The following is a 227806-nucleotide window of genomic DNA, read 5'->3' as shown; positions in this document are numbered from 1 at the left end:
TCGTTCGCGCCCGCGGTGCCGGGACGGATCGCCGTCCGGTCCAGCAAGCCGGTCCGCACACCCCTGGTCCCGTCCCCGACGAGGGTCTCGGTCCTGATCCACAGCGGTGTGTGCGACAGCACCGTGGCGAGGTCCCGAGGACGCTTCGTGGTCTTCTCGTAAGCGGGCCATATCCTCCGGGTCCCGTCCTCACCGAGCGCGAGCAGGCAGGCGTCGTGGGCGCTCGCCTTCCCGGCCGGCGCGGCGAGTGCGCGGTCGGGCAGCGCACCCCGGCCTTCGGCGGCCACGAGACGCCCGTACCAGGCACACGTGCCCCCGGCCTTCTCGGCCGCCCCGAGCGCGTACCCCGGCTCGGCGAGAGCGGCGGGCAGCGGGGGCAGCGCGGCCTGGCAGTCCCACTCCCCGGCAGCCCTCTCCACCGCCCCGCGCGCCAGCGCCGCGAGCGTCCGGCGGTCCTCCGGCGTGGGGCGTTCCGCGTACTCGGCGACGGCCGAGGCCTCGACGGAGGAGACCTCACCGCCGTCCTCGCACAGGGCCCTGGCCGTCACCCTCTGACTGTCGTACTCACCGAGCCGGCCGTCGCCCAACGGGTGCGGCACGGGGTGGTCCGCCGCGGCGACGATGTCGTCGGAACCGCCGCGGCGGAGGTCGAAGGGCTCGTCGTCCAGAGCGACCTGGCGCTCGTCGTCGTTCGGGTCGGCCGGGGACACGGTGAGTCTCAGGGCGAAGTGCCCGTGCGTCGTCCCCGGTTCGCCCACCCGGTACACGACGCAGTTGCTGACCTGCTGGGCCGTGCTGATCCGGTAGCGGTCCGACAGCTTCACCCGGTCGGTGCCACCGTTCAGCCCGAGCACGGAGTCGGGGTCGACGAGGTCACCGCACCCCGCCTCGATGCGCTCGCGGCTCCCGGACCGGGCGCGCAGGTCGGTCACCTGCGTGACGATGGCCCAGACGCTCAGCCCGATCCCCGCCACGGCGACCAGGCAGAACAGCGCGTTCGCGGCCCTCCGCAGGCTCCCCGTGCCCGGCTCCCGCGGGGGCGCCGGTGGCGGCACAGCAGCGTTCGTATCGTCCATGACCGGCCCCCCGTACGACGACGACGCGTGACGCCCGGAAAGCTATCAGCCGCCGTCGACGGCCTCCCCGGCGGCGAACGTCTCGCCGTCGGCCGGCACACCGACGCCCCGCCAGGTGAAGAGGACACCGCGCGCCCTGCCGGGATCCGGGTGGCCCGTCAGCCGGACGTGCACATGCGGCCCGGTGCGGTCGCCGGAGTGCCCGCAGCGGGCGATCCGCTGTCCGGCCCGGACGGTGTCCCCGGCCCGCACCTCCCTGTCCTCGGTCGCCTCAGGGCCGGGCGGCCGTGAGGACCACCAGGAGCGGCACCACCCGGGCGCCGGGCACCTCGTAGCGCCCGCGCCCCGTCGTGTGCAGCCAGCCCGCCACGGTCAGCAGGCGCAGGTGGTGGTAGATCTGACCGGTCGTCCCCGTCTCGTCGAGCCCGGCCAGTTCGGCGGCCGTACGCCGGCCCGCGAGGATCTCGCGGAGCAGCCGCAGCCTCATCGGGTGGCCGAGCGCGGCCAGGGGTTCGGCGGCGTCCGCCCAGTCGGGGCGGTCCCCGTCCGTACCCAGGAGCCCCGCGGTGAGTGCGCCGTACTGCCACTCGTACCGCTCACCGGCCGGCAGCCTCACCGCGCCGGTGAACAGCACCCCGCCGTCGGCCGCGGTCTCCCCGACCTGTCCGAGCTGGTCCTTCAGCCCGTCCAGCGCCCAGAAGTCCCCGACGCCCAGCTCCGGCTTCACGCCCTCCGCCGCCGACTCCAGCACCGCGAGGCGGCGCTCCAGTTCGGCGACGCGCTCCTCGAGCTCCATGGCTCCACCTTACGTAAGTACGTAATGTCAATCAACAGTTTCCGTCGAGAACGCCGAAGCCCCCGTCCGGTCGACCCGGACGGGGGCTTCGGTACAGGCAGAACCTAGGCGAACAGACCCTCCAGGGTCCCCTCGTGCGCACTGCGCAGCTCGCTCAGCGGGATGCTGAACTCGCCCTGGATCTCGATCTCCTCGCCGTCCACGACACCGATCCGGACCACGGGCAGACCCCGCGCCCCGCACATGTCGTTGAAGCGGAGCTCCTCACTGCGCGGGACCGAGACGATCGCGCGGCCCGCCGACTCCGAGAACAGGAAGGTGAAGGCGTCCAGACCGTCCGGGACGACCAGCCGGGCACCCTTCCCGCCGCGCAGGCAGGACTCGGTGAGCGCCTGGACCAGACCGCCGTCGGAGAGGTCGTGAGCCGCGTCGATCATGCCGTCGCGGGAGGCCGAGATCAGGATCTCGCCGAGCAGCTTCTCGCGGCCCAGGTCGACCTCGGGCGGCATCCCGCCGAGGTGCTGGTGGATGACCTCGGACCAGGCCGACCCGCCGAACTCCTCACGGGTGTCGCCCAGGAGGTAGAGCAGCTGGCCCTCCTCGGCGAAGGCGACCGGCGTACGGCGGGTGACGTCGTCGATCACACCGAGGACGGCCACCACCGGCGTGGGGTGGATCGCCGTCTCACCGGTCTGGTTGTAGAGCGAGACGTTTCCGCCGGTGACCGGCGTGCCCAGCTCCAGGCACCCGTCCGCGAGGCCACGCGTGGCCTCGGCGAACTGCCACATGACGTCCGGGTCCTCGGGCGAGCCGAAGTTCAGGCAGTCCGAGATGGCCAGCGGCTTCGCGCCGGTCGCCGCGACGTTGCGGTAGGACTCCGCGAGAGCGAGCTGCGCGCCCGTGTACGGGTCGAGCTTGGTGTAGCGGCCGTTGCCGTCCGTCGCCATGGCCACGCCCAGATTCGACTCCTCGTCGATCCGGACCATGCCCGCGTCCTCGGGCATCGCCAGCACGGTGTTGCCCTGCACGAAGCGGTCGTACTGGTCGGTGATCCAGGACTTGGAGGCCTGGTTCGGGGAGCCCACCAGCTTGAGGACCTGCTCGCGCAGCTCCGCGCCGTCCGCCGGACGGGCCAGCTTGCCGGCGTCGTCGGCCTGCAGCGCGTCCTGCCAGGACGGGCGGGCGTACGGCCGGTGGTACGTCGGGCCCTCATGGGCGACGGAGCGCGGCGGCACGTCCACGATCTGCTCGCCGTGCCAGAAGATCTCCAGCTGCGACCCCTCGGTCACCTCACCGATGACGGTGGCGATGACGTCCCACTTCTCGCAGATCTCCATGAAGCGGTCCACGTGCTGCGGCTCGACGATCGCGCACATGCGCTCCTGCGACTCGCTCATGAGGATCTCCTCGGGCGAGAGGGAGGAGTCGCGCAGCGGCACGGTGTCCAGCTCGACGCGCATACCGCCGGAGCCCGCGGAGGCGAGCTCGCTCGTGGCGCAGGAGAGCCCGGCGCCGCCGAGGTCCTGGATGCCCGCGACGAGCTTCTCCTTGAAGATCTCCAGGGTGCACTCGATGAGGAGCTTCTCCTGGAACGGGTCGCCGACCTGCACCGCGGGGCGCTTGGCCGGCTTGGTGTCGTCGAAGGTCTCCGAGGCCAGCACGGAGACGCCGCCGATGCCGTCGCCGCCGGTGCGGGCGCCGTACAGGATCACCTTGTTGCCGGGCCCGGAGGCCTGGGCCAGGTGGATGTCCTCGTGCTTCATCACGCCGATGCAGCCGGCGTTGACGAGCGGGTTGCCCTGGTAGCAGGCGTCGAAGACGACCTCGCCGCCGATGTTCGGCAGGCCGAGGCAGTTCCCGTAGCCGCCGATACCGGCGACGATGCCCGGCAGGACCCGCCGGGTGTCGGGGTGGTCGGCCGCGCCGAAGCGCAGCGGGTCGACGACCGCGACCGGACGGGCGCCCATGGCGAGGATGTCGCGGACGATGCCGCCGACGCCCGTGGCCGCGCCCTGGTAGGGCTCGATGTACGAGGGGTGGTTGTGCGACTCGACCTTGAAGGTGACCGCGTAACCCTGGCCCACGTCGACCACACCGGCGTTCTCGCCGATGCCGACGAGCATCGCGTCGTTGGCGGGGACCTTCTCGCCGAACTGCTTGAGGTGGACCTTGCTGCTCTTGTACGAGCAGTGCTCGGACCACATCACGGAGTACATCGCGAGCTCGGCGCCGGTGGGACGGCGGCCCAGGATCTCGCGGATCCGGGCGTACTCGTCCTCCTTGAGGCCGAGCTCCTTCCAGGGCTGTCCGGCGTCCGGGGTTTCGGCCGCGTGCTTGACCGTGTCCAGGCTCATGCGTTGACCAGCTTCTTGATGATCGAGGTGAAGAAACCGAGGCCGTCGGTGCGACCGGTGCCGACCAGCGGCTCGACGGCGTGCTCCGGGTGCGGCATCAGACCGACGACGTTGCCCGCGGCGTTGGTGATGCCGGCGATGTCGCGCAGCGAGCCGTTCGGGTTGACGTCGGCGTAACGGAAGGCGACGCGGCCCTCCGCCTCCAGCTCGTCGAGCGTGCGCTCGTCGGCGGTGTACCGGCCGTCCACGTTCTTCAGCGGCACGGAGATCTCCTGGCCCGCCGTGTAGTCCGAGGTCCAGGCGGTCTCCGCGTTCTCCACCCGCAGCTTCTGGTCACGGCAGATGAAGTGGAGGTGGTTGTTCCGCAGCATCGCGCCGGGCAGCAGGTGCGCCTCGGTCAGGATCTGGAAACCGTTGCAGATACCGAGGACCGGCAGGCCGGCCTTCGCCTCGGCGATGACGGTCTCCATGACCGGCGAGAAACGCGAGATGGCACCGGCGCGCAGATAGTCGCCGTAACTGAATCCGCCCGCGAGGATGACCGCGTCGACCTGGTGGAGGTCCTTGTCGCGGTGCCAGAGGGATACGGGTTCGGCACCCGCGATCCGCACGGCCCGCAGGCTGTCCTGGTCGTCGAGCGTGCCGGGAAAAGTGACGACGCCGATACGGGTGGTCACTTCTCCTCCTCCACCTTGACGGTGAAGTCCTCGATGACGGTGTTGGCGAGGAACGTCTCGGCGATCTCGTTAATACGGGCAAGGGCGGCATCGTCGACCGGCCCCTCGACCTCGAGCTCGAAACGCTTTCCCTGACGAACGTCCGCGATTCCGTCGAAGCCGAGACGGGGCAGTGCGCGCTGCACAGCCTGTCCCTGCGGGTCGAGGATCTCCGGCTTGAGCATGACGTCGACTACGACGCGTGCCACTGGCACTCCCGGTGGTGTGGTGCGGCTGTGTATCCGAGGGGTTCCCCAGATCCCCGCGGGTCCTATCAGCGTACCTGGCCGGAAATTCTACGCGGGTAGATATCGCGTGGGCAGGATCACGGCGAGATATCGGAGACGGACAGGCGCAGGAAAAATTCTGGGAAAAAATCCTCCCCCCGGATTGCGCCCGGGCCCACACGGCAACACGCTGACGCAATTGACCGGGCTTCACAATGCGGCTCCTGCCGCTGTACAAATGAATACCGGGAAAGCACGCTTGCCCCGGAACAGTCGACAGCAGTCGATCCGTATCCGCCCAGCCGCCGGAAGGCCGGCATCCGCGCATGTCAGGCGCGACGGTGCCGCAGGAAAGGACCGATATCCGTGGCTCAGCGCGTAGTGGTTACGCTCTCCGACGACATCGACGGGGGAGAAGCGGCGGAAACGGTCACCTTCGCCCTGGACGGGAAGTCGTACGAGATCGACCTCAATCCCGCCAATGCAAAGAAACTGCGGAAGACGCTGGCCCCGTACGTAGCGGCCGGCCGAAAGCAGACAAATACCGGCAAGCGCGGCAAGGCGCCGGCGTCGTACCACCACACGTCCCTCGCGCCGGACCCCGCGGCCGTGCGCGCCTGGGCCCGCTCGCACCGCATGGAGGTGCCGGCCCGCGGCCGGATCCCCAAGAAGGTCTACGAGGCGTTCGACGCGGCCAGTTGAGGGTCGCGCCCGGAATGTTCCCTTCCGCTCCCGTGCCCGACGGAGCCGGTACCGGCGCCCCGGGGAGCCGACTTGCACAACACCCCTGCAGGTCGGCTAGAGTCTGGAGCACGCCGAAGGGCAAGGCCGAAAAGGCCGGGTCCGACGCAGCGTGCGGGTGTAGTTCAGTAGTAGAACATCCCCCTTCCAGGGGGAAGGCGCAGTGTGCAATTCCTGTCACCCGCTCTGCACTGCCTTACCGGATCGTCAAGTCGATCAGGTACAGTAGTGAGCGCTCCACCGGTGAAAGCCGAGTGGCGGCAATGCGGACGTAGCTCAGTTGGTAGAGCGCAACCTTGCCAAGGTTGAGGTCGCCAGTTCGAACCTGGTCGTCCGCTCTGTTCCGAAGGCCCCGGTCATTTCGACCGGGGCCTTCGGCGTTTCCGGATCCACACCCATGACGTCTGTCATGGGGAGTGGTGACGCCACGCACTGTTCCCGGTCGCGGGCTGAAGGAAGTCTGGAGTCCGGCGGTTTCACGAGAGGGCGTCGCGGAAGTGAGCGGCATCTCATGCCGCACTGGCCCGGACGGCACGCACGGTGTTGGCTGTGCGGCGGTGGTCACGACCGGATCGCCGTGAGCGGGCCCCGGAGGGGCTGAGGGGACGCGGGACTGTGTGGGTGCGGACGCAGGTGCGGAGATGGCAGGGCCGCAGCGGCTTCGAGAAGATCGATCTCTATACGCGCGGCACCCTGCACTCCTTGGTGTGGATGACGATCGTGCCCCAGGTGCTGCTGCCGGTGACACGGCCCGTACGGGCCTCCGACGCACCCGTCGCGCTGATCGTCGTGACGGTGCTCGCCGCGCTGGGCCAGGGAGTCTGCGGGAGGACACTGGTCACCCGGGCCCTCGACCACTACCTGGGCGGGCCGGCCGTCGACCGGCGGCTGATCGCGCTCGGGACCGCCCTGTTCCTCGCCAACGCGTCGGGCCTGCTGGCACTCGGCGCGTACACCGGCGTCGAGCGGTTCCCCGAACTCGTCCTGGCGCTCGGCGCGGTCGTCGTGCCGCTCCTGACCTCTCTCGTCCTCGTGGTGCCCCTGGGGACGGGCGCTCTGCTCCAGGTGGTCACCGCGGCCGGCATGGGCGGCGGCGTCGCGCTGGCCGGCGGTGACCGGTCGTTCGTACTCTCCACGCTCGTCGGTGTGACCTTCAGCAGCTCCTTGCTCTCGGTCACCGCCCGGCTGTCCGCCTGGTCCCTGGACCTGATGTCGAAGCTCCGCGACGCCCAGGACGTCGAGACCCGGCTGGCGGTCGCCGAGGAGCGACTGCGCTTCGGACGCGACATGCACGACGTGCTGGGCCGGAACCTGGCGGTGATCGCGCTGAAGAGCGAGCTCGCCGTCGAGCTGGCACAGCGCGGAAAGCCCACGGCCGTGGACCAGATGGTCGAGGTGCAGCGCATCGCACGGGCCTCCCAGCAGGAGGTCCGCGACGTCGTCCGGGGATACCGGGAGGCCGATCTCGGTACGGAACTGCTGGGAGCCCAGGGGGTTCTCCGGGCGGCGGGCATCGAGTGCTCCGTCCATGGCGACGGCGGGCGGCTGCCCGCCCCGGTGCAGGCGGTACTCGGCTGGGCCGTGCGCGAGGCCGCCACCAACGTCCTGCGGCACGGCGACCCCCAACGATGTGACATCCGGCTGGAGTCGACGACGGACGGCGTCCGGCTGGTGGTGGAGAACGACGGCGCCACGCCGGACGAAGCCGCCGTACCCGGTGGGGGCTCGGGGCTCCCCGGACTCAGGGAACGACTGGCCGCCGTCGGCGGTTCGCTGGAGGCGGGGCCGGCCGGCGGAGACCGGTTCCACCTGACCGCGTCCGTCCCTCTGCCCTCGCCCCGGCAAACCGCACCCTCCCCGCTGGAGAAGAGATGACACCCGCACCGGACGCCATCCGCGTCCTGCTCGCCGATGACGAGCACCTGATCCGGGGCGCCCTGGCCGCGCTCCTGGCACTGGAGGACGACATCGTCCTGGTCGCCGAGGCGGCGACCGGACCCGAGGCGCTCGCGATGGCACTGGCGCACCGGCCCGATGTGGCCGTCCTGGACCTGGAGATGCCGGGGGCCGACGGTGTGAAGGTCGCCACATCCCTGCGGTCCGGGCTGCCGGGCTGCCGCACCATGATCGTGACGAGCCACGGCAGACCGGGAAATCTGAAGCGGGCCCTGGAGGCGGGCGTCCGCGCGTTCGTGCCCAAGACGGTCAGCGCGCGCCGACTCGCCGAGATCATCCGTACCGTGCATGCGGGAAACCGCTATGTGGACCCTGAGTTGGCAGCCGACGCGATCTCCGCGGGGGACTCCCCGCTGACCGCGCGGGAGGCCGAGGTGCTGGAGCTGGCGGCGGACGGGGCACCGGTCGCGGAGATCGCGGAGCGGGCGTCTCTCTCGCAGGGCACGGTGCGCAACTACCTGTCGGCGGCGGTGTCCAAGCTCGGGGCGGAGAACCGTCATGCCGCGGTGCGTCTCGCGCGGGAGAGAGGTTGGGTATAGTAGGCAGCGCGCTTCGGCGCATGCGAACGTAGCTCAGCTGGTAGAGCGCAACCTTGCCAAGGTTGAGGTCGCGAGTTCGAACCTCGTCGTTCGCTCCACGTGAGAAGGCCCCGGTCCTCGTGACCGGGGCCTTCTGCCGTCACATCCCTCGGGCCTGCCAGCTCATGCCCGTCAGGAGTTCGTACGCGTCGAGGTACTTGGCCCGGGTCGCGTCGACGATCTCCTGCGGCAGCGCCGGGGGCGGCTGCTCGCCGTGACGGTCCCAGCCGGAGGCCGGCGAGGTCAGCCAGTCACGCACGAACTGCTTGTCGTACGAAGGCTGCGCCTTGCCGGGCTCCCACGACTCGGCCGGCCAGAAGCGCGAGGAGTCGGGGGTCAGAACCTCGTCCGCGAGAATCAGTTCCTCACCACCGTCCGGGGTGGGCGCGAAGCCGAACTCGAACTTCGTGTCGGCGAGGATGATTCCGCGCTCACGGGCGATGTCGCGGGCACGGCCGTAGACGTCCAGCGTCGTCCGGCGCAGCACGGCCGCCGTCTCGGGGCCGACCTCGCGGACGACCTCCTCGTACGAGACGTTCTCGTCGTGGTCGCCGACCGCGGCCTTCGTGGCCGGGGTGAAGATCGGCCCCGGGAGCTCGGAGCCGTCGACGAGGCCCTCGGGCAGACCGAGGCCGCAGACCGTGCGGGTCGCGTGGTACTCGGTCAGGCCGGAGCCCGTCAGATAGCCCCGCGCCACGCACTCGACCGGGACCATGCGCAGGGAACGGCAGACCAGGGTCCGGCCGGCCCAGTCGGCGGGCGCCCCGGCGGGGAGCTCGGTCGACAGCACATGGTTGGGGACGAGATCGGCGAGCTGGTCGAACCACCACAGCGACAGCTGCGTGAGGACACGGCCCTTGTCCGGGATCTCGGTGGGCAGGACCCAGTCGTACGCGGACATACGGTCGCTGGCGACCATCACGAGGTCCCCCGCCTCGTTCCGGTACAGGTCGCGCACCTTGCCGGTGTGCAGGTGGGTGAGCCCCGGCACCTGCACGGGCTCGGGCTTTTCTACGAAACCGGACACGCTGCCTCCGCGTAGGTTGATCCAGGAGTCGTTCCGATTGTCCCGCATGCGGGAGGCCCACGGCGCCAGGGGTCGTCCCGTGGACAGGTGGCACGGTCACCGGGCCGGTGCCAGGGCTCGTCGTGTGACCGGGCGGCGCATTCCGCTTGCCGGCCCCGCCGGCCGGCCGGCGCCCGCGCCACTGCTCAGGGCCGTACGCCGTCACGCCTCCGCTCGCCTCCGGCCCCGCCCGCACGGGGTCCTGCTCGCCCCGAGCCCCGCCGCTGGTCGCGCCCACGCTCGCTTCGGGTCCCGCCCTGCGCCCCGGCGGTCGCGGCCACGCTCCTGCGGTGCCGCTCCTTTCAGTCCCGCTTGCAGATCCGGTCGAGCAGATTGGCCGTGGCGCGCTGGACGCGGGAGTCGACATGCCCGGGCCGGTCAAGGGCCGGGGACCAGGCGAAGGTGCCCGACGCGAAGACGAGCGCGCCCGACGGGGCGCGGTACAGGGAGGTCTCCTGGTGCCGGGTGGCACCGTCGCCGTCCGCGTACGGGGAGTGCGCGAGGAGCATGCGGCTCTCGTGCTCGGGCAGTGCCGTACGCGGGTAGTAGCGGTCGGCCTCACCGGCCACCAGCCCGCCGATCTCGTCGCCCTCCTCCGCGCCCGTGGCCTCCCAGAGCCAGTGACCGGCGTTGCGCACGACCAGCGGGTGGGGCTCGGGGACCCGGCCCGCGTACTGGATACCGAGCAACTGCTGCTCCGGGCGGTCGATCTCACGCCACAGCGCCGATTTCCCCGGGCCCCGGCGCTTGCGGCAGGAGAGCAGGCGGTCGGGCACCCCGGAGGGGGACGGACCGAGAGTCACCTGCCAGTACATGGTGTTGGCGGAGAGGAAGACGAGCGAGGTACCGGTGTCCCGGGCGAGCTCGGCCGTACGGCGCATCGGCACCGACCAGTACTCGTCGTGTCCCGGGAAGACCAGGCCCCGGTAGCGGCTGGGGTCGACCCGGCCCGCGTGCAGGTCGCGGGCGTCGGCGTACGCGAGGTCGTAGCCGTAGCGCTCGGCCCAGCGGATGAAGTCGTAGGCGTGCCCGACGTGGAGAGGCAGGCCGGCGCCCGCGTAGGGGCGGTCGAAGGAGATGGTGACGGCCGCGTCCTCCTCCCCCAGCAGGCGCCCCTGTTCGTCCCAGGCGTGGTAGAGGCTGGCGCCCGTCCGGCCGTCCTCCGGGTAGAGGTTGTAGGCCTGCCATGTGACGTCGGGAAGCAGGAGGAGCAGGTCCGCCGGATGGTCGTCGCGGACCGTGAAGGGCACGTGCGAGCGGTGGCCGTCGGCGGTGGTGAGCACGGCGACGTAGGCACCGACCGACCAGTAGCTGGGGATCTGCAGCCGCCAGGACAGCCACCAGTGATGGCAGGAGACCGTCCGCTCGGCGGCCAGCGGTGCCGGCTGGACGATGCCGGAGAGGCGCGGGCTCGTGGTGATCTTGGCCGCGCCGTCGCCCGCGTAGTGCCCGATGCGGTAGACGTCGACGGAGAACTGCTGGGGCGGGTCCACGGTGATGTGGAAGTCGATCGCCTCGCCCGGTGCCGCGGCTCCGGGGGACACGAACCCCTTGATCTGCTGACGCACGTCGTCGGCCGTACGCGTACCGCCGCCGGAACCGCTGCGGCCGAGGTCGGGGTCGGCGTACCAGGGGACGACCTGCCCGGTGTCGTCGAAGTAGTTCTCACTGCCGCGCAGCCAGGGCAGCGGGCCCTGCCCGAAGGGGTCGCTCACGGCATGCGCGAGGGCACCCGATTCCCATCGCCGGATCTGATCCGCCCCCATCCCGCTCCCCTCCCTCGTCCCCCGCCGCGTCTGCCGCGCCGGATGCCGACAGGCCTCCAGCACATCACATTACGCACGCGCTCCGTCACCGTTCGTCGCGATTCGGCGACGCCGAAGCCTGATCTTCCGCGTATTGAGCGGACATACAGGATATTTCGCCATCTATATGGACGGACGACCGTTCAACTCGGCCTCCGCTGACCCGGGCGTACCACTCACCCCAGGCGCACGGGTTTGTCCGTGCGCACTCCCAGCGCGGTGAGCCAGGAAAGCAGCGGCTCCGCGTCCCCGTCCTCGACGAGGCTCAGCACGGGGGCACCGAGATCGGACCTGCGCCCGCCGTCGACCATCAGCGCGGGGCCGTCGAGCCAGTCGAGCCCTGGCGCGGCCCCCGCCGTGTCCACCGCGGCGCAGCAGACCATCGCCACGACGTGGTCGGTGAGCAGCTCGGTGCCCGTACGAGGCGGCTGGAGGGGAAAGAGCGGGAGCGGTCCGGGTCCCCAGAGGTCGAGGGGGTCGGTGCCCGCTCCGCCGGGCGTACCGGACCCCGGGGCGCCGCCGCCGGGCAGGGGGCTGGGGGCCGCCGCCTCCTCGTCGCGGGCCACCGCGGCGCCGATCCCGGCCGCGAGCGCCTCGCTGTCGGAGCCCGGTGTGGCGAGGTGGTCGATCACCCGCGCCAGCGTGGGCACCGCGGAGCCGTCCGCGTCCGACGGCTCGGGCACACCCACGGAGACACCGGTGGCCACTCCCATGGCGTCGAGCACCCGGTGCAGGCGTGCGGCCTCCGTACGCCACTTGCGGTCCACGACCTCTTCCGGATACTGCTGCCAGTCGACCGGGGACCAGTCCGGCCCGGTCTCCGCCGGCCCGCCGTGGAACAGCCGGGCCGCCAGCAGCGAGGCCGCCTCGTCGGCCGCGCCGGGCTCCTCGATCAGATCGCAGGCGGGGCGTTCCCCCAGCCGGGAGGTGAAGCCCTCGGCCAGCCTGTCGCGCCGGGAGAGCTCCGTGAGCGCGGAGACGACACCGGCGTCCAGCCGGGAGGGCCAGCGCCCCATCCGCCAGGCGGGCAGCGCGACCCGGGTCAGCAGCCGGTCCCATCCGGCATAGGCCAGGCCGACCTGCTCCTGGGCGACGATCCGCAGCCCGTAGTCGACCTCCTGCGCGCGCCCCGACGCGGCGGCGGCGACGCCGCGCTCCATCTCCGCCGCGTGACCGCGGCAGCCGCGCAGCAGCATCTTGGCGATCCACCCCACGAACGCCGCGGGGACCCCGCGCACGAAACCCCTGCCGGGCACAGCGGCGTCCGCGACGGCGGCGTCCAGTCCCCGCACGAAGCGGCGGGCGGCGGCTATGTCGGGGTGCGCGGCCGGCCCGGTTCCCGCCACCACCGGGGCGAGAACGGCCCGCAGCTCGGCGACCCTCATCCACCACAGGAACGGCGAGCCGATCACCAGCACGGGCGCCGCCTGCTCCCGGCGGCCCCGCCGGGAGCCCTTCCTCCCCCTGCGTCTTCCGTCCCCCGGCTGGGTGGCGGGGTGCGTACGGTCCTCCAGCCAGCTGTCGCAGTCGGGGGTCAGCGCTATGGCCGAGGGCGCGGGGACGTCGAGCCGGTCGGCGAGGTCCCGGACGAGCCGGTAGAGATCCGGGGCCGACGCCTCCGTCAGCGGCACGGTCGGGCTGACGGCGGGCCTCGCGCGGGCCACCGCGAGGGCGACCGCCGCGGCGAGCAGCAGGATCACGACGGCGCAGCCCGTCACCGCCCAGGTGACCGTGGGCCAGACCCCCGCTCCGAGGCGCCCCTGGGCGCCCGCGACGAGCAGCACGGCGGCCGCACCCGCCGGCAGGACGGCCAGGGCGGTGGCTCTGCTGCGGATGCGCAGCAGAGCCACCGCCCTGGCCCGCGCCGCGTGCGCACCCAGCTCCTCAACCGAACCGGTACCGGACACGACTTGTCACCCCCTCTGCCCCCGCGACGGTGTTGGTCACTCCCCCACTGTGGCACCCGTCACCGACATCGCAATGCCGGTGGGCCAAGTGCCGGAACGCCTGCGCCGCACCCTAGTTGGGCCCTCGGCAGGCGTCATCCGGATGGGCGAGTCGTCACCCGATGGAATGGCTTTGGGTAAAGCTGCTGACGTACCGGTACCCCGGCGTTCAGCGATACGGCGGTCTGCCTGCCGCCCCCGGCAGGGCACGCGCCCCGTGCCCTGCCTCCGGCGCCCGTACGTCCCCGGGCCTCCGGCGCCTCCCCTCGGGCCATGGAGGCCGCCCTGACACACCTGTGCCCGGCGCCTCGCTGGAGGGCCGGGCACGGGGCGTCGTCGGCTCAGGCCTCTTCGGCGGCCTTCCGGGCGATGTCCGTACGGTGCTGGGCGCCGTCGAGCCGGATGCGGCCGACCGCGCCGTAAGCGCGCTCCCGGGCCTGCGCGAGGTCCTTGCCGGTCGCCGTGACGGAGAGCACTCGCCCTCCGGCGCTGACGACCGCGTCGCCGTCCTGCCTGGTTCCGGCGTGCAGGACGAACGCGTGCGGCGCATCCTGCGCCACCACGTCCGCGAGGCCCTCGATGGGGTCTCCCGTACGGGGCGTACCCGGGTAGTTGTGCGAGGCGATGACCACGGTGACCGCCGCGTCGTCGCGCCAGCTCAGCGCGGGCACGACGTCCAGGGTGCCGTTGGCCGCCCCGAGCAGGATCCCGGCGAGCGGCGTCCTCAGCCGGGCCAGCACCACCTGTGTCTCCGGGTCGCCGAAGCGGGCGTTGAACTCGATGACCCGCACACCGCGTGAGGTGATCGCGAGGCCCGCGTACAGCAGCCCCGAGAACGGGGTGCCGCGGCGCCGGAGCTCGTCCACGGTCGGCTGCAGGACGGTCTGCATGACCTCGTCGACGAGCTTCGGGTCGGCCCAGGGGAGCGGGGAGTACGCGCCCATGCCGCCGGTGTTCGGGCCCTGGTCACCGTCCAGGGCGCGCTTGAAGTCCTGGGCCGGCTGGAGGGGGAGCACCGTGGTGCCGTCGGTGATCGCGAAGAGGCTGACCTCGGGGCCGTCGAGGAACTCCTCGATGACCACGCGGTCGCAGGCCAGGGCGTGGGCACGCGCGGCCTCGACGTCGTCCGTGACGACGACACCCTTGCCCGCCGCGAGACCGTCGTCCTTCACGACGTACGGGGCGCCGAAGGCGTCCAGTGCCTCGTCGATCTCGGCCGGCGTGGTGCAGACGTAGCTGCGGGCGGTCGGGACGTTGGCACCGGCCATGACGTCCTTGGCGAACGCCTTGGAGCCCTCCAGCCGGGCCGCCTCGCGCGAGGGGCCGAAGCAGGGGATGCCGGCGGCGCGCACGGCGTCGGCGACACCGGCGACAAGCGGTGCCTCCGGGCCGACGACCACCAGCTCGGCGCCCAGCTCTGTGGCGAGGCGCGCGACGGCGTCACCGTCGAGCGCGTCGACCGGGCGCAGTTCGGCCACCTCTGCGATTCCGGCGTTGCCGGGCGCGCAGTACAGAGCGGTGACATCGGGGTCGAGGGAGAGAGAGCGGCACAGGGCGTGTTCGCGGGCGCCGCCGCCGATGACGAGGACCTTCACGGGATGCAGCCTAACCGCCGGGGGCCGGAGGCCTCGACGGCCTCCGCTCCGTGGACAGCGGGTGGGCGGCCGGGGACAGCGGTGGACAGGACCCGGGGCAGCGATGGACGGGGCCGGGGACAGCTGTGGACAGGACCAGGGGCAGTAACGATGACGGGGCCGGGGGAGGGTGGCCGCCTGCCCGGTGGGCCTGCCGGAAGGGGGCCGTGTCCCGGGGTCCCGTGAGGGCGCCGCTGGGGGGCGGCCCCGGGCGGTGAGCCCTACTCGTTGGTGAACTCCTCGACGACCGTGGCGCCCAGCTCCCGGACGATCAGGTCGTGCCCGGAGAGCGCGGAGTCCACCAGGTCGGGGTCGTCCGCCTCGGCGGTGTCGTCCTCGGGCGCGACCGCCCGGGGCGGCTCCGGCACACGGTCGTACGAGGACTGCTCGGGCCGCCCGGACTGCTGAGCCGGGGGCTGCTGAGCTGACGGCGGGGGCTGCGGAGCCGGGGCGGCCGGCCGGGGCTCGTAGGAGGGCGCCGGGGGCGCGGGCGGAGGCTGGTACGGGGCGGCCGGAGGCCTGCCACCACCGCCACCTGACTGCGGAGCCTGGCCGCCACCACCGGACGGGTCGACGACCGCGTCGACCCGCCACTGTGCGTTGAACTGCTCGGCGAGAGCCTGCTTGAGCACCTCTTCGCTGCCGCTGCTCGAAAAGGTGTCACGGGCCCCGGCGTTGAGGAAGCCGATCTGCAGCGTGCTGCCGTCGAAGCCGGTGACCTGGGCATTCTGGCTGAGAAGGATCCAGGTGAACCGACGGCGGTTCTTCACGGCCTCGAGGATGTCGGGCCACATGTTCCGCACCTGGGCGGCGCCCTGCGTCATGTCCTGCCCGCCGGGTGCGGGGGTCTGCGCGACGGGGGCGGGGGCCGGGGTGTGCGGAGCGGGCGCCGTGGCGGGCGCGGGTGCCTGCGGGGCGCCGCCGCCGGGCGCGGAGGCGGTCGGCCAGCCACCGGGGCGGCGCGCCGCATCCGGGCCACCCGCGCCGCTGCCGGCTCCGGCCGGCGCGGGCCAGGCGCCGGGGCGCTGGCCGACGGGCGCAGGGGCCGGTGGCTGCTGGGCCGGCGGCGCTTCCTGCGGGGCCGAGGGCTGGGGCTGCTGGACGGCCGGTGGGACCGCCGGCGCGGGCCGGGGCACGTCGGCGGGGGCGCCGCCCGGTGCCTCGGCCCGGGCGGCCGCACGGGCGGCGGCGGGCCCACCGCCGCCTCCGGCGGGCATCGCGACACCGGCCCCGTGGGCTTCCGGCCCCGGTACGTACCCCACGGCGGGGCCGGGGCCGGCCGTGGCGAAGGAGGCGCCGCGCTCCAGCCGGTCCAGCCTGGCCTGGAGCGAACGCTCGTCGTCGAAGGCGGCGGGGAGCAGCACCCGGGCGCAGATCAGCTCGACCTGGAGCCGGGGCGAGGTCGCCCCGCGCATCTCGGTGAGCCCTTCGTTGACCAGGTCGGCGGCACGGCTCAGCTCCGCGGCGCCGAAGACGGCCGCCTGGGCCTGCATCCGCTCCACCACGTCGGCGGGCGCGTCGATGAGCCCCTTGTCCCCGGCATCCGGCACGGCGGCCAGGATCACCAGGTCACGCAACCGCTCCAGCAGGTCGGCGACGAAGCGCCGGGGGTCGTTCCCGCCCTCGATCACCTGGTCCACGACCTCGAAGGCGGCCGCCCCGTCACCCGCGGCGAAGGCGTCCACGATCGAGTCCAGCAGGGACCCGTCCGTATAGCCGAGGAGCGAGGTCGCCATGGCGTATGTCACACCGTCGTCGGCGGCGGAGGCCAGCAACTGGTCCATGACGGACATCGAGTCACGCACGGATCCCGCGCCGGCCCGCACCACGAGCGGCAGCACACCGTCCTCGACCGGGCTGTTCTCCTTGCCGCACACCTCGGCGAGATAACCCCGCAGCGTCCCCGGGGGGACCAGCCGGAAGGGGTAGTGGTGCGTACGCGACCTGATCGTGCCGATGACCTTCTCGGGCTCGGTCGTCGCGAAGATGAACTTGAGGTGCTCCGGCGGTTCCTCGACCACCTTCAGCAGGGCGTTGAACCCGGCCGGGGTGACCATGTGCGCCTCGTCGATGATGTAGATCTTGTACCGACTCGACGCGGGCCCGAAGAACGCCTTTTCTCGCAGGTCACGGGCGTCGTCCACACCACCGTGCGACGCGGCGTCGATCTCGATGACGTCGATCGAGCCGGGCCCGTTGCGCGCGAGGTCCCGGCAGGACTGGCACTCCCCGCAGGGGGTCGGCGTGGGCCCCTGCTCGCAGTTCAGGCAGCGGGCGAGGATGCGCGCACTGGTCGTCTTTCCACAGCCACGCGGCCCGCTGAACAGGTACGCGTGATTGACCCGGTTGTTCCGCAGGGCCTGCTGCAGCGGGTCAGTGACATGCTCCTGACCGATGACCTCGGCGAAGGACTCGGGGCGATAGCGGCGGTACAGCGCAAGGGACGACACACATACGAGGTTATCGGGGCGGACCGACAACCGGCCCCGCCGCCGACCGGGCGCCCGGCGGGACACCACACCCCGGACATGCAAGGGCCCCCCACGCACCCGCCAGAGCCGACCTACCCTTGCTGCCTTCCGGCCCTGGGGGAGTTCAGTCAGATAGCGCCACGTGAGGGGCTGACGCCCACCTTAGCCGATCCCCGCCCCCTGCCGTCCACCCGCTCCCCGCCCCCACCCCCCTCCGAGGACGGTTCGGAACGATCTCCGGGGAACGTGTTCGCGAGCACCCTCCAACGTCTTGTATTGTTTGCCGCGGAGGATTCGCCTAGTGGCCTAGGGCGCACGCTTGGAAAGCGTGTTGGGGGCAACCCCTCACGAGTTCGAATCTCGTATCCTCCGCCATTGCTCTCACCGGGCAATACGTCGAAGGGCCCCACCGCTTGCGGTGGGGCCCTTCGACGTTGCCGGTCTCAGTTCTGGTCTCATTTGTTTTCGACATAAGGGACATTTCATTCGTCGACTTGCCGTCGACGGGTCGAGTCACAGGACATCGCCTTCACTCAGAAGCGGGTTTCTGCCGACTCAGGACGCAGGCGTCCCCCGCGATCCGCCATTCTGGGTCTGTGCAGGACCGATTCCGGTCGGAGACCACCGGCACTCGTCCTTGTGAGGTGTCCCCATCGGCAAGCCCAGCAGATCAACTCTGGCCACGTGGCTGAGCGATCTGGAAGTCGACCGGCTTGAGCGGGTCCTGGCAGCTCGCCCGGATGCCGTGTCCCCGCCGGAACCACGATCGTTCGGCGAACTCGCGGACCGCCTTCAGCGCCCGGCGTCGGTGGCCGCGGTACTGCCCGGACTCGCGCTGCCACACCTGCAGGTAGCCGAGGCACTGGCGGCATTGGGGCCCGTTCCATGTGCCGCCCTGGCCGATCTGCTGGATGCGACCGGGACGGAGAGCACTCGCGGGCTGGACGCGGCCTTGGAGGCGCTGGCCGACCGCGCACTCGTCTGGCCGGACGGCGAAGGGCTGCTGCGCATGGCGGCGCCGTTGCGGCAGGCGTGGGACTCGCCGCTGGGGCTGGACGCTCCGCTCACCCGTCTACTGGCGGACACGACCTCCGAGGAACTGCGCCGCATGCTGGTGGCCCTGGGCATCCCGTCGCCCGGCACCACCAAGAAGCATCGGCTGACCGCCCTGCTGGAACACCACGGCAATCCGGAGCGGGTGGCCGCGCTGATCACTTCGGCACCTGCGTCCACCCGGAAGCTGCTTGAGCGGCGAGCGTCTCACCAGGGTGAACAGGCTCAATCACCGACGCGCTTGATCACGTTCAGGGCCCCGTCGGCCGACTCCGAGGCGGGTGCGCGCTGGGCACTGGAGCGGGGACTGCTGGTCCAGGACCGGTCCTCCGGGTACGGATCCACGCGCATGCCCGCCGAGGTGGCGCTCGCACTGCGCGGAGTCGGCTGGCACGCCCCCTTCGAGCCTGTCCCGCCCGCTGTGCGGACGGCCTCCGTCACCTCGGCGGAAGTGGACCGGGAGGCGGCGGCAGCCGCCACGGCGTTCGCCGCACATGCCGCGTCGGTTCTGGCGACGTGCTCCGCCGCTCCGCCGGTCCTGCTGAAGTCCGGCGGGGTCGGAGCACGTGAGTTGTCCCGGATCAGCAAGGCGGCGCAGTGCGACGACATCGTCGTACGCCTTGTTCTGGAGACGGCGTACGACGCCGGGCTGCTGGCCCGGGACGGTGACCGGGTCGCGGCAACGGACGGATACGACACCTGGGCGGAACGCGAACCAGCGGAGCAGCTCACCGCGCTTCTCCACACCTGGCGGACGTTGCCGCTGACTCCGGCCCAGGCCCGCGACGAGGACGGCAAGGTGCTGCCCGCGCTCGCCGGAACACCGCCCTGCGGCGGCTGTGTACAGGCCCGAGAGGGGCTCCTCGCCGCCGCGGCGGGGTTCCCGGCGCACCGGGGAGTGCACAGCCCCGCGGAACTGGGGCCGATGGCTGCCTGGCACCGCCCGCTCGCCGAACAACTCCCCCAGGACACCACGCCCTTCGCCACCGCAATCCGGGAAGCGGAACTGCTCGGGGTCGTCGCCCGCGGCTGCCTGTCCCCCATCGGTGCCGCTCTGCGGGCCGACGACCCCGAAATGCTGACCGCTGCCTGTGAGCGGCTGCTGCCGGCAGCCACCAGGGCAGCCCGTTTCGGCGCGGACCTCACCGCCGTTGTCACCGGCACACCGTCCGCCCGCCTCGCCGCACTGCTGGACACCGTCGCGGACAAGGAAGTCGGTGGCACGGCATCGGTGTGGCGGTTCAGCCCCACAACCGTTCGCCATGCCCTGGACACGGGCCGCACGGCGGATGCCATCGCGGCCGACCTGGGCGCCGTAGCGGTCGGCGCCCTCCCCCAGCCGCTGTTGTACCTGATCAACGACTCCGCACGCACTCACGGCCGTGTGCGCATCGCCCCCGCTGCCTGTGTGATCCATGGTGAAGAAGCCGCCCACCTCGCCGAACTCGTGACTCACAGAAAGCTCGCCGCCCTCGGCCTACGCGTGTTGGCACCGACCGTGCTGGTCAGCCGGACCCCACTCGACAAGACACTCGCCGCGCTCCGGGCCGCCGGCTACGCCCCCGTCGCCGAGGGGGCCGACGGAACCGTACGCGTCGAGAGGATCCGGCGCCGGCGTGCCGCCGCCCCGGTGCCGGTCACCCCACTCCCAGGACAGCGGCAGCGGCCCGTCCCGACGGTGACTCAGATGACTCCGGTGACCGTCGACCTGAGCACGCTGGCCGCCAGGCTGCGGGCCGCCCCGCCGACACTCCCGGCTCCCGACCCGTTCGGCACCGGGGTCCCCTACGGCACGGACACCGAGGAGATCGTCGCCGCGTACGCGAAGAACCTGGCGTACAGCGATGTCCGCCAGCTCGCCCATGCCGTCGACGTCGGCACAGCCATCACGGTCGAGTACGTCGCCGCCTCGGGCAACCGGACCGTACGTATCCTCAGCGAGCTCGTGCTCGACCCGCCCTACCTGTACGCCTGGTGCCACCTGCGCGACGACGAACGGGTCTTCACCCTCTCCCGCATCCACGGCATCATGCCCGGGTAGCCGGGATCCGCATCGTGGCTCGGTGTTCGGCCGGTCACTGCGGCCATGCCCCGCCACCAAGCACTGCGACGAGCCGCCACTACGATCGCCGACCATGGACTGGGTCGAGCGCATCGCGCAGTTGAGGCAGTGGACCAGGAGCGGGGCGCGGGCTCCGCACAAGCCGTTGCTGTTCCTGTACGCGCTCAGCCGGTTCCAGCAGGACGCCGACGACGAGCTGCGGTACAGCACGGTGGAGCAGGACCTGCGGCGGCTGCTCGCCGAGTACGGTCCTGGGAACCGGACGACGCCCGCCTATCCCTTCCATCATCTGGTGAGTGACGGCGTGTGGGAGGTGCGCACCGAGCGCGGTCCGGGCAGCCCCGGGACCGGGGTCAGGGAGCTACGCGCAACCGGCGCCGCTGGGCGGCTGACGCCGGAGCTACGGGCGGCGCTGCGGCGGGATCCGCTCCTGCTCGGCCGAATGACACGCGTACTCCTCGATCTGAACTTCCCGCCCTCCCTCCACGGCGAGCTGTGCGATGCCGTCGGCCTGGAACTGGAGGAGGCCGAGACCGGACTGGTCTCGGCCAAGCGCAGGCAGCGGGACCGGCGCATGCGGGAGATGGTCCTGACGGCATATGAGTACCAGTGCGCCTTCTGCGGGTACGACGGCAGGATCGGCACGGTGCCGGTCGGGCTTGAGGCCGCCCATGTCCGCTGGTGGGCGTTCGACGGACCGGACGACCTCGAAAACGGGCTGTGTCTGTGCTCGTTGCACCACAAGCTGTTCGACAAAGGCGTACTCGGTCTCGGCGAGGGCCGCGGCGAGGCCCACGGCATCCTGGTCTCACAGAGCTTCGTCGGCCGCAGCACCGCCGCCCGCGAGCACGTCATCGCGCTCGCCGGCCGTCCGGTCATCGGCCCCCAATCGGGCGTCCGCCCCATCGCCGCCGCCCATCGTTCCTGGCACACCAGCCAGGTCTTCCAAGGCAGCCCACGTCCCGCCACGACCGCCTGAACGCCGACCTGGCGGTCACGCGCACGCACTGGTACGGGGTGCGATACGCGGGAGCCGCCGGCGCGGCGCGGCAGCCACCGCACCGCCCTGACCCGGGGGACCTCACCGTTTCCGCCGCCGCGCGGCCGGACCGCCTACGCGTCCGAGAGCAGCGGATCGTAGGGGGTCGACCGCTGTCGGCCCGACATGAAGGAGAGGAAATCCCGGACGAACGCGCTCCGGGAGTAGCGGCCGCCGGCGTCCAGGACGGACCGTCCGAAGCCTCTGCGGAAAAGCAGCCGGTACTCCTCGGCGTCGATGGACTGGTCGCCGTCCGCGTCGGTCACGTCGAAGAGGACCTCCGCGACCCTGATCAGCGCCGGGCCGGCCATGGACGGGGCTGCCGCCGCGTACTCCTCCGCGCTCACCCGGCCGTCCCCGTCGCTGTCCAGGGCCGCCTGGAGTTCCCTCCACCACGCGGCGAACGCGTCGTACAGCCGGGTCTCCTCCGGTTCGTCCAGGTCGAGCCGGGAACAGAGTTCACGCGCCATCGCGGCGAGGTCGGGCCAGTCCAGGAAGCCGTCCCCGGTCTGGTCCAGCACCTCGGTGAAGAACTCATGGGCGCTGCGCCGGTTCCCGGTACCGCCCGTACCGGCCGTACCGGCCGTCCCGTCCTGCTGGGCCGGCACGGGGGTGATCAGCCGGAGCAGCGCGCCGGCCCGTTTCATGCGGCCCCGCAGAGCGCCGAGTGTCTCGGCGTAGGGACCGTCGCCGTCCGGTGAGAGGTGGAGGAGACCGATGACGTTCTCGGTCTGGAGCCAGTTGTCGGGCAGGGCGCGGGCGAGGCGGGCGGCCATGTAGGCACTCTGCATGAGTGTCTGGGCACCCGGGACCTCCGGCAGTCCCGCCCGGCGGCGGAAGGCCTCGGGGAGGGACGCCACGGTGATGGTGCCGATGACCGGGCCCGCCAGTGCGCGGCCGGTGGCCCAGACCGTGGGCAGGCCCGCGAACAGCGGGGGCGCCGGCAGGTGCTCGAAGAGCTTGAAGAGGATGATGCGCAGCGCTTCGGTGTTCTGCAGTTCCTCCGCGACCATGCGGTCGAAGTACTGCCAGAACTCGGGCAGGGTGGGCGGGAGGTGGCCTGCCTGATCTCCCAGGGCGGCCAGGAACGCCTGGAATTCGGCGTAAAGCTGTTCCATGGCGTCCTGGTCCAGGGGCTGCCCGCTCAGGCGGTACATGGTGACGGAGCTCTCGAAGAGCGTCGCGACCACCCAGGCCCGTACCTCGGGATCCATCGCGTCGTAGGGCCGGTTCCTCGCGTCTGTGCCGCTCAGTCGCGTGTGCAGGCGGTTCAGCCGTGCCGCCTCCCGCTTCCGTGTGTGCTCGTCGGCACCGAACATGCGTTGCAGGCTCACCAGGGTGTTGCGCAGCCGTCGCCACGGGTGCGTGACGAACGAGGAGTTGTCGGCCAGTGCCGCGCCGATCTGCGGGTGTGCCGCTTCCAGCACCGTCGCCCTGATGACGGCCAGCGCCCAGCGGGGGTCGTTGAAGAAGCGGTGGAACTGCGAACCAGGGCCGAACAGGGAATCCGCCGGCGTCCCGGAGGCCGCCTCAAGGCCTGGGGCGTCGCCGTGATGCGGGGCCCCGGGGGCGTCACCCCGTTTCGGGGCCCCGGGGGTGGGCGGCCCGGGATGACTGCTGTGCGTGTCCTTCACCGTTCGGACTCTCCGATCGTTACGGCGGTCACGCCGCCGAAGCGGCGGTCCCGGTTCCGGTAGTCGTGCAGGCACTCCAGGAAGTGCGGCGCACGGAAGTCGGGCCAGAGCACCGTCGGGAAGATCCACTCGGCGTAGGCCACCTGCCAGAGCATGAAGTTGGAGATGCGCTGTTCACCGGACGTACGGATGACGAGGTCCACGTCAGGCATGTCGGGAACGGGCAGATGCTCGGCGAAGCGTGCTTGGTCGACGTCGTCGGCGGACACCCCGGCACGGATGAGGGAACGGGCCGCGGAGACGATGTCCTGGCGCCCGCCGTGGTCGAACGCCACGGTCAGCGTCATGCCCCGGTTGTTCTCCGTGAGTGTCATCAGGTCGACGAAGTCCTGGGCCAGGGGGGCGGGGATCCTGGGGTCCTCGGCGCCGAGGAACCGGCAGCGGATGCCGCGCGCGTGCAGCAGCGGCGCGTGCTTGCGGACCACGCGGCGCACCAGCCGCATCAGGAAGTCGACCTCCTCGCCCGGGCGTCGCCAGTTCTCGGTGGAGAAGGCGTACAGGCTGAGCCACTCGACCCCGGCCGATCGCGCCGCCTCGATGACGTCGATCACCGTCGCCTCGGCCGCCCGGTGCCCCGACGTACGCGGCAGGGAACGCTGTTGAGCCCATCGGCCGTTGCCGTCCATCACGCAGGCGACATGGCGAGGAACCGGGCGTCGGCGCTCCTCGGTGGCCGGGCGGTGCGGTTGCGCCGGGACCGACGTCGAGGCGGGGACCCCCGGCCGCGTACCGACGCTCCCGGGCGTCGTGTCCGTCGTACGCGCCCGACCGGACTGCCCTGTTCCACCGGGTGCCATTGCAGCGCCCCCTCCGACTCACGTCCGCGGACTTCGCCGGAGCCGTGGCCCCGGCCGGCCGGCGCGTCCCCCGCTGCTCCGCACCTCCAGCAGAGTGCCGGTGCCCGGACCGCGGCGCATCGCGATGCCCGCATGTTCACCCGTCGCACATCAGTCCGAGGCGCCACCGCACGCGGACGCGGCCCGGGGCCACTCCTCGCCACCCCGCGCCGGGCGGGAGGCCGCCCAGCCGGATACCAGGACGGCACAACCAGACCCGGAAGGCGGGTGGTCGAGGCGCCCCCCAGGGTCATCGGTACGAGGGAGGGCGCGGGCGGTGAGGTGCGCCGAAGGCCCCCGCCACGGGGGGCGGGGGCCTTCGGTGACCGCGTGGTCCTACGGGCGGCGGCGGTCAGCCCGCCAGCGACACCTGGGTGCCCGGCGCGGCGCCGGGGTAGGCGTCGACGACCAGGTTGAGCTGGCGCTGCATGTACCAGACGTTCAGGCCGAACACGAACATCAGCCACATGCTCGCGGCCGGGCTGCACGTCACCGGCAGGCCCGCCGCGCGCTGCGCCTTCGCTATGGCCTGGCCGGTGTTCTTGAAGGAGATCAGCGGAGCGATCACGGTCCAGCCCAGGAAGAGCAGGACCAGCATGCTGCCGGCCGGCTTCAGGGTCTGGCGCCGGTCGAACTCCTGCAGCTCGTTGTGGATCTTGTAGTACCAGACCAGCTGGTAGATCCCGAGAGTGATGAGGGTCAGGCCCAGCCACACGGCGACGGGCCCCCGGCGCTTCATGGCCTGCCCGGGCAACTGGACGGCGCCGGGAGCGCCGGGCACGAGGGCGTCCCCCGTACGGCTGGGATCGTTCGCACTGAGCGCCGTGTTGGGCTGCGTCTCGGACATGTACCGTGCTCCATCTGCTGGTTCTGACTACAGGCGGAGCAGCATGACATCAAGTGAAGGTTCAGTGAAAGTAGTTCGGAGATAAACAGCAGTTCGTCATGGTGTTGTGATCAAAATGACGGCTCCAGGCGGCTCCCGAAGGGCCTCCAGCAGCACGCCGGTTGAGCCGTCGGCGTCGTCCGCGCCGGTGCGGGACGTTCCCGAAGGCGCGCCGGGGAAGCCCTCTCCCACTGCGAAGGAACACGCACCGATGCGTGCACGGCGCCTTCTGCGCACTGCGGCCGTCTCCCTGGCTCTCTCCCCGCCCTGCTCACCGCCGACGGCGCGGGCGCGGCCGAGCCGTCCGGCTGGGAGGTCTCCCTCTCCGGCGAGAACGGCTCCGCCTGGGAGGACGTCACCGGTGACCTCTCCGCTCTCCACGTCCACGCCCTCGCGCCCGACGGCCACGGCGGTCTGTGGGTCGCCGGCGGCGACCGGTCCGAAACCGACTACGGGCGCCCGGACCTCCGGCCCTTCGACGGCACCACCTGGACGAAGGAGGCCGCCGCGCCGGCACCCGACGGCGACACCGCGTGGCCGTCGTACACCTTCTACGACCTGGCACCGGCAGGCGGCTCCGGTGACCTCTGGGCGGTCGGCCACTACGCCACGCCCGTGGAATCCCACGGCGACCAGACGGTCAACTGCCTGATCGAGCGGTCCGCGGCCTTCCCCGCCCCGGCGACCGGCGGCAACGGCTGAGGAAGACCGCTGAGCCGGGCCCGCGCCCCGGGGCACCCGACCCGGAAGCGGCCGGGTACCCCGGGGCGCCGTCACGCACGGGACCCGGACGGGCCGCGGGGCGCGGGGCTCAGCGCAGTTCCCGGATGCGGATCTGATTGCCCGCCGGGTCGCGGAACGCGCAGTCGCGCACCCCGTAGGGCTGCTCCGTCGGCTCCTGGATGACCTCGGCGTCGCCGGCCTGCAGCTTCTCGAAGGTGCCGTCGAGGTCCTCGGTCGCCAGGAGGATCCAGCCGTAGGTCCCCTTCGCCATCATCTCGACGATGGTGCGGCGCTCCTCCTCGGTGATGCCCGGGTCGGCGGCCGGTGGCGCCAGGAGGATGGATGTGCCGGGGCGGCCGACGGGGCCGACCGTGATCCAGCGCATCGTGCCGCTTCCGACGTCGCTGCGGACCTCGAAACCGAGGGTGTCGCGGTAGAAGGCCAGGGAGGCGTCCGGGTCGTCGTGCGGGAGCACGCTCGTGTTGATGGTGATGTCCATGGCGCTCACGCTAGCGGCGGCTCCGTGGCGCGTGCTTCTCGATTCCTGACCGGTCTCGTCACCTGTTTCGCCACGCACGGGGGCACCCCCGCCGCCCCGCTCTCCGCCTGGCGCCGGTAGGCACCGGGCGGCATGCCGACCAGCTCGGTGAAGCGGGTGCTGAAGGTGCCCAGCGACTGGCAGCCGACCGCGAAGCAGACCTCGGTGACGCTGAGGTCGCCGCGGCGCAGCAGCGCCATCGCCCGTTCGATCCTCCGGGTCATCAGGTAGCCGTACGGTGATTCGCCGTAGGCGAGCCGGAACTGGCGGCTGAGGTGTCCGGCCGACATGTTCACGCCCCGGGCGAGGGCCTCGACGTCCAGCGGCTGCGCGTACTCCCGGTCCATCCGGTCACGGACGCGGCGCAGCAGCGCCAGATCACGCAGGTGCTGCGCCTCGGTGGGTCTGCTCGTCACGTGCGCGATGGTGCCATGCCCGTGCCGGGTTGCCCAGCGCCCTCGCCCCGGCGCGCTCGGCGGCCGTGGGCGCGCCCGGCTCAGCCCGAGGTCCTCCGCCACTCGAAGCCGTCCGGGTCGGTGAAGGGGCCGCTGTCGATCGCGATCCGGTGCGAGCCGGTGCCGTCGGGCGCCACCCCGGCGTCCTTCGCCGGCGCACGTCGGCCGTGGAGCCCCGGCGTCACGGGGCTCGACGGGGTGTCGAACTCGACGTACCCGGGCCCGAAGCTCTTGCCGACGGTGAGTCCGCGGCCGACGTGGAACCGCTTGCTCGCGAGCACGTCCTCCGCACCCGGCAGGAGCACGAAGCGGTCGATCTCCCGGGTGTCGGGGCCCTTGTCCTTCTTCGCCGAGGTGGCGATCTTCCGGAGCGCCCCGTCGGGTGCCCGCACGCGCGACCGGCTGCCCAGACCGAAGGCGGCGGCGTAGAACTGTCCGGCGGCGGCGGGGTCGTCCACCTCGAGGGTGACGGATGCGAGGGAGGTCATGGAACGAAGCCAGAACGGCCCGGGTGCCGTGCGCTTCTCGATTCCTGACCGGTCGGGCCGGCGTCCCGGAGGCGCGGGGACATCAGAGATCGAGGGCGAGCCCTCTGCTCACGCGGTTCGCCGAGGCCAGCAGGCTTTCCCTGACCTGCCGGGTGCGGTACATCCGGTCCGCCCGGAAGGACACCCCGAGCGACCCGAGCCTGTCGCCGCTGCGGACGGGGACGGCGATGCACGTCGTGCCCTGGTCGTACTCCTCCCGGTCCATCATCACCGGTGCCGACGCCGATGACTCGAGCTGCCGGATCAGCTCGTCCCGGTGGGTGATCGTGCGCGGCGTGAGGTCGGCGAGGTCGTGCCGCGCCAGGTAGTCGCGGCGCGCCTCCTCGTCCAGCTCGCGCAGGACGCACTTGCCCAGGGCCGTGGCGTGTCCGGCGTCCTTGAAGCCCACCCAGAGATCGACCTTCGGCGCCTTCGGGCCGTCGACGATCTCGGCGATCCGTATCTCGCCGTCCTCGTAGAAGGTGAGGTACGCGGCGGCGGACAGGTCGTCCCGCAGTGACGCCAGGGCCGGGCGGACCCGGTTGACCAGGTCCTGCGCGGAGTGCCCGCCGTGGAGTTTGTCGCCCAGCACGTAGGCGCCGTCGTCGAGCCTGCGGAGGTAGCCGTCCTGGGTGAAGCTCCACAGCAGTTCGCGGACCCCGTCCATGGGCAGGCCCGCCTCCCGCGCCAGCCGCTCGGCGGGCACGCCGCTCTCGTGCGCCCCGGCCACCTCCATCAGGCGGAACGCCTGCTGGACGGAAGTGAGCGGCGCACGGCCTGCTCGGTCACCCATGCCACCAAGCTTGGACCCGGCGCGCGGGGGCGGCAAGGCAGGAACCGGGGCACCGTCCGGAGAGTCCTCCGGACGGTGCCGCCCGTCAGTCCTCGCCCTCCAGGTCACCCTCGGTCTCCAGGAACACCTGGCGCAGGGCGTCGAGCACCGCCGGGTCGGGCTTCGCCCACATCCCCCGGGACTCGGCCTCCAGCAGGCGTTCCGCGATGCCGTGGAGGGCCCAGGGGTTGGCCTGCTGGAGGAACTCCCGGTTCGTCGGGTCCAGGACGTACGTCTCGGTGAGCTTGTCGTACATCCAGTCGGCGACCACTCCCGTCGTCGCGTCGTAACCGAACAGGTAGTCGACCGTCGCGGCGAGCTCGAAGGCACCCTTGTACCCGTGGCGCCGCATCGCCTCGATCCACTTCGGGTTGACCACCCGGGCGCGGAACACCCGGGACGTCTCCTCGACCAGCGTGCGGGTGCGCACCGTCTCGGGGCGGGTCGAGTCGCCGATGTACGCCTCGGGCGCCGTGCCCTTCAGCGCGCGTACGGTCGCCACCATGCCGCCGTGGTACTGGAAGTAGTCGTCCGAGTCCGCGATGTCGTGCTCACGGGTGTCGGTGTTCTTCGCCGCCACCGCGATCCGCTTGTAAGCGGTCTCCATCTCCTCCCGGGCCGGGCGTCCGTCCAGCTCACGGCCGTAGGCGTAACCGCCCCACACCGTGTACACCTCGGCGAGGTCGGCGTCCGTGCGCCAGTCGCGGGAGTCGATGAGCTGGAGCAGTCCGGCGCCGTACGTCCCCGGCCGGGAGCCGAAGATGCGGGTGGTCGCACGGCGCTCGTCACCGTGTTCGGCCAGGTCCGCCTGCGTGTGGGCGCGCACGTAGTTCTGCTCGGCGGGCTCGTCGAGGGAGGCAGCCAGGCGTACGGCGTCGTCGAGCAGGCCGATGGTGTGCGGGAAGGCGTCGCGGAAGAAGCCGGAGATGCGCAGCGTGACGTCGACGCGGGGGCGGCCCAGCTCCTCGTACGGGATCGTCTCCAGGCCCGTGACACGGCGCGAGGCGTCGTCCCAGACGGGGCGTACGCCGAGCAGGGCGAAGGCCTCGGCGATGTCGTCGCCTGCGGTGCGCATCGCGCTGGTGCCCCACAGGGACAGTCCGACGGAGGTCGGCCAGTCGCCGTTGTCCGCGCGGTAGCGCTCCAGGAGCGAGTCGGCGAGGGCCTGGCCGGTCTCCCAGGCGAGGCGGGAGGGGACGGCCTTCGGGTCGACGGAGTAGAAGTTGCGTCCGGTCGGCAGGACGTTGACCAGGCCGCGGAGCGGTGAGCCGGACGGGCCGGCCGGGACGAAGCCGCCGTTCAGCGCGTGGACGGCGTGGTCGAGCTCGTCGGTCGTCGCGGCGAGGCGGGGCACGACCTCGCGGGCCGCGAAGCCGAGGATGTCGGCGACGGCCCGCGGGTGGCCCTCGGCCACGCCGGCGACGGCGGCCGGGTCCCAGTCCGCGTCGTCCATGGCCTGGACGAGAGCACGGGCCTGCTCCTCGGTCGCGTCGGCGGCGGTCCGGGTGGCCGCCGACTCGTCCAGGCCGAGTGCCTCGCGCAGTCCGGGCAACGAGGACGTGCCACCCCAGATCTGGCGGGCCCGCAGGACGGCGAGGACGAGGTTGACGCGGTCCTTGCCGGCCGGGGCGCTGCCCAGGACGTGCAGGCCGTCGCGGATCTGGACGTCCTTGATCTCACAGAGCCAGCCGTCGAGATGCATGATGAACTCGTCGAAGCCCTCGTCCTCCGGCCGGTCCTCCAGGCCCAGGTCGTGGTCGAGCTTCGCGGCCTGGATGAGGGTCCAGATCTGCGCGCGGACGGCCGGGAGCTTGGCCGGGTCCATGGCGGCGATCTGGGCGTGCTCGTCGAGGAGCTGTTCGAGGCGGGCGATGTCGCCGTAGCTGTCGGCGCGCGCCATCGGCGGGACGAGGTGGTCGACCAGGGTGGCGTGCACCCGGCGCTTGGCCTGGGTGCCCTCGCCCGGGTCGTTGACCAGGAACGGGTAGACCAGCGGCAGATCGCCCAGCGCCGCGTCGGGACCGCAGGCGGCGGACAGGCCGGCGTTCTTGCCCGGCAGCCACTCGAGGTTGCCGTGCTTGCCGAGGTGGATCATCGCGTCGGCGCCGAATCCGTTGTCCTCGGCGGACGCGGCGATCCAGCGGTAGGCGGCCAGATAGTGGTGCGAGGGCGGCAGATCCGGGTCGTGGTAGATCGCGATCGGGTTCTCGCCGAAGCCGCGCGGCGGCTGGATGAGGATCAGCAGGTTCCCGCGGCGCAGGGCGGCGAGCACGATGTCGCCCTCGGGGTTGCGGGACCGGTCGAGGAACATCTCGCCGGGCGCCGGACCCCAGTGCTCCTCCACGGACGCGCGGAGCTCGGCGGGCAGCGTGGCGAACCAGCGGCGGTAGTCGGCGGCGGGGATCCGGACCGGGTTGCGCGCCAGTTGCTCCTCGGTCAGCCACTCCTGGTCGTGTCCGCCCGCCTCGATGAGCGCGTAGATCAGCTCGTCACCGTCCCCGGAGACCAGGCCCGGGATGTCCTCCTCCGGACCGAAGTCGTAGCCCTCCGCCCGGAGCCTGCGCAGCAGGGCCACAGCACTCGCGGGGGTGTCGAGGCCGACCGCGTTGCCGATGCGGGAGTGCTTGGTCGGGTAGGCCGACAGGACGAGCGCGATCCGCTTCTCGGCGGCCGGGATGTGGCGGAGCCGGGCGTGGCGCACGGCGATGCCGGCGACCCGGGCGGCCCGTTCGGGGTCGGCGACGTACGCCGGCAGACCGTCCTCGTCGATCTCCTTGAAGGAGAACGGCACGGTGATCAGACGCCCGTCGAACTCGGGGACGGCGATCTGGGTGGCCGCGTCCAGCGGGGAGACGCCCTCGTCGTTCTCCTCCCAGGCCGCGCGCGGGCTGGTGAGGCAGAGCGCCTGGAGGACCGGTACGTCGAGGCCGGTGAGGGCGCCCGCGTCCCATGACTCGTCGTCACCGCCCGCCGAGGCGGTGGCGGGCTTCGTGCCTCCGGCGGCGAGAACCGTCGTCACGATGGCGTCGGCGGCGCGGAGTTCGTCGATCAGCTCGGGCTCCGGCGTGCGGAGCGAGGCGACGTACAGCGGGAGCGGGCGGGCACCCGCGTCCTCCACGGCCGCGCAGAGCGCCTCGACGAAGCCGGTGTTCCCGCTCATGTGGTGGGCGCGGTAGTAGAGCACCGCGACCGTCGGACCGCTGACGTCCCTGGCGGTCCGCTCCAGCGGTCCCCACGCGGGGGCCGGGGCGGGCGGCTCGAAGCCGTGGCCGGTCAGCAGCACGGTGTCGGAGAGGAAGCGCGCCAGCTGCTCCAGATTGGCGGGGCCGCCGTGCGCCAGGTAGGCGTGTGCCTCCGCCGCGATGCCGATGGGAACGGTCGAGGCGGCCATCAGCTGGGCGTCGGGAGCCTGTTCACCGGTCAGCACGACGACCGGCCGGCCGGTGGCCAGCACCTGGTCCAGTCCGTCCTGCCAGGCACGGACACCGCCCAGGAGGCGTACGACGACGAGATCCGTGCCGTCCAGGAGCTGCGGCAGGTCCTCGACGGAGAGCCGGGACGGGTTCGCGTAGCGGAAGCCGACCGGGCCGCCCGAGGCGCGGGCGCTGAGCAGGTCGGTGTCGGACGTCGACAGGAGCAGGATCATGCGGCGTCAGTCCTTCCCCGGGGTGTCCACGCCCCGGGCGGTGTCGGATTGGGGTCTCCCCTGCCCCGGTCGGAACCGGGAGTCGGGGATGGGAGTTCCTGACTCACCCGGCCGCGGGGCCGGGCTCACAGTGGCGGGACCGCGCCGGAATCTCACCGGGCTTCCTCCCATGTCGCCGTATGGCGATGGCGGACCCAACGGACCGCCGCTAGGCATAGTAGGCCGCGGGTGGGGGGTCCTGACCAGACGGCCCCCGCGCCGGCCGCGGTGGCAGCGGGTGTCCCGTAGGTCACAGTGACCGCAGGGGTGTGCCACGGTCACGGTCGGTATGCTCGCCGCCATGTCCGCCTCCCCCCTCCCGTCCCCCTCTCCGGGCGGTGCGCGCGCCCGGAGCAGCGGTGACGCCTGCCCCGGGGCGCTGCGCCTGCACCGGGCGGACGACGGTGCGCTGGCACGGATCCGCATACCGGGCGGGGTGCTGACACCCCGTCAGGCGGGGGTGCTGGGGTCGGCTGCCGAGCGTTTCGGCGACGGTGAGCTGCATCTCACCTCCCGTGGCAACGTCCAGCTGCGCGGGCTCGCCCCGGACTGCGGCGCCGAACTGGCCGGGCTGCTGGACGGGGCCGGGCTGCTGCCCTCCGCGCGCCATGAACGGGTCCGCAATGTGGTCGCGTCCCCGCTGTCCGGACTCGACGGCTTCGGCACCGTCGACATCAGACCCTGGCTGACCGGGCTCGACCGCCTCCTGTGCGCGAGCGACAGCACCACAGCACTGTCCGGACGCTTCCTTTTCGCACTCGACGACGGCCGCGGCGACGTGGACGCCCTCGGCGCCGACCTCACCCTCGTGGGCGACGGTGACGGCAGCGCCCTGCTGCGCGTCGGGACCGGTGACGCCGTCCTGCGCGTGCCCTCGGCGGACGGCCCGCGCGCCGCTCTGACCGCCGCCGACGCCTTCCTCGACGCGGCCCGCGCCACCGGCGCCTGGCGGGTGAAGGACCTGCCCGGGGAGACGCGGGACGCACTGTCCGCCGACGTCGCACGACGGCTGCGGCAGACCGTTCCCGGGTGCTCCCCGGAGCAGCGTCCCCGCCCCCTGGCCGCGTCTCCCCCCGCTCACGGCCGTGTCCCGGGCACCCGCCACGGGGACGCACTGTCCGTGGGCGTACCGCTGGGCCGGCTGGACCCGGCACAGTGGCGGCTGCTGTCCGGCGGTGGTGAGCTGCGGCTCACGCCCTGGCGCGGGGCCGTGGTCACCGGCATCGCGGCCCACCGCGCGGACGGCCTGCTGGACGAGCTCTCCGCAGCCGGTCTGATCACGGGGCCGGGTTCCCCGTGGGCCGGTGTGGGGGCCTGCATCGGGCAGCCCGGCTGCGTGAAGTCGCTCGCCGACGTGCGGGCCCAGGCGGGGGCCGCCGTCGGACCGGCCGGACGGCTCCCTGTGTACTGGTCCGGTTGTGAACGCCGCTGCGGCCACCCGCACGGGGAGTGGATCGACGTGGTCGCCACCCCCGGAGGGCACCGGGTCTCCCACGTCCGGGCGGACCGGACGGCCGTGGCCGTGGCCACGGTCCGGGACGACCCGGACGCGCTCGCCGCAGCCGTTGCGGCGGCCCGGGGCCCGAGCGCCTGAACGGCCCCGCACCACTCCCTGTTCGACCTGTTCGACCTGTTCGACGAAGAAAGCGACAGCACTGTGCACCAGTACGAGAAGGACGGACCGGCGATCTACCGCCAGTCCTTCGCCACCATCCGCGCGGAGGCGGATCTGGCAGGGCTGCCCGCCGATGTGAGCCAGGTCGCCGTCCGCATGATCCACGCCTGCGGCATGGTCGACCTCGTACGCGATCTCGCCTTCTCGCCGAACGCGGTGGCCGACGCCCGAGCGGCCCTGCGTTCCGGTGCGCCCATCCTGTGCGACGTCGCGATGGTCGCGAGCGGCGTCACCCGCAAGCGGCTGCCCGCGGACAACGAAGTGATCTGCACCCTGTCCGACCCCGCCGTCCCCGCACTGGCCGCGCGGCTCGGGACCACCCGCAGCGCCGCCGCCCTGGAGCTGTGGCGGGACCGGATGGAGGGCGCGGTCGTCGCTGTCGGCAACGCGCCCACCGCGCTCTTCCGGCTGCTGGAGATGATCGAGGAGGGCGCCCCCCGCCCCGCCGCCGTCATCGGTGTGCCCGTCGGGTTCATCGGCGCCGCCGAGTCCAAGGAGGCCCTGGCCGCCCACCCGTCCGGGCTGGAGCACCTCGTCGTGCGGGGCAGGCGCGGTGGCAGCGCCATCGCCGCCGCCGCCCTCAACGCGATCGCCAGCGAGGAGGAGTGAGCGTGCCCGAGCAGCAGCGCACCGACGGCACCCGGAGCACCGGACGGCTCTACGGCGTCGGGCTCGGCCCGGGCGACCCGGCCCTGATGACCGTGCGGGCCGTGCAGGTCATCGGTGAGGCCGACGTCGTCGCGTACCACTCCGCCCGGCACGGCCGCTCCATCGCCCGCTCGATCGCGGCGCAGTACATCCGCGCCGACCACATCGAGGAGGCGCTGGTCTACCCCGTCACGACGGAGACCACGGACCACCCGGGCGGTTACCGGGGAGCTCTGGACGAGTTCTACGCCGAGGCCGCGGCCCGCCTCGCGGTGCACCTGGACGCCGGGCGCACCGTCGCCGTGCTGGCCGAGGGGGACCCGCTCTTCTACGGTTCGTACCAGCACATGCACAAGCGCCTCGCGGACCGGTACGACACCGAGGTCGTTCCCGGCGTCACCTCGGTCAGCGCAGCCGCCGCCCGTCTCGGCACCCCGCTCGTCGAGGCCGAGGAGGTGCTGACCATCCTCCCGGGCACGCTTCCGGAGGAGGAGCTGACGGCGCGTCTGGCGTCCACCGACTCCGCCGTCGTGATGAAGCTGGGACGGACCTTCCCCGCCGTGCGCCGTGCGTTCGAGGCGTCCGGCCGGCTGCCGGAGGCACGTTACGTCGAACGCGCCACCATGGCCGGCGAGCGGACCGGCGACCTGGCGGACACCGACGCGGACACCGTGCCGTACTTCGCGGTCGCCGTGCTGCCCAGCCGGATCGACGCGCCCCGGCCGGAGCGGGCACCCGGTTCCGGCGAGGTCGTCGTGGTCGGGACCGGGCCGGCGGGGCCGTTGTGGCTGACGCCCGAGACACGCGGGGCGCTGGCCGCCGCCGACGACCTGGTCGGCTACACGACGTATCTCGACAGGGTCCCGGTGCGGCCGGGCCAGCAACGGCACGGCTCCGACAACAAGGTCGAGTCGGAGCGCGCCGAGTTCGCCCTCGACCTCGCACGCCGGGGGCGCCGGGTGGCCGTGGTGTCCGGGGGCGACCCCGGGGTCTTCGCCATGGCGACGGCCGTGCTGGAGGTGGCCTCGCAGGACGCCTACGCGGACATCGCGGTGCGGGTGCTGCCCGGGGTGACCGCCGCCAACGCCGCCGCCGCCCGGGCGGGTGCGCCGCTGGGTCACGACTACGCCACCATCTCGCTCTCGGACCGGCTCAAGCCGTGGGAGGTCATCGCCGGGCGGCTGCGCGCGGCGGCCACGGCCGACCTGGTGATGGCGCTGTACAACCCCGGCTCGCGCAGCCGGACCTGGCAGGTCGGCAAGGCCCGCGACCTGCTGCTGGAACACCGCTCCCCGGACACGCCCGTGGTGCTCGGCCGCGACGTCGGCGGGCCGGCGGAGAGCGTGCGCACGGTGCGGCTGGCCGATCTGGACCCGGACGAGGTGGACATGCGGACGATCCTCATCGTCGGTTCCTCGCAGACCCGGTGGGTGCGACGGGGCGACGGAGAGCAGATCGTCTGGACGCCGCGCCGCTACCCGGAGGACTGACGAGGCCGTCGCGGCGCACACGGCGGAGCTGCAGCACGACAGCCCGACGCCGGACGCGCGTACGCCCCGGACGTGCGTACGCCCCGGACGGCCGCCGTCGCGACGGCCGCCGTCCGGGGCGGCCGGTCAGCGGTCCCGGACCCAGGCGGCCGTCCTGCCCATGGACCGCGCCGCTTCGGCCAGGCTCCGGGCCGCCCGGTCGAGCTCCTCCGCGAGCCGCGCAGCCTGCTCTGCCTCCTCCGCGAGCCGGACCCCCTCAGCAGCCTTCTCCGCCCGCGCGGCGGGGATCGGCGGCACGTCGACCGCTGTTCCCCGGTAGCCGATGGGCCCCTCGTCGTGCCGCTGGTAGTAGCCGCTGAAATCGACCGGTCCGACGCCGGCGAACCGCACGCCGGACAGCTGTATCTCGTCCGCTCCCCCGTTGCCGGTGATGTCGAGCCGATAGCGGGTGAAGGGGCCGGCCGGGGCCCCGTCGATCCGGAACGTCCTGGCCTCGAAGCGACGGGTGAAAGTCTCCCCCGCCCGGGAGTCCAGCCGGGTCCAGCGCTCACCGTCCGCCGAGCCGTGGAGCAGCCAGTCCCGGGGATCCCGCTGCGGGAAGTCGTCGGCCGAGGTCAGCGTGTACGAGGTGAGGGTGACGGGGCGCTCCAGCCGGAACTCCACCCAGGCCCGGGCATCGCCCGCCAGCCACTTCTCCTGTGAGGAGTCGAGCAGACGGTCCGCGGTCTCCCCGGCGGCGACGTACTCGTCGCTCGCGCCGGCCACCGACGCGTCCGCGGTGACGTCCACCGGGGAACTCGCCCCACCCGGACCGAGGCGCAGCCCGGCCACGCCGGAATTGCCCCGCTGGTCACGCCAGGTCACCCGCTCGACGGGTCCCGAGCCGTCGTCCACGAGCAGCCGCAGCTCACCGGAGCTGTGCCAGTCGCCGCCCCACCCCTCCTCCGTCCCGAACCGGTGCACGTGTGCGTCCTCGGTGCCCTCAGGGAAGGCCCAGCGTCCGCTGATCCTGCCGCGGAACTCCGCGAGTGCGCCGTCGGCGGCCCGGTGGTGCCCGTGGAAGTCGGACATGTTCGACTGGAAGCTGATCGCCGACTCCGCGCCGTCCGCCCCTCGCCAGCCCAGCTGCGCGGGCAGTGACTGTTCGCCCCGGTCCACGTGGAACAGCAGCCGGGGGCCGGGCTTCCAGGACGAGGTGAAGGGCTCACGGCGCTCGGTCGTGTAGGCGAAGACCGTGTTGCGGGCCGCGTCAGCCGCCATCGCACGCTCCGAACGGCCGCGCTCGTAGACGGAGTCGAGCGTCACGCGGTAGAGCCAGAGCATGCTGCGCGCGTCGTCCGCCGTGCGTATCTCCAGGGTGTTGGTGCCCGGCCGCAGCAGCCTGCCCGGTACCGCGAACACGTTGTCCTGCGGCAGATCGCCGCCTCCGGGCACGGTGAGTCCACGGGCGAGCGGGTACTCGTTGACCACCAGGTCGACCGGGGAGTGTCCGGGAGAGGCGCCCAGCTTGGACACGAGGGCGGTCACCCTGAGCGTCGCCTCACCGATCTCCTCCTCGGCGTCCACCTCGAATTCCAGCGTGACCCGGGCACCGGCGCTCATCGCCAGGTGCGAGGAGCCGGCGTGGCACGCCTCGTACGTCGTGCCGCAGTTGGACACACGAGCCGGCGTGACGGAGAAATCGGCGAACGTGGGTTGCATGCACGGCTCCTGAGCTCACGTCACGCCCGATGCGCGACGCCGGCGAGTGGGTCGGACCCCACGCTAGTGACGCCCTCTGACAGCCGGGCCGGGCAAGCGGACCGGACCGGTTGTCGGACCCTCGTGCCACGATGCGGATCATGAGCACCCCCGTACGCCACATGCCTCCCCTCGATGCCGATGAGCGGACCTCCCTGGAGAGCTGGCTCGACTTCTACCGCGTCACGCTCGACCAGAAGTGCGAGGGCCTCCCGGACGGACAGCTCCGGGAGCCGGCTGCCGCACCGTCGGCGATCACCCTGCTGGGCCTCGTCCAGCACGCCGCGGAGGTCGAGCGGAACTGGTTCCGCCGGGTCCTCGCCCAGGAGGACGTACCGCCGATCCATGCCCCTGAGGCCGACCCGAAGGGCACCGACGGGGGCTTCGACCTGGCCGAGGACGCGACGTACGGGAAGGCGCGGGCCGTCTGGCAGTCGGAGGTGGCCCGGGCCAGGGAGAACTGTGCGGGCCGCGCCCTCGACGACACCTGCCCGTTCATGGGGGGCCGGGTCACCCTGCGGTGGATCTACACGCACATGATCGGCGAGTACGCCCGCCACTGCGGTCACGCCGATCTCCTCCGCGAGCGCCTCGACGGCCGTACAGGCGTCTGACCGGCCACGCGCGGGAGCCGCCGTACGCGCCTCCGAGCCGGCCTCACGCCACCGGATCAGGTGCCCGTGAGGTCCCGCAGCACGACGAGGGCCTCCTCCGGCGTCCCGGCCACCGGTACCCCGGCGGGGACCGGCGGGCGTGTGACCACCACGACCGGGATTCCGGCCTCGCGGGCGGCGGTGAGCTTCGGGGCGGTCGCGTCGCCCCCGCTGTCCTTCGTGACCAGCACGTCGACGCGGTGCCGCCGGATCAGCTCCCGCTCACCCTCCAGGGAGAACGGTCCACGGTCCAGCAGCACTTCCGTCCGCGCCGGCTGCGGGGCGTCCGGGGCATCCACCGAGCGCACCAGGAACCACAGGGCGTCCAGTGCGGCGAACGCGGCCAGACCCATGCGCCCTGTCGTCAGGAAGACCCGTGAACCCAGCCCCGGCAGCAGACCGGCCGCACCCTCGAGGGAGTCCGTGAAGTGCCACCGGTCGCCCTCGGCGGGCACCCAGCCGGGCCGCCGGAGCGCCAGCAGGGGAACATGGACAGCGGCAGCGGCCGAGGCCGCGTTGAAACTGATCGTTCCGGCGAAGGGATGGGTGGCGTCGATGACCGCATCCACATGGTGTGCGCGGAGCCAGTCGGCCATGCCCTCGCTCCCGCCGAAGCCGCCGACGCGCACCTCACCGGGTGGCAGTCTCGGTTGGGTGACGCGTCCCGCGAGCGAGCTGGTCACCCGGATCCCGTCCACGGTCACCAGCGACTCCGCGAGCCGGCGGGCCTCCGTCGTGCCGCCGAGGACGAGTACGTGCAAGGGCATCGGATCGGTCCATCCATGAGCAGTGAGGCGCAGGGCGGGCGCACCGCCCAACTCAAGCACACCGGTCTGCGGCCGGGCTGGACGACCGGGGCCTGCGCGACGGCGGCGGCCACGGCCGCGTACACGGCCCTGCTGACCGGCGAGTTCCCCGACCCGGTGTCCATCACCCTGCCCAGGGGCCAGACACCCGCCTTCGCGCTGGCGGTGGAGGAGCTCGCCGACGGGCGGGCCACGGCAGGAGTGGTCAAGGACGCGGGCGACGACCCGGACGTGACCCACGGCGCGCTGGTGCGGTCCACCGTCCGGCTGCTGCCCGCGGGGTCCGGAGTGGTGTTCCGGGCCGGCCCGGGCGTGGGGACGGTGACCCTGCCAGGCCTGCCGCTCGACGTCGGGGAACCCGCGATCAACCCCGTCCCCCGCCAGATGATGCGGGACCACGTCGCACGGGTGGCGGCGGAGCACGGTGGCACGGGCGACGTCGAGATCACGGTCTCGGTGGACGACGGCGAGGAGATCGCACGTTTCACGTGGAACATCCGCCTGGGGATCCTGGGCGGCATCTCGATCCTGGGCACCACCGGCATCGTGGTCCCGTATTCCTGCTCCGCCTGGATCGACTCGATCCGCCGCGGGGTGGACGTGGCACTCGCGGCCGGGCACCGGCATGTCGCGGGGTGCACGGGCTCGACCTCCGAGAAGACGGTGGTGGCCGAGTACGGCCTGCCGGAGATCGCCCTGCTGGACATGGGGGACTTCGCCGGCGCGGTGCTGAAGTACGTGCGCCGTCATCCGGTGGAGCGCCTGACCGTCTGCGGCGGGTTCGCCAAACTGTCCAAGCTGGCCGCCGGCCACCTGGACCTGCACTCGGGCCGCTCCCAGGTCGACAAGCCGTTCCTGGCACGGCTGGCGCGGCAGGGCGGTGCCGACGAGGCGCTGGCTGCGGAGATCGAGACCGCCAACACCGGCCTCGCCGCGCTGCAGCTGTGCACCGCGGCCGGCGTACCGCTGGGCGATCTGGTCGCTGTCGCGGCCCGGGACCAGGCGCTGTCCGTCCTGCGGGGGGCTCCGGTGGCCGTGGACGTGATCTGTATCGACCGGGCCGGGGCCGTCGTGGGGCGCAGCGAGCCGCGATGAGCGGAAGGCGGCGGGCAGCCGCCGCCCTCCGCCCGCCCGTCAGCAGGTGTGGCGGTCCCGGTCCGGCGAGTACAGGTGGCTGTCGCGGAACTGTTCGGCGCCCAGAGTCCGGCCGACCATGATCACGGCTGTGCGGATCACTCCCGCCGCCTTGACCTGCTCGGCGATGGACTCCAGCGTGCCGCGCAGCACGATCTCGTCCGGGCGCGAGGCCATGGCGACCACAGCGGCGGGGCAGTCGGCTCCGTAGTGCGGCAGCAGCTCGTCGACCACCCGGTCCACGTACCGCGCCGCGAGGTGCAGCACGATCAGCGCACCACTGCGGCCCAGCGTGGCCAGGTCCTCCCCCTCGGGCATCGCGGTGGCCCGCTGGGCGATCCGGGTGAGGATCACGGTCTGGCCGACCGTGGGCACGGTGAGCTCCCGCTTGAGCGCCGCAGCGGCGGCGGCGAACGCGGGCACCCCGGGCACCACCTCGTAGGGCACGTCCGCCTCGTCGAGCCGTCGCATCTGCTCGTTCACGGCGCTGAAGACCGACGGGTCACCCGAATGCAGCCGGGCCACGTCGTGGCCCGCCGCGTGGGCCCGCACCAGCTCGGCGGTGATCTGGTCGATGTCGAGCAGGGCCGTGTCGACGAGCCGGGCGTCCGGCGGGCACGCGGCGAGCAGTTCGCGCGGCACCAGGCTGCCCGCGTAGAGGCAGACGGGGCTGGCGGCGAGGACGCGCGCGCCCCGCACCGTGATCAGGTCGGCGGCGCCGGGTCCCGCGCCGATGAAGTACACGGTCATCTGTCGTCTCCTGGAGCGTGCGGGGTCTTCTGTACGGACCACTGGGTGACCGGCATGGCCTGACGCCACCCGGTGAACCCGCCTACGGGCACGGCGTGGGCCACCGCGAGCCGGACCAGGTCACCCCCGAGCCGTCGGTACCACTCGGCGAGCAGTGCCTCCGACTCCAGCGTGACCGTGTTGGCGACGAGCCGGCCGCCCGGAGGCAGCGCGTCCCAGCAGGCTTCGAGCAGCCCGGGCGCTGTCAGCCCGCCGCCGATGAACACGGCGTCGGGCACCGGAAGCCCGGCCAGGGCGTCCGGCGCGCGGCCGGTGACCACACGCAGCCCGGGGACGCCGAGCCGGGCCGCGTTACGGGTGATGCGCCCCGCCCGTACCGGATCGCGTTCGACGGTGACGGCGCGGCAGGACGGGTGGGTCCGCATCCACTCCGCCGCGATCGATCCGGAGCCACCGCCGACGTCCCACAGGAGCTCACCGGGGGCCGGCGCCAGCACGCCGAGCGTGGCCGCCCGGACATGGCGCTTGGTGAGCTGGCCGTCGTGCTCGTACGCCTCGTCGGGAAGTCCGGGGACAGCTCCCAGGCGCAGGGTGCCGGGGGCGCTGCGGCACTCCACGGCGATGACGTTGAGCGGGTCCCCGGGCGGGTGCTCCCAGGTGTCGGCGGAGCCGTCCAGGCAGTCCTCGGCCGTGCCGCCGAGCTGTTCGAGCACCCGCATACGGCTGGGCCCGAAGCCGGACTCCCGCAGCAGGGCGGCCACGGCGGCGGGCGTGGTGGCGTCGGCGGACAGCACGAGCAGCCGGCGCCCCTCGTGCAGGGCACCGGCCAGCCGGGCCGTGGGACGGCCGACGAGGGTGACGGTCTCGGTGTCCTCCACCGGCCAGCCGAGCCGGGCGCAGGCGTACGACACCGAGGACGGGTGCGGCAGCACCCGGAGCGCACCGGCGCCCAGTTCCTCGGCGAGGGCCCGGCCGATGCCGTAGAACATGGGGTCGCCACTGGCCAGCACGGCGGTCCTGCTGCCCGCGTGCGCGGCGAGCAGGCCGCGCACGGCGGGCCGCAGGGGTGAGGGCCAGCGCACCCGCGAACCCGCGCACTCCGGCGGGAGCAGCCCCAGCTGGCGCTCGGCGCCGATCAGGACCTCAGCCTCCAGGAGCACCGCGCGCGCGGTCTCCGACAGGCCGGCCCAGCCGTCGGCACCGATGCCGACGACGCTCACGGCGGGGACGGGCGCCGGGACGGCGGGTGCGGGTGATGCGGGGGACACAGCCGGTACCTCGGGGTTGGCGGGACGACGCAGCCGAACTCTACGGGGGCTGCTTCCGGACCTGCGCGGCGGAGTGATTTCGGAAAACCTCCCGCGTGGTGTCGAGAACCGGTCCCCGGCTCCGACGTCCCCTGTGAGAGTCGCCCACAAGGGGCGGCACCGGAAGCCGAGGAGCGACACCATGAAGTACCTCGTGATGGTTCAGGGCTCGCAGGCCGACTACGAGGCCATGGCCGGCAAGCCGTCGGCCGGGAGCCCGGCCTGGAGTGAGAAGGACGTGCAGGCGATGTTCTCCTTCATGGAAGGGCTCAACAACGATCTGGCCGAGTCCGGCGAGATGGTCGAGGGCCAGGGCCTGACCGAACCCGCCAGGACCCGTGCGGTGCTGCCGGGCCCCGACGGCCGCCCGGTGATCACGGACGGTCCTTACGGGGAGACCAAGGAGCAGCTCGCGGGGTACTGGGTGCTCGACTGCGCGAGCCTGGAGAGGGTCACCGAGATCGCCGCGCGTATCCAGGAGTGCCCGCAGCCGGAGGGTGCCCCCGTCTACCCGGTGCTGATCCGACCGATCGACGACGGCGGCGAGACCTCGGGCGCCCCCGCGTAGGACGCACACGCCCCGGGCAGGAGGGACCGTTTGAACCACGGACCGACCGGTATCGAGGACCTGCTGCGCCACCACGCGCCGCAGGTCCTCGGCGCGCTCGTACGCCGCTACGGCCACTTCGACACGGCGGAGGACGCCGTCCAGGAAGCACTGCTCGCCGCGGCCCAGCAGTGGCCGGCCGGCGGGGTGCCCGGCAATCCGCGCGGATGGCTCATCAGGACCGCGTCCCGGCGGCTGACGGACCAGCTGCGCAGCGACTCCGCACGGCAGCGACGGGAGGAGAGGGCGGCCGCCCTCACACCCCGCGACGCCTTCACCGCCCCACCACCGGGGGAGAGCCGGGCGCCCGCCGCCGACGACACGCTCACCCTGCTCTTCCTCTGCTGCCGTCCCGAGCTGTCACCCGCCGCCCAGGTCGCGCTGACCCTGCGTGCCGTCGGCGGGCTGACGACGGCCGAGATCGCCCGCGCCCATCTGGTGCCGGAGGCGACGATGGCGCAGCGCATCAGCCGGGCCAAGCAGAAGGTGCGCGGTGTGCCGTTCCGGCAGCCGGGCCCCGCCGACCGGGACAGCCGGCTCGCCGCGGTGCTCCAGGTGCTCTACCTGATCTTCAACGAGGGGTACACCGCGACGTCCGGCAGCGATCTGCACCGAGCCGACCTGGCCCGGGAGGCGATCCGGCTGACCCGTGCCGTACGCGCGCTGCTGCCCCGGGACGGGCGGGTGACCGGCCTGCTGGCCCTGATGCTGCTCACCGAGGCCCGCAGCCCCGCCCGCAGCGGGCCGCACGGCGAGCTGGTCCCGCTCGACGAGCAGGACCGCGGGCGCTGGGACCCGGCGGCCATCCGCGAGGGCACGGCCCTGGTGGAGGAGGCCCTGACCGAGGGCCCGGCCGGTGCGTACCAGCTACAGGCGGCGATCGCGGCGCTGCACGACGAGGCGCGCCGCGCCGAGGACACCGACTGGCCGCAGATCCTCGCCCTGTACGACCTCCTCGTGCGCCGCGCCCCCGACCCGATGGCGGAGCTGAGCCGGGCGGTGGCACTCGCCATGGTGGAAGGCCCGCGGGCCGGCCTGGCGGCCGTGGCGGCGCTGGAGGACCGGCTGGCCGGCCATCACCGGCTGGACGCCGTACGCGCGCACCTGCTCGACAGGGCCGGCGACCGCGAGGCGGCACGTGCGGCCTACCGGCGGGCGGCGGCCCGCACGCTCAGCGCACCCGAGGCCCGCTATCTGCGGGCGCGTGCGGACCGGCTGGAGCCGCCGCCCGGCGGGAGCGCCGGTTAGGGGCGCCCCGCACGGATCGCCGGGCGGGCGCGGCGCCCCACCGAGTCGCCGAACCCGGACTCTCTCGCGATCATCGGAAGTATGACCAGGAGTGACAGCGGCGAGTCCCGCACCGTCCGGATCGCCCAGGACCCCGACGCGGACGAACTGCTGGGCCGCAGTCCGCTGGCAGCACTCGTCGGCATGCTGCTCGACCAGCAGGTACCGATGGAGTGGGCGTTCACAGGACCGCTCACCCTGGCCCGGCGCATGGGGTCGGACGACCTGGACGCGCGGAAGATCGCCGCCCACGACCCGGACGCCTTCACCGGACTGTTCACCGAGAAACCCGCCCTGCACCGCTATCCGGGCTCCATGGCCAAGCGGGTGCGGCAGCTCTGCCAGTACCTGGTGACCGAGTACGACGGACAGGCGCAGGCGGTCTGGGCGGACGCCGCCACCGGGGCCGAGCTGCTGGAACGGCTCAAGGCACTGCCCGGGTTCGGCACACAGAAGGCCCAGATCTTCCTGGCCCTGCTGGGCAAGCAGTTCGGAGTACGCCCGGCGGGCTGGCGGGAGGCGGCCGGGGAGTACGGCGAGGAGGGCTCGCACCGTTCGGTGGCCGACATCACCGGCCCGGACTCGCTCGCCGAGGTCCGTGCGTTCAAGCAGCAGGCCAAAGCCGCGGCCAGGGCGGCGGCCAGGGCGGCGGGCCGCTCCGGATGAACGCGCACGCCAGCGCCGCGCCACCCGGCGGGGCCCGGTCCGGGGGCCGCGCCCCCGGCCACCGCCTGCCTCACCCGTCACAGCGGCCGGCGGCTCGCCGGCCCGCGGACCCGCTCACCCCGGAAGGACTCCCGTGCACGTGACCCGTCGCAGAGCCGTGGCCGTCGTGGCCGCCACCGCCCTGTCCACACCGCTGGTCCTCGCCGTCTCCTCCGACCACGGACGCGCGGCGCAGGACCCGGCCAGGGACGCCGCCCAGCTCTCGCGGCAGCTGGTCGAGGACTCATCCGCCGCGGGCGCGTACCGGCATCTGAAGCGGTTCCAGGCCATGGCCGACTCCGCGGAAGGCCACCGCGCGGCGGGATCGGCCGGGCACGACGCCTCCGCCGCCTACGTCCACCGGCTGCTCGGTAAGGCCGGTTACCAGGTCGGTTACCAGGCGTTCGACTTCGTCTACACCGAGCCCCTGGCCGAGAAGCTCTCCGTGCGCTCCCCCGGCGCCCGTGACATCCCGGTCAGGGCCATGACGTACACCGCCTCCACCGAGGAGGGAGGAATCACCGCCGCTCTCGTCGCCGTGCCCGTCGACGACACCACCGGCTGCGAGGCGTCCGACTACTCCTCGTCCGGCTTCACGGGCAGGATCGCCCTGATCAAGCGCGGCGGCTGCTCCTTCGCGGAGAAGCAGGCCGCCGCCTCGGTGGCGGGCGCGGCAGGTGCGGTGATCTACAACAGCACCGAGGGGACCCTCTCCGGCACCCTGGGCGGCGTCGGGGCGGGGAAGATCCCCACCGGCGGGATCAGCCGGGACGAGGGGGAGCAGCTCGTCACCGACCTGGCGAAGGGCGACGTCGAGGTCACGCTCGACATCCGGGAGTTCCGGGAGGAGCGCACCACCCGCAACGTGGTCGCCGAGACCCGTGGCGGCGACGACGCGCGGACGGTCATGTTCGGCGCGCACCTCGACTCGGTCACCGACGGCCCCGGCATCAACGACAACGCGTCCGGGTCGGCGGGACTCCTGGAAGTCGCCCTGAAGCTGGCCGGGTCGGACCCGGAGCCCGCCAACACGGTGCGGTTCGCCTGGTGGTCGGCGGAGGAGAACGGCCTGCTGGGCTCGGAGGCGTACGTCGCGAAGCTCTCGGAAGCGCAGCGCGACAACATCGCGGCCTACCTCAACTTCGACATGATCGCCTCACCGAACGGCGCCCAGTTCGTCTTCGACGGCGACGACTCCGACGGTGCAGGCGAGGGACCGGGCCCCGAGGGGTCCGCCCAGCTGGAGCGCGACATCACCGGCTTCCTGGACGGGGAGGGCAAGCCGCACACCGGCACGGACTTCACCGGGCGCTCCGACTACGGTCCGTTCGTCGAGGCCGGCATCCCGTCCGGCGGCACGGACACGGGTGCCGAGGGCGTCAAGACGGCCGGACAGGCCGAGACGTTCGGCGGCACGGCCGGTGTCGCGTACGACCCCTGCTACCACGCTGCCTGCGACGACCTGGACAACCTCGGCACCTCGTTCCTCGACACGAACATCGACGTGATCGCCCACACGGTGGGCACCTACGCCCACGACCTGGGATCGCTGACCCGCCCGGTGCCCGCCGCGTCGGCCACCGGCGAGCCCCGCGGCGGTGGCGGCCTGCGTGAGGGACACGCGCACGGCGTCACCGAGTAGCGCACGCCACCCGGCGCGCTCCGCGGGCGGGCCGGGCCCGTCGGCGGAGGTCACGCCGAGGTGTCACCGGACCGCCACCCCGCGGCTGCCGCCCCCTCACCGCGCGGCTACCGGCACACGCACGAACATGCCTCCCAAACATGACAGACCGTGCGACGCATTCAGGTGATCCGCACGGTTTCGTCCCCCATTCCGGTCCGGTTCCCTGGCTGCGGCCGGAGGCCCTTGCCCGGTAGGCTTTCCGTGTGATCTTCAAGCGCATCGGAAATGGGCGGCCATACCCCGACCACGGCCGGGAAAGCACCCGACAGTGGGCGGATGTCGCGCCACGTCCGGTCCGCCTGGACCAGCTGGTGACCACCAAGGGCCAGCTGGACCTCGAGACCCTGCTGGCCGAGGACTCCACGTTCTACGGCGACCTGTTCGCCCACGTCGTCAAGTGGCAGGGCGACCTCTACCTCGAGGACGGGCTGCACCGCGCCGTGCGCGCCGCTCTCCAGCAGCGTCAGGTACTGCACGCACGCGTGCTCGAACTGGGCTGACCCCGCCACTCCCACCCGTGGCGCATTTCGGGCCTTTCGGGTGCTTTTATGCACGGACGGGTGCCATAGGTTGATCGTTTAGTAGGCATCATCACCAGGTCGCACTACGCTGCGCCCATGAGCATGCTGACCCCTCCCGGCATGGGCGGAAAGTACCGCATCACGGGTAACACGTACCCCCGCATGCGCCGCCCCCGTCATCGCCGCAAGCTGGCCCTCTCGGTCACCGCGGCCGTGGTGGCCCTCGGTCTGGCCGGCTGGGGCACGCTTCAGCTCATCGACGTCTTCACCGGCGGCAACGAGCAGGCCAACGCGGCCGGCCGCCCGAAGGCCTGCCCCTCCCCGAGCGCCACGAAGGCCGCGAAGGCGCTCCCGAAACCGGCCGCCATCAAGGTCAACATCTACAACGCGACGCCTCGCAGCGGGCTGGCCAAGGCCGCCGCGGACGAGCTCAAGAAGCGCGGCTTCATCATCGGCAAGGTGGACAACGCCCCGGCCGCGTACGACAAGAAGGTGCCCGGTCCCGGGGTGCTCCTCGGCGGACCCACAGCGATGAACGGGTCGTTCCCGGTGCTCGGCACACAACTGCCGGGCGCCGCGCAGAAGACCGACGCCCGCAGGACGGCGGACGTCGATCTGATCATCGGTACCACGTTCAAGGCGTTCAGCACCCCCGCGGCGGCGGCGACGGCACTCACGGCCCTGACGAAGCCGGCTCCGGCACCCTCCACCTGCTGAACCTGCCGAGGCGCCCGGGGGAGCGCCCGGCCGCGGTCCGCCCGGAAGGCCGGGCCGGTCCGCGGGTACCGCCGGATCAGCCGGCGGTGCCGTACATCCGGTCACCGGCGTCGCCGAGCCCCGGCACGATGTAGCCGTGCTCGTTGAGCCGCTCGTCGACCGAGGCCGTGACCACCGTGACCGGCGTACCGGCCAGCTCGCGCTCCATCACCTCGACGCCCTCGGGCGCCGCGAGCAGCACGACGGCGGTGACATCGTCCGCGCCGCGCTTGATCAGCTCCCGGATGGCCGCGACGAGCGTGCCTCCCGTGGCCAGCATGGGATCGAGGACGTACACCTGACGGCCGGAGAGGTCCTCGGGCATCCGCGTGGCGTAGGTCTCCGCCTGGAGCGTCTCCTCGTTGCGGATCATCCCCAGGAAGCCGACCTCGGCGGTCGGGAGCAGCCGCACCATGCCGTCCAGCATGCCGAGACCCGCGCGCAGGATCGGGACGACCAGGGGGCGCGGATGCGACAGCTTCACACCGGTCGTGGGCGTCACCGGGGTCTCGATGTCGACCTGTTCGGTCCGCACATCCCTGGTGGCCTCGTACGCGAGGAGGGTGACCAGCTCGTCGGCGAGCCGCCGGAAGGTCGGGGAGTCGGTGCGCTTGTCGCGCAGCGTGGTGAGTTTGTGCGCCACCAGCGGGTGGTCGACGACGTGGATCCGCATGCCGTCAACAGTAACCGGGCCCCGGACGGGCTTCCGGCCGGTGCGCACTGGCATCAAGCACCTGTTCGGGGGGAAGGTGGGGACATACGTACCCAGGCTTGGGGTGGTGTGTCGATTGCCCGACGGGGAGCAGCGGAGTCAGCGGCAGGCTGGACGCGACGCGCGCGACCTGCCCGGCACGCAGGAGAGCGTGCCGGACGCGCAGGAGAGTGACGCGGCGCGCCGGAGGCGGAGAGCGCAGTTCCTCCGTGAGCTCCACGAGGCGAAGCAACTGCGCGACCGCGTCCAACCGCGCCGGGCCCGTGCGGCCCGTATGCGCCAACAGATGCGGATGCGTACGTTCCGCTGGTGAGACCGGCTCCGTGAGCCGCCGGACCACCCCCGGAGGAGTCACGGGGCGGCGCCCGGGTCCACGCACCCGGAACAACTGATGGCCGACGCAACGGCCGAAGAGGTCTCGCATCGCGCTCGTTTCTGCCACGATGCCGATTGGGCGGGGCCCAGAGCAGCCGGATGACCGTCTGCCCTCCCGTCGGACCGATTCACCTATGACCAGTGGGAGAGTCACGGTGTACTTCGCCGCACTGCTCGCGCGCACCGAAGACGGGTGGGAAGCGAGCGACACAGAGCTCGACGATGTGGAAACCCTGTCCGACCTGACGGATCTGGCCCATGAGGCCTCGGTGGACGAGGACACGGTCCTGGTCTACATCGAGCAGGAGGGCGCCTGGTTCGGCGTCGTCCGGGTGGACGGTGAGGAGGACCCCCGTATCTACATCTCGGACGCGTCCGCCGCCGCCCGCTCCTCGTACGGGGAGATCCTGCTCACCGATGAACTGCTCGGCCGCGAACCGGGGGCCGAGGACGAGATCGCCGCACTGGAGGAACTCGTCGACCTCGACGGTACGGAGGATGGCGAACCGGAAGACCCCCCGTCCGATGCCGACAGCGTCGCCGCCGCTGTCGCCGAACCCGACCTGGATGACGACCCCGGCGCCGTACCGGCGGGGCCGCTCGGCGATCTCACGGTCCTCGCCGATCTCGGGGTGTCCGAGAAGGACCTGCTGACCCTGCGTACCGACGCGCTGGCGGAGATCGCGGACGCGCTGGGAGCAGCCGAGGTCCTGGAGGCCGTCCGTTAGGGTCCGCGGGTGAACGCACCACCACCCACTCCCTCCTCACCGCCTCCCCCCGATCCCGTACGGGACCCGTGGCAGGCATCCATGCGCCAAGCCCTGGACGAGGCGGCGCAGGCGGCGTCGGCCGGCGATGTGCCGGTCGGCGCCGTTGTCCTGGGCCCGGACGGCGCCCTGATCGCCGCCGGCCACAACGAGCGCGAGGCGACCCACGACCCGACGGCGCACGCCGAGGTGCTGGCACTGCGCCGCGCCGCCGCCGCTCTCGGCTCCTGGCGCCTGACCGGCTGCACGCTGGTCGTCACCCTGGAGCCCTGCACGATGTGCGCCGGCGCGCTCGTGCAGTCCCGGGTCGCGCGGGTGGTCTACGGCGCTCGGGACGAGAAGGCCGGTGCCGCCGGCTCACTCTGGGACGTCGTACGCGACCGCAGGCTCAACCACCGCCCCGAGGTGGTCCACGGCGTCCTGGAGGACCTCTGCGCGGGCCTGTTGACGGCGTTCTTCAGGGAGCGCTGAGCGCCTCCGGCGCCCGCTGCCGGACCTCGCCGGGAATCGGATTTCGGACCAGGGCCCGGCATGGTCTAAGCTCTCTCTCGGTAGCGTGTCCGAGCGGCCGAAGGAGCTCGCCTCGAAAGCGAGTGTGGGGAGACTCACCGAGGGTTCAAATCCCTCCGCTACCGCAGATGGATGAAGGGACCGACCCATTGGGGCCGGTCCCTTCTCTGCGTTCCGTCCCGGCTCCGGTCCGCGCGACGCGCCCTGACGCCGTCGGCCTCGCGGTCGCGGACCGCCCGGCCGACGCGGAGGCCGCCGACGGCGCCGGTGCCTCCGTGGTCGCAGCTCCTGCCCCCGGGGAAGCCCCATGTATTAATTTTGCAGGTTGTGCATCTTTGCCTACTATGCACGATGTGGCGAAGACGACGACATCCCGGCCCGGGCTGCGGGAGCGCAAGAAGCAGGCCACCCGCAGGGCCATCGCGGAGGCAGCCGTACGGCTCGCCGCCGAGCACGGCGTCGAGAACGTCACCGTCGAAGCCATCAGTGAGGCCGCCGGCGTCTCACCCAGGACGTTCTTCAACTACTTCCCCAGCCACGACGACGCGTTCGTGCTGGTCGACGACGAGGTGGGCGAGCGGATCAGGGAGTCCGTGCGCCGCGCCCCCGCCGACCGGCCGCCGCTCGACGTCGTACGCGACGCCCTCGTCACCGAGCTCGACGGATTCGAGGGCCGGCAGGAATTCTGGGCCCTGCAGTCCAAGGTTCTCCAGAGGTCGCCACACCTGATCCACCGCGGCCTGAAAGCGCACGTGGCGGAGGAACGGGCCCTGTCCGCCGCCATCACCGACTGGCTCGACTCCACCCGGTCCGACGCCGGACCGCCGTCCGACGCCGGCACCTTCCCCAGGCTCCTCGCCGCCGTCACCCAGACCGCCCTGCGGGTCGCCATCGAGTACTGGTGCGACCACCCCGGCGAAGCCGTACTCGCGGACGTCTTCCAGGACGTGTTCGCCCAGCTGGCGCAAGGCCTCCCACGGCCACCGGCCTGAACCGGCACACCGCCGCCGGGGACCGTCCGCGCACCACCGACCCTGTTACGCACCAGCACCGAAGAAGGACACCGTGACCGCAACCGAGGCGCCCGAGCAGGCGCCCGCCCCCATGTCCAACCGTCAGATACTCCAGGCGATGTCCGGCCTGATGGCGGGCATGTTCGTCGCCATCCTCGCGGGAACGGTCGTCGCCAACGCCCTGCCGCGGATCATCGCCGATCTCGGTGCGAGCCAGTCCTCCTACACCTGGGTCGTGACGTCCGAGCTGCTCGCCATGACGGCCACCGTGCCGCTGTGGGGCAAGCTCGCGGACCTGTTCAACCAGAAGCTGCTGCTCCAGCTGTCGCTCGGCCTGTTCGTGGTCGGCTCCCTCGTGGCCGGCTTCTCGCAGGACGTCGTGACGCTGATCATCAGCCGCGTCATCCAGGGCATCGGCGCGGGTGGTCTGACGGCGCTGGCCCAGATCGTGATGGCCGCCATCATCCCGCCGCGCCGCCTCGGCAAGTACGCGGGCATCTTCGGCGCGGTCTTCGCCGTGGGCACGGTCGCCGGTCCGCTGATCGGTGGCGTCCTCGTGGACACCTCGTGGCTCGGCTGGCGCTGGTGCTTCTTCATCGGTGTGCCGTTCGCACTGGCGGGCATCGTGCTGCTGCAGCGCACCCTGAAGCTGCCGACCGTGCGCCGTCAGGTCAGGATCGACTGGCTCGGCGCGTTCCTGATCGTGGCGGGTGTCTGCGCGCTGCTCATCTGGACGTCCCTCGCGGGCAACAACTTCGCGTGGGCGTCCTGGCAGACGGCCGCGCTGGTGACCACCGGCGTGGTGCTGCTGGGGGCGGCCGTCCTCGTCGAGTCCAGGGCCGCGGAACCGATCATCCCGCTGGACATCTTCCGCAACCGCACGGTGTCGCTCACGACCCTGGCGAGCTTCTTCGTCGGTATCGCGATGTTCGCCGGGACCGTGTTCCTGTCCCAGTACTTCCAGATCTCACTGGGTAAGTCCCCGACCGTCGCGGGGCTCATGAGCCTCCCCCTGATCGGTGGTCTGCTGGTCTCCTCCACCGTCGCCGGCCAGATCATCTCCGCGACCGGCAAGTGGAAGATCTACCTCGTCTCGGGCGCCGTCGTCATGACGGCCGGCCTCGGCCTGCTCTCGACCATCGACGCCGGCACGCACTTCGGTCTGCTGAGCCTCTACATGGCGCTCATGGGCATCGGCGTCGGCATGCTGATGCAGAACCTCGTGCTGGCCGCGCAGAACGACGTGCCCGCGCACGAACTGGGCGCCGCGACCTCCGTGCTGTCCTTCTTCCGCAGCCTCGGCGGCACCATCGGCACCAGCGTGCTCGGCGCGATCCTCGCCAACCGGGTGGCCGCCGAGATGACCAAGGGCCTCTCCGAGAGCGGGATCCCGGTGGCCGGCGGCGGTCACGGCAGCGCCGTGCCCGACATGACCAAGCTGCCGGAGCCGATGAAGAACATCGTCGAACACGCTTACGGCGTCGCGACCGGCGACCTGTTCCTCATCGCCACCCCGTTCGCCTTCCTCGGACTTCTCGCGGTGCTCTTCATCAAGGAGAAGCCCTTGAAGACGACGAGCGGCATGGAGCGCCTTGCCGCCGAGGACGCCGCCGGCACCGTCCCGGCCCCCCGCGACGGCACGGACCCCGGTCTCCAGGACGCCGCTCCCGGCACGGTCGGCCTGCGCAAGGAGTGACCGGCGCGGAATGAACGCCACGAAGGGGCCCGGCGGTGCGCCGGGCCCCTTCGGACGTCAGGTCGGGGGAAGCGGCATCGGGGGGACAAGCCGCTTCCCCCGGTGAGAACGGGGACCGTAGGCCCTCGCCGCGGTCGGGGGGAAGTCACGCGGTGGGGACCTCGTGGAGGTCCCGTTCCTCGGCCCGCGCATTCCTGCGTACGCGGCGGGCCCACTCCTCATCCTCCTCCCTGCCGTAAGCCGCGCCCGCCGACAAAGGGCCCGAATCGACGGGTCCTTCGACCCTAAAAGCCTCATCAGTGATCGGAAACGACCGGCGGATACGGCCATCCGTGCGGCTAGAATCACGCGACTGCACAGGTGATCGAAGAGGAGGGGCGGGGCTGTGGTGCAAGCGAGGAAGATCGCGCTCTACATGATTGTGGTCTTCGTGCTGTACACGATCATCACCTCGCCCGAGCGGAGCGCCGACCTCGTCCAAATAGGGTTCGAGGGTGTTTCGAGCGCCGCGCAGGGCGTCGGAGACTTCATGTCCGAACTCGTGAAGTAGGAGACCCCACCATGATCCGCCACCTGGTCCTGTTCAAGCTGAACGACGGCGTCGAGCGGGACGATCCCCGGGTCGTCGCAGGCGTCCGGGCCTTCCGGGAGCTCGGCGGGAAGATTCCCGAGCTGGAGTTCTGGGAGTGCGCCTGGAACATCACGGACCGGCCCGTCGCGTACGACTTCGCCATCAATTCCGCGGTCGCCGACGAGGACGCGCTCAAGCGTTACGTCGAGCACCCCGAGCACCAGGCAGCGGCCGGCCAGTGGCGCGCGTTCGCCACTTGGGTGATCGCCGACTACCCCTTCTGACCCTTTCGGCTATCCGGTCCCGCCGGCCCCTCCCCCACAGGAGAGGGGCTTTTCGGCATGTTTAAACCAAAACGCCCTCAACACGACTCCAAGCGGTGCTTGCACACAGTGGACATGTCTTGTGATGCTATGACCGCTTTTGACGGATGAGTTGACCGTAGTTGACCGCAAAGGGGTGGCGTCACCGTGCCGGCCAGTACAGCGCCTCAAGTCCCGCCCCAGAACGTCCAGACGGACGACATCCAGACCGAGACTCCCGACCCCTCCACGCCCGCCAGGACCAGGGGTGCGGACACCAGGGCGCTGACCCAGGTGCTGTTCGGGCGGCTCAAGGACCTCGAACCGGGCACCGCCGAGCACCACAGGGTGCGCACCGCCCTGATCGAGGCGAACCTGCCGCTCGTGCGGTACGCGGCGGCCCGCTTCCGCAGTCGCAACGAGCCGATGGAGGACGTCGTCCAGGTCGGCACCATCGGCCTGATCAACGCCATCGACCGGTTCGACCCGGAACGCGGTGTCCAGTTCCCCACGTTCGCCATGCCCACGGTGGTCGGTGAGATCAAGCGCTACTTCCGCGACAACGTGCGGACCGTGCACGTGCCGCGCCGGCTGCACGAACTCTGGGTCCAGGTCACGGGCGCCACGGAGGACCTGACGACCGCTCACGGCCGCTCGCCGACCACCGCCGAGATCGCCGAGCGCCTGAAGATCTCCGAGGACGAGGTGCTCGCGTGCATCGAGGCGGGCCGCTCGTACCACGCGACCTCGCTGGAGGCGGCCCAGGAGGGCGACGGCCTGCCCGGACTCCTGGACCGGCTCGGCTACGAGGACCCCGCGCTGGCCGGGGTCGAACACCGCGACCTGGTGCGGCACCTGCTCGTGCAGCTGCCGGAGCGCGAGCAGCGGATCCTGCTGCTGCGCTACTACAACAACCTGACGCAGTCACAGATCAGCGCCGAACTGGGCGTCTCCCAGATGCATGTGTCAAGGCTTCTCGCCCGAAGTTTCGCCCGACTGAGATCCGCAAACAGGATCGAAGCGTAACCGGAACGGGTAGACCCCGAGTGGGCCGGTTACGGGGGCGTAAATGCCGCACACCCCCTGTTTCCTGCGCAGTTTCGGCGCTGACTTGTCGACATGTCACTACAGCGTGTTGCCGACATGTGACATTCTGCTCGAACCGCGTTTGCCGCAGCCCCACCTCCGGTATTCAGGTGGAGGCTGCGTTCCTCCGATGGTCGTGGCCACCGCGACCGTCCGCGACCTCAAGGGGGTGGCATGTCCGCAGAACAGGGCAGCTCGAAGGTGCTCACGCTCACGAAGAGCGTGCCGGCACCCGCCGTGCTCACCAGCTCGCCGGAAGCCATCGACACCCGCACCCTGTCCCGCTCCCTGTTCCTGCGGCTCGCCGCGCTGGGCCCCTCGGGCCCCGACGGAACGGACAGCCCTGAGCGGGCCTATGTGCGGGACACACTCATCGAGCTGAACCTCCCGCTGGTGCGGTACGCAGCGGCACGGTTCCGGAGCCGCAACGAACCCATGGAGGACATCGTCCAGGTCGGGACGATCGGCCTGATCAAGGCGATCGACCGCTTCGACTGCGAACGGGGCGTGGAGTTCCCGACGTTCGCGATGCCGACCGTCGTGGGGGAGATCAAGCGTTTCTTCCGCGACACGTCGTGGTCGGTGCGGGTGCCACGCCGGCTCCAGGAGTTGCGGCTCGCCCTCACCAAGACGAGTGACGAGCTCGCCCAGAAGCTCGACCGCTCGCCGACGGTGCCGGAGCTGGCCAAGGCGCTCGGGGTGTCCGAGGAGGACGTGGTCGACGGCCTGGCCGTGGGCAACGCCTACACGGCCTCCTCCCTGGACTCGCCGTCCCCCGAGGACGACGGCGGCGAGGGCTCGCTGGCGGACCGCCTGGGGTACGAGGACGCGGCACTGGAGGGCGTCGAGTACCGCGAGTCCCTGAAGCCGCTCCTCGCCAAGCTCGCCCCGCGCGAGCGGCAGATCATCATGCTTCGCTTCTTCGCCAACATGACCCAGTCGCAGATCGGCGAGGAGGTCGGCATCTCGCAGATGCACGTCTCCCGGTTGCTGACCCGCACTCTCACCCAGCTGAGGGAGGGGCTCATCTCCGACTGACCCCGGAGGGTCGGCAGGTAGCGGCTCACGAGGCCGCCGGGGCAGCGGGATCGCCGCCCCGGCGGCCTCGCCGTGTCCGGCTCCCCCCGCCGCGACGTAATCCCCCCCCGTTCGCGGAGGCCCGTCGTCGCCGGGGGCCCGCCCGTGCGGCGCCTCCCGCGGACGCGGACGCTCCCGCGCCGACGTGCGGTGCGGGAGCGGTGCGGAAGTACGGCGTACGCGCTCACGCGGACGCCTGACGGAGCCCGCCCCCTCGGGAGAGGACGGCGGGCCGGCCGTGACGGGGGGGTGCGGTCTCAGCCGAGGGCGAGCCAGGCGACCGCGCCGAGGACGACGATGACCGCGACGACGGCCACGATCACCCCGGTCCTCGGACCGGACGAGGTCGCGGCGGGCTGCTGCCTGCGCTGCGGCTCGCCCTCGTCGACAAACGCGCGGAACATCTGCGTGCTGCCCGCCGGGTCGTGAGTGCCCTCGGGGCCCGGCTGCGGGGCGTGGGGGTTGTGTGCCATGGGCCAGGACACTAGCGAACCCGCGCCTTCCGCCCAACCCCCGGGTCGGCGGGGGCCGGTGCCCTTCCTCCGCGCGCACGGTCCCTTCACCTGTCCGCCGGCGCACCCCGCACCGCATCCCTCACCACCCGCCGGGACGCGCGGCCCGTCCCGGCATGTGACGGGGAACACATCCGGCGGGGCCGACACCGCGTGCGCTGCGGGCTTGACCCGGCCCCTACGCAGGCTTTTGCGTTCCTTTACTTCTGCAAGCCCCATTTCGTTTGCCTGCGGCAACCAACTGCTTCTATCGTTGCCCTAAGCAACAAGATGACCTCGCGAGACCTCTGGAGGGCCGGTGGCAGCACGGAGCCAGTACGAAGAACTGGCCCGGCAGCTCAGCGCCGTCGGAGCCGTCAAGCGGGGCCTGGTCCGCGTCATGCCCGCCGAGTGCTCCGGCGGCTCGGCCGCCGTGCTGACGCTGCTGGCCCAGTACGGCGAGATGCGGATCACCCGGCTCGCCGAACTCCTCGCCGTGAACATGTCGGTGACCAGCCGCCATGTGACGCACGCGGTGGAGAACGGCTGGATCGAACGGTCTCCGGACCCCGCGGACAAGCGGTCCCGCATCCTGCGGCTGACCCCCGCGGGCGACGAACTGCTCGACGAGCTGGCCCGGCGGACCACCGAGATGTTCGCCCACAACCTCATCGACTGGTCCGACGAAGAAGTCGGTCAGCTCAACACGTTGTTGTCCCGGCTGCGCGACAGCTTCTCCTGCCGCGGTTCCGGTGGGTGCGCCCCCGGAAAGCACAGCGGCGACTGCCGCGCCGGGCGCTCCGACGATGTACAGACCCGTACACCCGTGTAACAGAAGCAAAGACAAGGAATTAAATGGCTACGACCACACCATCCGGTGTGCGGGGCGGCCACGCCAAGCACGGGGCTGTCGAAGCCCCCTCGGGCGCGCCGATGACACACCGGCAGATCATGGAGGCGCTGACCGGGCTGCTGCTCGGCATGTTCGTCGCGATCCTGTCGTCGACGGTCGTCTCCAACGCCCTGCCCGAGATCATCTCCGACCTCGGTGGCGGCCAGAGCGCCTACACCTGGGTCGTGACGGCCACGCTGCTGGCCATGACCGCGACCACCCCGCTGTGGGGCAAGCTCGCGGACCTGTTCAGCAAGAAGCTGCTGGTCCAGATCGCGCTGATCATCTACGTGGCCGGCTCCATAGTCGCCGGCCTGTCGACGAGCAGCGGCATGCTGATCGCCTGCCGTGTGGTGCAGGGCGTCGGCGTCGGCGGTCTCTCCGCCCTCGCACAGATCGTGATGGCCGCGATGATCTCCCCGCGCGAGCGCGGGCGCTACAGCGGCTACCTCGGCGCTGTCTTCGCCGTCGCCACCGTGGGCGGCCCGCTCCTCGGCGGTGTCATCACCGACACCAGCTGGCTGGGCTGGCGCTGGTGCTTCTACGTGGGTGTGCCGTTCGCGATCATCGCCCTGATCGTGCTCCAGAAGACCCTGAAGCTCCCCGTGACCAGGCGCGAGGGCGTCAAGGTCGACTGGGCAGGCGCGTTCTTCATCAGCGCCGCGGTATCGCTGCTGCTGCTCTGGGTGACCTTCGCGGGTGACAAGTACGACTGGATCTCCTGGCAGACCTGGACGATGCTCGGCGGCACCGTCGTCCTCATCGCACTGTTCCTGTTCATCGAGACCAAGGCCCGCGAGCCGATCATCCCGCTGCGCCTCTTCCGTAACCGCACCATCACGCTGGCCTCCGCGGCCTCGCTGTTCGTCGGTATCGGGATGTTCGCGGGCACCGTCTTCTTCAGCCAGTACTTCCAGCTGGCGCGGGACAAGTCGCCGACGATGTCCGGCGTCATGACGATCCCGATGATCGCCGGTCTGTTCCTGTCCTCGACCGTGTCGGGGCAGATCATCACCAAGACGGGCCGCTGGAAGGCCTGGCTGGTCACGGGTGGCTTCCTGCTCACTGCGGGCCTCGGCCTGCTGGGCACCATCCGGTACGACACCGAGTACTGGCAGATCGCCGTCTTCATGCTCGTCATGGGTCTCGGCATCGGCATGATGATGCAGAACCTGGTGCTCGCCACGCAGAACCAGGTGGCTCCCGCCGACCTGGGCGCGGCCAGCTCCGTCGTGACGTTCTTCCGTTCCCTCGGTGGTGCGATCGGCGTCTCGGCGCTGGGTGCCGTCCTGGGCAACCGTGTCACCACCTACGTCAAGGACGGCCTCGCCGACCTCGGCCCCGAGGGTGCGGCACTGGGCCACGGCGGAACCGGCGGCGGGGGCATCCCCGACCTGGACGCGCTGCCCGCGCCGCTCCGCACGGTCATGGAGGTCGCCTACGGCCACGGTGTCGCCGACGTCTTCCTGTACGCCGCGCCGGCCGCGCTGGTCGCGTTCGTCCTCACGCTCTTCATCAAGGAGGTCGCCCTGAAGACGAGGGCAGGCGACGACAGCACCCCGGCCGGGGATGCCGCCGCGACACAGTCAGCCGGTATCGCTCCGGTCACCGAGGAAACGGCCGGGGCCACCTCGCCCGCCGCCCCGGAGGAGACGGCTGCCACGAAGCAGCTGACCGTGCAGGGCACCCCGGTACGCGGTGTCGTGCGGGGCGCCGAGGGCGCACCCGTCGCCCGCGCCGCCGTGACGCTGATCTCGCTGGGCGGCCGGCAGCTGGGGCGCTCCGTCGCCCAGGCCGACGGCGGCTACGTGCTGGACGCGCCGGGCTCCGGCAGCTACGTCCTGATCGCGTCCGCCGACGGCTTCCAGCCGCAGGCGTCCACCGTGGTCGTCGGCGACGAGCCGCTGGCCTACGACATCCTGCTGGCCGGTACGAGCGGTCTCTCCGGGACCGTGCGGGCGGCCGAGGGCAGCACCCCGGTCCAGGGCGCCATGGTCGTCGTGACCGACGTGCGCGGCGACGTACTGGCCACGGGCGTCTCGGGCGACGCGGGTGAGTTCACCTTCGGGGAGCTCATCCCCGGCTCGGTGACCGTCGCCGTCACGGCCGCGGGCTTCCGTCCGCTGGCCCTGCCGGTGGAGGTCGGCGGCCAGGGCGTCACCCGGGTCGACGTGACCCTGCGGTCCGGCGCGCTGGTGCGGGGAGTCGTCAGGGCGGGCGCCGGCCGGGCACCGCTGAACGACGCCCGGGTCACACTGATCGACGCGGCCGGCAACGTCGTCGCCTCCTCGACGACCGGGGAGGACGGCGTGTACGCCTTCACCGACCTGGACGCCGGTGAGTACTCCGTGATCGCGACCGGCTACCCGCCGGTGGCCGGCTCACTGACCGTGAGCGGCAGCGGGGTCGACGGTCACGACATCGAGCTCGCCCACCCGGGCGAGTAGGAACCGGTCGGTCCGGAACCGACGGATCCGCAAAGACCCCTGGCGGAACAGCGCTTCGAGCGGAGAGGCTGTGGCCGCCGGCGGAAATGGGCCCCGTGGCGGGAACGGCAGGCAGGGGACGGCCTGCCGTTCCCGCCCGGGGCCCGACTCATTGAGTCGCTGCTTCACGAGTGATTTGAGCAAGGAGAGAACACGGGATGGGACTTCGCGCACAGGTACGCACGCGGGACGGCTGGGCCGTCCAGCACGCCGTCGTGACGGTGACCGACACGACGGGCACCCAGGTGCTCCGGGCCGCCGCCGACGAGAACGGGGCCGTCCGCACCGAGGACCGCCTGCCGGCCGGGGCGTACACGGTGATCGTCACGGCGGTGGGCTACGCCCCCTCCGCGTCCACCGCCCTGGTCACGGCCAGTGGCCGCGCCGAGGCCGGGACCGTGGTGCTGGCACGGCAGGGCGGGGTGGAGCTGCCGCCTCCGGGCACCTGGTCGCTCGACCCGGTGCACTCCTCGGTGGCAGCGGTCGCACAGCACCTGGGGATCTCCAGCGTGCACGGCCGGTTCACCGAGTTCGGCGGCCGTATCGAGATCGCCGAGAACGTCCAGCACTCCCGGGTGGAGGCCTTCATCGCCTCCTCCAGCATCGACACGGGCAACGCGATGCGGGACAAGCACCTGCGCTCGGCCGACTTCCTGGACGTGGAGACGTACCCCGAGCTCACCTACCGCTCGCGCGCGCTGACCCCCGCCGGACCCGACCGGTGGACGGTGCACGGCGTGCTCACGATGCACGGCATCGCGCGCGACGTCGACCTCGACCTCAGCTACCTGGGCACCGGTCCCGATCCCTGGGGCGGGGTGCGGGCGGCCTTCCACGCCACGGCGGAGCTGCGCCGGGACGACTTCGCCATGAACTACAACCAGGTGCTGCAGGCGGGCATCTCCGCGATCGGCACGACCCTGCGGGTGGAGCTGGACATCCAGGCGGTCCAGGGCGATTCCGTCCAGGCCTAGGGCCACCGTCAGGGCCTAGGGTTGGTTCCATGGCACCCGACATCGCGACCAACACCACCGTGGAGCTCCGGGAACTCCTGGACTTCGTGCGGCCGAGGCACCGGGCGATCCTGCTGACCACCCGGTCCGACGGCCGCCCCCAGGGCTCTCCGCTCACCTGCGGCGTCGACGACGCGGGCCGGATCGTCGTCTCGACCTACCCCGAACGCGCCAAGACCCGCAACGCCAGGCGGGACGAGCGGGTGAGCGTGATCGTCCTGTCCGACGACTGGAACGGTCCGTGGGTCCAGATCGACGGCTCGGCCGAGGTGATCGACTCGCCGGACTCGGTCGAGCCCCTCGTCGAGTACTTCCGCAACATCTCCGGTGAGCACCCGGACTGGGACGAGTACCGGACGGCGATGCTCAAGCAGGGCAAGTCCCTCATCCGGATCACCCCGGAGCGCTGGGGCCCGGTCGCCACCGGCGGCTTCCCCGCCCACCTGGCCGGCGGCGGGTGAGCGTACCGATGATGCCGCCCCACCCGGACCGGCTCGCGCGGGCCCGCCTGCTGACCTCCCCGTCCCTGGGGCCGGCCGTCCTCCGTGAGCTGGAACGGATCGCCGGGCGTCCGGCGGGATCCGCCTACGCCGAGGAGCCCGACGGGCCCTTCCTGTACGTGGGGGACGTGCTGCCCGAGGCGCTGCGAACACCGCGGCTGCTGTGGTTCCACAGCGTCAACGCGGGTACGGACGCGCTGCTCGCCGCCGGACCCTGGCCCGAAGAGACCCTGCTCACCCGGACCGTGGGGCGGATGGGCGAGAGGATCGCCCAGTACACGCTGGCCTGGGTACTCGCCGAGTGCCAGTCCGTCCCGGAACACACCGCGCAGCACTCCAGGTCCGAATGGCGCCGCCTACCGTCCGAGCTCGCCGCCGGGCAGACCGCCGTCGTCCACGGCACCGGGCGCGTCGGCTCCGCGGTCGCCGGCCTGCTGCGGGCCTGCTCGGTGCGCACGGTGGGTGTCGGGCGCACCCCCCGCGCCGTACCGCCGGGCTTCGACCGGGTGGTCCTGGCCGGCTCGGCGGAGGAGACGGCGGCGCTGGCGGAAGCCCGGTGGGTGGTGTCCGCCCTGCCCCTGACCGACGCCACCGAGCGCTACTTCGACGGCTCCAGATTCGGCGCGATGCGGGGCGCCACCTTCGTCAACGTGGGCCGCGGCGCGACCGTCGACATGGCGGCGCTGGAGTCCGCGCTGCGCGGCGGGACGGTGCGCCGGGCCGTCCTGGACGTGCTCCCCGACGAACCCGCCGGCCCCGCCGACCACGCCTGGCGGCTTCCGCGCACGGTGATCACGTCGCACTCCGCCGGCATCACGGCCGACGAGGACGTCACAGCCGACTTCGAGGCCTGCTGGGATGCGGTCACCGGGGGGCGTACGCCCGCGCTGGCCGTGGACACCCGGCGCGGCTACTGAGGGGCCCGGCACACCCCGCTACGGCTGGTGCGCCGCACGGTCGCACATCGCCTCGATGCCCGCGATCAGGAGGTCCAGCGCGAACACGAAGTCGCGCTCGCGCATCTCCTCCACGGTGTCCCCTCCTCGGGCTTCCATGAGGCTCTCCGAGGGCTCCATGACCCGCTTGAGCTCGGGGTGCGCGCGGATCGTGCCCATCGCCCGCCGGAAGTACTCGTCCTGGGTCAGCCCCGCCTCCACGGTGCGCTGCACGAAGTGCCCCTCGATGCTGCCGAACCCGTAGACGAACTGGAAGACGGCCGACATCGCCCCCGTCCGGTTCTCCAGGGGCAGTCCGGTGGCCCGGATGACGTCCTGGACCGCGTAGGAGAACAGCATCGAATGCGGTCCGATGTTCAGGAAGCTGCCGATCAGCGTTGACACCCAGGGATGGCGGACCAGCATCTCCCGGTACCTCACGGCCAGTTCGCGCAGCCGGTCGCGCCAGTCGGCGTCCTCGGGGGCCGCCGGGATCTCGCCGAAGACGGTGTCCAGGGCGAGCTCCAGCAGGTCGTCCTTGGTGTCGACGTACCAGTAGAGGGACATGGCCGTGACATCCAGCTCGGCGGCGAGGCGGCGCATGGAGAACTTCGCGAGCCCGTCGGCGTCCAGCAGCCGGACGCTCGCCGCGGTGATCCTGTCGCGGTCGAGCCCGGCAGGCTGGTCCGTCCTGCGGGTGCGCGAGGGTGTCCGCCGGTCCAGCCACACACTGACCCGGGACGGGTTCTTCACATGGTCTGCCGCGGACCCCATGGCGCACGCTCCTTGTCTTGCGGTGGCACTCCTGCGTACCGGCACCCTCGTCCGATGCTATGCCCGTCACCTGCGGCTCTCAGTCCGCTTCCGCGCGCTCCGCCCTCCGCAGCAGCGCCGCGGCCAGCAGCCCGCCGGCCAGGACCGCCGCGGCGCCGACGAGTTGGCTGGTCTCCAGGCCCGAGGCGAAGGCGTCCGTGATGTGCTCACGCTCCGCCGCCCCGTCCGCGGCGGCGAGCGCGGCGGGGAGGGAGGCGGCCCCGACGACACCCGGTACGAGCGCGGTGAACCGGGAGTTGAGCACGGCCCCGAGCACGGCCACCCCGAGTCCGTTGCCGAACTCGGCGAGGGTGCCGTTCACTCCGGCGCCCACGCCCGCCTTCTCCGGCGGGATGGCGCTCATGATCGCGTTGGCCATCGCGGGCATGGCGAGCGCGACGCCCGCCCCCATGACGACCAGGCCGAGCAGCATGCCGCCGTAGTCCCGCCCGCCCAGCAGGGCGACGGCCCCGAGCCCGGCGGCCAGCAGGCACATCCCGGTGGCGATGACGGCGGGTGTACCCGCCTTCCCCACGAGCCGGGCACCGAGCCCCGTGAGGTTGAGGGCGACGACGGTGAGGGCGAGGGGTGCCGTGCGCAGCCCGGCTTCGAGCGGCTCGTAGCCCAGGACGAACTGCAGGTGCTGGGTGAGCAGGAAGAGCGAGCCCGTCATGCCGAAGGCGACCAGGATCACGCCGGCCACGGCGCCGGTGAACCTCTGGTCACGGAAGAAGCTCATGTCCAGCATCGGATACGGGACGTGCAGCTCCCACAGGACGAACCCCGTGAGCACGGCCACCCCCGCGGAGCCGGTCAGCATGACCTGCCCGGAGGTCCAGCCGTGCTCCGGTCCGGAGATGATCGCGTACACGACGGCCACCATGCCGACGGTGGAGAGCAGCGCCCCGGCCAGGTCGGGACGGTCACCTCGGGGAGACCTGGACTCCGGGACGAGCCTGACGACCGCGACCAGCCCGAGGATCGCCACGGGGATGTTGATCAGGAAGATCGCCCCCCACCAGAAGTGGTCGAGCATCGCTCCTCCGAGCAGCGGGCCGGCCGCGAAGCCCAGGGAGTTGACGGTGGACCAGATCCCGATGGCCTTGACGCGCTCGGCGTCGTCGAAGATCTGCACCACCACCGCGAGGGTGGTCGTCATCAGCAGCGCACCCCCGACGCCCATCCCCGCCCGGGCGGCGATCAACTGCCCGGAGGACTGTGCGAGCCCCGCGGCCAGTGAACCGACACCGAACAGCGCGAGGCCCGCGACCAGCATCTTCCTGCGGCCGTAGCGGTCGGCGGCACTGCCCGCGGTGAGCACCAGTCCGGCCTGGACGAGCGCGTAGGCGTTGATCATCCACTGCACATCGGCGGTGGAGGCGTGGAGGTCCTCGGTCAGCGAGGGGATCGCGACGTTCAAAACGGTGTTGTCGAGCAGCACGGTGAGCTGGGCGAGGCAGATGACTCCGAGGATCAGCCAGCGCCGCGCATGGCCGCTCCGGGGCGCGAGGCCGTTCTGCTCGGCGGCGGTCGCCGTCATGCGGACTCCTGTTCCGGTGCACTTGTACGGTGTATGGGAGGTGCTCCCATACACCGTACAAGCAAACCCTGTACGCCGTACAACGCCAGCTCGACCGGTGGCGTCCCGGGTGCGCGAGGGCGGTGACCCCGGAGCAGGTCTCCGGAGCCACCGCCCTTCCTCTTCCTCGGGGGAGCGGCCCGGGGGGCTAGCCCTTCGGCTGGGTGAGGTCGTAGAAGGTCGCGCTCCCCGCTGTGACCTCCTCGAAGTTCTCCTCCACCCAGGTGGAGATCTGGGAGGAGGCGCCTTCACCGCCCATGCCGCCGCCCATGCCGCCCGAGATGAAGTAGTGGATCTCTCCGTCCTCCACGTACTGCTGGAACCGGGCGAGTGTCGGGGACGGGTCGCTGCCGTTGAATCCGCCGATCGCCATCACCGGGTCGCCGGTGGCGAGTTGGTAGCTCGCGGCGTTCTGCGAACCGATGGCCGCGGCTGCCCATGTGTAGGCGTCGGCGTTCTGTGTCAGGAGCGTCCTGGCCTCGGAGTCCACGGAGGCGCCGTTGAGCAGGCCCCCTATGCCGCCACCGCCCATGCCGCCTTCCCCTGTACCGCCGCCGGGCATACCGCCCTGCCTGCCGCCGGGAGCCTGTCCCTGCCCCTGTCGGCCATGTGTGCCCTGGTTCTGTGTGCCCTGGCCCGGTGTGCCGCCGCCCGGGAAGCCGCCACCCGGCGCGTTGCCCTGCTGGTTGCCCGGCGCCCGGCCGCCCTGCTGCGTGCCCTGGCCCGGGGGCTGCGTGCCGCCGCCGGGTCCGCCGCCCGGCCCGCCGCCGGGGCCGCCCGTGCTCGCGCCCGACGGACCCGCTGTGACGATCGAACCCTGGTGCCCGGTGCCGAGCGTGCTGATCGTGTACGCCGTCGGCCCGGCCAGCGACGCCGCCATGCCCAGACCCGCCACGCCCAGCACGAGCGCCCGGCCCAGCCGTGCCGCGAGCAGCAGCCCCAAGGCGCCCACGAGGCCACCGGTCAGGACGGCCCAGCGCAGCCACGGGACGTAGTCCGGCGTGCGCCCCAGCAGGACGTACGCCCAGACGGCCGTCGCCGCGACGGCCGCGCCGAGCGCGGCGCCCGCCCACCACTTGCTCCGTTCCTCCCAGAGGACCGTGGCGCCCATGCCCACCAGCGCCGCGATGCAGGGCGCCAGGGCCACCGTGTAGTACTGGTGGAAGATGCCGGCCATGAAGCTGAAGACGAAGGCCGTCATCAGCAGCGAACCGCCCCAGGCGAGGAACGCCGCACAGGCCGTGTCGGTCCGCTTCGCCCTCCAGGTCAGCCAGACACCCGCGACCAGCAGGATCAGCGCGGCGGGCAGCAGCCATGAGATCTGGCCGCCGATCTCGGAGTTGAACATCCGGCCGATGCCGGTCTCGCCCCATCCGCCGCCCTGGCCGCCGCCACCGCCGCCGCCCACGCTGCCGGTCTCCTCACCGTTGATCCGGCCGAGTCCGTTGTAGCCGAAGGTGAGTTCCAGGAAGGAGTTGTTCTGCGAGCCCCCGATGTACGGGCGCGAGGAGGCGGGCCACAGCTCGACGACCGCCACCCACCAGCCCCCGGAGACGAGCACCGCCAGCGCCGCCAGACCGAGCTGACCGAACCGCTTCCGCACGGACACCGGCGCGAGCGCCGCGTAGAGCACGGCCAGGGGCGGCAGGATCAGGAAGGCCTGCAGGGTCTTCGACAGGAACGCCAGACCCACCGCTACACCCGCCCAGACCAGCCACTTCGTCCGGCCGCCCTCCAGGGCGCGCAGCACGCAGCAGACGGTGACGGTCATCAGGAGCGCGAGCAGCGCGTCCGGGTTGTTGAAGCGGAACATCAGCGCGGCGACCGGGGTCAGCGCGAAGACCGCCATCGTGATCAGCCCGGCGGCGGCGCTGAAACGGCGGCGCACGGCTCCGTGGAGGACACCGGCCGTCGCGACACCCATCAGCACCTGGGGCGCGAGGATCGCCCAGGAGCTCAGGCCGAAGATCCGCACCGACAGGGCCATCGGCCAGAGGGCGGCGGGGGGCTTGTCGACGGTGATGGCGTTCGCGGAGTCCAGCGAGCCGAAGAAGAAGGCCTTCCAGCTCTGGCTGCCGGCCTGCGCGGCTGCGGAGTAGAAGGAGTTGGCGTAACCGGAGGCACTGAGATTCCACAGGTACGCGAGTCCGATGACCAGCAGCATGCCCAGGAAGGCGGGCCTCGCCCAGCGCGGGTCCTCGGGCCTGCCCCTGAGGACGCGCCGCGACAACCGCTCCCGCCTGCCCTCGGCGCGCGCGGTCGCCCCCGGAGTGCCGGGCGGCTCCTGGGGCGCCCCTGGGTTGCCGGGCGGTTCCTGGAGGTGGCCGGAACGGGTGGCGGCGGTCATCGGGCGTCCCTCAGTTCGTGTGCGGCACCCTCGCGGGCGTCCTGGTGGTCGGCGCGCCGGTCGGGGAAGACCCAGGCGCGGAAGAGCAGGAACCGCAGCACCGTCGCCGCGAGGTTGGCCGCGATCAGCACGGCGAGTTCCGTACCGTGCGACGCCGATCCCGACGCCGCGCCCAGGGCGGCGAGCGAACCGCTGGTGAGGGCGAGCCCGATGGCGAGGACGACGAGTCCCTGCGCCTGGTGGCGGACGGCACCGCCCCGGCCGCGCACACCGAAGGTGAAGCGCCGGTTCGCCGCCGTGTTGGCGACGGCGGACACCAGGAGAGCCGCCGCGTTGGCGAGCTGGGCGTCGGCGCCCAGCCGGAGGAGCGAGTACAGGGCGAGGTGGACGAGGGTGGAGAGTGCCCCCACGACGCAGAAGCCGACCAGCTGTCCGGCGAGCCCGCGCGGCACCCCGGGCACGGAACGGTCGCGCGGGTCGTCCCCGAAGGGCCGGGACAGCCGGTCCAGCGGCAGCGCTCCGGTGGCCAGGGCCCGGCCCACCCGCCAGACGCCCTTCAGGTCCTCGGTCGCGGTACTCACGATGTGGACGGTGGAATCCGGGTCGTCGACCCAGTCGACCGGGACCTCGTGGATGCGCAGCCCGGCCCGCTCGGCGAGCACCAGCATCTCCGTGTCGAAGAACCATCCGGTGTCCTCGACCATCGGCAGCAGCCGCTGCGCGACCTCACGCCGTATGGCCTTGAAGCCGCACTGGGCGTCGCTGAACCCGGCGGCCAGGGACGAGCGCAGGATGAGGTTGTAGGCCCGGGAGATGAACTCCCGCTTCCGGCCCCGCACCACCCGCGAACTGCGTGCCAGCCGCGATCCGACGGCCAGGTCGGAGTGCCCGGAGATCAGCGGGGCGACCAGGGGCAGGAGTGCGTTCAGGTCGGTCGAGAGATCGACGTCCATGTAGGCGAGGACAGGGGAGTCCGAACAGGACCAGACGGTGCGCAGCGCCCTCCCCCGGCCCTTCTCCTCCAGCCGGTAGGAGCGGACCTCGGGAACGAGGTCCGCGAGCCGGGCCGCCACCTGGGCCGTACGGTCGGTGCTGGCGTTGTCCGCCACGGTGATCCGGAAGCCGTAGGGGAACGTCCGCGCCAGATGGTCGCGCAGGCGCAGCACGCACGTTTCGAGGTCCTTCTCCTCGTTGTACACGGGGATCACTACGTCGAGTACGGGGACGCCGACCGCGTCGGCCAGGAGATGGTCCCGGGCCGGCAGGGTGCCCCGAGGAGTGTCGGTTCGCATGGGACGACGCTCGCCGACCCCGCTGTCACGTCCGTGTGCTGAGCCTGTGGTCCGGCTGTGAGGACGCCGCCATGGCGTCTCCGACGCCGTCCGGCCGGTGCGCGGCGGTGCCGCGAACGGGGCCGGCACCCGTGCCGGAGGCGGGATCAGCACCCGTGCCGGAGGCAGGGCGGCCACCCGTGCCGGAGGCACTCGCGCCGGGAGCCGGGCCGGCAGGCGCGCCGGCTGAGCCGTCACCCCACGTCCCGTACGCCGCGTCCGCCGGCAGGCGGACGGCGAACACCGTGGCGCCCGGCACCGACCGCACCTCGGCCGTACCGCCGTGGGCGGTTACGACGGCCCGCACGATGGCCAGGCCGAGCCCCGTCGAACCGGCATGCCGGGAGCGCGAGGCGTCGCCGCGCGCGAACCGCTCGAAGACACGCGGCTGCAGCTCGGCCGGAATGCCCGGCCCGTCGTCCTGGACCTCCAGGGTCACCCAGGGCAGCTCCCTGCGCGCCTGCAGCAGGCGGACCGTGACAGTGGTGCCGGGCGGCGTGTGCGTACGGGCGTTGGCCAGCAGGTTGACCAGCACCTGCTGGATCCTGGCCGGGTCGGCGAGGACCGTCGCGGGCACCTCGGGCAGCTCCAGCCGCCAGCGACGGCCGGCACCGGGGGTGCCGTCCGTCGCGCGGTCCGCGACGCGGGCGTCGCTCACCGCGTCGACGACCAGCGGCGAGAGATCGGTGCTCTCGTAGGAGAGCGGGCGTCCGGCGTCGAGCCGGGCCAGGAGCAGCAGGTCCTCGACCATGCCCGTCATCCGTTCCGCCTCGGACTCGATCCGGCCCAGGGCGTGCCGGGTGTCGGGCCCGGCGTCCTCCCGTCCACGCCGCGTCAGTTCGGCGTACCCGCGGATCGAGGCGAGGGGTGTACGCAGCTCGTGGCTGGCGTCCGCGACGAACTGCCGCACCCGCGTCTCGCTCTTCTGCCGTGCCTCCAGAGCCGAACCCACGTGCCCCAGCATCCGGTTCAGGGCCGCGCCGACCTGACCGACCTCGGTACGCGGATCGGCCTCGGCATCAGGGACCCGCTCGAAGAGGGCGACCTCGCCGCTGTGCAGAGGGATCTCGGAGACCCGGGTCGCTGTGGCGGCCACCCTGCGCAGGGGACGCAGGGCGACACCGACCATGGCCGCGCCGGCGATCCCGGCGGCGATCAGCCCGGCGCCGGTGACACACACCTCGACGAGGACCAGGGTGGTGACGGCCTTGTCCACCTCGGCCGTGGGGATGCCGACCAGCACGGACGTACCGCCGCCCGACGGGACGGCCTGGACGCGGTAGCCGCCGAGGCCGGGGAGTCCGACGTCATGGGGCCCTCCGTCCGGGCTCACCCCCGAGGCCTCGAGCGCGTTCTCCTGCTCGCCGGTCAGCTCCCCGGTGTTCTCCCGGGCCGCCGGTCCGCGCTTCTTCACGACCTTCGACCCGGTGACGGATCCGTCGGAGACCACCGCACCGAACGTGTTGAACGGCTGGCCGCCCATCCCGACGAAGTCCAGCCCCTCCTCGGTGCCCGGGACGACCGTGCCGCCGCCCGGCGGACGCGCCGCGGACATCCTGGCGATGTCGCGCAGCTGACCGTCCAGCTTTCCGTACATGTAGCTCCGGAAGGCGATCGCGGTGACCGAACCGATCACCGCGGCGACCACCGCGATGAGCGTCACCGCGTACACGACCAGCCGGGTCCGCAACGTCCAGGGGCGGCGGGCGCCGCTCCTCGTGCCCACGGCGTCAGTCGCCGGGCTTGATGAGGTATCCCGCCCCACGCCGGGTGTGGATCATCGGGGACCGCCCCGCGTCGATCTTCTTGCGCAGGTAGGAGATGTACAGCTCGACGACGTTGGCCTGGCCGCCGAAGTCGTAGTTCCAGACCCGGTCGAGGATCTGCGCCTTGCTCAGCACCCGGCGGGGGTTGCGCATCAGGAAGCGCAGCAGCTCGAACTCGGTCGCCGTGAGATGGATCGAGTCGTCGCCCCGGCTCACCTCGTGGCTGTCCTCGTCCAGCACCAGGTCGCCGACGACGAGCGTCGAGTCGCCGCGGGCGGACGCCGTACCGGAGCGGCGGATCAGCCCGCGCAGGCGCGCCACGACCTCCTCCAGGCTGAACGGCTTGGTGACGTAGTCGTCGCCGCCCGCCGTGAGCCCGGCTATCCGGTCCTCCACCGCGTCCCGCGCGGTCAGGAACAGCACGGGCACGTCGTCGAACTCACGCCGCAGCCTGCCGAGCACCGCCAGCCCGTCCATGTCGGGGAGCATGACGTCGAGGACCACCGCGTCGGGGCGGAAGTCGCGCGCCGTGCGGACGGCGCCCGCGCCGTCGCCGGCGCTGCGCACCTCCCAGCCCTCGTAGCGCAGGGCCATGGAGAGCAGCTCGGCGAGCGGAGCCTCGTCGTCCACGACCAGGACGCGGACGGGAGCGCGGTCGGACCGGAGCCGTTCGGTACGCCCCTGGGGCGAGGTCGTCGTCATGGCTCAAGCCTGTGGGACGGCCGTGAGAGAGACCTTTCGCCTTCCTGTGAATTGCCTGAGAAACGCGCCACGGGCCCCTACCCGAAGAGCGCGTTCGCGTTGTCGTGGCAGACGGCCCGCAACCAGGCGTCGCCCAGCCCGAGCCGCTCGAGGGCATGCAGCTGATGGGCGTAGGGATAAGGGATGTTCGGGAAGTCGGTGCCCAGCAGGATCCGGTCACCCAGATCGGCGAGCCGCCCGCGCTCCGCCGCGGGGAACGGCGCGAGGTTCTCGCCGAAGTCCGTGAACGCCATGGTCGTGTCGAGCCGCACCCCGGGGTACGCCGCCGCCAGCGCCAGGAAATCCTCGTACTCCGGCATCCCCATGTGCGCCACCACGAGCTTGAGCCTGGGGTGGCGGGACAGCAGGCGGCCGACCGGTCCGGGGCCCGTGTGGGCACCCGGCACGGGCCCGGAACCGCAGTGCGTCACCACCGGGACCCCGGCCTCCGCCAGGAGCCCCCACACGGGCTCCAGCAACGGGTCGTTCGGATCGTAGGCCCCGACCTGGAGGTGCGACTTGAAGACGCGCGCCCCCGCGTCGACGGCCTCGCGCACATACGTCTCCACGCCCTCCTCCGGGAAGAACGTCGCGGTGTGCAGACAGTCAGGCACCCGGGCCGCGAACCCGGCGGCCCAGGCGTTCAGCCAGGCCGCCATACCGGCCTTGTGCGGGTAGAGCATCGAGGTGAACCGGAGCACACCGAACGAGCGCAGCAGCGCGAGCCGCTCGTCCTCGTCCCGCCGGTAGGTGATCGGCCATTCCAGCCCCGTCAGCGGGCCCGCCGAGTCGAAGTACGCCCACACCTTGCCGAGTACCCGCTCGGGCATGAAGTGCGTGTGGACGTCGATGATCCCGGGCAGCCCCAGCCGCTGCCGGAACCGCATGACGTCGACCCGGTCCTGGTCATCGCTGTTCATCCGCCCCACCCGCCTCGTGCGCCCCGTCCCCACCCCCCGGAAATGCTGCCCGGCGGCACCGGTCGGGCACCCCGAGGGCCCTCCCGGGCGACGATCTCAGAACAGCCCGTCCTGCACGCCACCGCCCCCCACGGCCACGGCCGGCACACTCAGTCCCGCTCCGGCGCCGGCGCCCACCAGGTCCCAGCCGGTGACGAGCCGTGTGTCCAGCACGACGGTGCCGGCACCGACGGTCTCCAGATGCAGATCGGGCCCGGCCGCCGCCACCAGCCGTCCCGACACCACACCGCCGTCCGCCAGCCCGGTCACCACCCGCGCCGCCGGCCCCGCCCCGGCGAGCCCGAACACCTCCGCGTGGTCGACCGCCTCGAACGGCAGCCGCTCCAACGCGTCCGGCCACCCGGCACGCTCGAGAGCGACGGCCCGCCGGTACAGCCCTTCGACCTCGGCGGCCCGCTCCCGCGCACCCGGCAGGTGGTCACGCACGGCACGCTTACGCGCGTACGGGATCCGGTCGGGCACCCCGAGCGCCGAGCGCAGCAGTTCCTCCGTACGCCGCGCGGCCATCAGCGGCCCGCGCCCCAGCCAGCTGAACACCACGGCCCCCTGCTCCCGCAGCCGCGCGGAGTCACGGGCCTCCCCGGTGATCCCGACCTTGACCAGCCCCGGCCCGAACCAGGCCAGGTAGACGCGGTACGTGCGCGGGTCGTCGGCGATCGTGTCGGCCGCGACCGAGTGCGCCCGGTCCAGCCGCGCACACTCCGCGCACCGCGCCCCGGTGCTCCGTACGGGCACCACGGCCGTGACCGGACACGGATTCCCCCGCGCCCCCGTGCAGTGCCGCTCCCCCTCGGCACGGAACCCGAGCTCCTTCCCGTACGCCAGGACGCTCGCCCGCCCCCGACCGGTCCCGTCGCTCCTCTCCCACCCGAGCACCGGCCCGCCGTGGGGCCAGCGCAGTCCGGTGCACCGCCAACCGCTCATGCCGTCCCTCCCGACCCGCGCCCAGGATGCGGACGGACGCGCGAGGCGCTCCGGTGGTAGCCGGGCACCCGACCCGGACGTCCGGCCGTGGAAACGGCACCCTAACCGACAGGACCCCGCCGCCCGGCGCCGTACCGGTACACCCCGGGTCCCCTCCCGGCGGCCCGGCCGCACTGCTCCGCACGGACGGGAACGCTCTCCTCGACCCGTTCGTCACTGCCTGGCCGGTCTCGGTCGTACGCACGCCGACGCCCCCGGGCCCCGAGCTGCCCGCCACGCGAGGAACACGACGCCGCGAGGAGCGCTCAGGGCGGCCGGCCCGGACATGGCGGGAGACCCGGCGGGTGCCCCCACGACCGGCGCCGACAGCGAGGGACCGCGCGGCCCCCTGCCCGCCGGGGCCGGCGGACTAAGATCCGGGCCATGCCTCTGACCGTGCACGACGTGGACCGGTTCGAGGCCTGCAGGCCCCGTCTGCAGGCCATCGCCTACCGCCTCCTCGGGTCCGCGAGCGACGCCGAGGACGCCGTGCAGGACACGTTCCTGCGTTGGCAGGCCGCCGACGTCGACCGCGTCGAGGTCCCGGAGGCCTGGCTGACGAAGGTGCTCACCAACCTCTGTCTCAACCAGCTCACCTCGGCCCGCGCCCGGCGTGAGACCTACGTGGGCCAGTGGCTGCCCGAGCCGCTGCTCGCCGGTGATCCGATGCTCGGCCCCGCCGACACCGCCGAGCAGCGCGAATCCGTCTCGTACGCGGTCCTCGCGCTCATGGAACGGCTCTCCCCCAAGGAGCGGGCGGTGTACGTGCTCCGGGAGGCCTTCGACTACCCGCACCGGAGGATCGCGGAGATCCTCGACCTCTCCGAAGCCGCCTGCCAGCAGATCCTCCACCGGGCCAGGAAGCACATCGCGGAGGGCAGGGCCCGGTCCGAGATCGACGCGTCCGCCGCCCGGCGCATCGTCGAGGAGTTCCTCTCGGCCGCCACGAGCGGCCGGACCGAACCACTGCTGCGCCTGCTCACCGACGACGCCGTCGCGATCGGTGACGGCGGCGGGAAGGTCCCGGCCCGCGCCAAGGCGTTCGAGGGCGCCGTCGCGGTCGCGAAGTTCATGCGGGGCCTGTTCAAGCCCGGCAAGGCCAAGCGCGAGCTCGTGGGAGGCTCCCCCGACGTCTACGCCGCGACCGCCAACAACTCCCCCGCCCTCGTGGTGGTCCTCGACGGCCGTGTCATCGGCGTCATGTGCCTGGAGATCACCGCCGACGGCATCGCCGCGTTCCGCAGCCAGGTCAACCCCGACAAGCTGGAGCGCGCGACCCGGCGATGGGCTGCCTCCGACCACGGAGAGCCCGTGATCAACGCCTTCTGACCTCGGTGTGAGGTGCTTCACATCCCGTTCCTGTCAGGAAACGGCGGGCTGCCCGGTTCAGGTGGCGAACCCGCGAGACAGGAGCAGAGAGATGAAGCACCGCATCATCGTCCTGGGAGCCGGATACACCGGAGCCGTCGCCGCCGGTCGCCTCGCAAAGCGACTGCGTGCCGAGGACGTCGCCATCACGCTCGTCAACGCCGAACCCGACTTCGTCGAGCGCGTCCGCCTGCACCAGCTGGCGGCCGGCCAGGACCTCGCCCCCCGGCCCTTCGACAAGATGTTCGCGAACACCGGGGTCGAACTCAGGCTCGCCCGGGTCACCGCCGTCGACGTCGGACGGAGGACCGTCACCGTCAGGGACGCCGACGGCGACGACGAGCTGGAGTACGACAGCCTCGTCTACGCCCTCGGCAGCAGCTGGAACCCGCAGGGCGTCCCCGGCACGGCCGAGCACGCCCACGAGATCGCCGGCCGCCCCGGCGCCCTCCGGCTGCGCGAGCGGCTGGCCGGACTGGAAGCCGGCCGTCCCGTGGTCGTCGTCGGCGGCGGCCTCACCGGGCTCGAGGCCGCGACGGAGATCGCCGAGGCCCGGCCGGACCTCGACGTCGCCCTCGCCACCCGTGGGGAGCTCGGTGACTGGCTCTCACCCAAGGGACGCGGCCATGTGCGCAGGGTCTTCGCGGATCTCGGCATCACGGTGCACGAGCACACCGCCGTGACCGGCGTCTCGGCCGGCCACGTCGCCACCGCCGACGGCACCTCCGTACCGGCCGCCGTCACCGTGTGGACCACCGGCTTCGCGGCCCACCCGATCGCGAGGGCCACCGCCCTGGAGGTCACCGGCACGGGACAGATCGTGGTCGACCGGACCATGCGCTCGGTCTCGCACCCCGACGTGTACGCCGTCGGTGACGCGGCCCTGGCCATGGGCCCGGGCGACAAGCCGCTGCGGATGTCGTGCGCCACGGGCACTCCCACCGCATGGCAGGCCGCCGACGCCATCGCCGCGCGCCTCACCGGGACGAAGGTCCCGGCCACGCCGCTCCGCTACTTCAACCAGTGCGTCTCACTGGGCCGCAGGGAAGGGCTGATCCAGTACGTCACCGCCGACGACCGCGCCGTCCGGACAGCCCTGACCGGGCGGCTCGCCGCCGTCTACAAGGAACTGGTCTGCAAGGGCGCCGCCTGGGGCGTGGCCAACCCGACGCTCGGGATGCCGTCCCGGCGCCGCCGCGTCGTGCGGGAGCGGAACCAGGCGGTCCCGGCGGTCGAGACGTCGGCCTGATCCGCAGGCCCGGCCGGCGCCGAGGCGTCGGCCGGGCCTGCCGGACCGTACGGGCCGCAGACGTGGGCGCGGACACCGTGCGTCCGGCACGCGGCCCGAATTGGACGCTCGCCCCGGCCGCCTGTCCTCCACTCACTTCCGTCTCAGGACGACCCGGACACGGCCGTCGACGGCGAAGACCCCCAGGTTCCAGCGGAACGCCACGGATGCCACGGCTGCTCCACGTCGCCACTGCGCCCCGCCGCCGTGCGGGCCACGCAAGAGGCCCCCAGGCTTTCTCCTGGGGGCCTCCGGCCTGCTGTGCACTCGGCAGGATTCGAACCTGCGACCTTCTGATCCGTAGCTCTAGCCGGATCGGTCGCCGGGGTTGCTGTACTTCGCTGCTGTACAGCAGGATCGAGTTCCACTCCCTGGCCTCATCCTTATCAGGTCGGGCACGGGCGCACGTTTACGCCGCTCGAGTCGAGCCGCACCAGTGAGGATCGTCCGTGTAGGTACGACGCCGACCGGTGCCGTTCGCCCGTGCTGGTGTCAGGTACTGATGTCAGCCAGGAAGCCGGACTGACGGGCATTTGCCTCATGGACGATCAGTGGTCAGTGGGGTGCGAGCCAGTTCCTGTGCCCCGGTGGGTTCCCGTATCAGGTGTCTTTCGCCGACGAGGAATGAGACCGAGCAGACCCAGAAGGCCAGCGAGGCCCCAGAGTCCCCATCCACCGTTGTCATCGTCCTTCTTGTCGTCATCTTGCGCTTGGCTCTGGGAGGTCTGCACGGTAGCTGCTTGGGTCACTCCCTGTGACTGCGCTTCTGCGGTGACGGCAGCGGGCCCTGCGAGAAGAGCGGCGGTCAGGACGGCACCGACAGTCATGCGACGCATTGGTCCTCCTTCTGTGACCCGCGGACGGGGCCTTGTACCCATGTCGCGGGACGTCGGCGCGCTGCGCAAGTCCACCGGGCACAAAGGTTCCCAGGAGGAGAGGTTCAGCCCATACCGCAGGCCCCGCAGCTGCCAGAGAGGGCATTAGGCCGAATGAGTGCCTGGTCAAACGACCCGTATGTCAGCTCGGTACCGGCTGACACGGTTGCTGTACTTCGCTGCTGTACGGGCAACGCCAGAGGCCCTCAGGATTTCTCCTGAGGGCCTCTGGCGTGCTGTGCACTCGGCAGGATTCGAACCTGCAACCTTCTGATCCGTAGGATCGGGCAGCACGTAATTAGGAGCTCCGGCGACCTCCCGTTGCGATCGCTCATGATAGCGATCATGCGTGTTTGTGTGCCGCCGTTGCCGTCAGGGCTGCCGTCAACTCCGAACGGTGACATTGCCGCAATGACGCTGCCTGAGAGGTCGACTCATCCCAGCACGGTGGCGATGGCGAGGGCAATTCGCTCGATCCAGTCGATCGCGTCGGTCACGTCGGCGGCGGAGATGGGGCGGCGACTCTTGAGGTCGCCGTCCAGCAAGTCCGCGTCGTGGGCGATCCTGTTTCGGCGATCGGTGATCGAGTTGTACTTCTGCTTCAGTGTCTGGGCGTTCATGGACGTACGGCCGTGGTTCCACTCGTTGAGCTGAACGGCGGCCTTGGCCCAGATGTCCTCTTCCGTCACCAGCTTCAGCGCCTCGCTGATCTTGCGAGGGTTCTGCAGTGCCGCGTTGCCCCACTTCGCCTTGACGTGCTCGGAGACGGCGTCGGCGAGCGTCGTCGTACCGCGCCGGACTTCCTCCACCTTGACCAGGGGCAGCTCGAACTTCGTCAGCTGGTAGGGCATTCCGGGGCTGTCCGCGGCGGCCAGCTCGGCGACGCGTCGGTACAGCTCCTCGTGGAACCAGTGGTCGATGGCGCTGACGGCCTGCACCCAGGCGGCCCGGTAGAAGTCACCGATGTCGATAACCGGGGACTGGAAGGCAGCCAGGCTCTGACCCGCCACGATCATTTTCCGGGCGTACTCGAGGTTGGTCAGGAACGCCCGGAACTCGCGTGTCTGCGGCTGTGCGGCCGGCATGAAACTCCCCCGTCTCGCTGGTCTGGGAACTCAGGATTCCGGCGGGTCGGGGGAGGGGCAACCCAGTTGTGGATCAACCACTCTCAGTTGGCTCAATTGCATCGGTGTCGGCCGAGACCTCACCGCCGAGAGCCTCCGCGATGGCCGCGAACTCGCTCAGCGCAGCCTGCAAGTCCTCGACGATCTCCTGGGCAATCACTTCGGGCGGCAGGAGGCTGTCGGCGTCGTCAAGCGCCGGGTCCTTCATCCACGTGATGTCGAGATTTACCTTGTCACGGGCGATGAGCTCGTCGTAGTCAAAGGGCTTGAAACGCTCCGACTCCACCCGCTCGCTACGCGGCTTGCTGGGCAGGTACGCCTCGACGAACTCGTCCAGAGCCGCGCGCGTCAACGGGCGTTGCTTCAGGGTGAAGTGCTTGGCGGTACGGAAGTCGTAGACCCAGAGCTGCGAGGTGTTGTGGGCGCCCCCACTGCGGGGGGGCTTCTTCTCGAAAAACAGGACGTTGGCCTTGACACCGCCCGCGTAGAAGATGCCTGTCGGCAAGCGGAGGATCGTGTGCAAGTCGAACTCTTCCAGCAGGCGGCGGCGTACCTTCTCGCCCGCCCCGCCTTCGAAGAGCACATTGTCCGGCAGGACGACAGCCGCACGCCCGTTCATCTCCAGCTGCGACATGATGTGCTGGAGGAAGTTGAGCTGCTTGTTAGTGGTGGTGGCGCGGAAGTCGTCCCGCTCGTACGAGATGTCTTCCTTCTCGGCCTTGCCGTCCGTGCCGACGATCGTGATCGCGGACTTCTTGCCAAAGGGCGGATTGGCGAGGATGAGCGACGCGTGGCGCTCGGGCTTGTCGGCAAGCGCGTCACCCACGGTGATGAGCGACTCGCCGTCGGCGTCACCGATGCCGTGCAGCAGCATGTTCATCGCGGCCAGACGGGCCGTGCCGGTGACCAGCTCGTTGCCCCAGATCTTGCCGGACCCGAGCGCGAGACGCTGTTCCCGTGACAGGTGCTGCATGTGGTGCTTACGGATGTAGCTATGCGCAGCGATCAGGAAGCCGCCGGTACCACAGGCCGGGTCAGTGATCGTGTCTTCGGGACCCGGTTGCATCACGTCGACCATGGCGTCGATGAGCGCGCGGGGCGTGAAGTACTGGCCAGCGCCCGTCTTGGTGTCCTCCGCGCCCTTGGCAAGCAGACCCTCGTAGGCATCGCCCTTGAGGTCCGTCCCCTGGACCGTCCAGTCCTCCTTGCCGATCAGCTCGACAACCAGCTTTTCGAGCAGGGCGGGCTCGGTGATCCTGTTCTGGGACTTCGCGAAGATTGTGCCGAGAGTGGTGCCGGGGTTCTTGGCGAGCGCTTCGAGGGTTTTGCGGTAGTGGACTTCGAGGTCGATGCCCTTGAGGCGAGCAAGGGACTGCCAGTCGTACTCGGCGGGGACGACGGTCTTGGCCTCCTCCTCCGTGAAGGGGTCGGAGGCGATCTCGTCGGCCATCTTGAGGAAGAGCAGGTACGAGAGCTGCTCGACGTACTCGATGGTGGACAGTCCGTTGTCCCGCAGGACATTGCAGTAGTTCCAGAGCTTGGCGACCAGGCTGTTGGTCTGCGCGTGCGCCAGGGTGGGAGATGCGGGGGTCACAGCGGAAGCTCCTGCTGAACGGCGGTGTTGGGGGAAGGCGTTGAGGATGCAGGGGGTGGGGGTGGTGCGTCTGCGGTGGCCGTCTTGCGGGAGCGGCGGACGGCCCGCTTGGGCTTGTCGCCCTGAGCCTCGCGCTTGGCGCGGATGCGGTCGAGGAGGACGGAGGCGGGCTCGTCGGTGGGGTCCTGGGGAACGAGGCGGCCGGTGAATGCACGCTGCAGTACCGCGCTCCGGAGGTGCTTTGCGCGTACAACGTTGCGCTTCAAAGCGTGCTCCATCGCATCGGCGTAGCTCATCAATTCGTCACAAGCCTGCACCCGTTGTTTCTGTTCCTCAAGCGGCGGGACAGGGAACTCGATAGGCTTCAGACGCTTGGCCGAAAGGTGGGCAATGTTGGTGGTAATGCGCACTTCGCGCATGAAGCGGCGGGCGTGAAGATGGCGGCGGAACACCATAAGGGCCCACTCTGGAAGCACATCGGGGCGCGCCTGAAACCGTAGGAGGCTGTTAGTGAAAGCGACGTTGGGCGGAGTCCCCCGGTATAGCGCAGGCCTCCCCACAAGGTGAGGACTCTGTCCCTCATTGAGGAGAACGTCGCCAGGTTCCAGTCGAAACCGGTCGAAGACTCCTGAGAAATCCATCTCCATGACATCCGAGGTGTCGATGCGATCCTCGAAGACGTTGGCCACACGCAAGTACGGGCGCATCTCTGGGCCATGGTGCCAATCGGGGTGGCGCTGCCTCCCGAGCCCAATAGTGCCAGCCTCTCCGACCGTACTCATCTCCCATGAGTCGGGAACGGATTCGGGCACCAGCGACAGGAGGACGGACTTGCGGAACGAGGCGATCTTCTTCTGTGCAGTTTGCAGCTCTCGTCCGGCCGCATCGAGGCGAGAGAGATGATCTTCGATGGCCTCGACGATTCTCTGCTGTTCACGCATCGGCGGAATTGGGATCGTCGTCTCAAATACGTCTGCATCTCGCACTGCCGGGTAGCTTACGCCTCGCTGTTTCGGAAAAAGTTGCTCCTCGAAAAATTTACCCTGTACGGCATGAAAGATGTACCGTGAGTCGATCTCGCGGTGTGGTCGAATGACGGCGAAGCCGGTGGAGGCGATGTGCCCCTCAAGCGTGCCGGGTACTCGGGCAATATTTCGCAGATACGGGCGCACTGTGGAATAGACAGTGTCTCCCTCCTTGACGATTTGTCGAGCTCTTCCCGGGGCATCTGAAGATTCAATCCAGCTAGCGGCAGTGATTTGGCGGTCGGGCCCGCTTACTGAACCAATGTCAATATATTGAAATCGATCTTTGTCAAATCCCTCAGGCCCTACTTTTTTGACAGGGATGCAAATATCTCCGAGGAGGGCTCTAGCCCACCCCGCCGGAAGCTCGACGTCACTCAACCCGCTCAAGCCAACTCTCGATTCAGCTCACTCAACAACGATCGAACATCCCGCCCCGGAAACGCATGGGCGAACCCCCGACCTCCGCCCTTCCCCTTGAAGGGCTCGGCATTGAACTCCGCCGGACTGATGCCGACGTCGCTCGCCACCACGTCCCGTATGGACCGCAGCCACCACAGCTGCTCTTCCGAGAAGTCCGCCCCCGCCTGCTGCTGCTTGAGCAGCCACGCCTCGAAGCGTTCTTCCACCGTCTCACGGTACGGCCGCAGCTCCTCATCCACGCCCAGCTCGTAGCGGATCAGGGAGATCAGATCGGGTACCCCGGCCTCTCGGCCTGGGTCGTAATGGACCGCCGAGCCCAAGTCCTCGTAGTACGTCCACAGCACCTGCGGCGTCCAGGCGAATTGCGGGCGGCGGATCTCCAGGGCCAGTTCCTTCAGCGCAGCGTACGTCTCCGCCGGTGAAACCGACCGGGGGCTCGTCAAGGCGATACTGACTGCCGCAATGCGGTCGCGCTCGTCCTTCAGGAGCTGGCTCCACCGGCCTACCTGCTCCCGGGCCCGCTCCTCACGCGGGATTTCGTCGACATCCGTCACCTCGACGGCCGTGAACTCATCGAAGAGGTAGTCCTTGTCCCGCCGGATCTCGATGATATGCCGCCGCAGGTCGGGATACTCCGTCAGCGGAGCGATCGCGTCCTCCACGAGCCGTCTAGCCGCCGCCTGGCCACCCTGCTCCAGAGCCCGCTCCTGCCGGTCCGGGTCTACCGCCTTCACAATGGCGCCCGCGATCTCGGACAGGGTCTGCCCGCCTGAGGCGCGCGTCAGCTGCTCGCGCTCCTCCTCCGTCAACTGCTGGTTGAGCCGCGCCAGCCGTCCCGCCAGGATCTCGGCCTCACTCGCGCTGATCGATTTCGTACCGGCCTTGTCCAGCAGCTTGGCAAGCGAGACCTGCCGCTCGCCCGCGGGTACCAGCGGCTTGGCGTCCACCAGCGGGGAGTCCGTCACCCCGACAGCGTCGACGAGTACGAACCGGTCCTTGCGGACCGTCGCGTCCGCATCCGGTGTGACCTCCTGGAGCTCCGTCGCGTCGATGGTGCGAGCGCCGCGACCCTTCATCTGCTCGAAGAGGACGGCGCTGCGCACCTCGCGCAGGAAGATCACGCACTCCAGGGCCTTCACGTCCGTACCAGTCGCGATCATGTCGACGGTGACGGCGACCCGCATCCGGGGCGAGGTCCGCAGCGCTCGGATCAGTTCGTCCGGATCCTCGCCGGCCTGGCGGCTCTTGTACGTGATCTTCTTCGCGAAGTCGTCGCCGCGCCCGAAGACCTCCTTGACCTGGGCGAGGACATCTTCCGCATGGTCCTCGCCGACCGCGAAGATCAACGTCTTCGGAAGCTCAGTCCGGCCGGGGAACCAGCGCCGCCAGTTGTCCCGGTACGCAGTGAGCACCGCTCGGATCTCGTCCACCGTCACTACCGAGCGGCCAATCTGCCCGGTCGTGTAGGTGAAGTCGTCATCCAGTTCCTGGTAGCGCTGCCTTCGCGTTTTACGGTCTTTGACTCGCACCGTCGTGCCCGACTCGATGGTCGCGGCGCCCTTCTCGCGCAGGTCGGTGCGCATCCGTACGACGTCGAAGTCGACGTTCACGCCGTCCGCAACGGCCTGCGGATAGGTGTATTCGGACACCAGGTTGCGGCCGAAGAAGCCGAGGGTCTGGAGTGTAGGGGTGGCGGTCAGGCCGACCAGGTGTGCGTCGAAGTACTCCAGTACCCCCCGCCACAGACCGTAGATAGAGCGGTGGCACTCGTCCACGATGATCAGGTCGAAGGACTCGATCGGGACCTTCGGGTTGTAGGAGACCTCGATGGGCAGGTCCGTCGCGTACGTGTCCTCGTACGCCGTGCTGTCCGAGGTCTCGTCCGCTTGCTCGTCATCGACGAGGGTCTCCCCGCGCAGCAGCGAGTACATCTTCTGAATCGTGCAGATGACCACCGACGAAGTGTCCTGAAGGCCAGCTGCCCCGAGCCGGTCGACGTTATAGATGTCGGACAACTTGCGGCCGTCGTCCGGCGTCGTGAACTTTCGGAACTCGTCGTACGCCTGCCTGCCCAGGTTATTGCGGTCGACGAGGAACAGAACCCGACGCGCTTTGGCGTGCTTGAGCAGCCGGTAGGTCTGCGCCACGGCAGTGAAGGTCTTGCCCGCGCCCGTCGCCATCTGGATCAGGGCCCGCGACCGGTCCTCTGCCAGGGACTTCTCCAGGCCGCTGATGGCGTCGATCTGAGCAAGACGCAACCCGTTCGGTTCCAGCACGGGCAGCCGGCGCATGGCGGCCCGGAACGTCGGGGCAGCCGGTGTCCCGTCGGCGCGACGCATCCAGGCCGCCACCGTCTCGGGGCGGTGAAAGGAAAACACCTCTCGGGAGCGGGCGTCGGGGTCGAGGCGGTTGATGAAATAGGTCTCGGTGCCGGTCGTCGCGTAGCGGAACGCGAACGGCTCCGCCTCCCGCCAGACGGCGAGCCGGTGCTCCTTGAGGACGCCAGCCGCGTACCGGTCGTTCTGCTCCACGGCGCTGGAGAGGTGATCGCCCTCCCGCTTGGCTTCGATCACGCCAACAATCCTGCCGTCGACGTACAAGACGTAGTCCGCGCGGCCAGTGGCCAGCGTGAACTCCCTCACCGCAACGCCCTGGTTCTCTCCCGGGTTGACCTCGTGCCGGTCCTGGACGCCCCATCCCGCCGCGTACAGCATCTCGTCGATGGCTTCTCGGGCCTGCACCTCATTGAGAGCGGCCGGCCGCTGCGCACGATGGATGATCGCCTCGCGTCGCTTGGCATCGACCGGGCGCGGCTGCCTTCGAGCGACCTCGTACTTCGCATGCTGGGCGGTGCGCAGTTCTTCGATCTGGCTGCTCAGCTGCTCCACTCTGGACAGCAACTCGATCTTGTTCGCATCGGCGCTAGCGATCAGTTTCTCGGCCTCGGCCCGCGCCTTGCGTTCTGCCTCCAACGCATCGTCTGCCTCGGCGAGCCTCGTGCGGGCCTGCGTGAGCGCCTGGCGGTGGCCGTCGAGGGCTTCGCGCAGCTCGCCCAGCTCTGCTGGATCCGTGATCTGAGTACTGTCACCAGGATCCGTGGGCGGCACGAACTCGGCGACGGTTCGCCGACCGTCGATGGCATCGTGGAACCAGAGCCCGAGCTTGTAGCAGACCCGTACGGCGGCAAGGGCCCGCGCCGTGTCGAAGAGGTGGCTGTGGGCGGCCCTGTTTCGGTCGCGGCGCAGCCGGTCGAAGTCGTCACGGATCTCTGGAACGAGAACTCCGGCCCTGGTCAGAGCGGTCAGCCGGTCGATCTGTCGATCGCCCTCGATCCGCATCCCTATACGGGCGACCAGTTCCTCAGCGAGTACCTCGCCAAACTGCCCCGCCTGGACCAGTGAGGAATTGGGGTTCGTGAACACGGTCGCTTCGGCAGAAGCTCCGTAGAGGGAGAGCAGAGGCTGATGCTGATACAGCAGCCCGAAGTTGGGTGAGCCCTTCGCGAAGTCGCGAAGCCGGTCGTCCATGCTGGTCTATCCCCCACCATCGCGCCCTGCCAATTACTGAGAGTCCAGCTTACGCAGCCGGGCGTGGGTGAGTCTGGTGATCGTCGATTCAGTCGCTACCCCGGGCACCCTCCGGCTGGCATGGCTCGTAGCCACAACGCACCGAGTTGCTCGCCCCAGAACTGCACTCATGAGCTCATGGCAGACCTCGCCAGTGCCTCATCTCGTCAGAATGACATAAAACCAAGGAATGCGCGTCAGCCTCCTGATTGCTCTGGGATGCTGGAGGCCGATCGAGAGGGGCCGCAGCGATGCAGTGGAAGATCCACGGGGAACGTCCGATCTACGAGAACGCCTGGGTGAACGTGTGGCTCACCGACATCGAGACGCCAGACGGAAACCGCTGGGAGCACCACGTCGTCAAGCTCCGGCACCTGGCCGTGGCGGCCGTGGTCAACGAGCAGCGTGAGGTTCTGATGATGTGGCGGCATCGCTTCATCACGGATGCCTGGGCGTGGGAGCTGCCGATGGGCCTGGTCGAGGTGGGCGAGACCCCCGCCGAAGCGGCCGCGCGTGAGGTGCTGGAGGAGACCGGGTGGCGGCCCGGTCCGATCAAACCGCTGATCTACGCCGAGCCGGCCAACGGCATCACTGACTCCCAGCATCACGTCTTCCGCGCTGACGGGGCGACGTACGAGGGTCCGCCGACCGAGAAGAACGAGTCGGACCGGATCGAGTGGATACCGCTGGCCGACGTGCGGGGCATGATCGACCGGCGCGAGATTGTCAGCAGTGGCTCCCTCGTCGGGCTGCTCTACGTCCTCATGGACGAGGCGATCCGCTGATCTGGCGGGGCAGCGCATCCCGGAGCCGGGACTCGAACGCCACCGCGGCGGGTTCGCGGCGGAAGGGCTCCAGCTGTTCGTAGAACTCCCGGAGGTGGCCGGCGACTCGTTGAGAGCTGACGGCAGCCGCCGGGGCCAGGGCATCCATGGCCGTGTGGCACGCCTCGTCGAGTTTGCCGCGTTGGAGCTGGGTGCGGGCGAGCCAGAAAGCGTGGAAGGCGCGGCCTCGGTGGTTCGTCTGGTGTTCTCGACGCAGAGCGTCCGCAATCAGGGGTTCGGCGAGGGCGGCTTCGCCCAGGCGGCCGTGCGCGATACCGGTGTCCACGATCAGCTTCGGCTCGTCGAAGTAGGCGACCCAGGCCGGGTCCGGATCACCGGTGCTGATGCGTCCGAAGTGGGTGTGGGCTTCCGAGATCGCGGTGTGGGTCGCGCCGTGGTTGCCGAGGGTGGCGTGGGCGAAGGCTTCGCGCATCGCGAGCATGGCCAGCACGCGCGATGTCGTCCCCGCGGCCGTTCGCGCCTGGTCCTGGGCGGCCGTGACGAGTGCGAGGGCGTCGCCGGGCTTGTCCTGGTAGGTGGCCTGGAGACTCATGCAGGCGAGGACGTTGGCCATGAACTGGCGGTCGTCAATGGCCTTGGCCAGGCCGAGGGATTCGGTGAAGTAGGCGCGTGCCTGGTGGTACTGGCGGGCGTCGAAATAGGTCCATCCGGTGAGCCGGGCCAGCTCGGCCGCGATGCTGTGCAGGCCGTCCCGCAAAGGAGCCGGACGCTGCTCCTTGAGGAGGTCGACGACGTAGCGGAGCTGGCCGACGACCGCCGGCCGTAAGGTCTCGCCGCCGTGCTCGTCGTCCCGGCGCCAGTAGTCCGCGATCGACGAATGTAGCGCGTCCAGTGTCGAGGTGCTGAGATCCCGCTCGGCCGCCAGGGCGAGGATGCTGTCGACGTCCGCCCCCGGTAGTCCGGCGGCCAGTGGTTCGCCGGCTGAGGTCGGCACCTCGGCCGGTTCGCGGGGCGTGACCGTCAGGCTGGGCGGCGTCTCCCAGGAGCGTCGGGCAAGTCCGAGCATGTGTCCGGGGATGCGCAGCCCGTCAGAGATCCGTTCGATCACATCCATGTGCAACAGCTGCCGCCGTCCGGCGATCACCTCGCCCACGCGGCTCGGGGTCAGGTCGCAGCGACGCGCGACCATCGACGGATAAATGCCTGCTCGTGCCTTGACCAGCCGAAAGATGCGGCCGAAGTCTCTGGCCTGGCATGCCTCGACCATCACTGGGTCCGTGAGCAGGCTGACCGGGAGTTCCTTCGAGCGAGATGGCTCGGGCATCGGGCACGCTCCGGCATGAGGACTACGGATCGCTGCACTTGGTCAACCGAGGGTGATGTTACCCAAGTTGGGTAATCCGCTTGGCCTTTCTGGCCGGGCCCGTGGATCGCGATGCTCCTGGCCATGGCGAACGGACAGGACGACGTACGGATGACGTTGCGGGTCTCCCGCGACTCCGGTCAGACGTGGGGGCCTCTCACGGAGGTACGCGTGGGCGAGAACCCGGTGGTCCCGGAGAACCCGGGCCGCTACCCGCCGTGCGTCTGCCCCCGGTGCTCGCAGCAGGCCCGGAACGCCGTCGCGTCCTTCCGGATGGTGTCGTGATGCGTTGCGCGCACTGGCGCCGGGTGCCCCTCGACCTGGCAAGGGAAGCGCGGGAGAAGTCGACCGCCCCGTACATCGACAGGGCCGTGCAGTGCCAGCTGTCCGCGCACGGCGAGGGTGAGCACTTCGGTCTCCTCACCGATGCCGGCGCATACGGGACCGCGCTGTGGCTCCGCTGGCACGGGACAGATGAGACGGAACTCGTCGTACTGCCGGACTGCCCGGTGACCGCCCCTGGTCCTGACGGCGAGGGCTGCTGTCTGTTCGCCGACCACGCCAAACAGCACACCTGGGAAGACGCCATGGAGGAGGTCTCGTGCACCAGCTGATCGCGAGCCCGCACAAGCCCCAGCGCCCTCGCTCGCCTCGCAACGAACAGTGCGGGGACTGCGGTGGCAGCGGCGCCAACTCGTCCGGTAAGACCTGCGGCACCTGCAACGGCTTGGGAGAGATCCACTGCCGCGCCAGCCGGCAGGAGTCCCGTTCGCTGTCCCGCTCCGTGATCCGGAAGGAGGGCCACCGATGGCCCACGCTCTGATCGCCTCCCCGTTCCTCGACGGACACCTTCTCCTCAAGCCGGGAGCACGAGCCGGCGCCCGCATCTCCGCCGACCACTTCGAAGGTCTGCGCCAGGCCGCCACCGACGGTGAGCCGGTTCCCGCCTGGCCGGTGCAGACCGCCTCCGACGTGTGGGGCCTGGACCTGGGTGGCCAGACCGCGCCGGGCACCGTGCTGGTACGCGAACCGTCCCCGTACGGCTACTACCGGGCGTCCTGGGAGATCAACCTCGGCTGCAACTTCGGCTGCAAGCACTGCTACCTCGGTGAGCGGCCCTTCTCCGGCCTCGGCTGGGAGGACAAGGTGCGGCTGCTCGGCATCATGCGCGAGGCCGGCGTCCTCTGGCTCCAGATCACCGGCGGCGAGCCCACCATTGACCGCCACTTCCAGGGCGCCTACCGGTACGCCTGGCAGGCCGGGATGATGCTCACCATCTCCACCAACGGCTCGCTGCTCTGGCGGCCGGACCTCCTCAAGCTCTTCCGGGACTGCCCGCCCTACCGCCTGGTGGTCAGCATGTACGGGGCGAGCGAGGAGTCCTTCGACACGCTCACCCAGCGCCGCGGGGCGTGGAAGGCGTTCCGGCGCGGCATGGACGCCGCCCGTGAGGCGGGGCTGCCGCTGCGGATCAACGTCGTGGTGACCGAGGACAACGCCTCCGAGGCCGACGAGATGGCCGCCCTCGCCGACGAGTGGAACGTCGAGAACCACGCGTACACGAACATGACGCCCACGATCTACGGCGGTGGTGAGCCGCTGCTCGCCCAGTCCGCCGCTCACCTGCGGCAGCGCAAGCCGTTCGCCGGCTGCAACGCGGGACACACCTTCTTCCACGCCGATCCGCACGCCAAGGTCTCGATCTGCAAGGTCGGCCGCGACGACCAGATCGACCTGATGGCCGAGGGCATCGACGGCCTCACCCGGCTCGGTGCCATCGCCGACCGCCTCATGCTTCGCACCGGTGGGTGCGAGGGCTGCGCCCTGACCGGCACCTGCCGGGTCTGCCGCCCCCTGGCCAAGCACTACCAGGAGGCCAAGGCGCCGCTGCACAGCTACTGCCAGCACGGAGACAAGGAGAACGCCTCATGACCCCGCCCGTACCGGTGACCATCCTCCCCGGCCCGCCGGCCTCGGCCCGCCGCGCCGCCCCGCCCGTCGCAACCGCGTCGATCACCGCCGTCCAGGACCTCGACGTGATCGTGGAGAGCGCGGAGTGCTCCTGCGATGCCGGTGACGACAACCCCCACTGACCCAACTGATCTGGTCAACTCCGTTCAGGCCCCGGCGTACTCGCGTCGGGGCCTGAGCCCTGCCCGTCCCGCCGCTAGGGTGCCGCTCATGTTCTTCCGCTGGGACTGGCTCCGGCCCGTACTGACCGCGCCGATCGTGCCGACTCTCGGTCCCATCCACCCCGATGCCCTGACCGTCAGCGTGTTCGAGGACATCCTGCGAGCGGCCGACACGGGTGACTTCCTGCCCTACGACAAGGACCGGCGTTGGGGCGGCAAGAAGGACGAGAAAGTCCTTCGCGAGGACGTGGTTCACCAGCCCGAGCGCACTCTCATCCCTACGCTGACCCGGCGCGGACGCGGCACTGCGAAGGTCTTCGCCTACGGGCTCCGCGACACCGTCGTGGATGAGGCCGCCGAGCTGGCCGCCAAGCTCGCCGCCAGGCACGACATGGTCAACGCCCGGGTCGTGCGCCCCCTCGGTCCCGAGACCGCACACCCGCGCGGCACCCGCATCCAACTGAAGGACTTCACCGCCGCCCTCTGCCCCGCCCCCGATGGCCCGGTCCGGCCCGTCACCACCTGGTCGGCCGCCGTGCAGGAGACCTTCGCCCCGTTCGCCGAGGCCATGGCTGGCGACGGCTTGTCCTTCCTCCACGCCCAGATGCAGGCCGGCCGATGCGGCCCGGTTCTCACCGCCGCAATCGAGGACCGCATCGTGGGCGCGATCGGCCCCATGGAAATCCAGCCCGACGCCATCGGACGCCCCCAGCTCATGCCCCAGTACTTCGCCGTCCTGCCCGAGGCCCGAGGCCAGGGCCTCGGCCGCGTCCTGTGGCGGGCCGCGATGCGCTGGGGCCAGACCCACGGCGCTGCCTACCAAGTCCTCCAGACCGAGGTCGACGGCCCCTCTGACCGGCTATGCCAGGTCGAAGGACTGACCTCCCTCGGCTTCACCCACACCACGTCCGCGTAGCTCCTGACCGCACCGCCTTCCCTGGTCAGCTGACCCGTGCCATTGGCGACCTCAGCCACAGAAAGTCAGCCACGACGGCGGGTGCGCCGACCGACCACCCGCCACGTGTGTCTCCAGCAACCCCCCACCGGCTCCGGCCACGCTTTCCCAGTCCGTCACGGTCTCGGCCACGTTGCAGCCTGAGCGCCGCCGCCAACCTCGCCTGATGGATGGGCGGGAGGCCGATCGCCGGGTCACGACTGATTGATCGGCAATCCGCGGTGGTCGGTGCGGACTTGGCAAACGTCCCGCTCCTTCCGGCCGTGCTCGCCGTGGGGCAGCTATCGGCGTTCTTCATGGGTCTGACTGCCCGCTTCTCGGGCTTTGCGGCGCGAGCGGGCGGGGCCGCCGCGGGCGGTGGCGGAGACATGGAGCTGGCGGCGGCCTGGGGCCGCCGCGCCGCGCGGCCCGCGCTAGCGGGCCGCCTTGATCCAGTAAAGAAACTTTGGACAGCTCGCCCCTTCGGCTGCCTCGGCCGGTAGGGAGTGGACTCTTTTGCCATGTTTCGCCCTGGTCTGCTCGCGGGATCGTCGGAATCTGTCCACAGGCTCCCGGCTGTCTGATGTTCCTGCTGGAAGTTGTCCACAGGAATGCAGCACGAGCGGGGCCGCTGGAGAGGTGCGGGAATGCGCGCTCTGAGGGGGTGTCCGCTTTTGCTGATTGCGTGCGGCTCGCGCCGGAGGTTCCGGGGCCCATGCACACAGAGAACGAGAACTGTGACGCACGCCACATATGTGCATGGTCACGCGGTATCCGATTGCGAGACCTTCACAGCGACTGACGGCTTCCCGGGAGGCGGAACTGCTCTGCGGCACTGCCGCCCACATGACGGGACGTGGCAAGGGATTTTGGCAGCCTGTCCCGCCCGGCGGGTCGCGGGGTTGTGGCCAGATACCCGACCTCAGCAGGCTTCCAGAGAAGGGACTGGATGGTGCACGCGCGCTTCACCAGGGCGGGCCATCGAGGGGTTCTGCGGGACGGAACGAATGAACGGCGCGGCGATGGGCGGGGAACAGTGAATGAGTCGGAGATATCAGCGCTGGACGCGGACGTGACACTCCTCGCGGCCGAAGTGGCCGACCTCGCCGCGCTCATGCAACAGGTGACGCGCGAGATTAAGCGTCTTCGCCAAGCGTTTGATCCTTCAGCCGCTGAATGAGCTCAAGCGCTTCAACAAGCGTTTCACGCATGGAAGCGACGTCACGTCGAAGGTCTGCGACCTCTTGAGAAAGGCGGACGTACCGCGCATCGGCGGTTGAACCGGCAGCGTCGTCGGCCAGGGAGGTTCCCCCTGCCCCCTCCGCGGCTACGTCGGACTCAGGGGCGGGGCGGCGAATGAAGCTGCCTCGCCCCTGGACGCTGTAGATCAACCCTTCGCTCTTGAGCAGCCGGAACGCGTTCTGCACTGTGGCGCTGGCGAGCCCGAACTTCTCTTGCAGCTCCCGCGAGGACGGCACCTTGTCGCCAGGCCCTAGCTCGCCGCTCTGGATCTGACGCCGCAGATAGTCGGCCACCTGGACGTAGGGCGGGCGGGAGTCGTCTTCGAGGGGCAGCGTCATGCCCGCAGGATACGGCCGCAGCCTCTGTCATACCTATGTAACGCATGGATAGCAGAGCCCCTCCAACACCTGGGTGTTGCAGTACACCCAGGTGTTGTGGTTACCTCTGGGTGTGGCCGAATCACTGGTCACGAACCCGACTGAAAGGGCTTATTCGCCATGGCCAGGACCGTTATCCGTGTGCACGTGCTCCCCACCACGAACGTCATGACCGGCACGCCGGCGGTGCCGAAGTGGAAGGACCAGGAGAACGGCGTCCGCGCGGTGGACTTCGAGACGGGTGCGCCACTGTGCACCCTGACGCTCTTCGTGATGGAGGGCGAGCGCGCTGAGGCACTGAAGGTGACCGTTCCCCAGACCGGTCTGCCCAACGGTCTGCACCCGGGCCGGTTCGTCCGCCCGGTGGACCTCTTCGCGAGCCCGTGGGCGCGGATCTTCAACGACCAGCTTCAGGAGGGCGTGGCCTACCGCTGCGCGGCACTGGAGCTGGTCGACGCCCCTGCCATGCCTCAGGAGAAGACCGGGCCCGAGGGTGCTGCGGCATGACGTCGCTCCCCGCGCGCCGGAGTGAGACACCGGATGGCGGCCGTCCGCTCGTGATCTTCGTCGACGAGGCGGCCGCCGTTCTGGGGGCACTGCGCCCCCTGTCCTTGCCTTTCCCTACGCGCCCGGTTCGACGCGATCTCTCGAACGGAACGAAGGAAGACCGGTGAACGAACTCAACGAAGCTTTCGGCTGGCTCCGTGCAGTGGTGTGGCTCGGGCTCGGACTACTCGCCCTGTGGGCCCTGGTCTGGGTGGTCCGCTACCTGCGGGCTTCGCCGATGGAGCGGATCAGCATCCGGCAGGCGATACGGATCCGCTGGGGCTGGAAGCGGCTGGCGCGGATGTGCGGGCTGTCGGTCACGGACAAGATGCCGACCGCCCTGTCCTCGCTCGCGACCGCGGACGGCAAGGAACCCAAGCCCCGCGTCTTGGTTCCCGCACTGAAGGTCACCCCGGACGCCTTCGGGGTGATGGCGGGGGCAACCTGCCTGCCGAAGGTGGGTCTTGCGGAGTTCCAGAAGGCTGCTCCCTACCTGGCGGATGCCTGGCGCATGACCCGCGTGTCCGTGTTGCCGGGGGACAAGCCCGGACAGGTCATGCTGCGCGGGGTGCGGGTGGATCCGCTGATCACACCGACCGTTCATGTACCCACCGGCCGCCCGCCGGAGGAGTACGCGGTGTGGGAGCTGGGGGTGGACGAGTTCGGCTTGCCCGTAGTCGTGCCCCTGAAGGAGGTCCCCGGGGTGGCCATGGGCGGATTGCCGGGCTTCGGGAAGACGTCATGCGTGAACCGGCTGGTGTGTGACTGGGCGCCCTCACCGGCCATCCAGTTCGTCTTCTTCGACGGCAAGGTCTCCCACGCTTACGAGGGCGACTACGCCGACCTCGTGCAGCGCGCGTTCGAGTTCTGCGGGGACGACCTGGAGGAGGCGAACAAGAAGCTGAAGGAACTGGTGCAGCTGCGCCGCGCCCGCTCCGCGTCCATCCGCCGCGTGCTGGGCGTGAAGAACATGTGGCACGTCGGTCCCTCGGCAGACTGGCCGCTGGTCGTCATTGTCATCGACGAGGCCCACACCTACTTCCGCGACCACAAGGGCTCCGACCCGGTGACCAAGAGGCTGGCCGCGTTCGCGGCGGACAACGCCCGCCTGGTGGAGGACCTGGTGAAGAAGGGCCGCTCGGTCGGCTTCCTGACCCTGCTGACCACGCAGAAGACCACCGGAGACGCGATCCCCACCTTCATCCGCGACGTGTGCCCGGTCGGACTGTCCTTCGCACAGAAGACCGCCGACGCCGCCGTGGCCGCACTCGGTGACGACATCCGCGAGTGGCCCGACGCCAGCCCGGTCAACCTCCAGGACCCCGCCTACGTGGGTGTCGCGGTCATGTCCCAGCACGGCCGCCCCGGCTTCGTCCGCATCCGCACCCCCTACGTCGCCGACCGGGATGCCGCCGGCGTCGCCGAGCAGGCCGCCCACCTCGTGCGCCACCCAGCCCAACTCCTGGAGGACCTGATCCACCGCACGGGCGTGGACTTCGCCAAGGAGGACCCCGAGCTCCCGGCGGAGGCAGCCTGACATGCGCCCCTCCATGAGGATCTACATCCGCCACATGCGCAAGGCCATCACCGTCGGAGACCTCGAACGCGCCTCGCGGATAGGCATCGCCGCCTACCGCGTAGCAAACGCCCACGAACGCCAGGTCTTGGAGACCTACCTCGGCCCGAACGTCGCCCACCGGGCCGGCCTCGCCCACAGGAACTGACCCGCCAGCCTCGCCTCGACCCCAACTCACCCTGGAAGGAGGTGAATCCCTTCATGTCAGAAGACCGGATCACTCAGCGCACCGTGACCGTGGTCATGGCGGTCATCGCCCTGCTGGCCTTCGTGTTCTCCTTCGGCAACGTCTGGAACCTGGCCCTGCGCCTGGGCATCCCCGATCCGATCGCGCCCCTGATCGCTCCGATGGTGGACCTGTCCGTCCTCGGCCTCTTGGTCGCCCTGCGGTACCTGTCCCTGCACGGCGTGGCTGCCGACGACCTCAAGGGCGCGAACCGGCTGATGCACACCTCCGGCTTCTTCACCCTCGCCCTCAACATCGCCGAACCCGTCCTCACTGGGCACTACGGCCGCGCCTGCATTGACGCCGTGGCACCGCTGCTCCTCCTCGGCTGGGGTGCCGTCGGGCCCGCGCTGCTGCGCCACTTCCACGCCGTCACCACACCGGCTGTGCCCCCGGTCCCAGCTCCGATGACCGACCGGGCGCCGACCCCACAATCCGTACCGGAGGACGCTCCGGCCGACGCCGAAGCCGCCCGCGTTCCGGAGCCTGCTCCTGAACCGGTTGTCGTGACCGAGCCTGCGGTGCCTCCTGCCCCTGGCCCGGTTCCTGCCACTGTGCCGCATCCGGCGGTCAAGGTGGCCCCGGCTCTGCTGGACGCCGCCCGCGAGGTCGCCGACGCCCACCGCGCCGCGACCGGCCAGCCCATCACGCTGCCGCAGCTCAAGGCCCGTCTCGGCGTCAGCCTCCCCCTGGCCACCGCCGCGCACGCGGCACTGTCGGCCTGACCTTCCGTCGGCCTCCCGACATCCCTTTTGGCCCCTGGGCCTGACCCGTCATGCCCGCCGGGCAGCACCACCGTCCCTCCCTCGGTGCTGCCCGGGGCCTCCATCAGCGGAAAGGACGAACCTGCCGATGCCCCGCGACCTCGACCTGCGGCACGTGATCAGCCCCGCTGTCCGGGACCTGATCGAGCTGGCCAACACCTACGGCTTCGACCGCGTCCAGCAGCAGGTCCGCGACCTGCGCGGCTGCACCAGCCCCATCAACCTCCACGGCTGGACCATCACGACCGCTGCGGCCACCAAGGAAGTGGTCCGCTCCTACAGCTCCGAAGACGAGCCCTCCGGACGCCTGCTGACCACCTGCGGCAACCGTCGCTCCTCCCGCTGCCCTGCCTGCTCCCGCCTCTACGCCGCCGACACCTACCACCTGATCAAGGCCGGACTGTCCGGCGGCAAGAACGTCGCCGAAACCGTCCGCGACCACCCCCGCGCCTTCGTCACCCTCACCGCCCCCTCCTTCGGCCCCGTCCACAACCGCCCCACCACCAACGCAGGACAGACCCGCTCCTGTGCCTGCGGCGACACCCACACCGAAGACGCCCCCGAACTCGGCACACCGCTGAACCCGGCCACCTACGACTACTCCGGAGCCGTGCTCTGGAACGCCCACGCCGGACAGCTCTGGGCACGCTTCACCACCTACCTGCGCCGCGCCTTGGCCGAACACCTCGGCATGACTCAGAAAGCGCTGAACACGGCCCTGCGCCTCTCCTTCGCCAAGGTCGCCGAGTACCAGAAGCGCGGCCTGGTCCACTTCCACGCCGTCATCCGCTTCGACGGCCCCGACGGCCACACCACCCCGCCCCCGCCCTGGGCCACCTTCGACGCCCTGAGCGCCGCCGTGGGCCTGGCCGTCGAGCGTGCCCGGCTCACCGTCGAGTCCGACGCCATCGGTGAACGCGTCATCGCCTGGGGCCGCCGGTTCAAGGTCGACCCCATCAAGGCCCTGGGCGACGGCGAACTCACCGACGCCCGCGTTGCCGAGTACACCGACGCCAAGGTCGCCGGATACGTCGCCAAGTACGCCACCAAAAACGCCGAAGGCGCGGGCACCGTGGACCGCACCCTCCTGTGCCGTCCCTGCTCCGGACGCGGCTACGTACGCGGCCCGGACGGCTTCCACGACGTGTGCGCCGACTGCGACGGCACCGGACAGGCCGAACCCATCAAGGACCTGCCCATCCAGCAGCACGTACGGCAGATGATCCGTACGGCCTGGGCCCTCGGCCACCTTCCGGAGTTCGCCCACCTCAAGCTCTGGAAGTGGGCCCACATGCTCGGCTTCCGCGGCCACTTCTCCAGCAAGTCCCGCGCCTACTCCACCACCCTCGGCGCCCTCCGCGACGTACGCCGCAGCTGGCGACTGGCCCAGGCAGAAGCCGCCCGCACGCGCGCCGGCCTCCCCGCCACTGCCGAGAGCACCACGCTCGTCACCGCCTCCTCCTGGACCTACCTCAGCAGCGGCTACCGCCCCGGCGAAGAACTCCTCGCCGCCCAGGTCCGCCACGACATAGCCCACACCGCACGCCTCAAGCACGAAGGGCTGGTGCCTGCATGACGACCGCCGTACTCACCGTGGACCAGGTCGCCGAGCATCTCGGCATCAGCCGCTGGAAGGTCCACGACCTGATCCGCTCGCGCGAACTCGCCTCCTTCAAGATCGGCCGCTGCCGCCGCATCAGCGAAGCCGCGCTGGACGCCTACGTATCCCTCCGCACCGAACAGGAAGCAGCCTGATGGCCAAGCCGAAGAAGAACTCCAACAACGAGGGCACCATCTACCAGCGCAGGGATGGCCGTTGGGAGGGCAGTGCGTACGTCCTGACGACGGACGGCACGTACAAGCGCCGCAGTGTCTACGGCAAGACCTGGGACGAGGCGCACGAGAAGCTGACCAAGCTCAAGGCCGACTCGCTCAGCGGTCTTCCGGTGGCCACCAACAAGATGACGATCGCCGAGTACCTGGCGTACTGGCTGGCGAGCGTCGCCAAGACCAAGGTCCGCCCCACGACCTACGTCAATTACGAATCCCTTATCCGGAACTACGTCACCCCGGAGTTCGGGAAGAAGAAGTTGGTCCGGCTCACTGCTCGTGACATCCGCGCCTTCCTCATGAAGACGGCGGCCACCTGCCAGTGCTGCGCACAGGGGAAGGACAAGAAGCGGGCGGAGCACAAACGGCGCTGCTGCGCCCTCGGCAAGTGCTGCAAGAAGCTCCCCTCGGACCGGACCGTCCGCTTCCTGCTGGTGATCCTGCGTGCCGCTCTCCAGCACGCCGTACGGGAGGACGAGCTGCCCCGCAACGTGGCCCGGAACGTGGAGCTGAGCATGGGCACCAAGCGCGAGATCGAACCGCTCACCGCTGCGGAAGGGCGTCGGCTCCTGACGGCGGCCCGGGACAACCGGCTCTGGGCCGCGTACGAGCTGGCGGTCCGTATCGGGCTCCGGCGGGGTGAGCTGCTGGGGCTGCGCTGGTCAGACGTAGATCTTCTCGACGGGGTTCTGACCGTCCGGCAGGCTCTTCAGCGTGTGGGCGGCGAGCTGCTGATCGTCGCGCCGAAGACCCAGCGCTCGGCCCGGCGCGTGGCGCTGCCGGCCGAATGCGTGACCGCGCTCCGTGCCCAGCGCGTCCAGCAGATTGCCGACCAGAAGGCCGCGGGTCACAACTGGAAGGGGACGGGGAAGGGCCTCGTCTTCACGACGAAGAACGGGACCCCTATCGAGCCGCGCAATCTAAACCGGTCCTTCGAGGCCCTGTCCGTCCGCGCCGGCGTCCGCAAGGTCCGCTTCCACGACCTGCGCCACACGTGCGCGTCCCTGCTCCACGAACAGGGTGCCGATGCCCGCATGATCATGGAGGTTCTGGGCCACAGCTCGATCCGCGTGACCATGGACATCTACACCTTCGTGCGACTGGACTCCCAGCGCTCCGCCTTCGACCGCGTCGGCCAAGCCCTACGGAAGGGCGATGACATGAAGTGAGTGAGTAGATGGAGGCGAAACCGAGGCCCTGACTGGAACCCACTGTGGTTTCGCACATCCCGAGACGGAGCCCTTGCCGCGTTGGCGAAGGCTCCGTCTCAGCATGACCTACCTGAGTCAGCCGCCGATCAGGTCAATCGTCTCCACCCGAGCGGACCGGATTCTGAGCGTCACGACGATGTCACCGTCGTCATCGACCGTGTAGAAGTCGATGAAGTCGCCAACGGTCTTGAAGCCGGCGGCTTCAACGTCACGCTGTCCGCCGAAGTCCCTGTTGATCACGTACTTGCCCATCGCGATCAGCCCTTCGACTTCTTCGGGTCACTGCCCGGCGGGACGGTGTTCTGCTCCCGCACCTGGCCGTTCTTGCCGCGAACGCGAAGCTCTCCGCCACCGTCGTTGGCCAGGATCTCTTTGGCACGAGCGACTGCCTCTACCTGAGTCGGCAGGACCGCACTGGCTCTCGCGGTCCCGGGCTTCGTCACCGCCCAGCCATCGTCGCGCTTGGACACATCCCGGGTGTTGGGCCGGTCTGCCATGGCACATCCGTTTCCGGAGCCGGACGCGCCGGGCTGCCCATCTTGGAGGAACCAAGAGAGGGCGATAAGGTCCCAAGGCGCGACCAACGCATCAGGCCCCATTGCCGTGCGCCCAACCCCAAGTTGGGCCCCGGTTGGGGCCTGTTTTGGTTTGGCAGATCAAGTGAAGCACCCCGGATGACCCGTCAGCAAGCAAGACACCCCAACATGCGCCATGGAGTACGTCAGAGCACCACAACATCTTGTGTTTCTGGCAGAGCCCAACACCAGAGTACCGACACCCACCGACAACCCGGATGGCCCAGCAGGGCCGCCTCGGGCTCAACAACGCCGGAGCCTTGCCGATCACGGGCGCCGTGAACGAGGGGAGGGAGTTTCACATGACGCCGACCGGCGGATCACCCCTCACTCCGCGAGGGAACCGGCGCGATCGGGGCGGCTGCCGTCAGTCACAGCCGTCACGGCATACGACAGAGGCCCTCAGGATCTCTCCTGAGGGCCTCTGGCCTGCTGTGCACTCGGCAGGATTCGAACCTGCAACCTTCTGATCCGTAGTCAGATGCTCTATCCGTTAAGCTACGAGTGCTTGTCCTCGGCCTGAGCCTTGGTCCCGCTTCCCGGGCTTTTCTGCCTGGTCGGCGTTGCGGGAACAACATTACATGACCTGCGCCGTGACGCGAAATCCATTAGCCGCACCCCATCTGACCTGCGGAAACTCCGTTCTCGGGCCAGTTTTCCCGGCCGGGAACGACCGAAGCCCCGTGCCTGGGGCACGGGGCTTCGGGATCCTGCGGAGGCGGAGGGATTTGAACCCTCGATGGGCTTTAAGACCCAAACCGCATTAGCAGTGCGGCGCCATAGACCGGACTAGGCGACGCCTCCAGCACACCTCGCGCAAGCGCGAGTGGTGCGTGCAGATGATGACACAGTCGAGCGCGCTGTCACCAATCGCCGCCCACGGTACTAGGCAGGTGGGCGGCGAGGCAAAGCGCCCTGCGGGGGGTCGTTCACGACGGCCGCACCCGCCCGGCTCTTCCGGTCGGCCCCCCATGAGTTGCGAAACGTGTGGGCGTGAGCAGCGTTAGAGAGGACGAGGGCTCCGCCCTCCGCCCGCCACCCCCGTGTGCCCGGCGCCGCCCCAACCCGGCGTGTGCCGGACAGGCCGGCGCGCTCCAGGGCGCGCCAGACATACAGGAGCCCCGCATGCTGCGCCGTCTCACCCTCACCGCCGTCGCCTCCCTCGCCGCCCTGTCGGCCGTCGCGCCCGCCGCCACGGCCGCGTCCCCTCTTGTCCCGCTGCCTCCGCTGCCCGTCCTCCAGGGGGACTGGCCGACGGCGCAGGACACGACGACCCGGCTCACCGTGAGGGTCTCGGACTCCGGCAATCCGACGGCCGACGGGGTCTTCGAGCTGGAGTGCGGACCGGCGGGCGGCAGCCACCCCGCCGCGCAGCGCGCCTGCGACCTGCTGGACGAGGCCGCGAAGTCGGGGGACAACCCCTTCGTCGCCACGGACCGCAACGCCATGTGCACCCAGCAGGCCGGCGGGCCGGCCGCCGCGAGGGTCCAGGGCACCTGGCAGGGGGAGGACGTCGACGCGCGCTTCAGCCGGGCCAACGGCTGCGAGATCTCGCGCTGGAACAACCTCGTCCCGGTTCTGCCCTCCGCGCGGTAACCGGTTCGGCGGGGCGTGCGCCGGGACTTCGACCGGGCCGGACGGCGCACACCGGGGGCGCGTACGGGCTTCCCCTTGAGCCCTGCACGCCGGGTTCCAGGGGCACTTGGGGTGGCCCCCGGCTCTGTGCCGCAGCACATCGCCGCACGTCAGGCGGGGCGCCCACTGTCACGGCACGGACCACCGGCGTACACCGTGTGCACAGAACCTTGGTGAGAGCTCCCCCTCATCCGCCGCCCGCCATGCGCTCCCTGCCTTTAGACTCCTCCAGTGACAGCCTGAGGCCCGAGGGGCAGGATGGGGCCCGCTGTCGGCAAGGTGCGGTATTCAGGGAGGAAGCGTCTCGTGAGCAGCAGGCCATCCCGAGGCGCTGCTCGCCTCGCAGCCATACTCGACGCCCTCCCGGACGGGCTCCTGCTCGTCAACTGCAACGGCACGGTCGTCAACGCCAACACCATCGCCCTCGAGATGTTCGAGACCCCGGGCACCGCGCTCGTGGGACGCGGACTGCTCGATCTGCTTCCGGAGTTCGACTCCAGGCTGATCCCGGGGTCGATGCGCAGGCCGGATGCTGCGGACGAGCAGGGCAGGACGAAGCCGACGCGGATGACCGCGCGCCGGACCGACGGCACCGACTACCCCGTCGAGGTCACCAGCGCCTCCCTGGACAGCGGCCAGGCCGGCTACAACGACATCCACTCCAGCTACACCGGCGACGAGCTGCTCATGCTCGTCGTACGGGATCTCTCCGGCACCGTCGACACGGAGGCCGAGCTGGCCCGTTCGCAGCGCCAGACCGAGATGATCCTGCGGGCAGCCTCCGAGGGTGTCGTCGGCACGGACACGGAGGGCCGGGTCGTCCTGGTCAACCCCGCCGCCGCCCAGATCCTCGGTTTCCGCGCCAGCGACCTCGGTGGCAAGGAGCTCCACCCCCTGATCCTGCACTCACGCGCGGAGGGCGATCCCTTCCCCTACGAGGATTCGCCGCTCGCCGACACCCTGCGTTCCGGACGCAAACACCGGGTGCGCGGGCAGGTGCTCTGGTCCAGGAGCGGGGCCCAGGTGCCCGTGGACCTGACGACGGCACCGGTACGCGACGGGGACCAGCTGGTCGGCGCCGTCATGACGTTCACCGACCGCAGGCCCTACGAGGAACTGACCCAGCAGCACACCGAAGAGGTCGCCGGGCTCACCGAACGGCACGCGGCGGAGATCGCCGAGCTCACCGAGAGCCACCGCGCCGAGCTCGCCGCGCTCACCGAACAGCACGCGGCCGAGACCGCCGACCGCACCGAGCGGTACGCCTCGGAGCTCGAGGAGCAGGCCGAGCGCCTCACCGGCCTCGACGCCCGGCACACCCAGCTGACCGCCGTGCTGGGCGAGTCCCTGCGCGGCCCGCTGGAGGAGCTGCGCGGTGAGCTGTCGGCTCTCGCCGCCGACCCCGCCGGCCAGCTCTGGCCGGAGGCCAACCAGATCCTGCACCACCTCGCCGCCGGGTACGCGCGTATGACGACGCTCGTCGACAACGTACTGAGCTATCAGCGGCTGGACACCGGAGCCGAGGAGCTCGTCAAGCAGCCCGTGCTGCTCGACGCCGTGGTGACCGCGGGCATCGACGGCGCGGTCGAGCTGATCGGGCCCGGACGCGCGCAGTTCGCGGTGCACGCGCCGCCGATCGAGGCCGAGGTCGACGCGGGCCGGCTGATCACCGCGCTGGCCCATCTCGTGGCCGATGTCGCCGGTGTCGACTCGACCGGGAAGACCCGGCCGGTACCGGGCGGCGGGTACGTCGACTCCACGGTCGTCGTCGCCGCGGCACAGCGCGGCGACGTCGTACGGATCGAGGTGCGCGGGCCCTTCGCCGGGGGTGACCCGGTGCACGTGCCGATCGTGCGCGGGATCGTGCGGGCGCACGGCGGTGTGCTCCAGACGCACGAGATGCCGGGGATGAGCGGCAGCGCGTACGTCCTGGAGGTGCCGCTCGGCACGGGGGCAGGGACCGTCGCGCCCGAGCCCGTCCCGGCGCTGCCGGAACCCGCAGTGGCGGACCCCGCCCCGCAGCCCGCGCAGGGTGGCCGGCGCAGGGCGCGCAGGTCGTCGACCGACGCCTTCCTGGACAGCGCCGCCGACTCAGGGGCAGCCGGCCCGGAGTCCGGTGACACCGCGGCGGCGGAACCGACCGGCCGGCGCCGGGCACGCCCCGATTCCCCGGCCGGTCAGGAGCAGCAGGGCCAGGACCTCACCCCGCCCCGGCGCGGCGAGGGCTCCGGTCGCAGGCGCGGTCGGCCCAGCCCCACCGAGCCGGGTGCGGAGAACGCCGCGGAGCTGCCCCGTCAGGCACTGGCGCTCCCCGCCGCGTCCGCCCCCTCCGAGGGATCCGTGGTCACGGCGGCCGAGGGCGCGCAGGGCGGCGGCGGACGTCCTCAGCGTGGGCAGACGGTACCGCCCCAGGGCGTGCCCCAGAACGCCCCCGGGCGCCAGGGCGGCGCCCGCCCCGCACTGCCGGCCCTTGCCTCTGCCGAGATGCCCGGGCAGCAGGAGCAGCCCCGGCAGGAGCAGTCTGCCCAGCAGCCCTCGGGCCGACGGGCACGCCGGGCTCTCGCCGCGGCGCAGGAACGCGCCGCCGCGGCCGAGCCCTCGGGTCCCCGTACCGCCTTCGCCCTGCCGCCCGCCGCTGCGGACCGGATCCCGCCGACGGCCCCGGGCTCGCCCGTCGTGGCACCGCCCTCCGCCGCCTCCCCGTCCTCGCCGGTCCCACGGCCTGCCCCGGCCCCGGCCGGACCCCAGCCCGTCCCGGCCCCGTTCGGCGCTCAGCCCTCCCCTTCCGGGGGTGCCGCGCCGGCCGAGCGGCACGACGCCGTGCGGACCGTGCCGGACGCGGACCACACCCCGCCGCAGCCGCACCCCGTGCCGTCCGGCCGCCGGAGGGCACGGCCCTCGGAGGCGGCGCCTGAGGCACAGGCCCGGCCGGGTCATCCCGTCCCCGGACAGCCGTTGCCCGCCGTCCCCCCGCAGCCCGACTGGGCGGAGCCCGGTGCCCCGGCGCAGGTCCCGGCCGCGCCGCCGCACAGCGGTGCCGTCGCGGCCGGTGACGATGTCCGGGCGGTCCCGGGCAGCACCACGCACACCACGGGCACCGGCGCCGCCCAGGCCGTTCCCGACGCACCAGCCGGTCCCGGCACACCAGCCGGTCCCGCCGCACCGAGCGGTCCCGACGCACCGGCCGGCCCCGCGCCGGAGCCCGTGCCCGCGCCGGATCCGCATCCGTCCGACACCGACGCGCCGGCGCCCGTGGCGGACGCGCGCCGCCAGCCGCTGCCCGCCGAGGCGCCGATGCCGGCTTCGTCGGATTCGACACAGGGCCGTGCGTTCAGCGTGCGGACCCTGGGGCAGGGCGTGCCCTTCGCGCAGCACCTCGCACACCAGCAGAACCAGACGCTCGGCGGCGCCGGGAGGCGCCGCAAGCTGGCCGCCCCGCCCGAGGCGGAGCGCCCGGCGCCGTCCGCCGTGGCGCCTGCGCCGCCCCAGCCCGCTCCGGCACCCGTTCCGCCGCAGCCCGGTGGCACGCAGGGAAGCACGGTGCAGGGCTCCGGGACCGGTCAGCTGATGTCCCCGCCCGCCTCCGAAGGCCGCGCGTACGCCATAGGAGCGCCCGACGAGGGCGCCGAGGGTCCGGAGCCGCTGGACGGCCCCGGTGGCGCCGTCGAGGTGGCCAACCGCCCGCAGCCGCGGCCCGTCGACGACGAACTGCCCCCGGAGCCGCTCGACAACCCGCGTCGGCTGCTCGTCTGGCCCGCCCCGGACGTCTCCACCCAGCAGGCCCTCAGCGACCGCGGCTACCGTCCCGTGATCGTGCACTCCCGCGAGGAGGTCGACGCCCAGATCGCCGCGTTCCCCGCCGCGCTCTTCGTCGACCCGCTGACCGGGCCGATCACCCGCACGGCACTGCAGTCGCTGCGTCAGGCGGCTGTGGCGGCGGAGGTCCCGGTGCTGGTGACGGCCGGTCTGGGGCAGGCGACCAGGGAAGCGGCGTACGGCGCCGACCCGGCCGTGCTGCTCAAGGCCCTCGCTCCGCGCGACAGCGAACAGCACCCGCCGAGGGTCCTGGTGATCGAGGAGCACGAGGAGATCGCGCTGGCGCTGACGGAGACGCTGGAGCGCCGCGGCATGCAGGTCGCGCGCGCCGCGGGCGACAGCGAGGCGGTCGATCTCGCCACCCGGATCCGGCCGAACCTGGTGGTGATGGACCTGATGCAGGTACGCCGCCGACGCGCCGGGATCATCGACTGGCTCCGAGCCAACGGCGCGCTGAACCACACACCGCTGGTCGTCTACACCTCGGCGGGCATGGAGGAGGCGGACCTGCCGCGGCTCGCTTCGGGTGAGACGGTGCTCTTCCTCGCCGAGCGCTCGACGAGCGACGAGGTGCAGTCCAGGATCGTGGACCTGCTGGCGAAGATAGGGACGAACTGACGCCCGGAGGTCCTGGGACGCGCACGGCGAGGGCGGTACGGAAAGATCCGTACCGCCCTCGCCGTGTGCCGCGCGCGGGTCTGGCCCCGCCGTGGACGAGCCGGTCAGGGGCGGCTTCCCGCCCCTGGCGGGCCGCCCGGGCTCAGAGTCGCGTGACGTCGAGCTCGCCGTCGGCGTACTGCCTGCGGATCACCTTCTTGTCGAACTTGCCCACGCTCGTCTTCGGTACGGCCGGGACGATCGTCCAGCGCTCGGGCAGCTGCCACTTGGCGACTGACTGGGCGAGGAAGGTCCGGAGCGCCGCGTAGTCGGTGGTGGCGCCCTCCTTGAGGACGACGGTCGCGAGGGGGCGCTCGCCCCACTTCTCGTCGGGGACGGCGACGACGGCCGCCTCGGCCACGTCCGGGTGCGCCATGATGGCGTTCTCCAGGTCGACACTGGAGATCCACTCGCCGCCGGACTTGATGACGTCCTTGGCCCGGTCGGTCAGCGTCAGGTAGCCCTCGTCGCTGATCACGCCGACGTCGCCCGTCTTCAGCCAGCCGTCCTCGCTGAACTTGTCATCGGGCCGCAGGGCGTCGCCGTCCGCACCGCCGTAGTACGCACCGGCGATCCAGGGGCCGCGGACCTCCAGCTCACCGGCGGACTCGCCGTCCCACGGCAGGTGCTCCCCTCCCGGGCCGGTCAGGCGTGCCTCCACACCGGCCGGGAAGCGTCCCTGGGTGATGCGGTACGGCCACTCCTGCTCCTCGGTCAGTCCGGCGGGCGGGTTGGACATGGTGCCGAGCGGCGACGTCTCCGTCATGCCCCAGGCATGGCACAGGCGGACGCCGAGCTTGTCGTACGCCTCCATCAGTGAGGGCGGACAGGCGGCGCCGCCGATGGTGACACGGGCCATGGAGGAGAGGTCGCGCGGGTTCGCGGTGACCTCGGCCAGCAGCCCCTGCCAGATGGTGGGGACGGCCGCGGCGTGCGACGGGCGCTCCCGCTCGATCATCTCGGCGAGCGGAGCAGGCTGCAGGAAACGGTCGGGCATGAGCATGTTGACGCCGGTCATGAACGTCGAGTGCGGCAGCCCCCAGGCGTTCACATGGAACTGCGGCACGACGACGAGAGTCGTGTCCTTGTCGGTCAGCCCCATCGACTCCGCCATGTTGACCTGCATGGAGTGCAGGTAGATGGACCGGTGCGAGTAGACGACCCCCTTGGGGTCGCCCGTCGTCCCCGAGGTGTAGCACATGGCGGCTGCCTGACGTTCGTCCAGTTCGGGCCACTCGTAGGCGGTGGGGCGGCCGGCGATCAGCTCCTCGTACTCGTGCACCCGGGGCGCGGCACCGTCGAGCGCGGAGCGGTCACCGGGGCCGGACACCACCACGTGCTGGACGGACGGCAGGTGGGGGAGCAGCGGCGCGAGGAGCGGCAGCAGCGATCCGTTCACGAGGACGACCTTGTCGTCGGCGTGGTTGACGATCCAGACCAGTTGCTCGGCGGGGAGCCGCAGGTTGAGCGTGTGCAGTACGGCGCCCATCGACGGAATCGCCAAATACGCCTCGACGTGTTCGGCGTTGTTCCACATGAGGGTCGCCACACGCTGGTCGCCGTCGACACCCAGCTCGTCGCGCAGGGCGTGCGCCAGTTGCGAGGCACGCCTGCCGATCTCGGCGAAGGTGCGCCGGTGCGGCTCCGGCTCGCCGGTCCAGGTCGTCACCTGCGACTTCCCGTGGATGGTCATCCCGTGGTTCAGGATGCGGGTCACAGTCAGCGGTACGTCCTGCATGGTGCTCAGCACGGCGTCCTCCCGGTGGGCGCTACGCGGCAGTAAGGGTGCGCTGATTCTGCGCACATACCACGCGGTATGTCACTACTTCCGGGAGTACGAATCGATGTCGGCGGACAGGAACGGGTACGGGACGGACAGGGGACGGGCGCCGCCCACCTCGCGCCGGCCGGGCCGCGGGCCCCCGCTCACCGCACCGGGCTGAGCTCCGGATCCTCGCGCAGCTTCCCGAGCGCCCGCGACACGGCGCTCTTCACCGTGCCGACGGTCACGCCCAGCACCTCGGCCGTCTGGGCCTCGCTGAGGTCCTCGTAGTACCGCAGGACGACCATCGCCCGCTGACGGTCCGGGAGTCTGAGCACGGCACGCCACATTGCGTCGTGCAGCGACTGCTGCTCGGCCGGGTCCGGGGCGGGAGCGGCCTCCTTCTCGGGCAGCTCCTCGCACGCGAACTCGTCGACCTTCCGCTTGCGCCACTGCGAGGTACGGGTGTTCACCAGGGCGCGGCGGACGTATCCGTCGAGTGCCCTGTGGTCCTCGATCCGCTCCCAGGCCACGTACGTCTTGGTGAGGGCGGTCTGCAGGAGGTCCTCGGCGTCGCTCGGGTTCGCGGTGAGGGAGCGCGCGGTACGCAGCAGCACGGGGCCCCGGGCCCGCACGTACGACGAGAACGACGGATAGCGGCGGTGTCCCGCGGCGGCGGCCGCCCTGGAGGCGCCTGTACAGACTGGCGTGGTCATGGCTCCACGCTAGGAGCGGGCACGGATGAGGGGATCGGCCCCAGGTCCCGAAGACACGTCCGCCTCAGGTTGTAGGGCCGGGGCGGGCTCCACCTCCTGAAGGTGGAGGGGACGCCCCTTCGCCTCAGGGTCCCTCACCCCGGGGGCCGGCCCTCCACCGGTGGAAGCGGCCCGCGCGGCAGGGGCGGCGACGCCGCCGCACGGGCCCCAGTTCAGTTCACCCAGAGGGGCGTGAAGATCACATAGACGTTGTAGGTGGACTGGTCGATGTACGCGAAGGGCGACTGGTTGACCTGGACCGTGTTGCTGACGTTGGAAGCACCGGCGCCGACAGCCTGCTGCTGTGACGTGGACGAGTTGCCGGAGTTGTCCCCGCCGACGCCGCCCGACCCGATGGTCGCCACCCCCGCGTTCGATCCGTCGGTCGCGAACGCACCGTTGTCGGCCGCTGCGACTCCCCCGAACAGGCCGACGGCCAGGGGCAGAGCGGCAACGGCTGCGAGAGCGCGAGCAGTACGGATGCTTGCCATGTCAATTTCCTCCAGGAACTGAAAAACGCGGCTTGCTACGGCTGGTTCCGAAGCGGTCGGCCGACCGGCTCGGACTGGTCCCACGACGTCGCGGGAGCAGAACTGCCCACCACCTCCCCGGCGAACCGCCCATGCCCCGGAATTCCCCCACACGTATGACGAACACGCGATAAACCTCCCGGCGGCGAACCCAGGGGCAGTACCCACGGGGATCCCCACCCCCTTCCCTTCTTCGAACGCCTGTACGAAAATGGCTCCATGGCCACCACCGACCGGCAGACCGCCACCCTGGCCCTGGCCCACGCGCTCTCCGCAGCCGAGCGCGGGCTCCCCGTCTTCCCGCTGTCCGCCACCAAGCTCCCCGCCCTGCGCTCACCGCACCGGGACGAGGACACGCCCGTGCGCTGCCGGGGCGCCTGCGGGCTGCCCGGCCACGGGGTCCACGACGCCACCACCGACCCGGCCGCCGTGCGAGCGCTCTTCGCCGCAGCCCCCAGGGCCACCGGGTACGGCATCGCCTGCGGACGGCCGCCCCACCGCCTCATCGGTATCGACCTCGACATCGACACCGCCCACGGCAACGACTCCGTGGCCGCGCTCCAGCACCTGGCCCTCCAGCACCTGTTCACCATCCCGGCCACCGTCACGGTGCTCACACCGAGCGGCGGCCGGCACCTCTGGCTGACGGGACCGTCCCAGGTCACGGTCTCCAACTCCGCGAGCCGTCTCGCTCCCGGCATCGACGTACGCGGTACCGGTGGCTACCTGGTCGGCCCCGGCTCGGTCACACACCACGGCCGCTACCGGCTCGCCCCCGGCACGGCCCACCTGACACCGGCCCCCTGCCCCCGCGCACTGCTGCGCCTGCTCACACCTCCGCCGCGGCCCCACCACCCCACCGGCAGCCGGACGTACTCGGCCCGGCAGGGGGAGGGCCTCCTCCAGTTCGTCCGCGCCGCCCACGAGGGCCAGCGCAACACCCGCCTGTTCTGGGCGGCCTGCCGTGCGTACGAACACGGCTTCGGCGACGACCTCGCGGACGCCCTCACCGACGCGGCGATCGCCACGGGGCTCACCGAACAGGAGGCCCGAGCCGCGATCGCCTCGGCCGCCCGCCTGACCACCCCGCGGCCTTCCCCCTGATCGCACACGCCCGGGACCGTCGCGGACGCCCGGGACCCTCGCGGACGCCCGGCCACAGGACTTGAGGCCGGCCGTGCGCACAGGCGACCCGCGCCGGGCCCAGAGGTCCGGCCCGGGCCGCACAGCTGCGGAGCGGCCCCTCAGGCGTACGCGGCCCGAACCATCCGCCCACTCCGGCCTCGGAGTTGTGCGGCCAGGTAACCGGTCACGGCATCGACGGGCGGGGCCATGACGGGGAGAACACGGAAGGGGTGCCTCTCCATGAGAGGCACCCCTTCCGGTCCTGCGGTGGGTGTGGGATTTGAACCCACGGTGACATCGCTGCCACGACGGTTTTCAAGACCTTTCGCGGGTGCGGCGGGTGGCGTTCTCCGCAGCAGGTCAGACGGGTACGGACATCCCGACGGAGCCGTCGTCATCGTTACCGTGCCCGCTACGTGCCCCAGCGCCTCCCCACACCGCGCACACGGCCACAACCGCTTGCCCGAGCTGCCCCGGCAAATGATCGCCGGGGCAGCTTGTTCAGGTATGGAGGAGGATAAGAGTCACGACTGCGAGACCGAGTGTGGCCACGCAAACCGCAGACTTAGCTCCCCACTCAACGGCCGTCACTCTCGACTCTCCCAGCAGGACTGCAACCACCAAGGCGGCAAGCCCTACTCCGAACGCCAGAAGGAAAACGATCGCGAGCAGCATGGCCAAGGCAATATTCACATCTACGTCTTTCTCTGTAGGTGTCAGGAATTGCCGCTGGTTGTGGGCCAGGCCATACCTGTGCCAGCCGGTAGCCTTTCAGCACCCAACTGGCAACACGAATATTACACATCGCATGCAGACGCTCACACTCAGTTGTCATGTGCTCTCCCAGCAGGGATCGCCTCACAACCGAGGATCAGTGGCCGAAGCTGGCGACTACAACTGCTCAGATCGGCCTACTTTCGGGGCTGGCTTCTACACCCCCGCTCATCCATAGGTCAGTTGCATGAGCCACCTGGTCATCCCGACCGGCAACCGGCCGAGCGTAGTGCCGGGTAGTCACGCTCGCGTTCGAGTGCCCGAGCCTGTGAGCGGCCGTCATCACGCCGTACTGGTCGGCAACCCATGTGCCGTGCGAGGCACGGAGATCATGCGGAGTGACGTCGGTCAGCCCGGCAGCCGCCACGGCGGGGTCGAAGTAGGCCTTGCGCCACTGGTTGTAGCGCAGAGGCTTGCCGCCGGGCGTGACGAAGAGGAGAGCGTCCTCCCCGCCGGGCAGCGTCTCCAAGTGCTGGCCGATCCGCGCCGCGAGTGACGGCCCGATCCGCAGGAGCCGCTTCTGATGAGACTTGGGGGTATCGAAGACGAGGGTGCCATTCGCTTCCGCCAGGTTCTCATCGACGAGGACCAGGCCGCCCGACACATCGATGTCCGCCCGCCGCAACGCGAACGCCTCCCCGACCCGCAGGCCCGCGTAGGCGAGCAAGGAGATCAGCAGGTCATGCGGTTTCGTCGCACTCCGCACAATCCGTGAGGCTTCCAGCGGGGTGAGGATGTGCGGCTCGGTCTGCGGCATGCGAGGCAGCTTCACGCCCCTGCACGGGGTCTGCCCGATCATCTCGTTGTCGACGGCCGCCCTCATGATCTGGGAGAGCACCCGGTAGGCCTGCCTGATCCGCGACGCGCTGAGACCACGGGTCCTCATCGCACCGACCCATTCGACGATGGTGATAGGCCGGAGGCTGGAAAGCTCACGGTCACCGAGCGCCGGAACGATCAGCGAGTTGATCAGGGATCGGTACGACGCCTGTGTCTTGTGCTTCAGCTGCGGGGAGACCGCGGTGAGCCACCGTGCCGACCAATCGCGGACGGTGGTCCGTCCCTCGGCGGGGTCGAGCCAGCGGCCCTCCTCCATCTCGATTCGCTTCCGTGCCAGCCAGCGATCGGCGTCCGTCGTTGTCGCGAACGTCTGATCAGCGGCACGCAGCACGCCGTCAGGCCCCGGATACCGAGCCTGGAACCGGCCGGACGGCAGCTTCCGAATCCGGCCGAAGGCGCGGCGGGCCTTACGCTTGGCGGCCATCAGGCGGCCCTCCGGTACGAGTACGCCGAGGTGGGCCGTAGGACGATCGGTGCCACCGTGTGGGCACTGACGTACTCCTCCACGGCGCTCTCAGGGATGCGGACGTGTCGGCCGACCTTGACGAACGTGATGCGGCGTTCCTCGATGAGCCGGCGAGGGAAGCGGAGACCGGTGCCGAGGCGTTCGGCGACCTGATTCACGGTGAGCAGTCGGTCCGCCACGGTCACCACTCCCCCTCGTTGGCAGTGCAGTCCTTCAGTGCGTCGCGGGCGGTCTCGCGGTTGGTCTGGAGGTCACGGGCGATGGTTGCGGCGAGAGCGCCTTCGCCGGGGGTGTGCCCGTGGCCGACGTACTGCCAGTCCGTCAGGACGAGGACGGTGTCCGGTTCACGGTCGGCCAGGCCGAGGACGGTCGCTTCCTGTGAAGCGCGGTAGTCGGCGCGTTCCTGGCGGAGGGCACCGAGAGTGGTCGAGTAGGTGCGGGACTTGGACGAGAAGTGGCCGCGGAAGCCGAGCATGTGGGCCCAGGCCCAGAGGCGCCGGTCCGGGTAGAGGCTGTCGAGCTCACGGCATGCGGTGATGAGTCGACGGGTGTGATCGGGAACGCGGTGGCGGTCGATTTCGGCGAGTTCACCGATACGGCGGTCCAGGGTGCCGGTGTTCTCGGCGGCTTTGGTGGCGTACTTGGCCACGTACGAGGCGACGGCCTGTTCGGTGACGTCGGAACCGTCGCCGAAGGCCTTGACCGGGCGGACGTCGAGTTGTCGGCCCCATCGAAAGGCCCGGGACGGCTGTTCACCGGCAGCCGGGACGGAGACCGACGTGTACGAGTGCGCGGCTGCGGCGCGTATCGCGTCGGTGAGGAGATCGACCGTGGCCCAAGAGGGCGGCGGAGTGCAAGGTCCTTCCGGGCCGTCGAGACGTACGACGGCGTGGAAGTGGAGGGCTCCACGCTTCTGGAATTCGGCGACCTTGCCGAAGGAGACGCGGAGGTGGTCACCCAGCTCACGGCGTGGGATTCCTGCGTGGATGGCGAGTTCGCGGCGGAGTCGGGTGGTGAAACGCTGCCAGAGCTCCCCGGCGTGGTTGTTGAAGAGCACAGCGCCCGCGTAGTCGTAGGTCCCCGGATCAAGGGCGGAGCCCAGGTCCGCGGAGTCCGAGGCGTGTGCCGTGCCGCACCGGCAGGTGCCCCGGTCGGGGCGGTTGTGGACAGGGCCGAACGAGGGTGCGGTGAGGGTGGCGAAGACGCGCGGGTGGTCGCGGACGGCGGCGGTGATGTCGCGGCGGTCGTCTCCGGCGAGGCCGGCGCGGATCAGGTGGTAGGTGTCGCCCGCGTAGGTCCAGGCGCAGGAGGGGCAGCGGGAGGCACGGCGGTTGCCGCAGGCGATACGGAGGCGCCCGCCCGGCTCGTACGCGGTCGAGTAGCGGTGCAGGGTCTCGCCGGTGGCCTTGTCCTTGTGGGTTACCCAGCCGCTCAGATGGACGGGGTCGGCACAGCCGCCGGTGCGGCGGATCTGGTCCTCCCAGCGGGTGTAGTCGGAGGCCGAGGCCACCCGGAGGACGTCCCCGAGGACGGTCGGGTCGAGCTGTGGGGCGGGCATGGACCGCTTCTCTTTCGAGGGTGAGGGCCGGTGGGCCATGCTGGGGGTTCCTTCCGGTTGCGAGATCGATCGGTGGGCACGGCTCCCGGGCGGCGGATGCTTGGCGGTATCGAGGCCGCCCGGGGGCCGGTCAGCGGCGTTTGGCGTTGGGCGCGATCAGGGAGCGCAGGACGACCGCGCAGACGGCGACCGATGCGCTGGAGACGGCGACCGCCAGGAGCAGCGAGACCAGGACGGTGCCGACGACCAGGACGACGGCGGTACTGGCGCCGACGAGCGCGACCGCGGTGCCGGGGGTGAGCTGTACGACCGGACGGGACGGCTCAGGGGCGGCGGCGGGTGCCGGGGCAGGCGTGCCAGGCGTGATGGTGGTCGGCTGGACGACGGCGGGCGGGGTGACCAGGCCCGAGGGCTGCGGCATGGTCGGGATCTTGGGCTGGAACATGGGTGGTTCTCCTTTCCCGGGCGCCGGTTACTTGACGGCGGTGTCGATGACGGAGGCGAAGAGGCTGTCGGCGAGGAGGTAGCCGCCGAGGAGGAGCACGCAGATCAGCCACACCGGCGGACGGAAGAGCTTGATGCCGAGGTAGCCGACGACCAGCAGGGCGATCCAGAGGGGGACGTCCATGGACGCTGTCTCCTAACGGACGGTGCAGCGGTGGGTACGGGCGGCGAGTTGGGCGGCGGTCCGGCTGGAGTAGTCGGCGGACCAGCCGCAGCGGTCGGCAGTGCAGACGGCGGCGTGGGCGGTGCGGCCGGTGCGGTCGCGGTGGGTGCCGATCTGCACGGGGCCGATACGCATCACGGAGTGGAAGCTGTCGCGGGCGGGCATGCCGGTCAGCCCCTGTCGGTCGTCGGGTCGGTGTACTGGGTGCGGATGCTGCGGGCGGTGGCCGGGTCGTCGACGCGCCGTGCGGCTTCCTCGGCGAGCAGGTGAGCGAGGAAGGGACGTCCAGCTGCGGCCATCTCACGCGCTCCGTCGAGGTAGTCGGCCACGGTCAGGTCGGCGGGATCGTGGGTCATCTCAGTTCTCCTTCGCGGTCAGCTGAGGCGGGCGGCGATAGCGTCGGCGAGGTGGGGCGGAACGCCGAGGCGGGAGCGGAGGGTGTCGGTGTCGATCGGTGATCCGGTGCGGGTGCGGTACTCGTCGGCGACCTTGCGGGCGTGGTCGATCAGCACGGCGGGAACGGGCGGCTCCGGGGACGGGGTCGGGGGCGAGGAGAGGGCCTTTGTGGCAGGGGGCTCATCGGCCTGGGATGGGATCGGGGTGGCGTCAGGCACACGCGCTGGCTCGACGTCCTTCGTCTCCGTGGCGGCGGCTGGCGGAGCTGGCTCCGGCTTCCCCGACGAGTGGGCGAGGAGAGTGCCACCGAGGAAGGCGAGTGCGGGCCATCCGGCGATGCCGAGCCGGAGCGGGGCCGGCGGGTCGGCCAGGTCCAGGAACCCGGCGGTGGCGACGTTGGCGCCGAGCGAGGCGAACAGGGCGATCAGGAACCAGCACCAGGCCAACCGGGACGGACCCTCGCTGCGCAGCCGACGCCAGGCGGCGACAAGGAGCAGGTCGACGCTGACCGGGTAGGCCCATGCCTTCCAGCCGTCCTGTCCGGCCGCGGCGGCGAGGTCGTGCAGGTGGGCGAAGGACAGAGCTCCGGCGATGACCGCCTGGATCAACACCGCGTCGATCCGGAGACCGTGCCGGGCGCCCATCAGGAGTCCTCAGCGGGGTCGGAGTCGTCCGGGAACGTGCCCGGCGGCGGCTCCGGCAGCGACACGGCGAGGGACGGGCTGACGACGTCCACGAAGTCGAGGTCGGCGCCGGCCATGTCGGCGTACAGGGCGAGTTGGCCGAGCAGAAGCACGGTCCGGGCGAAGTCCTCGCAGTCGGGGCACATGGCGGTTCTCCCTTCTCTGGGCATGGCAGTGGTAGGGACTCGGCGCGAAGACGGTCACGCCTACCGGGTGGGGGAGAGATCAGGCAGTGGCCGGAGAGGCCTTCGCCGATGGCACGAGCTCGGTGGCAGTGCCGGTGGTCGGCCGGAAAGGGGCCAGCTCAGGCAGGTCCGGGGTCCTGTCGGCGTACCGGTTGCAGAGGTTCACGGCCTGGCGGAGCGAGGTGTGCGGAGCGCGGATGCGGTGCCAACCGCCGGACGCGTCCCCCGCGATGGCGAGGCCTCGCAGTTCGGCGGGGATCTGGATGGCGGCGAGGACCGCGTCCGGGGCGATGTCGCCGAAGGCCATGTTGGCGGAGGTCTCGTCATTGAGACGGTGGGCGGTGCGGCCGGTGAGTTGGGCGCGGAGCATGGTGATGCCCTTGCCGAGTTCGGAGCCGAAGCGCTGTCCGCAGATTTCGAGGTAGATACCGGCGGCACGGCCGAGCTGCGCGAGACGGACCAGGGCGGTGATGATGCGGTCCCGCCGCTTCTCCTCCTCCTTCGTTGCGTACAGGGCGAGTTCGGCCACCTCGTCGACCAGGACGACGACCGGGGTCGGGCGAAGCTCATCAGGCAGGTCCCAGATGTCGGCAGCGATCTCCGCGTCCGGCACATCGACGGTGATGCGCTGCTGGGTACGGATGAGGCGGTAGACGTCCGCCATCCGCGCCACGAGTGCATCGAGGAGTTCGGCAGCGGTGTCCGGGCTGTCGGCCAGCGCTGAGAACCGGCGTGCCAGCGGGAAGAGTTCGACCCCTTGCTTGCAGTCGATGCCGACGAGGGCGACGTCCAGAGGAGCAAGGCCGGCGACCAGGTTGCGTTGGTAGACAGACTTGCCGGACTCCGTGGCGCCGAGGGTGAGGGCATGGGGTATCGCTCGGTAGTCGCGGTAGTGCACCGACCCGTCCTCCCGAAGGGCGACCGGTACCCGCATCGCCCGAGTCTCCGTCTCAGCAGGCATCTGCACCCGCTTGAGCACGTCGTATCCGGTCATCCGCACCTCGACGACACCTGACCGCACCTCACGCGAGGTCACGCCGAACATCGAGAACGAGTGCCGAAGCCGGTCCGAGGCCGCAGCGATGTCGAAGACGTCCTGGCCGGGACGGAGCTTGAGTCGGAGGACCAGGCCGGTGCGAGTCGGCCGCAGTCGCCGGATACGCGGTGGGCGGGGCTCGGGTATCGGCCGGTTGGTGGCCCGAGCCAGAGATAACCGCCACCGCGCCGGCGGAACGGTCAACCCGCACGCGTCCATGACCGAGCGGTACCGGACCAAGACCCGCAGCGTGGCCAGGGTGACCCCGAAGGCCAGCCAGTACCAGGCGGGCCGCCGCCACCGCAGGAGACCCGCAGCGGCGACGACCAGCACCAGAGCGACCGTGAAGGCGGTCATGATCAGGCCGCCTTCGACCCTGTGGCGGTGACATCGGCGAGCGAGGTGACCGCGACCGCTCGGAACGCGATGCCGTGCCGCCGCTGGCCGTTGAAGTCGTTCTCCCACGGACGAGCGACCAGGCCAGTGAGCGCGACCGGCGTACCCATGGACAGCTCACCGGTGATCCCGGGCTCCGGAACGGTGACGGACAGGATCTCCACCTCCTCGTTCGCCGCGAACATCACGTCCACGGTCATGAGCTGAGCACCGGTCTCCATGTCGGTGGCGATCTCACCGGTGCGGCGGTCACGGACCTTGACCTGCGGAGTCTTGGCGACCATCACGACAGCGCTGGAGGTGTCGACGGGAATCTGACGCACAGCAGATCACTCCTCTATAGATGCTGAACTTCGCCACTCATGTATATGAGTGACATGAAGAAGAGTGCATGACTCCTGTACATGAGTCAACCCGCCGCGAGGAAGAACTCACGACGGGTTGAGGGAAGTTGAGCGGACGTCAGTCGGCGGCAGGGATTCGATACTCGAAAACGAACTGGTCAGCGGCCATGAGCGTGTCGCACACCTCGACCACCCGACCCGCGGTCGTACGGGCCTCCCGGATCAGGTGAACCACGGGCGCACCAGGGCTGAGCGCCAGTTCCGACGCCTCCGACTTCGAGGCCGGGCGTGCTTGCAGCGTCTCGACGAACTCCGCGAACTCATGCCCGTGGTCTTCGAGTCGGGCATAGATGCCGCCGCCCCCGGGGTTCTCGGCGAACAGCTCCGGGATCTCCTTCACCACGTCCCAGGGCAGGTACGACGAGGCGGTCTCCACCGGGGTGCCGTTACGGAAGTAGAGGCGCCGACGGGCCAACACCTGCGTACCGGCGGGCACGCCCAGACGCTCGGCGGCATCCTCGGGCGCGTCCATGGGACCGATGTAGAGGACGCTGACTTTCGCGGTGGCGCCGGACTGCGCGGACTCCGCGAGGTAGGCGGCCTGGCCACCTTGCCGGAGCGAGCGCCGGAACCGATCGGAGGAGCGGCGCCGCACGGGGGGCCGATTTTTCACGATCGAGCCCTTGCCATGCCTGGTCTCGACGAGCCCACTCGCCCGTACCTCGACCATGGCCTTGCGGATCGTCCCGCCGGAGACGCCGTAGCGGTCCACCAGCTCGGATTCGCTCGGCACCATGTCGCCGGCCTTGAGAACCCCCGCCCGGATCTGCTGCACGAGGTCATCAGCGATCTGCACATACCGAGGACCGGAACCGGCCCCTCCCGCCGCAGTTCCCATAGTCCTTCCCTGCCTCCTATGCTCCTCTACATGAGTCAATCACAGGAAGCGGCACCCACTCCCCTGCACTCCGTGTCCGTAGCCGGAGTAGTGGTGCGCGAGGACGGCCGTCTCCTGGCGATCCGCCGAGCCGACAACGGCACCTGGGAGCTCCCCGGCGGCATCCTCGAACTCAACGAGACACCCGAGGCCGGCGTTGCCCGCGAGGTCTGGGAGGAGACAGGCATCCACGTCGAGGTGGACCAGCTCACCGGCGTCTACAAAAACACGACCCGAGGCATCGTCGCCCTGGTCTTCCGCTGCAAGCCCTCCGGCGGCACCGAGCGCACATCAAGCGAGTCGACAGCCGTCTCCTGGCTCACGCCCGACGAGGTCAGCGAGCGCATGGCCGAGGTCTACGCGGTCCGCCTCCTGGACGCCCTGGACGGCAACGGCCCTCACGTGCGAAGCCACGACGGCAAGCAGCTCATCCCAGCGGGATAAGACTTTCTCTACTTCATCAAGGCCCGCGCACGGCGCGGGCGCGCGCCGCCTCAGCGGCGCGGCCTGCCTCCTGTCTCCGCCCCGGCTGACCGCGCCCGGCAGCGCGCTGCGCGTGCTACGGGTGGAAGTAGAGAAGCTATCCGCGGCTCCAGGACATGCCTCCGGCGGGGGCGCTCAGACTCCGGGATGGGAGGGGCGCCGTTCGCGGGTGCCGGCGCATTCGTGGTGAGCCTGGTGGGCTCCCATCCCGACCACCTTCGACCCAGGCAGAGCCGAGCAGCCGTGGTCCAGGGAGTGTGGGTCGAAGGCGGACGGGATGAAAGCAGGGCTGCATAGCGGGACGACGTCGGTGCACCGGTTCAAAGTGCGATACGGCGGATAGTTCTGCTTCTGCCGGTAGCCTCACTCACCATCTATCGCAGCGAACAACAATGCGAAATGCGAGCGTCCAGCACGCCTGCCAGGCAGTCAGCCACGTCCCGCAGGAAGGTCATGTAATTCTCGACCTCGACTGGCGTCGGCTTTTCGTTTTTATCCCCGTGAGCGATTTTATTCCGACGATCGACGATCTCCAATAGTTTTATGCCGACTTTCAAACTGGTCCCGCTTTCTCCACGATCAATAATCGCTTGGTTGACGTGGCGATCCAGCCTGTCCAATACATCCCCTACGCCCAGCAGGGTGAAGACCTGGGCGATCACCTCTGGCTTGGCACTTGTGAATTGGCGGGCGAGGATCTTGGCCGACAAGACTCGCGGGTTGATTGACCTGTCGTCCTCCCATAGCGACGCGTACGTCATGAAGAGTCGACGAGTCCGCGTGATTCTGTCAGGTCCATCGGTCCCAAAAATCTCCTGGATTCGCTCTCGCGTGTGCAGCTCTAGCAGACCATCGGGTAGACGACGGGTGGGCGGCTTCGCGCGGCCAATCTCGTCGATGAGTTCCGTTAGTCCAGCCTTAACGAACCCCTCAAAATGCGAAACCAGCATCACGGTGCAAGACCTCGTGATTGCGTTCGCAGCCTCGCGACCGGTCGCAGAGGAACCTTTCTCGGACTTATCCAAGGACTTCATCGGATTAAGCGCAAGAAGCGTTTCCACTTCCTTGAGGCTATCCTCGAATTCGGCCAGGGATTCCATAGTCATCCTCTCCCGCAGTCCACTACAGCTCGGGAAGAGGAGGCAAGACACAGGAAACCTCTAGACGATTAAGCCCTTCGGCGAACATCCGAATTCGGCCATGCATCCTAGTCCTATCGGCAGTGGCACGCCCGATAGCCGTTTGGAATCCCTCATTTTGAAGTAGTTCCTCCCGAAGAGCTCGAACCTCCTCTGCCTTAGCCACGGCAGCATCTCGATCCGCAAACGAGAGAGGTACCACAATGGAGTCATAGAGGGCCTTATTGAAAGCCCCAAGCTTTCCGTCCCTAAGCACCCTGAAAGCGTCAGCCCCAAAGATCTCGAATACAGCACGGCAGGTGTCAGTGAAAACAGCCATATGTTCATCGGAAGGGGTATCGGCTCGATACTTGCGCATATAGGAGTTTAGGAACTGCCGCAAGGGGGGTCGATAGGCAGAAAGCTCCTCATGCAGAGCGAAAAAACGAAGCGCAAGTTCCTCATGATCCATGCGATTATTTTTAATGCCTCCCAGAATTTCGTTAAATGAGTAATCAGCCGCAAGTTCCTTCAGGAAGGAGTTGAAGCCTCCTCGGTAAATGCAGTTCCTGAGTTCCTGCGCACCTAGCATCGCGGAGCCGGTATTTAGGCGCTCGAAGACGTCAAACTTGATGTCCGGGTGAGAGTCATCAGTGATCACAATACAGCGGACCGTTCGACTCGTAAGACGCCTCTGTTCGCGAGGCGGAAGGTCCGAGAAGCACTGCCCTTCGTGTTCCTTAAGAACAGAAATACCTCGAAGCGAGAATTCATCGGCCAGGAAATCATTTACGGTTTGAATGCGTTGCAGCCCATCGATCACCTCGTAGGTGCCATCCGGGTTCTCTGCGAAGTAACAGACCGGAACCGGGATATTCAGCAGAAAGCTTTCGATCAGCCTGCTTGCCTTCGAACGATCCCAGACATATTTCCTTTGATACTGAATGCTCAGAAGAAGTTGACCTTGTTTGATGTCCTCCGCCAATGTGGCGAGCGACAGGTCGTAAGGTTGGGTTACGAGTCGGCGCTCTGCGACTGAAACATCCAAGGCGTCACTCTGATCGGACGTGAGGTCCTCCGCTTCCGATTCGAAAAGGGAATCCTGCTCTGTCTCTGAACTGTCAGTCACGGCTCTCCCCTAGTACTCGCGAGCCCGATGCTCTGAAGCAACCTTAAGTGGCGCCGCTAGTTCGCATGGTCGACTTCAGGTTTCTAGTGAACGCCCGCGCGATGCCTCTCGCGGTCAGGATGCTGGCTGCGGAGGTGCACCGAGGGGGAGTCGGCGCGAATGAGGAGCCGCCCGAGCGTGGAGTGGGGGGAAGCGAGCACGCTTGAGGGCTTGGCCGCGCTCCTCGACCTGAGCAAGACTGCCCCAGGGCACCGACCCCCCGTTGCTCCCGCCCACCTGTTCGCTCGAGGCTGGCTCACCGGTGATTCCCAAGCCCATGCCCTGCGAATCCGTGCGGGCACAGCACAACGGGGAGGGGAGCCCCGGTTCTGTGCTCGGGCTCCCCTCCCCGCGTACTGGGAGGCTGTCGTCTGCCTGGGCTCAATCGATTCGGCGGGGCTCGCCCGCTGTCAGGAGATGACCGCGGCTGACTGCAACGCGGAGTACGTCCTTCAGGGCGCCGGCCAGGTCGTGGCCCAGGCGGCAAAGCTCAATCGGCTCCGCGTCCTCGTCGTCGAGGCTTTGCGATGCCATCTCCAGCAGCAGTGCCGCCGTCTCGAGTTGGGCCGCTTCAATGTTGTCCGCCAAGCGGGACATGTAGCCACCCTGGTCGTCGGTGCTCAGGTAGCAGGGCTTGCCTTCCGGGCCCGACCACGGGAGAAGCCGCAGTTCGTTCGGTGCTGTCATCCTTGGATCTTTCTCTCGTCGAGCACATGGTGGGCGGTGAAAAGGGCGTCCACTCGATCTCCCGGGAAGGCCAGGAGTGCAGCTTCGAGAACGCGGCCGGTGGGGTCGGTGGCGATACGGGTAATAGCGAGGACTGCCGCGGTAGATCCGATCCGGAGGGCCGAGGCTTCGTCCAAGGTGGGCGTGCGGGCGCAGACCGTCTCCCTGACGGTGGCCGGCGACGGGCTGAGGACCGCGAATCTCGTGACCGCTTCCCAGCACGTGGAGTCGTCGTCGAGCACTCCGGCCGGGGCCAAGTCGCGGGGGATATAGATACGAGCCAGGCCGTGCGGCGAGCCTTGTTCGAGGCTTAGGCAGGAGTACTCCGCGAGGGGACTGCCCGTTGGCACCTTCAGCAGCGTCGTCAGGTACGCGGAGGCCGGAACCGTGCTGCTGCGAACCGTGATGCGCCACGTTGGCTCAGCGGCGGTCCAGGGATCCAGCGTGCCCCAGCCGCCGACGTACATGATCTTGCGGCGCGGGTGACGGACGTAGTTTCCCTTGCCGTGGATCTTCTCGACGAGTCCTTCGCCCTGGAGCACGGCGAGAGCACGTCGCAGGGTCACCGTACTGACCCTGTATCGGGTGGCCAGGCCAGCTTCCGACGGGAGGCGTTCGCCAGGCTTGATGCTGCCCGTCGTAATCTGGTGGCGTAGGTCGTCGGCGATGTCGTGATGACGAGAAGGCACGGAGCCGGTCACCGCCTTCTCAGTAGTCGTAGGGCGATGAGCCGGGTGCGCGTGTGTATGGCCAGCAGTTCGCCCGACTCGAAGACCAGTTGCTTGGCCCCCTGAGGAAGCTGGAAGAGGTCTCTCACTCGGCAGGCCTGGCCGCCAAGCTGGATGATGTCGCCGCGCTGCGCGGTGGCCGCGGTGACCTCGACGGGGGAAACCAGCGCACCGCCGGGGGCTCGGTCCCTCACGCCATCACCTCCACGGGCGCAGACGGGTCGGGGGTCGAGTGGCACGGGCAGTCACACACCTCGTAGATCACCGGTACGTCGGCCGGCGCCATAGACGGGGAGGGCTCGACGCAGGAGGGGTGCGTGCCGATCCAGCACGCGATCGAGCGATACGGGACAGGAGTTGTGCCCGTGGGGTGCGGTTGTCGGCGAGGAGGCATCAGTGGGCCCCTGCGAGGGCCGACCAGGCATCGGCGGGGAGTTGTGGGGCGACGAGCACCGTGCGCGTCCGAACTCGCTCTTCCCACGCCAGCAGGTACGGACGGACAAGCGCGACGTCCTCACCCCTCAGCGGGTAGCGGTGGACCGTGCCGGCCGGAGCCCGACCCAGGGTGACGGTCGAATCGTCAGCCGGTGCGAGGCAGGCGCGAGCGGCTAGCGGCCGGGAGGGCGTTAAGGGGCGGCGGTGCCGGCCCTTCGAGAAGTACCGCTCTCTGGTGAGCGAGGCGGCACGGCGGATACGGTTGAGCATGCTGTTCAGCTCCTATCGCTGATAGCCCGGTCCCCCGACATCGCCGGTCGTGGGGACCGCTTTGCGTACGGCCGCCCATAAGGTGCGGCCGTTCAAGCTGGTGGCCACGAGTCCGAATCGATCGGCCTCAGCCACCACGTCCAGGACCTCTCGCCATGACTCGGCGGAGAGCGTGTCCGGTACTTCCGCCTCGACCGTCGTGAACCGCGTGTGCTCCTCCAAGCGCGCAGAGAGCCCGATGGCGGACAGTCGGGCGGCGATGGCTGCCGCGGTTACTCCCGAAGCGGGCACAGGGCAGCCTCCGTCACCAGTGATCACTTTCAGTGAAGCTAGTTAACTAGATTAGAGCTAGTGGACTAGATTTTCCATATGTCTGAGCAACCGCCGTATCTCCGTATCGCCGACGAACTCCGGCGGCGCATCGCGGAGCACGTCTGGGAACCGGGGGACCGCCTCCCCTCCCGCGCACAGATTGGCCAGGAGTGCGGCGTGGGCGAGAACGTGGTGCGCCGGGCTCAGGAGCTGCTGATCTCCCAAGGCGTACTGGAAGGCCGCGCCGGATCAGGCACCTACGTCGCCGAGACCCGGCAGCGAGTACGGGTCGTCCGGTCAACAGCGCGCGAGCAGCCTGGCGGAGCTCCGTTCCGCCAGGACATGAAGGCGCTCGGCAGACAGGGCGACTGGGAGAGCCGGACCGACGCGAAAGTGCCAGCCCCAGCGGAGATCGCTGCGCGGCTCGGGATGGCCGAAGGCGCGCTGTGCGTGAAGACAACGTACGAATTCCTCGCGGACGGCAGGCCAGTGCAGCTGTCGACGAGTTGGGAGCCGTACGACCTCACCGCCGGCACACTCGTCGTCCTCCCCGAGGGAGGGCCACACGCCGGGGCAGGAGTCGTGAACCGCATGGCCGCTATCGGAGTCACCGTCAGCCATGCCGTGGAGCAGCCGGAGCCGCGGCAGGCGACCGCCGAGGAAGCGTCGCTGCTCGGCATCCAGAAGGCCGCACTCGTGACGCACATCCGGCGGACGTACTACAGCGACCAAGGCCGTCCCGTGGAGACAGCGGACATCGTGGTGCCCGCAGCGCACTGCGAGATCGTCTACGAGATCCCGATCAGCCGGTAGCGGGCAGTTCCCGACTGCTCCGAGGCAGTGCACGGCCGTGCCACCCGCGTGCCCCTTCCGTGCCCGATAGGGCGGAAAACCAGGGGGAACAGCGGTGCCCGGCAGAGACCAGGCATGGCAACGGCCCCTGACCATACGTACTGGTCAGGGGCCGTTCACCTGCGGTGGGTGTGGGATTTGAACCCACGGTGACTCGCGCCACGACGGTTTTCAAGACCGTTCCCTTAGGCCGCTCGGGCAACCCACCCCGCGTCGTCACCGGGCCCGGTGGCCGGGCCGGCTCGATGCGTGGGACAGCCTAGCCGGTCAGCTGTCGCCCTTGCGCTCGCCCAGGGTCAGTTCGGCCGTCGCCGACTTGCCGTCGCGCGTGTAGGTCAGTGTCACCTTGTCGCCCGGCTTGTGGGTCCAGATCTCGCCGATCAGCGTCGGACCGCTCTCGACAGGCGTGTCGCCGAACTTGGTGATCACGTCACCGGCCTTCAGGCCCGCCTTGGCCGCGGGGCCGTCCGGGGTGACGGCCGGGGTGCCGTCCGCGCCCTTGTCCGAGATGACGGCGCCGCCTGTCTTCTCCTCCATCGTCACGGTCGCGCCGATCACCGGGTAGACCGGCTGGCCCGTCTTGATCAACTGCTCGGCGACGTTCTTCGCCTGGTTGACCGGGATGGCGAAACCGAGGCCGATGGAACCGGCCTGGGACTGGCCGACGCCGCCACCACTGGTGGACTGGATGGCCGAGTTGATACCGATGACCGCCCCGCCGGCGTCGAGCAGCGGTCCGCCCGAGTTGCCCGGGTTGATCGAGGCGTCGGTCTGCAGGGCGCTCATGTACGAGTTCTTGTTGCTGGAGCCGTCACCCGAGGCGACCGGGCGGTCCTTCGCGCTGATGATGCCGGTGGTGACCGTGTTGGAGAGACCGAACGGCGCGCCGATCGCGATGGTGGAGTCGCCCACCGCGACCTTGTCGGAGTCTCCGAGCGCGAGCGGTGTCAGTCCGTCCGGCGCGTTCTTCAGTTTCAGCACGGCCACGTCGTAGCCCTGGGCGCGGCCGACCACCTCGGCGTCGTACTTCTTGCCGTTGGAGAACGTCGCCGTCAGCTGGCCGCTGTCCGCTGCGGAGGCCACCACGTGGTTGTTCGTGAGGATGTGGCCCTCCTTGTCGTACACGAAGCCGGTGCCCGTGCCGCCCTCGCCGTCCCCGGACTGCGCGTCGATGGTGACCACGCTGGGCAGCGCGCTCGCCGCCACACCCGCGACCGTGCCCGCCTCGCGCTTGAAGTCCTTGGGGCTGTTGGAGGCGGCGACCGTGGTCGACCCGGAGGAGGAGCCGAAGTCGTTGCTGTCGGCGGCCCAGTAGCCGAGGGCTCCGCCGACGCCGCCCGCGACCAGTGCGGCCACCGCCACGGCGGCGACCAGACCGCGTGCGCCTCGCTTGCGCGGGCGCTCGGGTTCGGTGGGCGCCGGAGCTCCCCAGGCCGGGGGGCTGCCGCCGTCGGCGTACGAGGGAATGGCGGGAGGGGGCGGCGGCCAGGCGGCCGAACCGGCCGGAGGCTGCTGCGGCGACGGCGGCGCGTACGGATGCCGGTCGTACCCGGGGGCGGACGGCTCGGTGCCTTGCTGATGCGTCGCGGACGGAAGGTGGGCCGTCGGCGCGTCCGCTGGAGCGGCAGGCGGGACCTCCGGCGCGGGGTGGCCTCCCTGCGGGGTGCTCTCAGGAGCGGCAGCCGGCACGGGAGGTGCGGACGGAACAGACGGTACGGACGGAACCGCGTTGCCCTCGTTGCCCTCGTTCTCGGTGCTCACAGCTCTTTACTCCTCGGTTCCACTCGGCATTCGGCAAGAGATCCGCTGTGCACGTGTCTGCGGTCAGCTTTTCCCACAGCACGTCAGGCCACTGTAAGCAGGACCTGTGCATCCGCACGCCAATCTTTACATCAGGCAAAAAGGTCTTACGCAACAAGATGTCCGCACCCGACGCGTCCCGGTGACACGATGTCGCGGTGACCCACGCACGCCTACCCTCACACCAGCCTCCCATCCAGGTCATCGCCCACCGCGGAGCCTCGGACGACGCACCCGAGCACACCCTGGCCGCTTACCGGAAGGCCATTGAGGACGGGGCGGACGCCCTGGAGTGCGATGTACGCCTCACCGCGGACGGACAGCTCGTCTGTGTGCACGACCGGAGGGTGAACCGCACGTCCAACGGCCGGGGAGCCGTCTCCGCCCTGGAACTGGCCGACCTCGCCGCCCTCGACTTCGGTTCCTGGAAGGACCACGAGGAGTCCCCGGACTGGGACCCGGTGCCGGGCGAGCTCACTTCCGTCCTCACCCTGGAACGGCTCCTCGAACTCGCGCACGAGGTCCGGGCGGGCGGGCGGCCGCTCCAGCTGGCCATCGAGACCAAACATCCCACGCGCTGGGCCGGCCAGGTCGAGGAACGGCTGCTCCACCTGCTCAAGCGGTTCGGCCTGGACGCACCCCCGGCGGACGGCCCCTCCCCGGTACGCGTCATGAGCTTCTCCGCGAGGTCCCTCTACCGCGTCCGGGCCGCGGCCCCCACCCTGCCCACCGTCTTCCTGATGCAGTTCGTCTCGCCCCGGCTGCGCGACGGGCGGCTTCCCGCCGGAGCCCGGATCGCCGGACCGGGGATGCGGATCGTACGCAATCACCCCGCGTACATCGAGCGGTTGCACAGGGCGGGGCACCGGGTGCACGTCTGGACGGTGAACGAGCCGGAGGACGTCGAGCTCTGCGTGCGCCTGGGAGTGGAAGCAATTATCACGAACCGCCCCAAACAGGTCCTGTCGCAACTTGGCCGTTCTTAATATCAGTTACGGGGGGTGCACCGGCGCATTCACTCCGCAATCGATCGTTACGAGTGCATCACTGACAGGGCTTTGGCCGGTTTCCGGCGCAGCCCAGGGGGGCATCCAATCCGTGGCGTGGGGCGAAGGAGGTCTCGGGGGTGGCGTTTGTGGTGGCACAAGAAGTGCCCACGTCGTCGAGCATGGCTGTACCCCATGGCCCTGCGGGCGTGGGGCAGGCGCGGCACCGTATGCGCGAGCAACTGCGCAGCAACGGGGTCTCGGACACCGTGGTCGACGACGCTGTACTGATCCTGTCCGAACTTCTCAGCAATGCCTGCAGGCACGGCAGACCGCTGGGACAGCAGTCCGATGTGGGGGACGGCGACATCCGTGCCGCGTGGCGTGTGGACGGACGGGGTGACCTCACCGTCGAGGTGACGGACGGCGGCGGGCCGACCAGGCCGGTCCCGGCCACCCCCTCGGTCACCGCACGCGGAGGGCGCGGACTCAACATCATCAGTGCCCTGGCCCAGGAATGGGGCGTACGGGACGACACCGTCGGCGAGGTCACCGTCTGGGCCCTGGTCTCCGCGGAGCACAAGGACGGCGGCTTCATGACGGCGACGCCGTGCGGCCCCGCGAAGTCCGCACGGCGCGAGCGTGCCGCTCCGGCGGGCCTGGACGGGCTGAAACGAATTGGCGGTTTCGGCTCACTCGATGGGCTGGACCTCGTCGAAGCCCTCGAGGCTCTCGACGACGCGGGCTGAGAGCGGCCCGGCGCTCGGCAGGGCGGAGCGGGCCGCGGGGGGTGCTGGCAGGTGTGCCCCGGCAACGGCCGGGACGGCTAGGCTCGCGCCCGAGACCGCACTGTCGCAATCGGGAGATCGCCCACCATGGCCAAGAAGCGCCCTCAGTCCAAGGCCGGGAAGCCGCAGCTCAAGGACGGTGAAGTCCCGGTCGTAGGGGCCCGTGAGCCTTGCCCGTGCGGTTCGGGCCGCCGCTACAAGGCGTGTCACGGGCGCGCCGCCGCCCACGCGGTGACCGAGTTGGTCCAGCGTCCCTTCGAGGGAATCTCCGGGGAGTGCGACTGGATCGCGCTGCGCGAGCTGGTCCCCGCCGCCACCGTCGCCCTGACCCTGAAGGACGGCCTTCCCGAGGGCGTGCCGTCCGTGTCGCTCGCGACGGTGCTGCCCATGGCATGGCCGGCACTGCGCCGTGATGACGGCTCCGTCCTGCTCGCCCTGCAGAACGACACCTCGTCCGGTGACCTCAGCCGCGATCTCGCGGACACCCTGCAGCGTGCGCTGGAGGCCGCGCCCGGTTCGCCGGTCACCGCCCGCCGCGTGCCCGCCGACGGGCCGAGGCTGCAGGACGTCCTCGCCGCGGACGCACCGTTCGAGCCGGTCGTACACGCCGGGTTCGAGTTCTGGGTCCCGGACGCGGAGAACGCCACGGCGGAGGTGTCCGCCTCCCTCGAGCGCGCCAACGCGGCAGCCATCCCCACCACGCGCCTGACCGGCGTGGACGCGGCCTACTGGTGCGAGACCCCGGAGAAGAACCACCTGCGCTGGGTCATGCCGCACCCCGAGGAGCAGCTCCTCGACGCCTTGGCCCGGCTGCACGCCGCGGGCACTTCCTCCCTGGGCGACGGGACCCGCCTGGTGGGGTCGTTCCGCGCCCACGGCCTGATGGTCCCGGTCTGGGACCTGCCGAGCGCGATGGGGGCCGAGGAGTGCGAGAAGCCCGCGGCGCAGTTCGCGGAGCGGCTCCTCGAAGCCCTCGCCTCGGACGCTCCTCTGACGGCCGAGGAACGCCGGGCGCGCGGCGGGCTCACCAACCGCCAGGTGACGCTCAGCTGACAGTCACGACCGTCGGGTACGCGGTGGTGACTCCCGTCACAACTCCCCGTACCCGTCGGTAAATAGCTGTCCGAATAGGCGAGATCGAATTTGCTCACAGCAGATCTCTTGTTACGGTTCTGGAAGTCCGGTCGCTGGTGCATCCCCCGTCGCCAGCGGCCGGGCGTCTTCGTTTCCGGGTCCGGGCCTCCGGGGCGCACTCCGGAGCACTCCGCGCACGGACCGCCTGCGACGACTGCCCTGGGACCCCGTCCGCCTCCCGACTTCGCGCATCCTCCCGGCACATCCGTGCGCTGCGCCAGGCCCTGACTGCGAGTCGATCGCGTCCCTCGCCGGAGCGGCGTGGGCCACGAACCGCCGGGCGTTCGCTTTCGGACAGAAAAGCACTGATGCTCTCGCGAGCGGGGACGGCCCCGGAGCCCCTGGCGGACGTTCGTCCCGAGCGGCGTCGCCTGCGCGCCTCACCAGCAGGGGAGACGACCTTGGGGCGCCCTGCGCGTCCGCCCGCCCGTTCACGCGGAACCGGGCGGCCGCACACCTTGCACGAGTGAGCCGCCCGCGGTTCCCGCGTCGGTGCCCCGCCGGCCGCTCAGTACGCGAGCCGGCTACCGCCGTCCGGAGCACTGTTGCTCGCCTCGACGAGCGCGTCCAGGACCGCCTCGACGTCCGGGAGCCAGGGGGCGGCATCCCCCGCCGCGGGCGGACGCTCCCATCGCACCTGTCCCGCACCCACCTCCGACGGAGGCAGGATGAGGTAACCGCCCTCCCCGTGGAACCGCAGCGAACTGGGCACCCGGTCCTTGGCGTGCAGCAGTTCGCCCAGCCGTTCGAGGGTGTACGGGGCGACCAGCAGCGACCACCTGGTGGGGGTCGCCACCACGGGGCCGAGCCGCACGCCCATGCCGTCGAGCGCGGTCAGCGCCCGGGCGCCGGCCACGGCCGGCAGACTCAGCGCGCAGGGTGCCTGGCCGCCGGTGGCCAGGACGACGGGGGCGGTGGGCCGATTGGTCCACCACCAGCGCACCATGCGCGCGTCGGTGGTCGCCGCGAGGAGACCGGGATCGAAGGGATGTGCGCCGGGTACGGCGCACTCGGGGTCGGGACAGGCGCAGCCGCGACCGCGTTCGCCGCGTACGGCTCCCGTCGCGAGCCCTGCTCCGGGAAGCACGGGCCAGTTCCGACCGGTGGCACAGATCAGCGCCGCGTCGAGCTGGGCGGAGCTTTCCTTGCGCCGTGGCCGGTGCCTGCGTCGCCTTCCGAGGATCTCGCGCATGAGCGCTCGTTCCTTTCCGTTGAACGCCGAGGTCCACATCGCGACACGTGTGCGTTACACACGTGTGCGTCTCTTCGCTGTGCGTGCTTGCTCATCGGGACTGCGGTACGGACGAGTGGTCGGTGCCGAGCGTGAGCCGAGCCGAGCAGAGTGGAACCGAACAGAATGGAGCTGAGCCGAGTCGAACCGAGTGGAACCGAGCCGAGTCCGGTCGAATACATCGCGCGGCCGGCGTGCGCGTCGCGCGTGCCGTCCTTGTGCAACCCCGTCGTCCGGGGTCGGCGGGCGGCCGTCACCAGTGAGGACGCCCGGGCTCGCTGTCGGGTTCCGGGGCGGTCACAACTGCCCCTGGCCATCGACGATTACGTACCCAGCATGCCCGGGATGACGCTCCCTCCGGCATTTCACCCCGAGGGTGCCCCTGTCGAGCGCACCCAGTCGATCGCAAAAAACCGCCCGGGGGTGCATTTTTCAGCCAAGTTGACTGTCTCACGGACACCATAATTGCCGTAGGGACAATGCTGGACATCACCTTACTTCTGCGTGTACATGTGGGTGCGTGTACATGTGGTTGCCCCGATAGCGGCGCAGCGCGACATGGGGGTTTGCGATGCTATGCGACATAACACACCTGTCGGAAAGCCGACTGCCATGAGCGCCCCCCACCTTCCGAAAGTGGCTGGAATCGACCCCATGGTTCCCGTTTCAACGCACACTGCCGCACCCGCGGAAGGTCTGCCGTCCGCGCCGGGAGCCCTCATCCAGGACCGGCTGGTCGGCTGGGTCTCCGACCTGACCACACTGCACGAACTCACCGAACGGCTGGCGGGGACCAGCACTCTGGACAGCGCCCTGCATGAACTCCTGGCTGCCGGGGCGGCCCTGGTGGGAGCAGGCCGGGGGCTTCTCGTCCTCGAACCCGCGGGGGCCGGCGGACCGTCCCGCACGATCGGGCTCGGCCTGGCGCACGCGGAGCTGGGAACCATCGAGACGGTCCCCCGCAGTGCTACCGCATACGGCCGTTTCCTCGACGGCCTGCCGGATACGGACGTCCCCCTGGCCAGCCCCGACATCCTTGCCGACACCGGCCTCGACCCCCGCTGCCGAGAGGTCGCCGCCCGGCTCGGGTACGCCGCGAGCTACGCACAGCCCCTCGCCGCCCGAACCGCCGGCAGGCTGGGTGCGGCCGTATGGCTGTACGACGAACCGGCCGAGCCGCTGGAACGGCAGCGCCACCTCGTCGGGGTGTACGCCCGGTACGCCGCCGAACACCTGGCCCGCCTGCTCGAACTGGAACGCGCCAGGGCGGACGCCGCGGCGATGGCCGAGGAGCTGCTCCCCGGCGGGCTCCCCCGGATTCCCGGGGTGCGATTGGCCGCCCGCCACCGGGCCGCACCCGGCGGTGGCGGCGACTGGTACGACGCGCTGCCCCTCCCCGACCACGCCCTCGGCCTCTCCGTCGGCTCGGCGGGCGGCTCGGGTCCGGCCGCGCTGGCCGCCATGGGCCGCCTGCGCGCCGGCCTGCGGGCGTACGCCGTGCTGGAGGGAGAGGACCCCGTCGCCGTCCTCTCCGATCTCGAACTGCTGCTGCGGCTGACCGAACCGGGCCGTGCGGCGACCGCCCTCTACGCGTACTGCGAACCCGGCCGGCGCACGGTCGTGCTCGCCGGCGCCGGGCACACGCCACCGCTGGTGACCGGCGAGTGGCGCACCGAGTTCGTCGAGACGACCCTTTCCGCACCCCTGGGCATGCTCTCGTGCTGGGAGGCGCCGAGCGTGGAGTTCACGCCCCGCTCGGGCGAGACGGTGCTCTTCTACACCGACGGGCTGCTGCGCCGCACGGGGGCCACCACCGACCGGGCCTTCGCACGACTGCACTCGGCGGCGGCGGGTGTGCCGAAGGCACTGCGCCAGGACCCCGGGGCGGTGGCGGACCACGTCCTGCGCGCCGTCCTGCCCGAGGGCGCGGACCGTGGCACCGGCGAGGACGTCGCCCTGCTGGCCGCGCGCTTCGACTGAGGGCTCGTGCGTGCCGCCGGGAGCGGCCCCGGAGCGGTAAGAGGTCTTCCGGCACCGGGCCCCCTTCCGCACGCCCGTACGATGAAGGGGGTCCAGTGTCGTACAAGGAGGACATAACGTGTCTGAGGAGCTCGCCCCGGAGACCCCGGAAACAGCAGAAGCAGAGCCGATCAAGCAGCGGAAGAACGGCCTGTACCCGGGCATCTCCGATGAGCTCGCCGAGAACATGAAGTCGGGCTGGGCCGATACGGAGCTGCACGACCTGGAGCCGATCGCCCAGGCCTCGTACACCGCCGCCCGCCGCGCCGCGCTCTCCGCGCGCTTCCCCGGTGAGCGGCTGGTCATCCCCGCGGGCAACCTGAAGACCCGCTCCAATGACACCGAGTACGCCTTCCGTGCCTCCACCGAGTACGCGTACCTCACCGGCGACCTGACCCAGGACGGCGTTCTGGTGCTCGAGCCGGCCGAGGGCGGACACGAGGCGACGGTCTACCTGCTGCCGCGCTCCGACCGTGAGAACGGCGAGTTCTGGCTCGACGGCCAGGGCGAGCTCTGGGTCGGCCGCCGCAACTCCCTGACCGAGGCCGAGCAGCTGCTCGGCATCCCGGCGAAGGACGTCCGCGAGCTCCCGGCCGCGCTGGCCGCGGCCACCGGCCCGGTGCGCAACGTCCGCGGACACGACGCGGGCATCGAGGCCGCCCTCACCGACAAGGTCACCGCGGAGCGCGACGAAGAGCTGCGCGTCTTCCTCTCCGAGGCCCGCCTGGTCAAGGACGCCTTCGAGATCGCCGAACTGCAGAAGGCCTGTGACGCCACGGCGCGCGGGTTCGAGGACGTCGTCAAGGTCCTCGACAGGGCCGAGGCCACGAGCGAGCGCTACATCGAGGGCACCTTCTTCCTGCGTGCCCGCGTCGACGGCAACGACATCGGCTACGGCTCGATCTGCGCGGCCGGCCCGCACGCCACCACGCTGCACTGGGTCCGCAACGACGGCCCCGTCCGCTCCGGTGAGCTCCTCCTGCTCGACGCGGGCGTCGAGACGACCGAGCTCTACACCGCCGACGTGACCCGGACGCTGCCCGTCAACGGCACGTTCTCACCGCTCCAGCGGAAGATCTACGACGCGGTGTACGAGGCCCAGGAGGCGGGCATCGCGGCTGTGAAGCCGGGCGCCGCCTTCCGCGACTTCCACGACGCCGCGCAGCGGGTCCTCACCGAGAAGCTGGTCGAGTGGGGCCTCCTGGGCGACCTGACCGTGGAGAAGGTCCTCGAGCTGGGCCTCCAGCGCCGCTGGACGCTGCACGGCACCGGCCACATGCTGGGCATGGACGTCCACGACTGCGCCGTCGCCCGCACGGAGTCGTATGTCGACGGCGTCCTGGAGCCGGGGGTCTGCCTCACCGTCGAGCCCGGGCTGTACTTCCAGGCCGACGACCTGACCGTGCCCGAGGAGTACCGGGGGATCGGCGTCCGGATCGAGGACGACATCCTCGTCACCGAGGACGGCAACCGGAACCTGTCCGCCGCACTGCCGCGCCGGTCCGACGACGTCGAGGCCTGGATGGCTCGCCTCAAGGGCTGACACGCCTCACGCGGCCGGCCGCGTACTCGCGCTGGAGGGCGCCCCGCTCAGGAAACCATGAGCAGGGCGCCCTCCCGCCACTTCAGGACCTTGTCGAAGCTCACCACCGCGCCGCGCCCCGGCCGGTTGCCGAAGTGGACGTGATCGGCGAGCTCCTCGATCAGACAGAGCCCGCGGCCGCTCTCAGCCGTGGCCGGCGGATGGACCGCGGTGCGCCCGTGCGCAGGGTCGCCCGCCTGAGGGACGGCGTACGGGACCGGATCCGGTGAAGACCCGGCCGGTCGCGGCGCGGCACCGCGGGACGCGCACGGAGCGGGGAAGCCGGGCCCCGAGTCGGCGACTTCGATACGGCATTTCTCGCCGTCCAGGTACGCGGTGACCCGGTACTGCCCGCAGGCGTGCCGGGACCGCTCGTCACCGGCGCAGGCGGGACCCGGGCCCCCGGTACTGCCCGCCTCCCGCAGATCACCGCCGTGTTCGACGGCGTTCGCGCAGGCTTCGCTGAGTGCGACCGAGAGGTCGTAGGAGATGTCCGGGTCCACCCCGGCGGTCTCCATGGTCCCGAGGAGGAAACGACGGGCGAGCGGGACGCTCGCAGCTTCGCGCCGCAAATGGAGTGACCACCACATGCTCATGCTCCAGCCTCCTGGCTGCGGCTCGACATACCGTTACGTATTGCCGCGATAAGCCCTTCGTAAGCACGAATCCGCTGTGACAGCGCTCATTCGGCGGATGCGTATATTCCGTTCGCCGGTGTATGACAGGCCCGGATCAGGGCCTCGGAGCGCCCATGAACAGGTGCAACACCACCTGATCACCCCCTGAAGGGGACGGATGCCGACCTTACGGACCTGCCGTACGCGGACCGGGGGCCCAGTGGGATGATGTCCCGGCCATGTCTATGCCCATAGCACGCGCCGGAGCCGGTATGCGGCTTTTGAGGACCGCGGTGTTCACCGCGGTCTGTGTCGTGCTCGCCGCGTTCGGACATGGCCTCGCCGCAGGTGTGAGCGTGACCGGGTGGAGCCTTTCCGCCGGCTTCGCCGGAGTGTTCGCCGTCGCCCTGGCGCTCGCCGGACGTGAGCGGACCCTTCTGTCGATCACCGCGGCCCTCGCGGCCGGGCAGGTCGCCCTGCACGTCCTCTTCGGACTCGGGCAGCACGCGCCGGCCGCCTCGGCGGGAACCGGTGACGACTCGCTGATCCGTTTCGCCGCCGGACTGGTGTGCGGTGCCGGACCGGCGCAGCTCAGCGCCGGCGAGGCCCATCGCATCGTGACCACCGCGGGCCTGGACCCGGCGACGGTGGTCCAGGGACACACACATCTGGCGTCCGCCGCGCCTGACGCCGCCGGTGACCCCACGGTCCTCGCCACGGTGATGTCCGGCCTGCCCGGCCTGCCCATGTTCCTGGGGCACCTGCTCGCCGCGCTCGCCACCGGCTGGCTGCTGCGCCGCGGCGAGATCGCGCTGTTCCGGCTGGCAAGGCTCTCCGCTCAGGGGGGCCGACAGCTGGCTGCCGGGGCCCGGCTGCGCGCGCTGCGAGCGGCGATGGCTCTCGTACGCGCCCTGCGGGCGGGACTTCCGGGGCAGCCCACGACCGGACCGCGCACAGTCGGCAGCCCTGCCGACGCTCCCGCACCGGCCACCGGCGATGTTCTGCAGCACATGGTGATCAGGCGCGGGCCGCCGCCCGTATACGTACGCGCAGCCTGACACGACCCCTCCGCCGGGACCGGTGACGAGGTGGTCGTGATGCCGTCGCGCGCCTCCGCGCGCCGGACCACCCTTCCCTCGTGCCTGTGGAGTGATTCCCTTCATGAACGTTTCCCGCATCGCCCTCGCCGGCGGCGTCGCCGCGTCCACCGTGCTGCTGCTCGCGGGCACCGCCTCCGCGCACGTCAGCGTGCAGCCGCAGGGTGAGGCCGCCAAGGGCGGCTACGCCACCGTCAACTTCAAGGTGCCCAACGAGCGCGACAACGCCTCCACGGTCAAGCTCGAGATCAACTTCCCGACGGACCACCCGCTGGCCTCCGTCAGCCCGCAGCCGGTGGCCGGCTGGAAGATCGACGTCACCAAGAGCAAGCTGGCGAAGCCGCTCGAGGTGCACGGCAAGAAGATCAACGAGGCGGTCTCCAAGGTGACCTGGACCGCGGACGGAAGCGGTATCGCACCCGGTTTCTTCCAGCAGTTCCCGCTCTCGGTCGGGCAGCTGCCCGAGGACGCGGACCAGCTCGTCTTCAAGGCCCTCCAGACGTACAGCAACAAGGAAGTCGTCCGCTGGATCGAGGAGCCCACCGAGGGCGGCGAAGAGCCCGAGAGCCCTGCTCCCGTCCTCGCGCTGACCGCCCCGAAGGGCGACGCCCACGGCGCCGCCGCCGATGACAAGGGCGGCGAGGCGGAGGACGCGAAGGAGACGACGGCGTCCTCGGACGACACGTCCACGTCGGGCACCGACAGCACCGCCCGCGTCCTGGGCGTCGTCGGCATCGTCGTCGGGGTCGCCGGGGTCGCCTTCGGCGTCCTCGCCGGCCGTCGCCGCAACGCCTGATCAGCCGGTTCCACCACTCGTCATTCACAGATCAGGAATCAGCTCCATGCACAGCAAGAAGACGGTGCTGGCCGCGGCGTTCGCCGCCGTGGCCGCACTGACCCTGTCGGCCTGCGGCAGCGGCGGGGACTCGTCGGACAGTTCGGTGGCCGAGGTCTCCTCCAAGACGGCGTCGCAGCCCGCGACGGTGCTCGACCAGCCGTTCACCAAACCCGACCTCGTCCTCACCGACACGCACGGAAAGACGTACGACCTGCGCGAGCGGACCAAGGGCAAGCCGACGCTCATCTACTTCGGCTACACCAACTGCCCCGACGTCTGCCCGCTGACGATGAGCAACATCGCCGTCGCCAAGAGGACGCTGCCCAAGGCCGACCAGGACAGACTCCAGGTCATCTTCGTCACGACCGACCCGGAACGGGACACTCCCGCGTCCCTGGGCAGCTGGCTCAAGGCCCAGGATCCCGCCTTCACCGGACTCACGGGTGACTTCCCGGCCATCCAGGCGGGGGCACGGCAGATCGGCATCGGCATCGACCCGCCGAAGAAGGAGAAGGACGGCACGGTCGTCTCGATGCACGGCGCCCAGGTCATCGCCTTCTCCCCGAAGACCGACAAGGGGTACGTGCTCTACGGCGAGGACACCACGGCCGAGGACTACACCGAGGATCTCCCCGAGCTCGTCAAGGGGGAGACCCCGTGAACCGTCGCACGACCGTCGTCGGCGCCCTGGCCCTGACCACCGGGCTGGCGCTGACGGCGTGCTCCTCGGACAGTGTGCCGCAGCTGGAGGTGACCGGGGCCTTCATGCCTCAGCCCGTCAGCGACATGGCGGCCGGCTTCCTCCTCGTGAAGAACAGCGGCGACACCACCGACCGGCTCACGTCGGTCACCAGTTCCCTCTCCGACCACGTCTCCATCCACGAGACGAAGGACCGGACGATGCGGATGGTCTCGTCGTTCGAGGTGCCCGCCGGCGGTGAGCTCGATCTCGAACGCGGTGGCAACCACATCATGTTCACCGACCTGAAGCAGCAGCCCAAGCGGGGAGAGACGGTCTCCGTGGAACTGCACTTCGAGAAGGCCGATCCCATCACGGTCGACATCCCCGTGAAGGAGACCACCTACGACCCGAAGAAGCAGTGAGGTACTGACACACCATGACAGCCACCGCCCCGCACTCCGGGCCCTCCCCGACACGACGGCCGCTCGCCGCGGTCGCGCTCCTCGCCACGCTGACCGGCATGCTGTTCGGCCTGGTGCTGGCAGGCGCGAGCCCCGCGTCCGCGCACGCCGCTCTCACGGGGAGCGACCCGCAGGACGGGGCGGTGGTCGCCACCGCCCCCGAGGAGGTCACACTCACCTTCTCCGAGCAGATCGCCATGGACGACGACTCGATCCGGGTCCTGGACCCGAGCGGGAAGCGCGCCGACACCGGCGCACCCCGCGATCTGACGGGCGGGGGCGCCGTGCGGTACGGCGTCGAGCTCCACAGCGGTCTGCCCGACGGCACGTACACCGTCGCCTGGCAGGCCGTGTCCGCCGACAGCCATCCGGTCTCGGGAGCCTTCACCTTCTCCGTCGGTGCCCCCTCCGAGACCACCGTGTCGCTGCCGTCCGCCGGAGCCGGCGGCGGCCTCGTGGGCGCGCTCTACGGCATCGCGCGTTACGCCGCGTACGCCGGATTCGTAGTGCTCGCGGGCGGATCGGCCTTCGTGCTCGCCTGCTGGCAGCGGGGAGCGGGCGCACGTCCGCTGCAACGGCTCGTCGTGCGCGGCTGGGTCACGCTCACCGCGGCCACCCTGGCCATGCTGTTCCTGCGCAGCCCGTACACCGGCTCCGGCGAGCTCGCGGATGCCTTCGACCTCGCGGGCCTCCAAGCCGTCCTGGACACCAAGCCGGGGGCGGCCCTGGTCTCCCGACTGCTGCTCCTCGGCGCCTCAGCGCTGTTCATCGCCGTGCTGTTCGGGGCGTACGCCAAGCGCGAGGACGAGAAGGAGAAGCAGGACCTCACCTTCGGGCTCGCGACAGGCGGTGCGGTCATCGCCACGGGGATCGCCGGTACGTGGGCCCTCGCCGAGCACGCCTCGACGGGGATCCAGCCGGGCATCGCCATGCCGGTCGACGTGCTCCACCTGCTGGCCGTCGCCGGCTGGCTGGGCGGGCTGGCCGCACTGCTGGTCGCCCTGTACCGGACACCGGACATCACGAGCGCCGCGGTGCGGCGGTTCTCCCGCCTGGCGTTCGGCAGCGTGGTCGTCCTCGCCGCGACCGGTCTCTACCAGTCCTGGCGACAGGTCGGTTCATGGTCCGCGCTGACCGGCACCCGTTACGGTCAGCTGCTGCTCGTCAAGGTGGCGCTCGTCGCCGTGCTCCTCGGTGTCGCGTGGGTGTCGCGGCGTTGGACGGGGCGGCTGACCGAGCGCTCCGGCTCCGCTGATGACGCCCGTACGGCCGTCTCGGAGTCACCCGCCGCGTCGGCTGCTTCGCAGGGGGCGACGGAACCGGCTGAGCCGGTCGGCTCGACCGGAGCGGCTGAGCCGGTCGGCTCGACGGAACCGGCCGTATCGGCGAAGCCGACGGAGCCAGCCGTACCGGTGGCGGTGGGCTCGACGGAGCGGGCTGTCACGGAGGGGCTCACGGTGTCGGACTCTCCGGCCTCATCCGGGCCGGACGACGAGATCGCTCCGGAGCGCGCCGCCCAGCTCTCCCGGCAGCGCGCCGCTCTGACGGCGACGAAGGAGAAGCGCGCCCGCGACGCCGATCCGGACCGCTCCGGGCTGCGGCGGTCCGTGATGGTGGAGACGGCTGTCGCCGTGGTGCTTCTCGTGGTCACGACGATCCTGACGGCCACCGAGCCCGGCCGCACGGAGGAGGAAGCCGCCCGGGGAAGCACCACTGAGGCGGCCGCACCGGTGACCGGCGGACAGGTGAATCTGAGCCTGCCCTTCGACACCGGCGGGCAGAACGGCGCGGGCACGGTGCGCCTGGACCTCTCGCCCGGCGGCACCGGCTCGAACAACGTGCACCTCTGGATCGACGGTCCTGGCGGACGCCCGATGGACGTCCCCGAGGTGAGGATCGCCTTCACCCTGGAGTCGAAGGACATCGGTCCGCTGCCGGTGGTCCCCGAACGCCTGACCGTCGGGCACTGGACCGCGAGCGGCGTACAGATCCCGATGGCGGGCGACTGGAAGGTCGCCGTGACGGTGCGTACGTCGGACATCGACCAGACAACCATCGACAAGAACGTGAAGATCGGCTGAGCAGGTTGAGCACGAAGAGGAACCACCCCGGGCAGAACGGCACCGGCGCCGCCAGCCGCGACACATCCCCTCCGGCCGCCTCCTCCGGAGTCTCCCGGCGGAGGCTGATCGGTGGCGCGGGAGCGGCCGGCGCGGCAGGACTCGTCCTGGGCGCGGCGGGCGGCGCGGGTGGCTATGCAGCGACGCGCGGGGAGACGCCGACGCCGCTGACCGCAGTGGGTTCGACCGAGGCGATGTTTCACGGGAAACATCAGGCGGGCATCACCACCCCGCTTCAGGCCCGCGGGCACCTGATCGCCTTCGACCTCGCGCCCGGCGCCGGGCGCAAGGAGGCAGCGGCTCTGATGCGTCGCTGGTCGGCGGTGGCACAACGGCTGATGGCCGGTGAGCCGGCGGACACCGGCCGAGGACACGACACCGGGGTGGCCCTGGACGCCGGGCCGTCGTCCCTGACGGTCACCTTCGGATTCGGGCGTACCTTCTTCGACCGCACCGGCATGACCGGCCACCGGCCGGCCGTCCTGGATCCGCTGCCGTCGTTCTCCTCCGACCACCTCGACGCCAGGCGCTCCGACGGTGACCTCTGGATCCAGATCGGCGCGGACGACGCACTCGTCGCCTTCCACGCGCTGCGCGCCCTGCAGAAGGAAGCCGGCTCCGCGGCCCGGGTGAGGTGGCAGATGAACGGCTTCAACCGGACACCGGGAACAACCGGCCGGCCGATGACCACGCGCAACCTCATGGGCCAGGTCGACGGCACCAACAACCCGAAACCGGCCGAGAGCGACTTCGAAGAACGGGTCTTCGTGCCGTCCGGTGGTTCGCCGGACCACGCATGGATGGCGGGCGGCTCGTACGCCGTCGTGCGGCGGATCAGGATGCTGCTGGACGACTGGGAGCAACTCACGGTCGAACGGCAGGAACAGGTCATCGGCCGGAGCAAGGCGGACGGCGCCCCCCTCAGCGGCGGCTCCGAGGACACCGCCATGGACCTGGACAGGACAGGACCCGACGGCAAACTGATGATCCCCAGCAACGCACACGCCCGGATCTCCTCGCCCGAGAAGAACGGTGGCGCCGCGATGCTGCGCCGCCCGTTCTCGTACCACGACGGCATCTCGGAGGACGGCACCCCGGACGCCGGGCTCCTCTTCATCTGCTGGCAGGCCGATCCGTTCAAGGGCTTCATCCCGGTCCAGCGCAAACTCGACCGCGGAGACGCGCTCTCCCCGTTCATCCGGCACGAGGCGAGCGGTCTCTTCGCCGTGCCCGGGGGTGCGGCAGCCGGGGAGTACGTGGGGCAGCGGCTGCTTGAGGGCTGAGCCACCGAGGACTCGTCCGTCAGCACACGCGCGGGACACCGGGAGGCGTGTCCGTCAGCACGTGCGGGACACCCGCCCGTGCGACAGCGCACGTGTGTCACACACCCTGACCGTGCATGGGCATAAGGCTCCGGAGCTCTCGGTCAGCCCATTAGGGTGACCGTATGTCAGCCACGCGCTACGCCTATCTCGGTCCCGAAGGCACCTTCACCGAGGTCGCCCTCCGCACCCTCCCCGAAGCCGCCACCCGCGAACTCGTCCCGATGGTCTCGGTGCCGGCCGCGTTGGACGCGGTGCGTGGCGGGGAGGCCGCCGCAGCGCTCGTCCCCATCGAGAACTCCTTGGAGGGCGGGATCAGCGCGACGCTCGACGAGCTGACCAAGGGCGCCCCTCTGATGATCTACCGCGAGGTGCTGCTCTCCATCACCTTCGCGCTGCTGGTTCACCCCGGCACCGGCCTGTCGGACATCAAGACCGTCACCGCCCACCCGGCCGCGCAGCCTCAGGTGCGCAACTGGATGGCGGCGAACCTGCCCAACGCGGTGTGGGAGTCGGCGGCCTCGAACGCCGATGGCGCCCGGCTGGTCCAGGAAGGGCGCTACGACGCCGCCTTCGCCGGTGAGTTCGCCGCGGCGACCTACGGGCTGGTGCCGCTGGTGACGGAGATCCACGATGCCGAGAACGCGCAGACCCGCTTCGTGCTGGTGGGGCGTCCGGCCAGGCCCTCGGCGCCCACGGGGGCCGACAAGACCTCCGTGGTCATCTGGCTCGGCGACGACCGCCCCGGAGCCCTCCTCGAACTGCTCCAGGAGTTCGCCGTCCGCGGAGTCAACCTGATGCTGATCCAGTCCCGCCCCACCGGGGAAGGCATCGGGAACTACTGCTTCGCCGTGGACGCGGAGGGGCACATCGCGGACCGCCGCGTCGGCGAAGCGCTGATGGGGCTGAAGCGGATCTGCCCGAATGTGCGGTTCCTGGGTTCGTACCCGCGCGCCGGGGTGACGCCCGAAGAGGTGAGCCCTCTGCGCATCGGGACCTCGGACAGGGACTTCACCGAGGCGTCCGACTGGCTGGCCCGCAGCCAGGACGGCCGGGCCTGAAGCCTGCCAGGAGGGTAAGACCGCCTGTGACATCGGCCCTGCCCGCAGAGTTTCACCGCACGCGAAAAGTTATCCACAGGAAACCCTGCAGCCTGGGGACAAGTCGACACCCCAATGCGACATGGTCGACAAATCGCTCCAGTCGACATGGATTCCTCACGGAATGACAGTCCCCCCGTGTCCTTCCAATTGCGTTGATCAACGCATTGAAGCGAGGAATACCCACCCGAATGAGTGCGTGGGGCGGGTTTGAGTGGTGAACCCTTGTGCCGTCATGCCGCTTTCGGAACGATCTCCTCCGGCATCCACAGATCTTCTTCACAGCCTGTGGATAACTATTCGGAACGATGACAGCCTGTGGACAACACGCCCTCCAGGCACCCAACTCCCCGCGCACACACCGGCAATGCGCCACGGCGCGGGAGCACTCGTTCACCTTTCCGGGCGACGGATCCTTTTCCCCGAGCGGCCCGCCACCCGCGGTCGGCCCGCGATTTCCACCAGCACTATCGATTCCGGCAATTAGGGCAAAGCGTCAGGCTCGTCGATATCGGTTCGAGTGGCGGATCTCCGCACCGGTAACCTTGAGGGGTGATTGACCTTCGCCTGCTCCGTGAGGACCCCGACCGTGTTCGCGCCTCCCAGCGCGCCCGTGGAGAGGACGTCGCGCTCGTCGACGCCCTGCTCTCCGCCGATGAGCTGCGCAGGTCGTCCGGCGTCCGCTTCGACGAACTCCGCTCCGAGCAGAAGTCCCTCGGGAAACTGATCCCGAAGGCCACCCCGGAGGAGCGTGCCGAGCTCCTCAAGAAGGCCGACCAGCTGAAGGCCGAGGTCAGGGCTGCGGACGCCGCGCAGGACCAGGCCGACGCGGAGGCCAAGCGGCTGCTCCTGCTGCTCGGCAACATCGTCCACGAGGACGTCCCGGTCGGCGGCGAGGAGGACTTCGTCGTCCTGGAGACGCACGGCACGATCCGTGACTTCGGCGCGGAGGGCTTCGAGCCCAAGGACCACCTCGAGCTCGGCGAGGCGCTGGGCGCCATCGACATGGAGCGCGGCGCCAAGGTGTCCGGATCTCGCTTCTACTACCTGACCGGCGTCGGCGCGCTCCTCGAGCTGGCCCTGGTCAACGCGGCGATCGCGCAGGCCACGGAGGCAGGCTTCGTCCCGATGCTGACTCCCGCACTCGTCCGCCCGCGCGCCATGGAGGGCACGGGTTTCCTCGGCCAGGCCGCGGAGAACGTGTACCACCTGGAGAAGGACGACTACTACCTGGTCGGCACGTCGGAGGTGCCCCTCGCGGCGTACCACATGGACGAGATCATCGACGCCGACAAGCTGCCGCTGCGGTACGCCGGCTTCTCGCCGTGCTTCCGCCGCGAAGCGGGGACGTACGGCAAGGACACCCGGGGCATCTTCCGGGTCCACCAGTTCGACAAGGTCGAGATGTTCTCGTACGTCGACCCCGCGGACGCCGAAGCGGAGCACCGCCGTCTCCTGGACTGGGAGAAGCAGTGGCTCACCGGCCTCGAGCTGCCGTTCCAGGTCATCGACGTGGCCACCGGTGACCTGGGGTCGTCGGCCTCGCGCAAGTTCGACTGCGAGGCGTGGATCCCGACCCAGGGCAAGTACCGCGAGCTGACGTCCGCGTCGAACTGCGACGGTTTCCAGGCGCGCCGCCTCTCCGTCCGCATGCGCGACGGGAAGAAGGTGCAGCCGCTGGCCACGCTGAACGGCACGCTCTGCGCCGTACCGCGCACGATCGTGGCGATCCTGGAGAACCACCAGCTGCCCGACGGCTCGGTGCGTGTGCCCGAGGTACTCCGTCCGTATCTGGGCGGGCGCGAGCTGCTGGAGCCGGTCTCCAAGTGACCTTCTCCTACAAGCTCGTCGCGACCGACCTCGACGGCACCCTGCTGCGCGACGATCACACGGTCTCCGACCGCACCCGGGAGGCGCTGGCCGCGGTGACCGCGGCCGGTGCCGCACACATCGTCGTCACGGGACGCGCGGTGCCGTGGACCCGGCACATCCTGGACGATCTGGGCTACCGGGGTCTCGCCGTGTGCGGTCAGGGTGCGCAGGTCTACCACGCGGGTGAGCACAAGCTGTTGACCTCCCTCACGCTGGACCGGCAGCTCGCGGGGCTCGCCCTGTCCAAGATCGAGGCGGAGGTCGGTCCGCTGGCCCTCGCCGCGAGCCGCGACGGGCTCGAGGGCGAGGTGCTGGTCGGGCCCGGTTACCGGGTGCAGGAGGGGCCTCTTCCCGCCCTCTACATGGACGACCCCGCCGAGATGTGGACCGCTCCGCTGAACAAGGTCTACATCCAGCACCCCGAGCTCGACGACGACGCGCTGACCCAGGCCGCCAGGCAGGCCGTCGGCAGCCTGGTGAACGTGGTCATGGCAGGGCCTGGCGTCGTGGAGATCCTGCCCCTGGGGCTGAGCAAGGCGACCGGGCTCTCGCTCGCCGCACGCCGTCTGGGCCTCAAGGCCTCGGACACCCTGGCCTTCGGTGACATGCCGAACGACATCCCCATGTTCGGCTGGGCGCAGCACGGTGTCGCCATGGCCAACGCGCACGACGAGCTGAAGGCCGTGGCGCACGAGATCACCGCGTCGAACGAGGACGACGGCATCGCGGTGGTGCTGGAGGAGCTGCTCCGGACGCCCACGCGCGCGTAGGCGGGGCTCTTCTTCAGGCCCCGGTCTTCGGTCTTCCAGCCTCGGCGGAGGATGCGCGGATCGAACGCGCGCGGGGGTCGCCCCCCGACGACGGCTTAGCAAGCCGCTGCCTTACCACTCGGCCAATCCTCCGGGGGGTGGCCAACGCGCGCGACGCGCAGCGGGGGCCACCCGGGGGTCCTGCCGCGGGGGCGACCGCGGGTAGCTGATGAAGCTACCGCGGTGCCGGCTGCGGACCGCCCTGTCGGGAACACGACGGACTCGGACTCCTGGTCATCGCCGCGCTCCTCTCCCGGTCCTCACGAACGGCGCCTTCCCGTGCCGCCCCCTCACTGTGCCGGAGACCGGAGTCCGGGGGCCACCCGTTTTCATGGAACAACCCCCGCCCGGTGGGCGGGGGTTGCAGGGGGTGCGGTGCGGCCGGTCTCACTCCTCGCCGGCGAGCTTCAGCGCCCGCAGCTTCTGACCCGCGTACCACGTGGCCACGACCGTCACGCCGACCAGCAGGAGGGTCGCGAGCGGCAGGCCGACGTCCGAGGTGATCACGCCCTCCCCGGCGACCTTCTCGGCGACCGAGAGGGACCACTGCTGCACACTGAGCGTCCTGGCCCCCGGCACCAGGCTGCCGAAGAGCGCCTCCCACACCAGCGCGTACACCAGGCCGAAGACCACCGCGTGCCGGCTGACCGTGCCGAGCAGCAGGAACAGCGCGCTGTAGGCGATCGAGGCGACCAGGGCCGCGATGGTGTACGCCACGGCGATCTGCCCGCCGTTGCCGTTGAGGATCAGGCCCGCGACGAACGTGGGCAGCGCCGAGAAGAGCATCGTCACGGCGACGGCGACGGTCAGCTTGGTGAAGATGATCGTGGGCCGCTTCACCGGCTTGGCCAGCAGGTAGACGATCGAGCCGTCGTCGATCTCGGGCCCGATGGCGCCCGTCCCCGCGATGACGCCGATGAGCGGGACCATCGTGGCGATGGCGAAACCGCCCAGCACGCCGGAGGCGACGCCGTCATCGGCACCGGCGAACGCCCGTACCGCCACGGCGATGGCCACCAGCAGGACCGGGAGGACGAACAGGATGGCGGCCCGGCGCCGGCCGAGCAGGGCCCGGTAGGTGAGCCGGGCGACTGTGGGGTCGTACATGACGCTTCACAGCTCCTTTCAGGCCACTACTCAGGCCGCTACGAGATAGGAAAAGACCGATTCGAGGGACTCGTCGGACGGGGAGACGGTGAGGAGCCGGATGCCGTGTGCGCGCGCGACCTCGGGCAGCAGCGTCGTGAAACGCCCGAAGTCGACCGCCTGGATGCGCAGGGCCCTCTCCATCACGTCGATTTCGATCCCGGCCGTCGAGGGGTCCGCGATGAGAGCGGCGGCGAGGGCCCGGTCGTCGCTGGACCGGACGAGATAGCGGTGCGGCCGGTCCGTCATCAGCCGGCGGATCTTCCTGAAGTCCCCCGAAGCGGCATGCCGGCCCGCCACGATCACCTCGATGTGCGAGGCGAGCTGCTCGACCTCCTCCAGGATGTGGGAGGAGAAGAGCACCGTGCGCCCCTCGGCCCCCATCCGGCGCAGCAGCTCCATGAGCTGCATCCGCTGACGCGGGTCCATGCCGTTGAACGGCTCGTCGAGGAGCAGCACCGAGGGGTCGTGGACCAGGGCGGACGCCATCTTCACGCGCTGCCGCATGCCCTTGCTGTACGTCGAGATCTTGCGGTCCTGCGCGTACTCCATCTCGACCGTGGCCAGTGCCTTGTGCGCGGCCGCGTCCCCCAGCCCGTGCAGCTCGGCGTTGGCGACGACGAACTCGCGGCCGGTCAGGAAGTCGTACATACCCTCCCGCTCCGGCACGATCCCGATCGCCTTGTAGACGGTTTCGTTGCGCCAGATCTGCGTCCCGTCGAGCGTCACGGTGCCGGTCGACGGCGCGAGGAACCCGGCCATCATGTTGATCAGCGTGGACTTGCCCGCTCCGTTGGGACCGAGCAGACCCGTGACGCCGGGTCCCACGGTCATGCTGACGTCGTTGACGGCGACCACGTTGCCGAACCAGCGGGAGGTGTGGTCGATCTCGATGGTGGTCACAGCCCGACCCTCCGGTAGCGGCGCATCAGTACGGCGTACGAGCCGGCGACGAGCGCGAGAACAACGATCAGATAGACCACGCCCGCTGCGGCTCCGGGCCCCTCACCGCCGGGGAACGCCGATGCGGCGCCGAGGTACGCGGTCTGCACACCGTCGATCAGCGTGATGGGCGAGAAGAGCCCCAGCCAGGTGATGGCGTCGGCCGAGTCCGTCTCCCAGGCGATCGCCTGGACCGTGGAGACCGCACCGTAGGTGATGGTCAGTACCGCGATGACGGCGGCGACTCCGAAGCCCCGGCGCGGCGTCAGCGCGGCCACGACCAGGCCGAGCCCGGCGAACAGCACGGAGAGCAGCGCCACCGAGACCATCCCCTGCCCGAAGCCCTTGGTCTGGTCGGCGAAGTCGAACTTCGCCAGCAACGCGCCCGCGTAGAGGATGACGAGGGGCAGCCCGGTGAGGATGAGCAGGGCGGACGCCATGGCGGCGAACTTGGCGAGTACGTAGTCGACCCGCTCGATCGGGCGCGAGAAGTACAACGGCACGCTCTTGAAGCGGAGGTCCCTCGACACGGACTGCGGCGCCTGGGAGGCGATGAAGAGTCCGATCACGGCCTGCAGGTAGATCGCGAAGTCCGTGTACTTGATGGGGAGCTTCGTCATGTTGGGCGTGGCGATGGCGACCGCGACGAGGATCAGTGCCACCAGGCACATCACTCCGCACAGGAGCATCGGCAGCACCTTGGACTTGGCCGACCTGCCCAGCCCGAACGAACCCCGCAGCGACTGCGAGTACAGCGACCGGCGGGCATAGGCCCGGCCCAGGCGGGCGCCGTCGTAGGAGCGGTATCCGATGTTGTGGATCCGGGAGGTGTCGCTCCCGGCCGCGGTCCCGGTCTCAGTGCTCATCGCGACCGCTTCCCTTCTGCTGTCCGGCGTCCGCCGTCGCGGCCACGGCCGCCCGCGGTGCCTGGTCGGTGCGGAACACCTCGGCGATGTGGTGGCGCCGCTGTTCCATCCGGATGAGTCCCAGTCCGAGGCCGGCGACGCTGTCGCGGACCACGTCGTACGTCTCCTCGCCGGTCGCCTCCACCAGGAGGATGTGGCCGGCGCCGGGCAGCCCGCCGGCGTCGAGGCCGTCGTGTCCGACGAGCTTGACGCCTGCCCCGGTGAGGGCCTGGCGCAGCGCGTCCGTGCCGTCAGGGTGCGTGTCGCTGTCGGTCACCTCGACGGCCAGCGTCGTGGTGGTCTGGGTGAAGTCGCTGGTGGAGCTGGAGCGCAGCAGCGCGCCGCCGTCGATGACGACGACGTGGTCGCAGGTCCGCTCGAGCTCTCCGAGGAGGTGGGAGGTGACCAGCACCGAGATGCCGAAATCGGTGTGGACACGGCGGATCAGGCCGAGCATCTCGTCCCGGCCGACGGGGTCGAGACCGTTGGTCGGCTCGTCGAGAAGGACCAGCTTCGGGTCGTGGACCAGCGCCTGGGCCAGTTTCACCCGCTGCTTCATACCGGTCGAGTAGCCCCCGATGGGACGGTAGCGCTCCTCGTACAGACCTACGTGGCGCAGGGTGTCCGCGGTTCGTTCCCGCGCCGCGGTGGGCGGCAGCCCGGACATCCGCGCCATGTGGACGACGAACTCGGTCGCCGACACGTCGGGAGGCAGGCAGTCGTGCTCGGGCATGTAGCCGACCCGCTCCCGGATGGCGGCGCCCTCGGTGGCGACGTCGAGCCCGAGCACCGCGGCCCGGCCTTCGGTGGCGGGGGACAGACCCAGCAGGATCTTGATCAGTGTGGACTTGCCGGCCCCGTTGGAACCCACCAGGCCGGTTACGCCCGGTCCGATGTCCAAGGAGAGCCGGTCAAGCGCGGTCACTCTCGGGAACCGCTTGCTCAGGCTTTCGGTTGCGATCACAGTCACGTGTTCGAAGGTAGTGGCGCGCACCACAGGAGTCGTCAGACCAGGCGGTTGTTTCTGCGTCCGACTCCAGGCGTACGGACCCGTAGGGGGACCCCACGAGGGAGGAGACCCGATCCCGGCCGCGCCCCCGCCGGGGTGACGGCAGGCGACGGCGCCGGCCGCGCGGGGGGCGGTCGTGCGCGGAGCCCCTGGCACCCGCTCGTCCACGGGCGTCGTCCACAGGCGTCCGTCCACAGGTTCGGGGCATCCCTTGACGCGGCCGTCCGTCGGTTGCCACATTCAGCGGTGTCACGTTACGGGCGCGTACCGCAACGCCGGCACTGGACGAGGAGGCGGCGTGGATCTGCGAGGCGCGCGTGAGCGCTGGGTGCGTACGGGCGGGATCGAGCTGTGCGTCGCCGAGCTGGGCGATCCGTCACGGCCGACGATCGTGCTGGTGCACGGCTATCCGGACAGCAAAGAGGTCTGGTCGGAGGTAGCGGTAAGACTGTCGGAGCAGTGGCATGTGGTGCTCTACGACGTGCGGGGGCACGGCCGGTCGACCGCGCCCCGGCCGCTGCGTGGTGGCTTCACGCTGGAGAAGCTCACCGACGACTTCCTGGCTGTCGTGGACGCCGTGAGCCCGGACCGGCCCGTCCACGTGGTCGGCCATGACTGGGGATCGGTCCAGTCATGGGAGTTCGCCACGGTGGAGCGGACCAAGGGGCGCATCGCGTCGTTCACGTCGATGTCCGGTCCGTCCCTCGACCACTTCGGGCACTGGATCAAACAACGGATGTCCCACCCGAGCCCCCGCCGTGTGGGGCAACTGCTCGGACAGGGTGCCAAGTCCTGGTACGTGTACGCGTTGCACACGCCGGTCCTGCCCGAGATGGCGTGGCGCGGCGTACTGGGCAGGCAGTGGCCGCGGATTCTGCGGCGGATGGAGAACGTGCCCGCGGACGACGGGTATCCGACGTCTTCCCTCCCGCAGGACGCGGCGCACGGGGCGTGGCTCTACCGTGACAACGTCCGGTCCCGGCTGCGCCGGCCGCGCCCCGACGCGTACGCGCACGTCCCCGTACAGCTGATCACTCCGACCGGTGACGTCTTCCTCTCACCGTCGCTCCATGACGAACTGGACGCGTGGGTGCCGCATCTGGTGCGCCGCACCCTGCCGGCGAAGCACTGGGTACCCCGCACGAGGCCGGCCCGCCTGTCCTCCTGGATCGGCGAGTTCGCCGACGGGGTGGAGACCGGCGGCCAGGACGTCCCCCTCGCCCAAGGCGCGCCGGGCACGGCGTCCGCGGACACCCGTCCGGGCCGGTTCTCCGGCCAGTTGGTCCTCGTCACGGGAGCGGCTTCGGGTATCGGACGGGCCACTGTTCTGTCGTTCGCCGAGGCGGGCGCCCGGGTGGTGGCCGTGGACCGGGACGCGGAAGGCGTTGCCCGGACGGCCGAAACGGCGCGGTCGCTCGGCGCGCCCGCCGCGTGGAGCGAGGTGGTGGACGTCAGCGACGAACAGGCGATGGAGCGGCTCGCGAAGAAGGTCGCCACGGACATCGGCGTCCCGGACGTCCTGGTGAACAACGCCGGGGTCGGGCTGTCGGGCTCGTTCCTGGAGACGACGAGCGAGGAATGGCGGACGGTCCTCGACGTGAATCTCTGGGGCGTCATCCACGGCTGCCGGATCTTCGGCAGGCAGATGGCCGACCGGGGCCAGGGCGGCCACATCGTCAACATCGCGTCGGCAGCCGCTTATCAGCCGTCCCGCGCGCTTCCCGCCTACAGCACGTCCAAGGCGGCGGTACTGATGCTCAGCGAATGCCTGAGAGCCGAACTGGCCGACCGGTCGATCGGCGTCAGTGCGGTATGTCCCGGCTTCGTCAACACCGGCATCACCGGTACGGCTCGCTTCGCCGGGACCGACGAGGCGGAGGAACAACGCCTGCGGCAGCGCACCGCCCGGCTGTACTCCCTCCGCAACTACCCGTCGGAGAAGGTGGCTCGAGCCGTTCTCGCTGCCGTGGTGCACAACCGTGCCGTCGTACCGGTGACACCGGAGGCTCGCGGCGCACGGATGCTTTCCCGGGTCAGCCCCCGCCTACTGCGCGCCATCGCACGCGTGAAGCCGCCCTTGTAGACCGGTCCGAGTTGGAGCACCGCCGACGCGAACCGGTCGTCCGGAGCGCCCGTTGGCCGGCCACCCGGCGGGCGCACGACAACCAGCCTGTCCACCAGAGGACTTCGGGACCGGCACTCGCCCACAGCGGAGTTGAGGGCCGCACCTCACCCACGTCGGCTCATTTGGCCCACGACAGCACAGAGTTGGGCAACTGCCGCAAGCAGCCACGCGTTTGTCCACAGCTAGAGCAACTCGGCTGTGGAAAAGGCGGGTTGCCTGTGGAGCAAACATCGTGGCGCACACCGATACCGCGAACGACGGGTGAAATCGAGATGCGCCGGGAAGCGCGGCGCGGGCACTCTGACCGGATGGACGAACAACGCACCGTCAAGGTGTCGAAATTCCTGTCGAAGCACCTGCGGCATGAGCCCGGCCGGATCGGGATCAGGCTTGACGCCCAAGGCTGGGTAGCTGTCGACGAGCTGTTGCGGGCCTGCGCCCGGCACGGCGTCACCCTCACCCGGGCCGAACTCGAACACGTCGCGGCGTCCAGCGACAAGCAGCGCTTCGCCGTGGACGGGGACCGCATCCGGGCGAACCAGGGACACTCCGTCACCGTGGACCTCGGGCTTCCCCCGGTCGAACCGCCCGCGTACCTCTATCACGGCACCGTGGCACGCACCCTCGACGCCATCCGCGCCGAAGGGCTCCGGCCGATGAACCGCCATCACGTGCATCTTTCGCCCGACCGTGAGACGGCGGTGCGTGTGGGCTCCCGGCGCGGCGCCCCGGTCGTCCTCACCGTGGACTCGGGAGCCATGCACCGTGCCGGCCACGTCTTCCGTGTGAGTGCCAACGGAGTATGGCTCACCGACTGCGTACCGCCGGACTTCCTGCGCCGGCGCGCGTGAAGCTCCCGTCAGCGTCGTCCCGGCCGCGTGTCCAGGCAACGACTGCCGACCGCCCTCGCAGCATTCCTCCCGCGCGCGTTGAAAGGCCCGTTCACGCCGTCGCGCCCGGGGAAGGCGCGCGCCATGGGAAACATCCGGATAGGCACGTGTTCATGGACGGACAAGGCACTGGTGTCCAGCGGCTGGTACCCGGCGGGCCACCGCGATGCCGAGGGCAGGCTGCGGCACTACGCGCGCCAGTTCTCGGTGGTGGAGGTCGACGCGACGTACTACGGACTGCCCAGCGCGCGGAACAGCCTTCTGTGGGCCGAGCGCACCCCTGAGGACTTCCGGTTCGACGTGAAGGCGTTCTCCCTGCTCACCGGGCACCCGACTCGTCCTCAGGCACTGCCGCCCGACCTGCGCCCGGCCCTCGCCCGGCAGCGGGGCCGGGCAGAGACCGACCCAGTCCTGCTGGACGAGGTGTGGGCACGGTTCGCGGCATCGATCGAACCGCTGCGCCGGACCGGCCGCCTGGGGTCGGTGCTGTTCCAGTTCCCGCGGCAGCTCGCGCCGGGAAGGCCGGCGGCGGACTTCCTCCGCCGGTGCCGCGACCGTGCCGCAGGATGGCCGGTGTCCGTAGAGTTCCGGCACCCCGGCTGGTGGCGGGAGGACCGCATCGCCGGGACGGCCGAACTCCTGTCCGAGCTGGACGCCGCTGCCGTGGCCGTGGACATGGTGCAGACACTGCCCAGCTCGGTGCCGCCGGTCTTCCGGGTCACCTCTCCCCGGCTCGCGACGGTGCGCTTCCACGGGCGGAACAGCGCCTGGGGGACCGGCACCAAGGAGGAGAGGTTCCGCCACTCCTACACACCCGGGGAACTGTCCGAGTGGATACCCCGCATCCGGGCGATGGCCGAACAGGCTCGGGAGGTCCATGTCCTGTTCAACAACTGCTGTGCGGACGCGGCCGTCCGCGCTGCCCGGTCCATGACCCACCTGCTGGGTCTCGACGCGACTCACGACGACGACGGGTGACATCACCGCGGGACCGCACCACCGCCTCGGGAACAGAACCCCACCGTCGGCGCTCCTCGTCTCCTCAGTCCTTTCGGCCGGCCCTGCCCAGCCTGCCCATGCCGCCGCAGTGGCGGCCCCGTGGTGACGCCACTGCGGCGGCATGGCTTCCGCACTGTTTTCTTCCGCATGTCCATGCCGCCGGGGAGGACGCGTATCGTCTGGTCCATGCGTCTGAGCACGGTGATCCTTCCCATCTACCGGTGGAGCGAAGGACAGAAGATCTGGCGGCAGGCCGAAGACCTCGGCTTCCATGCCGCCTACACCTACGACCATCTGTCCTGGCGCACCTTCCGGGACGGACCGTGGTTCGGGGCGGTCCCGACGCTGACGGCGGCAGCGGCGGCAACGCGAAGCATGCGGCTGGGCACCCTCGTCACCTCGCCGAACTTCCGGCATCCGGTGACGCTCGCCAAGGACCTCATCACACTGGACGACGTCTCCGGCGGACGGATCACACTCGGCATCGGCGCCGGCGGCAGCGGTTTCGACGCCACGACGCTGCGCCGGAGCGACGAGGCACCGTGGACGCCGCGTGAGCGCGCCGACCACTTCGAGGAGTTCGTCCCCCTGCTCGACCGGCTGCTCCGGGAACCCTCCGTGACGCAGGAAGGCCGGTTCTACGCCGCGAACGAGGCCCGCAACATCCCCGGCTGCGTCCAGCGTCCCCGACTGCCCTTCGCGGTCGCCGCCACCGGACCGCGCGGGATGAGTCTCGCCGCACGGTACGGGCAGGCATGGGTGACCACAGGTGATCCGAAGCTGTTCGCGACCGGCACCCCCGAACAGTCCGTGGCGGCGATCCGGGGACAGACCGAACGGCTCGGTGCTGCCTGTGAGGAAGCGGGCCGGGACGTCACCGAGCTGGACAAGATCCTCCTCACCGGTTTCACCCCCGGCCGCCCCCTGCGGTCCTTCGACGCGTTCGTGGACTTCGCGGGCACACACTTCGACCTCGGGATCACCGAGATCGTCGTCCACTGGCCGGTGCCGGACTCCGACTTCGCACTGGACACCAAGGTCTTCGAACGCATCGCCACCGAGGCTCTGGCCCAGTTGACCTGACCGTTCGGAGCCCGCCCCCGAGCGGGGTGGGCTCCGCCCCCGGCCGTGCCGCCCCGACGTGGACCGCCGAGGGCCTGCGGCATATGCCGAGGGCAGTTACGCAGGCCAGCGACGCGCCCTCTCAGATGTGCGCCCCTCTGCACGCCCGTGCGACTTCGTACGGGAGAATGGCGGGGTGACCTCAGCTATCGACCCGCCTCTGCCTGCCGTGACCCGGCTGATCGCCACCGATCTGGACGGCACCCTCCTACGCGACGACAAGACGTTGTCGGATCGGACGATCACCGCCCTGGCAGCCGCCGAGGAGGCGGGCATCGAGGTCTTCTTCGTCACCGGAAGGCCTGCCCGCTGGATGGAGGTCGTCAGCCCCCACGTCCAGGGTCACGGCATGGCGATCTGCGCGAACGGGGCCGCGGTCGCCGATCTCCGCGACGGACGGCTGCTCAGGGTTGATCCGCTGGACCGGGCCATCGCCCTGCACGTGGTCGACGTCCTGCGCGAGGCGGCACCCGGGGTGTCGTTCGCCGTCGAACTGGCCACCGGCATCCACTACGAACCCGCCTACCCCCCGTTCCACATGGACCCGGGTGCCACGGTCGCCGTCGCGGAGAAGCTGCTTCACGAGGAGGCTCCGGGCACCGGCACACCCGTCCTGAAGGTCCTCGCGCACCACCCCGAGCTGGCCCCCGACGCCTTCCTCGCGCTGGCCCGCGACCTCGCCGGGGACCGGGCCTCGTTCACCCGGTCCAGCCCCACCGCGCTGCTGGAGATCAGCGGCCTCGGCGTCTCCAAGGCCCGCACGCTCGCCGCGTGCTGCGCGGAGCGCGGGATCAGTCAGGACGAGGTGGTCGCCTTCGGCGACATGCCCAACGACGTGGAGATGCTGACGTGGGCAGGCGCCTCGTTCGCCATGGGCAACGCCCATCCGGCGGCTCTGGCCGCCGCGTCCGGCATGACACTCACGAATGACGAGGACGGCGTCGCAGTCGTCATCGAGCGCATCCTCGCCACACGCTGACACCGTCGTCCGGACCGCGCACCGAGCCGGGAGTCACGGGGCCGCACGCTCAGCACCGGGACCTGCCCGCAGGCGGATGACCCACCAGGCACGCCCGGCCGGGACGGCACCCCGGCACCGCCTGCCCGGGAGGCACACCGGGCCCGGGGCACGCGCCTGGACTCGCGACCTGACCCCGTCCGCGGTCAGAGCGGGACCTGCCAGGTCACCGTCGTGCCGCTGCCGCCGTCCCCCGGCCCGAACCAGCTGGCTCCGCCCAGCGACTCGGCACGTCTGGCCAGGTTGCGGAGGCCGCTGCGACGGCCGCCGTCCGGGATGCCCACCCCGTCGTCCGCGACCGTCAGCCGAACCGCGTCCCGCCCGTCGGGCAGCACCGCGGCCGCGTCCACCGTCACCTCCACGCGCGACGCCCTCGCGTGACGGAACGTGTTGGACAGCGCTTCCCGCAGCGCGGCGATGAGATTCTTGCCGGTGAGCTCCCCCACCAGCGAGTCGACCGGTCCCAGGAACCGGTGCGAAGGCATGAACCCCAGGGGCACCGCCGCCATGTTGATCTCCCGGAGCACTCGGGACCGCAGCCCCGACGGTGCCTCCGCCGGTTCCTGCTGCAGCGCGAAGATGGCGGTACGGATCTCCTGGATGGTCACGTCAAGTTCGTCGACGGCCCGGCCGATGCCGGTCCGCACGCCGGGTACCGGTGAACGGCGCTGAGCGCCCTCCAGCATGATCCCGGTCGCGAACAAACGCTGGATGACCAGGTCGTGGAGGTCCCGGGCGATCCGGTCCCGGTCCTCGTACACGGCGATCCTTTCCCGGTCGCGCTGCGCCTCGGCCAGTTTCAGCGCCAGGGCGGCCTGTGCGGCGAAGTGGGTGGCCAGTGTCCGCTCCGCCCGCGTGAACGGCCGGCCGCCCCGGGCGCGCGGGATGGAAAGCGCTCCGAGCACCCGGCCACCGCTCCGCAGGGGCAGCAGCATGTGCGGGCCGAACTGGTCGGCGAGCCTGGTGATCATGCGGGGGTCCGTCGCCGGGTCGTCCAGGAAGACCTCCTCGCCCCTCAGGAGCGCCGCTACGACAGGACTCTGCGGCGGGACGATCACCCCGAGGGAGGCGGACGGCGTGTCCCCGGCCACCGCGACGATCTCCAGACCGCCCTGTGCGGCCGGAAGCAGCACGATGCCGACCGCCGCGTCGGCGAGACGGCGCGCCTGTTCGGCGACGACGGCGAGCGCCTCATCGGCGTCCCCGCCCGAGAGCAGGGCGGTGGTGACGGCCACCGAACCGTCGATCCACTGTTCACGCTGGCGGGCGGCCTCGTACGTCCGGGCGTGGCCGATGGCGATTCCGGCCTCCGTGGCCAGCACACGCAGCATGTGGAGTTCGTCGTCCCCGAACGCCTCCCCGCCGTGCTTCTCCATCACATAGAGATTGCCGAAAATCTCGCCCCCGACATGGATCGGGACGCCGAGGAACGTGCGCATCTCCGGGTGCGCGGAAGGGAACCCGGCGAACCGGGGATCGGCGGCCAGGTCCGCCAGCCGGATCGGGTCACCCTCCTGGATCAGCGCGCCCAGGAGACCGGTGTGGCCGTCGGGCGGGTGGCCGATCGCCCGGGCCACCTCCTCGGGCACTCCGTGGGTGACGAAGTCACAGAGGCTTTCACCAGGTTGTTCGACGACACCGATGGCCGCGTACCGGGCGTGGGCGAGTCCGGCCGCGGTCTCACAGATGCGCTGGAGCGTGGAGTGGAGATCCAGGCCCGTGCCGACGGACCTCGTCGCCTCCAGCAGTTCCGGGACCCGGGCGGTCAGCTCCGCGGACAGCCCGCGCAGGCTTCCGGCCGTCTGCTGCGCCGCTTCGGGTGAGGCCTTCGGCTCCGGCTGGGACATGAACCGAGCCTAATAAGCGGCGAATGGTCCGGAAAGTCGGGTCCGGGCGTCACCGACCACCCTCAGGCCCGTGCCACCGGCCGCCCTCAGGCCCGTACGGGTACCGCCCTCACCGACGGCGTCCGCTCCGGTTCGGTACGCGCCGGCTCCTGCTCGCGTTCGAGCATGCGCCGCAGGGGCCCCTCCTGCGCGGCCAGAGCCGCGTACGGCCCCTGTTGCACCACCCTGCCCCCGTCCAGTACCAGGACCTCGTCCACCGCGTCGAGCCCGGCCAGCCGGTGCGTGATGAGCACGGTCGTACGCCCCTGCGTGGCGGCCAGCAGATCCACGGTCAGTGCGTCCGCCGTGGCCAGGTCGAGGTGTTCCGCGGGCTCGTCGAGCACGAGTACGGGGAAGTCGGCGAGGACCGCACGGGCCAGCGCCAGCCGCTGCCGCTGACCGCCGGACAGCCGCGCCCCGTGTTCACCCACCAGTGTGTCGAGGCCCTCGGGGAGCGACTGGACCCAGTCCAGCAGCCGGGCGGCGGAGAGTGCGTCCCGCAGCTGCCCGTCCGAGGCATTGGTGCGGGCGAGCCGCAGGTTCTCGCGGATGGAGCTGTCGAAGACGTGAGCGTCCTGGGCACACAGCCCGACGAACTCCCGGACCGTGTCCCCGTCCAGCGCGGAGGCCTCGACACCCCCGAGCCGGTACATCCCCTCCCGGGCGTCCAGGAAGCGGAGCAGGACGTGCGCGAGCGTGGTCTTCCCCGAACCGGACGGACCCACGACAGCGACCCGCTTGCCGGGACGCAGCGTCAGATCGACGGAGTGCAGCGCATCGCGCTCACTTCCCTCGTACCGGGCCGACAGCCCGCGTACCTCGAGGGGGAAGGGAGAGGCGGGCGCCTCGGCCGGCCCAGCGGGCTCAGCGACCGGCACGGGCTCGTCCAGCACCTCGAAGACCCGCTCCGCGCTGCGCCCGACCCGCTCGCGGTACTGCACCGCGAGCGGCAGCCCTGTCACGGCCTCGAACGCCGCCAGAGGCGTGAGGACGACCACAGCGAGTTCCACGCCTTCCAGCCGTCCGGCCGCCACCGCGGGCAGCGCGACGATCGCCGCGGCCACGACGGTCAGCCCGCAGACCAGGGCGGTCAGCCCTCCCCCCAGCGCGGTCGCGGCCGCAGCGCGCGACGCGATCCGGGTGAGGACGCCGTCCGCCGTGCGCGCCTGCTCCTTCCGGCCCGGCAGCGCACCCGCGACGGTCAGCTCGGCCGTCCCTCCGAGAAGGTCGGCCACCCGTACGGCCAGCGCGGCCCGGGCGGGCGCCAGCCGGCGCTCCGCACGCCGGGCACAGGCACCGCTCAGCACGGGCACGCCGACGCCCGCGAGGAGCAGCCCGGCGGCCAGGACCGCGCCCGCCTCCGGCAGCATCCAGCAGGTGAAGGCGACAGATCCCGCCCCGACCGTGAGCGCGGTCCCCGCGGGCAGCAGCCAGCGCAGCCAGTAGTCCTGCAACGCGTCCACGTCGGAGACCAGCCGGGAGAGCAGATCGCCCCGGCGCGTGTCCCGGAGACCGGCGGGCGCGATGCGCTCCAGCCCGCGGTACACCGCCACCCTGAGCTCGGCGAGCATCCTCAGCACGGCGTCGTGGGACACCAGCCGCTCCGCGTAGCGGAAGACCGCCCGGCCGATGCCGAAGGCCCTGGTCGCGGTGACCGCGACCATCAGGTACATGACCGGGGGTTGCTCGGAGGCGCGTGAGATCAGCCATCCCGAAACGGCCATGAGACCGACGGACGACCCCACGGCGAGGCTTCCCAGCAGCAGGGCCAGACCAAGTTTCCCGCGCTGGGAGCCGGCAGCCTCCCGGACCCGCGCCAGCACGCGGCCGCCGGCCCTGGGAGCGGTATCTTTGAGGAGCGCGGGCTCTCCCGCGCCCAGGGGTTCGGCATCGCCCTGCGCACCCACAGTCGCGGGAGCAGCGGAAGCCGTCCCGCCGTCCGGCACCCTCTGCCCCGGCACCGCGCCGCCGCACGGCCCCGGTTCCAGCGCCACCACCCGGTCCGCGACCGGGAGAAGCGCGGGCCGGTGCACGACGAGCAGCACGGTACGTCCCGCGGCCAGCCGCTGTACCGCTTCGACGATGCCCGCCTCCGTCTCGCCGTCCAGACTCGCCGTCGGCTCGTCGAGCAGCAGCAGTGGCCGGTCGGCGAGGAAAGCCCGCGCCAGCGCGATCCGCTGACGCTGCCCCGCTGAGAGCCCCGCGCCGTCCTCGCCCAGCACGGTCTCGGCACCGCCCGGCAGCGCGTCGACGAAGTCGTCCGCCCCCGCCTCCCGCAGCGCGTCCATGACCGCCAGGTCGTCCGCGTCCGGACGGGCCAGCCGTACGTTCTCCGCGATCGTCCCGGCGAAGAGATGAGGGCGCTGGGGCACCCAGGCGATCTGCTCACGCCACCCTTCGGGCGAGAGAGCGGACAGGTCGGTCCCGCCCACCCGTACGTGGCCCTCGTCGGGCACCGTGAATCCCAGCACCACATTGAGGAGCGTGGACTTCCCGGCCCCGCTGGGGCCGATCAGCGCGACGGTCTCCCCCGGCTCGACCACGAGGGAGGTGGCGTGCAGGGAGGGTTCGGTCCGGCCCTGGTGCCGGACCGTCACACCCTCCAGTTCCAGCCGCAGGAAGCCGGGCACCTCCTGGGAGCCACCGGCCACCGGTTCGGTCTCCAGCACCGCGAAGATCTCGTCCGCGGCCGAGAGGCCTTCCGCAGCCGCGTGGTACTGCGCACCGACCTGGCGGATGGGCAGGTAGGCCTCCGGCGCGAGGATGAGGACCACCAGCCCCGTGTAGAGATCGAGTTCTCCGTGCACGAGCCGCATCCCGATCGTCACCGCCACCAGCGCCACGGAAAGGGTCGCCAGCAGTTCCAGGGCGAAGGACGAGAGGAAGGCGATCCGGAGCGTCCTCAGCGTGGCCTGGCGGTATTGCGAGGTGATGGCCCGGATCGATTCGGCCTGCGCTTTCGCCCGCCCGAAGACCTTCAGCGTCGGGAGCCCCGCGACCACGTCGAGGAAGTGCCCGGAGAGCCGTGACAGCAGCTTCCACTGGCGGTCCATCCGGGACTGGGTGGCCCAGCCGATCAGGATCATGAAGAGCGGTATCAGCGGCAGTGTCACCACGATGATCGCCGCCGAGACCCAGTCCTCGGTGACGATCCGGGCCAGCACCGCCACGGGCACGACGACCGCGAGACCGAGCTGCGGAAGGTAGCGCGAGAAGTAGTCGTCGAGGGCGTCGACGCCCCGGGTGGCCAGAGCGATCAGCGAACCGGTGCGCTGCCCGCTCAGCCAGTCCGGTCCCAGGCCGGAGGCCCGCTCCAGGAGCCGGCCGCGCAGTTCCGACTTGACCGCGGAACTCGCCCGGTGAGCGGCGAGTTCGGTGAGCCAGGCCACCAGGGCCCGTCCAAGGGCGACAGCGGCCAGCATAAGCAGCGGAGTGCGGAGCCCGGCGACGGTCAGCCCGTCCTCGAATCCGCCCACCACCACTTCGGCCACGAGCATGGCCTGGGCGACGACCAGAGCGGCTCCGGCCAGGCCCAGCGCCACAACGGCTGCCAGGAAGGACCGGGTGGCTCGGGCGTACCGGAGCAGACGCGGGTCGATCGGTTTCACGTGAAACAGCTCCCCAGTGAGCTCATGTCGTTCGCATCAACGGGTTCGGTGCGCGGGCGGGATCAGTGCGCGTCGGCGATGTGGTGCGTACCGATGCGCTTGCGGAACACCCAGTACGTCCAGCCCTGGTAGAGCAGTACGACGGGAGTCGCGATGCCGGCGCACCAGGTCATGATCTTGAGGGTGTACGGACTGGACGAGGCGTTGGTGACCGTCAGGTTCCAGGCGTCGTTCAGCGACGACGGCATGACGTTCGGGAAGAGCGTCAGGAAGAGCATCGCGACCGTCGCCGCGATGGTCACCCCGGAGAACGCGAAGGACCAGCCCTCTCGCCCCGCCGCGATGGCAGCGATGGCCGCGGCCAGCGACGCCACGGCGATGATCATTGCCGTCAGGCTCCAGCCGTTGCCGTTGGCCGCCTGTGTCCGTACGAGGAAGCCGAGGGCGAGCACCGCGGTGGCCAGGCCCAGCTTGAGTGCCAGCCCTCGCGCTCGCGCCCGTATGTCCCCGACGGTCTTGAGCGCCGCGAACACCGACCCGTGGAAGGTGAAGAGGAACAGCGTGACCAGCCCGCCCAGGATGGCGTACGGGCTCAGCAGGTCCCAGAGATTGCCTACGTACTCCATGTCGGCGTCGATCTTCACGCCCCGGACGATGTTCCCGAAGGCCACGCCCCAGAGGACAGCAGGGATCAGCGAGGTCCAGAAGATCGCGTGCTCCCAGTTGGTCTGCCAGCGCTCCTCAGGCCGCTTCGCGCGGTACTCGAACGCCACTCCCCGGACGATCAGGCAGAGCAGGATGACCAGCAGAGGCAGGTAGAAGCCGGAGAACAGGGTGGCGTACCACTCGGGGAAGGCCGCGAAGGTCGCGCCGCCCGCGCTGAGCAACCACACCTCGTTCCCGTCCCAGACCGGCCCGATCGTGTTGATCAGGACCCGGCGCTCCTTGCGGTCACGGGCGAGCAGCTTGGTCAGGACCCCGATACCGAAGTCGAATCCCTCCAGGAAGAAGTAGCCGGTCCACAGGACGGCGATGAGCACGAACCAGACGTCGTGGAGTTCCATCTCTCAGCTCCGCTTGCACTCAGTAGGAGAAGGCCATCGGCCGGTCGGCGTCCTGGTCGTGGCCGCCGATCCGGGTGGGCGGGTTGAGGTCGGCCTCGGTGAGCTCGGGCGGTCCGGCCTTGACGTACTTCAGGAGGAGCTTGACCTCGATGACGGCGAGGACCGCGTAGAGCGCGGTGAAGCCGATCATGGAGGTGAGGATCTCCCCCTGCGACACCCCTGGTGAGACCGCGTCGCGGGTCTGGAACACCCCGTACACCACCCAGGGCTGGCGGCCCATCTCGGTGAAGATCCATCCCCAGGAATTGGCGATCAGAGGGAAGAGCATGGTCCAGAGGGCGGTGAGCCAGTAGAGCTTGGCGAGCTTCGGGCTCAGCGCCTTGTTCCTGAACAGCACCAGGTGGGGCACCTCGTCCTCACCCGTGCGCAGCGCCTGTGGAAGCAGGAACTTCCGCCGCGTCAGCCACAGCCCCAGCAGGCCGAGCCCGAAGGACGCCATGCCGAAGCCGATCATCCAGCGGAAACTCCAGAAGGCGACCGGGATGTTGGGCCGGTAGTCACCGGGACCGTAGGTCTCCTGCAGTTCCTCGTTGATGTCGTTGATACCCGGGACGTAGGAGGTGAAGGTGTTGTCCGCGAGGAAGGAGAGCACGCCCGGTATGGAGACCTCCACGTCGTTGTGCCCCTCGGCGACATCGCCGACCGCGAAGAGCGAGAACGGGGCACCTTCCTCGCCTTCCCACAGGGCCTCCGCCGCGGCCATCTTCATCGGCTGCTGCTTGAACATCACCTTGCCGAGCGTGTCTCCGCTGACCGCGGTGAGCATGCCTGCGGCCACCACCGTGACCAGCCCCACCCGCAGCGAGGTGCGCATCACCCGGATGTGCTTCCTGCGGGCCAGGTGGAAGGCGGATATGCCGACCATGAAGGCGCCTCCGACGAGGAACGCCGCCGTGATGGTGTGGAAGAACTGGGTGAGCGCGGTGTCCTGGGTCAGCACCTTCCAGAAGTCGGTGAGCTCGGCACGGCCGCGTTCCTCGTTGATGCGGTAGCCGACCGGGTGCTGCATCCAGGAATTGGCCGCCAGGATGAAGAAGGTCGAGAGGATGGTGCCTATGGACACCATCCATATGCAGGCGAGGTGGATCTTCTTCGGCAGCTTGTCCCACCCGAAGATCCAGAGGCCGATGAAGGTGGACTCGAAGAAGAACGCGATCAGCGCCTCGAAGGCGAGCGGGGCACCGAAGACGTCGCCGACGAACCGCGAGTAGTCGGACCAGTTCATGCCGAACTGGAACTCCTGGACGATCCCGGTGACCACACCCATGGCGATGTTGATCAGGAACAGCTTGCCCCAGAACTTGGTCGCCCTGAGGTACTTCTCGTTGTCCGTGCGCACCCAGGCGGTCTGCAGGCCGGCGGTGAGCGCGGCGAGGGAGATCGTCAGGGGGACGAACAGGAAGTGGTAGACGGTGGTGATGCCGAACTGCCATCGCGCCAGGGTCTCTGGTGCCAGAGCCAGCTCCACGACTCTTCTCCTTACGTCGCCGTGATCACAGCCGCGGATCGCCCGGTCAATCCACCCGATCACGGGAGGAAACGGTGCCGCTTGTGAACGCGTTCACATTCACAAGCATTATGGCGCACATGTCTTCGAAGACGTCGAGTGGGGGGTGCTTTCCGGCCGCCCCGGCCCGAGCCCACCGAAACCGGACAGGCTTCCGGGCGTCCCGGGGCCGGACATACCGGTGGCCCCGGATCTCGGCGACCGAGGTCCGGGGCCACGGAAGCGACCGGGCTGTGGCTACCGCTCCTGGCGGAAGGACTCGGCCACCTTGAGAAACACGTCGTTGGCCTCGGCCTCCCCGATCGTGACCCTCACGCCCTCGCCGGCGAAGGGCCGCACGACCACACCGGCCCGCTCACAGGCCCCGGCGAAGTCGAGGGTGCGGTCCCCCAGCCGCAGCCAGACGAAGTTCGCCTGGGACTCCGGCACGGTCCAGCCCTGCCCCACGAGCCCTTCGTGCACCCGGATCCGCTCGCACACCAGGGACCCGACCCGCCCCAGCAGCTCGTCCTCGGCCCGCAGTGAGGCGACGGCGGCGTCCTGGGCGACCTGGCTGACACCGAAAGGCACCGCCGTCTTGCGCAGCGCCGCCGCCACGGGTTCGTGCGCCACGGCGAAGCCGACCCGCAGACCGGCGAGGCCGTACGCCTTGGAGAAGGTCCGGAGCACCGCGACGTTGGGCCGGTCACGGTAGATCTCGATGCCGTCCGGTACATCGGCGTCCCGGATGAACTCCCTGTACGCCTCGTCGAGCACCACCAGCACGTCGGCCGGGACGCGGTCCAGGAAACGCTCCAGCTCACCACGGCGGACCACCGTGCCGGTCGGGTTGTTCGGGTTGCAGACGAAGATCATGCGCGTCCGGTCGGTGACCGCTTCCGCCATGGCGTCGAGGTCGTGCACCTCACCGGCGGTCAGCGGCACCTTGACCGACGTCGCTCCGCTGATCTGCGTGATGATCGGGTAGGCCTCGAACGAACGCCAGGCGTAGATGACCTCGTCGCCGGGGCCCGAGGTGGCCTGGAGCAGCTGCTGGGCGACGCCGACCGAGCCGGTGCCGGTGGCCAGGTGCGAGACCGGCACACCGAACCGGTCGGCCAGCTCGCTCATCAGGCCGGTGCACGCCATGTCCGGGTACCGGTTGAAGGTGCTCGCCGCGGCGAGTACCGACTCCATGACCCCGGGCAACGGCGGATACGGGTTCTCGTTGGAGGACAGCTTGAAGGCAACCGGTCCCTCCGCGGAAGCCGGCTTGCCCGGCACGTACGCAGGGACGCCGTCCAGCTCGGCGCGCAGTTTGGGGCTCGTCTCGCTCACCGCAGGTCCTCCTCGACCATCCGTACACATCAATACTGCTCACCCTATGAGGATTGGGCACCCGTGCGAATGGCCAGGAACCGAAAACGGCTCCGCGCGACGGCCGGGAACCCCCATGCCGATTCCGCGCCGCCTCGGAGAGGGGGAGCGTCGCGTCTGCGTCGCGCGCCGGTCGCTCACTCCGTGGCGCGCATCCCTCGAACAGGTGAGTTGAGACCTCTTCGATACATGGGGCATTCAGCAGGTCCATGCGCGTCGATGCGTGACACAATGACCCCGACGCCCCCAACCTCCTTGTTTTGCAAGGCATTTAACCTCTCCTGACCATGCAGAAACGTGCCTGTCAACGTGCGCATATGCGACCGGCCCGACCCGGCGTCGGAGCCCTACTATCGGCTCGCCATGACAGCAGCAGGGAAGCACCAGGTGAGCCGGACAGATACGCCCCGGCGCAGCGGCCGGCAGGCCCGGGCGGGGATCCGGGATGTAGCCGCAGCGGCCGGGGTCTCCATCACGACCGTGTCCGACGCCCTCAACGGCAAGGGCAGGCTCCCGGACGCCACCCGTCGCCATGTCCGCGAGGTCGCCGAACGGCTGGGCTACCGCCCCTCCGCGGCGGCCCGAACCCTCCGTACCGGCAAGTCGGGGCTCATCGGCCTGACCGTGACCACCTACGGGGATGAACCTTTCACCTTCACCGAGTTCGCGTACTTCGCGGAGATGGCGAGAGCCGCCACCTCCGCAGCCCTCGCCCGTGGCTACGCCCTCGTGATCCTGCCCGCCACCTCACGCCACGACGTCTGGTCGAACGTCGCACTCGACGGAACGGTCGTCATCGACCCCTCCGACCAGGACCCGGTGGTCACCGAACTGGTACGCCAGGGCCTCCCCGTCGTCTCCGACGGCCGGCCGGCCGGCACCCTTCCGGTCACCGCCTGGGTCGACAACGATCACCGGGCGGCCGTCCTGGACCTGCTGGACCACCTCGCGGCGGCGGGAGCCCGCCGCATCGGGCTGCTGACGGGCACCACCACCGACACGTACACCCGCCTGTCCACCACCGCCTACCTCCACTGGTGCGAGCGCGTCGGCCAGGACCCGGTCTACGAGTCCTATCCGGCCCACGATCCCCGTGCGGGCGCGGTCGCAGCGGACCGCCTGCTCGCCCGCCCCGACCGCCCTGACGCCGTCTACGGGCTCTTCGACCCCAACGGGACCGATCTGCTCGCCGCCGCCCGCCGCTACGGCCTGCGGGTGCCCGAGGACCTCCTGCTGGTCTGCTGCAGCGAATCCACGGTGTACGCGTCGACGGAACCCCCCATCACCACACTGTCGCTGAAGCCTCGCAGGATCGGCACGGCGGTCGTCCAGCTCCTCATCGACGCCATCGAAGGGGTGGAACACGACGGCCCGGTGGAGCAGGTGATACCGACGGAGCTCATCGTCCGGACGTCCTCGCAACGGCGTCCGCCGCGCACCACTGTCAGCCCTCCGCGGTCACCTGCAGGGGACTGATCGGATTAATCCGGACCAAACGGCCGATGAACCAGGTGTGCGCACGGATTCACCACCCCTGGTGCGTCACACAGGACGATCCGCATTCCTATGATGGGCGCACGACACCGCGGACCACCTCTACCAGGCAGGGCCCGTCAGGTGTACGGCGGCGCGACGGTGGTGGAGGGGTCGATGACTCAGGGGGCCGGTCAGGAACCCGTAGTGCGGACTGCGACGTTGCGTGACTTCCGCGTACCGCCGTATGCGCAGGTACCGATGCCCCCGCCCTTGCCGCACCCCGGCAACGCCGCGGTGGGCGACGAGCCGCCGGAGGGGTACACACCCACCGAACGCGATCTGCCCGTGATCAACCGCGGCGACACCGTCCAGGTGCAGGCCGTTCCGGAGGCCCGGTCCACCGACGGGACCGGCCGTGGCCCGCTGTACGTCGTCGGTGACGTGCACGGTTACCTGGACGAGCTCCTGGCCGCCCTGCACGAACAGGGCCTCGTCGACGCCGACGGCGGGTGGGCGGCCGGCAACGCCAGACTCTGGTTCCTCGGCGACTTCACCGACCGCGGTCCGGACGGCATCGGCGTCATCGATCTCGTCATGCGCCTCTCCGCGGAGGCCGCGGCGGCCGGCGGGTACTGCAAAGCCCTCATGGGCAACCACGAGCTGCTGCTCCTCGGCGCGAAGAGGTTCGGCGACACCCCGGTGAACTCCGGTGCCGGAACCGCGACCTTCCAGGCCGCCTGGCTGCTCAACGGCGGCCAGAAGACGGACATGGAACGGCTCCAGGAGGTCCACCTCCAGTGGATGGCCCGGCTCGACGCGGTCGTCGAGGAGGACGGTCACCTGCTGATGCACTCCGACACGACGGCCTACCTCGACTACGGATCCACCATCGAGGACGTCAACGACACGGTGCACGCCATCCTGACGCGCAATGACGCCGACGAGTGCTGGGACCTCTTCCGCAAACTCACCAAGCGGTTCGCCTTCCGCGACGAGGGCGGCGCACAGGCCGTCCGCGATCTGATGTCGACGTACGGCGGGCAGCGCGTCGTCCACGGCCACAGCCCCATTCCCTATCTGCTGGGCGAAGCCGGCCCCGAGGAGGGCGAGGACGTGGCGCGGCCCGTCGTGGACGGTCCCCACGTCTACGCGGAAGGGCTCGCGATCGCCATGGACGGCGGTGTGACGATGGCCGGAAAGCTGCTGGTCGTCCAACTTCCCCTGCGTGACTGACGGTCGCCGGGGACGACGCACCACCACCCGACGGCGTCGACGGCTGGGCCTATTTCCGGAAACACCCTGTCACCTCGTGCCGTAGGCGCTCTACCATCGGCGTATCAGTAGCAGGCTCTCCTCCGTTTCCGCCCGATCGTCCGGCACGCACGGACGGCCAGGCCCTACGGAGCATCGGGGGATGCACATGAAAAGCGCTCCGCACCTGCTGGCCGAGGACCGACCCGAATACGAGCGGATCCTTGCCGACGCACTGCGTCATGCTCACGAACGACCGGATCTGGACGGAATCGGCGACCGCCTCAACACGGAACAGCTGCGGACGATGGCGCTGAACGCCACGCCGCTGATAACCGCCGCGGCCGCCACGGAGTACGACCACTACGTGAAGGTCCGCGGCGAGCTCCGCGGCCCTGACGTCCCGGAGGCCCACGCGTCCGTCCTCGGGCCCGTCGCCGACGAGGCCGGCACCACGGGCGCCGGCACCCTCGCGATGATCGCCGTGCTGGCGCCGGTCCTGGCGGGTACCGCCGCCGGGATATTCCTGCTCGTCGGCTACCCCCTCAAGGCGCTCGATCCCGCCCCGGCCTTCGCCGGGACCATGGTCGCCGCGGGGTGGTTCTTCGCCGCGGTCGCCGCCGCGGCCATCCTCGTCGCCGCCGTGGGGCTCCTCGTCACCGCCCTGCGCAACGGCGCCACCGCTCTGCCCGCCGTGGACGAGGAGGAGGAACTGCCCGAGGACGTGGCCCGCGCCCGGGAGGCCTGGCGCCACGCCCTGCTGGAGCGTGGCATCCTCCCCTTCCTCCGGGACGCGCTGGCCGACCCGACGGCGGGGCCCGCCTCGCGGACGCCGCACCGTTCGGCCAATCGGATCCCGAAGATCGGCTACAGCAGACCGGACTTCTCCGGGCCGGAGAACGGCCCCTCGGCCGGACCGCGCCCGACCTTCACCAGTCCCGACTTCACCAGCCCGGACTTCGGCGGCCCCGAGCACCAGCCGGACTGAGCCCGCCGGGCACGACGCGACCTCCGCCGGGGCGGGCCGCCTCCGCCGGCCCTCGGAGCGGGGCCACGGACGCGGGACGGCCGTCGAAGGCGGGCCGGCCCGGTCCCGGCCCGTCGCGGACACCGTCCACGCGCGCCGTTCAGGTCCTCAGCCGTGCCGCTTCCGCGGTCCGGGCCGGCGCGCGGACCAGGCGCCGCGTGGTTCCGCCCTGTGCCGTCCGGAGGCGGTACAGGGCGGTCGCGCGGCACGCGTGACGGAGACTCCCCCCGGAGCCCCGGCCGCAGGCGCCCGTCAGTCCGCGATCGGCAGATAGACCCTGTTCCCCGCCGCGGCGAACTCCTTGGACTTCTCGGCCATCCCCGCCTCGATCTCGGCCTGTTCGTCCCCGTGCTCCCGACGGATGTCGTGGGAGATCTTCATGGAACAGAACTTGGGGCCGCACATCGAGCAGAAGTGTGCCGTCTTCGCCGGCTCGGCCGGCAGTGTCTCGTCGTGGAACTCCCGTGCGGTGTCCGGGTCCAGGGCCAGGTTGAACTGGTCCTCCCAGCGGAATTCGAACCGGGCGTCCGACAGGGCGTCGTCCCACTCCTGCGCCCCGGGGTGCCCCTTCGCGAGGTCCGCGGCATGAGCGGCGATCTTGTACGTGATGACGCCGGTCTTCACGTCGTCGCGGTTCGGCAGCCCCAGGTGCTCCTTGGGCGTGACGTAGCAGAGCATCGCCGTCCCCCACCAGGCGATCATCGCCGCACCGATGCCCGAGGTGATGTGGTCGTACGCGGGCGCGACGTCGGTGGTGAGGGGGCCCAGCGTGTAGAACGGCGCCTCCTCGCAGATCTCCTGCTGGAGGTCGATGTTCTCCTTGATCTTGTGCATCGGGACATGCCCCGGACCTTCGATCATGGTCTGCACGCCGAACCGCTTGGCCACGGTGTTGAGCTCGCCGAGCGTGCGGAGTTCGGCGAACTGCGCCTCGTCGTTGGCGTCGGCGATGGACCCGGGACGCAGCCCGTCCCCGAGCGAGTACGTCACGTCGTAGGCCGCGAGGATCTCGCAGAGGTCCTCGAAGTGCTCGTACAGGAACGACTCCTTGTGATGTGCCAGGCACCAGGCCGCCATGATGGAGCCACCGCGCGAGACGATGCCCGTCTTCCGACGCGCCGTCATCGGGACGTAGGGGAGCCGGACACCGGCGTGCACCGTCATGTAGTCGACGCCCTGCTCCGCCTGCTCGATGACGGTGTCCTTGTAGATCTCCCAGGTCAGCTCCTCGGCCCGGCCGTCGACCTTCTCGAGTGCCTGATAGAGGGGGACGGTGCCGATCGGTACGGGGGAGTTGCGGAGGACCCACTCGCGGGTGGTGTGGATGTTGCGGCCGGTGGAGAGGTCCATGACCGTGTCGGCGCCCCACTTGGTGGCCCAGGTCATCTTGTCCACCTCCTCCTCGATGGAGGAGGTCACGGCCGAGTTGCCGATGTTGGCGTTCACCTTCACCAGGAAGCGCTTGCCGATGATCATCGGCTCGATCTCCGGGTGGTTGACGTTGGCCGGCAGGACCGCCCGGCCGGCCGCGATCTCCTCGCGCACGACCTCGGGCGCGACGTTCTCCCGGATCGCGACGTACTCCATCTCCGGGGTGATCTCTCCCCGGCGGGCGTATGCGAGCTGGGTGACGGGGCTGCCGTCGCGGCTGCGGCGAGGCAGCCGCGGGCGGCCCGGGAACACGGCGTCGAGATTGCGCAGACCTCCGCGCGGCGACGTGTGCTTGAGTCCGTCGTCCTCGGGGCGCCCGGGGCGCCCGGCGTACTCCTCGGTGTCGCCGCGGGCGGTGATCCAGTTCTCCCGGAGCGGGGCGAGTCCCCGGCGTACGTCGGTGTCGGTGGTGGGATCGGTGTACGGCCCTGACGTGTCGTACAGCGTCACGTCCTTGCCGTTGGTGAGGTGCACCTGACGGACCGGCACCCGGAGGTCCGGGCGTGAGCCCTGGACGTACCCCTTGTGCCAGCCGATGGACTTCCCGGCCCCGGCGTTCCCCGCGCCGTCGGTGTCCCCCGCGACTGCCGGGGGCTGAGCGTCCTGCGCGTTCCGCATCGAGGCAGGCGTGCGTGCGTCCGCTGTGGTCATGAGACCTACTCCCTACGCCGGCATTACCCGGTAACAGGTTCGGCGGTCGGCGCAGCGTGTCCCGTATCGGTGTACGGAGGTCAGCGCCCTCTCAGCCCGGTGCTCCGAGCTCCCGCGTGTACAGATGTGCCCCCACGCTAGCCTCCCTTCTGGCGTGCTGGCCAGAGGGCCTCCCCACTTCTTGGGATGATCGCCTGGTGACGTCCTCCGGAAGCGCCCCCGAACCCCACGGCCCCGCATCAGGCAGCACGCAGAGTCATGCGCACGGCCACTCCCACAGCCACGGCCCCGCCGCGCCCGTGTCCAAACATCTGCGCAAGGTCATCGCGGCCGTGGTGATCCCCTTCGCGGCCGCGGTCCTGGTGGGCCTCGTGGCGCTCTGGCCCGGCGGCGCCCCCGCCCACGAGCGGACGGGTGTCGGCTTCGACCGGCAGACCCAGGACGGGCGGGTGACGAAGGTCCTGCCGGTCGACTGCGCGGACGTCAACGCCTCACAGGTGCCGCCGACGGGGGACACCTCCACGCCGTCGGGCCGGGAGGCCGTGAATCAGCAGTCGGGGCAGTGCAAGAAGGCCACGGTCGAGGTGACCACCGGTAAGGACAAGGGCCGGACCTTCGTCGAGGTCGTCCAGCCCGACGCCCCCCGGCAACTGCGCGAGGGCCAGGGGGTGGTCGTGGCGTACGCGCCCGACGCCCCCCGGGACCTTCAGTACTCGGTGACCGACGTGGACCGCTCGCTGCCCATGGCACTGCTCGCCGGCGTCTTCGCCCTGGCGGTGATCGTCGTGGGCAGGCTGCGCGGGCTGATGGCGCTGGTCGCTCTCGTCATCTCCTTCGCCGTGCTGACCGTGTTCATCCTGCCGGCGATCCTGCAGGGTTCGAATCCGCTCGTCGTCGCGGTGATCGGGGCCAGCGCCATCATGCTGATCGCCCTGTACACCTGCCACGGGCTGACGGCCCGCACCTCAGTGGCCGTCATCGGCACGCTCATCTCGCTGCTGCTCATCGGGCTGCTCGGTTCGCTCTTCATCGGCTGGGCCGGTCTGTCGGGCAACACGGATGACAACACCGGCCTCATCCACGGGCTGTACCCGGAGATCGACATGAGCGGCCTGCTGCTGGCCGGTGTGATCATCGGATCGCTCGGCGTGCTCGACGACGTCACCGTCACCCAGACGTCGGCGGTCTGGGAACTGCACCAGGCAGACCCCACCATGGGCGTACGACGGCTCTACCGTGCGGGCATCCGGATCGGGCGCGACCACATCGCCTCGGTGGTCAACACCCTCGTGCTCGCGTACGCGGGCGCGGCGCTGCCCCTGCTGCTGCTCTTCTCGATCGCGCAGAGCAGCGTCGGCACGGTGGCCAACAGCGAACTGGTCGCGGAGGAGATCGTCCGCACCCTGGTCGGGTCGATCGGGCTGGTCGCCTCGGTGCCGGTGACGACGGTGCTCGCGGCCCTGGTGGTCTCCGCGGACCGCACGGGGCTCGGCGCGGAAGCCGGAGCTCCAGCACCCGCACGGACCGGGAGGGGCCGACGCCGCAAGGCGTGAGCCAGGGCACCGGGCGCACGGACGTGGACCGCCGGTGTTCGTCGTTCAGCCGGATCCCTCTGCTCAGCCGGCGTTCTGCTCCTTGGCGAGGATGCGGCCCAGTGCCTCTTCCAAACTGCCGTCGAAGTCACCCAGCGTGTGCTCCTGCCCCAACGGCACCAACTTGTCCGTGCGGTCGAGGAAGGCCACAAGAGGCGCCGTGCCGGCCCTGAACAACGCACGGTCCGCGCCGACCTGCAGGCGGATGTGCACGTCCGACAGCCCTTCCGGCTCGGTCGGGCCGATGTGGACATCGCCGTCACCACTGGGGCTGTTGAGGCCGTCGAGCAGCAGCTCACGGCCGAATGCCCAGGTGACGGGGGCGTCACCCGGCAGGTGGAAGGTCATCCGAATCGCATACGGATCGCTGACCTCGTACCGGAGCTCCACCGGAATACGGAAGGAAAGCTCCTCGGATACGAGGAAGCTCATCATGACCTCTGCTTGAACCGACTCGCGCATCGTTCAACCCCGCAGTAGATGAATCTGGCCAGGAATGATCCCCCGTGGCCCTATTGACGCCATCGTGGTGCACGCGATAGCAGATCACAAGGAGTGATTTTTCAGATACTGATAGAGAACACGAACGAGCGCAAGAGAGTGGTCACTTCGCAGCGTAGTTGTTCGACTGCGGGGAGCAACCGTTCTTCTTGGTGCAGAGGGAGCGAAACGGCCATGGCCGCCACGGCCGAACCGACGGTGATCGGAATGGCCGCACAGACCGTTCCGATGACGTACTCCTGCCGTTCGATGACAGGTTCCGTACGTTTCATCGATCTCAGCCGGTGCAGGAACGCCTGACGGTCCCTTACGGAGTAGCGCGTCAGCGGCCGGACGGGATGCCGGTCCAGATGATCCTCACGCGCCCGCTCGTCCAGCTGCCCGAGAAGGCACTGCCCGAGGGCATGGGCATGGCCCGTCTCACGGAACGACGCCCACTCCCGCACCGCGGGAGCGGCGGGAGTCTCGGCCACGGCGACCATCTCGATCTCGCCATCCTTGTACAGGGCGCAGTACACAGGGGCGCCGATGGCGTCCGCCCAGTGAGCGAGGGAGTCGACGATGACGCCGGGCCGCGGAGTCGCGGGACCTCCGCCCAGCCGCTCAGCCGCGGCCCCGAACAGGAAGACGCCGTTCTCCCTGCGGAGATACCCCTCATGGGTCAGAGTGCGCAGCAGGTGATAGGCCGTGGGGAGGGGAAGCCCTGCCTCCCGGGCGAGCTGCTTCGCGGGCGCCCCGTCCCGATGGGTGCCCACAGCCTCCATAAGTCTCAACGCCCGCTGAACCGAGCCGATCAACGTCGGGGCAGTGGTACTCGATGCCGTGGTCACAGGTCACCCCCAGGCATGGTGACGGGCTCTCAGCCCTCCCGAGGGGGCCGCCCCCACGGGCCCGCCGCGAGCCTGGGGTCCGGAGACCGGACGGTCGCACGAACCACTGGGCAGGATGGTGACGGCCCGTCGTTTCCCAGCTGGCGGCAGCGGTACGCAACTGTATCGGCACGTTACGTCACGAGTGAGTTTTCGCCGGGGACTTAGCTCAGCTGGGCTAATCCCCGGAGCCTCTGCCCGCCGCGCGGGCCCCCGTCCCCGCGCCCACGGACGCCCGGCCCGCTGTCCTACCAGTCGCTGCGCTCGGAGGAGGACATGAACTTCCGTACGAGGAAGATCAGGCCACCCACGAGGACGACGAACACAAGCACCTTGAACAACAGTCCGATGACGAACCCGACCACGCTGGCGATCAGGCCACCGAACACGACGATCGCGATGAGGGGCACCGCGATCCACTTCACCCACCAGGGCATCCCCGCGAGAATCTGCCGCACCGCCATCGCTGTTACCTCGTCTCTGTGAGTTCCTGCTCCGATGCTAGAGGCGCGGAGGTGGCGAGCGGGCGCCCGGGAGCCCTTGAAGTCCCCTGAGCGGTCCCCTAGGGAACATCGGGACCGGGTGCGGCCCTCACCGGTGACGCGAGGGCCGCACCCGGGCAGCGGGCGCGACTCCAGGAGTGCGTCCTGGAAAGCCGTGACGTCCTGGCCCCGCGTCGCGGAAGGCTTTGGGCACCCCGGGGCCGGTTCAGCCCTCCGGCGGGGAGAAGACCACCATCACCCGGAGGTCCTCGGTGATGTGGTGGAACTTGTGGGCGGTCCCCGCCGGCACGTACACGACACTTCCTCGCCCCACCTGCGTGGTCTCCATACCGACCGTGATCGATGCGCGGCCGCTGACGACGAGGTACACCTCGTCCTGCTTGTGCGGCTGCTGGGGGTCGAGTGCCCCGGCGTCAAGGGCGTACAGGCCGACCGACATGTTGCGTTCCCGGATGAACTGCAGATAGGCGCCGTCGTTGGCAGCGCGTTCCGCCTCCAGCTCGTCCAGTCTGAATGCCTTCATCGTCCGTCCGCCCCTCGCACCGTGCTGGTCTGTCCCGGCGGTCTCCGCCACCGATCGTGTCTGCCACGATCAGACACATGAAGAATTTCGTAGTCAAGACGATCGCCAACGCGGGTGCGCTGGCCGTCGCCATCTGGTTGCTCCAGGACATCACGCTGACCGGCGACAACACCGGGCGCAAGGTCCTGACGCTGATCGTGGTGGCCCTGCTGTTCGGCGTGGTGAACGTCGTCGTCAAGCCGGTGGTGAAGCTCCTCACTCTGCCCCTGTTCATCCTGACACTCGGGCTGATCACGCTGGTGGTCAACGCCCTGATGCTGATGCTGACCTCGTGGCTGGCCGGCCTCGTCGACCTGAACTTCCACGTCGACGGTTTCTGGACCGCGGTCCTGGGCGGGCTGATCGTCTCGGTCGTTTCCTGGGCACTCAACGTGGTGCTCCCCGACGAAGACTGATCAATCCACTGATGACACAGTGCACAGCGGCCGGTGAACACCGGGGAGAGATGAGGAAACGAGCATGAGCACCACGGGCGACGGAACAAGGGCCGTACGGGCAGGGCTGCCGGAACCGGAGCAGTACGAGCCCACACTCCCCGGTCCGGTCTTCGCCGCGCACTTCCATCTGTCCGGCGAGCCCGTCGGTCCCTATACCTACGGCCGTGAGACGAATCCGACCTGGACCCATCTGGAGCGAGCCATCGGCGAGCTCGAAGCCCCGGGCCAGCAGGTCGAGACCACGGTCTTCGCTTCCGGGATGGCCGCCATCTCAGCGGTGCTGCTCTCCCAGACACGCACGGGCGACGTCGTGGTCCTGCCCGACGACGGCTACCAGGCGCTCCCCCTCGTCCGGGAGCAGCTCGAGGCGTACGGGGTCGAGGTGAGGACCGCGCCGACCGGCGGCGATGCCCAGCTGGAGCTCCTCGACGGGGCGAGGCTGCTGTGGATCGAGACGCCCTCCAACCCCGGGCTCGACGTCTGTGACGTCCGCCGGCTCGTCGAGGCCGCGCACGCCGCGGGAGTCCTGGTCGCGGTCGACAACACTCTCGCCACCCCTCTGGGCCAGCGCCCCCTGGAGCTGGGGGCCGACTTCTCGGTGGCCAGCGACACCAAGGGCATGACCGGGCACGGAGACATCCTGCTCGGTCATGTGAGCACGTCGGACCCGCTTCTCTCGGCCGGGGTGCGGCGCTGGCGCAAGGTCGTCGGCGCCATTCCGGGCCCCATGGAGGCCTGGCTCGCGCATCGCTCGCTCGCCACGCTGCAACTGCGGATCGATCGCCAGTGCACGACCGCGCTGGCACTCGCCGAGGCCCTGGCCGAGCGCCCGGATGTGACAGGGCTCCGGTACCCGGGCCTGCCCGGCGACCCCTCGTACCCGACCGCCGCCCGGCAGATGCGGCGCTTCGGTTCCGTGGTCTCGTTCGAGCTGGCTGACCAGGACACCGCGGAGCGCTTCCTGACCGGGCTGCGTCTGGTCGATGACGCGACGAGCTTCGGCGGCGTACGCTCCACCGCCGAGCGGCGGGCGCGCTGGGGTGGTGACGCGGTACCGGAGGGCTTCATCCGCTTCTCGGTCGGCGCCGAGGACCCGGAGGACCTGCTGGCGGACGTGGTACGGGCCCTGGACGAGTCGCAGCGCTGACCGTCTCTCCGGTCCCGGGCAGGACCGGCCCAGGACGGGCGTTCCCGCCCACTGGTCCGGTCCTGCGCGGGACGGACGGCCGGAGTCTGCCCCTCATGACTCGGGCCGTCCCGGCACTGCGCCGACAACCGCCCGCACAAGGCCAGTTGACGGGCGTCAGTGGCCCATCACGGTGGAGACAGCGACCTGTCGGCACGGCTGTCGTCGGGGCGGGCGCTGGAACGGTTCCTTATCGCGAGGACCAGCACTCTCGGACTCATGCACCTTGCGCGGGCGCACAAGTGGCTATGCATGGTGCCGTGGACTGGTGACCGGTCGGCCGATAGGAGTTTCAGATCGGGTTTCCTGGGCCACTCTCTTGCCATGACCGAACGCCCCGTGGTCAAGCGCACGGCACGTGCCGTCCTGCTCGACGGCGATGACCTCATCCTGATCAAGCGGACCAAGCCCGGAGTCGACCCGTACTGGGTCACCCCGGGTGGGGGCGTCGAGCCGGAGGACGCCACCGTCGTCGACGCACTGCACCGAGAAGTCGACGAAGAGCTCGGCGCCAAGGTCGTCGATGTGGTGCCCTGCTTCGTGGACACCGTCGAACACATCGTTGGCGGCGGCGTCAAAGGCGTGAAGGTGCAGCACTTCTTCGTCTGCCGTCTCGCTTCGATGGACCTGTCGCGCCGACACGGACCCGAGATCGACGAACCCTGCGGGGAGTACGAGGTCGTCCGTGTGCCCTTCAGCCGCGTCGGAATCGCGGCCGTACACCTGGTGCCCCTGTCACTTCGGCACTATCTGGACGCCAATATCGAAGGTGTGCGCGCGATGCACGCACCCGATCTGTCCTGATGCCCGGAGCCCTTGGTGAGGTGTACACCGTAGGCCGAGCACAGCGCGTACACCGCAGACAGTAGGCACGGATACTCCCACTGGCAGGTGACCGCGTGCTCCGCGGTGGGCACCGTGTTTCACGTGAAACTACTCAAGCGGCCTGTTCGCCGTAACATCCTCGTCGCCCACGTGGCAGTCTCCGTGAGCTGGCTGGATCTCCCCGTGGGACTGCTGTCCCTCGGCTTCACCGCGTTTCTCACCAGCGACGCAACGATGGCTCAGGCCGCCACCGCGCTTTGTGGCCCTTCGGCAAGGAATGGTCGTGCCGGTCGCTCTGCTCTCCGTGCTCAGCAGCCAGCTGCTAGCTCTCGGCACCCCTCTTGGGCCCGGCCGGAAGCGGCGGGTCTGGCCGAAGTTCCGACTGACCTTGATCGCGCCGGAGCTGCCGATCTCCTCGCTCCGCCCGGACATCAACGAGGCCGCGGCCAAGGCTGCGACTGAAATCTTGTCATGCCCCCTCGGTGGCCACGGCCCCGTTTCTCTTGGTCACCGCGATGCCGGTACTGAAGCCGTGGTGGCCGGCTCGTCGGGGCCGACGCCCGCAGCAGGTACGGCAGAGTGGCTGACAACCGGTCGGCCGCTGGTGACCGTTCGACGCTCGAGTGCCCCGGAGAGCACTGCGAGAAGCAACGCAGAGGCTGCGAGTACGGCACCGACCCAGTTCGGTGCGGTGTAACCCAACCCGGCCGCGATGACGATGCCGCCGAGCCATGCCGAGAGTGCGTTGCCGAGGTTGAAGGCTCCGATGTTGACAGCCGAGGCCAGCGTGGGAGCGCCGGCAGCCTGGTCGAGCACGCGCTTCTGAAGCGGCGGTACGGTCGCGAAACCAAGGGCTCCGATGAGCACGATGGTGGTCGCCGCGGCGACCTTGTTGTGCGCGGTGAGCGTGAACAGGGCGAGGACCACGGCGAGTGCGCCGAGGGACACATAGAGCATCGGCATCAGGTGTCGGTCGGCGAGCTTGCCGCCGAGCAGATTGCCGCCGACCATGCCGAGTCCGAAGAGGACCAGCAGCCAGGTGACCGATGACGCCGCGAAACCGGCCGTCTCCGTCATCATCGGCGTGATGTAGGTGATCGCCGCGAAGACGCCGCCGAAGCCCAGAACCGTCATCGCCATGGCGAGCAGCACCTGGACATTGCGGAACGCTGCCAGCTCGTGGCGTATCCGTATTCCTTGAGCCTTCGGCTGCTCGGGGACAAGCTTCGCCACGCCGAGAAGACCCAGGACACCGAGTCCCGCGACGACGAGGAACGTCACTCGCCAGCCGGAGTTCTGGCCGACGAACGTACCCAGCGGGACCCCGACGACGTTGGCGACGGTGAGTCCGGTGAACATCATGGCGATGGCTCCGGCCTTCTTCTCCGGGGCGACCAGATCTGCGGCCACAACCGATCCGATGCCGAAGAATGCCCCATGGGCGAGTGAGGCGATCACCCTGCCTGTGAGCATCACGCCGAACACGGGGGCGAGTGCGGACACCAGGTTCCCCACGACGAACAGCCCCATCAGGAGCATCAGCATCCGTTTCCTGGTCACGCGGGTGCCCAGGATGGTCATCAGCGGAGCACCGAGGACCACGCCCAGGGCGTACCCCGTGACCAGAAATCCTGCGGCCGGGATCGAGACCTGGAAGTCCGCCGCGACATCGGGAAGCAACCCCATGATCACGAACTCGGTGGTTCCGATACCGAATGCCCCGATGGCGAGAGCGAGGAGCGCGAGCGGCATGGGCGTCACCCTTTCACAACGATTGCGTCTGCGCCTTACAAGCGTCCACAATAATTGCATGCGCCGATTAATTGCAAGCGCGGGCTATTGCGTCCGTGCCCTATCCTGGAGGCAAGCAGCTCCCGCACGAAGGAAAGACCATGACAGCGACAGATCCCGCACTGACAGCGCTCGCACAGAGCTGGTGCGCCCTCTCCCTGCTCCACGGGAAGATCGAGGCCCGAATCGAACGGGCCCTGCAGTCCCGCCACAGCCTCAGCGCGCGTGAGTTCTCCCTGCTGGACGTCCTCAGCCGTCAGCACAGCGGCACAGGCGGGCATCTGCAGATGAAGCAGGTGGCGGATGCCGTGGTGCTCAGTCAGAGCGCCACCACCCGTCTGGTCACCCGCCTCGAGGACCGCGGGCTGCTCACCCGGTACCTGTGTGACACGGACCGGCGGGGCATCTACACGGACGTCACCGAGGCGGGTCTCACTCTGCTCAGCGAGGCCCGGCCGACCAACGACACCGCCCTCCGTGCCGCTCTCGACGAGGCGGCGGAGAACCCGGAGCTCGCTCCGCTGGTCCGGACGGTCGAGGCCCTGAAGGTCCCCGCCTGAGCCGGCGACCTTGCGTAGTGTGACGATCATGAGCGATCTCGACATACGTCCTGCGGCAGCTGCCGATCTCCCCGCAATCGTGGCCATGCTCGCCGACGACCCGCTGGGAGCCCAGCGTGAGTCCCCGGACGACCTCACCCCGTACGAGGCAGCGTTCCGGCGGCTTGCCGACGACCCGAATCAGCACGTGGTCGTAGCCGTGCACCAGGACCGCGTCGTGGGCACCCTCCAGCTCACGATCGTTCCGGGCCTGTCCCGTCGCGGTGCGACCCGCAGCGTGATCGAAGGGGTCCGCGTGCACGCGGACGCGCGCAGCAGCGGACTCGGCACCCAGCTGATCCAGTGGGCGGTCGACGAATCCAGGCGTCAGGGCTGCCAGCTGGTACAGCTGACGTCGGACGCCACCCGCACGGACGCGCACCGCTTCTACGAGCGGCTCGGCTTCACCGCAAGCCACGTGGGGTTCAAGCTCGCCCTGTGAACCGAACCGGCAGGTTCCCCTCCACACCGGGAGGCATCACATGCACCGCTTCGACGACGAGCAGCGCCGGGTCAGGCTCGGCCGCCGGCATCTGCTGGCCCCGTCCGCGCGGGTCACCTCCGTCGTCGCAGCGGCCGACGCCGTGGTCGCGCTGCACGCGACCGATGCCGCGACGGTCTACCTCTCCGTCTGTGCGCGACTGGCCGACCCAGGGGTCGGAGCGGTTGAGCGGGCGCTCTACGAGGAGGTGTCCCTGGTACGGCTGCTCTCCATGCGGAACACGCTGTTCGCCATGTCCAGGGACGTCGCGCCTGCTGTCGACGCGTCGAACGCACGGTCCGTGGCCTCCAGGGAACGACTGAAACTTTTGAAGCACTTGCAGGAGGACGGCAAGGGACTCGACGACCGGTGGCTCGCCGAGACCGAGGAACAGACATGTGCCGCGCTGACCGCTCTCGGCCATGCAACCGGGAGCGAACTCTCGGCCGTCGTGCCAGCCCTGCGTACGAAGATCACCGTGTTTCCCGGAACGAAGCAGGAGACGGTGCAGGGAGTCGCCTCCCGGGTGATCCGTGTCCTGGCGGCGGATGGGCGCATACGGCGCGGTCGGCCACGGGGTTCTTGGACGTCGAGCCAGTTCCGCTGGACGACTGCCGAGCCCTGGCCGCCGGTAGATCCCTCCGCAGCCCGGAACGAGGTGACCAAACGCTGGCTCCTCTCCTACGGACCGGGGACCGAAGGCGATCTGAAGTGGTGGACCGGCTGGAGCGTCCGTGAGACGCGTGCGGCCCTGGCTGCGGTGGGAGCCGAGGAGGTCCTGCTCGACAGTGGGGCCATCGGCCGGGTCGCTCCGGGAGACACCACCGACGAAGCCCTTACGGAGCCCTGGGCAGCCCTGCTGCCAGGCCTCGATCCGAGCGCCATGGGCTGGGCCGACCGTGGCTTCCAGTTGCCTGCCGGTCATCGTGCCGCCCTTTTCGACCGCGCCGGCAACATCGGACCCACCGTCTGGTGGAACGGCGGAATAGTAGGTGGCTGGGCCCAGCGCGCAGACGGCGAGCTGGTGTGGCGTCTGCTGTCCGAAGTGGGTGGCGACGCCGCCCAGCTCATCGAGGCGGAGGCGGCCCGGCTGTCGGCATGGGTGGGTGACAGCCGGATCACCCCGCGCTTCCGCACTCCCCTGGAACGCGAACTGACGGCTTGACTCCTCCCGCACGGAGGAAGCGGCCAGCTCCAGGGATGGGCGCTCAGAGTTGGTTGGACATCCTTCCGCGTTTCACGTGAAACGCGGAAGGTGGGACACAGGAAGCAGACCCGCTTTCGTCAGGTAGCGAGCCCTCGCCAGCCACCTTCGTCCACGCCACCGGGGATGTCCGCGCTTCGGTCGTACGGCTCACGGGTGAAGACGAACGACCCCAGGTCGAGATGGTCCACCGTGCCGTCATCGGCGCGCACGACGCGGAGCGTCTCCCCCGCGTAGTAGCCGTTGAGGCCCGTCCAGGTCCCGTCAGGGCGTGCCCGGAACCGCGCCGCGCGACCGGCGCCCCGCAGCGGCTGGAACTCGAGCCCTCCGTCGGCGAGCAGTCTCAGGCCGTGGACCTGCGTGCCCCAGTACCAGAGGCCTGTCAGCGCCAGCAGGTCTTGGTCCACCTCGCGAAGCGGGCGCCATGGTTGCGGGATCTTCGGCTCCGCGTCGGCGACGATCTGAAGGAGGTCAGCGGCGACCGTCCCGGTCAGTGGGCCGGAGGTGGCGTTCGAGAGCACCACCGCAGCCACATCGTCCTCGACGCTGAAGAGCAGCGTCGCCAGGAAGCCGGGCAATGACCCGGAATGGCCGAGGAGAGTGCGATCGCCCCGCCGGACGGCCTGGAGGCCCAGACCGTAGGTGCCGGCCCAGTCCCCCGCCTCGGGCGGAGCAGCGGGACTCCGCATCTCAGCGACAGTGGACGCCCGCAAGACGCGTTCATCGCCGTGCGCCAGGAAGGCCGCGAAGCGGAGCAGATCGGTGGTGGTGGACCATAGTTGACCCGCCGCTGCCATCAGGCCGAGGTCCTCAGCCGGCTCGGGGAGCATGACATCGGCCCACGGGTGGACGGCCCAACCGCCTGCATGCGGGGCGTGTGCCTGCGGAGTCGTGCGGTTCATCCCCAAGGGCTCCAGGAGCTCGCGCCGCAGCACCTCGGCCCAGGAGTCACCCCGCAGCCTCTCCACGAGCGAGCCGAGCAGCGTGTATCCGGGGTTCGAGTAGTGGTGCCCATGGCCGGAAGGGTGAAGCAGCGGACTCTTGCCGAGCACGTCCGCCAGCTCCGGCCGCGAGGAACCCGGCGTCCTCTCCCACCAAGGGGCAGGTGTTTCGGCCCCCAGACCTCCGCTGTGACCGAGCAGTTGGAACACAGTCACCTGCCCGACGTCCGTGCCCGGCAGGTGCTTCTCCAGGGGGTCATCCAGATCCAGCAACCCCTCGTCACGCAGGCGCATCACCAGTACGGCAGTGAACGTCTTGGTGATGGAGCCGATCCTGAACTGCGTATCGCCGTCGGGCTCATGGCCTTCCACACAGCTGCGCGCACCACTCCATGCGATCTGTCCCTCCCGCTGCACCGCGGCGACGAGAGAGGGAGCCCTGCCCTCGGACTGGGCGAGCGCGACACGGTGCAGCAGGGCGCGCCGGGTGCTGGGGAGCAACACTTCGGAAGAGGTCATGCCCAAGGATGACCTGCGTGTTGTCTGCCTGACGAACCCATTTCGCAGTCACCGGCCGACGACCTGCGCGGCCTGCCCTGCCGGGCGGCCACCGCGGCGGTGCGGGCCTCCACCACCGGTCCGACCGACAGGCGCGCCCAGGTCAGGTCAGGTCAGGTCAGGTCAGTGCATGGTGTCCGCGCCCGAGTGTCTCGGCTCTCTCCACGTCCGACACCGGTCCGGGTGATTTCGGCACGGAGGACCGCGCCCCTGAGAACTAGCTGCTCAGGTCTGGGCCATGTCCACGAACCGGGAGTAGTGGCCCTGGAACGCGACTGTGATCGTCGCCGTCGGGCCGTTACGGTGCTTCGCCACGATCAGGTCCGCCTCGCCGGCGCGCGGCGACTCCTTCTCGTAGGCATCCTCGCGGTGCAGCAGGATCACCATGTCGGCGTCCTGCTCGATGGAGCCGGACTCGCGCAGGTCGGAGACCATGGGCTTCTTGTCCGTGCGCTGCTCAGGTCCACGGTTCAGCTGGGACAGGGCGATGACGGGAAGCTCCAGCTCCTTGGCGAGGAGCTTGAGGTTTCGGGACATGTCCGAGACCTCCTGCTGACGGCTCTCCGCCCTCTTGGCCCCGCCGGACTGCATCAGCTGCAGATAGTCGATGACCACGAGCTTGAGGTCGTTGCGCTGCTTGAGGCGACGGCACTTCGCCCGGATCTCCATCATCGACAGGTTGGGCGAATCGTCGATGTAGAGCGGAGCGGCTGAAACATCCGGCATCCGACGGGCGAGACGCGTCCAGTCCTCGTCCGTCATGGTGCCGGAACGCATGTGGTGGAGGGCCACTCTGGCCTCTGCGGACAGCAGACGCATGGCGATCTCGTTGCGTCCCATCTCCAGGGAGAAGATGACGCTGGGCAGATTGCTCTTGATCGAGCAGGCACGGGCGAAGTCCAGGGCGAGCGTGGACTTACCCATCGCGGGACGGGCCGCGATGACGATCATCTGCCCCGGGTGCAACCCGTTGGTCAGGGCGTCGAGGTCCGTGAACCCGGTCGGTACACCGGTCATCTCTCCGCTGCGGGAACCGATCGCCTCGATCTCGTCGAGAGCGCCCTCCATGATGTCGCCGAGCGGGAGATAGTCCTCGCTGGTGCGCTGTTCCGTGACGGCGTAGATCTCGGCCTGCGCCGAGTTGACGATCTCGTCGACATCGCCGTCCGCCGCGTATCCCATCTGCGTGATCTTGGTGCCGGCCTCGACGAGACGTCTGAGCACCGCCCGCTCATGGACGATCTCCGCGTAGTACGACGCGTTGGCTGCCGTGGGGACGGACTGGACCAGGGTGTGCAGATACGGAGCTCCACCGACCTTGGTGATCTCGCCGCGCTTGACCAGCTCGGCCGCCACCGTGATCGGGTCGGCCGGCTCTCCCTTGGCGTACAGGTCGAGAATCGCCGTGTAGACGGTCTCGTGCGCCGGACGGTAGAAGTCGTGACCCTTGATGATCTCCACGACGTCCGCGATGGCGTCCTTGGAGAGAAGCATGCCGCCGAGGACTGACTGCTCGGCGTCGAGGTCCTGCGGGGGTACCCGTTCGAAGCCGGACGACCCGCCCTCCCAGTTGCTCTCCCGGCCCCGCTCGTGCTGCTCCTCGCGCCCCTTGCCCTCTCCGCGGCGCTGACGGGAAACAGGCAGACGGTCACTCGGACCGACATCGGCCCAGGGATCGTCCAAAGGCTCGGGAATGCTCACCGGGCCACCTCCTCCCGTCCGCTTCGCGGACCTAGCCGTGCCACTCTTTCTTACGGCACGGCACCGACAAACAAGACGCCCGACTCCGGTTCCGGCGCGTCAAGTTCTGCGGGCTTCCAAGCCGGAACGGAGTGCGGGCGCCGCACCACGGTAGGCCGCTCTGCACCGTCAGCCAATCCGGTTATCCACAGGGCATGTGGACGACGGACCAGATGCTGTGGAGAACTCATCCGATCCTGTGCACGGACCGGGGGACAGCACTGTGGACAAACTCATAGACGGGCCACAAAGACGGCTCTGAACTGGGATTTCTCGATCCACCGGCTGTGGGAGAGAAAAACTTCTGCCCTGAGCCCAAGATCAGTGGAAACGACCTTCCATCCAACCTGGAATCGAGTGAAGCGTAAGGATCCCAAGCGCCTTGCATCACTTACCTGTGGAAGATTACATTGGCCACCATGACCCAGGTGCCCACGGCCCAGCCGCGTTCCCGCCGCCGGCACGATCGCGAGATCATCGCCCTCGCCGTCCCCGCGTTCGGCGCGCTCGTCGCCGAGCCTCTTTTCGTCATGGTCGACAGTGCCATCGTCGGGCACTTGGGCACTCCGCAGCTGGCCGGCCTCGCGGTGGCAGCAGCCTTGCTGACGACTGCGGTGAGCATCTTCGTCTTCCTCGCCTACGCCACCACGGCCGCTGTCGCCCGCCAGGTCGGCGCAGGAGATCTCGCGTCCGCCATCCGCCAAGGAATGGACGGCATCTGGCTCGCCCTGCTGATCGGTGCCGTTGTCGTCGCCGTCACCTTCCCCCTGGCTCCGCAACTGGTCCAGGTTTTTGGGACGTCTGACACGGCGAGTCCCTACGCAACCACCTATCTACGCATCTCCAGCCTCGGAATCCCCGCAATGCTTGTGGTGCTCGCGGCCACGGGAGTGCTGCGCGGACTGCAGGACACCCGTACACCGCTCTACGTCGCCATCGGCGGGTTCGCGGCCAATGGCGCCCTCAACGTCGGACTCGTCTACGGGGCGGGAATGGGGATCGCAGGATCCGCATGGGGCACCGTCATCGCCCAGGTGAGCATGGCGCTCGCCTACCTGATCGTCGTAGTGCGTGGGGCGCGTCGGCATAAGGCCTCGCTGCGTCCAGATGCCGCGGGCATCAGAGCCAGCGCTCGAGCGGGCGTCCCCCTCCTGGTCCGCACGCTCTCTCTGAGGGCAGTCCTGATGATCGCCACCGCTGTCGCCGCACGGCTCGGGGACACGGATATCGCCGCGCACCAGATCATCCTGTCGCTCTGGAGCCTCACATCGTTCGCGCTCGACGCCATCGCCATCGCGGGGCAAGCCATCATCGGTCGCTACCTGGGGGCGGACGACATCCGGGGCGCACGCGAGGCATGCCGCCGGATGGTGCAGTGGGGCATCGCGTCCGGGGTGGTTCTCGGGGTAGTGATCGTGCTTGCCAGACCGCTGTTCGTCCCGCTGTTCACGGGCGACGGGTCCGTGCAGGACACCTTGTTGCCGGCACTCCTGGTAGTAGCGCTTTCCCAGCCGGTCTGCGGTGTGGTCTTCGTCCTCGACGGAGTGCTCATGGGGGCAGGAGACGGCCGGTATCTGGCATGGGCCATGATCCTCACCCTTGCTGTCTTCGCCCCGGTCGCTGTTCTCGTCCCCAGCTTCGGAGGAGGCCTCACCGCCCTCTGGGCGGCGATGACCCTGATGATGACCGTTCGGCTCGCGACGCTGTGGATACGCATGCGGTCCGGCCGCTGGCTCGTGACCGGAGCCACGCGCTGAACCACGTCACGAACGGGGTACCGCCCGACTAACTGTTTCACGTGGTTTCACGCTGTTTCACGTGAAACCGAACGACGAAGGGCCGCACCCAGAGGTGCGGCCCTTCATCTAGCTCTTCTGAGCTGCGCCCTTAGGCAGCAACGACCTCGATACCGAGCTTCGCGGCAACCTCGGGGTGCAGACGGACGGACACCTGGTGTCCGCCGAGCGTCTTGATCGGCGAGCCGAGCTCGACGCGACGCTTGTCGACGTCCGGACCACCGGCAGACTTGATCGCCGAGGCGATGTCAGCCGGCGTGACGGAACCGAAGAGACGGCCGGCGTCGCCGGAGCGAACAGCCAGACGGACCTTCACGGCCTCGAGCTTGGCCTTGATCTCGTTGGCCTGCTCGATCGTCGCGATCTCGTGGATCTTGCGGGCGCGGCGGATCTGCGCCACGTCCTTCTCGCCACCCTTGGTCCAGCGAATGGCAAAGCCACGCGGAACCAGGTAGTTGCGGGCGTACCCGTCCTTGACGTCCACGACGTCGCCGGCGGCACCGAGGCCAGTGACCTCGTGGGTGAGGATGATCTTCATGATTCGGTCACCCTTCCCTTATCGCGCGGTGGACGTGTAGGGCAGCAGCGCCATCTCACGGCTGTTCTTGACTGCCGTGGCGACGTCACGCTGGTGCTGCGTGCAGTTGCCGGTGACGCGGCGGGCACGGATCTTGCCACGGTCGGAAATGAACTTCCGCAGCATGTTCGTGTCCTTGTAGTCCACGTACTGGGTCTTGTCCTTGCAGAAAGCGCAGACCTTCTTCTTAGGCTTGCGCACAGGCGGCTTCGCCATGGTGTTTCTCCTGTGTGATCAAGAAGTGGGGTACGAGCAGCCCTAGAAGGGAGGCTCGTCCGAGTAGCCGCCGCCGGAGCCGGTGGAGCCGCCGGAGCTTCCGCCCCAGCCACCTCCGCCGCCCTGCTGGCCCCCGCCCTGCTGGCCGCCGGCCGGTGCGTTGGTGGCCCACGGGTCGTCGGCGGGAGCACCGCCGCCGCCCTGCTGGCCACCGCCACCGGGACCGCCGCCCCAGTTGCCGCCGCCCTGCTGGCCGCCGCCGTATCCACCCTGGCCGCCCTGGCCCCCGCGACCTGTGGTCTTGGTGACCTTGGCCGTGGCGTTCTTCAGGCTGGGGCCGACTTCCTCGACGTCCAGCTCGTAGACCGTGCGCTTGACGCCCTCACGGTCCTCGTAGGACCGCTGCTTCAGCCGGCCCTGCACGACGACGCGCATGCCTCGCTGAAGCGACTCCGCGACGTTTTCCGCCGCCTGACGCCAGACCGAGCAGGTGAGGAACAGGCCTTCGCCGTCCTTCCACTCATTGGTCTGCCGGTCGAAGATGCGGGGAGTGGACGCGACACGGAACTTCGCGACCGCCGCACCGGACGGGGTGAAACGCAGCTCGGGGTCGTCGACGAGATTGCCGACGACCGTGATGACGGTCTCGCCTGCCATGGGTGAACCTCTCGGCGGGGATTGCTTCTGGCTGCTTGCTACTCGAACCCGATGACCGCTGAGCTAGATGCTCAGTGGATCTCGGGACGGAGGACCTTGGTCCGGAGGACCGACTCGTTCAGGTTCATCTGTCGGTCGAGCTCCTTGACGACCGCAGGCTCGGCCTGCAGGTCGATGACCGAGTAGATGCCCTCGGGCTTCTTCTTGATCTCGTAAGAGAGACGACGACGGCCCCAGGTGTCGACCTTCTCGACCTTTCCGTTGCCCTCACGGACGACGGAGAGGAAGTTCTCGATCAACGGGGAGACTGCTCGCTCCTCGAGATCGGGGTCGAGGATGACCATCACCTCGTAGTGACGCATGTGGAACCCACCTCCTTTGGACTCAGCGGCCACGGTCGTTCCGTGGCAGGAGGGTCGTGATGCGTAAGCAACAGTGTCTCCGAGTAAAACAGCCGCCACTGACAACGCCCGTCTTCGAAAGTCGAGGGGAGCTGCAGTGCTGGCTCAGGGCAGACACCGGTGCAGACCGTACAGACTACCCGCAGACCGGCTTCCGGTTGAAATCCGGTGTTCAGGGCGCACAATCGAGACAGACGCGGTGTGACAGGCGCTACAGTGCGCCGCCCTTCCCGCCAGGAGGTGCTCATGGCACAGACAGTCCGCTCCCCAGGCACCCGGCCCGCCCACCGCCGGACCACCGATGCCCGTCCGGCCACCGGTTCCCTGTTCGCGACGGACGGCAGGCCCCATCCGCGCCAGGACGCGCTGATGGTGGTCACCGGGGTGCTCGGCGTCCTCGCGTTCGTGACGGCGATGTTCCACAGCCTGCACCTGATCAGCTCGTGGGCCGGGCTGATCGGCATCCTGACCGGTGTCTACGGGCAGTACATCTCCAGGACCACCTGGGAGCGCTTCGGCCTGATCATGGGCATCGGCGCTTCCGGTGTCGGCTTCTACCTCGGCATGGCTCACGGCGGTCTCTTCGGCGGCGTCATCACCTGACCGGCACAGCCGTGGTCTGCGGGGCCGGACGCCCCGCACCGTGCACGGCCGGGCGATCTCAGGCGGGCAGCGCCCGGCCTGGTCCGGACGGGGCCAGGCCGGGCGCCCCTCGGTCACAGTAGGCTTCGCGCGAGAGCCGGAGCCCCTGACCGATGGGGACACACCTGCCGAGGAGCGCCCCGCATGAGCCTGACCCTGAGGACCATCAGCCGAGAGCAGCATCTGGCTTACATCCAGAGCCTGCCTTCGGCCAGTCACTGCCAGGTCCCGGCGTGGGCTGACGTCAAAACCGAATGGCGTTCGGAGAACCTGGGATGGTTCGACAAGAACGGTGAGATGGTCGGCGCGGGCCTCGTCCTGTACCGCCAGCTGCCCAAGATCAAGCGCTATCTCGCCTACCTGCCCGAGGGGCCGGTCATCAACTGGTACGCCCCGAACCTGGACGAGTGGCTCCAGCCGATGCTCGCCCACCTGAAGCAGCAGGGTGCCTTCTCGGTGAAGATGGGCCCCCCCGTCGTCATCCGTCGCTGGGACTCGGCCGCCATCAAGTCGGGCATCCAGGACCCCGACGTGAAGCGGCTGCGTGACGTCGAGGCCAGCCACATCGAGCCCCGCGCCTTCGAGGTCTCGGACCGCCTGCGGAAGATGGGCTGGCAGCAGGGCGAGGACGGCGGGGCCGGCTTCGGTGACGTGCAGCCCCGCTACGTCTTCCAGGTACCGCTGGCCAACCGCTCCCTCGAGGACGTGCTCAAGGGCTTCAACCAGCTCTGGCGCCGCAACATCAAGAAGGCCGACAAGGCCGGTGTCGAGGTGGTCCAGGGCGGTTACGAGGACCTGGCCGAATGGCAGCGTCTGTACGAGATCACCGCCGTGCGCGACCACTTCCGGCCGCGGCCGCTCTCGTACTTCCAGCGCATGTGGTCGGTGCTCAACTCCGAAGACCCCAACCGCATGCGGCTGTACTTCGCCCGGCACAACGGGGTGAACCTGTCGGCCGCCACGATGCTCGTCGTCGGCGGGCACGTCTGGTACTCCTACGGCGCCTCGGACAACATCGGACGCGAGGTCCGCCCCTCCAACGCCATGCAGTGGAGGATGCTCCGCGACTCGTATGCGATGGGCGCGACCGTCTACGACCTCCGTGGCATCAGCGACTCGCTCGACGAGACCGACCACCTCTTCGGCCTGATCCAGTTCAAGGTGGGCACCGGCGGCGAGGCCGTCGAATACGTCGGCGAATGGGACTTCCCCCTCAACAAGCTGCTGCACAAGGCACTCGATATGTACATGTCGCGCCGCTGACCGCCCGCGACCACCATCCATCAGCTCATCCCCTCTCCCCTTCACACCGCAGCCACCAGAAAGGTTCCGGGCCGGCCATGGCGCTCTCCCTCTACGTCGACACCGCGCGCTGGCGGGCGCACCAGAAGTCCGTCCTGGACCAGTTCCCCGGTCTCGTCCCCGTCTGCAAGGGCAACGGGTACGGCTTCGGGCACGAGCGACTGGCCGACGAGGCGATCCGCTTCGGGTCCGACACACTGGCCGTCGGGACCACGTACGAGGCAGCCCGCATCAAGGACTGGTTCAGCGGCGACCTCCTGGTGCTCACGCCCTTCCGCCGGGGGGAGGAGCCCGTGCCGCTGCCGGACCGCGTCATCCGCTCCGTCTCCTCCGTGGACGGTGTGCACGCCCTGGTGGGCGCACGCGTGGTCATCGAGTGCATGAGCTCGATGAAGCGCCACGGCGTGAAGGAGGAGGAGCTCGGCCAGCTGCACGCGGCCATCGAGGACGTACGCCTCGAGGGCTTCGCCCTGCACCTGCCGCTCGACCGCACGGACGGTTCGGACGCCGTCGAGGAAGTCATCTCCTGGATGGACCGGCTGCGCGCCGCCCGGTTGCCGCTGCACACGATGTTCGTCAGCCACCTCAGGGCCGAGGAGCTGGCGCGGCTGCGGCAGCAGTTCCCGCAGACCCGCTTCCGCGCGCGCATCGGGACGCGGCTCTGGCTGGGCGACCACGAAGCGACGGAGTACCGCGGCGCGGTGCTCGACGTCACGCGCGTCGTCAAGGGGGACCGATTCGGCTACCGCCAGCAGAAGGCCGCGTCCGACGGATGGCTGGTGGTCGTCGCCGGAGGGACGTCGCACGGTGTCGGCCTTGAGGCTCCCAAGGCGCTGCACGGGGTGATGCCGCGCGCCAAGGGCGTCGCACGCGCCGGACTGGCCACGGTCAACCGCAACCTCTCACCGTTCGTCTGGGCGGGCAAGCAGCGCTGGTTCGCGGAGCCGCCCCACATGCAGGTGTCGATCCTGTTCGTGCCCTCGGACGCCCAGGAACCCAAGGTGGGCGACGAACTGGTGGCCCATCTTCGGCACACCACCACCCAGTTCGACCGGCTCGTGGACCGGTAGGCCCGGCCTCCCTCAGCCGGAGGCCGCTCGGCCCGCCGTGCCCCACTCCACCCGCGGTCCCTGGACCGCGGGTGCCGTGTGCCGGGCCGGATGGGGGTGCACCTGCAGGAGTGCCACCCGGTCCGGTGCCGAGTCGAGCACCCCGCCCGAGGGGTCGTCGGCGCCGTCGCGCCGTACGGGATCCCCTTCCGGCCTCAGGATGTCCCTGACGATCAGTGCGCAGAGGTAGAGCGTCCCCAGCAGGTGCAGGGCGATCGCCACCTGATAGCCCTCCTGCGGCAGTCCCTGGTGTTTGTCGCCGCTCGTCGTGTACGCGAGGTAGAACCAGATTCCCAGGAAGTACATGACCTCGCAGGCCTGCCAGACGAGGAAGTCCCGCCAGCGCGGCCTGGCCAGTGCGGCCAGCGGGATGAGCCAGAGCACGTACTGCGGTGAGTAGACCTTGTTCGTCAGGATGAAGGCGGCCACCACGAGGAACGCCAGCTGCGCGAAGCGCGGCCGGTGACGGGCGGTCAGCGCCAGTCCGGCGATTCCCGCGCACAGCACGATCATCAGCAGGACCGATGCCGTGTTCACCGTGCTCACGTCGATGGGCCGGCCGGTGTGCTGGGTGATGAGCAGCCAGAACGATCCGTAGTCGATCTGCCGTTCCTGACTGAACGTGTAGAACTTCTTCCACCCCTCCGGGGCGTACAGCATCACCGGGAGGTTCACCGCCAGCCAGGCTGCCGCCGCGCCAAGGAGCGCCGACCCGTACTCCCGCCACTTCCCGGCCCTCCAGCACAGCACCAGCAGGGGGCCCAGGAGCAGCACGGGGTAGAGCTTCGCGGCGGTCGCCAGGCCGATGAGGATGCCGAAGGCCAGGTTTCTGCCGCGGGACCACATGAGCATCGCCGCAGCCGTCAGCGCGACTGCCAGCAGGTCCCAGTTGATCGTCGCGGTGAGCGCGAGCGCCGGGGCGAGCGCCACGAGAAGGCCGTCCCAGGGGCGGCGGCGATGCGTCCGGGCGACGCACACCGCGATGATCACGGCGCAGATCATCAGCATCCCCGCGTTGACCATCCAGTACATCTGCTCGCGCTGCTGCACGGGGTCCGAGGACGGTGTCAGCGTCAGCCAGGACGCGACCTGCATGAAGAGACCGGTCAGGACGGGGTACTCGAGGTACGCCATGTCGCCGCCGAGCCGGTCGAGGTACGGCACCAGGCCGTCGGCGAAGCCGCGTCCGACGTAGAGGTGCGGGATGTCCGAGTAGCACGCGTGGGTGTACTGCGAACTGGTGCCGCGGAACCACGCCCAGTTGTAGCAGGGGAGCTTCTGCACCATGCCGAGCGCGAACATCCCGATCGTCACGAGCGTGATGACCCGCACCGGTGTGAGCGGGCCCGTTCCGAACCGCGCCCAGCGGCCCGCGGGACCACCGATCAGCTCGCTGCCCGCCGCGGCGATCTCGTCCTGTCGTGTGGGCGGTACGACGGACGGCTCCTGGTGCACGCTCGTGTCTTCTGCGCTTGGCATGCCGCACATCCTGCCGTACCGCACTGTGTGCGGGCGTGTCCCGCGTCCGGGACGCACGAAAGGGCCGCCGGCACCTGGAAGGTGCCGACGGCCCTTGTCGTACGTGTCCGGGGAGCCCTGTCAGGGTGCCGGGAGCGACGGCTCACCGGCGCCGCTCTGAGTGAGGCCTACGTACCGCCACCGAAGATTCCGCCGCGGTCGTTCCCCTCACCCTCGGTCGTGCCTTGGTCCGTGCCCTCGTCCGTGCCTTCGGTCGTTCCTGTGTCCGTCCCGCCGTCAGTGGAACCGGCGTCCGTCCCACCGTCGCTGGAACCGTCCGTCGTCCCGCCCTGGCTGTTGCCGTTGGAGTTCCCGCCGTTCTGGTTGTTCCTGCACTCCCAGTCGAGCGGCTGACAGGTCTCGCTCGGCGAGGGGGACGGGGACGACGGAGTGGGAGACGGCGTCTCGGGCTCCTCGCTGGACTCCGAGGGCGAGGGGGTCGGGCTCGGTGTCGGGCTGGGGCTGGTGGCGCCCCCGCCGAACAGCGTCTCGCCGTACGGTTCCGGCTTCGGGAACCTGACGACCTTCGTGCCCTTCACGGCCTCGGTCATGTAGTCGTGCCAGATCTGAGCGGGGAACGAGGCACCGTGGATGGACTTCTCACCGCCTGTGCCGTACATCTCCAGGAATTCGCGGTTCTTCACCTTCTCGTCGTCGTCCATCCGGAACATGCTGACGGCCGTCGAGAGCTGGGGGGTGTAGCCGACGAACCAGGCCGACTTGTTGCCGTCGGTGGTGCCCGTCTTGCCGGCGACGTCACGTCCCGGGATCTGGGCGGGCGTACCCGTTCCGTTCTCGACGACGTTCTTCAGCACGTCGGTGACGTTGTCCGCGACGATGCTCGGGAACGCCGGCTCCGTCTTCGTCTCGTGCCGGAAGATGACGTCGCCCTTGTGCTTGACCTCGGTGACCGAGAAGGGCTCCCGCTGCTTGCCGCTGGTGGCGAAGGTGGCGTAGGAGCCCGCCATGCGGATGGCGCTCGGGGAGGAGGTGCCGATGGAGAACGAGGGGACACTCGCGTCCGCCATGTACCGGTCGTCACGCAGTCCCGCGGCGAGGGCGGCGTCCTTCACCTTGTCGGTGCCGACGTCCATGCCGAGCTGGACGTACGGGGAGTTGGCGGACTCCTGCATGGCGTAGCGAAGGCTGATGTCTCCGTAGTCCGTGTCTCCGTCGTTGGTCTGGAGCCACTCCTTGCCGTCTTCGTTCTGCCAGACCGCGCCGTTGTACTGGTTGATCTTCAGCTTGTTGTCGCCGTTGTAGATGCTCTGGGGTGACACGGGCGTACGTTCCGACTCGCCCTGGTCGGGGCCGAGCTCGGGATTACGCTTCCCGTACTGCATGGCGGCTGCCAGCACGAAGGGCTTGAACGTCGAGCCGACCTGTGCGCCGGTCGCGTCGGCGTTGTTGGTGTAGTGCTGCGTCGCGTCCTGGCCGCCGTACGTGGCGACGATCGCACCCGTCTTGGTGTCCACCGAGGCACCGCCGAACTCGACGTGCGTGTCCTTGTCGGGCCGTTTCCCGGGATCGATCTTGGCGGCGTACACCTCTTTGATGGACGCTTCCAGAGCGTTGACCTTGTCTTCGTCGAAGGTCGTGTGGATCTCGTACCCGCCCCGGGCCAGTTCCTTCTCGGTGACGCCCGCCTTGTTGTGCGCGAGGAAGTACTTCGTCGCGAGGTCGACCAGATATCCGGTCTGACCGCCCAGCTTGGCGTCCTTCCTCGGCGGGATGGGATCCGGGAAGTCCGTGTACTTCGCGCGCTCCGCCGCGCTGAGCCGCCCGTCCTTGACCTCTTCGTCGAGGATCCACTTCCAGCGTGCCTTGGCCCGCTTGGTGTTCTGCTCCTTCGTGGCCTTCACCGGATCGACCTCAGGAGCGCCCGCGGGGTCGTAGTAGCTCGCGCCCTTCAGCAGCGTCGCCAGGAAGGCGCACTCGCTCGGGTTCAGCTCCGTGGCGTCCTTGTCGTAGTACGCGCGTGCCGCCGCCTGGAGGCCCGAGGCGCCCCGGCCGTAGTAGGAGACGTTGAGGTACCCCTCCATGACCTCCTTCTTGCCCACTGTCTCGCCGACCTTGAGCGTGATGAAGAGTTCCTTGAACTTACGGCTCAGGGTCTGGTCCTGGGTGAGCATGGAGTTCTTCACGTACTGCTGGGTGATCGTCGAGCCGCCCTGGGTGTCACCTCCCCGGGCCATGTTGTAGAAGGCGCGGGCGATGCCCATGGGGTCGATGCCCCTGTCGGTCTCGAACGACTTGTTCTCGGCCGAGATGACGGCGTCCCGCATCGCTTTGGGGATGTGGGCGTACTCGATCGACTGGCGGTTGACCGAACCACCCGTGGCGACCATCTGCTTGTCGTCGGCCCAGTAGTAGACGTTGTTCTGCGCCGTGGCGAGGTCCTTGACCTCGGGCGGCACCACCAGGGCGTAAGCGATGCCGGCCACGCCCATCATGAGACCCAGGAAGCCCAGGCACAGACCGGAGACCAGTTTCCACGACGGTACCCAGCGGCGGAATCCGTGCTTACCCGTCCGCGGGTAGTCGATGAAGCGCTTCCTGCCGGAGCCTTCCCGGGCCCGGCCGCGGCCTTCGTGCCCGCTGCTGTCGCCACCCCCCCGGCGCCTGCCTCCGCCACGCTGGGCGGCGCGACGGGCCTCGGCACGGCCGCCGTACGACGGCTCCTCGCCGTGCGCTTCGGAAGGTGATGCTGAAGTTGCTCTGCGTGATGGATCGGCGCGACGTCCAGCAGGCTGTTGGGCGGCTCGTCTGGCCGCTGCACGCCCGCCACCTTGCGGTTGTGGCGCTTTGCGACGGTGCTCGCTCATCGAACGACTACTCCTCGGGCAGGCGAGAGCGCCTGGAAGCGGCAGTTGAGATCCGGTCCCCCCGAATTACGGACAAGCCCTGCGGAAGGCTCACCCGCAGTACATCCGGCAGTCCGCGATTACTGACGCACGGCGGCGTCTCACGGTTCCCGGTGGTCTGCATGCCGCACAGACTACGCACGGTCAAAAACCTCCGGGGACCGAACTTCACCCCAAATTACGCAAGTCGCTCCCTATGAATCAGGGATGTGACGCCGCTCACGAACCGCCCCCTTGTCGAACATCACAAGTCGATCTATCGTGCTGATGTATCGAGTCGATACATCAGCACGGCATACGAGGTGTCGACGACCTGCGGAAGCACCAGGCGAAGGGGGGCGAAGATGAGCAGACGCTCCGGCATCCTCGAATTCGCCGTACTCGGCCTGCTCCGCGAGTCGCCCATGCACGGGTACGAGTTGCGCAAGCGCCTCAACACGTCGTTGGGCATCTTCCGCGCCTTCAGCTACGGCACCCTCTATCCCTGCCTCAAGACGCTGGTCGCCAACGGCTGGTTGATCGAGGAACCGGGAAGTGTTCCGGCGCTGCCACCTGCCGCGGGTCGTGGGGTCGCTCCCGCGTCCTCCCTGGCCGGGCGCCGCGCCAAGATCGTCTACCGGTTGACGGCGGAAGGTAAGGAGCACTTCGAGGAGCTGCTCTCGCACACCGGCCCTGACTCCTGGGAGGACGAGCATTTCGCGGCTCGTTTCGCCTTCTTCGGGCAGACCGAGCGCGAGGTGCGGATGCGCGTGCTCGAAGGACGTCGCAGCAGGTTGGAGGAGCGCCTCGAGAAGATGCGTGCCTCTCTTGCCCGCACTCGCGAACGACTCGACGACTACACGCTTGAGCTTCAGCGACACGGCATGGAGTCCGTGGAGCGCGAAGTGCGCTGGCTGAACGAGCTCATCGAGAGCGAGCGGTCGGGACGGGATCAGCGACGATCCTCGCCCGAGAGCTCCAATCAGCACCACACATCAGGAGACACGGACGGCCTGCCCCGGCACCGGGACGAAAACTCCCGGCCGGATCCGTCCGACGACACGAAGTGACATCCCCGCAGACCCCGCAAGGCGTCGTCGGGGAAACACCGAAACACACAGGGAGCAATCGGCATGGGTTCGGTTCGCGTAGCCATCGTCGGCGTAGGCAACTGCGCCGCCTCGCTGGTGCAGGGCGTCGAGTACTACAAGGACGCCGATCCGGCCGGCAAGGTGCCCGGTCTGATGCACGTTCAGTTCGGCGAGTACCACGTGAGTGACGTCGAGTTCGTCGCCGCCTTCGACGTCGACGCGAAGAAGGTCGGCCTCGACCTCGCGGACGCCATCGGCGCCAGCGAGAACAACACCATCAAGATCGCCGACGTGCCGAACACCGGCGTGACCGTTCAGCGCGGCCACACCCATGACGGCCTGGGCAAGTACTACCGCGAGACGATCGAGGAGTCCGCCGACGCCCCCGTCGACGTCGTCCAGATCCTCAAGGACAAGCAGGTCGACGTCCTCGTCTGCTACCTGCCGGTCGGTTCCGAGGTGGCTGCGAAGTTCTACGCGCAGTGCGCCATCGACGCCAAGGTCGCGTTCGTCAACGCCCTCCCGGTGTTCATCGCCGGCACCAAGGAGTGGGCCGACAAGTTCACCGAGGCCGGTGTCCCGATCGTCGGTGACGACATCAAGTCGCAGGTCGGCGCCACGATCACGCACCGCGTGATGGCGAAGCTCTTCGAGGACCGGGGCGTCATCCTGGACCGCACCATGCAGCTGAACGTCGGCGGCAACATGGACTTCAAGAACATGCTCGAGCGTGAGCGCCTGGAGTCCAAGAAGATTTCGAAGACGCAGGCCGTCACCTCGCAGATCCGTGACCGCGAGCTCGGTGCGGACAACGTCCACATCGGCCCGTCGGACTACGTGGCCTGGCTCGACGACCGCAAGTGGGCGTATGTGCGCCTCGAGGGCCGCGCCTTCGGTGACGTCCCGCTGAACCTGGAGTACAAGCTCGAGGTCTGGGACTCCCCGAACTCCGCCGGTGTCATCATCGACGCCGTGCGCGCTGCGAAGATCGCCAAGGACCGCGGCATCGGCGGCCCGATCCTCTCCGCGTCCTCGTACTTCATGAAGTCCCCGCCGGTCCAGTACTTCGACGACGAGGCCCGCGAGAACGTCGAGAAGTTCATCAGCGGCGACGTCGAGCGCTGAGTCAGGCGGTCGCTGCTTCAGTGACGCTTCGGCAGGTGGGGGGTCCCCGGGCAATGCGCCCGGTGACCCCCCACCTGTGTGACCCTTGCACACATGCCTGTCGTGCGTGATCTGGGCGTACTTCTGCGCCTTCGGTACTTCCGTCGCCTGCTCGCCGTACGACTTCTCTCCCAGTCGGCCGACGGTGTCTACCAAGTCGCCCTCGCCACCTACGTCGTCTTCTCGCCGGAGAATCAGACGACTCCGGGCGCCATCGCCTCGGCCATGGCCGTGCTCCTGCTCCCGTACTCGCTGATCGGTCCGTTCGCCGGAGTGCTGCTGGACCGCTGGCCACGCCGCCAGGTCTTCGTGTACGGCAATCTCCTGCGCGCCACACTCGCCTGCTGCACGGCTGCGCTTCTCCTGAGCTCCGTTCCTGACTGGCTTTTCTACGCCTCAGCCCTCTGTGTCACGGCCGTCAACCGCTTCGTGCTGGCCGGACTCTCGGCTGCACTCCCTCGCGTCGTCGACACCGAGCGGCTCGTCCTCGCCAACTCCATCTCCCCGACGGCCGGCACGCTCGCCGCTACGGCTGGCGGGGGCCTCGCCCTGGCGATCCGGCTACTGACAGACGGGTCCGACGCCGCAGTAGTACTGCTGGGCGCGGTCCTCTACCTCCTCTCGGCACTGGTCTCCCTGACCTTGCCGCGCACACTTCTCGGACCGGATCGCAGCCTGCACCACGTGCGACTGAGGGAGGCGCTGGCCACTACCACCCGGGGGCTCGTCGCGGGGTTGAGCCATCTGGCCGAGCGAAAGGACGCGGCGCACGCGCTGGCAGCCATGACGGTCATCCGCTTCTGTTACGGAGCACTGACCGTCATGGTGCTGATGCTCTGCCGCTATGCCTGGTCCGACAGTGAGTCCGACGGCCTGGCTCTCCTCGGCCTCGCGCTCGGCGCCTCGGCGGCGGGCTACTTCGCAGCCGCCGTGATCTCACCCTGGGCAGTCGGCCGATTCGGGCGGCACGGATGGCTGGCTGGGTGCGCCGGAGCGGCCGCCCTCCTGGAGCCGGCACTGGGACTGCCGTTCGCCCCTGCCCCGATGCTGGCAGCCGCTTTCGTTCTCGGGCTCGTGACCCAGGGGTCGAAGATCGCAACGGACACCGAGGTACAGACAACCGTGGACGATGGTTACCGCGGCCGGGTCTTCTCGCTCTACGACGTACTGTTCAACGTCGCCTTCGTCGCTGCCGCAGCCCTATCGGCCCTCGCGCTCCCACCTGACGGGCGGTCCATCGTCGTGGTCCTCGCCGTAGCCGCGCTCTACGCGTGCGTCTCAGTGGCCATACTCCGTCGACGACGCGTAAGCGACGAACTTCAGCGTGCTCGACCCGCGGAATGAGTGAAGGGCGTTGTTTCACGTGAAACAACGCCCCTCCCGCTTCGTGCCCACTCGCGCTTGCGCCCCACCCAGCATGCTCATGTTTCACGTGAAACGTGGCGGCTCGCCCGCAGAGCCACTCGCCAGGAGTCGGCTCAGCTTTGCGCGGCCCACCAGTCCTTGAGGGCCGCGGCCGCCGCATCGGGCTCCATCGGGCCGTTCTCCAGTCGCAGCTCCAGCAGGAACGCATAGGCCCTACCGATCACAGGCCCGGGGCCCACGCCCAGGACGCGCATAATCTCGTTACCGTCCAGGTCGGGCCGGATGGCCTCCAACTGCTCCTGTTCCTGCAGTTGCGCGATGCGCTCCTCGAGCCCGTCGTAGGTGCGCGAGAGAGCGTTCGCCTTGCGCTTGTTCCGCGTGGTGCAGTCGGAGCGCGTCAGCTTGTGCAGGCGGTCCAGCAGCGGACCTGCATCGCGCACGTACCGGCGCACCGCGGAATCGGTCCACTCACCGTCGCCATAACCGTGGAAACGCAGATGCAGCTCCACCAGCTTCGAGACGTCCTTGACCATGTCGTTGGAGTACTTCAGCTCGGCCATCCGCTTCCTGGCCATCTTCGCGCCGACCACTTCGTGGTGGTGGAAAGAGACCCGGCCGTCCTTCTCGAAGCGCCGCGTCCTCGGCTTCCCGATGTCGTGGAGCAGGGCGGCGAGACGCAGTACGAGGTCCGGGCCGTCCTCCTCCAGGTCGATGGCCTGCTCGAGGACCGTCAGCGAGTGTTCGTAGACGTCCTTGTGGCGGTGATGCTCGTCACTTTCCAGGCGCAGCGCGGGGAGCTCGGGCAACACCCGGTCCGCCAGCCCGGTGTCCACCAGGAGTCCCAGACCCTTGCGGGGGTGGCTGGAGAGCAGAAGCTTGTTGAGTTCCTCACGGACCCGTTCGGCGGAGACGATCTCGATACGACCCGCCATGTCCGTCATGGCCTTGACGACATCGGGAGCGACCTCGAAGTCCAGTTGCGCGGCAAAGCGGGCCGCGCGCAGCATCCGCAGGGGGTCGTCCGAGAAGGACTCCTCGGGCGTGCCGGGGGTGCGCAGGACCCGCTGGGCCAGGTCGTCAAGGCCGCCGTGCGGGTCGATGAACTCCTTCCTCGGCAGTGCGACCGCCATGGCGTTGACCGTGAAGTCGCGGCGCACGAGATCGTCCGCGATCGAGTCGCCGTAGGAGACCTCGGGCTTGCGGGACGTCCTGTCGTACGCCTCCGACCGGTAGGTCGTGACCTCGATCTGGTAGCCGTCCTTCTGCGAACCGACGGTGCCGAACGCGATGCCGACCTCCCAGACCGAGTCGGCCCAGGGGCGGACGATCTTGAGCACGTCCTCCGGGCGGGCGTCGGTCGTGAAGTCGAGGTCGTTCCCGAGCCTGCCGAGCAACGCGTCGCGGACCGACCCGCCGACCAGGGCGAGGCCGAATCCGGCCTCCTCGAATCGGAGAGCGAGGTCATCGGCGACGGGGGACACCCGCAGCAGTTCACTGACTGCGCGGTGCTGCACCTGGCTCAGTGCACGGGGGCTGTCTTCGTTGGCGTTCGGCACAACAGAAAAGGGTACGTGCACCGACCGGTCCGGGCGGCATCGTTTCTCCCGGCCCTGCCAGACTCTCCCGATCATGGGACAAGGTCCCCGGCACTCAGGCGTCGGGCACATCGCTACCATGCGGGGACGCAGAAACCGGCAGCGCCGGCACCAGCTGACGACGACGAGGGACGGATACGCGTGGCCGAGGCGGCAGACTTCCAGGGGATGAATACCTCCCCTGCCCGCCGGTGGCTCCGGCGTACGGCCTCCTTGCTCGTCGGGGTACCGCTGACCGTCGGCCTCCTGGCCGGACCCGGAGCGCCCTCGGCGCAGGCGGAGGGGTCGGCCAAGGCTCCGACCGGCTCGCGCACCGTTGATGTGTCCCTGGACACGCTCGCTCCGAGTGCCCCGGTCGAGGGCGACACACTCACTGTCTCCGGCACCCTGACCAACAAGGGCGGGAAGGCGGTCACGGACGCCGAGGTCGACCTGCGCGTCGGTCCGAGGCTGTCGGGCAGAGGGGCGATCGACACGGCAGCCAAGCGCACCGGATACCAGCCCGGCAGTGACCCGGCCAGGATCGGCGGCTCGTACACGCTGAAGGTCCCCAAGCTCGCGTCCGGGGTGAGCCAGGACTTCACCCTCGCCGTTCCGGTGGACAAGCTGGACCTGGACGCCGAAGGCGTCTACCAGCTCGGTGTGTCCGTCACGGGCCGGACCACCGACTACGCCTACGACCAGGTGCTCGGCATCCAGAGAACCTTCCTGCCGTGGCAGCCGGAGGACACCAGGAGCAGGACCAAGCTCACGTTCCTCTGGCCCTTGATCGCTTCGGCACACGTCACAGCCGAGACGGGCTCCGACGAACAGCAGACTCCCGTGTTCGCGAATGACGATCTCGCACTGGAGCTGGCCCCCGGCGGCCGCCTGGAACAGTTGGTCTCGCTGGGGCGCCAGCTCCCTGTGACATGGGTGATCGATCCGGATCTGCTGGCTTCGGTCGACGCGATGACGAAGAACTACCGCGTCAAAGTCGGCGACACCACCGTCGCGGGGACGAACCAGGCCATCGCCAAGAAGTGGCTCACGGACCTGCAAGCGGCTGTGAAGGACGGGAAGGTGGTGGCCCTTCCGTTCGCCGACCCTGATCTCGCCTCCATCGCCCACCGCGGCAAGAACGTCTCGGGCGCCCTGAGCCACCTGCAGACGGCGACCGAGGTCGCCGCCACGACGGTGGAGACCGTCCTGCACGTCAAGCCGTCCACCGACTTCGCGTGGCCTGTGGACGGTGCGATCGACCCCTCGGTCGTGGACGTCGCCACCTCGGCCGGCGCACACAAGGTGATCGCCCGCAGTGACAGCTTCCCGGAGACCGGCGGGCTGCCCTACACACCGACATCGGCCCGCCCGATCGGTGGCGGCACCACCGCTGTCGTGGCCGATCACCGGCTCTCCACGGCGTTCACCGGCGACATGTCCAGGTCCGGTGCCTCGACGCTCGCCGTACAGAAGTTCCTGGCGCAGACGCTGGCAGTGACGGAGCAGGCCCCGGACAAGGAACGCAGCATCGTCGTCGCCCCGCAGCGGATGCCCACCGCCGCCCAGGCACAGACGATGGCACGGGCCCTGCAGGCCCTCACAGCCGAACACTGGACGCAGCCTCTCGACCTGACGGCGGCAGCTGACCAGAAACCCGACGCGGCGGCCACCACCAAGGTCCCCAGGGCCTCCCTCTACCCGAAGAAGCTGCGGAGCCAGGAGCTGCCCACCCAGGCTTTCCAGGACATCAGGACGACACAGGACTCGCTCAACAGTTTCCAGGTCATCCTCACTCAGCCGGACCGGGTGGTGACTCCCTTCGGGAACGCGATCAACCGCTCCGTGTCCACCTCGTGGCGCGGCAAGCCAGTGGAGGCTCAGCGGTACCGCGACGCGGTCCGCACCTACCTCCAGGGCCTCACCAACGAGGTCCAGCTGATCACCAAGTCGGACGTGACACTGTCCGGACGCAGCGCGACCATCCCTGTGACCGTGCAGAACAAACTGGTGCAGGGTGTCGATCACCTCGTACTCCGCCTCACATCGGGCAACGCCACCAGGCTCAAGCTCAACGACGGCGGCGCCGTCGCCGAACAACCCGTCGAGATCGCGGGCGGGCACAGCCAGTCCGTGAAATTCGACGCCTCGGCCAATGCCAACGGTCAGGCACAGGTCACGGCACGGCTCTTCACCGCGGACGGGGCGCCGTACGGCGAAGAGATGACCTTCACCGTGAAGGTCTCGGAAGTCACGCCCACGGTCCTCCTGGTGATCGCGGGTGGGCTGCTGCTGCTGGTCCTGGCCGGCATCAGGATGTACACCCACCGCAAGCGCACCGTCGCGGGCGGCGCAGCGGAGAATGGCGGCGGCGAACCCGAGCAGCCGAGTGACCCGACGCCGGACACCGGTCCGGAAAGCGGTGACCCATCGGGCCCGGGTGAGAAAGTGGACCGTTGAGCGATGTCTGTCGGGGCCTGTCGGCCGGGGACAATGAGGTGGGGTTTCGATGAACGCGCCGTACGACGGTGACCGCGGCCGAGGCGCGGGCGGAGCTGGGTCTTCCAGTGGTCCGCCGGTGCCACCGGGCGCCGACCAGGACGGGGAGGCGCCCGACCCTTACCTCCAGCACGCCTACGAGCACGATCCGTACCGCTCACAGGACCTCGCCGCGCAGGACCCCGTGGCCGAGGCGCTCTACGACCGCGCCTCACATCCCCCACCGCCTCCCGGCACCTATCAGGAGCCGCAGGCGCTCTACCAGCAGCCTCCTGCGGCCCAGTACGCCCCCGATCCCCGTATCTGGGCCCAGACGCCGCCTCCGGAGCCCGCAGGCCCCTCCAGGCACCTTCCGTACGGCGACAACGCCGCGACCACCCAGTACGTGGGGTTGGACGACCTCGTCACACAGGCGTCCGACCACCGTGGGGAACAGGACGCCTTCGCTCACCTCTTCCGCGACCAGGAAGTTTCGGGCCGGCCTTCCGGTCCTCCTGCCGAACCGGAAGCGGCTCCGGCGTCCGCGCCGCCGAAGTCCGGTGGCAGGGCCGCCGGGATACTGAAGTCCAGTGCGCTGATGGCAGCAGGAACCCTGGTGTCCCGGCTCACCGGCTTCGTCCGCAGCCTGGTGATCACCGCTGCGCTGGGTGCGGCTCTCCTCGGTGACAGCTTCACCATCGCGTACACCCTGCCGACGATGATCTACATCCTGACGGTGGGCGGCGGGCTCAACTCGGTCTTCGTTCCCCAGCTGGTCCGGTCCATGAAGGACGACCAGGACGGCGGCGAGGCCTACGCCAACCGGCTGCTGACACTCGTCATGGTCGCTCTCGGCGTGATCGTCGGGATCGCCGTCTTCGCTGCTCCGTGGCTCATCCACATGATGTCCCCGACCATCGCGAACGACGTGGCCGCGAACAGCGTGGCCGTCACCTTCGCCCGTTACTGCCTGCCGACCATCTTCTTCATGGGCGTGCACGTGGTCATGGGGCAGATCCTCAACGCGCGCGGGAAGTTCGGCGCGATGATGTGGACCCCGGTCCTGAACAACATCGTCATGATCATCACGTTCGGCCTGTTCGTCTGGGTCTACGGCTCCTCGGCCGAATCCCGGATGGGGGTGGAGACGATCCCCGCCGAGGGCGTCCGTCTGCTCGGCATCGGTACGTTGCTCGGCCTTGTCGTTCAGGCTCTGGCCATGATCCCGTACCTGCGGGAGGCGGGTTTCCGCTTCCGTCCGCGCTTCGACTGGAAGGGGCACGGACTCGGAAAGACGATCAAGCTCGCCAAGTGGACGGTCCTCTTCGTCCTGGCGAACCAGGCCGGCGTCATCGTCGTCACGCAGCTGGCGACCGCGGCCGGAAAGACCTCGGGCATGGACGGCACCGGTTTCCTCGCCTACTCCAACGCCCAGTTGATCTGGGGCATGCCTCAGGCCATCATCACCGTCTCGGTCATGGCCGCCCTGCTGCCCCGCATCTCCCGCGCCGCCCATGACGACGACCCCGGGGCCGTCCGCGACGACATCTCGCAGGGACTTCGCAACTCGGCGGTGGCCATCGTGCCGGTCGCCTTCACCTTCCTCGCACTCGGCCTGCCGATGTGCACCCTGCTCTACGCCTCGAGCGGCACCGAGGCCGCACGGTCGATGGGCTTCATCCTGATGGCCTTCGGCCTCGGCCTCATCCCGTATTCCGTGCAGTACGTCGTGCTGCGTGGCTTCTACGCGTACGAGGACACCCGCACGCCCTTCTACAACACGGTCATCGTCGCAGCGGTCAATGCCGCAGCCTCTGCCCTCTGCTACGTGATTCTTCCGGCCCAGTGGGCAGTCGTGGGAATGGCGGCCTCCTACGGGCTGGCCTACGCGGTGGGCGTCGGCATCGCCTGGCGACGGCTGAGCAGCCGGCTCGGCGGTGACCTCGACGGTGCCCGTGTAGTGCGCACCTACGCCCGTCTCTGCCTCGCCGCGATCCCCGCGGCAGTGGTCGGCGGCGGTGTGGGCTTCGCTCTCCTGAAGGCCCTCGGCGATGGCGCCGGCGGGTCGGTGGTGGCGCTGGTCTGTGGCAGCGTCGTCCTGCTGGGCGTCTTCTTCGTCGCTGCGAAGAAGATGCGTATCGAGGAGCTCAACGGCATGGTCGGGATGGTCCGGGGACGGCTCGGACGCTGAACACGCCGCGAGCCGCACAACCATCGCTGGACACCGCGTGTCGTGCATAGCGCCGGAGTGTGGGCACAATTGGCGTGACTGTGCAGAGCTGGCTGGCTGGCATCGCGCAACGGATGGGGAGGCAGGAACGACGGTGGCGGAACGTAGCACGGCTGCTGTCGACGTGGCCGACAACAGCGGCGACGAGCCGTTGACCGCCAAGGCGGACGCGGCCACGACCGACGGAACGGCACAAACCCAGGACGAAGAGGGCGCAAGCTCGCAGGACGAGGCGACGGCGCGTGACGGCGCGGACGCCGTACCGGCGTCGCCCGACCTGCACAGCGGTCACAAGCTGGCCAGACGTTACCGCCTCGAGGAATGCATCACCCGGCTGGACGGATTCAGCAGCTGGCGTGCTGTCGACGAAAAGCTGCGCCGCGCGGTGGGTGTGCATCTGCTGCCCGCTCAGCATCCGCGCGCCCGCTCCGTGCTGGCTGCGGCCCGCTCCTCCGCCTTGCTGGGTGACCCCCGCTTCGTCCAGGTCCTGGACGCCGTGGAGGAGGACGACCTCGTCTACGTGGTCCACGAATGGCTCCCCGACGCCACGGAGCTGACCGCACTGCTGGCCGCCGGGCCCATGGAAGCCCACGACGCGTACCAGCTCGTGAGCCAGATCTCCCAGGCCATGGCCGCCGCACACCGCGAAGGGCTCGCGCATCTCCGCCTGACACCCGGTGCCGTGCTGCGCAGCTCGACCGGCCAGTACCGGATCCGCGGGCTGGCCGTGAACGCCGCCCTGCGCGGCATCACCTCCGACCAGCCACTGCGCACGGACACCGAAGCCATCGGCGCACTCCTCTATGCCGCCCTGACCCGCCGCTGGCCCTACGAGAGCGATGCCTACGGCCTGACCGGGCTCCCCAAGGATCTCGGCCTGATCCCCCCGGACCAGGTCCGGGCCGGTGTACATCGAGGTCTGTCGGAACTCGCCATGCGCGCGCTCGCCAACGACGGCGCCACCGCGTCACGGCAGGAGCAACCGTGCACCACTCCGGACGAGCTGGCGAAGGCCGTCGCGGTCATGCCGCGGGTCCTCCCTCCGGAGCCCGCCTTCACAGCACCGCCCGAGTACCAGCGCACGACGTATCAGCAGGGCACCTACGGGCGCCCGTCGGCACGACCCACCTCAGCAACGCAGCCCGTCATCTCGGCCCCTCCACCCCCTCTCCAGAGCCGTACGGGCAAGGCACTCAAATGGGCGGTGTCCGCTCTGCTCATCGCGGCACTGGGTCTCGGGAGCTGGCAGCTGGCGGAAACCGTCCTCGACCGGAGCAACGACTCCGGAGAGCCGTCCCCGACGCAGACGACCGAAGGCGGGAGCGACGACAAGAACGCCGCCGCGCCCAGCAAGCCCGTCACCATCGTGGGAGCCCAGGACTACGATCCGCTCGGCGACGGCTCCGAGAAGCCCGCCTCCACAGCGAACGCCTATGACGGGGATCCCGGCTCGTACTGGAACACCGACGGTTACTTCACCACCGAGCTCGGCAACCTCAAGGACGGCGTGGGAATCGTCCTCGACCTGGGCAAGGTCCAGGACGTCGGCAACGTCGACGTGTCCTTCGCCGGCGGCAGCACCTCGGTCGAGCTGAGGACCACCGAAGCGTCATCCGTCCCCCAGGCGCCCGGCGGGTTCACCTCAGTCGCACAGGGATCCGGGACAAAGGTCTCCCTCAAGCCGGACAAGCCGGTGCGGGCACGGTACGTTCTGCTCTGGCTGACCAAGCTGCCGCTGAGTAGTGACGACGGCAGGTATCGAGGCAAGGTTTCGGACGTCAAGATCACGAACTGACGGCAGCAGGGGGAGGGGGCTCACCGTTGGACGACGTCAGATTTGCCGGCACCAGTGATCAGGAACTCCTTGCCCAGCACGTCGCGGGCGAGACAGATGCCTTCGGCGAGCTGGTGCGACGGCACCGTGACCGCCTCTGGGCCGTGGCCCTCCGGACTCTCGGTGACCGCGAGGAGGCCGCGGACGCTGTGCAGGACGCTCTCGTCTCCGCGTTCCGAGCGGCTCATACCTTCCGCGGCCAGTCGGCCGTCACCACGTGGCTGCACAGGATCACCGTCAACGCCTGCCTCGACCGTGCCCGAAAGACGGCCTCACGCAGGACTGCTCCCGTCGACGACACTGAGCGACTCGATCAGCTCATGGAGCCCCATGAATCCGCTGAGGCTCCAGCCGAACGGCAGGACCTGCACCGCGAGCTTCTGTCAGCCCTTGCCACCCTGCCCGTCGAGCAGCGCGCGGCGCTCGTCCTTGTGGACATGCAGGCCTACCCCGTGGCCGAAGCGGCGCGCATCCTCGACGTACCGACCGGCACAGTGAAGAGCCGCTGCGCGCGGGGTAGGGCAAGACTGCTTCCCTTGCTGACCCATCTACGCAGCCCCAGAGGAGACGACGAGGGCGGCTGGGTGGAAAGGAACCGGACTCAGGGGCCATCCGTCCCACCGGCGTCAGAACCAAGAGACGCAGGCGACGGCGACCCTGCTGCTGTGAAGGGTGGAGGTGGGCTCGCATGACATCCACAGCTGACACAACTCAGCACCCGGATGCCTCGGAGATCTCCGACCTCACCGAAGGCCTGCTTCCACCGACCCGGGCGGTCGTACTCCGCCGTCACATCGACGCTTGCCCGGAGTGCGGTGAGATCCATGCCTCGCTCGAAGAAATCCGGTCGCTGCTGGGCACGGGTCTACCCGTCCGCGAGCCCATGCCCGACGACGTAGCCGACCGGATCGACGCAGCACTGGCGGCGGAAGCAGCGGCTGCCCGTCCCGCCCCGTCCGGAGCAGTGGCTGTTTCACGTGAAACAGCGCCGGAGGGCGCGACTGCGCTTCGGCCCGCAGGCCGGCCTCGTGGAGCCACCGGGCCCGGCCGGAGGCCGAGCCGCCCCCGGCGGCGCACGGTCATCCTCGGTACAGCCTTCGGCGCGGCGGCCGTCGGCATGAGCGTTCTCCTGCTCCAGTCGCTCCAGCCGTCTCAGAAATCGGCTGGAACCATGGCCGATCATGGAGTGAGCGCCGCCGAGAAGAGCCAGGAAAGCTTTTCGGCGGACACGCTGGAAGACCGTGTCCATACGCTTCTGCGCGGGACCAGGGCAGCAGAAACTCCGGACACTGACCCGGGTAAGCCATCTTTGGACACCAAGTCGTCCCCCGGCGACACGCCTCCCGGGAACACGCCTCCCCAGACTCCGTTCCGGACGCCGGTCATCGACGTCCCTCTCTGCGTGCTGCAGGGCACCGGCCGGGACGCACCCGCTCTGGCTCTGCAGAGGGGCAGCTACCAGGGGACCGCCGCCTTCCTCGTCGTGCTACCCCATCCGAACGACTCGAGCCGTGTCCAGGCCTATGTCGTCGATGCTGCCTGCGTGGACACCGCGCCTTCGGCAAAGGGTCAGCTGCTGCTCACGCATTCCTACACCCGCCCCTGAGAGCCCTGACGGAGCCGGTGCGCCAGTTGGGGAATGCCTGCCCCGTAGGATCCGTTGGGTGGGGTGAGAGTCGTGGAACCGACCCCAGTAGGCAGTAGGCAGTCTGCAGAGACGAGGAAGAACCCGTGAGCGACGTCCGTAATGTGATCATCATCGGCTCCGGGCCGGCTGGTTACACCGCCGCCCTGTACACCGCTCGCGCATCGCTGAAGCCGCTGGTGTTCGAGGGAGCCGTCACCGCTGGCGGTGCACTGATGAACACCACCGACGTGGAGAACTTCCCGGGCTTCCAGGACGGCATCATGGGCCCTGAGCTCATGGACAACATGCGTGCCCAGGCCGAACGCTTCGGCGCCGAACTCATCCCCGACGACGTCGTCTCTGTCGACCTCTCCGGCGATGTGAAGACTGTTACGGACACCGCGGGCACGGTACACCGCGCCAAGGCCGTCATCGTCACCACGGGATCTCAGCACCGCAAGCTCGGTCTCCCCAACGAGGACGCACTGTCCGGACGTGGTGTCTCCTGGTGCGCCACCTGTGACGGGTTCTTCTTCAAGGACCAGGACATCGCCGTGGTCGGTGGCGGAGACACCGCCATGGAAGAGGCGACCTTCCTCTCCCGGTTCGCCAAGAGCGTCACGATCGTCCACCGCCGCGACTCCCTGCGTGCCTCCAAGGCCATGCAGGAGCGCGCCTTCGCCGACCCGAAGATCAAATTTGCATGGGACAGCGAGGTCGCGACGGTTCACGGGGACCAGAAGCTCTCCAGCCTCACCCTCCGCAACACCAAGACCGGTGAGACATCCGAGCTTCCCGTGACGGGTCTGTTCATCGCTGTGGGCCACGACCCGCGCACGGAGCTGTTCAAGGGGCAGCTCGACCTCGATGACGAGGGATACCTCAAGGTCGAGGCTCCTTCGACGCGCACCAACCTGAAGGGTGTCTTCGGCGCCGGCGACGTCGTCGACCACACCTACCGACAGGCGATCACAGCCGCTGGGACCGGTTGCTCGGCCGCTCTCGACGCAGAGCGATACCTGGCGGCCCTCTCCGACGAACAGCTCGCCGAGCCGGAGAAGACCCCGGCAGTCTGAGTTCTCCCCGCACGCATACCCCCTCGAAGTTAAGGAGGCCGCCGTGGCCGGCGCCCTGAAGAACGTAACCGACGACTCCTTCGATGAGGACGTCCTGAAGAACGACAAGCCCGTGCTGGTGGACTTCTGGGCCGCCTGGTGCGGCCCGTGCCGCCAGATCGCGCCTTCTCTGGAGGCCATCGCGGCTGAGTACGGCGACGAGATCGAGATCGTCAAGCTCAACATCGACGAGAACCCGGCCACCGCAGCGAAGTACGGCGTGATGTCGATTCCCACGCTCAACGTGTACCAGGGTGGCGAGGTCGCGAAGACCATCGTCGGCGCCAAGCCCAAGGCCGCGATCCTCCGTGACCTCGAAACTTTCATCGGCCAGAAGTAACGTCGACTGTTTCACGTGAAACGGGCCCTCCCTTCGGGTGGGCCCGTTTTTCATGCGCTCTCAGCCGCGGTGGTCAAAGGGGCCGCAAGGCTGGCTCTTTCTGCACTGCGCCCAGCAGCCTGTCCAGCGCCAGTTCGACATCCTCTTTCCAGGAGAGCGTCGTACGGAGTTCCAGTCTGAGACGGGGATGCGTGGGGTGGGGTCGCACCGTCTTGAAGCCGACTGCAAGCAGGTGATCCGCCGGCAGCACACACGCCGGTTCCTTCCACCGCGCATCGCCGAAAGCCTCGATCGCCTTGAAGCCACGTCGCAGCAGATCCTTGGCGACTGTCTGCACGATCACGCGCCCCAGGCCCTGCCCTTGGAAACCCGGCAAGATCAGAGCAGTCATCAGCTGGACGGCATCGGGGGATACAGGGCTGGTAGGAAACGCCGTGGAACGGGGCACATAAGCAGGCGGTGCGTAGAGAACAAAACCGACCGCGACATCGTCCACGTAGACGACCCGTCCGCAAGATCCCCACTCGAGCAGCACGGCGGAGATCCAGGCTTCCTTCTCGAGTTCAGGTCTGCCTGCCTTTACCGCGGCTTCCCCACTGACCGGATCAAGTTCCCAGAAGACACACGAGCGGCAGCGCCGGGGGAGATCCGGAAGGTTGTCCAGTGTGAGCGGTACGAGCCGACGCCCCATGTAGGCGGTTCCTCACTTCCTTCACCCGCCGCACCCCGTGCGGCTGCCAGCGCACTCCGTTCCCGGAAGAGGCTGCCGACGAATCCCCCGACAGCACCAAGCCCCAAACCGACTGACACCAGGTGGCTGCGATTCACTGATCGCACGGCCCCCGCCTCCTCTGAGGTGGATCATCACGGTGTTGGATACGCCATACCAGAACGCATCGTATCCACCCAGAGATGATGGGGGATACCGAGAGACGGCAAAGGGCGGACCCTGTTCTGGACAACTTCCCAGAACTCGGTCCGCCCTTGTCATTCCGGCGGCTCAGGCCCCGTCGGCCTCAGCCTGCTCTTCCTCGACACTCCGCTCCAGAACACGGCCTTCACCCGGGGCGAGGCTACCGAGAATGCGGTCCAGATCCTCCATCGAGGCGAACTCGACGACGATCTTTCCCTTCTTCTGCCCGAGGTCGACCTTCACTCGGGTCTCGAACCGATCAGATAGACGCGAAGCGAGATCCGTCAACGCCGGGGACACCCGACCGCCGGCCCTGGGCCCCCGGGGCTTCGCGGAACTCGTAGGTTCGGATCCGAGGAGATTGACGATCTCCTCGACGGCACGCACCGACAACCCTTCGGCCACGATGCGGTGAGCCAATCGGTCCTGTTCGTCGGAGTCATCCACCGACAGCAGAGCCCTCGCATGCCCGGCTGACAGGACTCCTGCGGCGACCCTGCGCTGTACCGGCGGAGAGAGCCGCAGCAGACGAAGCGTGTTCGACACCTGCGGACGGGACCGGCCGATGCGGTCCGCCAGCTGGTCGTGCGTGCACTTGAAGTCCTTCAGCAGCTGGTCGTACGCCGCCGCCTCCTCCAAGGGATTCAGCTGAGCCCGGTGCAGGTTCTCGAGGAGCGCGTCGAGAAGCAGCTTCTCGTCATCAGTCGCACGGACGATGGCCGGGATGCGCTCCAGACCCGCTTCTCCACACGCCCTCCAACGACGCTCACCCATGATGAGCTCGTACCGGTCCTCAGCGACCTTGCGTACGACGACGGGCTGGAGGAGACCGACCTCCTTGATGGAGGTGACCAGCTCTGCCAACGCGTCCTCATCGAACACCTCGCGAGGCTGCCTGGGGTTCGCGGTGATCGAAGCGATGGGGATCTCAGCGAAGTACGCCCCGGCGACTTCGGGCTCCCCCATCCCGGTGCTCGAATCCCCTACCGGTGAACTCGGCTCGGGGACCAGCGTGCCGGAGGGAAGCGCGGCCAGCTTCGCAGCGGCTACCCCACGCTCGGCCGCCATCACGGGGGGCCCACCCACCGCGTTGCCACCGGACGCAGGGCCCGCGATGTGCTTCTCCTGCGGAGCTGCGGGAATCAGCGCGCCGAGTCCACGCCCCAGCCCTCTACGACGCTCGCTCACTGCATGCCCTCCGAATGACTCTGCTGGCTGTTCTGAACGCCGGTGCGGGCGGGCTCGCCCGCCGACGCGTGCTGGGCCTCGTAATGCACCCCGACGCCTCTCAGCGCGATCTCACGGGCCGCCTCAAGGTAGGACAGGGACCCACTGGAGCCCGGATCGTATGTCAACACGGTCTGCCCATAGCTCGGCGCCTCCGAGATACGCACGGAACGGGGAATGCTGGTCCGCAACACCTCCTTGCCGAAGTGACTACGCACCTCCTCCGCCACCTGCGAAGCGAGCCTGGTCCTGCCGTCGTACATGGTGAGCAGGATCGTCGACACATGCAGGTCGGGGTTCAGGTGCCCCCGGACCAGGTCGACGTTGCGAAGCAGCTGGCCGAGACCTTCCAGTGCGTAGTACTCGCACTGAATCGGGATGAGCACTTCCGCTCCGGCCACGAGAGCGTTGACCGTCAGCAGGCCGAGCGAAGGCGGACAGTCGATGAGGATGTAGTCCAGCGGCTGGTCATACGCCTGGATCGCCCGCTGAAGTCGGCTCTCCCGCGCCACGAGCGACACCAGCTCGATCTCCGCACCGGCGAGATCGATGGTCGCCGGCGCGCAGAAGAGACCCTCGACATCCGGAACAGGCTGCACCACCTCGGAGAGCGGCATGCTCTCCACCAGGACGTCGTAGATGGAGGGGACGTCCGCGTGATGGTCGATGCCCAGAGCCGTTGAGGCGTTGCCCTGCGGGTCCAGGTCCACTACCAGGACCCGCGCACCGTGCAGCGCGAGCGAGGCGGCCAGGTTGACCGTCGAGGTCGTCTTCCCCACGCCGCCTTTTTGATTGGCCACGACCATGACGCGTGTCCGGTCTGGTCGTGGCAGCCCTTCGCCGGCGCGGCCGAGGGCCTCAACCGCCAGCTGGGCCGCACGACCAATAGGTGTGTCGTCCATCGGCGGCGGTGTTTCACGTGAAACACCGTCCCCCAAGGACTCGGTACGGGGACCGGGGACCGGGTCGGTCATCGGTCCCGCGATGTTGGCGTCGGACCGCAAGGATTCACTCTCCTCGACTTCAGGCTCGCAATGAACAGAGCCTGCCATGCTTTCGGGGTCGCGAACCAGCGAGGCCGACTGTTCTGTGGATGAATCAGGTTCTGTGGACAACTCGGCAACTCTTACGGGCCTGCGGTCGCGCGGCGCGGCAGCCGCGCGACCACGGCCGATGATTCCCTGCAGCAGAGAGCGACGTTTCACGTGAAACACGATGCCTCCGCAGTACAGCGGCGGGCTCCCGACACTCCGCAGGCAGCGCATATCGCTGCTTGCATGGAGCATCATCACAAAACGGGATCCAGGGCATGAAAGAACCCAAGAGGTACCTGGGGTTGCCTCGGCCGCGTGTACTCAACGACGCCGACGCGTGCGGCCCACTCGTGCAGCCTTGGCCCGCTTTGCGGCGAACCTCACACCACCCGGGCTCTCCCCGACCACCACGCGGACAACCGTGGACAGGGGATCAACCAGACCTTCGCCGACGTGCAGCACCTCGGTCTCCACGACTCCGAGCTTGCTGAGAGCGGCCCGAGCGCCTTGGATCTCCTCTTCGGCCGTACCCCCCTTGAGTGCCAGCATCTCTCCGTAGGGACGAAGCAGGGGCACTCCCCATCCCGCGAGCCGGTCGAGCGGCGCGACGGCCCGGGCCGTGACCACATGTACGGGCTGCAAGGTCCCGAGCACCTCTTCGGCCCGTCCGCGGACGACTGTCACGTGATGAAGCCCCAGGAGCTCGACGACCTCCTGCAGGAAGTTCGTCCGGCGCAGCAGCGGTTCGAGCAGCGTGATCTTCAAGTCGGGACGCACGAGTGCCAGCGGGATACCGGGAAGTCCGGCCCCCGAGCCCACATCACATACCGTGACGCCTTCGGGGACCACCTCGGAGAGCACCGCGCAGTTCAGCAGGTGGCGTTCCCACAGGCGCGGCACCTCGCGAGGACCGATCAGCCCTCGCTTGACGCCCGCGTCAGCGAGCAGCTCCGCGTACCTGACAGCTTCTGGGAAGAACTCACCGAATACCGCCTGCGCCTCCTTGGGCGCCTGAGGGAGCTCTGCTTCCTCCGTCACGGGGACCGTCCTTCCGTACCGCTCTAGCACGCTGACTATCAGGCTGACAAAGATCGGCCCCGCCTGTGAACAGACGGGGCCGACATTACAAGGATCCGGTCAGGCCGGGAGAACGACGACGAAGCGCTGCGGCTCCTCGCCCTCGGATTCGCTGCGCAGGCCTGCCGCCGCGACCGCGTCGTGGACGACCTTGCGCTCGAACGGCGTCATCGGATCAAGCTTCACCGGCTCGCCCGAGCTCTTGACCTCCTCCGCGGCCTTCGCACCCAGCGCGGCGAGGACCTCCCGCTTCCTGGCACGGAAGCCGGCGATGTCCAGCATCAAGCGGCTGCGGTCGCCGGTCTCCCGGTGGACGGCCAGGCGCGTCAGTTCCTGGAGTGCCTCCAGCACCTCACCGTCACGCCCCACGAGCTTCTGCAGGTCACGCGCCGAGTCACTGATGATCGAGACCGCTGCCCGGTCCGCCTCCACGTCCATGTCGATGTCGCCGTCGAGGTCGGCGATGTCGAGCAGGCCTTCGAGGTAGTCAGCCGCGATCTCCCCCTCCTGCTCGAGGCGGGTCAGAGTGTCGCTGCCCTCAGCGGCCGTGGTGATGGTGCCTTCCGTCACGGATGGACTCCTTCTTACTTCTTGGACGGGTGCTTGGGCCGCTGCGGGCCCTTGCGCTGTCCGGACTTGGCTTGGCGTGAGGAGCCGGACGCGGCGGACTTGCCCGCCGCCTTCGGCTTGTCGTCCTGCGATGCGTCCCGCTTCTCCAGCGAGGTCTTGGCTTCCGACCCGGTGGAGCTGGAGGCCTTCGCCGTGCCGGGCTGCGTGGCAGCGGTGTGACGCTTCGCCTTGGGCTGGCGCTTGGGCTGCTGACGCTTGGGCGCAGCACCGCCCTCGGCCTCGAGCACGGCTGCGTCGCTCTTCGCCACCGTCCCGTCCTCCTGGGCGGCGAGGCCGAGCTTCCCCAGACCGGTGATGAACTTGCGCTCGATGTCATTGCGGTCCGGACCCTTGGCGACGATCGCCTTCACGGTGTTGCGCCGCGTCCTGCCCCGCACCTGCCCATGAGTGGTCACGCTCTTCAGCACGCGGCCCAGGTACTGGTCCTGCGCCTTACTGCCCGGAGTCGGGTTCTGGTTGATCACGTACATCTGCTGACCCATGGTCCAGACGTTGGTGGTCAGCCAGTACACGAGGACACCGACGGGGAAGTTGATGCCCATGACGGCGAAGATGACCGGGAAGATGTACATCAGCATCTTCTGCTGCTGCATGTACGGGGTCTTCACCGTCAGGTCGACGTTCTTCGTCATCAGCTGGCGCTGGGTGAAGAACTGTGATGCCGACATCATCACGATCATGATCGCGGTAACGACACGGACATCGGTCAGCGAGGCGCCGAGCGCTGCGACCTTCTCCTCGCTGTCCATGAACTTCGCGGCGAGCGGGGCGCCGAAGATGTGCGCCTGGCGTGCGCTGTCCAGCAGCGGCTGGTCGATGACACCGATCGTCTTGCCCGAGGCGATGGACGACAGCACGTGATACAGGGCGAAGAAGAACGGGGACTGCGCCAGGATGGGGAGGCACGAGGAGAGAGGGTTGGTGCCCGTCTCCTTGTACAGCTTCATCATCTCTTCGGACTGACGCTGTTTGTCGTTCTTGTAGCGCTCCTGGATCGCCTTCATCTTCGGCTGGAGCACCTGCATGTTCCGGGTCGACTTGATCTGCTTCACGAAAAGCGGGATCAGACAGATCCGGATCAGGACCACCAGGGACACGATGGACAGGCCCCAGGCCCACCCCGTGTCATCGCCGAACAACGCTCCGTAGAGCTTGTGGAACTGGACGATGACCCACGAAACAGGTGTGGTGATAAAGCTGAACAGACTGGCAATCGTGTCCACTAATCAGGCTCCTTGAGCTTTGGGCGAGGTCTCTGTGGCCGGGCTCAGAGGTTCGGAGACCGACCCCCCGGAAGGCACGTCGGCGGCGGAGTCCCCGCCCGTGCGGCCACGCACACAGTTGCGCAGCAGTTCGTGCCAACGCGGACGTTTGCGTGGCGGTACGTGATCCACGCCGCCGGGTGACCACGGATTGCATCGCAGGATGCGCCATGCGGTCAGCGCTGTTCCCTTGATCGCACCGTGCCGGTCGATCGCCGTATATCCATAGTGGGAACACGACGGGTAGTAGCGGCAGACAGGCCCGAGGAGCGGGCTGATCGTCCACTGGTACAGCTTGATGAGAGCCAGCAGCGGGTACTTCATCGCGCACCCCCTCCCAGCAGCCGCTGGAGAGCGGCGTCCAGGTCTCGGGCCAGCTGTGCATGGTCGGCGTCACCCGATCCGGGTAGCGCTCGTACGACAACAAGGCTACCGGGGGGCAGCTCAGCAAGCCGATCGCGGACCAGATGGCGAAGCTTGCGCTTCACCGCGGTGCGGACGACCGCTCCACCCACTGCTTTGCTGACAACGAAACCCGCACGTGGCGGGGGAGCACTCTCCCCTGTCACGTGCGGGTCCGTAACACCGCTGCGTAGATGTACGACGAGTAGCGGGCGTCCGGCCCGACGTCCCCGGCGTACAGCGGCTGCGAAGTCCTCGCGCCGCCTCAGCCGATTCTCGGAAGGCAGCACGTCATGACCTGGCCGCGATCAGGCGGACAGGTTGGCGCGACCCTTGCCACGGCGGTTCGCGAGAATCGCGCGGCCGGCACGGGTGCGCATACGCAGCCGGAAACCATGGGTCTTGGCGCGACGACGATTGTTCGGCTGGAAGGTGCGCTTGCTCACTCGGGGGCTCCAGAAATGATTCGTGTGTTGGCGGGACATCGCCTGGCTGTCACCGTGCGCCCACGAGGAACTCGCGTAAACGCCTTAGTGCACCGCTTCACAATCACAGATCGTGATCTTTGCCCATCGGAGGCAGGCGGCAGCAGCCATCGACAACTCGACCTGGTCACGGTAATCGCGGCTACGCCATCCGGTCAAACCGGCCTCGCGCCACCCCCTGCTGTACACAGCCTGTGGACAACAACTTGAACCGCGCGGGTCGGCCTGACTACCGTGGCTGAACTCCGGTTCTTTTCCTTCCTGCCTGCCGGGCCTCACCCGACCCGACCCATCCCGTCCCGAGAAGCACACATTCGTGGGACATGCGAGAGAGCGTGCCTTGTGGCTGACGTACCTGCCGATCTTGCCGCAGTGTGGCCGCGAGTGCTGGAACAACTCCTCGGGGAGGGCCAGCAGGGCATCGAGCCGAAGGACAAGCAGTGGATCGAGCGCTGCCAGCCCCTGGCGCTCGTCGCTGACACCGCGCTGCTGGCCGTACCCAACGAATGGGGCAAACGCGTCCTGGAGGGCCGGCTCGCCCCGCTGATCAGCGAGACGCTCACCCGTGAGTGCGGGCGGCCGATCCGGATCGCGATCACCGTCGACGATTCCGCGGGCGAGCCTCCCGCGCCCCCGATGCACCAGCCCCGCCAAGGGCAGCAGTCACACCGCTACCAGGGCCCGCAGCACGACGAGCCCCCGCGCAACGACGCGTATGACGGCTACGGGCCCAGGTCGTCCGACGACGGCATGCCGACGGCCCGCCCCGCCTACCCGGACTACCAGCAGCACCGCCCTGAGCCGGGCGCCTGGCCCCGGGCCCAGGAGGACCTCTCCTGGCAGCCCCGGCACGGCGGGTACCAGGACCGCGACCCGTACGCGAGTCCCCGCCCCCAGCAGCCCCAGCACGACTACCGTCCGCAGCCTCCCGAGCACCAGGGCTACGAGCAGCCTCGGGACAGCCGGGACCGCCACGACCTCCAGGACCAGCAGCCCCAGCACCGCCAGGGCGGTCCCGGCACCGGACGGTCCGGCGGCCCCATGGGCCAGGCCGCGCCCCCGCCCGGGACCGGTGAGCCGCATGCCCGGCTGAATCCGAAGTACCTCTTCGACACCTTCGTGATCGGCGCCTCCAACCGCTTCGCGCACGCGGCGGCGGTCGCCGTGGCCGAGGCCCCCGCCAAGGCGTACAACCCCCTCTTCATCTACGGGGAGTCAGGACTCGGCAAGACCCACCTGCTGCACGCCATCGGGCACTACGCCCGGAGCCTGTACCCCGGCACCCGGGTGCGGTACGTGAGCTCCGAGGAGTTCACCAACGAGTTCATCAACTCGATCCGCGACGGCAAGGGCGACACCTTCCGCAAGCGTTACCGCGACGTGGACATCCTCCTGGTCGACGACATCCAGTTCCTCGCGAGCAAGGAGTCGACGCAGGAGGAGTTCTTCCACACCTTCAACACGCTCCACAACGCCAACAAGCAGATCGTGCTGTCCTCGGACCGCCCGCCCAAACAGCTGGTGACGCTCGAGGACCGGCTGCGCAACCGGTTCGAATGGGGCCTCACCACCGATGTGCAGCCCCCGGAGCTGGAGACGCGTATCGCGATCCTCCGTAAGAAGGCCGTGCAGGAGCAGCTCAACGCACCGCCCGAGGTTCTCGAGTTCATCGCCTCCCGCATCTCCCGGAACATCCGCGAGTTGGAGGGCGCCCTCATCCGGGTGACCGCCTTCGCGAGCCTGAACAGGCAGCCGGTGGACCTCGGCCTGACCGAGATCGTGCTCAAGGATCTGATCCCCGGCGGTGAGGACTCGGCTCCCGAGATCACGGCGCCGGCCATCATGGCGGCGACCGCGGACTACTTCGGCCTGACGGTGGAGGACCTCTGCGGATCGTCGCGCAGCCGGGTCCTGGTGACGGCACGCCAGATCGCGATGTACCTCTGCCGCGAGCTGACGGATCTGTCGCTTCCCAAGATCGGTGCCCAGTTCGGGGGACGCGACCACACCACGGTGATGCACGCCGACCGGAAGATCCGCGCGCTGATGGCGGAGCGGCGCTCCATCTACAACCAGGTCACCGAGCTCACCAACCGCATCAAGAACGGCTGACGCGGCCGCACGGCGGCCCGGATACGCCGCACCCCGCGCCTCCGGCGCCTCGCGAGGACCTATGACGTCCTCACGGGGCGCCTTCGCCATACCCGGGGCTCTGAAGGCGCTCCGGAAGCCGGAGGCGCGCCCTGAGCGCGCCCTCTCGCAGAAGGCCGCAGCGCTTCCGGACAGGCCGGCCACCCCCGCACCGCTCCCATCGACGGCATGCCGGACCGGTGGCTTCCGGCTGAAGTGTTCGAATACAGCCCGCTGAAGCGCTGTCCTCCACAGAAGACACCGGAATCTGGCATCCACAGCCTGGGGACTGTGAAGTTGTTCAGATTGCGTCCACAGGGGGTGCTGTCGATACTCCATCAGGCCAGGTCACATGCCTGGGGATTTGTGGCCAACGATGATCCACAGCCTGTGGACAGAAATTTTGTCCACAGGGCCACGGTGAGGTTGTCCACCGGCGGCCCACAGGCAGGACCCTGTTGTCCCCAGCTTCTCCACACCCCTGTCCACTGTTCGGCAACCCGGCACCGCCTTTCACTGCCGAGAGTGAAAGGCGTCACACGAGGGGTCTTGGTTGAGCTGTGGGGAACGTGGGTAAAGCTGGGGACAGGCCTGGGGAGAAGTGACTCCACCCTGTGCATCGGGTGTGCAGAACTTTCGCGTGTCCACAGAAACGCTTGGTTGTCCACCGGTGCCGCCCACAGGGTCGGTGGACAAAAAACAGCTGCTGACCTGCCCAAACAGCGTTATCCACCGTTTCCACAGGGCCTACTACTACTACCACTCAGAGTTAGCCAGGAATCCGCTTCGAAGTGGGGCCTGTGCACAACTTGAGCAGCGAGCTCGGCGAAGCTCTTGGCGCGACTTGACCCCGAGCAGCGACGAGTGTCGGTGCCGTACGTCAGACTGGACCCCGGTGGCGTCCCCAGCCCTTCGGCAGGGACCCCCGGTCAGACGACGAAGGCCAGCAGGGCGAGCGAGCAACAGCAGGAGGCGGTTCCGGTGAAGATCCGGGTGGAGCGCGATGTACTCGCGGAGGCGGTGGCCTGGGTGGCCCGCAGCCTCCCGGCCCGTCCGCCGGCGCCCGTTCTCGCGGGCCTTCTGCTGAAGGCTGAGGACGGCGCCCTCAGCTTCTCGAGCTTCGACTACGAGGTCTCGGCCAAGGTGTCCGTGGACGCGGAGGTCGAGGAGGACGGCACGGTGCTCGTCTCCGGCCGCCTGCTCGCGGACATCTGCCGCGCACTGCCGAACAGGCCGGTGGAGATCTCCACCGACGGTGTACGGGCGACGGTGGTCTGCGGCTCCTCCCGGTTCACCCTCCACACCCTCCCTGTGGAGGAGTACCCGGCGCTGCCGCAGATGCCGACCGCGACGGGCACCGTTCCCGGTGAGGTCTTCGCCTCGGCGGCGGCCCAGGTCGCCATCGCGGCGGGGCGCGACGACACCCTGCCCGTCCTCACCGGCGTGCGGATCGAGATCGAGGGCGACACCGTCACCCTGGCGTCCACCGACCGCTACCGCTTCGCGGTCCGCGAGTTCCTGTGGAAGCCGGAGAACCCGGACGCCTCCGCTGTGGCCCTGGTGCCCGCCAAGACACTCCTGGACACCGCCAAGGCGCTGACCAGCGGGGACACGGTGACCCTGGCGTTGTCCGGCTCGGGCGCGGGTGAAGGCCTCATCGGTTTCGAGGGGGCCGGCCGGCGCACGACCACGCGACTCCTGGAGGGCGACCTTCCGAAGTACCGGACGCTGTTCCCCACCGAGTTCAACTCGGTCGCGGTCATCGAGACCGCTCCGTTCGTCGAGGCGGTCAAGCGTGTGGCACTCGTCGCCGAGCGGAACACCCCGGTGCGCCTCAGCTTCGAGCAGGGCGTGCTGATCCTGGAGGCCGGTTCCAGCGACGACGCACAGGCTGTGGAGAGGGTCGACGCGGTGCTCGAGGGTGACGACATCTCGATCGCGTTCAACCCGACGTTCCTGCTGGACGGCCTGAGCGCGATCGACTCCCCGGTCGCGCAGCTCTCCTTCACGACCTCGACGAAGCCCGCGCTGCTCAGTGGCCGGCCGGCTGTCGACGCCGAGGCCGACGACGCGTACAAGTACCTGATCATGCCGGTCCGCCTCTCGGGCTGATCCGGCGGTCGTCCCTGTCATGGCAGTTCCGGCGGGCAGGCTCAGCGCAGAGCGGGCCCACCGTGCTGCACCCGCCGTGCTGTCCCGGCCGGGCGTAGGCTCGGTCCTGGGTACGAATCGGCACAACGCTTAAGGAATCTCTGATGGAGCTCGGTCTCGTCGGCCTCGGCAAGATGGGCGGCAACATGCGCGAGCGCATCCGCCGCGCAGGCCACACGGTCATCGGTTACGACCGCAATCCGGATGTCGCCGATGTCCACAGCCTCGAGGAGCTTGTGGGCAAGCTCAAGGGCCCGCGCGTCGTGTGGGTGATGGTTCCGGCAGGCGCCGCGACCCAGTCCACCATCGACGAACTGTCCGAGCTCCTCTCCCCGGGTGACGTGGTCGTGGACGGTGGGAACTCCCGCTGGACCGACGACGAGAAGCACGCCGTCGAACTGGGTCTCAAGGACATCGGCTTCGTCGACTGCGGGGTCTCGGGCGGTGTCTGGGGCCTGGAGAACGGCTACGCCCTGATGTACGGCGGAACCGAGGAGAACGTCGCCAAGGTCCAGCCGATCTTCGACGCGCTCAAGCCCGAAGGCGACTTCGGTTCCGTCCACGCGGGCAAGGTCGGCGCCGGCCACTTCGCCAAGATGGTCCACAACGGCATCGAGTACGCCATGATGCAGGCCTACGCCGAGGGCTGGGAGCTTCTGGAGAAGGTCGACTCGGTCACCGACGTGCGCGAGGTCTTCCGCTCGTGGCAGGAGGGCACGGTCATCCGTTCCTGGCTGCTCGACCTGGCCGTCAACGCGCTGGACGACGACGAGCACCTCGACCAGCTCCGTGGCTTCGCCGCGGACTCCGGTGAGGGCCGGTGGACGGTCGAGGCCGCGATCGACAACGCGGTGCCGCTGCCCGCGATCACCGCGTCCCTCTTCGCACGTTTCGCCTCGCGGCAGGACGACTCGCCGCAGATGAAGATGATCGCCGCGCTCCGCAACCAGTTCGGCGGCCACGCGGTAGAGAACAAGAAGTAGGTCCGCGGTAAGCCGGCCGCGAGCGCGACAGGCGGCCCGCGGTACGGCGCAACACAGCAGAGCACGCAGTCGGAAGGGTCGGCGACCATGCACGTCACGCATCTCTCGCTGGCCGACTTCCGCTCGTACGCCCGGGTCGAGGTCCCTCTCGACCCGGGCGTCACCGTGTTCGTGGGCGCCAACGGCCAGGGCAAGACCAATCTGGTCGAGGCGGTCGGCTATCTCGCCACGCTCGGCAGCCATCGGGTGTCCTCCGACGCACCCCTGGTGCGTATGGGCGCCGAACGTGCCGTCGTGCGCGCGGCGGTGACCCAGGGCGAACGCTCGCAACTGGTCGAGCTCGAGCTCAATCCGGGCCGTGCCAATCGGGCCCGGATCAACAGGTCGTCTCAGGTCAGACCTCGTGACGTCCTCGGGATAGTGCGGACGGTGCTCTTCGCGCCGGAGGACCTCGCCCTGGTGAAGGGCGATCCGGGGGAGCGCCGGCGTTTCCTGGACGAGCTCATCACGGCGCGCTCCCCCCGGATGGCCGGGGTGCGCTCCGACTACGAGCGGGTGCTGAAGCAGCGCAACACCCTGCTGAAGTCCGCGGCGATGGCCCGCAGGCACGGCGGACGCTCGGCGGACCTCTCCACACTGGACGTGTGGGACCAGCACCTGGGCCGGGTGGGCGCGGAGCTGCTGGCGCAGCGCCTGGACCTGATCGCCACCCTTCAGCCCCTGACTGACAAGGCCTACGGCGACGTCGCCCCCGGCGGTGGGCCCGTGACGCTCGAGTACCGCAGCTCGGTGGGAGCCGACGTGGAGCCCGCCCGCACCCGCGAGGAGCTGTACGAGCAGGTGATGGCCGCACTGGCCGAGGCGCGCAAGCAGGAGATCGAGCGCGGCGTGACCCTGGTCGGACCGCACCGTGACGATCTGGTGCTGGGCCTGCGGGGAATGCCGGCGAAGGGGTACGCCAGCCACGGTGAGTCCTGGTCGTACGCCCTGGCCCTGCGCCTGGCCTCGTACGACCTGCTCCGCACCGAGGGGAACGAGCCGGTGCTGGTGCTCGACGACGTCTTCGCCGAGTTGGACGCGCGCCGTCGCGAGCGGCTGGCGGAGCTGGTGGCCCCGGGTGAGCAGGTGCTGGTGACGGCGGCTGTGGACGACGATGTCCCGGGGGTGCTGGCCGGGGCGCGGTACGCGGTGTCCGCCGGCGCGGTGGAGCGGCTGTGAGTGGCCCGGGCGAGCAGGACGTACCCACGCCGGGACCGGCGAAGCAGCCGGAGGTCTCGGGCGTGGACCTGGCGCGTGTGGCCCTTCGGGCGGCGAAGGAACAGGCCCGTGCCCGGGGAGCCGCGGCGCAGCAGAAGAAGCAGGCGAGGCGCGGCGGTGGTCTGCGGTCCGGAGCCCGTTCCGACGGGCGGGATCCGCTGCCCCTGGGCTCGGCGATCAACCGGCTGATCACCGAGCGGGGCTGGGAGACCCCGGCTGCTGTCGGCGGGGTGATGGGCCGCTGGCCGCAGATCGTCGGTGACGATCTGGCCAATCACTGTGTACCGGTGCGGTACGACGAGGATCCGGCGGAGCGGGTCCTGACCGTGCAGTGCGACTCGACGGCGTGGGCGACGCAGCTCCGGCTGCTGGCGCCGCAGCTCGTCGCGCGGCTCAACACGGATCTGGGCCACGGCACCGTACGGATGATCAAGGTGCTGGGCCCCGGTGGCCCTCAGCGCAGATTCGGCCCTCTTCGGACGCCCGGTAGCAAGGGGCCCGGAGACACCTACGGCTGAGCAGGGCTTTTTCTCCTCTGCGGACAAGGGCACGGAGGGCGTCGGCTTCCACACGGAGGGCGGTATGTCCCCTTCTCTGGCGATTCGCCGCCAGGTCGGGCTTTCCCGTATATACGCCTATGGGCGGTTTTGTGTAACGCGGGGTCCGGGGAGCGTCCCTCACCGTAGCGAGAGGTTGACAGCCCGAAGCGCGCAAAGCCCTCGTGAGCCTCCCGGGGCCCCTTCCTGAATATGGGGAGTCGTCAGCCGCTCATTCAGGGCGGCACATGCGTACTCAGGCACCGGCAAACCCCCATTCATGTCAGCGCTACCGGTAGACTGGTGGACAATCCCGCTTCCTCGCGGGAGTCGTCGATACAAGCCGAACGACGCAGCCGCTCCCGCCTGCCGGAGAACGGCCTGTGCTGTGCCAGAAAGGGCGCTTCGTGGCCGATTCCGGCAACCCCAACGAGAACATCCCGTCCACAGCCGGTGAGCACGGCGAGGTCACCGCCTCGTACGACGCCAGCGCGATCACCGTGCTCGAGGGCTTGGACGCGGTCCGCAAGCGACCCGGCATGTACATCGGGTCCACCGGTGAGCGCGGTCTCCACCACCTCGTGCAAGAGGTTGTCGACAACTCGGTCGACGAGGCGATGGCCGGGCACGCGGACACCATCGATGTCACGATCCTCGCCGACGGCGGGGTGCGCGTGGTCGACAACGGCCGCGGTATCCCGGTCGGCATCGTGCCGTCCGAAGGCAAGCCGGCCGTCGAGGTCGTGCTCACCGTCCTGCACGCGGGCGGCAAGTTCGGCGGCGGCGGCTACGCCGTCTCCGGTGGTCTGCACGGCGTCGGCGTGTCCGTCGTCAACGCCCTGTCGACACGGGTGGCCGTGGAGGTCAGGACCGACGGCTACCGGTGGACCCAGGACTACAAGCTCGGCGTCCCGACAGCCCCGCTGGCCCGTCACGAGGCCACCGAGGAGACGGGTACGAGCGTCACCTTCTGGGCGGACGGCGACGTCTTCGAGACCACCGACTACTCCTTCGAGACGCTCTCGCGCCGCTTCCAGGAGATGGCGTTCCTCAACAAGGGGCTCACCCTCAAGCTCACCGACGAGCGCGAGGCGGCGAAGGCCACGGCGGGCGCGGACAGTGCCGAGGTGGTCGACGTCCCCGAGGAGGAGCCGACGCGGACGGTCACGTACCACTACGAGGACGGCATCGTCGACTTCGTGAAGTACCTGAACTCCCGCAAGGGCGACCTCATTCACCAGTCGGTGATCGACATCGAGGCCGAGGACAAGGACCGGCTCCTCTCTGCCGAGATCGCCATGCAGTGGAACACGCAGTACACCGAAGGTGTCTACTCCTTCGCGAACGCCATCCACACGCACGAGGGCGGTACGCACGAGGAGGGCTTCCGTGCGGCGCTGACCTCGCTGGTCAACCGCTACGCGCGAGACAAGAAGCTGCTGCGGGAGAAGGACGACAACCTCACCGGTGAGGACGTGCGTGAGGGTCTGACGGCGATCATCTCGGTGAAGCTGGGCGAGCCCCAGTTCGAGGGGCAGACGAAGACCAAGCTGGGCAACACCGAGGCGAAGACCTTCGTCCAGAAGGTCGTCCACGAGCAGCTGACGGACTGGTTCGACCGGAACCCCAACGAGGCCGCCGACATCATCCGCAAGGGCATCGCGGCGTCCACCGCCCGTGTGGCGGCCCGCAAGGCGCGTGACCTGACGCGGCGCAAGGGGCTTCTGGAGAGCGCCTCGCTGCCCGGCAAGCTGAGCGACTGCCAGTCCAACGACCCGACGAAGTGCGAGATCTTCATCGTCGAGGGTGACTCCGCCGGTGGTTCGGCGAAGTCCGGTCGTAACCCGATGTACCAGGCCATTCTTCCCATCCGGGGCAAGATCCTGAACGTCGAGAAGGCCCGGATCGACAAGATCCTGCAGAACACCGAGGTCCAGGCCCTGATCTCCGCCTTCGGCACCGGGGTCCACGAGGACTTCGACATCGAGAAGCTCCGCTATCACAAGATCATTCTGATGGCGGACGCCGACGTCGACGGCCAGCACATCAACACCCTGCTGCTCACGTTCCTGTTCAGGTTCATGCGGCCGCTGGTGGAGTCCGGGCACGTGTACCTCTCGCGCCCGCCGCTCTACAAGATCAAGTGGGGCCGTGACGACTTCGAGTACGCGTACTCGGACCGTGAGCGTGACGCACTGGTGGAGCTCGGCAAGCAGAGCGGCAAGAGGATCAAGGAAGACTCGATCCAGCGCTTCAAGGGTCTCGGTGAGATGAATGCCGAGGAGCTGCGCATCACGACGATGGACCAGGACCACCGTGTACTCGGCCAGGTCACGCTGGACGACGCGGCGCAGGCCGACGACCTGTTCTCGGTGCTGATGGGCGAGGACGTCGAGGCGCGGCGCTCGTTCATCCAGCGCAACGCCAAGGACGTCCGCTTCCTCGACATCTGAGTCGGCCGTACAAGCAAGCCGCAGCTCGAAAGGACTTTGACCAGAAATGGCCGACGAGAACACCCCTGTGATGCCCGAACCGGAGCCCGCCGTCCCGGGCGTGGGCATGCGTGTCGAGCCCGTGGGGCTCGAGACGGAGATGCAGCGCTCCTATCTCGACTACGCGATGTCCGTCATCGTGTCGCGTGCGCTGCCCGATGTGAGGGACGGTCTGAAGCCCGTCCACCGCCGCGTGCTGTACGCGATGTACGACGGTGGTTACCGGCCCGAGAAGGGCTTCTACAAGTGCGCCCGCGTCGTCGGTGACGTCATGGGTACGTACCACCCGCACGGCGACTCCTCGATCTACGACGCCCTCGTGCGCCTCGCGCAGCACTGGTCGATGCGCATGCCGCTGGTGGACTCCAACGGCAACTTCGGTTCTCCGGGCAACGACCCGGCCGCGGCCATGCGGTACACCGAGTGCAAGATGATGCCGCTGTCCATGGAGATGGTCCGGGACATCGACGAGGAGACCGTCGACTTCCAGGACAACTACGACGGCCGCAACCAGGAGCCGACGGTTCTGCCGGCGCGTTTCCCCAACCTCCTGGTGAACGGTTCCGCCGGTATCGCGGTCGGTATGGCGACCAACATCCCGCCGCACAACCTGCGTGAGGTCGCCGCCGGCGCGCAGTGGTACCTGGAGCACCCGGAGGCCTCGCACGAGGAGCTCCTGGACGCCCTGATGGAGCGGATCAAGGGACCGGACTTCCCGACCGGGGCCCTGGTCGTGGGCCGCAAAGGCATCGAGGAGGCCTACCGCACGGGCCGGGGCTCGATCACGATGCGGGCGGTCGTCGCGGTCGAGGAGATCCAGAACAGGCAGTGCCTGGTCGTCACGGAACTCCCCTACCAGACCAACCCCGACAACCTCGCGCAGAAGATCGCCGACCTGGTGAAGGACGGCAAGGTCGGCGGCATCGCGGACGTCCGTGACGAGACGTCCTCGCGGACGGGCCAGCGCCTGGTCGTCGTGCTCAAGCGTGACGCCGTCGCCAAGGTCGTGCTGAACAACCTCTACAAGCACACCGACCTGCAGTCGAACTTCGGCGCGAACATGCTGGCGCTCGTCGACGGGGTGCCGCGCACGCTGTCGATCGACGCGTTCATCCGGCACTGGGTGACGCACCAGATCGAGGTCATCGTCCGGCGCACGAAGTTCCGGCTGCGCAAGGCCGAGGAGCGGGCGCACATCCTGCGCGGCCTGCTCAAGGCGCTGAACGCGATCGAAGAGGTCATCGCGCTCATCCGCCGCAGCAACACCGTGGAGATCGCGCGGGAAGGCCTGATGGGCCTGCTGGAGATCGACGAGATCCAGGCGAACGCGATCCTGGAGATGCAGCTGCGGCGTCTGGCCGCTCTGGAGCACCAGAAGATCACCGCCGAGCACGACGAACTCCAGGCGAAGATCAACGAGTACAACGAGATCCTCGCCTCACCGGCGCGGCAGCGTCAGATCGTCAGCGAGGAACTCGCGGCGATCGTCGACAAGTTCGGTGACGACCGCCGTTCCAAGCTCGTGCCCTTCGACGGCGACATGTCGATCGAGGACCTCATCGCCGAGGAAGACATCGTCGTCACCATCTCGCGCGGCGGCTACGTCAAGCGCACGAAGACGGACGACTACCGCTCGCAGAAGCGCGGCGGCAAGGGCGTGCGCGGCACGAAGCTCAGGGAAGACGACATCGTCGACCACTTCTTCGTGTCGACCACGCACCACTGGCTGCTGTTCTTCACGAACAAGGGCCGGGTCTACCGGGCCAAGGCGTACGAACTGCCGGACGCCGGCCGGGACGCGCGCGGGCAGCACGTCGCCAACCTGCTGGCGTTCCAGCCGGACGAGCAGATCGCGCAGATCCTGGCGATCCGAGACTACGAGGCCGCTCCCTACCTGGTCCTGGCGACCAAGGGTGGTCTGGTGAAGAAGACCTCGCTCAAGGACTACGACTCGCCTCGCTCCGGCGGCGTCATCGCGATCAACCTCCGCGAGACGGAGAGCGGCGCGGACGACGAGCTGATCGGCGCGGAGCTGGTGTCGGCCGAGGACGACCTGCTGCTCATCAGCAGGAAGGCACAGTCGATCAGGTTCACCGCGACGGACGACGCGCTGCGCCCGATGGGCCGCGCCACCTCCGGGGTGAAGGGCATGAGCTTCCGCGAGGGCGACGAGTTGCTCTCGATGAATGTTGTACGGCCCGGTACGTTCGTGTTCACTGCCACGGACGGCGGTTACGCGAAGCGGACCGCGGTCGACGAGTACCGCGTCCAGGGTCGCGGCGGTCTCGGCATCAAGGCCGCCAAGATCGTCGAGGACCGTGGTTCGCTCGTCGGCGCGCTGGTGGTGGAGGAAGCGGACGAGATCCTCGCCATCACGCTCGGCGGTGGCGTGATTCGTACGCGAGTCAATGAAGTCAGGGAGACGGGCCGTGACACCATGGGCGTCCAACTGATCAATCTGGGCAAGCGTGATGCCGTCGTCGGCATCGCGCGCAACGCCGAGGCCGGTCGTGAGGCCGAAGAGGTCGACGGGACCGATGAGGCCGAAGGCGCCACGGTCGAGGCCCATGCCGAGAACGTGGTCGAGGGCACAGTCGAGGGCACGGCGCCTTCGGCCGGGGAGCACGAGGAGTAGAGCGTGAGTGGAGCCACGGGCGCCGGTTCGGCCGCCGCTTCCGGAGCAGGCGCGAACGGCGCCCGTGGCCCTGCCACGGACTCCCAAGGGGGCACTGTGACGGACACTCGGGGATCGCAGCCGCAGTACGAGGGGTACGCGACCGGGCCGTTGCCCGGTGAGCGGGAGCCCGCGGCGGGCCAGGCGGGGCCCTACCACCCGCCGCAGGCGTACCAGTCCCCTGCGGGCGGTACGCAGGGCGGAGGCACACAGGGCGGCGTGCAGGGCGTCGGCGGCGCTCAGGCGACCCGGCTGCCCCGTACGGGGGCGCGGACCACTCCGCGTACCCGTAAGGCGCGTCTACGGGTGGCCAAGGCCGACCCGTGGTCGGTGATGAAGGTCAGCTTCCTGCTCTCCATCGCGCTCGGTATCTGCACGGTGGTCGCGGCCGCCGTCCTGTGGATGGTGATGGACGCGATGGGCGTCTTCTCCACCGTGGGCGGCACGATCAGTGAGGCGACCGGCTCGAACGAGAGCAACGGTTTCGATCTGCAGTCGTTCCTGTCGCTGCCGCGCGTCCTCATCTTCACCTCGGTCATCGCGGTGATCGATGTGGTGCTGGCGACGGCGCTGGCGACACTGGGCGCGTTCATCTACAACCTGTCGGCCGGCTTCGTGGGTGGCGTGGAGCTCACTCTCGCCGAGGACGAGTAGGACGCCGGGTATCGATTTTGGGACTGGCCCCGACGTGCGCTAATCTTCAGAAGTCAGCGCAACAGCGCGGCGGGGCTATAGCTCAGTTGGTTAGAGCGCATCCCTGATAAGGATGAGGCCACAGGTTCAAATCCTGTTAGCCCCACCAGCACGAAGGCCCCTCACCGGAAACGGTGGGGGGCCTTCGGCATGTACGGCTGGCATCGACGACGGTCACGGAACCGGACCCGGTACCTCAGGCGTCGCCCTTGGTGCGCACACTTCGTGAGGGGGGACTGTGGGAGACGATCCACCGTGGTGGGGAATCCTGGTGATCTCAGCCGGGGTGACAGCGGTCCTCGGGGCGATCCTTCTGTCCGTGGTCGCCGCAGTGGCTCTCGGCGTGATCTGGGCGCG

At 69.7% G+C, this 227806-nt stretch carries 202 protein-coding genes, 10 tRNA genes, 1 other RNA gene and 1 riboswitch (1 of these 214 cut by a window edge); of the genes, 108 read left to right on the top strand and 105 right to left on the bottom strand.

Features of this window, described 5'->3' with window-relative positions:
• The 6 genes from ACHFIV_RS32860 to purS all read right to left on the bottom strand — a co-directional run.
• Positions 1-1076: the 5' portion of a hypothetical protein gene (locus ACHFIV_RS32860; protein ID WP_398976481.1), read on the bottom strand. The gene continues 193 nt to the left of window position 1, outside the view; only the first 1076 of its 1269 coding nucleotides appear in the window; it begins with the start codon at positions 1074-1076; its stop codon lies beyond the left edge, outside the window.
• A gap of 45 nt (positions 1077-1121) precedes the next feature.
• A complete protein-coding gene (locus ACHFIV_RS32855; RefSeq protein WP_398976479.1) occupies positions 1122-1328 on the bottom strand; it encodes a hypothetical protein in 207 nt (68 codons plus the stop codon).
• Positions 1329-1347: 19 nt separating this feature from the next.
• The gene (locus tag ACHFIV_RS32850) at positions 1348-1872 is read right to left on the bottom strand and encodes an ArsR/SmtB family transcription factor (RefSeq protein ID WP_398976477.1); all 525 of its coding nucleotides are present in this window, start codon (positions 1870-1872) and stop codon (positions 1348-1350) included.
• 104 nt (positions 1873-1976) lie between these two features.
• Positions 1977-4226, bottom strand: coding sequence for a phosphoribosylformylglycinamidine synthase subunit PurL (gene purL, locus ACHFIV_RS32845; protein WP_398976475.1), 2250 nt, complete (start codon positions 4224-4226; stop codon positions 1977-1979).
• The gene (gene purQ, locus ACHFIV_RS32840; protein ID WP_398976473.1) at positions 4223-4903 is read right to left on the bottom strand and encodes a phosphoribosylformylglycinamidine synthase subunit PurQ; all 681 of its coding nucleotides are present in this window, start codon (positions 4901-4903) and stop codon (positions 4223-4225) included. Before purQ ends, purL begins: the two co-directional genes overlap by 4 nt.
• A complete protein-coding gene (purS, locus tag ACHFIV_RS32835; RefSeq protein WP_099173088.1) occupies positions 4900-5151 on the bottom strand; it encodes a phosphoribosylformylglycinamidine synthase subunit PurS in 252 nt (83 codons plus the stop codon). Before purS ends, purQ begins: the two co-directional genes overlap by 4 nt.
• A gap of 384 nt (positions 5152-5535) precedes the next feature.
• Here purS and ACHFIV_RS32830 point away from each other — a divergent pair, with 384 nt between their 5' ends.
• From ACHFIV_RS32830 to ACHFIV_RS32805, 6 genes are all read left to right on the top strand, one after another.
• Positions 5536-5871, top strand: a complete 336-nt coding sequence (locus ACHFIV_RS32830) for an Lsr2 family protein (RefSeq protein WP_398976470.1) — start codon at positions 5536-5538, stop codon at positions 5869-5871.
• Between the two features lie 153 nt (positions 5872-6024).
• Positions 6025-6096: transfer RNA gene (locus tag ACHFIV_RS32825), tRNA-Gly, on the top strand.
• Between the two features lie 79 nt (positions 6097-6175).
• Positions 6176-6248: transfer RNA gene (locus ACHFIV_RS32820), tRNA-Gly, on the top strand.
• Positions 6249-6531: 283 nt separating this feature from the next.
• Positions 6532-7785, top strand: coding sequence for a sensor histidine kinase (locus ACHFIV_RS32815; protein WP_398976468.1), 1254 nt, complete (start codon positions 6532-6534; stop codon positions 7783-7785).
• Positions 7782-8405 carry a response regulator gene (locus ACHFIV_RS32810; protein WP_398976466.1) on the top strand — a complete coding sequence of 208 codons (624 nt, stop codon included), beginning with the start codon at positions 7782-7784 and terminating at the stop codon, positions 8403-8405. Before ACHFIV_RS32815 ends, ACHFIV_RS32810 begins: the two co-directional genes overlap by 4 nt.
• A 22-nt stretch (positions 8406-8427) precedes the next feature.
• Positions 8428-8503: transfer RNA gene (locus ACHFIV_RS32805), tRNA-Gly, on the top strand.
• A 41-nt stretch (positions 8504-8544) separates the two neighbouring features.
• Here the strand turns inward: ACHFIV_RS32805 and ACHFIV_RS32800 are convergent.
• The 6 genes from ACHFIV_RS32800 to ffs all read right to left on the bottom strand — a co-directional run bounded on the left by ACHFIV_RS32800 (position 8545) and on the right by ffs (position 17521).
• Positions 8545-9471 carry a phosphoribosylaminoimidazolesuccinocarboxamide synthase gene (locus ACHFIV_RS32800; RefSeq protein WP_398976464.1) on the bottom strand — a complete coding sequence of 309 codons (927 nt, stop codon included), beginning with the start codon at positions 9469-9471 and terminating at the stop codon, positions 8545-8547.
• A gap of 341 nt (positions 9472-9812) precedes the next feature.
• Positions 9813-11276 (bottom strand): N,N-dimethylformamidase beta subunit family domain-containing protein, encoded by a 1464-nt coding sequence (locus ACHFIV_RS32795; RefSeq protein ID WP_398976462.1) that lies wholly within the window; start codon positions 11274-11276, stop codon positions 9813-9815.
• Between the two features lie 215 nt (positions 11277-11491).
• Complete coding sequence (locus tag ACHFIV_RS32790) at positions 11492-13222, bottom strand: hypothetical protein (protein WP_398976460.1); 1731 nt, start codon at positions 13220-13222, stop codon at positions 11492-11494.
• 380 nt (positions 13223-13602) lie between these two features.
• On the bottom strand, positions 13603-14856 hold the full coding sequence (gene purD, locus ACHFIV_RS32785) for a phosphoribosylamine--glycine ligase (protein WP_398976458.1): 1254 nt from the start codon (positions 14854-14856) through the stop codon (positions 13603-13605).
• A gap of 260 nt (positions 14857-15116) precedes the next feature.
• Positions 15117-17345: a DNA polymerase III subunit gamma and tau gene (locus tag ACHFIV_RS32780; protein ID WP_398976456.1), complete on the bottom strand. Its 2229-nt coding sequence runs from the start codon at positions 17343-17345 to the stop codon at positions 15117-15119.
• A gap of 79 nt (positions 17346-17424) precedes the next feature.
• Positions 17425-17521, bottom strand: an RNA gene (ffs, locus tag ACHFIV_RS32775) — signal recognition particle sRNA small type.
• 132 nt (positions 17522-17653) lie between these two features.
• Between ffs and ACHFIV_RS32770 the strand changes: the two genes are divergently transcribed.
• From ACHFIV_RS32770 to ACHFIV_RS32760, 3 genes are all read left to right on the top strand, one after another.
• A tRNA-Ser gene (locus tag ACHFIV_RS32770) sits at positions 17654-17741 on the top strand.
• Positions 17742-18018: 277 nt separating this feature from the next.
• Positions 18019-20460: a helicase-associated domain-containing protein gene (locus ACHFIV_RS32765; RefSeq protein ID WP_398976627.1), complete on the top strand. Its 2442-nt coding sequence runs from the start codon at positions 18019-18021 to the stop codon at positions 20458-20460.
• A gap of 94 nt (positions 20461-20554) precedes the next feature.
• A complete protein-coding gene (locus tag ACHFIV_RS32760; RefSeq protein ID WP_398976454.1) occupies positions 20555-21460 on the top strand; it encodes a phosphorothioated DNA-binding restriction endonuclease in 906 nt (301 codons plus the stop codon).
• A 134-nt stretch (positions 21461-21594) separates the two neighbouring features.
• Here ACHFIV_RS32760 and ACHFIV_RS32755 read toward each other — a convergent pair whose 3' ends face one another.
• From ACHFIV_RS32755 to cobN, 9 genes are all read right to left on the bottom strand, one after another.
• A complete protein-coding gene (locus tag ACHFIV_RS32755; protein ID WP_398976625.1) occupies positions 21595-23022 on the bottom strand; it encodes an oxygenase MpaB family protein in 1428 nt (475 codons plus the stop codon).
• 128 nt (positions 23023-23150) lie between these two features.
• Positions 23151-24011 (bottom strand): polyprenyl diphosphate synthase, encoded by an 861-nt coding sequence (gene uppS / locus ACHFIV_RS32750; RefSeq protein ID WP_398976452.1) that lies wholly within the window; start codon positions 24009-24011, stop codon positions 23151-23153.
• A 391-nt stretch (positions 24012-24402) separates the two neighbouring features.
• Positions 24403-24897: a DUF4234 domain-containing protein gene (locus tag ACHFIV_RS32745; protein ID WP_398976450.1), complete on the bottom strand. Its 495-nt coding sequence runs from the start codon at positions 24895-24897 to the stop codon at positions 24403-24405.
• A gap of 96 nt (positions 24898-24993) precedes the next feature.
• Positions 24994-25323 carry a hypothetical protein gene (locus ACHFIV_RS32740; RefSeq protein ID WP_398976448.1) on the bottom strand — a complete coding sequence of 110 codons (330 nt, stop codon included), beginning with the start codon at positions 25321-25323 and terminating at the stop codon, positions 24994-24996.
• Positions 25324-25747: 424 nt separating this feature from the next.
• On the bottom strand, positions 25748-26158 hold the full coding sequence (locus tag ACHFIV_RS32735) for a VOC family protein (protein ID WP_398976446.1): 411 nt from the start codon (positions 26156-26158) through the stop codon (positions 25748-25750).
• Between the two features lie 5 nt (positions 26159-26163).
• Positions 26164-26613: a helix-turn-helix transcriptional regulator gene (locus tag ACHFIV_RS32730; RefSeq protein ID WP_398976445.1), complete on the bottom strand. Its 450-nt coding sequence runs from the start codon at positions 26611-26613 to the stop codon at positions 26164-26166.
• 80 nt (positions 26614-26693) lie between these two features.
• Positions 26694-27140, bottom strand: coding sequence for a glyoxalase (locus tag ACHFIV_RS32725; RefSeq protein WP_398976443.1), 447 nt, complete (start codon positions 27138-27140; stop codon positions 26694-26696).
• A gap of 82 nt (positions 27141-27222) precedes the next feature.
• A complete protein-coding gene (locus ACHFIV_RS32720; RefSeq protein ID WP_398976440.1) occupies positions 27223-27972 on the bottom strand; it encodes an IclR family transcriptional regulator in 750 nt (249 codons plus the stop codon).
• Positions 27973-28057: 85 nt separating this feature from the next.
• The gene (gene cobN / locus ACHFIV_RS32715; protein WP_398976438.1) at positions 28058-31657 is read right to left on the bottom strand and encodes a cobaltochelatase subunit CobN; all 3600 of its coding nucleotides are present in this window, start codon (positions 31655-31657) and stop codon (positions 28058-28060) included.
• A gap of 92 nt (positions 31658-31749) precedes the next feature.
• Positions 31750-31824: riboswitch (cobalamin riboswitch) on the bottom strand.
• A gap of 161 nt (positions 31825-31985) precedes the next feature.
• On the opposite strand from cobN, the gene cobG reads away from it, so the two are divergent.
• The 3 genes from cobG to cobJ all read left to right on the top strand — a co-directional run bounded on the left by cobG (position 31986) and on the right by cobJ (position 35509).
• On the top strand, positions 31986-33290 hold the full coding sequence (gene cobG, locus ACHFIV_RS32710) for a precorrin-3B synthase (RefSeq protein ID WP_398976436.1): 1305 nt from the start codon (positions 31986-31988) through the stop codon (positions 33288-33290).
• 63 nt (positions 33291-33353) lie between these two features.
• Positions 33354-33980: a precorrin-8X methylmutase gene (locus tag ACHFIV_RS32705; protein ID WP_398976434.1), complete on the top strand. Its 627-nt coding sequence runs from the start codon at positions 33354-33356 to the stop codon at positions 33978-33980.
• Positions 33977-35509: a precorrin-3B C(17)-methyltransferase gene (gene cobJ, locus ACHFIV_RS32700; RefSeq protein WP_398976432.1), complete on the top strand. Its 1533-nt coding sequence runs from the start codon at positions 33977-33979 to the stop codon at positions 35507-35509. The genes ACHFIV_RS32705 and cobJ overlap by 4 nt, the downstream gene beginning before the upstream one ends.
• 126 nt (positions 35510-35635) lie before the next feature.
• Here the strand turns inward: cobJ and ACHFIV_RS32695 are convergent, their stop codons facing one another.
• On the bottom strand, positions 35636-37210 hold the full coding sequence (locus ACHFIV_RS32695) for an alpha-1,2-mannosidase (RefSeq protein ID WP_398976430.1): 1575 nt from the start codon (positions 37208-37210) through the stop codon (positions 35636-35638).
• A gap of 140 nt (positions 37211-37350) precedes the next feature.
• Between ACHFIV_RS32695 and ACHFIV_RS32690 the strand changes: the two genes are divergently transcribed.
• Positions 37351-37863 carry a DinB family protein gene (locus ACHFIV_RS32690; RefSeq protein ID WP_398976428.1) on the top strand — a complete coding sequence of 171 codons (513 nt, stop codon included), beginning with the start codon at positions 37351-37353 and terminating at the stop codon, positions 37861-37863.
• A gap of 56 nt (positions 37864-37919) precedes the next feature.
• Here the strand turns inward: ACHFIV_RS32690 and ACHFIV_RS32685 are convergent, their stop codons facing one another.
• Complete coding sequence (locus ACHFIV_RS32685; RefSeq protein ID WP_398976623.1) at positions 37920-38663, bottom strand: cobalt-precorrin-6A reductase; 744 nt, start codon at positions 38661-38663, stop codon at positions 37920-37922.
• Between the two features lie 21 nt (positions 38664-38684).
• Here ACHFIV_RS32685 and ACHFIV_RS32680 point away from each other — a divergent pair, with 21 nt between their 5' ends.
• On the top strand, positions 38685-39803 hold the full coding sequence (locus tag ACHFIV_RS32680) for a cobalt-precorrin-5B (C(1))-methyltransferase (protein WP_398976426.1): 1119 nt from the start codon (positions 38685-38687) through the stop codon (positions 39801-39803).
• A 39-nt stretch (positions 39804-39842) separates the two neighbouring features.
• Here ACHFIV_RS32680 and cobM read toward each other — a convergent pair whose 3' ends face one another.
• Both cobM and cbiE read right to left on the bottom strand, forming a co-directional pair.
• Entirely contained in the window at positions 39843-40592 is a 750-nt protein-coding gene (cobM, locus tag ACHFIV_RS32675) for a precorrin-4 C(11)-methyltransferase (RefSeq protein ID WP_398976424.1), read from the bottom strand.
• Positions 40589-41860 carry a precorrin-6y C5,15-methyltransferase (decarboxylating) subunit CbiE gene (gene cbiE / locus ACHFIV_RS32670; protein WP_398976422.1) on the bottom strand — a complete coding sequence of 424 codons (1272 nt, stop codon included), beginning with the start codon at positions 41858-41860 and terminating at the stop codon, positions 40589-40591. Before cbiE ends, cobM begins: the two co-directional genes overlap by 4 nt.
• A 181-nt stretch (positions 41861-42041) precedes the next feature.
• On the opposite strand from cbiE, the gene ACHFIV_RS32665 reads away from it, so the two are divergent.
• The 6 genes from ACHFIV_RS32665 (at position 42042) to ACHFIV_RS32640 (ending at position 47420) form a co-directional block, all read left to right on the top strand.
• Entirely contained in the window at positions 42042-42467 is a 426-nt protein-coding gene (locus ACHFIV_RS32665) for a YciI family protein (RefSeq protein ID WP_398976420.1), read from the top strand.
• A 30-nt stretch (positions 42468-42497) separates the two neighbouring features.
• Complete coding sequence (locus ACHFIV_RS32660) at positions 42498-43754, top strand: RNA polymerase sigma factor (RefSeq protein WP_398976418.1); 1257 nt, start codon at positions 42498-42500, stop codon at positions 43752-43754.
• Positions 43755-43835: 81 nt separating this feature from the next.
• Positions 43836-44459 carry an HhH-GPD-type base excision DNA repair protein gene (locus tag ACHFIV_RS32655; protein ID WP_398976416.1) on the top strand — a complete coding sequence of 208 codons (624 nt, stop codon included), beginning with the start codon at positions 43836-43838 and terminating at the stop codon, positions 44457-44459.
• A 133-nt stretch (positions 44460-44592) separates the two neighbouring features.
• A complete protein-coding gene (locus ACHFIV_RS32650) occupies positions 44593-46140 on the top strand; it encodes a M20/M25/M40 family metallo-hydrolase (RefSeq protein WP_398976414.1) in 1548 nt (515 codons plus the stop codon).
• Between the two features lie 245 nt (positions 46141-46385).
• Entirely contained in the window at positions 46386-46682 is a 297-nt protein-coding gene (locus ACHFIV_RS32645) for a type II toxin-antitoxin system VapB family antitoxin (protein ID WP_003955420.1), read from the top strand.
• 141 nt (positions 46683-46823) lie between these two features.
• The gene (locus ACHFIV_RS32640) at positions 46824-47420 is read left to right on the top strand and encodes a LytR C-terminal domain-containing protein (protein WP_398976622.1); all 597 of its coding nucleotides are present in this window, start codon (positions 46824-46826) and stop codon (positions 47418-47420) included.
• 76 nt (positions 47421-47496) lie between these two features.
• On the opposite strand, the gene upp is transcribed toward ACHFIV_RS32640, so the two are convergent.
• Positions 47497-48132, bottom strand: a complete 636-nt coding sequence (gene upp, locus ACHFIV_RS32635) for a uracil phosphoribosyltransferase (RefSeq protein WP_325748007.1) — start codon at positions 48130-48132, stop codon at positions 47497-47499.
• Between the two features lie 115 nt (positions 48133-48247).
• On the opposite strand from upp, the gene ACHFIV_RS32630 reads away from it, so the two are divergent.
• From ACHFIV_RS32630 to ACHFIV_RS32585, 10 genes are all read left to right on the top strand, one after another.
• Positions 48248-48484 (top strand): hypothetical protein, encoded by a 237-nt coding sequence (locus tag ACHFIV_RS32630; protein WP_398976412.1) that lies wholly within the window; start codon positions 48248-48250, stop codon positions 48482-48484.
• Positions 48485-48701: 217 nt separating this feature from the next.
• Positions 48702-49274, top strand: coding sequence for a tRNA adenosine deaminase-associated protein (locus ACHFIV_RS32625; protein WP_398976620.1), 573 nt, complete (start codon positions 48702-48704; stop codon positions 49272-49274).
• 81 nt (positions 49275-49355) lie between these two features.
• Positions 49356-49784, top strand: coding sequence for a tRNA adenosine(34) deaminase TadA (gene tadA, locus ACHFIV_RS32620; RefSeq protein ID WP_398976618.1), 429 nt, complete (start codon positions 49356-49358; stop codon positions 49782-49784).
• A 79-nt stretch (positions 49785-49863) separates the two neighbouring features.
• Positions 49864-49948: transfer RNA gene (locus tag ACHFIV_RS32615), tRNA-Ser, on the top strand.
• 219 nt (positions 49949-50167) lie between these two features.
• On the top strand, positions 50168-50815 hold the full coding sequence (locus ACHFIV_RS32610; RefSeq protein ID WP_398976410.1) for a TetR/AcrR family transcriptional regulator: 648 nt from the start codon (positions 50168-50170) through the stop codon (positions 50813-50815).
• A 112-nt stretch (positions 50816-50927) separates the two neighbouring features.
• Complete coding sequence (locus ACHFIV_RS32605) at positions 50928-52532, top strand: MDR family MFS transporter (protein ID WP_398976616.1); 1605 nt, start codon at positions 50928-50930, stop codon at positions 52530-52532.
• 385 nt (positions 52533-52917) lie between these two features.
• On the top strand, positions 52918-53082 hold the full coding sequence (locus tag ACHFIV_RS32600) for a hypothetical protein (RefSeq protein ID WP_014155101.1): 165 nt from the start codon (positions 52918-52920) through the stop codon (positions 53080-53082).
• A gap of 11 nt (positions 53083-53093) precedes the next feature.
• Complete coding sequence (locus tag ACHFIV_RS32595) at positions 53094-53387, top strand: Dabb family protein (protein WP_398976408.1); 294 nt, start codon at positions 53094-53096, stop codon at positions 53385-53387.
• A 186-nt stretch (positions 53388-53573) separates the two neighbouring features.
• Positions 53574-54431 (top strand): RNA polymerase sigma factor SigF, encoded by an 858-nt coding sequence (locus ACHFIV_RS32590; protein WP_398976406.1) that lies wholly within the window; start codon positions 53574-53576, stop codon positions 54429-54431.
• A gap of 234 nt (positions 54432-54665) precedes the next feature.
• The gene (locus ACHFIV_RS32585) at positions 54666-55529 is read left to right on the top strand and encodes an RNA polymerase sigma factor SigF (RefSeq protein ID WP_398976404.1); all 864 of its coding nucleotides are present in this window, start codon (positions 54666-54668) and stop codon (positions 55527-55529) included.
• A 296-nt stretch (positions 55530-55825) separates the two neighbouring features.
• Here ACHFIV_RS32585 and ACHFIV_RS32580 read toward each other — a convergent pair whose 3' ends face one another.
• Positions 55826-56041 (bottom strand): hypothetical protein, encoded by a 216-nt coding sequence (locus ACHFIV_RS32580; protein ID WP_398976402.1) that lies wholly within the window; start codon positions 56039-56041, stop codon positions 55826-55828.
• 337 nt (positions 56042-56378) lie between these two features.
• On the opposite strand from ACHFIV_RS32580, the gene ACHFIV_RS32575 reads away from it, so the two are divergent.
• The 5 genes from ACHFIV_RS32575 (at position 56379) to ACHFIV_RS32555 (ending at position 61867) form a co-directional block, all read left to right on the top strand.
• Positions 56379-56891 carry a MarR family winged helix-turn-helix transcriptional regulator gene (locus ACHFIV_RS32575; RefSeq protein ID WP_398976400.1) on the top strand — a complete coding sequence of 171 codons (513 nt, stop codon included), beginning with the start codon at positions 56379-56381 and terminating at the stop codon, positions 56889-56891.
• Positions 56892-56992: 101 nt separating this feature from the next.
• Complete coding sequence (locus tag ACHFIV_RS32570; protein WP_458575940.1) at positions 56993-59398, top strand: MFS transporter; 2406 nt, start codon at positions 56993-56995, stop codon at positions 59396-59398.
• Between the two features lie 197 nt (positions 59399-59595).
• On the top strand, positions 59596-60411 hold the full coding sequence (locus tag ACHFIV_RS32565) for a YceI family protein (protein ID WP_398976396.1): 816 nt from the start codon (positions 59596-59598) through the stop codon (positions 60409-60411).
• A 29-nt stretch (positions 60412-60440) separates the two neighbouring features.
• Complete coding sequence (locus tag ACHFIV_RS32560) at positions 60441-60911, top strand: PPOX class F420-dependent oxidoreductase (protein WP_398976394.1); 471 nt, start codon at positions 60441-60443, stop codon at positions 60909-60911.
• An 8-nt stretch (positions 60912-60919) separates the two neighbouring features.
• Positions 60920-61867: an NAD(P)-dependent oxidoreductase gene (locus ACHFIV_RS32555; RefSeq protein WP_398976392.1), complete on the top strand. Its 948-nt coding sequence runs from the start codon at positions 60920-60922 to the stop codon at positions 61865-61867.
• A gap of 18 nt (positions 61868-61885) precedes the next feature.
• Here the strand turns inward: ACHFIV_RS32555 and ACHFIV_RS32550 are convergent, their stop codons facing one another.
• From ACHFIV_RS32550 to ACHFIV_RS32515, 8 genes are all read right to left on the bottom strand, one after another.
• Positions 61886-62659 (bottom strand): TetR/AcrR family transcriptional regulator, encoded by a 774-nt coding sequence (locus tag ACHFIV_RS32550; RefSeq protein WP_398976391.1) that lies wholly within the window; start codon positions 62657-62659, stop codon positions 61886-61888.
• Positions 62660-62738: 79 nt separating this feature from the next.
• The gene (locus tag ACHFIV_RS32545) at positions 62739-64238 is read right to left on the bottom strand and encodes an MFS transporter (protein WP_398976390.1); all 1500 of its coding nucleotides are present in this window, start codon (positions 64236-64238) and stop codon (positions 62739-62741) included.
• A gap of 187 nt (positions 64239-64425) precedes the next feature.
• Positions 64426-66624 carry an ArnT family glycosyltransferase gene (locus tag ACHFIV_RS32540; protein ID WP_398976388.1) on the bottom strand — a complete coding sequence of 733 codons (2199 nt, stop codon included), beginning with the start codon at positions 66622-66624 and terminating at the stop codon, positions 64426-64428.
• Positions 66621-67916 carry a glycosyltransferase gene (locus ACHFIV_RS32535; RefSeq protein ID WP_398976387.1) on the bottom strand — a complete coding sequence of 432 codons (1296 nt, stop codon included), beginning with the start codon at positions 67914-67916 and terminating at the stop codon, positions 66621-66623. Before ACHFIV_RS32535 ends, ACHFIV_RS32540 begins: the two co-directional genes overlap by 4 nt.
• A 25-nt stretch (positions 67917-67941) precedes the next feature.
• Positions 67942-69681: a HAMP domain-containing sensor histidine kinase gene (locus tag ACHFIV_RS32530; protein ID WP_398976385.1), complete on the bottom strand. Its 1740-nt coding sequence runs from the start codon at positions 69679-69681 to the stop codon at positions 67942-67944.
• A 4-nt stretch (positions 69682-69685) separates the two neighbouring features.
• Positions 69686-70423 carry a response regulator transcription factor gene (locus tag ACHFIV_RS32525; protein ID WP_398976383.1) on the bottom strand — a complete coding sequence of 246 codons (738 nt, stop codon included), beginning with the start codon at positions 70421-70423 and terminating at the stop codon, positions 69686-69688.
• A 77-nt stretch (positions 70424-70500) separates the two neighbouring features.
• Positions 70501-71382 carry an amidohydrolase family protein gene (locus ACHFIV_RS32520; protein ID WP_398976381.1) on the bottom strand — a complete coding sequence of 294 codons (882 nt, stop codon included), beginning with the start codon at positions 71380-71382 and terminating at the stop codon, positions 70501-70503.
• Between the two features lie 96 nt (positions 71383-71478).
• Positions 71479-72366: a DUF2797 domain-containing protein gene (locus ACHFIV_RS32515; protein WP_398976379.1), complete on the bottom strand. Its 888-nt coding sequence runs from the start codon at positions 72364-72366 to the stop codon at positions 71479-71481.
• 423 nt (positions 72367-72789) lie between these two features.
• Here ACHFIV_RS32515 and ACHFIV_RS32510 point away from each other — a divergent pair, with 423 nt between their 5' ends.
• Together ACHFIV_RS32510 and ACHFIV_RS32505 are read left to right on the top strand one after the other, a co-directional pair.
• Positions 72790-73734, top strand: a complete 945-nt coding sequence (locus tag ACHFIV_RS32510; RefSeq protein WP_398976377.1) for an RNA polymerase sigma-70 factor — start codon at positions 72790-72792, stop codon at positions 73732-73734.
• 91 nt (positions 73735-73825) lie between these two features.
• On the top strand, positions 73826-75022 hold the full coding sequence (locus tag ACHFIV_RS32505) for an NAD(P)/FAD-dependent oxidoreductase (protein WP_398976376.1): 1197 nt from the start codon (positions 73826-73828) through the stop codon (positions 75020-75022).
• 587 nt (positions 75023-75609) lie between these two features.
• On the opposite strand, the gene ACHFIV_RS32500 is transcribed toward ACHFIV_RS32505, so the two are convergent.
• The 5 genes from ACHFIV_RS32500 to ACHFIV_RS32480 form a co-directional block, all read right to left on the bottom strand.
• Positions 75610-75888, bottom strand: coding sequence for a WGxxGxxG family protein (locus tag ACHFIV_RS32500; protein ID WP_398976374.1), 279 nt, complete (start codon positions 75886-75888; stop codon positions 75610-75612).
• Positions 75889-76370: 482 nt separating this feature from the next.
• Positions 76371-77021, bottom strand: a complete 651-nt coding sequence (locus ACHFIV_RS32495; protein WP_398976372.1) for a hypothetical protein — start codon at positions 77019-77021, stop codon at positions 76371-76373.
• A 73-nt stretch (positions 77022-77094) separates the two neighbouring features.
• Positions 77095-78654: a type I restriction-modification system subunit M gene (locus ACHFIV_RS32490; protein ID WP_313750909.1), complete on the bottom strand. Its 1560-nt coding sequence runs from the start codon at positions 78652-78654 to the stop codon at positions 77095-77097.
• Positions 78651-80060: a restriction endonuclease subunit S gene (locus tag ACHFIV_RS32485; protein ID WP_313750908.1), complete on the bottom strand. Its 1410-nt coding sequence runs from the start codon at positions 80058-80060 to the stop codon at positions 78651-78653. Before ACHFIV_RS32485 ends, ACHFIV_RS32490 begins: the two co-directional genes overlap by 4 nt.
• A gap of 5 nt (positions 80061-80065) precedes the next feature.
• A complete protein-coding gene (locus ACHFIV_RS32480) occupies positions 80066-83629 on the bottom strand; it encodes a type I restriction endonuclease subunit R (protein WP_398976369.1) in 3564 nt (1187 codons plus the stop codon).
• A 290-nt stretch (positions 83630-83919) separates the two neighbouring features.
• Between ACHFIV_RS32480 and ACHFIV_RS32475 the strand changes: the two genes are divergently transcribed.
• Positions 83920-84453 carry an NUDIX hydrolase gene (locus ACHFIV_RS32475; protein ID WP_398976367.1) on the top strand — a complete coding sequence of 178 codons (534 nt, stop codon included), beginning with the start codon at positions 83920-83922 and terminating at the stop codon, positions 84451-84453.
• Here ACHFIV_RS32475 and ACHFIV_RS32470 read toward each other — a convergent pair.
• Entirely contained in the window at positions 84431-85777 is a 1347-nt protein-coding gene (locus tag ACHFIV_RS32470) for a helix-turn-helix domain-containing protein (protein ID WP_398976365.1), read from the bottom strand. The genes ACHFIV_RS32475 and ACHFIV_RS32470 overlap by 23 nt on opposite strands.
• A gap of 123 nt (positions 85778-85900) precedes the next feature.
• Here ACHFIV_RS32470 and ACHFIV_RS32465 point away from each other — a divergent pair, with 123 nt between their 5' ends.
• From ACHFIV_RS32465 to ACHFIV_RS32440, 6 genes are all read left to right on the top strand, one after another.
• On the top strand, positions 85901-86101 hold the full coding sequence (locus ACHFIV_RS32465; protein ID WP_398976364.1) for a hypothetical protein: 201 nt from the start codon (positions 85901-85903) through the stop codon (positions 86099-86101).
• A complete protein-coding gene (locus ACHFIV_RS32460) occupies positions 86101-86430 on the top strand; it encodes a hypothetical protein (protein ID WP_398976362.1) in 330 nt (109 codons plus the stop codon). Before ACHFIV_RS32465 ends, ACHFIV_RS32460 begins: the two co-directional genes overlap by 1 nt.
• On the top strand, positions 86418-86639 hold the full coding sequence (locus ACHFIV_RS32455; protein ID WP_392717623.1) for a hypothetical protein: 222 nt from the start codon (positions 86418-86420) through the stop codon (positions 86637-86639). The genes ACHFIV_RS32460 and ACHFIV_RS32455 overlap by 13 nt, the downstream gene beginning before the upstream one ends.
• Positions 86624-87748, top strand: coding sequence for a radical SAM protein (locus ACHFIV_RS32450; protein WP_398976360.1), 1125 nt, complete (start codon positions 86624-86626; stop codon positions 87746-87748). Before ACHFIV_RS32455 ends, ACHFIV_RS32450 begins: the two co-directional genes overlap by 16 nt.
• Entirely contained in the window at positions 87745-87909 is a 165-nt protein-coding gene (locus ACHFIV_RS32445) for a hypothetical protein (protein WP_162952559.1), read from the top strand. The genes ACHFIV_RS32450 and ACHFIV_RS32445 overlap by 4 nt, the downstream gene beginning before the upstream one ends.
• Before the next feature lie 88 nt (positions 87910-87997).
• Positions 87998-88864, top strand: a complete 867-nt coding sequence (locus tag ACHFIV_RS32440; RefSeq protein ID WP_398976357.1) for a GNAT family N-acetyltransferase — start codon at positions 87998-88000, stop codon at positions 88862-88864.
• Positions 88865-90018: 1154 nt separating this feature from the next.
• Here the strand turns inward: ACHFIV_RS32440 and ACHFIV_RS32435 are convergent.
• The gene (locus tag ACHFIV_RS32435; protein ID WP_398976355.1) at positions 90019-90462 is read right to left on the bottom strand and encodes a GntR family transcriptional regulator; all 444 of its coding nucleotides are present in this window, start codon (positions 90460-90462) and stop codon (positions 90019-90021) included.
• 159 nt (positions 90463-90621) lie between these two features.
• Between ACHFIV_RS32435 and ACHFIV_RS32430 the strand changes: the two genes are divergently transcribed.
• The 7 genes from ACHFIV_RS32430 to ACHFIV_RS32400 all read left to right on the top strand — a co-directional run bounded on the left by ACHFIV_RS32430 (position 90622) and on the right by ACHFIV_RS32400 (position 96612).
• On the top strand, positions 90622-91008 hold the full coding sequence (locus ACHFIV_RS32430; RefSeq protein ID WP_398976353.1) for a hypothetical protein: 387 nt from the start codon (positions 90622-90624) through the stop codon (positions 91006-91008).
• A 163-nt stretch (positions 91009-91171) separates the two neighbouring features.
• Positions 91172-92584, top strand: a complete 1413-nt coding sequence (locus ACHFIV_RS32425; protein WP_398976351.1) for a cell division protein FtsK — start codon at positions 91172-91174, stop codon at positions 92582-92584.
• A gap of 1 nt (position 92585) precedes the next feature.
• Entirely contained in the window at positions 92586-92771 is a 186-nt protein-coding gene (locus ACHFIV_RS32420; RefSeq protein WP_398976349.1) for a hypothetical protein, read from the top strand.
• Positions 92772-92824: 53 nt separating this feature from the next.
• Positions 92825-93574 (top strand): DUF2637 domain-containing protein, encoded by a 750-nt coding sequence (locus ACHFIV_RS32415; protein WP_398976347.1) that lies wholly within the window; start codon positions 92825-92827, stop codon positions 93572-93574.
• A gap of 127 nt (positions 93575-93701) precedes the next feature.
• Positions 93702-95189 (top strand): replication initiator, encoded by a 1488-nt coding sequence (locus tag ACHFIV_RS32410; RefSeq protein ID WP_398976345.1) that lies wholly within the window; start codon positions 93702-93704, stop codon positions 95187-95189.
• Complete coding sequence (locus ACHFIV_RS32405; protein WP_381052822.1) at positions 95186-95368, top strand: helix-turn-helix domain-containing protein; 183 nt, start codon at positions 95186-95188, stop codon at positions 95366-95368. Before ACHFIV_RS32410 ends, ACHFIV_RS32405 begins: the two co-directional genes overlap by 4 nt.
• Entirely contained in the window at positions 95368-96612 is a 1245-nt protein-coding gene (locus ACHFIV_RS32400; protein ID WP_398976343.1) for a tyrosine recombinase XerC, read from the top strand. The genes ACHFIV_RS32405 and ACHFIV_RS32400 overlap by 1 nt, the downstream gene beginning before the upstream one ends.
• A 117-nt stretch (positions 96613-96729) precedes the next feature.
• Here the strand turns inward: ACHFIV_RS32400 and ACHFIV_RS32395 are convergent, their stop codons facing one another.
• From ACHFIV_RS32395 to ACHFIV_RS32380, 4 genes are all read right to left on the bottom strand, one after another.
• Positions 96730-96906, bottom strand: a complete 177-nt coding sequence (locus ACHFIV_RS32395) for a hypothetical protein (RefSeq protein ID WP_337962337.1) — start codon at positions 96904-96906, stop codon at positions 96730-96732.
• A gap of 5 nt (positions 96907-96911) precedes the next feature.
• Positions 96912-97151 (bottom strand): DUF2188 domain-containing protein, encoded by a 240-nt coding sequence (locus tag ACHFIV_RS32390; protein ID WP_337962338.1) that lies wholly within the window; start codon positions 97149-97151, stop codon positions 96912-96914.
• Positions 97152-97664: 513 nt separating this feature from the next.
• Positions 97665-97737, bottom strand: a tRNA-Arg gene (locus ACHFIV_RS32385).
• 205 nt (positions 97738-97942) lie between these two features.
• Positions 97943-98033, bottom strand: a tRNA-Ser gene (locus tag ACHFIV_RS32380).
• 321 nt (positions 98034-98354) lie between these two features.
• Between ACHFIV_RS32380 and ACHFIV_RS32375 the strand changes: the two genes are divergently transcribed.
• On the top strand, positions 98355-98825 hold the full coding sequence (locus tag ACHFIV_RS32375; protein ID WP_398976341.1) for an SSI family serine proteinase inhibitor: 471 nt from the start codon (positions 98355-98357) through the stop codon (positions 98823-98825).
• Positions 98826-99170: 345 nt separating this feature from the next.
• The gene (locus tag ACHFIV_RS32370; RefSeq protein ID WP_398976339.1) at positions 99171-103298 is read left to right on the top strand and encodes a hybrid sensor histidine kinase/response regulator; all 4128 of its coding nucleotides are present in this window, start codon (positions 99171-99173) and stop codon (positions 103296-103298) included.
• A 142-nt stretch (positions 103299-103440) separates the two neighbouring features.
• On the opposite strand, the gene ACHFIV_RS32365 is transcribed toward ACHFIV_RS32370, so the two are convergent.
• The 3 genes from ACHFIV_RS32365 to ACHFIV_RS32355 form a co-directional block, all read right to left on the bottom strand.
• Positions 103441-105087 (bottom strand): long-chain fatty acid--CoA ligase, encoded by a 1647-nt coding sequence (locus ACHFIV_RS32365; RefSeq protein ID WP_398976337.1) that lies wholly within the window; start codon positions 105085-105087, stop codon positions 103441-103443.
• Between the two features lie 176 nt (positions 105088-105263).
• Positions 105264-105815, bottom strand: coding sequence for a SigE family RNA polymerase sigma factor (locus ACHFIV_RS32360; protein WP_398976335.1), 552 nt, complete (start codon positions 105813-105815; stop codon positions 105264-105266).
• A gap of 212 nt (positions 105816-106027) precedes the next feature.
• Positions 106028-106345 (bottom strand): hypothetical protein, encoded by a 318-nt coding sequence (locus tag ACHFIV_RS32355; RefSeq protein WP_398976333.1) that lies wholly within the window; start codon positions 106343-106345, stop codon positions 106028-106030.
• A 258-nt stretch (positions 106346-106603) separates the two neighbouring features.
• Between ACHFIV_RS32355 and ACHFIV_RS32350 the strand changes: the two genes are divergently transcribed.
• Entirely contained in the window at positions 106604-107488 is an 885-nt protein-coding gene (locus tag ACHFIV_RS32350) for a bifunctional DNA primase/polymerase (RefSeq protein ID WP_398976331.1), read from the top strand.
• A 922-nt stretch (positions 107489-108410) separates the two neighbouring features.
• On the opposite strand, the gene ACHFIV_RS32345 is transcribed toward ACHFIV_RS32350, so the two are convergent.
• The 12 genes from ACHFIV_RS32345 to ACHFIV_RS32290 all read right to left on the bottom strand — a co-directional run bounded on the left by ACHFIV_RS32345 (position 108411) and on the right by ACHFIV_RS32290 (position 115752).
• Complete coding sequence (locus ACHFIV_RS32345) at positions 108411-109547, bottom strand: tyrosine-type recombinase/integrase (RefSeq protein WP_398976330.1); 1137 nt, start codon at positions 109545-109547, stop codon at positions 108411-108413.
• On the bottom strand, positions 109547-109768 hold the full coding sequence (locus ACHFIV_RS32340) for a helix-turn-helix domain-containing protein (RefSeq protein WP_030123122.1): 222 nt from the start codon (positions 109766-109768) through the stop codon (positions 109547-109549). The genes ACHFIV_RS32345 and ACHFIV_RS32340 overlap by 1 nt, the downstream gene beginning before the upstream one ends.
• Positions 109769-109770: 2 nt before the next feature.
• Entirely contained in the window at positions 109771-111186 is a 1416-nt protein-coding gene (gene repSA, locus ACHFIV_RS32335) for a replication initiator protein RepSA (RefSeq protein ID WP_398976327.1), read from the bottom strand.
• A gap of 91 nt (positions 111187-111277) precedes the next feature.
• A complete protein-coding gene (locus ACHFIV_RS32330) occupies positions 111278-111592 on the bottom strand; it encodes a SpdD-like protein (RefSeq protein WP_398976325.1) in 315 nt (104 codons plus the stop codon).
• A 27-nt stretch (positions 111593-111619) separates the two neighbouring features.
• Positions 111620-111775 carry a hypothetical protein gene (locus ACHFIV_RS32325; protein ID WP_010060553.1) on the bottom strand — a complete coding sequence of 52 codons (156 nt, stop codon included), beginning with the start codon at positions 111773-111775 and terminating at the stop codon, positions 111620-111622.
• A gap of 12 nt (positions 111776-111787) precedes the next feature.
• Positions 111788-111979 carry a mobile element transfer protein gene (locus ACHFIV_RS32320; RefSeq protein WP_003967784.1) on the bottom strand — a complete coding sequence of 64 codons (192 nt, stop codon included), beginning with the start codon at positions 111977-111979 and terminating at the stop codon, positions 111788-111790.
• 5 nt (positions 111980-111984) lie between these two features.
• Positions 111985-112170, bottom strand: coding sequence for a hypothetical protein (locus ACHFIV_RS32315; RefSeq protein WP_050359925.1), 186 nt, complete (start codon positions 112168-112170; stop codon positions 111985-111987).
• An 18-nt stretch (positions 112171-112188) separates the two neighbouring features.
• Positions 112189-112854 (bottom strand): DUF2637 domain-containing protein, encoded by a 666-nt coding sequence (locus tag ACHFIV_RS32310; RefSeq protein WP_398976322.1) that lies wholly within the window; start codon positions 112852-112854, stop codon positions 112189-112191.
• A complete protein-coding gene (locus ACHFIV_RS32305; protein ID WP_015577979.1) occupies positions 112854-113039 on the bottom strand; it encodes a hypothetical protein in 186 nt (61 codons plus the stop codon). Before ACHFIV_RS32305 ends, ACHFIV_RS32310 begins: the two co-directional genes overlap by 1 nt.
• A gap of 79 nt (positions 113040-113118) precedes the next feature.
• Complete coding sequence (locus ACHFIV_RS32300; RefSeq protein ID WP_398976320.1) at positions 113119-114471, bottom strand: FtsK/SpoIIIE domain-containing protein; 1353 nt, start codon at positions 114469-114471, stop codon at positions 113119-113121.
• A 2-nt stretch (positions 114472-114473) separates the two neighbouring features.
• Entirely contained in the window at positions 114474-114833 is a 360-nt protein-coding gene (locus ACHFIV_RS32295) for an SCO3933 family regulatory protein (RefSeq protein ID WP_398976318.1), read from the bottom strand.
• A 139-nt stretch (positions 114834-114972) separates the two neighbouring features.
• Positions 114973-115752 carry a GntR family transcriptional regulator gene (locus ACHFIV_RS32290; protein ID WP_398976316.1) on the bottom strand — a complete coding sequence of 260 codons (780 nt, stop codon included), beginning with the start codon at positions 115750-115752 and terminating at the stop codon, positions 114973-114975.
• 18 nt (positions 115753-115770) lie between these two features.
• Between ACHFIV_RS32290 and ACHFIV_RS32285 the strand changes: the two genes are divergently transcribed.
• A complete protein-coding gene (locus ACHFIV_RS32285) occupies positions 115771-116235 on the top strand; it encodes an NUDIX hydrolase (RefSeq protein ID WP_215039855.1) in 465 nt (154 codons plus the stop codon).
• A gap of 413 nt (positions 116236-116648) precedes the next feature.
• On the opposite strand, the gene ACHFIV_RS32280 is transcribed toward ACHFIV_RS32285, so the two are convergent.
• From ACHFIV_RS32280 to ACHFIV_RS32255, 6 genes are all read right to left on the bottom strand, one after another.
• A complete protein-coding gene (locus ACHFIV_RS32280; protein WP_398976314.1) occupies positions 116649-117374 on the bottom strand; it encodes an MAE_28990/MAE_18760 family HEPN-like nuclease in 726 nt (241 codons plus the stop codon).
• A 22-nt stretch (positions 117375-117396) separates the two neighbouring features.
• A complete protein-coding gene (locus ACHFIV_RS32275; RefSeq protein ID WP_398976312.1) occupies positions 117397-118521 on the bottom strand; it encodes a DUF262 domain-containing protein in 1125 nt (374 codons plus the stop codon).
• Positions 118522-118941: 420 nt separating this feature from the next.
• Positions 118942-119247, bottom strand: coding sequence for a hypothetical protein (locus ACHFIV_RS32270; protein ID WP_398976310.1), 306 nt, complete (start codon positions 119245-119247; stop codon positions 118942-118944).
• Entirely contained in the window at positions 119244-119987 is a 744-nt protein-coding gene (locus ACHFIV_RS32265) for a GntR family transcriptional regulator (RefSeq protein ID WP_398976308.1), read from the bottom strand. Before ACHFIV_RS32265 ends, ACHFIV_RS32270 begins: the two co-directional genes overlap by 4 nt.
• Complete coding sequence (locus ACHFIV_RS32260) at positions 119984-120208, bottom strand: hypothetical protein (RefSeq protein WP_398976306.1); 225 nt, start codon at positions 120206-120208, stop codon at positions 119984-119986. Before ACHFIV_RS32260 ends, ACHFIV_RS32265 begins: the two co-directional genes overlap by 4 nt.
• Before the next feature lie 523 nt (positions 120209-120731).
• Positions 120732-121010: a hypothetical protein gene (locus ACHFIV_RS32255; RefSeq protein WP_398976304.1), complete on the bottom strand. Its 279-nt coding sequence runs from the start codon at positions 121008-121010 to the stop codon at positions 120732-120734.
• Positions 121011-121088: 78 nt separating this feature from the next.
• On the opposite strand from ACHFIV_RS32255, the gene ACHFIV_RS32250 reads away from it, so the two are divergent.
• Complete coding sequence (locus tag ACHFIV_RS32250; RefSeq protein WP_398976302.1) at positions 121089-121844, top strand: GntR family transcriptional regulator; 756 nt, start codon at positions 121089-121091, stop codon at positions 121842-121844.
• Between the two features lie 162 nt (positions 121845-122006).
• On the opposite strand, the gene ACHFIV_RS32245 is transcribed toward ACHFIV_RS32250, so the two are convergent.
• Together ACHFIV_RS32245 and ACHFIV_RS32240 are read right to left on the bottom strand one after the other, a co-directional pair.
• Positions 122007-122091 (bottom strand) — tRNA-Ser (locus ACHFIV_RS32245).
• Between the two features lie 59 nt (positions 122092-122150).
• Positions 122151-123644 (bottom strand): S1C family serine protease, encoded by a 1494-nt coding sequence (locus tag ACHFIV_RS32240; protein ID WP_398976300.1) that lies wholly within the window; start codon positions 123642-123644, stop codon positions 122151-122153.
• A 197-nt stretch (positions 123645-123841) separates the two neighbouring features.
• On the opposite strand from ACHFIV_RS32240, the gene ACHFIV_RS32235 reads away from it, so the two are divergent.
• The 3 genes from ACHFIV_RS32235 (at position 123842) to ACHFIV_RS32225 (ending at position 126510) form a co-directional block, all read left to right on the top strand.
• Entirely contained in the window at positions 123842-124669 is an 828-nt protein-coding gene (locus ACHFIV_RS32235; protein WP_398976298.1) for a glycerophosphodiester phosphodiesterase, read from the top strand.
• Between the two features lie 182 nt (positions 124670-124851).
• The gene (locus tag ACHFIV_RS32230) at positions 124852-125418 is read left to right on the top strand and encodes an ATP-binding protein (protein ID WP_398976296.1); all 567 of its coding nucleotides are present in this window, start codon (positions 124852-124854) and stop codon (positions 125416-125418) included.
• A gap of 126 nt (positions 125419-125544) precedes the next feature.
• Entirely contained in the window at positions 125545-126510 is a 966-nt protein-coding gene (locus tag ACHFIV_RS32225) for a DUF5926 family protein (RefSeq protein WP_398976294.1), read from the top strand.
• A gap of 589 nt (positions 126511-127099) precedes the next feature.
• Here the strand turns inward: ACHFIV_RS32225 and ACHFIV_RS32220 are convergent.
• A complete protein-coding gene (locus ACHFIV_RS32220; protein WP_398976292.1) occupies positions 127100-127783 on the bottom strand; it encodes a bifunctional DNA primase/polymerase in 684 nt (227 codons plus the stop codon).
• 597 nt (positions 127784-128380) lie between these two features.
• Between ACHFIV_RS32220 and ACHFIV_RS32215 the strand changes: the two genes are divergently transcribed.
• Together ACHFIV_RS32215 and ACHFIV_RS32210 are read left to right on the top strand one after the other, a co-directional pair.
• Positions 128381-129802 (top strand): PP2C family protein-serine/threonine phosphatase, encoded by a 1422-nt coding sequence (locus ACHFIV_RS32215; RefSeq protein WP_398976290.1) that lies wholly within the window; start codon positions 128381-128383, stop codon positions 129800-129802.
• Positions 129803-129920: 118 nt separating this feature from the next.
• Complete coding sequence (locus ACHFIV_RS32210) at positions 129921-131384, top strand: aminopeptidase P family protein (protein WP_398976288.1); 1464 nt, start codon at positions 129921-129923, stop codon at positions 131382-131384.
• Positions 131385-131431: 47 nt separating this feature from the next.
• Here the strand turns inward: ACHFIV_RS32210 and ACHFIV_RS32205 are convergent, their stop codons facing one another.
• A complete protein-coding gene (locus ACHFIV_RS32205) occupies positions 131432-132019 on the bottom strand; it encodes an ATP-binding protein (RefSeq protein ID WP_398976285.1) in 588 nt (195 codons plus the stop codon).
• 260 nt (positions 132020-132279) lie between these two features.
• On the opposite strand from ACHFIV_RS32205, the gene ACHFIV_RS32200 reads away from it, so the two are divergent.
• From ACHFIV_RS32200 to ACHFIV_RS32160, 9 genes are all read left to right on the top strand, one after another.
• Positions 132280-133098: a hypothetical protein gene (locus ACHFIV_RS32200; RefSeq protein WP_398976283.1), complete on the top strand. Its 819-nt coding sequence runs from the start codon at positions 132280-132282 to the stop codon at positions 133096-133098.
• A 103-nt stretch (positions 133099-133201) separates the two neighbouring features.
• Positions 133202-133933, top strand: coding sequence for a YcnI family protein (locus ACHFIV_RS32195; protein WP_398976281.1), 732 nt, complete (start codon positions 133202-133204; stop codon positions 133931-133933).
• Positions 133934-133979: 46 nt separating this feature from the next.
• A complete protein-coding gene (locus ACHFIV_RS32190) occupies positions 133980-134636 on the top strand; it encodes an SCO family protein (RefSeq protein ID WP_398976279.1) in 657 nt (218 codons plus the stop codon).
• Positions 134633-135079 (top strand): copper chaperone PCu(A)C, encoded by a 447-nt coding sequence (locus tag ACHFIV_RS32185; protein ID WP_398976277.1) that lies wholly within the window; start codon positions 134633-134635, stop codon positions 135077-135079. Before ACHFIV_RS32190 ends, ACHFIV_RS32185 begins: the two co-directional genes overlap by 4 nt.
• A gap of 14 nt (positions 135080-135093) precedes the next feature.
• A complete protein-coding gene (locus ACHFIV_RS32180) occupies positions 135094-137199 on the top strand; it encodes a copper resistance CopC/CopD family protein (protein WP_398976275.1) in 2106 nt (701 codons plus the stop codon).
• A gap of 104 nt (positions 137200-137303) precedes the next feature.
• Positions 137304-138521, top strand: coding sequence for an iron uptake transporter deferrochelatase/peroxidase subunit (efeB, locus tag ACHFIV_RS32175; protein ID WP_398976614.1), 1218 nt, complete (start codon positions 137304-137306; stop codon positions 138519-138521).
• 164 nt (positions 138522-138685) lie between these two features.
• Positions 138686-139621, top strand: a complete 936-nt coding sequence (gene pheA, locus ACHFIV_RS32170) for a prephenate dehydratase (RefSeq protein WP_398976273.1) — start codon at positions 138686-138688, stop codon at positions 139619-139621.
• Positions 139622-140212: 591 nt separating this feature from the next.
• Complete coding sequence (gene serS, locus ACHFIV_RS32165; RefSeq protein ID WP_398976271.1) at positions 140213-141490, top strand: serine--tRNA ligase; 1278 nt, start codon at positions 140213-140215, stop codon at positions 141488-141490.
• Positions 141487-142302, top strand: a complete 816-nt coding sequence (locus ACHFIV_RS32160) for an HAD family hydrolase (RefSeq protein ID WP_398976269.1) — start codon at positions 141487-141489, stop codon at positions 142300-142302. The genes serS and ACHFIV_RS32160 overlap by 4 nt, the downstream gene beginning before the upstream one ends.
• A gap of 45 nt (positions 142303-142347) precedes the next feature.
• Here the strand turns inward: ACHFIV_RS32160 and ACHFIV_RS32155 are convergent.
• The 5 genes from ACHFIV_RS32155 to ACHFIV_RS32135 form a co-directional block, all read right to left on the bottom strand.
• Positions 142348-142434 (bottom strand) — tRNA-Ser (locus ACHFIV_RS32155).
• 294 nt (positions 142435-142728) lie between these two features.
• On the bottom strand, positions 142729-143448 hold the full coding sequence (locus tag ACHFIV_RS32150; protein WP_398976267.1) for an ABC transporter permease: 720 nt from the start codon (positions 143446-143448) through the stop codon (positions 142729-142731).
• Positions 143449-143478: 30 nt separating this feature from the next.
• Positions 143479-144390 carry an ABC transporter ATP-binding protein gene (locus ACHFIV_RS32145; RefSeq protein ID WP_398976265.1) on the bottom strand — a complete coding sequence of 304 codons (912 nt, stop codon included), beginning with the start codon at positions 144388-144390 and terminating at the stop codon, positions 143479-143481.
• Positions 144387-145295 (bottom strand): ABC transporter permease, encoded by a 909-nt coding sequence (locus tag ACHFIV_RS32140; protein ID WP_398976262.1) that lies wholly within the window; start codon positions 145293-145295, stop codon positions 144387-144389. The genes ACHFIV_RS32145 and ACHFIV_RS32140 overlap by 4 nt, the downstream gene beginning before the upstream one ends.
• Positions 145285-146298 (bottom strand): ABC transporter ATP-binding protein, encoded by a 1014-nt coding sequence (locus ACHFIV_RS32135; protein WP_398976612.1) that lies wholly within the window; start codon positions 146296-146298, stop codon positions 145285-145287. The genes ACHFIV_RS32140 and ACHFIV_RS32135 overlap by 11 nt, the downstream gene beginning before the upstream one ends.
• A gap of 343 nt (positions 146299-146641) precedes the next feature.
• Between ACHFIV_RS32135 and ACHFIV_RS32130 the strand changes: the two genes are divergently transcribed.
• From ACHFIV_RS32130 to ACHFIV_RS32110, 5 genes are all read left to right on the top strand, one after another.
• Positions 146642-148426 carry an SDR family oxidoreductase gene (locus ACHFIV_RS32130; protein WP_398976260.1) on the top strand — a complete coding sequence of 595 codons (1785 nt, stop codon included), beginning with the start codon at positions 146642-146644 and terminating at the stop codon, positions 148424-148426.
• A gap of 350 nt (positions 148427-148776) precedes the next feature.
• The gene (locus tag ACHFIV_RS32125; RefSeq protein WP_398976258.1) at positions 148777-149319 is read left to right on the top strand and encodes an RNA 2'-phosphotransferase; all 543 of its coding nucleotides are present in this window, start codon (positions 148777-148779) and stop codon (positions 149317-149319) included.
• Between the two features lie 123 nt (positions 149320-149442).
• Positions 149443-150336, top strand: a complete 894-nt coding sequence (locus ACHFIV_RS32120) for a DUF72 domain-containing protein (protein WP_398976256.1) — start codon at positions 149443-149445, stop codon at positions 150334-150336.
• A 207-nt stretch (positions 150337-150543) separates the two neighbouring features.
• On the top strand, positions 150544-151440 hold the full coding sequence (locus ACHFIV_RS32115; protein ID WP_398976254.1) for an LLM class flavin-dependent oxidoreductase: 897 nt from the start codon (positions 150544-150546) through the stop codon (positions 151438-151440).
• A 175-nt stretch (positions 151441-151615) separates the two neighbouring features.
• Positions 151616-152458 carry a Cof-type HAD-IIB family hydrolase gene (locus ACHFIV_RS32110; protein ID WP_398976252.1) on the top strand — a complete coding sequence of 281 codons (843 nt, stop codon included), beginning with the start codon at positions 151616-151618 and terminating at the stop codon, positions 152456-152458.
• A gap of 185 nt (positions 152459-152643) precedes the next feature.
• Here the strand turns inward: ACHFIV_RS32110 and ACHFIV_RS32105 are convergent, their stop codons facing one another.
• The 5 genes from ACHFIV_RS32105 to hisC all read right to left on the bottom strand — a co-directional run bounded on the left by ACHFIV_RS32105 (position 152644) and on the right by hisC (position 161939).
• Complete coding sequence (locus tag ACHFIV_RS32105; protein WP_398976250.1) at positions 152644-154344, bottom strand: sensor histidine kinase; 1701 nt, start codon at positions 154342-154344, stop codon at positions 152644-152646.
• Between the two features lie 86 nt (positions 154345-154430).
• Positions 154431-157991: a thiol reductant ABC exporter subunit CydD gene (cydD, locus tag ACHFIV_RS32100; RefSeq protein WP_398976248.1), complete on the bottom strand. Its 3561-nt coding sequence runs from the start codon at positions 157989-157991 to the stop codon at positions 154431-154433.
• Positions 157992-158053: 62 nt separating this feature from the next.
• Positions 158054-159055: a cytochrome d ubiquinol oxidase subunit II gene (gene cydB, locus ACHFIV_RS32095; RefSeq protein ID WP_398976246.1), complete on the bottom strand. Its 1002-nt coding sequence runs from the start codon at positions 159053-159055 to the stop codon at positions 158054-158056.
• Positions 159056-159074: 19 nt separating this feature from the next.
• Positions 159075-160583: a cytochrome ubiquinol oxidase subunit I gene (locus ACHFIV_RS32090; RefSeq protein WP_398976244.1), complete on the bottom strand. Its 1509-nt coding sequence runs from the start codon at positions 160581-160583 to the stop codon at positions 159075-159077.
• 276 nt (positions 160584-160859) lie between these two features.
• Positions 160860-161939, bottom strand: a complete 1080-nt coding sequence (gene hisC, locus ACHFIV_RS32085; RefSeq protein ID WP_398976242.1) for a histidinol-phosphate transaminase — start codon at positions 161937-161939, stop codon at positions 160860-160862.
• A gap of 402 nt (positions 161940-162341) precedes the next feature.
• Between hisC and ACHFIV_RS32080 the strand changes: the two genes are divergently transcribed.
• The 3 genes from ACHFIV_RS32080 to ACHFIV_RS32070 all read left to right on the top strand — a co-directional run bounded on the left by ACHFIV_RS32080 (position 162342) and on the right by ACHFIV_RS32070 (position 165693).
• Positions 162342-163454: a LacI family DNA-binding transcriptional regulator gene (locus ACHFIV_RS32080; protein ID WP_398976240.1), complete on the top strand. Its 1113-nt coding sequence runs from the start codon at positions 162342-162344 to the stop codon at positions 163452-163454.
• Between the two features lie 174 nt (positions 163455-163628).
• Complete coding sequence (locus tag ACHFIV_RS32075) at positions 163629-164687, top strand: metallophosphoesterase (RefSeq protein WP_398976235.1); 1059 nt, start codon at positions 163629-163631, stop codon at positions 164685-164687.
• A 181-nt stretch (positions 164688-164868) separates the two neighbouring features.
• Positions 164869-165693 carry a hypothetical protein gene (locus ACHFIV_RS32070; RefSeq protein ID WP_398976233.1) on the top strand — a complete coding sequence of 275 codons (825 nt, stop codon included), beginning with the start codon at positions 164869-164871 and terminating at the stop codon, positions 165691-165693.
• A 291-nt stretch (positions 165694-165984) separates the two neighbouring features.
• On the opposite strand, the gene thiC is transcribed toward ACHFIV_RS32070, so the two are convergent.
• A complete protein-coding gene (gene thiC / locus ACHFIV_RS32065) occupies positions 165985-167814 on the bottom strand; it encodes a phosphomethylpyrimidine synthase ThiC (protein ID WP_398976231.1) in 1830 nt (609 codons plus the stop codon).
• A 197-nt stretch (positions 167815-168011) separates the two neighbouring features.
• Between thiC and ACHFIV_RS32060 the strand changes: the two genes are divergently transcribed.
• Positions 168012-169367: a YibE/F family protein gene (locus ACHFIV_RS32060; protein WP_398976229.1), complete on the top strand. Its 1356-nt coding sequence runs from the start codon at positions 168012-168014 to the stop codon at positions 169365-169367.
• A 63-nt stretch (positions 169368-169430) separates the two neighbouring features.
• On the opposite strand, the gene ACHFIV_RS32055 is transcribed toward ACHFIV_RS32060, so the two are convergent.
• From ACHFIV_RS32055 to ACHFIV_RS32040, 4 genes are all read right to left on the bottom strand, one after another.
• The gene (locus tag ACHFIV_RS32055) at positions 169431-169868 is read right to left on the bottom strand and encodes an SsgA family sporulation/cell division regulator (protein WP_033296801.1); all 438 of its coding nucleotides are present in this window, start codon (positions 169866-169868) and stop codon (positions 169431-169433) included.
• A 101-nt stretch (positions 169869-169969) separates the two neighbouring features.
• Positions 169970-170737, bottom strand: coding sequence for an IclR family transcriptional regulator (locus ACHFIV_RS32050; protein WP_398976227.1), 768 nt, complete (start codon positions 170735-170737; stop codon positions 169970-169972).
• Between the two features lie 287 nt (positions 170738-171024).
• Positions 171025-171234 (bottom strand): DUF5326 family protein, encoded by a 210-nt coding sequence (locus ACHFIV_RS32045; RefSeq protein ID WP_398976610.1) that lies wholly within the window; start codon positions 171232-171234, stop codon positions 171025-171027.
• A gap of 250 nt (positions 171235-171484) precedes the next feature.
• Complete coding sequence (locus ACHFIV_RS32040; protein WP_203181450.1) at positions 171485-171802, bottom strand: cupin domain-containing protein; 318 nt, start codon at positions 171800-171802, stop codon at positions 171485-171487.
• A gap of 77 nt (positions 171803-171879) precedes the next feature.
• Here ACHFIV_RS32040 and ACHFIV_RS32035 point away from each other — a divergent pair, with 77 nt between their 5' ends.
• From ACHFIV_RS32035 to ACHFIV_RS32025, 3 genes are all read left to right on the top strand, one after another.
• A complete protein-coding gene (locus ACHFIV_RS32035) occupies positions 171880-172257 on the top strand; it encodes a phage holin family protein (protein WP_398976224.1) in 378 nt (125 codons plus the stop codon).
• Positions 172258-172321: 64 nt separating this feature from the next.
• On the top strand, positions 172322-173446 hold the full coding sequence (locus tag ACHFIV_RS32030) for a cystathionine gamma-lyase (RefSeq protein ID WP_398976222.1): 1125 nt from the start codon (positions 172322-172324) through the stop codon (positions 173444-173446).
• A 363-nt stretch (positions 173447-173809) separates the two neighbouring features.
• The gene (locus ACHFIV_RS32025) at positions 173810-174289 is read left to right on the top strand and encodes an NUDIX domain-containing protein (protein WP_398976221.1); all 480 of its coding nucleotides are present in this window, start codon (positions 173810-173812) and stop codon (positions 174287-174289) included.
• Positions 174290-174817: 528 nt separating this feature from the next.
• Here the strand turns inward: ACHFIV_RS32025 and ACHFIV_RS32020 are convergent.
• Complete coding sequence (locus ACHFIV_RS32020) at positions 174818-176062, bottom strand: MFS transporter (RefSeq protein ID WP_398976219.1); 1245 nt, start codon at positions 176060-176062, stop codon at positions 174818-174820.
• A 140-nt stretch (positions 176063-176202) separates the two neighbouring features.
• Between ACHFIV_RS32020 and ACHFIV_RS32015 the strand changes: the two genes are divergently transcribed.
• The 3 genes from ACHFIV_RS32015 to ACHFIV_RS32005 are packed head-to-tail and all read left to right on the top strand — an operon-like array spanning position 176203 to position 178346.
• Complete coding sequence (locus ACHFIV_RS32015; protein ID WP_398976217.1) at positions 176203-176661, top strand: MarR family winged helix-turn-helix transcriptional regulator; 459 nt, start codon at positions 176203-176205, stop codon at positions 176659-176661.
• Positions 176662-176689: 28 nt separating this feature from the next.
• A complete protein-coding gene (locus ACHFIV_RS32010) occupies positions 176690-177142 on the top strand; it encodes a GNAT family N-acetyltransferase (RefSeq protein ID WP_398976215.1) in 453 nt (150 codons plus the stop codon).
• 40 nt (positions 177143-177182) lie between these two features.
• Entirely contained in the window at positions 177183-178346 is a 1164-nt protein-coding gene (locus ACHFIV_RS32005) for a winged helix DNA-binding domain-containing protein (RefSeq protein ID WP_398976213.1), read from the top strand.
• Between the two features lie 119 nt (positions 178347-178465).
• Here ACHFIV_RS32005 and ACHFIV_RS32000 read toward each other — a convergent pair whose 3' ends face one another.
• Both ACHFIV_RS32000 and dnaB read right to left on the bottom strand, forming a co-directional pair.
• Positions 178466-179845: a serine hydrolase domain-containing protein gene (locus ACHFIV_RS32000; protein ID WP_398976211.1), complete on the bottom strand. Its 1380-nt coding sequence runs from the start codon at positions 179843-179845 to the stop codon at positions 178466-178468.
• Between the two features lie 264 nt (positions 179846-180109).
• On the bottom strand, positions 180110-181567 hold the full coding sequence (dnaB, locus tag ACHFIV_RS31995) for a replicative DNA helicase (protein ID WP_398976608.1): 1458 nt from the start codon (positions 181565-181567) through the stop codon (positions 180110-180112).
• A gap of 476 nt (positions 181568-182043) precedes the next feature.
• Between dnaB and ACHFIV_RS31990 the strand changes: the two genes are divergently transcribed.
• Positions 182044-183381, top strand: coding sequence for an MATE family efflux transporter (locus tag ACHFIV_RS31990; RefSeq protein WP_398976209.1), 1338 nt, complete (start codon positions 182044-182046; stop codon positions 183379-183381).
• A 130-nt stretch (positions 183382-183511) separates the two neighbouring features.
• On the opposite strand, the gene rplI is transcribed toward ACHFIV_RS31990, so the two are convergent.
• The 4 genes from rplI to rpsF all read right to left on the bottom strand — a co-directional run bounded on the left by rplI (position 183512) and on the right by rpsF (position 185232).
• Positions 183512-183958: a 50S ribosomal protein L9 gene (gene rplI, locus ACHFIV_RS31985; RefSeq protein WP_014155197.1), complete on the bottom strand. Its 447-nt coding sequence runs from the start codon at positions 183956-183958 to the stop codon at positions 183512-183514.
• 18 nt (positions 183959-183976) lie between these two features.
• Positions 183977-184213 carry a 30S ribosomal protein S18 gene (gene rpsR, locus ACHFIV_RS31980; RefSeq protein WP_003967857.1) on the bottom strand — a complete coding sequence of 79 codons (237 nt, stop codon included), beginning with the start codon at positions 184211-184213 and terminating at the stop codon, positions 183977-183979.
• Positions 184214-184255: 42 nt separating this feature from the next.
• Complete coding sequence (locus tag ACHFIV_RS31975; protein ID WP_398976207.1) at positions 184256-184870, bottom strand: single-stranded DNA-binding protein; 615 nt, start codon at positions 184868-184870, stop codon at positions 184256-184258.
• Between the two features lie 71 nt (positions 184871-184941).
• A complete protein-coding gene (gene rpsF / locus ACHFIV_RS31970; protein ID WP_031090355.1) occupies positions 184942-185232 on the bottom strand; it encodes a 30S ribosomal protein S6 in 291 nt (96 codons plus the stop codon).
• 285 nt (positions 185233-185517) lie between these two features.
• Between rpsF and ACHFIV_RS31965 the strand changes: the two genes are divergently transcribed.
• From ACHFIV_RS31965 to ACHFIV_RS31955, 3 genes are all read left to right on the top strand, one after another.
• Complete coding sequence (locus ACHFIV_RS31965; protein ID WP_398976205.1) at positions 185518-185874, top strand: hypothetical protein; 357 nt, start codon at positions 185518-185520, stop codon at positions 185872-185874.
• A 183-nt stretch (positions 185875-186057) separates the two neighbouring features.
• Positions 186058-187176, top strand: coding sequence for a lipid II:glycine glycyltransferase FemX (locus tag ACHFIV_RS31960; RefSeq protein ID WP_033296787.1), 1119 nt, complete (start codon positions 186058-186060; stop codon positions 187174-187176).
• Positions 187177-187253: 77 nt separating this feature from the next.
• On the top strand, positions 187254-188285 hold the full coding sequence (locus ACHFIV_RS31955) for an alanine racemase (protein WP_329230784.1): 1032 nt from the start codon (positions 187254-187256) through the stop codon (positions 188283-188285).
• A 12-nt stretch (positions 188286-188297) separates the two neighbouring features.
• Here the strand turns inward: ACHFIV_RS31955 and ACHFIV_RS31950 are convergent, their stop codons facing one another.
• Both ACHFIV_RS31950 and ACHFIV_RS31945 read right to left on the bottom strand, forming a co-directional pair.
• Positions 188298-189803, bottom strand: a complete 1506-nt coding sequence (locus ACHFIV_RS31950) for a glycosyltransferase family 87 protein (protein WP_398976202.1) — start codon at positions 189801-189803, stop codon at positions 188298-188300.
• A gap of 167 nt (positions 189804-189970) precedes the next feature.
• Positions 189971-192667 carry a transglycosylase domain-containing protein gene (locus ACHFIV_RS31945; protein ID WP_398976200.1) on the bottom strand — a complete coding sequence of 899 codons (2697 nt, stop codon included), beginning with the start codon at positions 192665-192667 and terminating at the stop codon, positions 189971-189973.
• A gap of 383 nt (positions 192668-193050) precedes the next feature.
• Here ACHFIV_RS31945 and ACHFIV_RS31940 point away from each other — a divergent pair, with 383 nt between their 5' ends.
• From ACHFIV_RS31940 to ACHFIV_RS31930, 3 genes are all read left to right on the top strand, one after another.
• On the top strand, positions 193051-193755 hold the full coding sequence (locus tag ACHFIV_RS31940) for a PadR family transcriptional regulator (protein ID WP_398976198.1): 705 nt from the start codon (positions 193051-193053) through the stop codon (positions 193753-193755).
• 63 nt (positions 193756-193818) lie between these two features.
• Positions 193819-194901 (top strand): inositol-3-phosphate synthase, encoded by a 1083-nt coding sequence (locus ACHFIV_RS31935; RefSeq protein WP_365885285.1) that lies wholly within the window; start codon positions 193819-193821, stop codon positions 194899-194901.
• Positions 194902-194994: 93 nt separating this feature from the next.
• Positions 194995-196284, top strand: a complete 1290-nt coding sequence (locus ACHFIV_RS31930) for an MFS transporter (RefSeq protein WP_398976196.1) — start codon at positions 194995-194997, stop codon at positions 196282-196284.
• A gap of 134 nt (positions 196285-196418) precedes the next feature.
• Here ACHFIV_RS31930 and ACHFIV_RS31925 read toward each other — a convergent pair whose 3' ends face one another.
• The gene (locus ACHFIV_RS31925; protein ID WP_398976194.1) at positions 196419-197861 is read right to left on the bottom strand and encodes a CCA tRNA nucleotidyltransferase; all 1443 of its coding nucleotides are present in this window, start codon (positions 197859-197861) and stop codon (positions 196419-196421) included.
• A 180-nt stretch (positions 197862-198041) separates the two neighbouring features.
• On the opposite strand from ACHFIV_RS31925, the gene ACHFIV_RS31920 reads away from it, so the two are divergent.
• The 7 genes from ACHFIV_RS31920 to trxA all read left to right on the top strand — a co-directional run bounded on the left by ACHFIV_RS31920 (position 198042) and on the right by trxA (position 207503).
• Positions 198042-200339, top strand: coding sequence for a DUF6049 family protein (locus ACHFIV_RS31920; RefSeq protein ID WP_398976192.1), 2298 nt, complete (start codon positions 198042-198044; stop codon positions 200337-200339).
• A 49-nt stretch (positions 200340-200388) separates the two neighbouring features.
• Entirely contained in the window at positions 200389-202548 is a 2160-nt protein-coding gene (murJ, locus tag ACHFIV_RS31915) for a murein biosynthesis integral membrane protein MurJ (protein ID WP_398976190.1), read from the top strand.
• A gap of 133 nt (positions 202549-202681) precedes the next feature.
• Entirely contained in the window at positions 202682-204382 is a 1701-nt protein-coding gene (locus ACHFIV_RS31910; protein WP_398976188.1) for a serine/threonine protein kinase, read from the top strand.
• A 26-nt stretch (positions 204383-204408) separates the two neighbouring features.
• Entirely contained in the window at positions 204409-205113 is a 705-nt protein-coding gene (sigM, locus tag ACHFIV_RS31905) for an RNA polymerase sigma factor SigM (protein WP_398976186.1), read from the top strand.
• Complete coding sequence (locus ACHFIV_RS31900) at positions 205110-206027, top strand: anti-sigma factor family protein (protein WP_398976184.1); 918 nt, start codon at positions 205110-205112, stop codon at positions 206025-206027. Before sigM ends, ACHFIV_RS31900 begins: the two co-directional genes overlap by 4 nt.
• A 125-nt stretch (positions 206028-206152) precedes the next feature.
• Complete coding sequence (gene trxB, locus ACHFIV_RS31895) at positions 206153-207124, top strand: thioredoxin-disulfide reductase (protein ID WP_398976182.1); 972 nt, start codon at positions 206153-206155, stop codon at positions 207122-207124.
• 43 nt (positions 207125-207167) lie between these two features.
• Complete coding sequence (gene trxA / locus ACHFIV_RS31890; RefSeq protein WP_398976181.1) at positions 207168-207503, top strand: thioredoxin; 336 nt, start codon at positions 207168-207170, stop codon at positions 207501-207503.
• A 73-nt stretch (positions 207504-207576) separates the two neighbouring features.
• Here trxA and ACHFIV_RS31885 read toward each other — a convergent pair whose 3' ends face one another.
• From ACHFIV_RS31885 to rpmH, 9 genes are all read right to left on the bottom strand, one after another.
• Positions 207577-208194, bottom strand: a complete 618-nt coding sequence (locus ACHFIV_RS31885; protein ID WP_398976179.1) for a GNAT family N-acetyltransferase — start codon at positions 208192-208194, stop codon at positions 207577-207579.
• Between the two features lie 309 nt (positions 208195-208503).
• Positions 208504-209604 carry a ParB/RepB/Spo0J family partition protein gene (locus ACHFIV_RS31880; protein WP_398976177.1) on the bottom strand — a complete coding sequence of 367 codons (1101 nt, stop codon included), beginning with the start codon at positions 209602-209604 and terminating at the stop codon, positions 208504-208506.
• Positions 209601-210695, bottom strand: coding sequence for a ParA family protein (locus ACHFIV_RS31875; RefSeq protein WP_398976606.1), 1095 nt, complete (start codon positions 210693-210695; stop codon positions 209601-209603). The genes ACHFIV_RS31880 and ACHFIV_RS31875 overlap by 4 nt, the downstream gene beginning before the upstream one ends.
• A gap of 303 nt (positions 210696-210998) precedes the next feature.
• Positions 210999-211715 (bottom strand): 16S rRNA (guanine(527)-N(7))-methyltransferase RsmG, encoded by a 717-nt coding sequence (gene rsmG, locus ACHFIV_RS31870; RefSeq protein ID WP_398976175.1) that lies wholly within the window; start codon positions 211713-211715, stop codon positions 210999-211001.
• A 99-nt stretch (positions 211716-211814) separates the two neighbouring features.
• Positions 211815-212324, bottom strand: coding sequence for a protein jag (locus ACHFIV_RS31865; protein WP_398976173.1), 510 nt, complete (start codon positions 212322-212324; stop codon positions 211815-211817).
• A 14-nt stretch (positions 212325-212338) separates the two neighbouring features.
• Positions 212339-213607 (bottom strand): membrane protein insertase YidC, encoded by a 1269-nt coding sequence (gene yidC, locus ACHFIV_RS31860; protein WP_398976171.1) that lies wholly within the window; start codon positions 213605-213607, stop codon positions 212339-212341.
• A 3-nt stretch (positions 213608-213610) separates the two neighbouring features.
• Positions 213611-213970: a membrane protein insertion efficiency factor YidD gene (yidD, locus tag ACHFIV_RS31855; protein ID WP_398976169.1), complete on the bottom strand. Its 360-nt coding sequence runs from the start codon at positions 213968-213970 to the stop codon at positions 213611-213613.
• Positions 213967-214338 carry a ribonuclease P protein component gene (gene rnpA / locus ACHFIV_RS31850; protein WP_398976168.1) on the bottom strand — a complete coding sequence of 124 codons (372 nt, stop codon included), beginning with the start codon at positions 214336-214338 and terminating at the stop codon, positions 213967-213969. Before rnpA ends, yidD begins: the two co-directional genes overlap by 4 nt.
• Positions 214339-214356: 18 nt before the next feature.
• On the bottom strand, positions 214357-214494 hold the full coding sequence (gene rpmH / locus ACHFIV_RS31845; protein WP_014047156.1) for a 50S ribosomal protein L34: 138 nt from the start codon (positions 214492-214494) through the stop codon (positions 214357-214359).
• Positions 214495-214875: 381 nt separating this feature from the next.
• Here rpmH and dnaA point away from each other — a divergent pair, with 381 nt between their 5' ends.
• The 9 genes from dnaA to ACHFIV_RS31800 all read left to right on the top strand — a co-directional run bounded on the left by dnaA (position 214876) and on the right by ACHFIV_RS31800 (position 227558).
• Positions 214876-216645 (top strand): chromosomal replication initiator protein DnaA, encoded by a 1770-nt coding sequence (gene dnaA / locus ACHFIV_RS31840; RefSeq protein WP_398976166.1) that lies wholly within the window; start codon positions 214876-214878, stop codon positions 216643-216645.
• 999 nt (positions 216646-217644) lie between these two features.
• On the top strand, positions 217645-218775 hold the full coding sequence (gene dnaN, locus ACHFIV_RS31835; RefSeq protein ID WP_033296764.1) for a DNA polymerase III subunit beta: 1131 nt from the start codon (positions 217645-217647) through the stop codon (positions 218773-218775).
• A gap of 143 nt (positions 218776-218918) precedes the next feature.
• Entirely contained in the window at positions 218919-219797 is an 879-nt protein-coding gene (gnd, locus tag ACHFIV_RS31830; protein ID WP_398976165.1) for a phosphogluconate dehydrogenase (NAD(+)-dependent, decarboxylating), read from the top strand.
• Positions 219798-219884: 87 nt separating this feature from the next.
• Entirely contained in the window at positions 219885-221015 is a 1131-nt protein-coding gene (recF, locus tag ACHFIV_RS31825) for a DNA replication/repair protein RecF (RefSeq protein WP_398976163.1), read from the top strand.
• Positions 221012-221572 carry a DUF721 domain-containing protein gene (locus ACHFIV_RS31820; protein ID WP_398976161.1) on the top strand — a complete coding sequence of 187 codons (561 nt, stop codon included), beginning with the start codon at positions 221012-221014 and terminating at the stop codon, positions 221570-221572. Before recF ends, ACHFIV_RS31820 begins: the two co-directional genes overlap by 4 nt.
• 401 nt (positions 221573-221973) lie before the next feature.
• On the top strand, positions 221974-224043 hold the full coding sequence (gene gyrB / locus ACHFIV_RS31815; protein WP_398976159.1) for a DNA topoisomerase (ATP-hydrolyzing) subunit B: 2070 nt from the start codon (positions 221974-221976) through the stop codon (positions 224041-224043).
• A gap of 46 nt (positions 224044-224089) precedes the next feature.
• On the top strand, positions 224090-226717 hold the full coding sequence (gene gyrA, locus ACHFIV_RS31810; RefSeq protein WP_398976158.1) for a DNA gyrase subunit A: 2628 nt from the start codon (positions 224090-224092) through the stop codon (positions 226715-226717).
• A gap of 96 nt (positions 226718-226813) precedes the next feature.
• Complete coding sequence (locus ACHFIV_RS31805; protein ID WP_398976156.1) at positions 226814-227410, top strand: DUF3566 domain-containing protein; 597 nt, start codon at positions 226814-226816, stop codon at positions 227408-227410.
• A gap of 71 nt (positions 227411-227481) precedes the next feature.
• Positions 227482-227558: transfer RNA gene (locus tag ACHFIV_RS31800), tRNA-Ile, on the top strand.
• Positions 227559-227806: the final 248 nt, after the last annotated feature.

The organism is Streptomyces sp. ALB3 (assembly GCF_044385685.1).
In the GTDB taxonomy this organism is placed as follows: Bacteria; Actinomycetota; Actinomycetes; order Streptomycetales; family Streptomycetaceae; genus Streptomyces.
This window is presented reverse-complemented; position numbering and strand designations above follow the sequence as displayed.

What these genes read in the sequence shown, in the direction of transcription:
- ACHFIV_RS32850 (WP_398976477.1), bottom strand. Translation starts at nt 1,872, where the DNA reads ATGGAGCTCGAGGAGCGCGTCGCCGAACTGGAGCGCCGCCTCGCGGTG.
- purL (WP_398976475.1), bottom strand. Translation starts at nt 4,226, where the DNA reads ATGAGCCTGGACACGGTCAAGCACGCGGCCGAAACCCCGGACGCCGGA.
- ACHFIV_RS32810 (WP_398976466.1), top strand. Translation starts at nt 7,782, where the DNA reads ATGACACCCGCACCGGACGCCATCCGCGTCCTGCTCGCCGATGACGAG.
- ACHFIV_RS32795 (WP_398976462.1), bottom strand. Translation starts at nt 11,276, where the DNA reads ATGGGGGCGGATCAGATCCGGCGATGGGAATCGGGTGCCCTCGCGCAT.
- ACHFIV_RS32760 (WP_398976454.1), top strand. Translation starts at nt 20,555, where the DNA reads ATGGACTGGGTCGAGCGCATCGCGCAGTTGAGGCAGTGGACCAGGAGC.
- uppS (WP_398976452.1), bottom strand. Translation starts at nt 24,011, where the DNA reads ATGGCACCCGGTGGAACAGGGCAGTCCGGTCGGGCGCGTACGACGGAC.
- ACHFIV_RS32745 (WP_398976450.1), bottom strand. Translation starts at nt 24,897, where the DNA reads ATGTCCGAGACGCAGCCCAACACGGCGCTCAGTGCGAACGATCCCAGC.
- ACHFIV_RS32735 (WP_398976446.1), bottom strand. Translation starts at nt 26,158, where the DNA reads ATGGACATCACCATCAACACGAGCGTGCTCCCGCACGACGACCCGGAC.
- ACHFIV_RS32725 (WP_398976443.1), bottom strand. Translation starts at nt 27,140, where the DNA reads ATGACCTCCCTCGCATCCGTCACCCTCGAGGTGGACGACCCCGCCGCC.
- ACHFIV_RS32720 (WP_398976440.1), bottom strand. Translation starts at nt 27,972, where the DNA reads ATGGGTGACCGAGCAGGCCGTGCGCCGCTCACTTCCGTCCAGCAGGCG.
- cobN (WP_398976438.1), bottom strand. Translation starts at nt 31,657, where the DNA reads ATGATCCTGCTCCTGTCGACGTCCGACACCGACCTGCTCAGCGCCCGC.
- cobG (WP_398976436.1), top strand. Translation starts at nt 31,986, where the DNA reads ATGCTCGCCGCCATGTCCGCCTCCCCCCTCCCGTCCCCCTCTCCGGGC.
- ACHFIV_RS32695 (WP_398976430.1), bottom strand. Translation starts at nt 37,210, where the DNA reads ATGCAACCCACGTTCGCCGATTTCTCCGTCACGCCGGCTCGTGTGTCC.
- ACHFIV_RS32690 (WP_398976428.1), top strand. Translation starts at nt 37,351, where the DNA reads ATGAGCACCCCCGTACGCCACATGCCTCCCCTCGATGCCGATGAGCGG.
- ACHFIV_RS32680 (WP_398976426.1), top strand. Translation starts at nt 38,685, where the DNA reads ATGAGCAGTGAGGCGCAGGGCGGGCGCACCGCCCAACTCAAGCACACC.
- cobM (WP_398976424.1), bottom strand. Translation starts at nt 40,592, where the DNA reads ATGACCGTGTACTTCATCGGCGCGGGACCCGGCGCCGCCGACCTGATC.
- ACHFIV_RS32665 (WP_398976420.1), top strand. Translation starts at nt 42,042, where the DNA reads ATGAAGTACCTCGTGATGGTTCAGGGCTCGCAGGCCGACTACGAGGCC.
- ACHFIV_RS32655 (WP_398976416.1), top strand. Translation starts at nt 43,836, where the DNA reads ATGACCAGGAGTGACAGCGGCGAGTCCCGCACCGTCCGGATCGCCCAG.
- ACHFIV_RS32640 (WP_398976622.1), top strand. Translation starts at nt 46,824, where the DNA reads ATGGGCGGAAAGTACCGCATCACGGGTAACACGTACCCCCGCATGCGC.
- upp (WP_325748007.1), bottom strand. Translation starts at nt 48,132, where the DNA reads ATGCGGATCCACGTCGTCGACCACCCGCTGGTGGCGCACAAACTCACC.
- tadA (WP_398976618.1), top strand. Translation starts at nt 49,356, where the DNA reads ATGCGCCAAGCCCTGGACGAGGCGGCGCAGGCGGCGTCGGCCGGCGAT.
- ACHFIV_RS32610 (WP_398976410.1), top strand. Translation starts at nt 50,168, where the DNA reads ATGCACGATGTGGCGAAGACGACGACATCCCGGCCCGGGCTGCGGGAG.
- ACHFIV_RS32605 (WP_398976616.1), top strand. Translation starts at nt 50,928, where the DNA reads ATGTCCAACCGTCAGATACTCCAGGCGATGTCCGGCCTGATGGCGGGC.
- ACHFIV_RS32595 (WP_398976408.1), top strand. Translation starts at nt 53,094, where the DNA reads ATGATCCGCCACCTGGTCCTGTTCAAGCTGAACGACGGCGTCGAGCGG.
- ACHFIV_RS32585 (WP_398976404.1), top strand. Translation starts at nt 54,666, where the DNA reads ATGTCCGCAGAACAGGGCAGCTCGAAGGTGCTCACGCTCACGAAGAGC.
- ACHFIV_RS32580 (WP_398976402.1), bottom strand. Translation starts at nt 56,041, where the DNA reads ATGGCACACAACCCCCACGCCCCGCAGCCGGGCCCCGAGGGCACTCAC.
- ACHFIV_RS32570 (WP_458575940.1), top strand. Translation starts at nt 56,993, where the DNA reads ATGACACACCGGCAGATCATGGAGGCGCTGACCGGGCTGCTGCTCGGC.
- ACHFIV_RS32565 (WP_398976396.1), top strand. Translation starts at nt 59,596, where the DNA reads ATGGGACTTCGCGCACAGGTACGCACGCGGGACGGCTGGGCCGTCCAG.
- ACHFIV_RS32560 (WP_398976394.1), top strand. Translation starts at nt 60,441, where the DNA reads ATGGCACCCGACATCGCGACCAACACCACCGTGGAGCTCCGGGAACTC.
- ACHFIV_RS32555 (WP_398976392.1), top strand. Translation starts at nt 60,920, where the DNA reads ATGATGCCGCCCCACCCGGACCGGCTCGCGCGGGCCCGCCTGCTGACC.
- ACHFIV_RS32550 (WP_398976391.1), bottom strand. Translation starts at nt 62,659, where the DNA reads ATGGGGTCCGCGGCAGACCATGTGAAGAACCCGTCCCGGGTCAGTGTG.
- ACHFIV_RS32545 (WP_398976390.1), bottom strand. Translation starts at nt 64,238, where the DNA reads ATGACGGCGACCGCCGCCGAGCAGAACGGCCTCGCGCCCCGGAGCGGC.
- ACHFIV_RS32540 (WP_398976388.1), bottom strand. Translation starts at nt 66,624, where the DNA reads ATGACCGCCGCCACCCGTTCCGGCCACCTCCAGGAACCGCCCGGCAAC.
- ACHFIV_RS32535 (WP_398976387.1), bottom strand. Translation starts at nt 67,916, where the DNA reads ATGCGAACCGACACTCCTCGGGGCACCCTGCCGGCCCGGGACCATCTC.
- ACHFIV_RS32525 (WP_398976383.1), bottom strand. Translation starts at nt 70,423, where the DNA reads ATGACGACGACCTCGCCCCAGGGGCGTACCGAACGGCTCCGGTCCGAC.
- ACHFIV_RS32520 (WP_398976381.1), bottom strand. Translation starts at nt 71,382, where the DNA reads ATGAACAGCGATGACCAGGACCGGGTCGACGTCATGCGGTTCCGGCAG.
- ACHFIV_RS32515 (WP_398976379.1), bottom strand. Translation starts at nt 72,366, where the DNA reads ATGAGCGGTTGGCGGTGCACCGGACTGCGCTGGCCCCACGGCGGGCCG.
- ACHFIV_RS32510 (WP_398976377.1), top strand. Translation starts at nt 72,790, where the DNA reads ATGCCTCTGACCGTGCACGACGTGGACCGGTTCGAGGCCTGCAGGCCC.
- ACHFIV_RS32505 (WP_398976376.1), top strand. Translation starts at nt 73,826, where the DNA reads ATGAAGCACCGCATCATCGTCCTGGGAGCCGGATACACCGGAGCCGTC.
- ACHFIV_RS32500 (WP_398976374.1), bottom strand. Translation starts at nt 75,888, where the DNA reads ATGACTGTCGGTGCCGTCCTGACCGCCGCTCTTCTCGCAGGGCCCGCT.
- ACHFIV_RS32495 (WP_398976372.1), bottom strand. Translation starts at nt 77,021, where the DNA reads ATGCCGGCCGCACAGCCGCAGACACGCGAGTTCCGGGCGTTCCTGACC.
- ACHFIV_RS32480 (WP_398976369.1), bottom strand. Translation starts at nt 83,629, where the DNA reads ATGGACGACCGGCTTCGCGACTTCGCGAAGGGCTCACCCAACTTCGGG.
- ACHFIV_RS32475 (WP_398976367.1), top strand. Translation starts at nt 83,920, where the DNA reads ATGCAGTGGAAGATCCACGGGGAACGTCCGATCTACGAGAACGCCTGG.
- ACHFIV_RS32470 (WP_398976365.1), bottom strand. Translation starts at nt 85,777, where the DNA reads ATGCCCGAGCCATCTCGCTCGAAGGAACTCCCGGTCAGCCTGCTCACG.
- ACHFIV_RS32465 (WP_398976364.1), top strand. Translation starts at nt 85,901, where the DNA reads ATGGCGAACGGACAGGACGACGTACGGATGACGTTGCGGGTCTCCCGC.
- ACHFIV_RS32460 (WP_398976362.1), top strand. Translation starts at nt 86,101, where the DNA reads ATGCGTTGCGCGCACTGGCGCCGGGTGCCCCTCGACCTGGCAAGGGAA.
- ACHFIV_RS32450 (WP_398976360.1), top strand. Translation starts at nt 86,624, where the DNA reads ATGGCCCACGCTCTGATCGCCTCCCCGTTCCTCGACGGACACCTTCTC.
- ACHFIV_RS32445 (WP_162952559.1), top strand. Translation starts at nt 87,745, where the DNA reads ATGACCCCGCCCGTACCGGTGACCATCCTCCCCGGCCCGCCGGCCTCG.
- ACHFIV_RS32440 (WP_398976357.1), top strand. Translation starts at nt 87,998, where the DNA reads ATGTTCTTCCGCTGGGACTGGCTCCGGCCCGTACTGACCGCGCCGATC.
- ACHFIV_RS32435 (WP_398976355.1), bottom strand. Translation starts at nt 90,462, where the DNA reads ATGACGCTGCCCCTCGAAGACGACTCCCGCCCGCCCTACGTCCAGGTG.
- ACHFIV_RS32430 (WP_398976353.1), top strand. Translation starts at nt 90,622, where the DNA reads ATGGCCAGGACCGTTATCCGTGTGCACGTGCTCCCCACCACGAACGTC.
- ACHFIV_RS32420 (WP_398976349.1), top strand. Translation starts at nt 92,586, where the DNA reads ATGCGCCCCTCCATGAGGATCTACATCCGCCACATGCGCAAGGCCATC.
- ACHFIV_RS32415 (WP_398976347.1), top strand. Translation starts at nt 92,825, where the DNA reads ATGTCAGAAGACCGGATCACTCAGCGCACCGTGACCGTGGTCATGGCG.
- ACHFIV_RS32410 (WP_398976345.1), top strand. Translation starts at nt 93,702, where the DNA reads ATGCCCCGCGACCTCGACCTGCGGCACGTGATCAGCCCCGCTGTCCGG.
- ACHFIV_RS32405 (WP_381052822.1), top strand. Translation starts at nt 95,186, where the DNA reads ATGACGACCGCCGTACTCACCGTGGACCAGGTCGCCGAGCATCTCGGC.
- ACHFIV_RS32400 (WP_398976343.1), top strand. Translation starts at nt 95,368, where the DNA reads ATGGCCAAGCCGAAGAAGAACTCCAACAACGAGGGCACCATCTACCAG.
- ACHFIV_RS32395 (WP_337962337.1), bottom strand. Translation starts at nt 96,906, where the DNA reads ATGGGCAAGTACGTGATCAACAGGGACTTCGGCGGACAGCGTGACGTT.
- ACHFIV_RS32390 (WP_337962338.1), bottom strand. Translation starts at nt 97,151, where the DNA reads ATGGCAGACCGGCCCAACACCCGGGATGTGTCCAAGCGCGACGATGGC.
- ACHFIV_RS32375 (WP_398976341.1), top strand. Translation starts at nt 98,355, where the DNA reads ATGCTGCGCCGTCTCACCCTCACCGCCGTCGCCTCCCTCGCCGCCCTG.
- ACHFIV_RS32360 (WP_398976335.1), bottom strand. Translation starts at nt 105,815, where the DNA reads ATGACCACGCCAGTCTGTACAGGCGCCTCCAGGGCGGCCGCCGCCGCG.
- ACHFIV_RS32355 (WP_398976333.1), bottom strand. Translation starts at nt 106,345, where the DNA reads ATGGCAAGCATCCGTACTGCTCGCGCTCTCGCAGCCGTTGCCGCTCTG.
- ACHFIV_RS32350 (WP_398976331.1), top strand. Translation starts at nt 106,604, where the DNA reads ATGGCCACCACCGACCGGCAGACCGCCACCCTGGCCCTGGCCCACGCG.
- ACHFIV_RS32345 (WP_398976330.1), bottom strand. Translation starts at nt 109,547, where the DNA reads ATGGCCGCCAAGCGTAAGGCCCGCCGCGCCTTCGGCCGGATTCGGAAG.
- repSA (WP_398976327.1), bottom strand. Translation starts at nt 111,186, where the DNA reads ATGGCCCACCGGCCCTCACCCTCGAAAGAGAAGCGGTCCATGCCCGCC.
- ACHFIV_RS32330 (WP_398976325.1), bottom strand. Translation starts at nt 111,592, where the DNA reads ATGTTCCAGCCCAAGATCCCGACCATGCCGCAGCCCTCGGGCCTGGTC.
- ACHFIV_RS32325 (WP_010060553.1), bottom strand. Translation starts at nt 111,775, where the DNA reads ATGGACGTCCCCCTCTGGATCGCCCTGCTGGTCGTCGGCTACCTCGGC.
- ACHFIV_RS32320 (WP_003967784.1), bottom strand. Translation starts at nt 111,979, where the DNA reads ATGCCCGCCCGCGACAGCTTCCACTCCGTGATGCGTATCGGCCCCGTG.
- ACHFIV_RS32315 (WP_050359925.1), bottom strand. Translation starts at nt 112,170, where the DNA reads ATGACCCACGATCCCGCCGACCTGACCGTGGCCGACTACCTCGACGGA.
- ACHFIV_RS32310 (WP_398976322.1), bottom strand. Translation starts at nt 112,854, where the DNA reads ATGGGCGCCCGGCACGGTCTCCGGATCGACGCGGTGTTGATCCAGGCG.
- ACHFIV_RS32305 (WP_015577979.1), bottom strand. Translation starts at nt 113,039, where the DNA reads ATGTGCCCCGACTGCGAGGACTTCGCCCGGACCGTGCTTCTGCTCGGC.
- ACHFIV_RS32300 (WP_398976320.1), bottom strand. Translation starts at nt 114,471, where the DNA reads ATGACCGCCTTCACGGTCGCTCTGGTGCTGGTCGTCGCCGCTGCGGGT.
- ACHFIV_RS32290 (WP_398976316.1), bottom strand. Translation starts at nt 115,752, where the DNA reads ATGGGAACTGCGGCGGGAGGGGCCGGTTCCGGTCCTCGGTATGTGCAG.
- ACHFIV_RS32285 (WP_215039855.1), top strand. Translation starts at nt 115,771, where the DNA reads ATGCTCCTCTACATGAGTCAATCACAGGAAGCGGCACCCACTCCCCTG.
- ACHFIV_RS32280 (WP_398976314.1), bottom strand. Translation starts at nt 117,374, where the DNA reads ATGGAATCCCTGGCCGAATTCGAGGATAGCCTCAAGGAAGTGGAAACG.
- ACHFIV_RS32270 (WP_398976310.1), bottom strand. Translation starts at nt 119,247, where the DNA reads ATGACAGCACCGAACGAACTGCGGCTTCTCCCGTGGTCGGGCCCGGAA.
- ACHFIV_RS32250 (WP_398976302.1), top strand. Translation starts at nt 121,089, where the DNA reads ATGTCTGAGCAACCGCCGTATCTCCGTATCGCCGACGAACTCCGGCGG.
- ACHFIV_RS32230 (WP_398976296.1), top strand. Translation starts at nt 124,852, where the DNA reads ATGGCTGTACCCCATGGCCCTGCGGGCGTGGGGCAGGCGCGGCACCGT.
- ACHFIV_RS32225 (WP_398976294.1), top strand. Translation starts at nt 125,545, where the DNA reads ATGGCCAAGAAGCGCCCTCAGTCCAAGGCCGGGAAGCCGCAGCTCAAG.
- ACHFIV_RS32220 (WP_398976292.1), bottom strand. Translation starts at nt 127,783, where the DNA reads ATGCGCGAGATCCTCGGAAGGCGACGCAGGCACCGGCCACGGCGCAAG.
- ACHFIV_RS32215 (WP_398976290.1), top strand. Translation starts at nt 128,381, where the DNA reads ATGGGGGTTTGCGATGCTATGCGACATAACACACCTGTCGGAAAGCCG.
- ACHFIV_RS32205 (WP_398976285.1), bottom strand. Translation starts at nt 132,019, where the DNA reads ATGAGCATGTGGTGGTCACTCCATTTGCGGCGCGAAGCTGCGAGCGTC.
- ACHFIV_RS32200 (WP_398976283.1), top strand. Translation starts at nt 132,280, where the DNA reads ATGTCTATGCCCATAGCACGCGCCGGAGCCGGTATGCGGCTTTTGAGG.
- ACHFIV_RS32195 (WP_398976281.1), top strand. Translation starts at nt 133,202, where the DNA reads ATGAACGTTTCCCGCATCGCCCTCGCCGGCGGCGTCGCCGCGTCCACC.
- ACHFIV_RS32190 (WP_398976279.1), top strand. Translation starts at nt 133,980, where the DNA reads ATGCACAGCAAGAAGACGGTGCTGGCCGCGGCGTTCGCCGCCGTGGCC.
- ACHFIV_RS32180 (WP_398976275.1), top strand. Translation starts at nt 135,094, where the DNA reads ATGACAGCCACCGCCCCGCACTCCGGGCCCTCCCCGACACGACGGCCG.
- pheA (WP_398976273.1), top strand. Translation starts at nt 138,686, where the DNA reads ATGTCAGCCACGCGCTACGCCTATCTCGGTCCCGAAGGCACCTTCACC.
- ACHFIV_RS32150 (WP_398976267.1), bottom strand. Translation starts at nt 143,448, where the DNA reads ATGTACGACCCCACAGTCGCCCGGCTCACCTACCGGGCCCTGCTCGGC.
- ACHFIV_RS32140 (WP_398976262.1), bottom strand. Translation starts at nt 145,295, where the DNA reads ATGAGCACTGAGACCGGGACCGCGGCCGGGAGCGACACCTCCCGGATC.
- ACHFIV_RS32125 (WP_398976258.1), top strand. Translation starts at nt 148,777, where the DNA reads ATGGACGAACAACGCACCGTCAAGGTGTCGAAATTCCTGTCGAAGCAC.
- ACHFIV_RS32120 (WP_398976256.1), top strand. Translation starts at nt 149,443, where the DNA reads ATGGGAAACATCCGGATAGGCACGTGTTCATGGACGGACAAGGCACTG.
- ACHFIV_RS32115 (WP_398976254.1), top strand. Translation starts at nt 150,544, where the DNA reads ATGCGTCTGAGCACGGTGATCCTTCCCATCTACCGGTGGAGCGAAGGA.
- ACHFIV_RS32105 (WP_398976250.1), bottom strand. Translation starts at nt 154,344, where the DNA reads ATGTCCCAGCCGGAGCCGAAGGCCTCACCCGAAGCGGCGCAGCAGACG.
- cydB (WP_398976246.1), bottom strand. Translation starts at nt 159,055, where the DNA reads ATGGAACTCCACGACGTCTGGTTCGTGCTCATCGCCGTCCTGTGGACC.
- ACHFIV_RS32080 (WP_398976240.1), top strand. Translation starts at nt 162,342, where the DNA reads ATGACAGCAGCAGGGAAGCACCAGGTGAGCCGGACAGATACGCCCCGG.
- ACHFIV_RS32075 (WP_398976235.1), top strand. Translation starts at nt 163,629, where the DNA reads ATGACTCAGGGGGCCGGTCAGGAACCCGTAGTGCGGACTGCGACGTTG.
- ACHFIV_RS32070 (WP_398976233.1), top strand. Translation starts at nt 164,869, where the DNA reads ATGCACATGAAAAGCGCTCCGCACCTGCTGGCCGAGGACCGACCCGAA.
- thiC (WP_398976231.1), bottom strand. Translation starts at nt 167,814, where the DNA reads ATGACCACAGCGGACGCACGCACGCCTGCCTCGATGCGGAACGCGCAG.
- ACHFIV_RS32055 (WP_033296801.1), bottom strand. Translation starts at nt 169,868, where the DNA reads ATGCGCGAGTCGGTTCAAGCAGAGGTCATGATGAGCTTCCTCGTATCC.
- ACHFIV_RS32040 (WP_203181450.1), bottom strand. Translation starts at nt 171,802, where the DNA reads ATGAAGGCATTCAGACTGGACGAGCTGGAGGCGGAACGCGCTGCCAAC.
- ACHFIV_RS32035 (WP_398976224.1), top strand. Translation starts at nt 171,880, where the DNA reads ATGAAGAATTTCGTAGTCAAGACGATCGCCAACGCGGGTGCGCTGGCC.
- ACHFIV_RS32030 (WP_398976222.1), top strand. Translation starts at nt 172,322, where the DNA reads ATGAGCACCACGGGCGACGGAACAAGGGCCGTACGGGCAGGGCTGCCG.
- ACHFIV_RS32025 (WP_398976221.1), top strand. Translation starts at nt 173,810, where the DNA reads ATGACCGAACGCCCCGTGGTCAAGCGCACGGCACGTGCCGTCCTGCTC.
- ACHFIV_RS32020 (WP_398976219.1), bottom strand. Translation starts at nt 176,062, where the DNA reads ATGCCGCTCGCGCTCCTCGCTCTCGCCATCGGGGCATTCGGTATCGGA.
- ACHFIV_RS32015 (WP_398976217.1), top strand. Translation starts at nt 176,203, where the DNA reads ATGACAGCGACAGATCCCGCACTGACAGCGCTCGCACAGAGCTGGTGC.
- ACHFIV_RS32010 (WP_398976215.1), top strand. Translation starts at nt 176,690, where the DNA reads ATGAGCGATCTCGACATACGTCCTGCGGCAGCTGCCGATCTCCCCGCA.
- ACHFIV_RS32005 (WP_398976213.1), top strand. Translation starts at nt 177,183, where the DNA reads ATGCACCGCTTCGACGACGAGCAGCGCCGGGTCAGGCTCGGCCGCCGG.
- ACHFIV_RS32000 (WP_398976211.1), bottom strand. Translation starts at nt 179,845, where the DNA reads ATGACCTCTTCCGAAGTGTTGCTCCCCAGCACCCGGCGCGCCCTGCTG.
- ACHFIV_RS31990 (WP_398976209.1), top strand. Translation starts at nt 182,044, where the DNA reads ATGACCCAGGTGCCCACGGCCCAGCCGCGTTCCCGCCGCCGGCACGAT.
- rplI (WP_014155197.1), bottom strand. Translation starts at nt 183,958, where the DNA reads ATGAAGATCATCCTCACCCACGAGGTCACTGGCCTCGGTGCCGCCGGC.
- rpsR (WP_003967857.1), bottom strand. Translation starts at nt 184,213, where the DNA reads ATGGCGAAGCCGCCTGTGCGCAAGCCTAAGAAGAAGGTCTGCGCTTTC.
- ACHFIV_RS31975 (WP_398976207.1), bottom strand. Translation starts at nt 184,870, where the DNA reads ATGGCAGGCGAGACCGTCATCACGGTCGTCGGCAATCTCGTCGACGAC.
- rpsF (WP_031090355.1), bottom strand. Translation starts at nt 185,232, where the DNA reads ATGCGTCACTACGAGGTGATGGTCATCCTCGACCCCGATCTCGAGGAG.
- ACHFIV_RS31965 (WP_398976205.1), top strand. Translation starts at nt 185,518, where the DNA reads ATGGCACAGACAGTCCGCTCCCCAGGCACCCGGCCCGCCCACCGCCGG.
- ACHFIV_RS31960 (WP_033296787.1), top strand. Translation starts at nt 186,058, where the DNA reads ATGAGCCTGACCCTGAGGACCATCAGCCGAGAGCAGCATCTGGCTTAC.
- ACHFIV_RS31955 (WP_329230784.1), top strand. Translation starts at nt 187,254, where the DNA reads ATGGCGCTCTCCCTCTACGTCGACACCGCGCGCTGGCGGGCGCACCAG.
- ACHFIV_RS31950 (WP_398976202.1), bottom strand. Translation starts at nt 189,803, where the DNA reads ATGCCAAGCGCAGAAGACACGAGCGTGCACCAGGAGCCGTCCGTCGTA.
- ACHFIV_RS31945 (WP_398976200.1), bottom strand. Translation starts at nt 192,667, where the DNA reads ATGAGCGAGCACCGTCGCAAAGCGCCACAACCGCAAGGTGGCGGGCGT.
- ACHFIV_RS31940 (WP_398976198.1), top strand. Translation starts at nt 193,051, where the DNA reads ATGAGCAGACGCTCCGGCATCCTCGAATTCGCCGTACTCGGCCTGCTC.
- ACHFIV_RS31935 (WP_365885285.1), top strand. Translation starts at nt 193,819, where the DNA reads ATGGGTTCGGTTCGCGTAGCCATCGTCGGCGTAGGCAACTGCGCCGCC.
- ACHFIV_RS31930 (WP_398976196.1), top strand. Translation starts at nt 194,995, where the DNA reads ATGCCTGTCGTGCGTGATCTGGGCGTACTTCTGCGCCTTCGGTACTTC.
- murJ (WP_398976190.1), top strand. Translation starts at nt 200,389, where the DNA reads ATGAACGCGCCGTACGACGGTGACCGCGGCCGAGGCGCGGGCGGAGCT.
- ACHFIV_RS31900 (WP_398976184.1), top strand. Translation starts at nt 205,110, where the DNA reads ATGACATCCACAGCTGACACAACTCAGCACCCGGATGCCTCGGAGATC.
- ACHFIV_RS31885 (WP_398976179.1), bottom strand. Translation starts at nt 208,194, where the DNA reads ATGGGGCGTCGGCTCGTACCGCTCACACTGGACAACCTTCCGGATCTC.
- ACHFIV_RS31875 (WP_398976606.1), bottom strand. Translation starts at nt 210,695, where the DNA reads ATGGCAGGCTCTGTTCATTGCGAGCCTGAAGTCGAGGAGAGTGAATCC.
- yidD (WP_398976169.1), bottom strand. Translation starts at nt 213,970, where the DNA reads ATGAAGTACCCGCTGCTGGCTCTCATCAAGCTGTACCAGTGGACGATC.
- gnd (WP_398976165.1), top strand. Translation starts at nt 218,919, where the DNA reads ATGGAGCTCGGTCTCGTCGGCCTCGGCAAGATGGGCGGCAACATGCGC.
- recF (WP_398976163.1), top strand. Translation starts at nt 219,885, where the DNA reads ATGCACGTCACGCATCTCTCGCTGGCCGACTTCCGCTCGTACGCCCGG.
- gyrA (WP_398976158.1), top strand. Translation starts at nt 224,090, where the DNA reads ATGGCCGACGAGAACACCCCTGTGATGCCCGAACCGGAGCCCGCCGTC.